Origin of the sequence: Streptomyces sp. GS7 (assembly GCF_009834125.1) — a bacterium.
Lineage (GTDB): Bacteria > Actinomycetota > Actinomycetes > Streptomycetales > Streptomycetaceae > Streptomyces.
This window is the reverse complement of the sequence record NZ_CP047146.1, coordinates 6579907-6808015: the sequence shown is the minus strand read 5'-3', so window position 1 is coordinate 6808015 and position 228109 is coordinate 6579907. Positions and strand designations below refer to the sequence as shown.

Here is a 228109-nt window from a genome sequence, read left to right as displayed (position 1 = left end):
TCGGGGTCAAGGCCGTTGACCGGTTCGTCCAGGAGCAGGACGGCGGGATCCCCGAGGAGGGCCGCTGCGATACCGAGCCGCTGACGCATACCGAGGGAGAAGCCCTTGACCCGCCTTCCCGCGACCTCGTAGAGGCCGACTTGGGCCAGTACCTCGTCGACCCGGCGGGTGGGGATCCGGTTGCTCTGGGCCAGGACGTGCAGATGGCCGCGTGCAGAGCGGCCGCTGTGCATGGCGCGGGCGTCGAGCAGCGCCCCGACCTCGTTCAGCGGGTATCGGATCTCGGTGTACGGCCGCCCGAGGACGGTGGCCCGGCCTGCTGTGGGGCGGTCGAGCCCGAGCACCATCCGCATGGTGGTGGATTTGCCCGCGCCGTTGGGGCCGAGGAAGCCGGTGACCGCGCCCGGCTCGACGCGGAAGGTGAGGGCGTCCACGGCGGTCCGGTCGCCGTAGTGCTTGGTCAGGTCTTGGATGTCGATCACTGGGAGTCCTCGGAGGTCTGGGCGGAGTCCTCGGGGAGTGGGGTCGTGCGCGGGTCCGGGGCCGGGCCGTCCGCAATGAGGTCGGGCACCGAGCCCCCCTCCACAAGCAGTCCTTCCTTCAGGTGCAGTCTGCGGTCGAGGAGGCCGTGGAGTCCGTGGTGTCCGTGGCTGACCGCGAGCACCGTCCGGCCGTCGCGCTTCCACTCGGTCAGTAGGGCGGTGAGTTCGCGCACGGCTGCGTGGTCCAAGCCGTTGAACGGCTCGTCGAGCAGGATCAGCCGCGGGTTGTGCAGTGTGGCCACGGCCAGCCCGACCTTTTTTCGGGTGCCCAGGGAGAGTTCGCGGATGAGGTGTCCGGTCCACTGGTCCGCGCCGAACCGTTCCAGTGTCCCCAGAGCCCCGGTTATCGGTACCCCCCACAGGCGGGCGGTGAAGGCGAGTTGTTCGTGCACGCTGAGGTAGTCGTAGAGCGGGGGTTCGTCCTGGACGTAGCCCCGCAGGGCTTTCGCCTCGGGCGCCTCCGGGGGGTGGCCGCCGATGCGTATCTCGCCGCCGCTGGGTTTGTGGAGCCCGGCGGCGACTCGGAGCAGGGTGCTCTTGCCGGAGCCGTTCTCACCTACGAGGTGGACGAACTCGCCCGCCGTCAACTCGGCGTCGACGCCACGGAGTACGGCGTGTTCGCCATGGCCTGCGGACAGTCCGCGCATCGTGATCAACGGGGTGCCGCCTTTCGGTCGACGGGGGGTGCGGAGGGGTAGCGGGAGGAAGGGGAACGGGCGAGGAGCACCGCGGCTGCCGACAGCAGGGCCAGGCACGTCACCAGGGGAGGGAGCGCGCGGAGCAGTGGTTCACCGCCCGGCAGCAGCGGGATCAGTGCGACGGTGGGGAGCATGACGGCACCGGTCAGGGTCGCCTGGAGGACCCCCGCGGCGGGGGAGCGGGTGATGCGGCCCTGGCCGCTGTGCTCGGCGGGCGGCATCACGGTGGATGTGGCCACGGCGGCCGCCCCGACCGCGCACGCGGCGGCGGGAGCGGTGAGGAGAAGCGGGACGAGGTCGGGCCCGGTCCCACCGGTGAGCAGGGCCCAGCCCACGGCCCCCGGTGCGACGCAGCCCGCGACGACGACCGCGAAGGACACCGCCTTGCAGCTCTTCAACTGCCCGGTGGACAGTGGGGATTGAAGGAGAGCGTTCCACGCTTTCCGCTCCGCCTCGACCCCGGCGACCTGCACCGCCTCGTCGGCCACCAGCAGCACGCCGCCCACCAGTGCCCCCACCGCGGTGGCAGTGGGGATGGCCAGCGGACTGCCGCCCCCGGTGCCCAGCGCATGGCCGGCTCCCGTTCCGAGCAGCGCGATCCCGCCCAGCAGACAGCGCCGCAGCCCGAGGGTGGCGGCTGCGGGACCGCGCAGTGCCGCCCTCAGATCCTTGGCCAGGAACACCATGAGCACGGACCTTTGGTGCAGCCGGTCCCACCGGTGCGTCCCCCTGGCCGCGCGCCCGGTGCGCAGCATCGCGGCAGGGGGAGCCCCGCCGACCCGCAGGACGCGGGTGAGGGCGGCCCGCCGCAGCAGGATGAGCGCGACGGCGGCGGGTGGCAGGGCCGTCGCGGCGGCAACGGCCGCGATGCGGTACGCGCCGCCGCCCACCATGGCGTCCCACCAGCCCGGCCGTACGGCGTTGAGGGCCTGGCCGGCGAGGCGCGGCAGTGCCTGGGCCAACGGGCCCTGTGCCCGCATCCCTTCGGTGAACGGGGCGATCGCGATCCCCACGGCGACCCCGCCGCCCGCTGCCAGCAGCAGGGTTCGCAGTCGGGCGGCGCCGTCCCGGGCAAGCGCCAGCAACCCGGTCAGCGCCAGCCGTAGGGCCAGGCTGACAAGCAGCAGTCCCGCGACGAGCGTGAGTGCCGCGGGGAGGAGTTGGCTGCCGGCAGGTGACCCGCTCAGCCAGGTGGTGAGGAACGCACAGGCCGTCACGGCGACCCCGCCGGCCGCCAGCAGGGCGGGCCCCACCGCGCGCACGAACAGCAGGTCCCCGGGCGTGATGGGGAGGGACAGCAGCACCTCCCGGTCCGGCGGGTCCACGACGAGCCGGATCTCGTTCGGCCGGACGCCGGCGATCATGGAGGCGACCACGAGTACCGCGGGGAGCCAGGCGTAGCGCGCCAAGCCGCCCAGGTCGGCGGAGGTGACGGGGAGGGTGTGCGCGGCGAGCAGCCCCGCGCCGACTGCCAGGGCGAGGGCTGCGGCTGCCCCCAGGACGAAGCAGACGGCAGTGGCGATCTGCGCCCACTGCGGGGTGGCCCGCCCCTGAAGCAGGTTGAGCTTGCGTCGTCCGTCGGCGAGTACCAGCGCGAACGCCGCGCGGGCGTGGCGGCCGGGCGTCCGGGACCGCCGCGCCCCCGTCATGGGGTGCTGTGGCACCGCGGTACGGTGCGTCATCCTGGCCGTCCGGGCAGCACTGTCGCGGCTACGGAGCACACCAGCGTGACGAAGAACAGCGCCGCCAGCACCTGCAACGGAACGGTCCCCGGGAACAGGAAACCGCTCGCCGCCAGCGCCGGTCCCACCATGCCGCTGACGCCGATGAGCAGGAACTGCCCCACGCGCAGCACCAGCGCGATGGCGGTCAGCACCAGCAGTAGCGCCGGAAAGCCCCACCAGGCCCACTGGAGCATGTCCTGCGCTTCGGCGACGAAAGCCCGGTTGGTGTCGGATAGGCGCGGTGAACCGGCCACCGCGGCTCGTACCTCGTCCCGCTGCAGGGTGTAGAGCGCCGCCCGGCACCAGGCGAGCGCGGTGGTGAGAAGAACTGCGAACGTGGCGAATCGCCGCCACCGCGCGGAACCGGCGGAGGTCCGGGCAGTGTGGGGAACAGTCATGGGTGGGGGGATGCTTTCTCGTGCGGGGCGGGCGCGGATGGTGACGTTGTCGGGCTTACAACACGCCGAAGAGCAGTCCGAGCAGGGCGGCGGGCGCGGTCGCACACGCCGCCCTGCGCAGCGGCCTCAGCTCGGGCGCGGCGCGACCCAGTACGACGGCGGTAGCGGCCACGAGCAACAGCAGGCTCGGCTCGGGGGCGGAGAGCCAGTCGAGCAGCGCACGGTCACTTGCCCCGGCCAGCGACAGCAGTACGAACACACCCAGCCGCAGGGCGAGATAGCCGGCAGTCACCGCACCGACAGCCCACCGCAGACCGCGGAAGTCGACCGTGGCGCCTGCCCAGCGGCAGCAGGCGGCGCCCAGTGCCCCGAGCGCCAGGACCAGCACGAGGTAGGCAACGCCGTTGAAGAGCGAACTCGCCGCCCAGGCCGCCCAGGCGGCCACGTCCAGCTGTCCCGCTGTTCCCCCAGGCAGCTTGGTCACTGCTTCGGAGCGGTAGAGATCCCGGAACTGCCACATCAGAACGGGCAACAGCACGACACAAGCCGTCAGTCCGCCGAGCTGCGCCCACCTGGCGAGCGTGACGCCGCGCGGAATCCCGGGGGCGGCCGGGTCGGCAGGATGCGCGGACGACGCCGGTGATGCGGTCGGCGGGGCAGCCCCGGCCGGAACAGCCGGAGCAGTCATTCCAGAGGAGGACGCGTCCGCGGAGACTTTTGCGGACGTTTCCCACGGGGACGTGTGCATCAGGTACTCACCCAGGTCTCGATCGTCGCGGCGATGAGGAGCAGAAAGAGCGACATCCCCAGGAGTCCGAAGGAGTCGCTGAGCACGTGCTGGAGCTTCGGCCGAGCCTTCTTCCTGCCGACCAGCCAGCTGGTGACTGCGATCAGCGGTACCAGACCAGCGCCAACGGCTATACCGATGGAGGGGAGTTCCAGCCATGCGTGCGGCAGGACGTGCCGGGCCAGGTCGCCCCACCCGGCGAGCGCCGTGGCCTGGCCGAGCCCCACCCCCGTCAGTAGCCCGGACACCAGGCTGAAGGCGATCGTGGCCAGGCCAAACGTGAGGACACCGGCGAAGGCCAGCAGCGCGACACCCGCGTTCGTGCTGAGGATCGACCACCACAGGTGACCTCCGGCGTGTGCGGCGCGCTGCTCGACGCCGAGGTCGAGCCGGTCGCCCACGGCGAAGCCGACCGCGATGGGCCCCAGCCACAGCAGATTGCCGAGGAGGACCGCGGTCCGCTGGCGACGCAGTAGACGTGCGCGCCCGCCCAGGAACCGGAGCCAGAGTGGGGATCCGTCCGAGGTCCGGTGTGCGGCGTGTTGTTCGGGGATTTCAAGGGCTGCCATGGAGCTTCCCGGCGAGTACGACCGGGGCCGCTGCGCGGCGGTTACGCGACGCAGCGGCCCCGGAATCGGCGTTACTTGACGATGGCCTGCTTGCCGACGGCCTTGCGCAGCAGGGTGAGGCCGAGGCCGCCGACGGCGGTGGCGCCACCGAAGATGGACAGCGCGGTGGCGACGTCCATACCAGCCATGATCGCGGTCGCCGCGCCCGTGGCCTGCGCCGACGTGAAGCCGAAGAACGCGGTGAGGACGGCGGGGGCGGCGACGCCCAGGAACAGCAGGGCGCTGCCGGCGACGGCGATGCTCGCGCCTGCGACGGCCGCGCGAGTGAAGGACTTCTTCATGACATACCTCCCAGGACCGGGTGTGCCGGTCCTGCGTTCAGGGGACGTGTTTATGCTGGAAAACCCATGGCCATGGGTGTCGGTCCCGCCTTGCTTTCCTCAAGGCGGGACCGGCGTGGTTCGGGCCGAACCCCCGAAATGCTGCCAAGCCGGGACGCCCCCGTACATCCGCCGACCGTCTGTTCTCAGACCCCGCCGACCGGCGGGGTCCCTCCGGTCGGAGCCGGCAGAGCCGCCCGCACCGAGAAGCCGCCGTCGGCCGTCGGCCTCGCCTCCAGCCACCCTCCGAGGGCTTCGGCCCGTTCCCGCAGCCCTATCAGCCCGAACCCGGACGAAGGCAGCGGCCGGCTCTCCTCGCCGTACGCAGCGGCGCCCGTCCCCGCCGCGCTCCCGGGACCGTTTCGCACCTCGACGAGCAGTGCCTCACTCCCGGCCCTCTCCCGCAACGCCACCGTGACACAGGCCCCCGTCGCGTGCTTAAGCGCATTGGTCACCGCCTCCTGAACGATGCGGTATGCGGCCTGCTCCACCCGCTTCGGCCAACGACGTGCAGGCACCGCGGCCTCGTACCGTACGTGGTCCCCGCTCACCCGCAGCAGCGCGGGCAGCTCCGCCAACCCAGGCCCATCCACCGCCATTTCAACCGTTCCTTCATGGGCGCCCGCCCGACCGGGGTCCTCCCCGCTTCGCAGCACACTCACCATCGCCCGCAGTTCATGGAGGGTGCGGCGGCTCAGCTCCCCGATCGTCGAAGCCGTCTCTCGCGACGCGTCTGTGTGTGCCGTGCTCCGCAGGGCCCCCGCCTGCACAGCGATCAGACTGATGTTGTGGGCGACCACATCGTGCATTTCCCGGGCAAGACGCGCCCGCTCCTCCGTCACCGCCGAACGGGCGAGCAGCTTCCGTTCCCGCTCCCGGCTGTGCATCAACTCATCTAGGCGCCCGGCCAGTTCACGTCGCGTACGGGCCAGCGCCCCGACCGCTGTGGGCCCCAGCGCCAGCAGCGCCGACGAGATCACGGCGCGCAGCCCGTCCTCGTAGGACCACACCTCGGTCTGCATCGGACGCCACGGCACCAGAGCCACCGCGAACAGCAGTCCCGCACAGGCCCCGATCACGGCCCGGCGGCGCACTCCGAAGGCGACATGGCACATCGCGATCATCGGTGCCAGCAGCAGCCCTGTCATGGCGGCAGGCAAGGTCAGCAGCAGCACCGGCACCGGCCAGTAGCGCCACACCACGAGCAGCAGGGCGGTGACGATGTACAGCACCAGCTCCACTGGTCCGATCAGGCTCCACACCGCGGGGATCTCTACGGCGGCCAGCGCCACCGTCCCGGCATCGGCCGCGAGACGTGAACGCTTCATCACACACTGACGGGGGCTGGACTATCCGGTATCACCGCGTGCCGATGGGCGTAGACCGCTGCCTGAATGCGGTTGGCGAGCCCGAGCTTTGTCAGAATCGCGCTGACGTGATCCTTGGCCGTCGAGGAACTGATCAGCAGTCGCTTCCCGATCTCCGCATTGGACAGGCCCTCCGCGAGCAGTGCGAGCACATCCCGCTCGCGCTGTGTCAGCCCGCCTGCGGCCTCCCCGCCGCCTGCACCGCCGTGTCCTGCCTTCTGCGGCGCCCTGGCCACCGAGTTGAGGAAACCGTGCCGAACCGTGTCGGCGGCCGTCGGCGACAACACGGTTCCGCCCGCCGCCAGCAGTCGAACGGCATGGGTCAGTTCCTGCGGCGCGGTGTCCTTCAGAAGGAAGCCCGCCGCTCCGCCCCGTAGAGCGGCCGCGATGTCCTCATCTGCGGAGAACGTCGTCAGCATGGCCACCACAGGGGGATCGGCCTGCCCCCGCAGGCCGGCAAGCACGGACAGCCCGTCGACTCGCGGCATCCGGATGTCGAGCAGAACGACGTCAGGGCGATGCTGTTCGGCAGCGGCCACCGCCTCCCACCCCTCGCAAGTGACCGGCACGTCGATGTCCGGCTCCGCTCGCAAGATGTGCTGCATCCCCGTCCGCAGCAGCGGTTCGTCGTCGACAACCATGACGCGAATCACGAACTATCCCCCTCGGATCGCTTGGTGGGTAAATATACTAAGCATTCCTTTAGTTCGTTCCGGTCGGCGAAGTGGCCCCGTGTGCTCCTGCGTGTGCTTCGTGGACGTCGGCTCCCGAAGAATCCCGGCAGGTGGCAGCACAGGCAGCGGCAGCTGGGTGCTCACCCGATGCCCTCACCCTGAGCCCAGCGCCCGCTATGCAGGAACAGCGTCCGCAGGCCGGAGCCACGACGCTCCCGTCCTGGCGTAAGACTCCCGCTTCAGTCTGGTTGCCGCTCCGGCGGTGCAGCCTTTGCGGCCCTCGGACGGTAGTGGGTGCGCTTTCCATCGATGCGGCGCGATCTGCGCTCCACGTGCGAGCCGTCGAAGGGCCAGGGCGTGCTCGCCGCCGACACGGAGGCCAGCCGCGCGGGCGATGCTTGCCGACGGTTCACCGGCCGAAGGCGGGGGTACTGCTGGCTGAGGTCCGCCTCTTGATTCGTACTCCTGTGCCTGGACGTGGCTGAAACTGGGTGGCGCGTGGAGAGAAAGAAGGCTGACCGGTGGATGGCCGTGGTGCCGTCGATCCCTGGGAGCGCCAGAGCCATGAGTCTCCTCGGGCGTTCGAGGCGATCTCGGTGTATCGCGATCCCGGCCCTGCGCGCAGTGTCACGAAGGTGGCACGGGGGTTGCTTACATCGCGGACACTGTTGGGCCGGTGGTCGCGGCAGTACGCGTGGGTGAGGCGAGCAACGGCGTATGACCGTGAGCAGGACCGGGTGTTCCTTGCTGAGCAGCGGCAGGCGCGACGCGACATCGCCAGGCGGCACGCGAAGCTGGCACAGGCGTACTTTTACGTCTACGCGAGCGAGGCGCCGACCCAGATCGTCGCTCCCCACCAGCCGATCGAGCCGGTCAGAGCGCCCCGGTTGCGTGCCGGCGAGGAACTGGGCGGACTGCTGAGGCTGTCGATGCTCAAGCCGGGCCAGTTCAACGCCATACGTTCGCGGTATCTCAATCCTCGCATCGCCCCAGGCGCGGCGAACCTCGCGGTCGCGGTCAAGGACGGCGTCGGCCGCATTCCGGGTGTCTTCGCGATGCCGCCGAGCAGCTACACGCCCGACGAGGCGTACCTGCTCTCCGACTTCGCCGTCGCGCCGACGGACTACCCGCGGCTGTCGAAGCTGATCGTGCTGGCCGCCACGAGCGCGGAGACGCAGCTGCTGTGCCAGCGGGCGTTCTCCCGCAGGGTCAGGGCTCTGTCCACGACGGCGTTCAGCAACAACCCGGTGAGCATGAAGTACCGCGGGCTGCTGCGGCTGACCAAGCGCGGCCCGTCGAACGAGGACGGCTGGAAGTTTCAGCTCCAGTACCAGGGGGCTGTGGGCGGGCACACGCTCGACGAGGCCCTTCAGACGTGGGCGAAGCGGTGGGGCGCCCGAGCCACGACGACCCAGACGGGAGTCTGACCATGGACGAGCCGACGCCACTTGCCCCGCCGCGGATGGTGCAGGGCGACCCGCGCACGCTGACGCTGCTGGACGTCAACGCGCGCTTCCTGCCGCACGAGCAGTTCCGGCAGCTGGTGGCCAACATCCAGCGGGACGGACACCTGACCTCGACGCCGCTGGTGTGGAACGACGCCGGGAGTGGGCGGCTGATCGTGCTGTCCGGCAACCACCGCACCCTCGCGGCGATCGAGGCCGGCCTGAAGACGATCTGGTGGATGCAGATCGACGAGCCGCTGCCCCGCCAGCGGCAGATCGCGCTCCAGCTCTCGCACAACGCCATAGCCGGCCAGGACGACCCGGCGATCCTCAAGGAGCTGTACGACGAGCTGGAGTCGGTCGAGTGGCGCCAGTACACAGGTCTGGACGACAAGGCCCTGGACCTGCTGGAGAAGGTCGACGTCTCCAGCCTGGGTGAAGCGAACCTCGACTTCGCCTCGGTGCAGCTGATGTTCCTGCCTGACGAGCTGGAGCGCGCCGAGGCCGCGTTCGACGCCGCGCGTTCCACGGTCTCGGCGGACCAGCGGTGGGTGGCCGGGCTGGAGCAGTACGAGCCGGTGCTCGATGCGCTGGAGACCTCGCGGGCTGCGTACAAGATCGGCAACTCGGCAACCGCACTCGGGGTGATCCTCGCGGTATTCGATCGGCACCTCGGCGAGCTGGCCGACGGCTGGTTCGACGCCGCCATGGGTGATGCGACCCGCAAGGGCACGGCCCCGCTGGAGACCGTGTTCGGCGTGCGGGAGGTACCGGTCGAGACCGCGGCCGCCGTGCGGGCGGCCGTCGATCGGCTGGTCAAGGACGGCAGGGTGCCGGAGAACGTACCGTGGCGCGCACTGGACGTCTTGGTTAAGGGCTTCGATTGACCGACCGCTGGGGGAGGAGTCACGGACCTGCGGTCCGCGGCCTGAACGGCCGCCACGGGTCCGATTGCGGCTCGAAGGCTCTTCACGACCCCCTCAACCCGCTCGCATCGGCCATGCACTCCCGAGCGTCAGGGCTGCCAGAAGGCCGCACTAGCTGCGCAGGGTTCCTGCCATGCCCAGCTACGTGCCCTCCTCACTCCGTGGCGTGACCCTTCACGGGGCGGCCTTCGGGCTCACGACAGCCTCGACGATCCTCATGAGCCGCTCACCCGCGTGCTCGATGCTTCCGTTCTGGGCGCTTACCTGGGCTCCTTCAAGGGCGAAGGTGATCTCCGCGGCCGCCTCGTCCGGATAGGGCAGCCCGGCCCGGGCGCACAGGTCAGTGAGCCGGCGCACCTGGCCGGCCTTATGGGCTTCGATCAGCCGCCGCGCCGGGTGGGTGCGGTCGGGCAGTTCCGCGATGGTGTTGATGAACGGACACCCCCGGTGGGAAATCTCGGGAAGTCCGTCGGCGATGAACCGGGCCATCCCCAGGATCTGCGCCCGGGGCTCGTCGGGGTGTGCGGCCTCCAACTGGTCGAACACAGCGGTGTAGTCGGCTGCGACGATGCGCAGCCATTCCTCGACCAGCGCGTCCTTGGTCGCGAAATGGCGGTACAGCGCCATCTTGGTGGTCTCGGCCCGGTCGGCGATCGCCTGGACACCCACCGCCTTGATCCCCTCACGCGAGAAGAGGTGCTCCGCCGCGTCGAGGATCCGCTCCCGGGGCGGCAACTTGGCCACCCTGCTCTGCCTGCTGGCTCTGTCCATGTTCGCCATACGGCCCCTCATCGGTCCCGTGGGGCGGTCCACCGCCCTGGCCGCAATGCTACGGTACCTCTCAGTCCCACACGATACCGATCGGTCTCATGAGGTACCGATCGGTATCGCCAACCGATATCGATGCTCCTGAACGGACGAAAATGAAGCTCTCCGAGTACGTGAGCTACGACGGCGTCGGCCTGGCAGACCTGGTGGCTCGCGGCCAAGTGACTCCCGCCGAGCTCGCCTCGACCGCCCAGCTGGCGTCCGACGTGGTGAATCCACAGATCAACGCCGTCGTCGAGACCTGGCCCGCACAGGACACGCCGGCTCCTGGCAGTACGCCACTGGCGGGGGTGCCCTTCCTGATCAAGGACCTTGCCGTCGCGATGGCCGGCAAGCGGGTGGAGCTGGGCAGCCGTATCGCCGCCGGAAACATCGCCGGGGCCGACTCATCGCTCATGGCACGCTTCCGTCGCGCAGGGCTGGTGACGCTCGGACGCACGGCAACTCCGGAGTTCGCATACAGCACCACCACGGAAGGCGTCCTGTACGGCGCCACCCGTAACCCCTGGGACCCGACCCGTAGCCCTGGCGGCTCCAGCGGCGGCTCGGGAGCCGCCGTCGCCGCGGGCATCGTCCCGATCGCGCATGCCACCGACGCAGCGGGCTCCATCCGTGTTCCCGCGGCCAGCAACGGTCTGTTCGGGCTGAAGCCAACCCGCGGTCGGATCTCCATGGGCCCCGACGCGGACGAGGTCTTCAACGGGCTCGCCGTCCACGGCGCGCTCAGCCGCTCGGTACGCGACAGCGCCGCGCTGCTGGACCTCGTCCAGGGCCCCGAGGTCGGCGACCCCTATTTCGCCCCGCGGCCGGAGCGGCCCTACGCACAGGAGATCACTCGCTCCCCGGGGAGCCTGCGGATCGGCCTCCTTACGCGGCCCTGGGGCGGTCGGGCCGTCGATGGCACCGTCGTCGACGCCACACTCCGCTCCGCACGACTCGTCGAGTCTCTGGGGCACCGGGTGGAAGAAGTCCAGGTCGACCTCGGAGTCAGCTGGGAGGAATTCATCCTGGCCAATGCCCGCCTCTGGAGCACCAATCTGGTGACGTGGATCGACGGCTTCGCCGCGGCTTTCGAACGACCCGTCGACTCCACCACTGTCGAACCCGAGATGCTGGCCAGTTACGCCTACGGACAACAGGTCAGCGGGGCCGAGTTCGTCCACGCGCTCGCGATGCGCAACAGCGTCGCGCGCGCGATCGGCCAGTACTTCACCGACTACGACGTGCTGCTCACCCCGACCCTGCCCGAACTGCCCGTCCCCTTGGGCACGTACGCCGGGAGTGCCGAGGGCGCCGACGGTCTCGGCTGGCTCAAGCAACTCCTCCACCGCTCGCCCTTCACCGCCGCGTTCAATGTCGCGGGCACCCCCGCGATGTCCGTCCCCCTGGAGACCGACCTCGCCACCGGACTCCCGATCGGCATCCAGTTCGCCGCGGGATTCGGACGCGAGGACGTCCTCTTCCGTCTCGCCGGACAGCTGGAACAAGCCGCTCCCTGGGCGCAGCGAACCCCCACCGTGTGGGCGAGCAGCCACCACAACCCCTGCTAGGTGCTGTGTGGGGTTGTGATCGTCCTTCGGTTTCGTGCCCGTGTGGGAGCTACCTCGCTGGCCTCCACCTCCGCGCCTCGATGATCTGGATCAACGACCTCCTGCAGACACCCGGTTGATCACAACCCCACACAGTCCCTAGTGGTCGAGTTCGGCACTCCTTCGGGGGTTGACGTGAAGTGAGGTCGTGTGCAGGGGAGGGCGTGGGCGCGCGCAGTCGCGCTCGGGTGCGCTGACAGGGTGTGGGGTCTCGCCTCGTCCGCGCAGGAGTGCCCCGGGCGCTGGGCGATGCGTTGCCTTTTGAGCTCTGCCCGTTGCCGAGTTGGGCTCCTTGGCGTTTCTCTGCCGTAGTCCTCATATTCAAGGAAGTCCTGACATGCCCTCTCCTGCCCATATCGCCATGATTGGCACGCCTATGGTCAGCCAGGTGCTGCCCAGCCTGGAGATCATCCGTGAGTTGGTGGCCCGCGGCCATCGCGTGACGTACGCCAACGGTGAGCACGCCGTCGAGCTGATCGCCCACACCGGCGCCGAGCTGGTCCGCTTGCCCTCAACGCTGACGGTCGCCCACCAGGACTGGCCGCAGGACCTCATCGCCTCCGCCTCCCTCTTCCTCGACGAGGCGATGGCCGTTCTCCCACAGTTGCACGCCGCGTACGACGATTCCCCAGCCGACCTCTATCTCTACGACATCGGCGCGTACGCGGGCCGCGCGCTGGCCGAGGCGCAGGGCCGCGGCCTCGTCCAGCTGTCACCGACGCTTGTGGCCTGGGAGGGTGCCCGGGAGGAGATCGGCGCGGCGTTTGCCGGGCTGCCCGGAGGTTCCGCCCACCGAGCGCGGTTCGCCGCCTGGCTGGCCCGATGCGGCGCGGTGACCACGAACGTCGAGGAGTTCGCCGGCCACCCGCGGCGAGTGCTGGCCATGATCCCGCGCGCCATGCAGCCACATGCAGACCGGGTCGACACCAAGGCGGTGACGTTCGTCGGCCCGTGCTTCGGTGCCGGTGAGGAGCAGGACGGCTGGACGCGGCCGGCCGGTGCGCAGAAGGTACTGCTGGTGTCGCTGGTCGGCTCGGCGCACCTCGGGCCGCGGGAGATCTACCAGCAGTGTGTCGCGGCCTTCGCGGATCTTCCGGGCTGGCATGTGGTGCTCCACATCGGCAGTGACAGCGGTCCGACCGAGCTGCCGCAACGGATTCCTCCCAACTTCGAAGTACGGCCGGGTACAGCGCCGTTGACGATTCTTGAGCGCGCGGACGCATGCGTGACGCACACCGGCATGGGCAGCAGCAGTGCGTGCCTGTATGCCGGTGTGCCGATGATCGCAGTACCGCACGGCGCCGAGCAGTGCCTCTACGCCGACCGGCTGGTCGAGCTGGGCGTTGCCCGCCGGATCAACACCGCGGACCTCACGGCGGCGGCGCTGCGTACGGCCCTGATGGAACTCATCGGCGATCCACACAGTGCCGCGCGCTCGGCCTGGCTGTGGGCCGAGGTGCGCGCCGAGGGCGGCACCCGCCGGGCCGCGGATCTGATCGAGGAGCAACTGGCAAAGGAACGAGTGGGCTGACAACGCGACGCAGGCACCGCGCGGACGAAGCTGCTCACCGACCCGCTGAAGACGGGAACAACCCCCGAAGGATTTCCGAACTCGACCACTTAGGTGGCGGTGAGCGCGTCCAGGAGGTGGGCTCCGTTATTGCGTACGTTGTTGACCGCGGTGGACACCGGGCGGGCATCCAGAAGGCCGGCGGCCGGGGTAGCCAGCACAGCGCGCAGTTCGTCGGCGTCCTGGTGAGCAGGGTCGAGCCAGGCGTCCCAGTCGTCGGGAGCGACGGCCAGCGGCATACGGGGTGGACGCGTCCCGCGGCGTCGATGGCCTCGGTCGTGATGATCGTGCAGGTGGCCCACCACGCCTCCGGGCCGTCGGAGGCCGCCGGGTCACGCCAGAACTCGTACAAGCCGGCCAGCGCCATGACCTGGCCGTCCGCAGGCGCGATGAAGTACGGCTGCTTGCGGGCCTTGGTCGTCTCGGTCGCCGCGACGGCCTGCCATTCGTAGAAGCCGTCGGCCGGCAGGAGGCAGCGGCGCTTGGCGAAGGCTCGGTGGTAGGCCGGCTTCTCGGCGACGGTCTTCACCCGGGCATTGATCATTTTCGCGCCGATGCTCAGGCTCTTCGCCCACGACGGCACCAGGCCCCAGCGCAGTGGCCGCAGCTGCCGGGTGACCTCGCCGGTGTCGTGTTCGACGCGTTCCAGCACCGACCACACATCATGGGTCGGGGCCACATTCCAGCTCGGATCCAGCGCCTGGTCGGGATCCCAGCGAGTGACGTCGAACAGGTCGACCAGATCCTGAGGACGTCGGGTGGAGGCATATCGGCCGCACACGCCCCCACCCTGCCACGCGGCCAGTCGCGTACGGCCGACGCTCCTGCTTCAGGGCCGGGTAGATGCACTCCGCCAGCGTCGCGTGCTTCTTCCAGCCCAGCGCCTCGTACAGCGCGCGCTCGCCGGCTGGTGACGGCCGCGCTCTGGGCGGGCGGCCTCCGGACCGGACGCGATGGCCCCGCTGGAGTTCTCTCGGGGTTGGGGACGATGTCGTCGGTAAGGGGAGGTCACTGCCCGCCGACGTAGTCGTCCTGCGAGGCGATCTTGCCGCCGCGCAGTTGCAGGACCGTGCAGAAGCTGGCGGTGACCGGCTCCCCGGCCGGAGGAAGGGCCGGCACGGCCCCGGAGCTGGTCCCCGCGAAGTCGGTTTCGAGGGCGATGTCGTCCCCGTCGGCGATGATGCGCTTGAGGGTCAGCTTGCGGTCGGGGACGGCGGCCGCGTACTCCTGGATGTGGCCCACGAAGGCATCCCGGCCGTTGAAGGCGAGTTGGTAGGCCCTGACGGTGTAGGCGACGTCGTCGGTGTACAGCGCCCCGAACCGGTCGAAGTCCTGGTCGTTGTAGGCGTCTACCCACTCGTGTGCGAGTTCGCTGGCGTCCGCGTGAACCGTGTTGCTGTTCATGACTGCTGGCCTTCCTGTTGCCGTTGAGAAGTCGTACCGAGAGGTTGACACCGATGTAGGTCGATTCATGTCCTATATCCGCAGAGTCGCCGATTGCTCCGTGTAGGACGCGTCCCGTCCTATACGGGGGTGATGCTTCCGCTATGACGTCTCAGGACAACACCAAGATCACAGGCAGGAGCACGGGCATGGGCGAGGGGAAGGCGCTGGCCGGGAAGGTGGCGCTGATCGCGGGGGCGACCCGGGGTGCGGGCCGGGCCATGGCGGTCGAGCTCGGCCGGGCCGGCGCCACCGTCTACGTGACCGGCCGCACCACGCACGGCAGCGCGAGCGAGACAGGCCGCCCGACAGAGACCATCGAGCAGACCGCCGAGCTGGTCACGGCGGCCGGCGGCGAGGGCATCGCGGTCGTCGTCGACCACCTCCAGCCGGAGCAGGTGCGGACGCTGATCGAGCGCATCGACAACGAGCAGGGGCGACTGGACGTGCTCGTCAACGCCGTCTGGGGCGGCGACGGCCTCGTCGAGCACGGCAGGAAGATGTGGGAATGCGACATGGACAAGGGGCTGCGGATGCTGCGGCTCGGCGTCGAGACCCACTTCGTCACCAGCCGCTACGCCCTGCCGCTGATGATCCGTCGGCCCGGTGGTCTGGTGGTGGAGATGACCGACGGTACGGAGGAGTTCAACCGTCGCTACCGTGAGCCGTTCTACTACGACCTGGCCAAGTACGCGCCGATCAGGATGGCGAAGGCGCTGGCGGCGGAGACCGCCGAGTACGGCTGCACGGCCGTGAGCCTGACCCCCGGATTCATGCGCACCGAGGCGGTGCTGGAGATGTTCGGGGTGAGCGAGGAGAACTGGCGCGAGGGCTGCAAGATGGACCCGACCTTCGCGGTCTCCGAGACCCCCACCTACGTCGCACGGGCGGTGGCGTCGCTCGCCACAGACCCGGAAGTGGCACGCCTCAACGGCCGCTCGCTGTCCGCCGGTGCCCTCGCCCAGGAGTACGGCTTCACGGACACCGACGGCTCCTCCCCGGACCCCGCACGGTACTTCGAGGACTTCATGACCACCGGCAAGGCCCCCGACCCCAACGACTACCGCTGACCACGACACCGGGCCCCGGCCTTCGGGGCCCGCCCGGACCGCACGGCCGATGCGAAGGAGCCGGTGTCATGACCCCGCAGGATGTTGCGGAGTTCGCTATGGGGCTGCCAGAGGCGACGGAGAGCGAGCCCGGCCCCGGGATGACCCTGTTCAAGGTCGGCGGCAAGATCTTCGCCGTCCTGACCGAAGCCAACGCCTCACGCCCCGACCAGGTGACCCTCAAGTGCGACCCCGACCTTTCCCTGCACCTGCGCGAGCAGTACCCGGCCGTAGGCCCCAGCTACTACGCACGCCTGCCGCACTGGAACACCGTGGTCCTGGACGGAACCGTGCCAGCCGACGAGCTCGCCGACATGATTGAACACTCCTGGGAACGCGTCGTGGCCGGCCTGCCCCGCACCACCCGCGACCGGTTGCAAAGACTCCACCAGGACCAACCCTGACCTCCCCGCCTGCCGAGCCTTCTTCCCTACCAGCCGCCACACCGCACGCCAAGGGGTGCCGTGCGAGGGGCCCCGGCCTCATTAGCGCCTCTCGGCGATCGCCCCCTCTACCTCCGTGGATCTCCTGCGCGACCGTCCCGTAGGAGGCGAGCAAGCCCGTCGGCATACGCCGGATCGCCCTCGACGATCTCGGCGACCAGCACCGTGCTCCCCGTTCAGCCCGCGAGGACGGCGGCAGTGACTCCCGAAGTCATCGATATTGATCATGTCGCCGAGCCGCGCAGTGACTTCCGAGGTCGTCGACAATCCTGAACACGACGACGGCCTTCACGCCCACAACGGGACGGGTCGTGAAGGCCGACGGTGCGTGATGGGCCCGGCAGGCCAGGCTTCGATTACGTCCACTTCGGGGGCGCGTAGTCGTGGCGGCCGCGGGGACCGGCGGCGCCGGCCGCCTGATAGAGCTGGTGGATGTCGCGGACGAGGGCGTTGTGGTCGCCTAGGTCGAGGTAGTCGGGGTGGCAGGCGTAGCCGATGAGGCCGAAGAGGGTGTGGGTGATTCCGGTCCGCTCGCCGATGGTGAGTTCGGTTGTGCCGGCGTGGTGGGCGTCGATAGCAGCGAGATGGTCCGTGAGCAGGCCGGGCCACGGCATGGGTGCTTCGGGCGGGGCGGGTTGGCCTGCTTTCTTGGCGTCCTCGGCGGCTCGGTCGGCGACCTTTGCCGCTTGCGGGGACCGGTCGGCGCACTGTTGCAGATCGGGTACGGCGGCCAGCTGACGTGCGAGTTGGACGATCTCGTCGTGGGCGAGTCGGCCGGTGGCCATGAACGTGTCAGTGCCGCAGGTGAGTTGGCGTTCTCGCGCGGCCTCAAGGTTGGTCTCGGAGCAGTATCCGGCGTCGACCAGGGCCTGCTTGGGGTGGACGCCGGTGTTCGCCGCGGACTGGTCGAGCATCGTGGTGTAGTTCAGTGCGTCGGAGGGGTTGGTCGTCACGTCGGCTGCGGTGATGACCTGGTGTTCTTCGTCGACGACGGCCTGGGGGGTGTAGGCCTGGATGTAGGCGCCGTTGCTGTTCTTCATGATCCGTGAGTCGGGGTCGGCGAAGTTGGCCTGGGCCTTGGGCTTAGGCCGGGCCGTGGCGGAGGCCTTCTCGCCAGCGTCGGTGACGGCCTGCTTGTCGATGCTGCTGGCACGCTCCTGACGGCGGCGTTCTTTGTCCTCGGCGTGGGCGCGGGCCTTGTCGGCGGCCTCGGCCTCGATCTGCGCGCGGGCGGCCTGCAGCCTGGCCAGGCGCTTCTCACGCCGGTCCAGTTCGGCGGGAAGGTCCACCTCCTTGCCGTCCACGCCGAAGGCTTGGTCCTCGGCTTCGTCGGCGGCCTCAGCGTCGGCCAGCAGGTCCTGGGCCTTCGCTTCCAGCTGGGCGATCTCGGCCTCGATGCGTACTTCCTTGTCGATCAGGCGGCCGTAGCTCATCGCCTTGTGCTTGGAGGCGCTGGCCTCCAGTTTCGTGCCGTCCAGCGCGACGCGGCCCATCTTGACCATGCCGAGCTTGGCCGCGAGGTGCAGCGACTGGGTGAACAGGCCGGCCAGTGCGTCCAGGTGGCGGCGGAACCGGGCGATGGAGCGGAAGTCCGGGGCCTGGCCGCTGGCCAGGAAGCGGAACGCGACATCGTCGGCCAGGCGGCACTCGATCGCCCTGGAGGAGCGGACGCCGGTGGTGTAGCCGTAGATCAGCAGCCGCACCATCAGCCGCGGGTCATACGGCGGGTAGCCGCGCTTCTCGGTGTAACACTCAGCCGCCCATGTCAACGTATTATCCGCGAGTGTCCGTTCTCCGTGAAGGCGGCGGAGGCGTCAGAACTGACCTGGCGTTCGCCATGATCACTGGACGGCTTTTGTGGCCGTCGTCTCGGTGGTCACGGCGTCACTTGGGGCGTCGCCAGGCCAGGGCCTATCTCCCCATCATTGTGTTCGCCATGGCATTGTTGATCTCTCTGATGTTCTTGTACTCTTGGCCGTCCTTGAGGGATTTGTCCAATGCGTCCAGAGTCTTCTGGTCGCCTGCGTTTTTCTTGCACGCAGCGATGATCTGCTCCTTCTTGGCCGGGAAGTTCAATCCGGCCAGAACAGTCTTCAGGACTTGCTCGAAGGTGAACATCTAGTGCTCCTCGCAGTTGAGGCACCTGCCCAGGACGGGCCGCGCCGGGCCCCCTTGGGAACGTAACGGTGCTGCTGCATCGACGCAGCCCAGGAGCGCATTGGCGACGGCCATCAGGGTGTAGCCCGGCCACGGCACCCACCGCCGGACACTGGACGACATTCCCGCCGCCCAACCCACGCTTCAAGGCGCCACGAAGTGAGGAGAGAAGCAGCACCGGCCCTTTTCAATTCACGGATTCTCATCCCAGACGAACCGCCCCACCGTGGCGACCAGGTTAGCCTCGATCTTTCGTGACGGCTCGTTGGTTCATCTGGCGGGCCGTTTCGGCTTGTTGGGCAGGGTGAGGGCCCGGCTGTCGCGTCGGGGGCGCCGGGTTCCACGGTTCCGGAGGGCTGGTTCGGGCTCGTCGGGACGGGTGGATCTGCTGGTCAGCCAGGGTTCGGGAGGGCGTGGAGCCGTTCGGTCGCGTCCGTGATGAGGTGGGTCCAGGGCCAGTGGGCCGCGAATCTTAGGTACCGGCGGCGGGCTGTGGTGACGAGTTGGGCCGCGGCGGAGAAGAGTCGCAGGCGCAGGCGGCGGGGTTCCCATCTACGGGTATGGCCGGTCAGGGCGAGCATCGGCATCCAGGCGAGCAGGTCGAGGGCGATCTGGACGATCTTCAGCCAGATCCGGTTCTGCGCACTGTCGTGGAAGGGGAGGTTGCGTAGGCCGGTGGCGCGGGCGGCGCGGATGCGGTCCTCGGCGCGGGCACGTTGGCGGTGCCGTAGCTCCAGTGCGGCGATCGGTGTGTTGTTGGTGTTGGTGGCGAAGCAGGTCAGCCGCATCCCGTCGGCGTCGGTGAAGCGCAGCTGGGCGCCGGGATGGGGGCGTTCTTTGCGGACGATCAGCCGCATGCCCTTGGGCCAGTCTTTGAGCACGTCGCCGTCCAGCTCGGCCACCCAGGCACCGTCGCGGACCTCGCCGTCGGGCTCGACGGCCACCGTCCAGGCGGACGCGGGAACCTTGAGGACGGCCTGGTGGATGGCGTCGGTGATGGTCATCCCGACCGAGTACGACAGCCACCGGCCACGCTTCGTCAGCCAGGCCACGAACTCATGGGTGCCACCGCCCGAATCACAGCGGATCAGCGTCTGGCGTCCGCGCCGGTACTTCTTCGGCAGCTGGGCCAGCGCGAGCCCGGCGGTGGTGATGTGGTCGGCGGCGGTGTTACTGCCCGCGTTGCCCGGCCGCAGCAGGCCCGCGACCGGCTCTCCGCTGCCGCCCGCTCCGTGGTCGACGAAGCCCATCAGCGGGTGGTGCCCGAACGTCTTCTTCCACGTCGCGGCGGCGTCCTGCTTCTCGGAGTGCGCAAGAACGAGCACCCCGTCCAGATCGACGATCACCTGTCCGCCGGCATTCGGCGCCGAGACACCGACCAACTTCCATACGTATTCACGGACCTCAGCGCGTGCCGAGCGGACTGCCGCCAGGGCCTTGTCTCCCGCCGTGGCGAGGGTGTCGATGAGACGGGAGACGGTCGGATCGGATGCCACCGGCCCGAACACGCCCGGTTCGGCCCGCACAATTCCCACGTCAGCAAGGCAGTCTCCGCCGAGTGCGACCGCGACTGCCACATCCAGCAGGACTTTACCCGGATCGTGCACCGCACGGGGCTTGCGCCACGGCGACAGCGCCGCCGATATCGCCTGGTCCAGCCCGGTCTTGCGGACCGTGTCGACCAGCAGCACGGCTCCCGCCCGCGAGACCACTGCCCCGCCGGCCTCGACGCGGACACGCGGGTAGGACCCGATACGCTTCTTCACCTGGGAACTGCCTCCGACGGCGGCGGGAACAAAGACCTCAGCAATCCTCATTCTCACTGGTCAGAGGCACTTTCTGCTTTCTTGATCAGTGGCCGGACAGCCCGCTTCGTTAAAGCGCGAGATTAGCGGGTACCGCGCGCTGTCTTCGGCGCGGGCCACCAGGCTGCGTCCGAGATCGGGGTCGCTGGTGAGCCGGTGAGCCGGGGGACGACATCGGTGACCACGGAAATCTCGCCCCTCTCGATCGCCTGGTACCACGAGATCCAGGTCTCGATCTGTTCCCCGCTCATGCCCAGTCGCCATCGCCGTGTGAAGGCGTCCTCGAGGGTCTCGGGTTCGAAGCGGTAGGGCCGGCCGGTGGCTGCGGCGATCCTGGTGACCGCTTCGTCGAGGGTCAGGGCCTCGGGCCCCGTGATCTCAAGGGTCGCGCCGTCGTGCTCGGAGCAGGGACCCTCGTCGAGGGCGACGGCCGTGATCACGTCGGCGATGTCCTCGTGGGTGACGAAGGCGGCCCGGCCGGTGCTCGCGGGGCCGCTCACGACGAACTCCTCGTTGGCGAGGGCGGCCGGCGTCGAGGTGTAGAAGCCCGCCCGGAGCACCGTGTGGCGGATCCCGGCCCCTGCCAGGAACTGTTCGGTCAGCCACTGGTCGCGGGCGTTGGTGTAGGTGGCGGCGGGCGCTGCGCCGACGAGAGATACGTACAGGACCCGGTCCACGCCGACCGCGATCGCGGCCTCGACTGCGGTGGCGTGTTCCTCCAGCCGGCGCCCTGTGCGGTGTCCGGAGACCAGGATGAGGGTCGACGCGCCCTCGAGCGCCTTGCGCATGGCGTCGGCATCGGCGTAGGCGGCCGGACCGCGCCGCTGGGCGCCTGGCAGTTCGGGCATGCGATCGGGGCTGCGTCCGACGAGGAGCTGGGGGACGCCGTGGCCCGCGAGTCGGGCCGCGATGCGGCCGCCCAGCGCCCCAGTCACCCCGGTGACTGCCACCGTGGCATGGTTCTTCTCAGCCATGGGTTTCCCTCCGTCCGGGGCCGCTGTCGATCGCGGAACCCCTGTCTCCGATTCGGTAAGCGAACGGTTTCTCAACCTCAACGCATGGACTCCCGCTTCAGTGCGGTGGTCCTGATCGGCACAGCGAGCGGTGGCAGTGAGGTGCCGCACCGGAAGACTCATCCGGTCAGGTCCGGATCGTTGGGGTGCGGCTGCAGGGCGGTGATCACCGCCGTCGCCCAAGGCCACAAGGGCAGGCTTCCGAGGACCTTCTCACGCAACTCCGCCTCGTCGTCGGCGCGCCACACGCCGATGACACGATCCTCCCCGACCGGGCGCCACAGCCGGAACAAGTGACCTTCGGCGGCGAGCTCCTTGGCTCGCACAGCTTCGGCGGCGCGGCGCCGGTCGACTTCTGCTTGGTCGGTCCCCTCGGGCACACTGGCGGTCAGCTCGACCAGGAACTCCTTCATGGTCTCTTCCTCTCTTGTTTCTTCGGGGGACGCAGGGCTTCGCGACCGTCTGCGAGGGGCCCTGAGGGGGCCGGAAGAGTCGGTTCTGCCCGCATGCAAACCGGCCGCTATGTGGAGTGCGCCTGCCGCCTGGAGGTCTGCGACTGCATCTTCGACCGGTTCGGGGGCGATCGGGTCGCGGCGACCGGTATGCCGGAGACCTGCCGTCCCTGGTATGCGTCCCGGCCGGAATGCCCATCCTGTGGGTCCCGGTCGATCCGGAGCTCATCGCGTCGGTAGACGACACTGCGAAAGTGCCCCTCGACCTGCAACACCACGGAGCACGCGCCATGCAGGGTGCCGTCGTAGGTGTGGCCCAGCGTGTCGGGGCACTTGCCGCCGCGGTGTGGTGCATCTTCCAGACCGGCCAGGTGGTCAGCCGCTCACTGACTGCCTTCGACGACTAAACGATGCGGTAGAACTCGGCTGCGGTGAAGGTGGCGGGGACGCCGAGTTCAGCGGCGACCGTGGTGATCGCGGTGTCTGCGGCGGCGAGGTCGGTTTGGCCGTCGGTGGTGAAATGCGGTGCGATGAACTTCTCGTAGTGCGCTCGGACTTCGTCTGCGGTGTGTCGGCCGAGGAAGGTCTGCAAGTACCGCACCGTGGTGTCGGGGTCGTTGTGGATCGCCTGCAGGGCGCGCCGGTGGGCTCGTACGACCGCCTGGACCGCGGGGTCCTCCGGGTCGGTGTAGGTGGGGTCGACAGCCACGCCTACGGTGGGAATCTGGAAGTGGTCGCCGACAAAGGCCAGCAACTGCCAGCCGAGCTCGGCGGCGATCGCCTCCGGTGCCATGGTGTCACCGACCACGGCGGCGTCGATACTCCCGTTGCGCAGCCGGCGCAGGTCCATGCTGTAGTCGCCGGGCCAGCGGACGATGCTCTGCACGTCGCGGTCCGGGTCGAGACCGGCCTGGCGCAGAATGATCCGGGTGAAAACCCCGGGGCCGGTGTGAGGAGGGGTTACCGCCAGCCGTTGGCCGGCCAGGTCGGCCAGGGAGGCCAGACCGGAACGGGCGAGGAACCAGAACAGCGGGCGGGCGGTGTTGACATTCAGCGCGACCCAGGGGATGCCATCGTTCATTCGGGACAGCAATGTCCGGCCAAGTCCGATGACTGCGCCGCGGCGCAGCCGCTCCGCGTCCCAGGTGCAGCCGTCGCGCAGTGCGACGTGGACGCCCTCGTCGGCGTAGAAGTCCTGCTGGTCAGCGATGTAGGTGACCAGTTCCTCGTGCGGGCCCCGCCCGACGTAGGCGAGATCGATCATGTGCATGAACGTCTTCCTTCGGGGTGACGATGTGCCGAATGCGGTCCGGCCGTCGGCCGGACAGGGACGCTACGGCCCCGTGCGCGCAGGACAGGGGGAGAACATGGACATGCCGCTGCTGACCGCGGCCGTGGTGCCGGGTCACCCGGCCGGCCCGAGCAAGCCCAAGAATCAGGCTCCGGCAATGGTCCGGCCCGGCATCGGCTCCGCGAGCGCGGCCCGCCAGGCCGGCACGCCGAAGGGGTCGGCGAAGTACTGCGTCTCGTGCACCACGTGCTGGTCAGCGAATTCCATGATGCTCACCGAATACGAAGGCACACCGCCGTAGGTGATGACGCATTCACTCACCCACAGATTCGCATGGCCAGTGATCCGCTGGACGGCGAAGTGCCGCTCGGCCGGGTGCCCGCCGCGCTGCGCCGAGATTGCCGCTCGGCCCCGGAACCGCTCGCCTGACTGCGGGTAGTCCAGGATCGCGTCCGTGGCGTAGATGGCGTGCTCGGCTTCGGTGCTCCCGCGTTCCGAGGCCCGCCAATGCTCCTCGATCGCGGCCCTGGTTCGGGAGTCAGCATCCATGGCACCGCCCTTCCGTAGCGGTGACAGCCTAGGGACTCCGGGCCACAGCCGGCCCGGGGCAAGCCGGGCCTGGGTAGCCAGGTCCTCCCTTTGGCCGGATCGGAGGGCGGCAGCCGCCAACGTGGCAACGGCGTCGAGTGGTCGCCACCCGGCTCACCTCATCTTCGAGCCATTCTGTTGGGAGTTCTAGAGCCACATCCGGCAGGGTCTTGCTCGGATCGTCCCCCGCCTGGGGCTTGCGCTACGGCGCCAACGCCGCCGATATCGCACCGCTCAGACCTGACGTGCGGACTGTCTCGACCAGCAGTACCGCCCCGGCCTGGCACAAACCCCGCCGGTCGAACCCTCTGCTCTTCTTCACTCTGGAAGTGCCACTTCCACTACCACGTACAGGGCCCTCAGCAAGTCCTGTCGCTGCACCTCAGAGGCACTTTCTGCCTTCTCGATCACGAGCCAGACAACACTCCTCGTGAAAGCCCGAGGTTAGACGTCTGGCGTCCGCCACCTTCAGCGAGACGGGCGGTGCGCAGGCCGCCAGGTCCACCCGACGTTCGCCAGGCCCACCGAAACCGGACAGCGAGAAACCCACCCAGGTTGAGCGTTACTGACCCACGCTCCTAGCTTCGTGCCGTCCAGCACGACGCGGCCCATCTTGACCATGCCCAGCTTCTGCGCGAGGTGCAGGGACTGGGTGAACAGGTCGGCCAGGGCGTTCAGGTGACGGCGGCGGAACCGGGCGATCGAGCGGAAGTCTGGGGCTTGGTCAGCGGTTAGGAACCGGAACGCGGCATCTTCGACGCGACGACGTTCGATCGCCCGCGAAGGACGAATACCGGTGCTGAAGCCGTAGATCAGCAGCCGCACCATCAACCGTGGATCGTAGGGCGGATAGCCGCGCTTTTCAGCGTAGTCCGCCAGGATCAGGGAAAGGTCAAGCACCTCGCCGGCCAGGTCGGCAACGAGCCGGGCGAGACGATCCTCGGGCAGCCAGTCGTCCAGCGAGGGGGCAGCGGCAGGACCTGGTGCGGCCGAAGTTCCGGAACGTCTTGTCCACGGACGCCGGACGGCCCTGCGGCTGCTTCTTCTCGACGGGTTCGACCTCGAACAGCCCATCGCCACCACTCGTACAGGGATCATCCCGCATGAATGATCATGAACCGCACACTGGTGCAGAGCACTTAGGATTCCTAGCAAAATGAGGTTTTCAGGCGTCGCCAGCAGATGATGCTGCAGCCGAGGATGAGGAAAGCTTCGTGGAGGTCTTCTCTGATCTCCCAGCGGATGCGCAGGCGCCGGAACCAGTGCAGGAGGGCGAAGGCTGCTTCGGCGACCCATCGGTGAATGCCCAGACCGGAGCCGTGCTGGGTGCCGCGGCGGGCGATGAGGGGGCGGATGCCCACCTCGCGCAGTTCGCGGCGGTAGGTGTCGGAGTCGTAGGCGCGGTCGGCGAACAGAGCGTCGGGGCGCTTTCGGGGGCGCCCCCGCTTGCCTTTGACGGCCGGTATGGCGTGGACCAGCGGCATGAGCTGGGTGACGTCGTGGCGGTTTCCGCCTGTGAGCGTGGCCGCCAGCGGGATGCCGTGCGCTTCGGTGATCACGTGGTGCTTGCTGCCTGTCTTTCCCCGATCCACCGGTGAGGGCCCGGTCTTCGCGCCGCCCTTCATCGCCCGCAGATGGGAGCCGTCGACCGCGGCCCGGGAGAAGTCCAGCAGCCCGGCCGCACGTAGCTCGGCCAGCAGCAGTTCGTGAAGAGCCTGCCACACCCCGGCCTGATGCCAGTCGCGCAGCCTGCGCCAGCACGTGCTGCCCGAGCCGTATCCCAGCTCCTGGGGCAGGAACTCCCAAGGGATGCCGGTGTACAGCACGAACAGGATCCCGCTCAGCACCCGCCGGTCATCGAGCCGTTTGCGACCCGGATACCTCACGCGGCGCTCAATCACCGGCAGCAGCCCGGCAATCCGCTCCCACAACCCGTCCTCGACTTCCCACGGCCTCCGCTGCACCATGCCCAACGCCCCCACCACAACACCAGACAGAGGCACAACACCGGCTGACGGCCTGTCATTCCAAGGCAGTACAGCTCATTTTGCTAGGAGTCCTTATTCAGAGGGTGAGGTGTTCAGTGGGGCCGTGCCTGGAGCGACCGTCCCTCCCGCTCGTCGACCGCCCGATCGTTCGAAGTCCGTCACGCCACTGTCGCGCCGCGACGCCACCACCGCCAGCACGCCGATGGCAATCAGTGACCAGCCGCCTGAGACCGGTTCCAGCACTGCCACCGGGATTCCGAGTGCTAGCAGGATCCATCCGGTCTCCACGGGCATCGCGCCTATGGCGATCACGACCCTCCTGGAAAGGAGGCCAAGGCCGAAGAAGGCAACTCCGCTGATCATGAACCAAAGGGCCGTCATGCGGGTGTAGTTGTCGTTGCGGACGGTATTCCACAGTCCGTCGGAGACGATGCCGCTCCAGTGCGAGTACGAGGCGATGACGCCCACCATCATGTGCACTGCTGCGGCAGTGAGCATCAGGCGGGGAACCCAGAGGCGGAGACCTCTGGCGTTGGATGTGCGGGATTCGGGGCGTGCGGAGGCGTTCATGACGCTGTGTTCCTTCCGGGAGCGCCGGGTGAGGGGTCCATCTCGGTCGCCGACGAAGTCAGGAGGCCGACCGGTCCAGGAGCGGCATCAGCAGCTCGTACATGCCGCGCAGCTCTGACTTCGGGAGCGGGGGCGTGAGGTGCTCCGCCCCGACCAACATCAGATAGAGCATCTTGGCCACTTGATCCGGTCTGCCATGGCCGGCCTGTTCGCACAGATCCCGCAGATATCCGATGCGGGTTGCGTCGACACGCTCCTGCACCCGCGCCGCCTCGGGATCCTGCTTCGCCCAGGCCCGCATCGCGATCTCCAGCGGCGGGCCGGCGTCCTTGGTCACCTCCGTCAGAAGCCTGGCCAGCCGCTCCCGCGCTGGAAGCGTGTCGGACGCTTCAACTCCATTGATGATCGCCGTGGTGCACTTGGCCTCGAAGTGGTCGAGCAATCGGGTCCGATACTTCGGCATTGAGCCGAAGTGGTGGTAAAAGGCGCCCTTCGACATGCCCATGCGCTCACACAGCCGATCCAGTGTCACCGCTGGCGCACCTTGCTCTGCCAGTAGCGTCAAGCCCTGATCCAGCCACTCCGACCTCTCCGCACCCACCTTGACCTCTCTTCCATACCAAAAGGTTTGGTATGGAAGAGGCTAACAGGCGTCCGAGGGAAGGGGATGGGTGGGGAGGGGCAAGCCCCCAGTCCCCTCGCGGTGGGCAGAGTATCCAGAACTCCGGCGAGGTAGTAGCCGGTACCGACGCCGGCGTCCAGGGCGGTGCCATCCGACGGACTGAAGTTCGTGGCGAGGCCGGCGAGAGTAGTGCTTGAAGGCAGGTTGTCCGGTTCCGGTGCCTGCGATCCGTCATCCCTGCGGTGTGATGGTGGATGTGGGTGCCTGCGGATCTATCGTGAACCTGGCATGCCCCTGTGCCTTCTCGATCAGCTTTTTGTCCTTGAAGCAGAAGCGGAAGACGCGATTCCTGCCCTGGTGTTCAGCACGTTCTGCCGAGAAGAGCGTGAGGCACTTCGCGTCCTTTGGCTTCGCGGGCCACTCGTCGTCCAGACCCTCAGCCATCGAGCCCCTATCCGGCAGTTTGTCCCGCACATCTGTCTCGGCCTCGCCGACCTTCACCGAGTCGTAGACGGACGGATCGATTACATCCTTTCTGGCCGGGTTGTCCAGCAGGGCCCACCCCGCAAAACCCAACCCACCGATGATTAAGAGTGCGAGGCCGCACCAGATCGCTAAGCCCTTCGTCTTGTTCCTGCCCCTAGCGATGTCGAACTTGCCCATAGCGACGTCGAACCCTTCTGTCTCAGCACCGGCGGCCCCGGTGCCACATATCCAGGCCCACCGTACCCACCTCGCCGCGGTGTAGACGGCGGCAGCGACGCAGCCGAGAACGCCCGCGAGTACGCCAGCGACGGCGACCACGACCGAGCCTCAACTCACCTCGACACGCAGCCCGTTGCGTCTCCATGCAAGGTCGACGGCGATGGCCGTAAGCCTGCCGATATTCCCGAGTTACTGATCGTTTCAGAATGAGTTCGGTGTGGTGGTTGGTAGTTGAGAGCGGCATCGGGCAGGGTCTGCGGGGTGCTGGATGCCATCCCCCGTATTCGGGGACTGCGAGGCCGGCCACGGCACCGGCCACGGAGGCTGTTCGCCGATCGCGGCTGCGATTTCGACAAGTACAGCCACCTTATCCGCAAGCGGGGCATCACACCGAAGATCGCCCGCCGCGGCACTCCGCACGGCTCCGGCCTGGGTAAGACCCGTTGGGTGGTAGAGCGCACCTTCGCCTGGCTTCACCGATTCAAACGCCTGCGGATCCGCTACGAGATACGCGCCGACCTCCACCAATGACTCCTCGAACTCGCCTGCAGCATCATCTGCTTGAGACGACTACGCACGGCATTCTGAAACATCAGTAGGGCCGTCCTCACCCTGGACAGGCAACGCTGACGTTGCTGATTGGTATGCCTCAGCCATGGCGTGGAATGAGCGTTTCGGTGTGAGGCTGCCGTCGGACATAACCTTGCACACTCCGTAGGAGGCCATGTCGAGGTCGAAGCGCGGGTCGGCGTGGTGCGGGTACTCGTAGCCGGCGAAGGTGAACCAGAAGGCGGTGTCCACGCCTTCCTCGTCGAAGACGGCGAGCATCTCGCGCAGGTAGTGGGCCTGTTCTTCCTCGTCGCGGACGTAATCGCCATTGATGCGCGGCGGATCGGCGTCGTGATCGACGACATCCACCCAGCCCATGCCGCCGCGCTCGGCTGCGCCCCGGTAGGTGCAGCAGCCGAATTCGGTCGCCGCGAGCGGCTTGCCGTGCCGGAAATACTCGCGCAGGCCCTGACGGAAGGCGTCACTGGAATCGCCGTAGGCGTCCGCACTGACGATGTCGAAGGGCGCCCAATCGACCTGTTCCCACGTTCCGGAGGCGTAGGTGATCTTTCCGCGGAACCGTGAACGCACCGTCTCTGCGATGTTGGCCAGCAAGGAGTTCAGCCGGGCAGGAACCTCGGCGAGCCCGGCCAATGCCTCGGGGGCGCCGCTGGTCAGGGCTTCGATTCTGGCGAGGCTGTCGTCTCCGGGGAGAATGTCGGCGGCAAACAGGCTCAGTTCGCAGCCGGTGACGAAGACGTCCGCTCCCACCTCCTTGGCGCGGTCGGCACAGGTGGCGAAGTAGGGCAGCAGCTCTTCGGCGGACAGTTCGCAAGGGAAGGGGGAGAACCAGACCTCAAGCCCGGCATCGGCGGCGTGCCGGGCCGCAAGGGCCAGTCGTCCGGGGTCGCCGCCGGTGATCCGCACGGCATCGCAGTGCAGGTCGTCTGCGATGACGCGGATCTCGCGTCGCACCGCATCGGGGTCGAAGACGGGCCGCGAACTCTTTCCGCCCGGAGTGAAGCCGGTGTCGTAGGTGATGCCTTTGGCTCGCATGGGATGCTCCTGACAATCAATCGACATCTGTTGCTGCGTCTCACCGGGCGTCGATGGGAATCGGTTCGGCGGACGGATCGCATGGACGACTCGGGGTGCGTCTGGAGATCAGCTCGACGGCGGCCTTGGCCGCGCTGCCACCCCGCTTCTCCCCGGGAGACCACCTGACACCCGTGTTCGGCGATCGGAGCCGAACGTTAGGCACGAGTCGAAATGCCAGTCAACGGCTATCTCCTCCGGACCCTGCTATTTGCGCTGGTCAGCTACGCAACTGGCGGTTGCAATGACAGTGATGGTCAATGCACGGCGAAGGAGAGGGTGTTGCAACGATCGGCGACCAGTGCACACACTGTGTGCCGAGACGACCGAATCAGAGGAACCGACCCGATGCCAGGACGCAGGCTGACCAGAGCCGACCGGCAACAGATCGCCGCGGGGTTGGCGCAGCGCCTGAGTTACGCCGACATCGCCAGACGCCTGAACCGTCCCGCCTCGACGGTGAGTCGCGAGGTCGCGCGCAACGGCGGACCTGCCCGGTACCGCGCGGAACTGGCACAGCTCGCGACCACCCACCGAGCCCAGCGCCGGCCGCAGCCCCCCGCCCCGGTGCAGCGGACCATCGAGCATCTCGGCCCCGACCCCGACGCAACGGCCGCGTTCGTCACCGACCTCACCACAGCACTTGTCGAAACCGGCCTCCCGCGCACCGCCGCCCGCGTGATGGCCTGCCTGTTCGCCTCCGAGACCGGCAGTCGCACCGCCATCGAGATGGCACAGCACCTGCAAGTCAGCGCAGCGACCATCTCGCACGCGGTCCGCCTGCTGGAACGGCAGGATCTGATCCGCCGCGGCCGCGATGACGGTGGCCGCCGCCACCGGTATTTCCTCGACGACAAGGCGGGCCTACGGACCGTCGCGGCCAGCGTCGCCGCCAACCAGCGGCTCGCCGCCACCGCGCTGCGCGGCGCCGAGCTCTTCGGAGCCGGGACCGCTGCCGGATCCCGGCTCACCCTGGCAGGCCGTTTCCTCGAACGCCTCGGCGACGACCTCATCCGCTCCGCTGAAAAGCACTGGCGTGACATGGTTGGTGACAGGAGCGACGAATACACACTGACGAGCCACGCGGAGTAGTACGCGGCCTCGCTCGCCCTGACGATCGACCAGGCATTCGAGAGGCCCGGAGCCTGAAGATCGCCCGCCGCGGCACCCCGCACTGCTCCAGACTCGGCAAGACGCGGTGGGTGGTGGAGCGCACCTTCGCCTCCACCAGTTCATACGCCTCCGCATCCGCTACGAGATACGCGCCGACTTCCACCAAGGACTCCTCGAACTCGCCTGCTCCATCGACTGCTTGAGACGACTACGCATCGCATTCTGAAACGATCAGTTAATCGTTCGCAGGCCCTTTGCGCTACGCCGTGGTCATGAGCAGACAGTGCCGTTCGATGGGACCTTGCCGTTCAGCAGGTGCTCGTTCACAGCCTTGGTGGCGCACTGGTTGACGCCGTACGTGCCGTGGCCCTCGCCCTTGACGGTGAGCAGCACGCCCACGTCTTTCCCGAGCTTGTCGGCCATCTTCCGGGCGCCCGCGACGGGAGTGGCCGGGTCGCCTGTGTTCCCTATGACGACGATGGGGGCGGCGCCCGGTGCCGAGACCTGCGGGGTGTCGCTCTTGCCGGTCACCGGCCAGCCGGTGCAGCTCAGCAGGCCCTTTGCGGTCAGCTCACCGAAGACCGGCGACGCCTTGCGGAACTCCGGCAGTCTGGCTCCCACGTCCTGGGGAGTGAGGCGCCGCTTGGTGTCGGCGCAGCTGATCGCGGTGTTGGCGGCCTGCATGTTGCTGTAGTGCCCGTTGTCATCACGGCCGTTGAGGGAATCGGCCATCGCCAGGAGGGTGTCGCCGTGGCCCTGCTCCGCCTCGGAAAGCGAGACCGAGAGGATCGGCCACATCTCCTTGGAGTACAGCGGCTGGACGATGCCGTTGACGGCCTCTTCCTGGGTGAGCTTGCGTCCGCTCTTGGTCGGCATCGGCTGCTTGCCGGTCTTCGTCAGCAGGTCGGCGATTCGCCGGCGCCCGTCCTCGGGGCTCTGGAACGGGCAGGTGCCGGGCGTCTTCGCGCAGTCCGCCAGGTAGTTGTCCAGTGCCAGTTGGAAGCCCTTTGCCTGGCTCAGGGCCTGTTGTGTGGAATTCTCGGTCGGGTCGACCACTGCGTCCAGGACGGTGCGGCCCACGTTCTTCGGGAACAAGTGGGCGTAGACGCCGCCCAGTTCGGTTCCGTAGGAGATCCCGAAGTAGTTGAGCTTGGCGTCGCCCAGGACTTGGCGTATCAGGTCCATGTCGCGGGCGGCGCTCTCGGTATCGACGTGCGGTAGCACCTTCCCGGAGTTCTTCGCGCAGGCCGCCGCGGTCTTCTTGTTCTCCTCGGCTGTCTCGGCCAGGTTGTGGTTCCTGGCGCGCTGCTCGTCGGTCTCCTTGTCGCTCAGGCACGTCACGCCCGCGCTGTTTCCGACACCGCGCGGGTCGAAGCTGACCAGGTCGTAACGCGAGCGCAGGGACCGGGCAGCGTCGTAGCCCGGCAGAGTGGCCACGCCCGATCCGCCCGGGCCGCCGAAGTTGAAGACCAGCGAGCCGATCCGCTTGCCGCCGCCCTTGGCCTTGGCGCGGACCATCGCGAGGTCGATGGTGTCGCCGTCGGGCTTGGCGTAATCCAGGGGCGCCTTCAGGGACGTGCACTCCCATGCCGTGCCGTCCGGCAGTTTGCCGGGTGCCTTGCCGTCGCCGCCCTGGGCGGTGGACGGCGCGGGGCAGGGCTGCCAGTTGAGCTTCTGGGAGGTGAGCGAGGTGGGCAGCACGGTGGCCGCCAACGCAGAGGACGTTTGGAGGCCGGTGCCGTCCTTGTCGCCGCTGCAGGCGGTGGCGCCGACGGCGAGCAGCAGGGAGGCGGAGAGCAGCGAGGTGGCGCGGATAGTGAGGAATCTAGACATAACTGTCCCTAGTGTTGTGTGGTGTTCACGTGAACCTTCGACGGCCAAGGCACGGTGGACGCACGGCAAGGTGGACGCCCGGAGTCGTCGGGCAGTACCGGCTCTGCCCGCCGGCTGAATGGCCGTCACCCCGGGTCGGAGCCGTAGGCGAACGCAGCCGGCATGAAGGTCACAGGCCGGGAGCCGCCCGCGGCGGGTTCTGTGTCGACGTCATCGAGTGGTGCGGTCAGGTCCCCAGACCGGCGTCTCGTGCCAGAAGTGCGGCCTGCACCCGGTTCTCGCAGTCCAGCTTGGCCAGGATCCGGCTCACATACGTCTTGACCGTGGCCTCGCTCATATGGATCCGCTGGCCGGCGTCCGCGTTGGACAGGCCCTCACCCAGCAGCGCCAGGACTTCCAGCTCGCGGTCCGTCAGCGTATCCAGCCGGCGGCGGGCCTGCTCGGCTCGGTGCGCGCTCTGGCCGGACGCCAACGAGTCCACGACATGGCGGGTGGCGCCCGGCGACAAGTACGCGTCTCCGGCCGCGGCAGCCCGTACCGCACGCATGAGTTCCGCGGGCGCCGAGTCCTTGAGCAGAAAGCCCGCACTGCCCCCGGTCAGGGCGCGCAGCACGTTCTGCTGCTCCCCGAACGTCGTCAGGATCAGCACCCGCGTATCGGGGAGGGTCCGATGCAGCTCGGCCAGGGCCGTCAGCCCGTCCATGACCGGCATCTGGATGTCGAGCAGCACGACATCCACGCGCCGGGTCCGGGCCAGTTCGACCGCCTCACGGCCGTTGGCCGCCTCCGCGACGACGTCGATGTCGTCGGCGGAGGAGAGAATCATCCTGATGCCCGCCCGGATGAGCGGCTCGTCATCCGTGACGAGAACCCTGATCACGACTCTCCTGCGCGGTCTTGAGCGGTCATATCTGCGGCCACTGGATCATCCCCGACCGAGCGCCCGGGACTGCACGGCGCCGGTCCTCCTCAGTTCCTGACCTCGAAGGACTTCTTCTCGATCAAGGTGCCGTCCTTGAAGCAGAACCGGAAGACCGGCTCCTTGCGCCAACTGCTGCCGGACTCCGTGGAATTCAGGCTGAGGCACTTCGCCCCCTCGGGCACGGGCGGCGCACCCTTGTCCAGGTCGTCGGTCAGGAAGGAGTCCCCCTGGGGCAACTGCTTGCGGACCTCCGCCTCGGACTGGCCCACCTTCACCGCCTTGTACTGCTTCGGCTCGATCATGGCCTTGTCCGTCTCGCCCATCAGGAAGATTCCCCCGACGACCGCGGCGATCACCAGCAGCAGGGCGATCAGTGCCGCCACCCCGCAGCCGATGGCTATGCCGCTGCTTGTCTTGTTCCTGCTCATCGCCTTGGCCAGCTCCTTCGGCAGACCGATCCCGTCCATGACGGGATCACCCTCGCCCAGGGGGCCCGCCGGAATCTGCTGCCGAAAGTCGCCTGTGGGATCAACGAACGTCGTCGCCGCATCGCCCAGCACCGGGCTCGGGATACCGCCCTCCGGGGAGGTGTACGGCAGCACGCCCGCCAGCCGGAAACCGCCGTCCGCCGTCGGGCCCGCGTGCACCATGCCCCCGACGAGCCGGGCCCGCTCACCGAGCCCGGTCAGCCCCTGACCGCCGCTCACCACGCTCCGGCCGGTGCCCGCGGTCTCCGGTGCGGGGCCGTTCGCGACCTCCACCACCAGCGAGTCCGGCTCATACCGCAACTCGATGGTGATTGCGGCGCCCGGGGCGTGCTTGTGGGCGTTGGTCAGACCCTCCTGCGCGATGCGGTACGCCGCGTGATCGGCGGTCGCAGGGAGCGGGCGCGGCTCGCCGAAGCACCGCAGCTCCACGTCCGTACCCGCGCTCCGGGACGCTTCCATCAGGCCCTCGATGCCGGCCACCCCGCGCGACGGCGCCGTGACGTCTTCCGCTCCCGCGGCCCCGAGGCCCGGGGCGGTGTCCCCCTGGCCGGGAGCCGGCGTGCCGTCCCGCAGCACCCCCACCACTTCGCGCAGCTCGTGCATCGCGGCCACCGACGCCTCGCGCAGCACCCCCACCGCCTCCCGCTGCCGCCCGGTCAGCTCACGGTCCACCTCCAGCGCACCCGTGTGCACCGCGATCAGCGCCAGCTGATGCCCGAGGCTGTCGTGCATGTCCTGCGCGATGCGCTGACGCTCCCGCATCCGGGCCTGTCCGGCGATCATCGCGCGCTCGCGCAGCAACTGGGCGCTGTACTCCCGGAGCGTGTCGGTCAGCGTACGGCGCTGCGACCAGTAGCGGCCGGCGAGGCCGGGCACGATGATCGCGACCAGCAGCCAGAGGGCGCCGACGAGCAAGTGCGACAGTGAAAAGCGAGGCAGCTCCTGCACGACCGCCAGGCCGAGGGTGAGGACGTAGACGAGGCCGAAGGTGCCGACCGCTTTGCCGACCCCGTCGATCCGCCGCCCCGCTGACCAGGCGGTGACGAGGACCAGCAGGGTGAAACCGTCGAACGGGACGGAACCGGCGGCGGTCACCAGCAGCACCGTCGCAGGCAACACCCGGCGCCAAGGGGACAGCAGTCCGGCCGCCAGCCCGACGGCGACGATCTGGACCATGCCGCCGTGGCCCAGGGCCTCGACACCTGCTCCCAGCAGCCCGAACACCACGCTCAGCAGCGATTCGCCCACGATGCGCCGGGGAGGCCACATCCCGGGGGCGAAGAGAGCCCTGCCCGGGGCGGCCAGCCGGCGGGGCGCCGAACGCAGCCTCGCCGCCAGTGCCTGGCGAGCCGATGCAGCAGGGGCCGTAGATTCCACACGATTCACGCCGCCACGTTAGGCCCCTCAGCCGGACACGGCACCGGCCATTGGTCGCGACGGCCGACGACGAAAGTCGCACCCGGCACAGCGACCCGGCACACAATCCGTCGGACACGGACAGCTAAGCGGTCTCGATGAAGTCAAGTGCTTATCCTTCTCAGCATCCGCCGAACAGCGAGGGTTCGGCAGCGCGCTTCACCGCCTCCACTTGGCTGGCACATCATGAGCACCCCGGCGTTTTCGGCGGCTGCCAGCGGCCTGGGAAGGGATCATGCACCAGGGGTTGCCATGCGGGACGTCGAGAGGCCGGGTGGTGCTGACCTGCGAGGGCGACACCACCCGGCACGCCCGAAGTCCCTCGTTCAGGAATTCGATCCCGCGCCACTGTGATGAGTGGTGTCCGGGGGTCACGGTCCGGGTCGGTATACGAGGAGTGCGGGGTGTCCGCCGGGGCCGTGCGGGATGGGGTAGTAGCTGAGGTGGGTGGTGGGGTCGACGGCGACCACGTGGGCGCCGTCGGCGAGGTGGGCGCGGCCGGTGATGGTGAGGTGCCGGTCGTGGTTGTCGGCGGTGGTGACCCACCCGGACTCGGCGGCCACGAAGAGGTGGCGGGCGGCGGGGTCGTAGGCGAGTACGTCGGGATCGTCGCCGACCTGGTCGGTTCCGGTGATGTGCCAGGTGGTCAGGTCGACGGTGAGCAGGCGGGCGTTGCCGTCGCAGGCGATAAAGGCCAGCCGGTTGGTGGGGGCGAGGATCAGTCCGTGGTCGTGGTCGCAGCCGGGCAGGGGGACGCGGCGGGTGATGTGGAGGGTGGTCGGGTCGATGACGGCAAGTTCGTTGCCGGTCTGGACGTCGACCAGCATCTGCCGGGTGGTGGGGTCGTAGGCGACGTTGCCGGCCTCTCCGCCAAGGGGGACGTTGCCGCGGGTCGCTCCGGTGGCGGCGTCGACGACGGTCTCCGAGCCACCGGATTCGTTGGTGGTCCACACCGTGCCGTGTACCGGGTCGTAGGCCAGCCCGTCGGGGTAGTCGCCGGTGGGGCTGCGGTGCAGGACGGTGCCCGTGGCCTCGTCGATGGCGACCACCTGGTTGGCGTCGGTGGCGGTGGCGTACACCCGATGCAGGGCGGGGACGACCAGCACGCCGTGGACGCCGGACAGGCCGTCGATGATCCGTACGACGCGGCCCTTGTGAACGTCCACCTCGATGACCTGGCTCGCGCCGAGGTGGGCGATGAACAGCAGCCCGCGGTCGGGATCGAGGCTCGCGTAGTCGAAGCGGGAGCTGTCCCCCGGCAGGGCGATCTCCTTCGCCGCGGAGTGGCAGTGCCACCCTGGGCGGCTGGCCGCCGCCGCGGGTGAGCAGTACGACGGCCACGACGGCAACGCCAGCGAGGACCAGGCCCACGATCAGGGCCAGTAGAGCGCGGGGGCTGAGACGACGGATCATGTGCGGGCTTTCCGGGGTCGGCGGTGAAGCGGTGAGGGCGGCCCGCCACTGCCCACGGGGGGCGAGCGGCGGCGGGACGGCCGGGTCGTCCAGTACAGCGACGACGAGGCATACGGCGAGGGATACGCGGATGGCAACGCCGACAGCGTCGCACCGCATCCGATCCGACCTCAGCCGATCACGACGCGGGCGCCGGCGCGGTCGTGTCCAGGGCCGGGCGCAGTGCCTTGGCCAGGGTGACTCCGTCGGCGGTGGCCCAGAAGTGCAGGTAGAACAGGCGCGGGTGCTCGTCCAGGGAGTGGTTGTGGAGCTCGACGATGTCGATGTTGCCCTTGCGGAGCGCCTGGATGACCTTCTGCACCTCGGGGGCGGTCATGACGAAGTCGCCGTTGATGGCGGCCTTGTCGCCGCCCAGGGGCTGGAAGTTGATGCCGGTGGTCAGGCCGAGGGCGGGCGGGAGCACGTGCTCCCCGTCGTCGATGGTGTTCCTGCGGGCGACGGTGAACTTGTAGATGCCGCCGTCGGCAGTGCCCTTGCGGCCGAGTGCCTTGTCGATGCCGGCGGTGTCCAGGGCAATGGGCGGCTGCGTGGACGGGGGCGGCGAGGCGGGCGGGAGGGAGGTCGCGGCGAGGGCGGACTTGAGGCCCCTGGCGAGTTTCACCGGGTCGCCCATGGCGTGGACGTGCGTCCACCAGATCGCCGGCGACTGCTGGAGCAGGTGCTTGTGCAGGGCGGTCTGCTCGATGCCGGCCGCCTGCAACGCATCGGTGACCTTGGGCAGTTCGTCCTCGGTGACCACCAGGTCGCCCATGAGCATCGTCGTGTGCTTGTACTTGGCGAACGTCGCATAACCGCCCAGGGACAGGCCCGGCTTGACGGTGACGCCCTCGGTGGTGACCTTGAGGTCCTGGCGGGGCAGCGGGACGCGGTAGACGGTGCCCTTCATCAGCGTTCCGGTGCGGCCGAGGGCGTCGGCGACCGGCTTCCAGTCCGCCTCCTTGGTCTGCACGGGCTGCTGAAGGTGGGGGTTCCGGGAAGGGGCCTGCGCCGCGACCGCACTCGTACCGCCGGCGGCGCCGCTTCTCGTCTGGGTGCCGCAGCCTGTCAGCAGGCCGGCGCCCGTCACCAGGAGGAGCGCGGCCGTGGTCCCTGCGGCCGGCTTGGTGAGCGAACGGGGTGACATGACCACTCCTCGTCGAGATCGTTGTCGAAGTCGAAGGTGTCTGTGTGGCCAGAGAAGCCGCCCCGGATGAAGTCGACATGAAGATCGACCCGCTCGGGTGACTTCATGCCACCTTCATCAGCGGCGGGGATCGTGAAAGGCGCGACGATGTGCGCGGCAGCGGCGGACGAAGGACGGTGCGATGCGGATCCTGGTGGTCGAGGACGAGCCCAAGATGCGGGGCTTGCTGCGCCGGGCCCTGACTGAGGAGGGCTATGCCGTCGATGTGGCCGCCGACGGCCTGCAGGCCCTCGCCCTCACCGATGTGGCCGCCTACGACGCGATGGTGCTGGACGTCATGCTGCCGGGCCCGGACGGCTTCGAGGTGTGCGCGACCCTCCGGCACCGCGGTATCTGGCTGCCCGTGCTGATGCTCACGGCCAAGGACGCGGTCGCCGACCGGGTGCACGGTCTGGACGGCGGTGCCGACGACTACCTCACCAAACCCTTCAGCCTGGACGAGCTGATGGCCCGGCTGCGGGCCCTGATCCGCCGCGGCCCCGTCGAACGCCCCACCGTGCTGACCGCCGGCGACCTGTCACTGGACCCGGCCACCCGGACGGTGCGGCGCGGCGACAAGGAGATCCCCCTGACCGGCAAGGAGTACGCCCTCCTGGAGGCGCTCATGCACCGTCCCGGCACAGTGCTGACCCGCGCCGTGCTCGTCGAGCACTGCTGGGACCTGGGCACCAGCCCCGGCTCCAACGTGGTCGACGCCCACATCAAAGCCCTGCGCGACAAGATCGACCGCCCGTACGGCACTCGGGCCGTCGAGACCGTCCGCGGCGCCGGATACCGGATCCGCCGCGACGGCGGACGCACCAGTACCCACCGCCCGTCATGAACCCGCCCGTCATGAACCGCATCCCGCTCCGCATCCGCCTCACCGCGATCTTCGCCGCCGTGATGGCCCTGGTCCTGGCCGGCGCCGGCTACCTCACCCTCAGCCGATTCCGCGAGTCCCAGAGCGAATACGGCTCCGTCACCGGCATCGCCCACCAGGCCCAGCAGGAAGCCCTCGACGACCTGGTACGCGAACTGCTCACCGCCCTGCCCATCGTTCTCATCCTCGCCACCATCGGCGCCTACCTGCTGGCCGCCGCGGCCCTGCGCCCAGTGGAACGCATGCGCACCCAGGCCGCCGCCGTCACCGAGGACACCCCCGGCTACCGCCTCGACGTACCACCCAGCCGCGACGAGATCGCCCGCCTCGCCACCACCCTCAACGACATGCTCACCCGCCTCCAGACCGCCCTCAACCACGAACGGCTCTTCGTCGCCGACGCCAGCCACGAACTGCGCACCCCGCTCAGCCTGCTGCGCACGGAGATCGAACTCGCCCTGCGCCACCCCCGCGAAGCCGCCGAGCTGCGCGCCGCCCTCGTCTCCGCCCATGAGGAGACCGAACGGCTCGTCCAGCTCTCCGAGGACCTGCTGCTCCTCGCCCGCACCGACCGCCGCGACACCACCCCCGCCGGGTCGGCGGTGCCCGACCTGGCCCGGCTCCTGCACCGCGTGGCCGCCCGCCTGCGGAACGGCTCCCCCGGCACGGCCGTCACCGTCGGCTGCCCCGACGGACTGACCGCCGCCGTCCCGCACGACCGCCTGGAACGAGCGGTGACGAACCTGATCCACAACGCCCAGCAGCACGGCCGCGGCTCCGTGGAAGTCACCGCCCGCCCCTACGAGAAGCCGGCTCACGAAATGCCGGCGCATGAGAAGCAGGTCCGCATCGAGGTCCGGGACCACGGCCCCGGCTTCCCGCCCGACTTCCTCCCGCATGCCTTCGACCGCTTCACCCAGGCCGACCGCTCCCGCGCCACCACCGGCACCGGCCTCGGACTGGCCATCGCCGCCGCCATCGCCCGCGCCGCCAACGGCGAGTACGGCGCCTACAACCACCCCGACGGCGGCGCCGTCGCATGGATCACCCTCCCCACCCTTCCACAGCCGCCCAGGTCCGCTTGATGCACCCCAAACCGCATGAAACCATGGTTGCATCCAGTGCGGGTTGACTGTGGGGAGCGGCGATGGACCGGACAACGTCCGATGCGCGGATCGGTGCACGCTGTGGCCGCTGACCGGCCGACCCGCGACCCGGGCGAGTGGGTCCTGCTCTCCTACCGGATGCCCCGCGAACCCTCCTCGCCCCGCATCGCCATCTGACGCAAGCTCAAGCGCCTGGGAGTCGCCCAACTCTCCGACGGTCTGGTCGCACTGCCCGCCGACGCCCGCGCCCGCGAACAGCTGGAGTGGCTCGCCGACGAGGCCATTGAGGCAGGCGGCACCGCCGCCATCTGGATCGCCCAGCCCGCCACCCACGCCCAGGAGCGCGAACTGGCCACCACCATGGCCGCAGCCCGCGCCGCCGAATACCAAGCCGTCATCGACCAGGCAACCCAGGTCGCCGACGCCGCCAACACCGCATCCGTCGTACGCAGACTGCGCGCCGAACTGCGACGCGTCGGCCGCCGCGACTTCTTCCCGCCCCCCCGAACGTGACCGCGCACACGCCGCTGTATGCGCCCTCGCCGACGAACTGGACGACAAGTCCCTTAGCGCAGCATCGAAGAGCGCAAGCCACCCGGAGAACACCACCGAATCCGGCATATCTCGCATCCGGAATAGGTCGCGCGAATGAGACTGTCTGGTCTGCCTCCTGCTGGGACGCGAGACAGGGGAGAGTCAGCCCGCACCTTCGCCCTGCTGGAGGCCGCGGAGCGCAATGGCACCCCCGCCAACGAGAGCTCGCGAGGTACCCGATGACACCTCCGCCGCACAAGCCCGCGCCTCGCGCCTGGCTCACCGCGCCCCCGTGGCACGGTCAGCTCCGTGGGACAGCTGTGACTGTCGCTCGTGCATGATGAATAGCGGCGTGGGGAGAGAGAAGGTTTCCGGTGAGGGACCGGACTGCTGCGGAGACCTGGGAGCGGCAGAACGGTGAGTCTTCCCAGGCGTTCGAGGCGTTCGCTGTGTACCGCGATCTTGGTCCTGGGCGGAGTGTTGCGAAGGTGGCACAGGAGTTGCATAAATCCCGGACGCTGCTGGGCCGCTGGTCGAGGCAGTACGCGTGGGTGATGAGGGCCGCGGCGTACGACCGTGAGCAGGATCGGTTGTTCGTCGCCGAGCGGCAGTAGGTGCCACCCATCGCCATTTCAACGTATCTGCTCTCCGATTTCGCCATCGAGCCGCCGGACTACCCCGGCGCTCGAAGCTGGTCGGTATCGCGTTCCGCCGCGGCTCACGAAGCCGACGAACCGTTGATGAGGATTCTTGGTTTCAAGGATCCCCATCAGGGCCGCCCGGTTGGCTCTGGCAGCCGCAGCCGCAGCCGCAGCCGCAGCCGCAGCCGCAGCCGGACGCAGCCTTGGCTTCAGCGATCAGCCCTTCTGGGCCGGGCGGCTGGCCGCGCTGGGCACCGTCGCCGCGCCCGTCTCCGTCAAGAAGCTCACCGAGGAGCGGCTCGCCGTGCGCGCCCCGAGCTGCGGGAGAACGCCCTCGGCGCCGCCCGCCGCATGGCTGCGGGGGACGGCGCCGAGGGTGTCGTAGGGGCGGTGCGGCGGTCTGAGCGTTGGCTGTCCGGGCGGTCGGTCCGGCCCGGACAGCTCCCGGCACTCAGATCTTCGCGAACTTCTCTGCGTCGGCGTAGACGTCGTTCGTCGCGTCGAGGGTCTTGACGGCGACCTTCACCTTGTCGCCCTTGTGGAAGACGGCCCCCGCCTTCGGGGTCAGCTTCACCTCCGCGATGTGGGAGCCGAAGTCGCAGGTCACCTCGCCGCTGGCGAGAGTGCCGGTGGCGACGGCCTTCTTGTTGACCGTGCTGGTGGCCACGCCCTCGATGCGCAGGGTCTCGCCGGTGTCGCAGGAGTAGGTGACATCGACGATGATCACGTGCTTGGGCTTGGCCACGTACTCGGCGCCGTCGATGGCGATGAGGTTGGCCTTGGCCGAGGCCGGAGCGGCCAGAGCCACCGCGCCGCCGGTCAGGACGACGGCGGCGGCCGCGGTGGCGCCGATACGGGCGCGCAGACGGGACTGCTTCATGGGTGTTCCCCCCTGAGAAGTGGTGCGAAAGGTACGGCGCTGCCCCGCCGGTTCACAGGAACCGCACAGGAGCAATGCTTACGGATCATCACAGGTGGCAAGGATGGCCGTCCAGGGGATATCTCCGGCGCATATACGACACTTTGGTGCCAGTGTTGGCCTTGCCGCACTTACTTCCCGAAAAGCACTCGGCGCCCTCGGCTACGAGGTCATCCTCGAACTGAGTGCGGCCGCATAGTCCGCTCACGTCATTTTCAAGAGAGCACAGCGGTACCTGCCCGTCCAGGTCCGGCACGGCCTGACTGTCGTCATGTCCTCGCGCCGGATCCAGCAGGCCGGACGCGCGGCACAGGCCGCCGTCTGTGCCGCGGTCACCGCGAATCGATACCGGCAGGGCAGCGGTCGCTGGGGAGGCTTCGCAGGCAGCCAGTTGGTGATTTCGACCTCGGGAGGCCGGCTCTCATCGCGCTCGGCCAGACGGCTCACGGGTTGCTGCTTTGACGCGCACTCGCCGGGCGCTTCAGGGGAGCAGGTGCCTCCTGTCCGCCCCACTGTCGGTGCTTGGCGCCGGGCAGCCACCAGTTGGCCCGGCCCAGCAGCCGCATGGTGGCCGGGACGAGCAGTGCTCGGATGAGGGTGGCGTCCAGCGCGATGGCGATGAACATCCCGACGCACAGCTCTTTGACCATGGTTACGCCGCTGGTGGTGAAGGCCGCGCTGACGGCCATAACTACCGCCGCGGCTGAGGTGAAGACCGGAGCGGACTGCTGTAGCCCAGTCGCGACCGCGGCGGTGTTGTCCCCGGTGGCGTCGTACTGCTCGCGGATGCGCGACAGCAGGAAGAACTCGTAGTCCATGGAGAGGCCGATCAGCAGGATCAGCATGATCACGGGTTGGGCGACGTCGATGTATCCGGTGCGGCTTGCGCCGACAAGCCAGGTCAGATGCCCGTCCTGGAAGATCCACACGAGCGCGCCGAAGGAGGCTCCGAGGGACAGCGCGTTGACGAGCAGTGCCTTCGCCGGCAGGACGACCGACCGCAACGTCGTCAGCAGCAGCACATACGTGAACACCGCGATATACAGCAGGACCCACGGCAGTCGGCGGCCCAGCAGTTGGAGGGTGTCCTGGGCCATGGCCGACAGCCCGCCCACCAGAACTTGGCCGCCGTCCGGCGGGGGTAGCGCGCGAATGTGCCGCACCAGTGCGCGGGTAGCCGGGTCCTCGGCGCTGCCGTTGTGGCTCAGATAGATCACCGCACTGTGCTGGGACGTTGCGGCGATGAGCCCGGCGCCGGTGCCGGGCAGGTGGACTAGTTCGCCGGCCCAGGCGGTCAGTGTCCGCTGTCCGTCGCGGGTGTCCAGCCGCTGCGGCACGGTGACCATCACCTGCACGGTGTCCAGCCCGCCGAGCGCGAAGTCGTGCCGCAGGGCGTCGGAGGCCAGGCGGGCGGGCGCATCGGCGGGCAGGGTCCGCTGGTCGGGGAAGCCGAGGGTGATATGTGCGAACGGTGCGGTCAGGGCCAGCAGCGCCAGCAGCGTACCGATCACGTAGTGCCCTGGCCGGGCCATCACCGCACGAGCCAGTCCGGCCCAGGGCCCCTCTGCCGGGACCGTGTCCTTTCGCCGTGGCCGGCGGAGCCGTCCGGCGTTCACGCGCGGGCCGAGGAGGGCCAGAGCGGCGGGCAGCGCGGTGACGCTGAGGACGGCGCTGACGGCGATGACGACAGCTGCGCCGACACCGCACGCCTGCATGACACCGACGGGGAAGAGCAGGAATCCCAGAGCGATGCCGGTCATGGTGGCCCCGGACAGGAACACCGTGCGGCCGGCGGTGGCGCAGGTGGCCGTGACCGCGTCCGGCACGCTGTGACGGCCGGCGAGCTCCTCGCGGAACCGGCCGACGACGAAAAGGGCGGCGTCCACTCCCAGCGCCAGTCCCAGGGAGGTCACCAGGCTCACGGTGATGAACGAGATCTCCACCGTGCCGCTCAGCAGCACCAGGACGCCCAGCGTGATACCGATGCTGAGCCCACCGATGACCACCGGCAACAGGGCCGCCACCAGGCTGCGGAAGATCAGCAGGAGCAGGGCCAGCACCAGGGGAAACGCGATCAGTTCGGCGCGCCGCACATCCGCCAGGGTCCGCTCGGCGACCCCGTCGACCACCGCGACCGGCCCGGCGTACTCGATGTCGAAGCCCTCGGCCCGCAACGCCGGGCGCAGCCGGTGGTAACTGGCCACGCGGCTCGTGTCGTCCGCACCGGCGAGCATGATCGCGACGGCCGTCGCATGGTGGTCCTTGGAGACCAGCGGGGGCAGATCGCGCGACCAGTACGTCATGGTGGAGACGACGGTTCTTTTCGGCGCGGACGCCAGTGAATCCTCCACTGCCCGGCGGAACATCGGCTCGTCCACCGTGTGGTGGGGGTTGCGGTAGATGGCGACCACGTCCGCGCCACCGCGCCCGATGCGCTCCCGGACCGCCACGGCGGCCCGGTTGGACTCGGCGTCCTGCGCGATGATTCCCCCGTAGCTGAGCCGGTCGTGGATGCCTGACGCTGCGACCGCCGCCAGTACGGCCAACACCAGGGGCACCACGAGAAAGACCCAACTACGGCGTGCGGCGGCACGGCCGAGCGTCACGAACACGCGGCTCCCTCCCGGTGCCACGTGTGGCCCGTTCCGCTAGCGGAACGGCGGGCTCGGGACATCACCAGGGGCACGCCCAGGCGCAGCGCCATCCGTGCCTGGTGTGCGGGACCGATCCGGGGCTTGGCGCTCAGCACGTCGTAGTCCCGCCGCTCGATCTCGGTGAGGTAGGACCGGTAGAACATCAGCGAGGCCGTGACCAGTCCCCGGCATTGGGGGTGCAGGAGACCGGGGAGGCCGGCGCCGCGCTCGTAGAGGGCGTGGGCCCGGTCCACCTGGAACTTCACCAGGTCCCTGACGGCCGGGGTCATCCGTCCGCAGGCCAAGTCCTCACGCGTGACGCCGAACCGGTCCAGGTCCTCCAGCGGCAGATAGGTCCGACCGAGCCGCTGGTCCTCGGCGACGTCACGGATCAGGTTGGTCAGGTACAGGGCCAGTGCCACCGCCTCGGCTTCCGACCCGGCCGGCCGGCTCGCAGGTCCCATGACAGCGACGACCATCCGGAACGGCTCGACGGCGATGAGACGCAGGTAGCCCAGCAGATCATCGAAGGTGGAGTACTCCGTGACGCGCTGGTCCATCAGATAGGCGTCGAGGAACGCCTGGGCGCCTGTGGGGTCGAGGTCCCAGGTGCGGAGTGTGTGGATCAGCGCGCGCACGCTCGGCTCACACGAGTGCCCGGATTCAAGGTCGGCCATCGCGGTGGTGCACCAGTCAGCGAACTGTGCTCGCCCCGCCCCGGTTTCGATGGCCGCCTCAGACATCTCGTCGACGTGGCGGGCGAACCCGTACACAGTCCACAGGTGCGGTCGTCGTTCCGGTGGCAGCAGCAGGCTGCCGCGCCAGATGTCTTTCCCGTCCCCGATGGCGGTCAGGAGTCGGCGGCAGTACTCGTAGGACTCGCGCAGGAGCGGATCGTGGATTCCGGCGCGGGTCAGGGCTCGTTGGTCGAGGTACACGGCTGCCTCCTGGGTACGGATGGCTCGGTGCTGCGGCCCGGGTCCTCGACGGCTCCGAAGGTGCGGTTGCGGGTCGCGTAGATTTCCACCGCCTGCCGTAGGTGATGGCGGTCGAAGTCGGGCCACGGTGTGTCGACGAAGACGAGTTCGGCGTAAGCGCACTGCCAGAGCAGGAAGTTGCTGATGCGTTGCTCACCGGAGGTGCGGATGAACAGGTCGACGTCCGGCAGTTCGGGGGAGTAGAGGTGGCGGGCGAACATCTGGGCGTCGAGGGTCGCCGGGTCCAGCGTGCCGATGGCGGCGGCCTCGGCGATGCTGCGGGCCGCGTCGACCAGTTCTGTCCGGCCTCCGTAGTCGAGGCAAATGGTCAGGGTGAGCCGGTCGTTGTCGGCGGTCAGCTGCTCGGCTGCCTTGATCTCGCTGATGAGATCGGGAGGCAGACCGGTGCGTCGTCCCACGTGCCTGACGCGCACGGCATGGGCGTGCAGCCGCTGAAGATGCTTGCGCAGGGTGCTCCGCATCAGCGTCATCAGGAAACCGACTTCGACTGCGGGACGGCACCAGTTCTCGGTGGAGAACGCGAATACCGTCAGATGGCGGATACCGATCTCGACGGCGCCTTCGACCACCTGTATCAGCGCCTTTGCGCCGGCTGCGTGGCCTTGGGTGCGCGTAAGCCCCCGGCGGGTGGCCCAACGGCCGTTTCCGTCCATGACGATGGCGATGTGGTCGGGAACGGGCGGCGTCGAGCGGGTGGGAGGCGGAGCTGCCAGGGGATTGTCCGCTACAGAGCACGGACTGATCACCGCGGTGTCCGGTGACGGTGCCTCGGCTCGATATGACTGTTCCCGTCGCACAGTGCACCCCGTATTCATGAGGGAGACATACCGCTGCAGTCCCCGGCGGTTGTCGAGGGCGGGCCCACTGCCGGAGCCCGTGCCGGGCAGGCAAGACGCGCCCGGCACAGGCCCGTTGGAACCGTCAGCTACCGGTCACCGCCCCGGAGCCGGAGCCGGTAGCCCCATCGAAGGTCCCGCTGGTGACACAGTTGACCTCGACCTGTTGAGCGGCCGTGGCCGTACCGCTCACCACGGTGCCCGCGAAGGCACCGCTGGTAATCGAGCCGCTGGAGATGCTGGCCGTGATTCCCTTTCCGGCGGTAGCGGCCCACACCACGGTGGCCGTGACGGTGCTGTGCGTCCCATCGGGCCAGGCGATGGTTCCCGTGACGGGTGTCGTAGCGTTCACGCAGTTGTTTTTGTTGATCGAGAACGTGGCAGTGCCGCTCGCCTTGCCGTTCTCCGTGCCCGTGACCGAGCAGGTGCCCGTTGCCTGGTACATGACCGGCTTACCAGGGTCGTTGTCGGTCTTCACCACGGTGCCCGTGCCGTTCCGGCAGGTGATGGACACGGGCGCGACGCTGACCGCTCGCGACTGCGCGGCGGGCGCCGCCGTGGCCGTCGCAGCGGTTCCGGCCAGCACCGCGAACAGTCCGTAGACACCAAGGCGGGTGAGACGGCGACGCCACTTCGACGTCGCGCCCGAACCCTCGACGGCGCCTTCCTGCGGATTTCCGTGGATATTTACTTGAGTTGACACGTCTCCTCCTTCCAAGAGGAATTGGACCTGCGTCGGGGCAGAAGTAATTCCATGCCGCAGTGCGCGGAAAATAATGGGGAGTGGACTGCCATCAGCCCGAGTGGACGCATCTCGCCGCTCCGTGAATCCCAAGAAAAGTGGAGCTGTGGATGCGTGACGAGAAAGGGTGACTTCCGGAAAAGGGCTCCGCGAAGGGATATGCGCCACAGTCCGCTAGATGCGGAACGCTGCCACGGAATCCGCCGAGGCCGCTTTCGCCGTACAGGCCTGCCGTATTGCGGCCACTGTACTGCGGAACCCGCCGAAGCGGAAGGCGTTAGATGGGATTGCACGACTATTCTTTACCGACGTTAGGGCGACGCCATAGGGTGGGCATTTGTCGCACATTGATTCGATGGAACGCTGAAACGGAATTCTCGCGTTCGATATGAGGTGGGGTGCGGGGTGTGTGGAAACGGCGACAGGCTACGAACAGCCCCGCGGACACCGAGGCAAGCCGCGCTAAGGGTTGTCCCGTAATCCTTGGCGGGCGCACGACGACAGCTACGGCGCCTCGCTGCGTTGTCGGAACATCCGGATACGTCCGGTATCCGGATGCCCCTCCGCCTTGCGATACACCGCATCTGACGCCGTGCGCTGATCCACCAGGGATTACGGGACAAACCCTTAGAATTCATTAATTGCGGAAAATCTTGATTGATATGCCGTAGGTATGTTTCGTGAGCAGTGAGGAGTGAATCCTGTCTAAGGATGAGTTCTTAGTAGATGCCGCGGCCATCTCCGGGTTAGCGAAAAGCTTCGATACTCATGGGTCGGACTTGGAGAGCTACACAAAGGAGTTCCGGGCGAAGACCGACGCCGAGGTGATTGACAAAGGATTCGGCGTCCTCACGGAATCCGAGGAAGTAACCTCCGCGTACATTGAGATGTCCACCGACATGGTGGAGTCGCTGAACGCTCTGCGGCAGCACCTCGATCACATCAGCCAGGGCCTGCGCACGGTCCAGCAGAACGCCACAGCGTCGGATGAGTCTCTGGCGGCCGGCTTTGACCGGGGGCGTCAGGCGTGAGCGGTGACGAGTCGGTGGCGGAAGAGGTCTACGAGGCCGGCCTGGACATCATCAACCCCGGCGGTGATCCGGACGCCCTGCGTACGGCAGCCAAGGGCTGGCGGGATCTCCACGAAAACCTCCAGACCATGTTCCGGGACCTGGACCACGAGGTGAAGCGGACCCTGGATTCCGGCTGGCATGGTCCGGCGGCGGATTCCTTCGCGGAGCACTGGAGAAACCTCGACGCGGCGATGCAAAAAAGCTTGCCGCAGCTGCCGGAGGCGGCAAAAAGCCTCGACGAGGCCGCGGACGCCATCGAGGAGATCAACCACGAGATCCACGAGATCTATCTGGAGATCGGCATCTCTATCGGAATCTCGGTCGGCATGTCCTTTCTGACCATGGGCTTCTCGGCAGCCGCGGGGGCCGCTCGCGCGGCCCAGCTCGCCGCCCGCGCCGCCAAACTCGCCAAGACTCTCGGCACCATCTTGCGCAAGGTCGGCGAGGCGTTCAAAACCGTCTCCCGGCTGGCGAAGGAACACCGTTTCCTGAAGAACGTTCTGGTCAACTGGGCCAGCAACACCGGGTCCACGGTGATGGCCAACGGCCTGTCCGGACAAGACACCAACCTCGGCGAAGCGGTCTGGCAGGGCGGACTCTCCGCTGTCGCCGGTACCGGCCCGGGCCTCGGTGTCGCCGGGAAACTGGGCGGAATGAAGGGCGCTATCCGCGGTGGAGCTGTCGGCAACATCGTCGGCGGGATGGCCGTCGACGGCGCGAAGACCGCTCTGGGAACGGACGTCAGCGGCAACGAGTTCGCCGCGGACATCATCATCAACGGCATCACAGGAGGCGCCGGTGGCGCCGCCGTACACGGCGCCAACACCCATCTCCCGCCCGGCCGCGAGGGGCCGCACTTCCCGGTCGACGGCATCATCAACGGCGGCATCTACGGCGCCGGTGGGGTGGCCGGCCAGCCACTCAAAGATGCGATGACCGGCGCCAAGGAAGAATCAGAGAAGAACGTCGCGCCAGGCGACCCGGGCAAGAAGAGCGTGAGGGACGTTTTCGGGTGAAGGAACGGGGTCGCGTGGCGTCGTCCGCCTCGGCAGTGTCCTGGGCGGGCGTCGCCGCGTTTGTGGTGTGTCTGCTGGTGCGGAAGGTGGCGCCCTATCCGCGCTGGGACCTGCTGGCCTGCTTGGCGGTCTCCGGCGGGGCCACCGTGGCGTGGTGGCGCGTGGCGCGGCGGCCGACCGGGGCCCGTCCGGAGAAACGGGCCGGGCACGCGCGGTGGTGGCCGGGACGGCGCGGTGGCCTGGTCGCCCTCGCGCTCACGATCCTGGCCATGCCGCTGCTCCTGCTGATGACTTCGGCGGCAGCAACCACCCCCGAACTGGCTGCGATTGTCCACGGTGGACCGGTCCTGTCCTGCGTCACCGTCCAGGAGATCCATTCCACCAGCCACAACCAGTCGCGGAACTTCACCGAGTACACCTCCACGGTCTCCGTGGCCCTTCCGGACGGGCGGCGGGGCACACACCTGACGACGGAGAGCGTCACCACTAGCCACCCACTCAAGAAAGGCGACAGGGTCTGGGCTCTGCACTCCTCCACTGGCGCGACGCCCGGCGCCATTCTGAGCCCGAGCCACGACGAGCTGCATTCGCTCCTCAACGGCCGCGTCTCCGCGTACGAGGCCGTGCTTCTGGCACTGTGGGGCTGCTTCACCGCGGCACTCGCCGCGCTCGACCTGCGGGAGGGCACCTCCCTACGCCACCTCAACGCCGACCTCGCCGCAGGACGCTCCCACATGCTGCGGGTACGTATCGCCGGCCCCGCCGCGGGCTTCCACTTCCCCTACCCCGGGCGCACCGGCAAACCCACCCGCCGCCGTCAGCTTTCCCCCTCGCTGCGCCTGACCTCGCCAGACGGCGGAAGCCGGGATCTGTTCCTCGACCGCTGTCTCGACCCCGTACCGCTCGCCGAGGCGCTGGATGGCCTCCAGGGCTGGCTGTACTGGACGCCGCGGCCCAACGGACAGTTGGGATGGACGGAACCCGCCGTGCTCGTCCTCGATGACGGCCGGTACGCACTGGGCGCGACACCCGACGGACCGCCCCCTGACGCGAATGCGGGCGCACCTCTTGGCGAACCCGTCACCCATCCGCTCCCCAGCCCGAAACCGGCCCGCGCGGTGGGCCCGTACATCCTGTGGCAGCCACACATCCACAAGCCGGGCGTCATCGCCTTCGGATTCGCTTTCCTGTCCGTCTGCCTCATCGCGGCAGGCATCGGCTACGGGAACAGCACGGCCCTGGGCACCTGCCTGGCGACCGCCGCGCTCGGGCCGATCATCGGCCTGCTGCTGATCGGCCGCCAACGCACCCGCTACCTGGGCAGCCTGCAAGGCGAGTGACCCGGCTGCGCCCCGCTATCTGGCAGCCGGACACCGTGCCAACCGGTAACAGGGACACTGGTCTACGGCAGCGACTACGCGCGCGAGGTGCGCCTCGTGTATCGCGAACTCGGTCCATGCGAAGTGTCACGAGGGTGCCACACAAGTTGCATAAACCGTGGGCCCTGTTTGGCCGATGTCCCGGCGCCTGGTCGCCAGGAAAGTGCCAGTGGGAACGCTGACGTGACGAGCCTGCGCTCTGTGTCGAACCGCCGCAGTGCGGAGTGCCTCGCGCTGTCCGACAGCCCTCTTACCGTTGGCTGAATGGATCACCACGACGAGAAGGCACACGGTGTGCGCATCACCGCTCGGGGCCCGCGGGCAGCCATCGAGATCGAAGGGAAACGGTTGGATCCCGGGAGCCTGAGCGGTTACACGATCAGCCACCAGGAGGGCGAGCCTCCGCACGTCGTTCTGCACGTGGAGAACGGCGACGCCGTTGAGTTCGAGGGGCTCGCCCGAGTGGCTATCGCCAGCCCGGTTGTCGTAGAGCCAACGGCTGCCGAGTTCCTCGCGGCCATCGATGCCGAGGAGTTGGAGCGTGCGGTACTGGCCAGGCCGGACCTGGGCACGAGCCCGTACTCGCTGACGAAGGCGATGCTCACCCAGCTCGGGGAGTGGGCTCGTGGCGCTTGAGGGGGAGGGGGCGCGGCGTGTGGTCGGGTGCGGCACCGGGGACGTCAGCGGGATCCCGCAAAACCGCGGCCAGCTCAACGAGTCGGCGACCTCCCGGCACAGCGTCTCGTACCCGAGCTGGTAGCGGTGTTTGAGATACAGCAGCCGCAGCAGCGTCTCAAGCGGGATCGACGGCCGCACCAGCCGCTCGGCGAATATCCCGCGCCACCGGGCAATGAACCGCTCGTCGTCCAGATATGCATCGATCCTGGCCAACTCGGCAGGCAGCTGCCGCGCTTGCTCCGGCAGCACCTCTCACCACGGGTCTTGAACTCCCGGGACACGTAACATCGCCCCACCCCCGGCTACAACGACCCGCCTCCACTGTCGCGGTCAAGGGGCAGCCCTCAACAGCTCTCCCCAGAGGTCAACCCAACACCGATCCAGACTTCTTCAGGGCCACGTAGCTAGCGCTATGCCGGTGGGGCTGTGGGTGGCCCGGTCCGGACGGGTCGGGCCACCGAGGCCGTGCCGGCCGGGCTGGTCAGGCCGGTCGCCGGTCAGGCCGCGAGCGCCGTCAGGTCGCCCCGGGCGCCCGCGCGGACGGCTTGGTCGTAGCGGTGCAGGAGCAGCCGGGCCAGTTCGGGGGCGGGGCCGAGGACTGGGGCGAGGATGTCGGCGCGGGCTTCGCGGGCGCCGGCGGCGATGCGGTCCGGGAGGAAGCCGGGTGCGATGACGTACGGGGCGACGGCCACTCGCTGGATGCCTTCGGCTCGTAGGGCTCGTACGGCGTCGGCCGTGCGGGGAAGGGATGCGGAGGCGAACGCAGGTCGCACGGCGCACCATTGGGCGGTGCGCTGCCACTCCCGCGCGGTTTGAGCGATCGCTGCGATCGCCTCCGGGTCTGAGGAGCCCGCCGAGGCCAGGACGATCCCGGTCGTGCGGTGGTCGCCGGGCCGCAGCCCGGCTTCTTCCAGTCGGCGTTCCAGGGCGCCGGTCAGGAGGGGTGAGGGGCCGAGGACATCGGCCTGGTGGACGGTGAGCCGGGGCAGTCGTGCGGTGGCTTCGCGCAGTACCGCGGGGATGTCGGACTTCGCGTGAAAGGCGCGGGTGAGGAGGAGCGGCAGCGCCACCACGTTCCGTACTCCCTCGGCCGAGAGGCGCTCCAGCACACGGGGCACCCGGGGCGCGTTGAAGTCGAGGTAGCCGACCTCGACGCGCAGTCCCGGGCGCAGCTTCCGGACCCGCGCGCGGAGCGCGGTGACGGTCGCGGCGTGCCGCGGGTCGCGGCTGCCGTGGGCGATGACGAGGAGAGTGGGGCGCTGGTTCATGGTGTCAGCTCTTGACGAGGAGTCCGCGGCTGCGCAGCACCCGGCGCTCGATCGGGGCGAAGATGAGCAGTTCGATGCCGATGCCGACGATGAGGATCAGCAGGATCGCGGCCAGTACCCAGGACATGTCCTGGAGTTCGCGGCCCTGTTCGAGGAGTTGGCCCAGGCCGGTGCCCAGGTCGGGGGCGTTGACGATGAGTTCGGCGGCCATCAGGGAGCGCCAGGAGAACGCCCATCCTTGCTTCAGGCCGGCGAGGTAGCCGGGCAGCGCGGCCGGCAGCAGCACATGACGGACGCCGGTGAGGCCCGTCGCGCCGATGGTGCGGCCGGCGCGCAGGTAGAGAGGGGGGATCTGGTCGACTCCGGACACCAGGCCGTTGGCGATGGAGGGGACGGCGCCGAGCAGCACCACCGCGTAGATGGTGGCGTCGCTCAGTCCGAACCAGATGATCGCGGCTGGGACCCAGGCCACTGACGGGAGGGACTGCAGGCCGCTCAGGATCGGTCCGATCGCGGCGCGTACGGGCTTGACCCGGGCGACGATCAGCCCGAGCGGCGTTCCGATGGCGACCGAGGCGACGAAGCCGAGGGCGCCGCGGGAGACGCTGGTCCACACGAAGTTGAGCAGGGTGCCTTCGAGCCACTTCTGCTGCAGTGAGCGGTAGACGTCGAGCGGGCTTGGGAGGAGGTAGTGCGGTTTGAGCTGGAAGTGGTAGGCGAGTTGCCACAGCGCGAGCACGATCAGCACGGCGACGAGGGGAGGGAACGCTTTTGAGACGGCGGTGCGCAGCCACGGTTGGCGTGAGACGACCGCGGAGTCCAGGGCGTCGAGCCCGGCCTCCAGACCGGCGAGGTCGCCGGCGGCGGAACCGGTTTGGGGGTCGGGTGCGTCGGTGGTGGACGCGTCGGCTGGTGCCGCGGGGGGCGCCGTGGCCGGTGTGTGCGCGGCGGAATCGGGCGGCGCGCCGGTGGCGCCGTCCGTGGTGCGGTCGGTGGGCGCGCCGGCCGATGGACCGGCGGAGTCGTCTCCGGGTGCTCCGGCGGCGGACTGGCTGGTGGTCTCAGTGCTGGCCATGGCGGCGGATCTCCCCACGGAGCTGTTCGGTGATCTCGATGGAAAGGTCGGCGACCGCGGAGTCCTCGATGCGGCGCGGCTGCGGGATGTCCACCTGCCACTCGCGGGCGACCCGGCCGGGGCGGGAGGACAGCAGCACGACCCGCTCGGCGAGCCGTACGGCCTCGCGGACGTTGTGGGTGACGAAGAGGACCGACAGGTTCGTCTCCTGCCAGATCCGGGTCAGCTCGTCGTGCAGTACGTCGCGGGTGATGGCGTCGAGCGCGGCGAACGGCTCGTCCATCAGGAGCAGTTGGCTGTCCTGGGCGAGCGCCCGGGCCATCGCGACGCGCTGGCGCATGCCGCCCGACAGCTCGTGGACCCGCTTGCCGTACGCGCCCTTGAGCCGTACGAGTTCCAGCAGCCGCTCGGCCTCGGTGCGCCGCTCGGCGCGCGGCACCCCGCGCAGCCGCAGCGCGAGTTCGATGTTGCGGCCCGCGGTGAGCCACGGGAACAGCGCGTGCTCCTGGAACATCAGCGCGGGCCGGCCGCCGGGCGTCTCGATGCTGCCGGCGGACGGCTTGTCCAGACCCGCCACGAGGCCGAGGAGGGTGGACTTGCCGCAGCCCGAGGCCCCCAGGAGGCAGACGAATTCGCCGGGGGCGACGTCGATGCTGATGTCGTCCAGTACGTGCTGTTGCGCGCCGGGGCGGCCGAACGACTTCGAGACGTGGTGGATGCGAGCGGCGTACGGACCGGTGGATCCGGTGTCCGCCGCGGCGGGCTTGGTGAGCGTGCTGGTCGTCATCGGTGTCACCTCCTGGGGGACTGCGGTGCCGGGGCGGGGGTCAGTTGCTGCCGAGGCCGGCGTCGTCGACCGGCGGCTTCCCCTCGGCCTTGAGCACTTTGTTCAGCAGGGTGAGGTCGTAGATGCCCTTGAGGTCGGGCTTCTTCAGCAGGCCCGCCTGGACGGCGTGGTCCGCCTCTTCCTGGAGGGTGGCGGCCAGCGGGTCGTCGGTGACGTCGACGTTCTGGAACGCGGGGTCGATGACGTCGTTGGGCAGCGCCTTGCCGGAGATCTGCGGGTCGGCGAGCCTGGCGTTGAGTGCCTTGACCGCCTCGTCGGGGTGGGACCGGATCCAGGTGTTGGTGGCCACCGAGCCGCGCAGCACCGCCTCGACGGCCTTCGGGTGCTCCTTGAGGAACTTCTGCGAGACGATCACGTTCGTGATGACGAACTTCCCGTCCTTCCACAGCTTCTTCTCGTCCAGCAGCGACTTGCCGCCCGCGGCGACGAGCTTGGACGCGGTGGGCTCGGGGACCCAGGCGGCGTCGATGGTGCCCTGTGTGAACGCGGTCGGGGTCACCTTGTTGTCGATGCGCTGGACGGTGACGTCGCCCTTGCCGCTGGTGGCGTCGACCTTGTAGCCCTTCTGGGCGAGGAAGTTGAGCAGTGCGACGTCCTGGGTGTTGCCCAGCTGCGGGGTGGCGATCGTCTTGCCCTTGAGATCGTCCAGGCTCTTGATCTTCTTGGGGTTGACGATCAGCGAGACGCCGCCGGAGGCCGAACCGGCGATGATCCTCAGGCTCTTGCCGTGCGACGTGACGTAGCCGTTGATCGCGGGGGAGGGGCCGATCCAGCCGATGTCGATGGCGCCGGAGTTGAGCGCCTCGATCTCGGCCGGGCCCGCGTTGAAGACCGCGGACTTGATCGCCGTGCCGCCCAGCGCCTTTTGGAACTGGCCCGTCTGGAGGCCGATCAGCGGGGTGGCGTGGGTGGTGTTGCCGAAGAAGCCGATCTTGACCTGGTCCAGTCCGTCCACCTTGGGGCCCTTGGGGGCGATGGTGGCGGCGGTGTCCTTCGGGGCCTGGGAGCCGTAGCCGCAGGCGCCCAGCGCGCCTACGAGGAGCGGGACGGTGGCGGTGGCCGCCAGCAGGCGGCGTCGAACGGCAGTCACGGGAGGCGTTCCTCTCGGAGGGCCGGGGCGGTGTGCGCCCCTCTAAGGCGCGCCCGGCGAGACGGTGGATCTTCGGAAGGGAGGTGTGGGGGATGCGGAGTGGAGCATCGTCAGCACGCACATCGGCCGACTCCGCCCTGTCCGCTTCCGAGGGCGCCGCTGCCTACGCGGCCGCCTTCCTTCGCGAAGGTCGAGAAGATGTCCTGGAGCATGGTCAGAAGTCCCACCCCTCGTCGTCCGCCGCGGCGGCCGGTGCGGTCTGCGCGCCCGCCTCCGCGAAGGCGGTGCCGGCCATGCCGGCGGTCAGCGTCGTACCGTCCGCCGGGTCGATCAGCAGGAAGGAGCCGGTGCGCCGGGAGTCGGCGTAGGCGTCCAGCGCCAGCGGCTCGGCGGTGCGCACCACGATCCGCCCGATGTCGTTGGCGGCGAGTTCGCCGGGGGCCGGGTGCTGGGAGAGGTCGTCGAGGGTGAGCCGGGACGGGATCTCCTTGACGATCGCCTTGACCGTGCGGGTGGTGTGCTTGAGCAGCACCCGCTGGCCGACGGTCAGCGGCCGGTCGGCGACATGGCAGACGGTGGCCTCGACGTCCTGCGAGACCGACGGGGCCGCCGCGGTCGGGGCGATCAGGTCGCCGCGCGAGATGTCCAGGTCGTCGGTCAGCCGGACGGTCACCGACTGCGGCGCCCAGGCGGTGTCCACGGCCTGGCCGAGCGCGTCGATGCCCTCGACGGTGCTCGTCCGGCCCGAGGGCAGCACGGTGACGGCGTCGCCGACGCGCAGCACGCCGGAGGCGATCTGGCCCGCGTAGCCGCGGTAGTCGGGGTGTTCGGCGGTCTGCGGGCGGATGACGTACTGGACCGGGAAGCGGGCCGGGTCGTCCGACGGGTCGGCGCCGACCGGCACGGTCTCCAGGTGCTCCAGCACGGTGGGGCCGCCGTACCAGTCCATGTTGGCCGACGGCGTCACGACGTTGTCGCCGGCCAGTGCGGAGATCGGGATGGCGGTGATCTCCGGGACGCCCAGCGACGCCGCGTAGGTGGTGAACTCCTCGGCGATGGCGGCGAAGACGCGCTCTTCGTAGCCGGCGAGGTCCATCTTGTTGACGGCCAGGACGACGTGCGGGACCCGCAGCAGGGCGGCGACCGCGGCGTGCCGGCGGGTCTGCTCGACCACGCCGTTGCGGGCGTCGACCAGCACGACGGCCAGCTCGGCGGTCGAGGCGCCGGTCACCATGTTGCGGGTGTACTGCACATGCCCGGGGGTGTCGGCGAGGATGAACCGCCGGCGGGGGGTGGCGAAGTAGCGGTAGGCGACGTCGATGGTGATGCCCTGCTCGCGCTCGGCGCGCAGCCCGTCGGTCAGCAGCGCCAGGTCGGGCGTCTCCTGCCCGCGGTTGCGGGAGGCGTGCTCGACGGCCTCCAACTGGTCGGCGAGCACCGACTTGGAGTCGTGCAGCAGCCGGCCGACCAGGGTCGACTTGCCGTCGTCCACGGATCCGGCGGTGGCGAAGCGCAGCAGCGAGGTGGCACCGGCGTCCACGGTCCGGTCCGCGTCAACGGCGTTGGTCGTGCTCATGTTAGAAGTACCCCTCGCGCTTGCGGTCCTCCATGGCGGCCTCCGACAGCTTGTCGTCGGCCCGGGTGGCGCCCCGCTCGGTGAGCCGGGACGCGGCGATCTCCGCGATGACCGCCTCGATGGTGTCGGCGTCGGAGTCGACGGCGCCGGTGCAGGACATGTCGCCGACGGTGCGGTAGCGCACCTGCCGCAGCTCCAGGCGCTCGCCGTCCTTGGGACCGCCCCAGTCACCGGGCGCCAGCCACATGCCGGCGCGGGCGAAGACCTCGCGCTCGTGGGCGTAGTAGATGGCGGGCAGTTCGATCTTCTCGCGGGCGATGTACTGCCAGACGTCCAGCTCGGTCCAGTTGGACAGCGGGAAGACCCGGACGTGCTCGCCGGGCGAGTGGCGGCCGTTGTAGAGCTGCCACAGCTCGGGGCGCTGCCGGCGCGGGTCCCAGCCGCCGAACTCGTCGCGCAGCGAGAAGACCCGCTCCTTGGCGCGCGCCTTCTCCTCGTCCCGCCGGCCGCCGCCGAAGACCGCGTCGAAGCGGTTCTTCTCGATGGCGTCCAGCAGCGGCACGGTCTGCAGCGGGTTGCGGGTGCCGTCCGGGCGCTCGCGGAGTTCACCGCGGTCGATGAAGTCCTGCACGGAGGCGACGTGCAGCCGCAGGCCGTGGCGCTCGACGGTGCGGTCGCGGTAGTCGATGACCTCGGGGAAGTTGTGCCCGGTGTCGACGTGCAGCAGCGAGAACGGCACCGGGGCCGGCGCGAACGCCTTCAGCGCCAGGTGCAGCATGAGGATGGAGTCCTTGCCGCCGGAGAAGAGGATCACCGGCCGCTCGAACTCGCCCGCCACCTCGCGGAAGATGTGGACCGCCTCGGACTCCAGGGCGTCGAGGTGCGACAGCGCGAACGGGTTGTCGGCGCCCTCGGCGTTCTCCGTCACGGAAGCCACGGTCGTCATGCCAGTCCCCTCTCGGTGAGCAGCGAGTGCAGCGCCGCCGCGGACTCCTGCACGGTCTGGGTGTGCGACTCGATCCGCAGGTCGGGCGACTCGGGAGCCTCGTACGGGTCGTCGACGCCGGTCAGGCCGGAGATCTCACCGGCCGCCTGCTTGGCGTAGAGCCCCTTCACATCGCGCTCGGAGCAGACCTCGACCGGGGTGGCCACATGCACCTCCAGATACGCGGTCCCCTCGCTCTGGTGGCGCTTGCGCACCGCCTCGCGGCTGTCCGCGTACGGCGCGATCACCGGTACCAGGGCCTTGACGCCGTTGCTCGCCAGCAGTTCGGCGACGAAGCCGATGCGCTGGACGTTGGTGTGCCGGTCCTCGCGGGTGAATCCGAGGCCCGCGGAGAGGAACTCGCGGATCTCGTCGCCGTCGAGCACCTCGACGCGGTGGCCCTCGCCGCGCAGCCGGTCGGCCAGCTCGCGCGCGATGGTCGTCTTGCCCGCGCTCGGCAGACCGGTCAGCCAGATCGTGGCGCCCGTCATCTGTGTCTCCAAAAACTCCGCCATCAGTGCAGTCCGCACTCGGTCTTGTTGCTGCCGGCCCAGCGCCCGGCCCGCGCGTCCTCGCCCGCCAGCACCCGCCGGGTGCAGGGGGCGCAGCCGACGGAGGCGTAGCCGTCCGTCAGCAGCGGGTTGGTGAGCACGCCGTGCTCGGCGACGTACGCGTCCACGTCCGCCTGCGTCCAGCGGGCGATCGGGGAGACCTTCACCTTCCGCCGCCGGGCGTCCCAGCCGACGACCGGGGTGTTCGCCCGGGTCGGCGACTCGTCCCGGCGCAGCCCGGTCGCCCAGGCGTCGTAGCCGGTCAGGCCCTCTTCCAGGGGCTTGACCTTGCGCAGCGCGCAGCACAGGTCGGGGTCGCGGTCGTGCAGCCTCGGCCCGTACTCGGCGTCCTGCTCGGCCACGGTCTGACGGGGCGTCAGGGTGATGACGTTGACGTCCATCACCGCCGCCACCGCGTCCCGGGTGCCGATGGTCTCCGGGAAGTGGTAGCCGGTGTCCAGGAACACCACGTCCACGCCGGGAAAGGCGCGCGAGGCCAGGTGCGCGACGACCGCGTCCTCCATCGAGGAGGTGACGCAGAAGCGCGGCCCGAAGGTCTCGGCGGCCCACCGGAGGATGTCCAGGGCGGACGCGTCCTCCAGGTCGCGGCCCGCCTCTTCGGCGAGCCGCTGAAGGTCGGTTGCGGTGGTCACGAGCTACCTCCGTCGGAAGCGGCAGGGGCGGAGCCGGTGGCTCCGGGGGCCAGCAGGCCCAGGAACTTGAGCCGGAACGCCCGGCTGCAGGACCGGCATTCCCAGGCTGCGCCCTCTCCGCGGGAGGTCCCTTCGCCTTCCGAAGGCCGCAGGTCCTCGTCGCCGCAGTACGGGCAGTGGAACGGAACCGCGCGTTCGCTCACTTCAGCGCACCCTCTTCGGCACGCGCCGCCCAGGTGGCGAACCGCTCGCCCGCCGTGCGCTGCTCCTGGAAGGTGCGCAGCAACCGCTCGATGTAGTCCGGCAGTTCGTCGGCGGTCACCTTCAGGCCGCGGACCTTGCGGCCGAAGCCGGGCTCCAGGCCCAGCGCGCCGCCCAGGTGCACCTGGTAGCCCTCGACCTGGTTGCCGTCGTCGTCCAGCACCAGCTGGCCCTTGAGGCCGATGTCCGCGACCTGGATGCGGGCGCAGGCGTTCGGGCAGCCGTTGAGGTTGATGGTCAGCGGCTCGTCGAACTCCGGGAGGCGGCGCTCCAGTTCGTCGATCAGGGACGAACCGCGGCCCTTGGTCTCCACGATCGCCAGCTTGCAGAACTCGATGCCGGTGCAGGCCATCGTGCCGCGGCGGAAGGGCGAGGGCCTGACCTGGAAGTCCAGCGCCTCCAGTCCGGCGACCAGCGGGTCGACCTGGTCCTCCGTCACGTCGAGGATGATCATCTTCTGCTCGACGGTGGTACGCAGCCGGTCGGAGCCGTGTGCCGCGGCCAGTTCGGCGATCTTGGTCAGGGTGGTGCCGTCCACCCGGCCGACGCGCGGTGCGAAGCCCACGTAGAAGCGGCCGTCCTGCTGCCGGTGCACGCCGATGTGGTCCCGCCACTTCTGCGCGGGCTCCTCGGGCGCCGGGCCGTCGACCAGCTTGCGCTGCAGGTACTCGTCCTCCAGCACCCGGCGGAACTTCTCCGGGCCCCAGTCGGCCATCAGGAACTTCAGGCGGGCGCGGTTGCGCAGCCGCCGGTAGCCGTAGTCGCGGAAGATCCCCACCACGCCGGCCCAGACGTCGGCGACCTCGTCCAGCGGCACCCAGGTGCCCAGCCGCTGCGCGAGCTTGGGGTTGGTGGACAGGCCGCCGCCGACCCACAGGTCGAAGCCCGGTCCGTGCTCGGGGTGCACCACGCCGACGAAGGCCACGTCGTTGATCTCGTGGACCACGTCCTGGACGGGCGAGCCGGAGATCGCGGTCTTGAACTTGCGCGGCAGGTTGGAGAATTCCTTGCTGCCGATGTACCGCTCGTGGATCTCGTCCACGGCGGGGGTGCCGTCGATGATCTCGTCCGCGGCGATACCGGCGACCGGGGAGCCGATGATCACCCGCGGGCAGTCGCCGCACGCCTCGGTCGTGGACAGCCCCACGGACTCCAGCTTCTCCCAGATGGCGGGCACGTCCTCGATGCGGACCCAGTGCAGCTGGATGTTCTGCCGGTCGGTGATGTCCGCGGTGCCGCGCGCGTACTGCTCGGAGACCTCGCCGATGGCGCGCAGCTGCGGCACGGTGAGCCGGCCGCCGTCGATGCGCACCCGCATCATGAAGTACTTGTCGTCCAGCTCCTCCGGCTCCAGGATCGCGGTCTTGCCGCCGTCGATCCCGGGCTTGCGCTGGGTGTAGAGGCCCCACCAGCGCATCCGTCCCCGCAGGTCGTTGGGGTCGATCGAGTCGAAGCCGGACTTGGCGTAGATCGTCTCAATGCGTGTCCGCACATTGAGACCGTCATCGTCCTTCTTGAACTGCTCGTTGCCGTTGAGTGGCGTGAAGTGACCAACGGCCCACTGTCCCTCGCCGCGGTGGCGTCCGGCCTTGCGGCGGGTCGTGGCGGAGGGGAGATCCGGGTTGGCGGCCATGGGTGTACGTCCTTCTGGGCGGCTCAAAGGGGTGCGGACGGGTGCGGCGTACCCCCCGGCGACCTGTGCGGACACACCGAAGTGCGGCGCGTGGGCACGCGTCGGCGGTGAGCTGCTGGTCGGGCGGGTGCGCGCGTCCGCGACGATGGGGACGGCGTGGAGCGGTGGTGCCGAGTGCTGTCCGGATACGGAGGGGTCAGGACCCCTGATCGTGCAGCGTCAGCCTGCCCGACAAATGGCGCTGGACATGCGGCCGAGGTCGACGTGCCGCCGACTCACCAAGGCAATTCCAGCTCTGGACATGACGGAAGCGTGGCACGCCGTTCTCCGGCCAGTCCACCGTTATCCAAGATATGGACACAGGTGTCCCGGATCGCGAGACGGTGTGGCCTCGGTCACTTTTCGGCGGGCGTCAGCGGTCCGGCATCCGGCCACGGGCCCGGCATCGCGACCTCGGGCTCCTCGGTCACCTCCGTCGCGTACACCCGGAAGCCGCGCCGCTCGTAATTGGCCCGCGCGTGCGGCCCGTCGTCGCTGCAGGTGTGCAGCCACACCCGCTTCGTCTCCGGCCGCTGCGGCCACCGTCCGGCCAGGTCCCAGGCGCGCGCCGTCCCGTGGGCGAGCAGATGCCCGCCGATCCGCCGGCCCCGGAACGCCGGCAGCAGCCCGAAGTAGGCGATCTCCACCGCCCCCTCCGGCTGCGGGTCCAGCTCGATGAAACCGGCGGGCGTACCGCGCTCGTACGCCACCCAGGTCTCCACGCCCGGCCGCGCGAGCTGCTCGGCCCACCGGGCGTACGGCCACGCCAGCCGGTCGGTCCACAGGATGTCGCCGCCGACCGCCGTATAGAGGAAGCGGCTGAACTCCGGCGACGGTACCTCGGAGCGGACGATGAGCACACCCTGGTCGGCGGGCGGCTCCGCGGCGGGCACGAGGTCGGCCGGCGAGGTCTGTTCGAGGTGCCAGGTGGTGACGTGGTGGCTCATGGGGCCAGCACATCACACCGCCGGCGGCGGGTCGCGCCCCGCGGCGGGGCCGGCCCGCGGCCCCGCCGCGCCGGGCCGTCCGGACCCGTACCGGGCCCTCGCCACATCACGGAACACCGCGTCCATGTGGTGGGACGCGGGCGCCGCCTGCCGCGAAGCCGCCGCCCCGGCGGGCCGCCAGCACCGCGGGCGCCGTGGAGTGCGGCAGCAGCTCCAGCGGCCGGGGCGGCAGCCGCAGCTCCACCTCCACCCCGTCCGCGAAGCGGTAGGGCCGGTGGGCCAGCACCCCCGCCAGATGACGGCGCAGCCGGGACAGCTCGGCGCGCACCGTCACCGTACGGCCCCCGTCGCCGAACAGGTCCCGGGCCAGCTCGGCGGCGCTGCGTCCGCGCGGGTGCGCGGCGAGCAGGAACAGCAGCTCGGCATGGCGCGGGGACAGCGCGTGCGACCAGCTGCCGGCCGGTCCTGCGACGGTGACCGCCGGGCCGTCGCGCCCGCCGACGTCCAGCACCACCCGGTGCGGCCGCGGCGTCGGCTCCGGCCGGCCGAGCCGGATCAGCCAGCCGCCGGGCAGCGGCTCCAGGGTGCACATCCCGTACCGCGGCAGCCACAGCGGCCCGGCCACCGGCGTCTTCGGCAGCGCCACCCGGTCCGGCGGCGTCATCCCCGTCACCGCCGCCGTCCAGCCGTTGGGATCGACGGCCAGCGCCCGTCCGCCGATCCGCGCCAGCACCGGTGCCGCGCTCGACCGCAGCCGCTCCAGCGACGCGTGGTGGCGGGTGCGCAGCTCGCCCTCCGCGAGCCGGGCGACCGCGGAGACCAGCGAGAGCGTCGTGGGATGGAAGGAGTGGGCCGGACCGCTGATGTCGACGGTGCCCAGCAGCCGCCCGTCGCGAGGGTCGTGCAGCGGCGCCGCGGCGCAGGTCCAGCTGTGGTGGCTGCGCAGGAAGTGCTCGGCGGAGTGCACCAGCACCGGGCTGCGGGCCACCAGCGCGGTGCCGATGGCGTTCGTGCCGACGACCCCCTCCGTCCAGTCGGCGCCCTTGTCGAAGCCCAGCCGGTCGGCCATCCGCCGGATCGGCGCACTGCCCTCCCGCCACAGCAGCCGGCCCTCGGCGTCGGTGACCACCATGATCTGCTGCGCGGCGTCCGCGGTCGGCAGCAGCCCGCCGCTGAGCACCGGCAGTATCGACGCCAGCTGCGAGTGCTGCCGCCGGTGCTCCAACTCCGCCACGGACAGCGGCTGCTGGGCGCGTACCCGGTCCGGGTCCACGCCCGAGCCGAGCACCCGGCGCCAGGACTCGCCGATGACCGGACGGGGCGCGTCGCGCGCCGCGTCCGACGGCAGCTCGCCGGTGAGCGCCGCCTCGTGGACCGTGGCGAGCCGCCGGGCCGTCTCCCGGATGTCCTGGGCCGACCGGACGGCGCTCTCGACCGGTCTGTCGTGCGACCGGTCGGTCGTCCGCGCACCGGTGCTGTCGATCGGTCTGTCGCTCACGCCGCTCCCCGCTGTGCCTGTCACCCGGTGTGCCCATCGTGCCGTCACCGGCCTTCCGGAGAAGGGGCATTGGGAAGATCCGCTGCAACGGGGTGCAACCGTTGTGGCCTATGACGCCCAGCGGGGAATCTGGTGACCGCGGCCGATGGCGAACCTCTCCCACGCCCTCAGGGCGGGGGCGACCCGCCGCCGGAGGATTCGCCGGTCACCCGTCGGAGAACCCGCCGGCTGCCCGCCGAGGAAGCCATCGGCCGCACCGCGTCGCCGGCACGGTGTGGGAGGGGACTCGCCATGGTGGCTGCCGCCCCGCGTGTCGTGGTGATCGGCGCCAGCGCGGGAGGCCGTATCGCGCGGGCCGCCCGGCTCGCCGAGCACTACCGGGTCCCGCGGCTGACCGCGGTCGACGTGCTGATCAGGCGTCAGCCGCTGCCCGCCGGCGGCTATGTGATCGACGGCGCGCCGCAACTCCTCGACCGGGTCGCGCGCTTCGGCGGTCCGCTGCCCGCACCGGCCACCGCCGACCTCGTCGTCCACCTGCGGGAGACGGGGCAGGACGGCACCGGCGACGCGCTGCGCGTGATCCGCTACTACGAGGCCCGCGGTGTGCTGGTCGGCTTCCGGCCGGACGTGCCGGACGCCGAGATCATCGTGGCCATCGACGCGGCGCTGCGCGGGCGCACCGAGCCGGACCCGTCGCGGTGGCCCTGAGACCGGGAACGGCGCCGAGTCGGCGCGGCACCGCTCCCTGACACCGGCGCGGCGGCGGTGAACCCCCGTCCCCGTCCCGCCGGGGCCGACTGCTGACGGCTCCGGCGACCGGCGGGGAACCGCCGCCGCGCCGACCAGCCGGCGGGCGCGGCCGGTGGCCCCGGAAAGCCAGGGCCGCAGCCCGCGCCGCGCACCGCCGGCCGGGCGCTCCCCCGCCACTACCCCGCCACCGCCGGCCGTGCCCGCTCCACCACCGCCGCCAGGCCGAGCGTGTGCGGCAGCGTGCCGAACGCCGCGCCCGCGTCGCCGCCCAGCCGGCCGGCGCAGAACGCGTCCGCGACCTCCGGCGGCGCGTACCGCACCAGCAGCGAACCCTGGAGCACCAGCGCCAGCCGCTCCGCCAGCCGCCGGGCGCGCGCCTCGATGCCCTCCAGGTCGGCGAGTTCGGTCAGCAGCTCCCTGATCGCCCGGTCGAGCCGGTGGTCCGCGCCGCGGGCCGTGCCGATCTCCGTCAAGTACGCGTCGAGCGCCTCCGGTTCGCGCCGCAGTGCCCGCAGCACGTCGAGCGCCTGGACGTTGCCCGAGCCCTCCCACAAGGAGTTCAGCGGCGCCTCGCGCAGCAGCCGGGGCAGCCCCGACTCCTCGACGTAGCCGTTGCCGCCCAGGCACTCCAGCGCCTCCGCGACCACCGGCGTGCACCGCTTGGCCACCCAGTACTTGGCCGCCGGCACCGCCAGCCGCAGCAGGGCCCGGTCCCGCTCGGTGCCCCCGTCGTAGGCCGCCGCCAGCCGCAGCGCGAGCGTCGTCGCCGCCTCCGACTCCAGCGCCAGATCGGCCAGCACGTTGCGCATCAGCGGCTTGTCGACCAGCCGCCCGCCGAACGCCTCCCGGTACGCGGCGTGGTGCACCGCCTGTGCCACCGCCTGCCGCATCACCGCCGCCGCCCCGCTGACGCAGTCCAGCCGGGTCGCCGCGACCATCCCGATGATCGTCGCCACCCCGCGCCCCTCCTCGCCGACCCGGCGCGCCCAGGTGCGCCCGTCGAACTCCACCTCGGCCGAGGCGTTCGAGCGGTTGCCGAGCTTGTCCTTGAGCCGCTGGAGCAGGAACGGGTTGCGGCCGCCGTCCGGCAGCACCCGCGGCAGCAGAAAGCACGTCAGCCCACCCGGCGCCTGCGCCAGCACCAGGAACACGTCCGACATCGGCGCGGAGCAGAACCACTTGTGCCCCGTCAGGACGTACTCCCCGGCCGCCGCCAGCGGCTCGGCGCGCGTGGTGGTGGCGCGGACGTCACTGCCGCCCTGCTTCTCCGTCATCGCCATCCCGGCCAGCGCGCCCGCCTTCGCGGCGGCCGGGCGCAGCTCCGGGTCGTACACCCGCGAGGTCAGCAGCGGCTCCCAGACCGCCGCCAACTCCGGCTCGGCGCGCAGCGCCGGCACCGCCGCATGGGTCATCGACAGCGGGCAGCCGTGGCCGGCCTCGGCCTGCGACCACACGACGAAGCCGGCGGTCCGCCGGACGTGCCCGTCCGGGCGCGACCAGGCGCCGGTGAGGCCGGCGCCGACGGCATGGCCGAGCAGCCGGTGCCAGGCGGGGTGGAACTCCACCTCGTCGATGCGGTGCCCGTAGCGGTCGTGGGTGCGCAGCACCGGCGGGTGCGCGTTGGCCTGCGCGCCCCAGCGCTGCACCTGCGCGGAGCCGGCCGCCCGCCCCAGCCGGCCCAGTTCCTCCCGCACCTCGCCGAGGCGCTCCGCGGCGACGTACCGGGCGATGCCCGCGGTGAGCGCCGGGTCGGACCCGAAGACGTCGTACCCGGTCAGCGGCGGGGGCTGGTTCGTCACGATATGAGTGGTTGCTGCCATGGCAGATACGGTAAGGACGTGCAGCCGGCGAACGAACCACCCGAGCGGCCCGCGGGCCGTCTCACCCGGGCCAGGGCCCTCTACCGCAACGTCTCCAAGCGACGGCTGGCCTGGCTGCTCCTCAAGGACATCGTCGCCGGCTGCATGGAGTACCGGGTCACCGGGCTCGCCGCCGAGGCCGCGTTCTGGTGCCTGCTCTCGCTGCCGCCGCTGATCCTCGGACTCGTCGGCGTCCTCGGCTACACGGAGCCCTGGATCGGCCACGCCACCATCGACGGCGTCCGGGCGCACATCCTGCGCGCCTCCGGCACCGTCCTCTCCAGCCGGGGCGTCGACGAGGTCGCCCGCCCGCTGCTGAACGACGTGTTCACCGGCCGCCGCCCCGACGTCATCTCGGTCGGCTTCGCCATCGCGCTGTGGTCCGGCTCCCGCGCGGTCAACGTCTTCGTCGACACCATCACGATCATGTACGGCCTCGACGGCCGCCGCGGCATCGTCCGCACCCGGCTGCTGTCCTTCGTCCTCTACCTGGCCGCGCTGGCGGCCGGGACGGTCGCGCTGCCCCTGATGGTCGCCGGCCCGGACGCCGTCGCCGGCTGGCTCCCGGACGGCGAGGACATCATCCGCGCCCTGTACTGGCCGGTCGTGCTGATCCTCTCGATCGCCTTCCTCACCACCCTCTACCACGTCTCCGTACCGGTCCGTTCGCCCTGGCGGGAGGACATCCCCGGCGCCGTCGTCGCGCTCGCGATGTGGCTGCTGGGCAGCTTCCTGCTGCGCCTCTACCTGACCGCGGCGGTCGAAGGGCCCACCATCTACGGCTCGTTGGCGGCCCCGGTCGCGGTCCTCCTGTGGATCGGGGTGTCCGCCTTCGCGGTCCTGGTCGGGGCCGCGATGAACGCCGCCCTGGACCGGGTGTGGCCGTCGGCCGGCACGGCGGCGGCCCGTGCGCAGAACGCCCGGGCGCGGAAGGGGGCGGGCCCGGAGGGCGGACCGGCCGGCGCCTGACGCGGCCTCACATCGCCGGGATCCGCGCATAGCGCCCCGCGACGCGGAGGTCGGCCTCGATGGCCGCGGCGCAGGCGCGCAGGGCGGGGAGGACGGCCTCGCGGGTCCCGTCCGGGGTGCCGCGGCCGGCGTGGGTGGAGACGTTGACGGCGGCGACGGCGCGGCCGGTGCGGTCCCGGACCGGCACCGCGAGGGAGCGCAGGCCGTCCTCCAACTCCTCGTCGACCAGGGCGTGGCCGTCGGCGCGGACCCCGTCGAGGACGGCCAGCAGGCGGGCCCGGTCGGTGACCGTGTGCCGGGTGAGCGGCGCCAGGTGCGTGCGGGCGAGCCGGGCGGCCCGCTCGGCCGGCGGCAGGTCGGCGAGCAGCACCCGGCCCATGGAGGTGGCGTAGGCGGGGAAGCGGGTCCCCACCGTGATGTTGACGCTCATGATGCGGACGGTGGGGACCCGGGCCACGTACTGGACGGTGTCCGGGACGGCGTCGCCGGGGACCAGGACCGCCATCGACGCGGAGTCGTGGACGCGCTCCACCAGGGCGGCCAGGTGGGGCTGGGCGACGGCCGGCAGGGTGAGCGCGGAGAGCGGGGCGAAGCCCAGGTCCAGCACCTTCGGGGTGGGGCGGAAGAGCCTGCCGTCGCCGGCGAGGTAGCCGAGGTGTGCGAGCGTGATCAGGGCGCGGCGGGCGGTCGCCCGGGGCAGCCCGGTCGCCTCGGCGACGGCGGTCAGGGGGAGTTCGGCGCGGCCGGCGCCGAACGCGGTGAGGGTGGCCAGGCCGCGGGCGAGGGACTCGACGAATTCCGGGCCCAGTTCCTGCTTGGAGGCGCGCATCCAGGGGGCGGGCGGCGGCGGTGCGGGGGCCGTGGGCGTACGGGGGGCGGCCAGCGCGCGCTCCATGGCGGTGACGGTGGCGCGCAGGCGGGGCAGGACGGCGGCCGGCAGCTCGGCGGCGGTGCGGCGGCTGGTGTGGCTGACCACGCTCAGCGCGCAGACCGGCCTCCCGGAGGCGTCGCGGACGGGCACGGCCACCGCGACCAGGCCGGGTTCGATGAGCTGGTCGTCCAGGGACCAGCCGGCGGCGCGGGCGGCGGCCACCCGCGCCTCGAACGCGGCGGCGGTGGAGCTGCCGGGCCGCCGGGGCGGCACGGCGGGGAAGCCCACGTCCGTCGGGTCGGCGGCCCGGCGCGCCCGCCAGCGCCGCCAGTCGCCGGCGTCCCAGGCGTCCGCGAACAGCGCGCCGGGCGCGACGCGTTCGGCGGGCAGCAGGTCGCCGATGCGGAAGGCCAGGGACATGGCGCGGTGGCGGGTCGCCTGGTGGACGAAGCGCACCCCGTCGCCGTCCGGTACGGCCAGCGAGACCGATTCGTCGAGCGCCTCGGCGAGCCGGTCGGCCAACGGCCCCAGCCGGTCGGGGAGTTCGGTGGCGGCGAGGTAGGCGTTGCCCAGCTCCAGCAGCCGGGGCGCCAGGACGGCGTCGCGGCCCTCGACGCGCACGTATCCGATCCGGGCGAGGGTGCTCAGCACGCGGTCCACGGTGGAGCGGGCCAGACCGGTGACCCGCACCAGGTCGCCGGCCGCCGCCCGGCCGCCGCCGGCCGTCAGCTCGCGCAGCACGGCCAGGCTGCGCACCAGCGGACCCACCGCCTCCGGCGGCGGCGCTGAGGGGGCGGTGGCGGCGGGGTGGGACATGGACTCGCTCTCCACGGTGCGGCGATCTCGTCGGAACCGTACCGGGCGGGCCGGCGGGCACCGTTGACACGGCCGGGGGCGGGGGCCAGACTCGGGACGGCTGCTGGATGAACTTTAGTTCACTGGGCGAACTTCCGGGCAGGGCCCGGCAGGACGGACGACCCGAGGGCGAGGACATGGCAGACATCCGTTCCCTGCGCGACGCCGTCGCGGAACTGATCCACGACGGCGACACGGTGGCGCTGGAGGGGTTCACCCACCTCATCCCGTTCGCCGCGGCGCACGAGATCATCCGCCAGGGCATCACCGGCCTCACGCTCGCCCGGATGACCCCGGACGTCGTCTACGACCAGCTGATCGGCGCCGGCGCGGCCCGCAGACTGGTCTTCTCCTGGGGCGGCAACCCCGGCGTCGGCTCGCTGCACCGCTTCCGGGACGCCGTCGAGAACGGCTGGCCCGCCCCGCTGGAGCTCGACGAGCACAGCCACGCCGGGATGGCCAACCGCTATGCGGCGGGCGCCGCGCGGCTCCCGTTCGCGGTGCTGCGCGGCTACCGGGGCAGCGACATCCCGGGCCGCACGTCCACCGTCGCCACCGTCACCTGCCCGTTCACCGGCGAGCAGCTGGCCGCCGTCGCCGCCCTCAACCCGGACGTCACGGTCATCCACGCCCAGCGGGCCGACCCGGCGGGCAACGTCCAGCTGTGGGGGCTGACCGGCGTGCAGAAGGAAGCGGTGCTGGCCGCCCGGCGCGTCCTGGTGACCGTCGAGGAAATCGCCGACACCCTGGAGCCGCGTCCCGGCGGGGTCGTGCTGCCCACCTGGGTCATCGACGCGGTAGCGGTCGTCCCCGGGGGCGCCCACCCCTCGTACGCGGCCGGGTACTCGGTCCGCGACAACGCCTTCTACCGCGACTGGGACGCCGTCGCGCGGGACCGGGAGGCGTTCGGCCGGTGGCTGGAGGAGTGCGTGCGGGGAGTCGGCCGGGACGCCGGCGGCGGAGCGGTCGTGGGAGCCGGGGCGTCCGGGCGCGGGCGGGCGGCGCGGGGGACACCGCGGGTCGCCGCCGCCCCCGGTCCGGCCGCGGCCCCCGGTCCCGCCTGGACGCCCGACGAGCTGATGGAGGTCAACGCCGCGCGGGCGCTCGCCGGAGCCGGCACCTGCTTCGTGGGGATCGGGCTGCCCAGTACGGCCGCCAACCTCGCCCGCCGGACGGTCAATCCGGATCTGGTGCTGGTCTACGAGTCCGGCACCATCGGGTCCCGGCCGGAGCGGCTGCCGCTGTCCATCGGGGACGGCGAACTGGCCGACACCGCCGACGCGGTGGTGTCCGTGCCGGAGATGTTCAACTACTGGCTCCAGGGCGGCCGGATCGACGTCGGCTTCCTCGGCGCCGCGCAGGTCGACCGGTTCGGCAACGTCAACACCACCGTCGTCGACCGCGGCCCGGACCGGCCCGAGGGCCGGCTCCCGGGAGCCGGCGGCGCCCCCGAGATCGCCGCCAACTGCGGGCAGGCGCTGCTGGTCCTGCGGCACCGCCGCCGGAACCTCGTCGGCGCGCTGGACTTCGTCACCACCCTCGGGCACGGCACCGGCCCCGGGGACCGCGCGGCGCTCGGCCTGCCCGGCGCCGGGCCGACCGCGGTGATCACCGACCTCGGCGTGCTGCGCCCCGACCCGGACACCGCGGAACTCGTCCTCACCGCGCTGCACCCGGGGGTGACGGTGGACCAGGTCCGGGCGGCAACCGGCTGGCCCCTCAAGGAAGCCCCCGACCTCGGCGTGACCGACCCGCCCACCGCCGCCGAACTCGCCGCCCTGCGCGCCCTGAAGGCGGCCTCCGGGCCGGGCGGGCCCCCGGCCGCCGCCACCGCCCCGCGCTCCGGGAAGGACGCCCGATGACCCGGAGGTAGCCGCCGCCCGTATCCCCGTCCGCACCCCGCATGGAGAGGCACCCCCACATGGAGAGGCACCCCCGCACGGAGAAGGCACCCCAGCCCCAGCCCGCCCCGCCCGGCGCCGCCCCCGTCTCCCCGACCGCCCCACCACCCGCCACCCAGGCCGACATCAGCCGCGAGATCGCCGCCCTGCGGACCGCCCCCGACGCCGCCGACGCGGACCGCGCGGCCACCGGCCCGGCCCCCGGGCACCCCGCCCGGGACTATCCGCCCTACCGCAGCAGCACACCCCGCCACCCCCGGCAGCCGCTGGTCGCGATCGACGCCCTGGCCGACCCGGAAGCCGTGGAGCTGAGCGGCCCCGCCTTCGGTGTCACGGACGTCACCGCACTTGACGCCGACCTCACCCGGCAGCACACCGGGGAGCCGCTGGGCGAACGCATCACCGTCACCGGCCGCGTCCTGGACCGCACCGGCCGCCCCGTACGCGGCCAGCTCGTCGAGATCTGGCAGGCCAACGCCTCCGGCCGGTACTCCCATCAGCGCGACCAGCACGCGGCCCCGCTCGACCCGAACTTCACCGGCGTCGGCCGCTGCCTGACCGACGACGACGGGCGGTACACCTTCACCACCGTGAAGCCCGCCGCCTATCCGTGGCGCAACCACGACAACGCCTGGCGCCCCGCGCACATCCACTTCTCGTTCTTCGGCACGGCCTTCACCCAGCGGCTGGTCACCCAGATGTACTTCCCGGGCGACCCGCTCCTCCCGTACGACCCGATCCTGGCCTCGGTCGCCGACGCCGCCGCCCGCGCCCGCCTGGTGGCCGTCTACGACCACGGACTCTCCCGCCCCGAACACTCCCTGGGCTACCGCTGGGACGTCGTCCTGGACGGCCCGTCCGCCACCTGGACCGAGGAAGGCCGCTGATGCCCACCCGCCCCGAAGAGCCGCCGGCCGCGCCGCTCGCCCCCACCCCCTCCCAGACCATCGGCCCCTTCTACGGCCACGCCCTCCCCTTCCCCGACGGTGAGCGGATCGCGCCCACCGGCCACCCCGACACGGTCACCCTGCACGGCCTGGTGCGCGACGGGGACGGCGCGCCGGTGCCGGACGCGCTGCTGGAGTTCTGGCAGGCCGGACCCGACGGCAGCCTGACCGGCGCCCCCGGCTCGCTGCGCCGGGACCCGGCCACCGGCGCGGCCGCCGGCCGCAACGGCGTGGACTTCACCGGCTTCGGCCGCGTCCCCACCGACGCCGACGGGCGCTACGCGCTGCGCACCCTGCCCGCCACCGCCCCCGCCGGGCTCCCGGACGCCGCGCCCTACCTGGCCGTCTGCGTCTTCGCCCGCGGGCTGCTGCACCACCTGTTCACCCGCGTCTACTTCCCCGAGCACACCGCGGCCCACGCCGCCGACCCCCTGCTGTCCGGGCTGCCCCCGGAGCGGGCGCGCACCCTCCTCGCCCGCCCCGACGGCACAGTCCCGTACCGCTACCGGTTCGACATCCAGCTCCAGCAGCCGGCGGACGGCACGTACGAGGAGACGGTGTTCCTTGCCTTCCGATGAGGCGCCCGGGGCGGCGGGCGGGCCGTGCCCGGGAGCCGGCAGTGCTGACGGTGCGCCACCTGCCGGTGGTGCGGCCGATCACGGCCTGCTCGCCCCCTCCTGGGCCGGCTCCGCCGTCGCGGAGGCCACCGGCGACGCCGCCTACCTGCGCGCCCTGCTCGACGCCGAGGCCGCGCTGACCCGCGCCCAGGCGGCCCTCGGGCTCGCCCCGGCGGCCGCGGCGGCGACCGTCACCGCGGTCGCCGCCGAGCACCACCGCCACGACCCGCGGGCGCTCGCCGGGCGCGCCCGCGCCGCCGGAAACCCGGTGGTGCCGCTCGTCGCGGACCTGACCGCCGCCGTCGCCGCCCGCGACCCGGAAGCCGCCGGCCACGTCCACCGCGGCGCCACCAGCCAGGACATCCTGGACACCGCCACGATGCTGGTCTGCGCCCGCGCCCTGGACACCGTGCTGGCCGACCTCGACCGCACCGCCGACACGCTGCACCGCACCGCCGCCGCCCACCGCGACACGCCGATGGCCGGCCGCACCCTCACCCAGCACGCGGTGCCGACCACCTTCGGCCTCAAGGCGGCGGGCTGGCGCAGCCTGGTCCTCGACGCCCGGGACCGGCTCGCCGCGGCACGGACCGCGCTTCCCACCCAACTGGGCGGCGCCGCAGGGACGTTGGCGGCCTTCCACGCCTACGCCCCGGCGGACGGCGCGCCGCGCGCCGACGACCTCGGCGTCCGGCTCCTCGCCCGCTACGCCGCCGAGACCGGGCTCGCCGCACCCGCCCTGCCCTGGCACACCCTGCGCACCCCCGTCGCCGACCTCGCCGGCGCGCTCGCCTGCACCGCGGGCGCGCTCGGCAAGCTGGCGGCCGACGTCCTGGTCCTCTCCCGTACGGAGACCGGCGAGCTGGCCGAGGGCAGCGGCGGCGGCTCCTCCGCGATGCCGCACAAGGCCAACCCGGTGCGCGCCACGCTGATCGCGGGCGCCGCCCGGCAGGTGCCGGCGCTCGCCGCGGTGCTGTACGGGTCGCTGGCCGCCGAGGACGAGCGGCCGGCCGGCGCCTGGCACGCCGAGTGGCAGCCACTGCGCGAGGCGCTGCGTCTGGTGGGCGGCGCGGCCCGGGACGCGGCCGACCTGACCGCGGGACTGCGGGTCCGTCCGTCCCGGATGCGGGAGAACCTCGACGCGACCGGCGGGCTGGTCGTCTCCGAACGCCTCGTCGCCGCCCTCGCCGCGCTGACCGGCCGCGCCGCGGCCCGCCGCACCCTGGACGCGGCGGCCCGCCGCGCGGCGGACGAGGGCGTCCCGCTGGACGACGCGCTGCGCGCGGCCCTGGACGCGGACCCGGCGACCCCGGCCGGTGCCGCCGCCCTCACCGGGCCCCGGCTGCGCGAACTCCTGGATCCCACCGGCTACTTGGGATCCGCGGGCGCTCTCGTCGACCGCGCCCTCCGGCGCGCCCCCCCAGCCCTTCCCCCATGCGCCGCAGGAGCCCGTATGACGTCCGTACCGCCCGGCGGCCACCGCACCGTGCCGCACCACACCGCCGACGGACCCGAAGGTGCCCCGCCCCTCCTCCTCGGCCCCTCCCTGGGCACCACCCTCGCCCTCTGGGACTCCCAACTCCCCGCCCTGGCCCGCCGGTTCCGCGTGCTGCGCTGGGACCTCCCCGGCCACGGCGGCACCCCCGCCGGCGTCCTCGCCGCCGGCACGACCACCGTCCCCGAACTGGCCCGCCTCGTCCTCGACCTCGCCGACGCCCGCGGCCTCGACCGCTTCGCCTACGCGGGCGTCTCGCTCGGCGGCGCGGTGGGCGCCTGGCTCGCCGTCCACCACCCCGAGCGGATCGCCTCGCTCGCGCTGATCTGCTCCTCCGCGCGGTTCGGCGAGCCGGCCGGCTGGCACGAACGGGCCGCGCTGGTACGGGCGAAGGGCCTCGGCCCGGTCGCCGAGACCGCCGCGGGACGCTGGTTCACCCCCGCCTTCGCCGCCTCGCCCGAGGCCACCGCCCTGCTCGACGCGCTGCGCCGCAGCGTGTCACCCGACGGATACGCCGCCTGCTGCGACGCCCTCGCCCGCCACGACCTCCGCGCCGACCTGCCCCGGATCACCGCCCCCACGCTCGTCGTCGCCGGCCGCGCCGACCCGGCCACCCCGCCCGCCCACGCCCGCGAACTCACCGACGGCATCCCCGCCGCCACCCTCGTCGAACTCCCCGGCGCCGCCCACCTCGCCCTCGCCGAGCGCCCGGCCGCGGTCCGCGCGGCGCTCCTCGGCCACCTCGACCGCGCCCACCCCGCCCCCGGAACGGACCACTGATGCCCCGCACCCACCAGCCCGCCCCGCCGCCGTCCCGCACCGCGGTCGGCATCATCGGCGGCGGCCCGGCCGGGCTGCTGCTCGCCCGGCTGCTGCACCGGGCCGGGATCGGCTGCGTCGTCCTGGAGAGCCGCGACCGCGGATACGTCGAGGCGCGGCAGCGCGCCGGCATCCTCGAACAGGGCACCGTCGACGTCCTGCGCGGCTGCGGCGCGGGGGAGCGGCTGGACCGCGAGGGGATGGTCCACGACGGCATCGAGCTGCGCTACGACCGGCGGTCGCACCGGCTCGACTTCCCGGCGCTGACCGGCGGACGGCGGGTGACCGTCTACGCCCAGACGGAGATCGTCAAGGACCTGATAGAGCTTCAACTCGCCGACGGCGCACCGCTGCTGTTCGGCGCGCGGGCGCTCGCCGTCACCGGCGCCGACACCGCACGGCCGGCGATCCGCTACCGCCACGACGACCGCGAGCACACCCTCGGCTGCGACTACGTCGTCGGCTGCGACGGCTTCCACGGCGTGGCCCGGCAGGCGATCCCGGACACCGAGCGCCGTACCTACGAGCGCGGCTACCCGTACTCCTGGCTGGGCGTGCTCGCCGACGCCCCGCCGTCCTCCGACGAGCTGATCTACGCCCACTCGCCCCGCGGCTTCGCGCTGTTCAGCATGCGCACCCCGACCGTCAGCCGGCTCTACCTCCAGGTCCCCAACGGCACCGACCCCGCCGACTGGCCCGACGCCCGCATCTGGGACGAACTGGAGGCCCGCGCCGCCGTAGACGACACCTCCTGGAAGCCGGCCCGCGGCCCGCTCACCGCCAAGGCCGTCCTGCCGATGCGCAGCTCGGTCACCGAACCGATGCGCTGGGGCCGGGTCCTGCTCGCGGGCGACGCGGCGCACATCGTGCCGCCCACCGGAGCCAAGGGCCTCAACCTCGCCGTCGCCGACGTCACCGTCCTGGCGCGCGCCCTCACCCGGTTCTACGGCACCGGCGCGACGGACCTCCTGGACGCCTACTCCGACACCTGCCTGCGCCGCGTCTGGCGCGCCGAGCACTTCTCGTACTTCATGACGACGACCCTGCACACCGGCCCCGGCCAGAGCCCGTTCGACACCCGGCTCCAGCTCGCCCAGCTCGACCGCATCGCCGGCTCCCGGCACGCCGCCGCGGAACTCGCCGAGAACTACACGGGACTGCCGCTGCCCTGACCGGGAGCGGCCGGTGCGGGGCGGTGGCCGCGACCCGTCGCGCAGGCTCTACGGCGCCTCCAGGTGGCCCCTGCGGTACCGCACCAGGAGCATCGCCGCGTCGTCGTGGAGCGGCCCCTCCGCATGGTCGACGACATCCTCGCGGACCGCCCGCAGCGCCGCCTCCGGGTCGGGGTCCTTCAGCAGTGCGGCGCGCTCGACGAGGGGGTAGAACCAGCCGGCGCCGTCCCGGGCCTCGCTGACCCCGTCGGTGTAGAAGAGCAGCTGGTCGCCGGGGGCGAACGGGACCCGGTACGGCAGCGGCGCGTCCGGGCCATGGTCCATCAGGCCGAGCGGCAGCGCGCGTTCCGGCGGGGCCGCGTAGCCGACCTCGCCGTCGGGGCGGACCACCAGGGGCGAGGGGTGGCCGAAGTTCAGCAGGGTGGCGTCCGGGCCGTCGCCGATCTCCGCGAGGACCGCGGTGACGAAGCGCTCACCGGACAGATGGCGGTTCAGCGCGCGCTCGACCCGGGCGCCGACCGCCGGCAGGTCCGGCTCGTCGTGCGCCGCCTCCCGGAACGCGCCGAGCACCACCGCCGCGGACTCCACCGCCTCCAGGCCCTTGCCCTGGACGTCCCCGACGATGATCCGCACACCGGCCGGCGAGGTCACCACCTCGTACAGATCGCCGCCGATCCGGGCCTCGGCCACCGCCGAGGTGTACGAGACCGCGATCCGCAGCGGGCCCGCGCCGCGCGGTACCGGCCGCAGCAGCACCCGCTGGGCGACCTCGGCGATCGACCGCACGCTGGCCAGCTCCGCCTCCCGGCGCTGCCGCATGACCGCGGCGGCCACCCCGGCCGCGGTCACCCCGGCCACCGACAGCAGCGCGGTCAGCCCGCGCCGGCTCTCGAACAGCCCGCTGTGGACCCCCAGCCCGACGCACAGCACGGCCGCGGTCAGCCCGACCAGCGCGGTCCGCCGCCAGCCGCCGACCAGCCCCGCGAACGCGGGCCCCAGCGACACCAGCGGCAGGAAGCCGACGCCCGGCCCGGCGATGAGGTCCACGGCGCTGACCGCTGCCATGACCATGTACGGGAGCGCGGACAGCGCACGGGAGCCGGTGCGCTGCTCCCCCTTCTCCACGGCCAAGGTCCACTCCGGCGTTCTGACGGCTCACACGCCGGTGGGGACGGCACGCGAGAGGCGATCGGTCGTGGGGTAGCCGGCAGCCGGTCCGTTCGACTGTCCGAAACCAACCCCCGGGCCCCCGACCTGAGCATATGCAACATTTGCCGGACCGGATCACGGGGCCTGTACCGCCGTTACCGAATCGCAGCGGCCGGGCGCCGGCCCCGGCCGGCCGGCGGATCTTACGGACCGGTGACACGGCCGCCGCGGAGCGGGCCCGACGGCCTCGCCGCGCCTAGCGTGACCGGCATGCGTGTACTGGTCACCGGCGGCGCCGGATTCATCGGATCGCAGATCGTCGAAACGCTGGTGGCCGGCGGCCACGAGCCCGTCGTGTTCGACGCGCTGCTGCCCACCGCCCACGCCGGGCCGCCCCGGAAACCGCCCGCGACCCGGGCCGCGGTGCCCCGCATCGAAGCCGACGTCCGCGACCGCGCCGCCGTCGACGCCGCGTTGCGCGGAGTGCACGCGGTCTGCCACCAGGCCGCGATGGTCGGCCTCGGCAAGGACTTCGCGGACGCCCCCGACTACGTCGGCTGCAACGACCTCGGCACCGCCGTCCTCCTCGCCGCGATGGCCGCCGCCGGCGTACCCGGACTGGTGCTCGCCGGCTCCATGGTGGTCTACGGGGAGGGCCGCTACGACTGCCTCGCCCACGGGACGGTGCGCCCCGGACCGCGCACCGAGGCCGCACTGGCCGCCGGCCGGTTCGAGCCGTGCTGCCCGCGCTGCGGCGCGGAACTGCGGCCCGGCCTCGTCGGCGAGGACGCGCCCACCGACCCGCGCAACGTCTACGCCGCGACCAAACTCGCCCAGGAGCACCTCGCCGCCTCGTGGGCCCGCGCCACCGGCGGCCGGGCGGTCGCCCTGCGCTACCACAACGTCTACGGGCCCGGCATGCCGCGCGACACCCCCTACGCCGGCGTCGCCTCGTTCTTCCGCTCGGCACTGGCCCGCGGCGAGGCCCCCACCGTCTACGAAGACGGCGGCCAGCGGCGCGACTTCGTCCACGTCCGGGACGTCGCCGCCGCCAACGCGGTGGCGCTGGCCGCCCTGCCGGACCGGCCGCCGGGCACCCTCACCGCGTACAACACCGGCAGCGGGGAGCCGCACACCGTCGGCGAGATGGCCCGCACCCTGGCCGCCGCCCACGGCGGCCCGCCGCCGGTGGTCACCGGGGAGTACCGGCTCGGCGACGTCCGGCACATCACCGCCTCCTCCGGGCGGATCGCCGCCGACCTCGGCTGGCGCGCCGCGACCGGATTCGCCGACGGCATGGCCGAGTTCGCCCGTGAGGAGATGCGATGACCGCGCACCCCGCGCCCGCCCCCGTCGACGTGGTACTGCCCTGTCTCGACGAGGCCGCCGCGCTGCCCTGGGTCCTGGCCCGCATCCCCGACGGCTGGCGGGCCATCGTCGTCGACAACGGCTCCACCGACGGCTCGGCCGCGCTCGCCCGCCGCCTCGGCGCCACCGTCGTACGCGAACCGCGCCGCGGCTTCGGCGCCGCCTGCCACGCCGGACTGCTGGCCGCCGACGCCGACATCGTCTGCTTCTGCGACTGCGACGGCTCCCTCGACCCCCGGCTGCTCGTCCCGTTCGTGCGCGCCGTACGCGACGGCGACAGCGACCTGGTGCTGGGCCGGCGGCGCCCCGAGGGCCGCGGCGCCTGGCCCGCGCACGCCCGGCTCGGCAACCTCGCGCTGGCCCGCATGCTGCACCGCCGCACCGGACTGCGGCTGCACGACCTCGGCCCGCTGCGCGCCGCCCGGCGCACCCCCCTGCTCGACCTCGGCCTCACCGACCGCCGCAGCGGCTACCCCCTCCAGATGGTCGTCCGGGCCGCCGACGCCGGCTGGCGCGTCACCGAACGCGACGTCCCCTACCGGCCGCGCACCGGCCGCTCCAAGGTCACCGGGACCTGGCGCGGCACCTGGCACGCGGTCCGCGACATGCGCACCGTGCTGCGGCAGCCGCCGGCCGCCCCCGAGGCAGGGAGCCCCCGATGACCCCCGCCCCCGCGCCCGCCCCGGCTCCGACGACGATCCTCGTCATCGCCAAGGAACCCCGCCCCGGCCGCGTCAAGACCCGCCTCACCCCGCCCTACACCCCCGCCCAGGCCGCCGAACTGGCCGAAGCGGCGCTCCGCGACACCCTCCGGGCCGTCCGCGCCATGCCCGCCCGCCGCCGCGTCCTCGTCCTCGACGGGCGCCCCGGCGGCTGGCTGCCGGCCGGTTTCGACGTGCGCCCGCAGTGCGCCGGCGGCCTCGACGAACGGCTGGCCGCGGCCTTCGCCGCCACCACCGGACCGGCCCTGCTCCTCGGCATGGACACCCCCCAGGTCACCCCCGCGCTGCTCGCCCCCGCCCTCGCCCCCGACGCCTGGCGGCACTGCGACGCCTGGTTCGGCGCCGCCGCGGACGGCGGGTTCTGGGCGCTCGGCCTGGCCGCCCCCGACCCCCGGCTGCTGCGCGGCGTCCCGATGTCCACCGCCACCACCGGCGCCGTCCAGCGCGCCCGGCTCACCGCCGCCGGACTCCGGGTCCGCGACCTGCCCGTGCTGCGCGACGTCGACACCGCGGCCGACGCGGCGGCGGTCGCCGCCGCCGCGCCCGGCGGCCGGTTCGCCGCCACCCTCGCCCGGCTGACCACGGCAGTCGGCCGATGAGCACCCCCACCGCCGCCCGCGACACCGGCCCCGACTGGGGCGCCGGCCCCTACGCCGACGCGCTGCGCACCGGCCGCGGCCCGCTCTACCTCCGCCGCGCCGACGGCTGGCTGCTGCCACTGGAGGTGGAACGCTGGTGCGCCGGCGCGGACACCGCCGACCTCTCCGCGCTGCGCCGCTGCGAAGGCCCCGTCCTGGACATCGGCTGCGGCCCCGGACGCCTGGTCGCCGCGCTCGCCGACCGCGGGCACCGGGCCCTCGGCATCGACGTCAGCGCCGCGGCCGTCGCCCGCACCACCGCGGCCGGCGGCACCGCACTGCGCCGCTCCGTCTTCGACTCCCTGCCCGACGAGGGGAGTTGGGGCACCGCGCTGCTCCTCGACGGCAACATCGGCATCGGCGGCGATGTGCGGGCCCTGCTCACCCGCACCGCCGAACTGCTCGCCCCGCACGGACTGCTGATCGTCGAGACCAGCCCCGCGGACATCGACGAACGCGTCCGGGTCCAGGTCGCCGGCGGCCACACCGCAGACCCCGCGCACACCGACGAGCCCTTCCCCTGGGCCCGGGTCGGCACCCGCGCCCTGCTGCGGCACGCGGCGCCGGAGCTGTGGGCCCCCGCCGGGCAGTGGACCGTGCCCGGCGGGACTCAACTCCCCGGCGTCGAACGCTGCTTCGTCGCCCTGCGCCGCAGCCGCGCGGCCGTCTCCCGCAGCCGCGGCTGAGCCGTCCGCAGCGTACGGACCAGCAGCCACAGCGCGGCCAGCGCGAACAGCCCCGCGCTGATCAGCAGCCAGCGAGCCAGGAACACCTCGGCCGGCAGCCCCGTCGTCTGTGTGTAGTGCACCGCGGCGGGGCTGCCGGGCGCGGTGGAGATCAGCGGCCACCACACCAGGAGCAGCAGCCCGGACAGTGCCGCCGGGACCCGGACGAACCCGGTCCACGCACGGTCCCGCGCACCGCCCGCGGTCAGCCGCGCCACCGCCCGGTCAGCCACCGAGTACAGCGGCACCAGCACGAGATCGTGCAGCAGCGCCGCCCCCGCGAACCACACCACCACCAGCGGCCACCGCGCATCGGACAGCAGCCGCAGCCCCGCATAGCCGGTCAGCGCGAACGAGGCGAGCAGCAACAGCAGTTGCAGCACCCCCTCGCCGTACCAGCGGCCCGCCCGGCGCCGCCACACCCCCGCAACCGCCCGCACCCGATCCACCGCACCATCGATCCGCCGCACCGTCAGACCTCCCCGAACGTCAGCCGCGACACCCACTTGGTGTTCAGCACCCCCGGCGCCGCCGGCACGATGATCCGCGCCGGATACCCGTGGTCCGGCGACAGATCCGCCCCGCCCACCCGCAGCGCCAGCAGCGACCGCGGATCGCGCACCTGGTTGTCCCGCAGCGCCGCCCGCCGGAACGCGCCCGACAGCTGAAGCGACTCCACCAGCACCCCCGGCGGCGCCCCGTCCCCTCCCACCAGCGCGGCCAGATCCCGCAGCCGCACCCCGCTCCACCGCAGGTCCTCCGTCGACCAGCCCTCCACACAGGCGATCGGCAGCGCCGCCTCGTACTGCGGCATCCGCAGCAGCTCGGCCCGGCTCAGCCGCACTTGCCGCCCGCCGCCCTCGACCGTCAGCCGCCAGCCGTCGCCGATGTCCCGGGCCCGGATGCCCACCCCCGCCGCCGACTTGTTGATCTGGAAGCCGCTCGGGCCGCTCCCCGGATCGGCGCCACCGTGCGGCGCCAGCAGCGCGGTACGCCGCCACCGGCCGCCCAGGCTCTGCCCGGCCGTCGTCAGGAACAGCAGCAGCGACCCGGCGCCCACCAGCCCCAGCGCACCGCGCCGCGACACCGTCGGCGGCGCCGGGCGGAGCGCCACCAGCCCGGTGTCGTCGTCCGCCGCCGAAGGATCCGTACGCTCCCGCAGCGCCCGCACGGTCCGCGGCATCCGCAGCGCCACATGGACCGCGAACGCCCCGATGAACACCCACGCCCCGTAGAAGTGCAGCGGATAGAACGACCCCGGAAACACATAGTCCAGCTGGACGTTGAGGAGCCCGGTCACGAACTCGAACAGCGCCCCGCCCACCAGGAGCAGCAGCGAGACCCGCTCCAGCGCATGGCCCACCGACCGGGCCGGCGGCATCGTGAACAGCTTCGGGATCACCGACCACAGCTTCGCCAGCAGCACCGGCACCAGCACCACGCCGAGGGTGACGTGCACACCCTGGGTGAGCCGGTACAGCCAGTGCGGACCGGTCGGCCAGCTGAAGAGATAGAAGCCCAGCAGCCCCTTGTCCGGTGTCTTGTCGTTGACACCGCCGGCCAGATCCGGGTTGTACGCCGCGTACGACAGCAGCCCGGTCACGAACATCAGCGTGATGCCGGCCAGCAGCACCACACCGAGCAGCGCCGTCAGCCGGGGGCCGCGCAGCGGACTGCGCCAGAACGACGGGGATGTCGGGAGCGGCGGGGGAGTGGAGCGAGAGAAGCGAGAGAAGCGAGAGAAGGGGCGGAAGCGGCCGGCACCCATGGGCGTCCTCCAGGTGAGTCGGTCCGACGGTAAGCCGGTCCGCGCCCCCCGAAGCCGCCGCGACGTATGACGAAACCCTGACGTCCGGCGAAATCTGACGGATCGGTGACACCGCTCCCGCCGAACGGTCCTACCGCCCGCCCACGGCCTAGCGTGCCGGTGTGACCTCCGACGCCACCCCCGCCCCGGCCCCCGGTCCGCCGCCCGCGAGCACCCCCGACCCGGCCCCCGGCGAACGCGCCGGCCGCCGCGCCGACCTGCTCGCCACCGCGGCCGGTGCCCTCCTCGTCGGCGCCGCCATCGCCCTCGGCTCCGCCATCCAGCACGCCACCGGCGACCTGCGCGTCGACTGGCCCCCGCTGTACGCCGACTGGTCCCCGCACCTCGGCCCCGGCACCCCGGCCGCCCTCGCCGTCGCCGCCGCCGTGATCGCCTACGGACCGCCCCTGGCGGCCCGGCTCCGCTGGCGGCTGCTGCTGCCCGCCGCCTGGGCCGCCTCGATGGCCTGGACCTGGTCACTGGCCCTGATCGACGGCTGGCAGGCCGGCGTCGCGGGCCGCCTCACCACCGAGTACGAGTACCTGACGGTGATTCACCGCTTCGACGACCTCGGCCCGGCACTGCGCGGCTTCACCAGCCACATCCTCCTCCACCACGGACCGGACTCCTGGCCCGCGCACATCGCCGGCCACCCGCCCGCCGCCATCCTCACCTTCGTCGGCCTGGACCGCATCGGCCTGGGCGGTGGCGGCTGGGCCGGCGCCTGGTGCATCACCGTCGGCACCTCCACCGCGGCCGCGGTCCTGGTCGCGCTGCGCGCCCTGACCGACGAGGCCACCGCCCGCCGCGCCGCCCCGTTCCTCGTCCTGGCGCCCGCCGCCATCTGGGTCGGCGTCTCCGCGGACGGCTACTTCGCCGCCGTCACCGCCTGGTCCCTCGCCCTGCTCGCGCTCGCCGCCACCCGCCGCACCCGCGCCCCCCGTACGGCAGCCCTGGGCGCCGGCCTCCTCTTCGGCCTCACCTGCTACCTCTCCTACGGCCTCACCCTCTTCGCACTGCCCCTGGCCGCGGTCCTGCTGCTCACCACCCCCCGCCCCACCGCCCGCCCGCTGCCCTACGCCCTGGCCGGGGCGGCCGTCGTCGCGGCCGGCTTCACCCTCGCCGGATTCAACTGGTGGGAGGGCTACCGGCTGGTGGTCGAGCGCTACTACCAAGGCGCCGCGGCGGTCCGCCCGTACGCCTACTGGGTCTGGGGCAACCTCGCCTGCACCGTGCTGATGACCGGCCTGGCGACGGTGGCCGCGCTGCGCCGCACCCTCGCCGCCACACCCGCCGCGGTCCACCGCCTCCGGGCACCCGGCCGCGCCGCCGGCCCCGCCGACCGGCTCGTCCTGCTCGTCGCGGCGGTCCTGCTGGCCCTGCTCGTCGCCGACCTCTCCGGTATGAGCAAGGCCGAGACCGAACGCATCTGGCTGCCCTTCGCCCCCTGGCTGCTGGCGGCCGGCGCACTGCTCCCGGCACCCCGGCAGCGCCCCTGGCTGGCCGCCCAGGCCGTCCTCGCCCTCCTGATCAACCACCTTCTCTTCACCGGATGGTGAGAGGGCATCGGCGGCGCCGCCGGCGCCGCCGCGGCGCTACGCGAGGTAGGTCCGGGCCGAGTTCACCCGGCCGGGGCGCAGGATCCGGATCGGGCCGCGATTGCAGTCCGGGCAGTCCGCGCGGGTCAGCGGGGAGGGCACCCGCCTGCCGTGCGTGAAGTAGTCGGCGCGCCGCCGGCCGGCGAGATCGGTGGTGTGCCGGATCTCGTACTCCTCTTCCCAGCCGTGCCCGCAGTGCAGGCAGACGAAGGCATACGCCTCGTGAACGGTCTCGGTGTCCCGTTCCATGGTCACCACGCCCTCTCTCCGGGCCCGACGCACCCGCGGCGGGGCCGGACCGGATCCTTGCCGCACCTTCCATTATTGCGCCGCACCACCGCGATCGCGGCCGACCGTCCGCGGCCCGCGGCGACTCAGCCGCGCACCCGCGCCAGCGCCTCGTACACCGCCGCGACCAGCCCCCGGTTGCGCGGATCACCGCCCGCGGTGCCGCCCCCGTACCGGTTCATGGCGTACCCGTACGACAGCCCGTTCTCCGGGTCCGCGAAGGCGTACGACCCGCCCGCGCCGCCGTGCCCGAACGCCCGCCGGCTCGGGCCCACCCGGCCCTCGCTGTTGACCATGTAGCCCAGCCCCCAGCTGACCCCCGGGGTGCCCTCCGGGACCAGCGCGCCCAGCGTCAGATCCGGCTCGCCCGGCCGGCTCTGCGGCCGGCGCATCTCCTCCAGGGTGGTGGGGGATACCAGCCCGCCGCCCGCCAGCGCACCGTAGACCGCGGCCAGGCCGTGGGCCGCGGCGTGGCCGTTGCCGGACGGGATCTCGGCGGCGCGGTAGGCGGCGCTGTTGACGTCGCCGGTGGGGATGGACAGCAGCGCCAGTGAGAGCGGCGCCAGCGGATGGTCGTCCAGCCCGCCGAGCGGCGGCCTCGGCAGGTCCGGGAACAGCTCGGTGAGCAGCGCCGCGTCCAGCCGCCCGACCATGTCCGCGCAGTGCGCGTGCTCCTCGGCGGGAGTGCCGATGAACACCCGAGCACCGAGCGGCCCGGTGATCTCGCTGCGCAGGAACGCGCCCAGCGACTGCCCGGTGATCCGCCGCACGACCTCGCCCACCAGATACCCGAACGTCACCGCGTGATAGCCCTGCGCGGTCCCCGGCTCCCACCAGGGCGCCGTCGCCGCCAGCGCGCCGCACACGTACTCCCAGTCGTAGGCGCCCCCCGGGGACAGTGGCTCCCGGGGCGCGATCAGCCCGGCGCGGTGGCTGAGCAGCCAGCGCACGGGTATGTCCTCCTTCCCGGCCTGCCCGAACTCCGGCCAGTAGCGGACGACCGGTGCGTCCAGGTCCAACTCGCCCCGGTCCGCGAGGAGATGGGCGCACAGCGCGGTCATCCCCTTCGACGTCGAGTAGACGTTGACGAGGGTGTCCCGCTCCCAGGCCCGGCTCCGGTCCCCCGTGGTGTGGCCGCCCCAGAGGTCCACCACCGCCTCGCCGTCCAGCGTCACCGCGACCGCCGCCCCGATCTCGCCGTGCTCGCGGAAGTTCCGCTCGAAGGCGGTGCGTACGCCCTCGAAGCCGGCTGCGCAGTGGCCGCTGACGGTGGCTGCTTCCACGGTCGCTCTCCTCACGTCGTCGCGGTGCGGTGGGGGTCGTAGGGCGGGGCGGGTGCGGGCGCCGGCCGGTGGCGCGCCCGCGGGTCCGTCCGTGCGCCGCCGCGGTCCGCGCGTACGTAGGCGCGTCCCTACGGATGATCCGCCCGGATCGATGCCTCTGGCAACCGTGGCCACCCGGAGGGCGGAAGGCCGGCCCGGCCGGCGCAGCGCCGCGGACCGGCGAAACCGGTACGGCCGGCCCGCGGGCACCCGGCAGGATGGCCCCCATGACCCCCATGACCACAGCCCCGATCCGCCCCGTCCAGGCCCTTCTCGTCGTCGACGTCCAGTCCGCCTTCGTCTCCGGCGGCGAGGCGGTGCCGGACGCGGCCCGGGTGCTCGACCGCACCCGCGATCTGCTGGCCCGGGCCCGCGCGGCCGGCGCGCTCGTGGTGCACCTGCAGAACGACGGCGCGCCCGGCACCGCCGACGAGCCGCACACCCCCGGCTGGGAACTCCACCTGCCCGTCGAGCCCGGCCCCCGCGAGACGGTGGTCCGCAAGACGGACGACGACGGCTTCGAGGACACCCGGCTCGGCGAACTCCTCACCGGCGCCGGGGTCCGGGAGCTGGCGCTCTGCGGTGTGCTCTCCGAGATGTGCGTCAGCGCCACCGCCCGGACGGCGCTGCGGCGCCGCTACCGCGTCGTCCTGCCGCACGACGCGCACGCCACCTACGACATCCCCGCCGCCCCCGGCATCAGCGAGGCGGTCCCGGCGGCGATGTCCTCCCGGGCCGCCGAATGGGCCCTCGGGGACGAGGTCGAGATCGTGGCCCGCGCGGCCGATGTGCCCTTCGCGGCCGGGGAGTTGACGGCGGAGCGGGAAGCCGCGGGCGCTCGGGTGAGGTGACCGGCGCGTAACCGCCGCGGCTGCTCCGGCCCCGCCTCGCCGGAGGCTTCCGCCGCTCTCCTCCGGGGGCCTCCCCCCTCCCCCTCCCGCCCCACCCCGCCCCCGTGCCCTCCCTCACGGCAGGTTTTTCTCCAGGGCGTCGATGTACGCGGCCATGGCGTGGTCCCGGATGCCGGGCGACGACGGGGCGAGCAGCTCGGCGGTGAGGCGCTGGGCATGGCCGAGCAGGCCGCCGGTCAGCGGCATGGTGTTGTGGACGCCGCCCCGGGCGTCGATGTAGCGCAGCGCGGAGACATGGCGGAAAACCGGCTCCGGCGGCAGCTGCGGCACGATGTCGTCGTGGTTGGCGAAACGGTACATCCGGTGCGCGAAGGCGGAGTTGACCTCCTGGGCCAGCACCGGGTCGCAGGCGCGGGGCTGGCCGAAGGTGTAGACGCCGTCGGCGGGCAGCCGGGGGTCCTCGAAGTGCAGCCGGGCGGCGGCCAGCATCGCCAGGGCGCCGCCCAGGCCGTGGCCGGTGAACCAGAGCGTCTGGTCGTTGTCGCGGAACTCCTTGAGCGCGGTGAGGATCTGCGGCCAGACCGCGTCCAGCGCCTCGGCGAAGCCGGGGTGGGCGGTGCCCCGGCCGCCGGGGCCGGGCCACGGAGGGGTCCCGGGGCCGGCCAGCCAGTCCCGCAGCGCGGCGGGCTCGGCACCCCGGAAGGCCGTGATGATCATGTGCTGCCCGGTGAGGGTGTACGCCTGGACGTCCGGCAGGGGGAACGGCGGGCGGAACGCGGCGTGGTGGTGGCGCACCCGGTCGAGGCCCCACTGAGCGGCGGTGGCCGCGACGGCCGTCTCGTCCTGGTACGCGAGGTCGGCGGCGCGCGCCATGCAGAGCGCCTGGCGGATGCTGTAGCCGGTGGCGTGCTGGTCGACGAGGGTGCTGGTCAACGGAGGCTCCCAGTGGATGCGACGACGGACGACGGCAGGGACGACAGGGCGACTACACACAGCTCGCTCTGACTACACAACGTAACGTTGCCGCGTCGCGGCGAGCGGGTGCGCCCGTTTAAACCACTCGTTCGAGCCTCGGGTCGCACACGCCGCGGTGCGGGGCGAGCCTGGAAGCGTCCGGCTCCCACAGGAAGGTCCCACAGTGAACAGCGCGGAACAGGCGTCACACGCGGAACATGTATCGGCCGAGGTCGTGGTGGAACTCGAAGGCTGCAACGCGGAGGACGCGCACGCCGTCTTCAGCGCGCTGCGCACCTCCTTCGCCTGCGACCGGGCCGCGGACGACGTGCCCGCGGAGCTGGCCGGGCCGGGTGCGACGGTGTGGACCTCGACCTTCGACGTGAGCGAGCGCCGGGCCGAGGCCGGGCCCCGGCGGCTGAAGGGCCCCGTCGTCGTCAGCCTCCAGGGCGGCTACTGGGCCGTCGACCAGCTGTGCAACGCCCTCAGGAACGCGTTCGCGGTACGCGTTCTGGGCACGGCCGCCGGCGACCAGGAGAAGGAGGTCGAGCTGCGGCTGGAGACCCTGCCGCAGACCGTGGGAAGAGGGGCGAACTAGTGGCGGGCGGCCCTCGCCCGCAGGGCGCCGGCGGACCGCACCCCGTGAACGGCCGGCGCTCCGAACTGACCCTCACCGTCAACGGGACCCCGCACACCCTGACCCTGGACCACCGCACCACGGTCCTGGACGTGCTCCGTGAGCACCTCGGGCTCACCGGCGCCAAGAAGGGCTGCGACCACGGGCAGTGCGGCGCCTGCACGGTGCTGGTCGACGGACGGCGCGCCAACAGCTGCCTGCTGCTGGCCGTGGCGCACGACGGGCGGCGGCTGACCACCATCGAGGGACTGGCGGAGGGGGAGCGGCTGCACCCCCTCCAGGAAGCGTTCGTCGCGTACGACGCCCTCCAGTGCGGCTACTGCACCCCGGGCCAGATCTGCTCGGCCGTCGGCGTGCTCACCGAGGCCGCGGACGGCTTCCCCTCCCATGTCACCCCGGACACCGCCGCGTCCGGGGCGCCGGTCGCGCTCACCGCCGACGAGATCCGCGAGCGGATGAGCGGCAACCTCTGCCGGTGCGGCGCCTATCCCCGCATCGTCGACGCCGTCGGGGCGGTGGCCGGGGTCGCCGGAGCGGGGGCGGCCGGGGCATGAAGCCGTTCGGATACCTGCGCGTGGACAGCGTCGACGAGGCGGTACGGGCCGCCGCCGGGCAGCCCGGAGCCCAGTTCCTCGGGGGCGGCACCAATCTCGTCGATCTGATGAAGCTGGGGGTGGAGGCCCCGCGGGTGCTCATCGACGTCAGCCGGCTGCCGCTGGACCGGATCGAGGAACTGCCGGACGGCGGACTGCGGATCGGCGCGATGGTCCGCAACGCCGACCTCGCCGCCGCCCGCCCCGTACGCGAGCGCTATCCCGTGCTGTCGCAGGCGGTACTGGCCGGGGCCTCGGGGCAACTGCGGAACACCGCGACCACCGGCGGCAACCTGCTCCAGCGCACCCGCTGCCCGTACTTCCAGGACACCTCGAAGCCCTGCAACAAACGGGAGCCCGGGAGCGGCTGCCCGGCCCGCGACGGTGACCACCGCGACCTCGCCGTACTCGGCCACTCCGCGCACTGCGTCGCCACCCAGCCCTCCGACATGGCCGTCGCGCTGGCCGCCCTGGACGCCACCGTCCGGCTGCACGGCCCCGAGGGCGAACGCACCGTCCCGGCCACCGACTTCCACCGGCTGCCCGGCGACAGTCCCGAACGCGACACGGTGATCCGGCTGGGCGAACTGGTCACCGCCGTCGAGCTGCCGCCGCACCGCCCCGGCGCCCACTCGCGCTACCGCAAGGCCCGCGACCGCGCCTCGTTCGCCTTCGCGCTGGCCTCCGTCGGCGCCGTACTCGCCGTCCGCGACGGCGTCGTCGAGCACGCCGCGCTCGCCTTCGGCGGGCTGGCGCACCGGCCCTGGCGCGCCCGCGCCGCCGAGGAGGTGCTGCACGGCGCACCCGCCACCGAGCGGACCTTCGCCCGGGCCGCGGACGCCGAACTCGCCGCCGCCGAACCGCTCCGCGACAACGGCTTCAAGGTCCCCCTCGCCCGCGCCCTGGCCGTCGGGGTGCTGGCCGACCTCGCGGCCCGCGGCTGACCCCGTCCCCGGACCCCGTCCCCCGACCGCAAGGACGCGCGCCATGAGCCACGACCCCCCGGAGCGAGCACCGGCTTCACAGGAGTGGAAGCCGCCGGGCCCGCCCGCGTACCCGCTGGGCGCACCGCTCGTCCGCCGCGAAGCCCGCGACAAGGTCACCGGCACCGCCCGGTACGCGGCCGAGCACACCCCGCCCGGCTGCGCCTACGCCTGGCCCGTCCCGGCCACCGTCGCCCGCGGCCGGATCACCGAGCTGGACATCGGCCGGGCGCTGGCGCTGCCCGGGGTGATCGCCGTACTGACCCACGAGAACGCGCCCCGCCTGGCGTCCACCGGCGACCCCACCCTGGCCCTCCTCCAGGAGGACCGGGTTCCGCACCGCGGCTGGTACATCGCGCTCGCCGTCGCCGACACCCTGGAGGCCGCCCGGGACGCCGCCGACGCCGTCCACGTCACGTACGCCACCGACGGGCACGACGTGCGGCTGACCGCGGACCACCCGGGGCTGTACGTCCCGGAGCGGGTCAACGGCGACTTCCCGGCGGTCCGCGAACGCGGCGACTTCGACGCGGCGTTCGCCGCCGCACCGGTGACCGTCGACGCGACCTACACCGTGCCGCCGCTGCACAACCACCCCATGGAACCGCACGCCGCCACCGCCCGGTGGAGCAACGGCCACCTCACCGTCCACGACTCCAGCCAGGGCGCCACCAGGGTGCGCGAGGACCTGGCCGCCCTGTTCAAGCTCGGCATCGACGAGATCACCGTGATCTCGGAGCACGTCGGCGGCGGCTTCGGCTCCAAGGGGACTCCCCGCCCCCCGGCCGTGCTCGCCGCGATGGCCGCCCGGCACACCGGCCGCCCGGTCAAACTGGCCCTGCCGCGCCGCCAGTTGCCCGCCGTCGTCGGCCACCGTGCGCCCACCGTCCAGCGGGTGCGCATCGGAGCCGGCCGCGACGGCGTGATCACCGCCCTCGCCCACGAGAGCGTCACCCACACCTCCACGGTCACCGAGTTCGTGGAACAGGCAGCGGTCCCGGCGCGCATCATGTACACCTCGCCGAACAGCCGCACCGCACACCGCGTGGCCGCCCTCGACGTCCCCACCCCCTCCTGGATGCGCGCCCCCGGCGAAGCCCCGGGGATGTACGCCCTGGAGTCCGCCGTCGACGAACTCGCCGTCCTCCTGGAGACCGATCCCGTCGAACTGCGCCTGCGCAACGAACCCGACACCGAGCCGGACACCGGTCGCCCCTTCAGCAGCCGCCATCTCGCCGACTGCCTCCGCGAGGGCGCGGAGCGCTTCGGCTGGCACCCCCGCGACCCGCGCCCCGCCGTCCGCCGCCACGGCGACCTCCTGCTGGGCACCGGCGTCGCCGCGGCCACCTACCCCGTCTACATCGGCGCCACCCAGGCCGAGGCGCACGCCGCCGCCGACGGCGGCTACCGCATCCGGGTCAACGCCACCGACATCGGCACCGGCGCCCGCACCGTCCTCGCCCAGATCGCCGCCGCCGCGCTCGGCGCCCCCGAGGACCGCGTCCGGGTCGACATCGGGAGCAGCGACCTGCCGCCCGCCATGCTCGCCGGCGGCTCCGCGGGCACCGCGTCCTGGGGGTGGGCGGTCCACAAGGCGTGCACGGCGCTGCTGGCCCGGCTGCGCGGCCACGAAGGGCCGCTGCCCGCCGAGGGGGTCACGGTCACCGAGGACACCCACCTGGAGACCGCCGAGCGGTCCCCGTACTCCCGGCACGCCTTCGGCGCCGTCTTCGCCGAGGTCGGGGCCGACCTCCGCACCGGCGAGATCCGGGTGCGCCGGCTGCTCGGCCAGTACGCGGCGGGCCGGATCCTCAACCCCCGTACGGCTCGCTCCCAGTTCATCGGCGGCATGACCATGGGCCTGGGCATGGCCCTGACGGAAGGCAGCTCCCTGGACCCGGCCTTCGGCGACTTCACCGCCTGCGACCTGGCCTCGTACCACGTCCCGGCGCACGCCGACGTCCCGGCCGTCGAGGCGTACTGGCTCGACGAGGAGGACCCGCACCTCAACCCCATGGGCAGCAAGGGCATCGGCGAGATCGGCATCGTCGGCACCGCGGCAGCCATCGGGAACGCCGTGTGGCACGCCACCGGCGCCCGGCTGCGCGACCTGCCGCTGACCCCCGACCGACTCCTGCCCCACCTGCCCTGAACGGGCCGGGACCCGAACGGACCACCACCTGTTGCAGGCCCGAAACCCCGGGGCCACGATGGCGTATGACCCATACGTGACGAATGCTCACTCTTCTTGTTCGGGGTTCGTTTGGTCCAACGAGGTGAAGGTGGTGAGCCTCGCGGTGAGGAGCCACGACATGACACTTCCCGGCGGCCGGCACTACACGGTCGAACTGCACGCCGCGGCGGAGCGCGTACCGCAGATCCGACGGATCATCGCCGCGCATCTGCGGTACTGGAATCTCGAACTGCACATCCCGCCCGTGTGCAGGGGAGTGGCGGAACTCCTCACCAACGTCCACCGCCATATCGGCGCGGACACCCGGTGCGTGGTCGAACTCCGCTGGACCGGCCGCCACCTGACCGCCTCGGTCGCCGACGACGGCCCCCGGCTGCCGCGGCTGAGCAGCGCGGCCGGCGGCGGACTCGCCAAAGTGGCCGCACTGAGCGACAGCTGGGGCACCTGCGGCACGCCGACCGGCAAGGTCATCTGGTTCACCCGCCGGGTCGAGGCCGCCCGCACCGCGCCGGTGACCCCGCAGGTGCCGCTGCGCAGCGTCCCGGACGTGGTGGAGCCCGCCCCCGCCGCGGAGCCCGCGCCCGTCGCGGCACCCGGCCCCGCCGCGGAGCCCGCCCCCGTGCACCCCCTCGCGCCGCCGTGCGAACCCGCCGCGTCCGAGGCGTCGCTGGTCTGACGCGCGGCCGGTGGGATCGCGGCGTGTTCCCGCCGTGTCCCGCCGGCCGCGCGGGCGCCGCCGCTACGATCGCGGCATGGCAACGGCCCCGCCGCCCCTGAGCGCCGTACGGCACCGCGATCGCGCGGTGCCGCTCCGGGCGCTGTGGGCGGCCGTGCTGCTGCTCGCGGTGCTGCTCGCGCACGGCGCGCGGGCGGAGAGCGCCGAGGGGCACCTCGACAGCGCCGTACCGGCCGCCGCCCGGACAACCGCCGCCGCCCAGCGGGCCATTGAAGCCTTGGACGGCGCACCTGCTCGGCGCGCCGCGCACACGGTGCAGCCAGCGCACTCCGCGCCCGCGGACCCCGCCCACCACGCGGACCACCCGGCTCCCGCCGGGCATCCCGCGCACCCGGTGTGCCTGGCGGGCCAGGTGCAGCAGGGCGCCGAGCTGGCGCCGCCGCGCGCCGTGTCGTTCGCCGGCTCGCCGTGCCGCGCCCCCGTCCCGGCCCGGTACGGCACACCCGCCGACGCGTTCGCCCTGCCACCGCCGTCCGGCACCACGGGCTCCGTCGTCCAGCAGGTCTAGATTCCCGGCCGGTTCCGGCCAACTTCCGGTTCCGCACGACCTCCTGCTGCTTCCGCACGCCCTGTGTACGGAGACCCTGTGCCCCGACGCACCCCCCTCCGCTTCCCGTTCCGTGCCGCCGCCGCCCGCCCCCTCCTCCGGCGGCTGGCCCTGCCCCTGCTGCTCGGCGGGCTGCTGCTGGCCGCCGTGCCCTGCGGCGCCCACACCCCGCACCACCACCGCACCGCGGGTCCGGTGACCGCGGCGCCCGTCGCCGGCACCGCGGCGGACGGCGGGCGCTCCGACGACACCGACTGCCCGCCCGACGCGGCCGGACGCATCCCCCCGGCCCGCTCCGCCGCGGCCGGGCGTACCGCCGCCGCGCCGGGCGCCGCGCCCGGTGTTCTCGGGACCGCCGTGCGCTCCGCCGCCGCCCGCCGTCCGGCCGCGGCCGGACGCGCCGCGCGCCACGGGCCGCCCCGCGGCGGCCGGCCGACCCTCGCCGCCCTCTGCCGGTGCCGGATATAGGAGCCGCCGCGGCGCGCCGTGCCACCGCCGGCCGGCCGCCGGACGCGCCCCACCGTCCGTACCCGGAACACCGAACGAGAGCGAATCATGCAGTCTCCACCCGCACTTCCCGACCGTCCCCTCCCCGTCCCCGCGGCAGCACCCGGCACCCCCGGCCCCGCGGCTCCGCTCGCCCCGCCCCCGGCGTCCGCCGTGTCCGGGCTCGTCGGCAACACGCCCGTACTGCACATCTCCGCGCCGCTCACCCCGCCGGACCGCGGCTTCTGGGCGAAACTGGAGGGCAGCAACCCGGGCGGCATCAAGGACCGCCCCGCGCTCCACATGGTCGAACGCGCCCGCGCCCGGGGCGACGTGCGGCCCGGCGCCCGGATCGTGGAGTCCACCAGCGGCACCCTGGGCCTGGGCCTGGCGCTCGCCGGGATGGTGTACGGGCACCCCGTCACCCTGGTCACCGACCCCGGGCTGGAACCGGCCATGACCCGGCTGCTGACCGCCTACGGCGCCGACGTCGACCCGGTCCCCGAGCCCCACCCCGACGGCGGCTGGCAGCAGGCCCGCCGCGACCGGGTCGCCGAACTCCTCGGCCGGCACCCGGGATCGTGGTGCCCGGACCAGTACCACAACCCCGACAACACCACCGCCTACCTGCCGCTGGCCCTCGAACTCGCCGCCCAGCTGGTGCACATCGACGTCCTGGTGTGCAGCGTCGGCACCGGCGGCCACTCCGCGGGCGTGTCCCGGGTGCTGCGCCAGCTCTACCCGGAGCTGCGGCTGGTCGGCGTCGACACCGTCGGCTCGACCATCTTCGGCCAGCCCGCCCGCCCCCGCCTGATGCGCGGACTGGGGTCGAGCATCTACCCGCGCAACGTCGCCTACGAGCAGTTCAGCGAGGTGCACTGGGTCGCCCCCGCCGAAGCGGTGTGGACCTGCCGGCAGTTGGCGGCCTCGCACTACGCCACCGGCGGCTGGAGCGTCGGCGCGGTCGCGCTGGTCGCCGGCTGGCTCAGCCGCACCCTGCCGCCCGGCGCCCGTATCGCGGCGGTCTTCCCGGACGGACCGCAGCGCTATCTGAGCACCGTGTACGACGACGCGTACTGCGCCGCCCACGGACTGCTCGGCGCCCCGCCGCCCGACGCCCCGGAAACCCTGCGCCACACAGGAGAGCGGGAGGTCACCCGCTGGAGCCGCTGCGAGCGGGTCGCCGACCCGCTCGGCCCGGCGGAGGTGGCGTCCCGGTGAAGGGCACCCTCGCACAGGTCCGCTCCTACGAGCGCAGCGTGCAGTTGCTGATGGTCAATCAGTTCACCATCAACCTCGGCTTCTACATGCTGATGCCGTACCTGGCCGCGCATCTGTCCGGGACGCTGGGCCTGGCCGGCTGGCTGGTCGGGCTGGTGCTCGGCGTGCGCAACTTCAGCCAGCAGGGGATGTTCCTGGTCGGCGGCGCGCTCGCCGACCGGTTCGGCTGCAAACCGCTGATCGTGGCCGGCTGCCTGCTGCGTACGGCGGGTTTCGCCGCGCTGGGGCTGGTGGACGCGCTGCCCGCCCTGCTGGCGGCGTCCGCGGCCACCGGCCTGGCCGGGGCGCTGTTCAACCCGGCGGTCCGGGCGTATCTGGCGGCCGAGGCGGGAGAGCGCCGGCTGGAGGCGTTCGCCCTGTTCAACGTCTTCTACCAGGCCGGCATCCTGCTCGGCCCGGTCGCCGGGATGGTGCTGACCGGAGTCGGCTTCCGGCTCACCTGCCTCGTGGCGGCCGGGATCTTCGCGCTGCTCAGCCTCGTCCAGCTGCGCGCGCTGCCGGCCCGCGGCGGCACCGCCGGCCGGTCCGGCGCCGCGGCCGACCGGTCGGGGCTGCTCGCGCAGTGGCGCGGCGTGCTCGCCAACCGGCCGTTCCTGCTGTTCTCCGGCGCCATGATCGGATCGTACGTGCTGTCCTTCCAGGTCTACCTGGCGCTGCCGCTGGAGGTGAAGCGCCTGGGCGGCGAGGGGCGTTCCGGAACGGCGGCGGTGGCGCTGCTGTTCGCCGTCTCGGGGCTGAGCACGATCCTGGGCCAGACCCGGGTGACCGCCTGGTGCAAGGCCCGGATGGCGCCCGGGCACGCGCTCGCCAGCGGCCTGGTGGTCATGGGGCTGGCGTTCCTCCCGCTGCTGGCGGCCACCGCGCTGCCGGTGCCGGCCGGCGGCCCGGCCCGCTGGCTCCTCGCCGCGCTGCCGCCGGCACTGACCGCGCTGCTGCTCGCCGTCGGCACGATGACCGCCTACCCCTTCGAGATGGACACCATCGTCCGGCTCTGCGGCGACCGCCTGGTCGCCACCCACTACGGGCTCTACAACACCGTCTGCGGTATCGGCATCACCCTCGGCAACCTGCTCACCGGCGCCGCGCTGGACGCCGCCCGCGCCGCCGGACTGCCCGCCCTGCCCTGGACGGCCCTCCTGCTGCTGGGCCTGGTCTGCGCCGCCGCGCTCCGGGCCCTGCACCGCACCGGCCGGCTCGCCCCGGCCGGTGGACCGGAGGTGGCGCTGCGCTGAGGGAGCCGCGCGGCCACCCCCGGACCCCCGGGGGTGGCCGCCCCGCGCACCGGGCCGTCCCGCACCGCGGCCCGCCGGGGAGTTCGCGGTGCGTACCGCGCCGGGCCACCTTGAGGACACCCCCCCTTCCCGAGCACTGGTTCCTCTTGGAACACTGCTGACCGCGGTTTCCCCCAGGGCCGTATCCGCACCACCCGTACGACCTGATCACCCGTCATCCCCCACCGCGAGGTCCCCAGACTCATGCCTGATATCAACCGCCGGCGCTTCCTCCAGATCGCGGGTGCCACCGCGGGCGCCTCGGCGCTGTCGAGCAGCATCGCCCGCGCCGCGTCGATCCCGGCCAAGCGCACCTCCGGCTCCATCAAGGACGTCGAGCACATCGTCGTCCTCATGCAGGAGAACCGTTCCTTCGACCACTACTTCGGCGCGCTGCGGGGCGTCCGCGGCTTCGGCGACCCGCGCCCGGTCACCCTGGAGAACGGCAAGTCCGTCTGGCACCAGTCCGACGGCACCAAGGACATCCTCCCGTACCACCCCGATGCCAAGGACCTCGGCATGCAGTTCATCGAGGGCCTCAACCACGACTGGCACGGCGGCCACCAGGCGTGGAACAACGGCAAGTACGACCAGTGGATCCCCGCCAAGGGCACCGGGACCATGGCGCACCTCACGCGTAAGGACATCCCGTTCCACTACGCGCTCGCCGACGCCTTCACCATCTGCGACGCGTACCACTGCTCGCTGATGAGCTCCACCGACCCCAACCGCTACTACATGTGGACCGGCTACGTCGGCAACGACGGCAAGGGCGGCGGCCCCGTCGTCGGCAACGAGGAGGCCGGCTACGGCTGGACCACCTACCCGGAGCGCCTGGAGAAGGCGGGGATCTCCTGGAAGGTCTACCAGGACATCGGCGACGGCCTCGACGCGAACGGCAAGTGGGGCTGGATCGAGGACGCCTACCGCGGCAACTACGGCGACAACTCGCTGCTCTTCTTCAACCAGTACCGCGACGCCAAGCCCGGCGACCCGCTGTACGACAAGGCCCGCACCGGAACCGACGCCAAGAAGGGCGAGGGCTACTTCGACCAGCTCAAGGCCGACGTCAAGGCCGGAAAGCTGCCCCAGATCTCCTGGATAGCCGCCCCCGAAGCCTTCTCCGAGCACCCCAACTGGCCCGCGAACTACGGCGCCTGGTACGTCTCCCAGGTGCTGGACGCCCTCACCTCCAACCCCGAGGTGTGGAGCAAGACCGCGCTGTTCATCACCTACGACGAGAACGACGGCTACTTCGACCACGTCGTCCCGCCGTTCTCCCCCGGCTCCAGCGCCCAGGGCCTGTCCACCGCCGACGTCAAGCTCGACAACTTCCCCGGCAACGCCACCTACGCCGCCGGCCCCTACGGCCTCGGCCAGCGCGTCCCGATGCTCGTCGTCTCCCCCTGGAGCACCGGCGGCTACGTCTGCTCCGAGGTCTTCGACCACACCTCCGTCATCCGGTTCATGGAGCGCCGCTTCGGCGTCCACGAGCCCAACATCACGCCCTGGCGGCGCGCCATCTGCGGCGACCTCACCTCGGCCTTCGACTTCTCCCTGGAGAACACCAAGCCGGCGCCGCTCCCCGACACCAAGGGCTACCAGCCGCCGGACAACAAGCGGCACGACAGCTACGTCCCCAAGCCGCCCGCCAACCCGGTCCTGCCCAAGCAGGAGCACGGCTCCCGGCCCAGCCGCCCGCTGCCCTACGCCCCGCTGGCGGACGGCACCGCGGACACCGCGGGCGGCCGCTTCACGCTCACCTTCAGCAGCGGCAGCACGGCCGGCGCGTGCTTCCTGGTCGCCGCCGGCGACCGCACCGACGGCCCCTGGACCTACACCACCGAGGCCGGCAAGAAGATCTCCGACACCTGGAACACGGCCTACTCCAAGGGCAGTTACGACCTGACGGTGTACGGCCCGAACGGCTTCCTGCGCGTCTTCAAGGGCCCCGGCAAGAAGAAGACCCCCGAGGTGACCGCCCGCCACAACGCCGCCTCCGGCCACGTCGAGCTGTCCCTGACGAACCCGGGCACCGCCCCCTGTCGCCTCACCATCGCCGACGCGTACGGCGGCGGGAAGCAGACCGTCCGGGTCGACCCGGGCGGCACCGTCACCCGGTCCGTCGACCTGAGCGCCGGCAAGCGCTGGTACGACCTCACGGTCACCGCCGACACCGACGCCGGTTTCCTGCGCCGGTTCGCGGGCCATGTCGAGACCGGCAAGCCGGGCGTCAGCGACCCGGCCATCATCACCGGCTGACCCCGGTCGGCTCCGTGCACGGGCCTCCGCCGAGACCGGCGGGGGCCCGTCGCGTCCCGGACCGGGGACGCGCCCCCGTCGCCTTGCCCTGGAGTGCACTCCACCTCCTAGCGTGTGATCCGCAAGGACCCACGGGCGAGAAGAACTAGGGGAACACGTGCGGTACACACTGTTCGGCAGGACCGGCCTGCGCGTCAGCGAACTGGCCCTGGGCGCCATGACCTTCGGCGAGGACTGGGGCTGGGGCGCCGCCAAGGACACCAGCGGACGGCTCCTCGACGCCTACGCCGACGCGGGCGGCAACTTCGTCGACACCGCCAACAACTACACCGGCGGCACCTCGGAGACCATCCTCGGCGAACTGCTCGACGGCCGCCGGGACCGGTTCGTGCTCGCCAGCAAGTACACCTGCGCGACCGTCCCGGGCGATGTGAACTCGGCCGGCAACCACCGCAAGAACCTCGTCCAGTCCGTGGAGGCCAGCCTGCGCCGGCTGGGCACCGACCGCCTCGACGTGCTGTGGGTGCACGCCCGCGACAACTTCACCCCCGTCGACGAGGTGATGCGGGCGCTGGACGACCTCGTACGGTCCGGCAAGGTGCTCTACCTGGGCGTGTCCGACTGGCCCGCCTGGGAGATCGCGCAGGCCAACACCCTCGCCGAGCTGCGGGGCTGGACCGCCTTCGCCGGCTCGCAGCTGCGCTACAACCTGCTGGAGCGGACCGTGGAGCGCGAACTGCTCCCGCAGGCCCGCGCGTTCGACCTGGCCGTCCTCGCCTGGGCCCCGCTGGCGGCCGGCAAGCTCACCGGCAAGTACCGGCGCGGCGAGAGCGGCCGGCTGGACGGCCAGGACGGGCACGACCGCGCCGACCACAACGAGGACGAGACCGTCACCGCCGTCCTGGAGATCGCCGAACAGGGCGGCTGGACCCCGGCACAGGTGGCCCTGGCCTGGCTGCGCAGCCGCCCCGGCAACATCATCCCGATCATCGGCGCCACCAAGGAGGCGCAGCTGGCCGACAACCTCGCCAGCATCGACGTCACGCTCGACGCGGACGCGCTGGAGCGCCTCGACGCCACCAGCGAGGTCCCGCTCGGCTTCCCGCACGCCTTCCTGCGCGAGCCCGGCGTCACCGAGAACGTCTACGGCGACCGCTGGGCCGCCATCGACGACCGGCGCTCGACCTACCGGCGCACCACCGGCGAGATCCGCTGACCGGAACGGCCCGGCGCACTACGCCGAACGCCGCTCTCCCGATGGCCGGGCCGCGGGCGCTGCGGTCCACTGAGGTGGGCGGACGGTCCGCCCGCCTCAGCGCGCGCCGAAGGAGACGTCCGATGCGCCACACCGCCAGGACGGCCGCCACCGCGGTGGCCGTCACCCTGCTCGCCGCAGCCGTCGGCGGCTGCTCGCACGGCGGTGGCGGGACCACCCCGTCACCGTCCGCCACCCCCTCCGCCCCGAGCGCCAGCCCCCGGCCGTCCGGGTCGCCGGCGGCGGGCGCGGTGACCATCCGGGTGCGCTCCGGGCCGCTCGGCACGTTCCTGGTCGACGGGCAGGGCCGGACGCTCTACCTCTTCGTGGCGGACAAGGGCCACACTTCGACCTGCTATGGCAAATGCGCCAAGGTCTGGCCGCCGCTGCTGGTGACCGGCGCGCCGCAGGCCGGCAGCGGCGTCCAGAGCGCGCTGCTCGGGACCACGACCCGCCGCGACGGCACCAAGGAAGTCACCTACAACGGGCATCCGCTGTACTACTTCATCGCGGACAGGCACCCCGGGGACGTCAGGGGCCAGGGGTCGAACGACAGCGGGGCGAAGTGGTGGGTGCTAGATCCCTCGGGCAAGGAGATCACCAAGCCCGCGCCGAGCGGCAGCCCGGGCGCCGGTACCGGCAGCGCCAGCCCCGGGTCCTGACCATGCGCCCGGTACGGATCGCGGTGGCGGCCTCGGCGCTCTGCCTGGCCGCCCTCACCGGCTGCTCGCACACCGGCGGCGGCCCGTCCCCGTCCCCGTCGGCGTCCGCCCCCTCGGCCTCCGCCCCGGGGAACGCCCGGACGCGGATCGTCATCAAGGACTTCGCCTACCAGCCCGCCACGCTGACCGTGCGGCCGGGGACCAAGATCACCGTCGTGAACGAGGACAGCGCGCCGCACACCGTGACGGCCACCGGCGCCGGCAAGCCCTTCGACACCGGCAACCTCGAGCAGGGGCAGAGCGCCGTGATCACCGCGCCCACGAAGCCCGGCAGCTACCCCTACATCTGCACCGTCCACCCCTACATGAAAGGCACCCTGACGGTCCGCTGACCCGGCCTTACTTGAGGGCGCTGCGCTGCTGCCACTGCTGCCAGGTCTCCTGCCAGACCTCCAGGCCGTTGCCGACACCGGTCTTCTTGGTGCTGGCGCTGCCCTTCACCTCGACCGTGGAGCCGACCGTCAGGAAGTCGTAGACCCGCTTGGCGTCCGAGGTGGTCATCCCGAAGCAGCCGTGGCTGTTGTTGACCACGCCGATGGACTTGTTCCACGGCGCGGAGTGCAGGAACGTCCCGGACGCGGTGAGGTGGGTGACCCACTGGGAGTCCAGCATCCACTCGTCGCCGTGCCCGATGGTGGCGGAGTCCATGGTCTCCGCCGCGTTCTTGCTGCGTACGGTGTGCACCCCGCCGCGGGTGGGGTCCTGCACGGAGCCGGCGGAGCCCTTCACGCTGCCGACCGGCTTGCCGTTCTCGTACATCGTCAGGGTGTGCGAGGGCACGTCGATGACGGCCTTGTGGTCGGCGCCTATGGTGAAGCCGAAGTCGTAGTCCCGGACGAACCAGCCGCCGTCGCCGGAACTGACCCCGGACAGCGCGCCCTTGACGGAGACCTTGGTGCCGGCCGGCCAGTAGTCCTTGGGCCGCCAGTCGATCCGGTCCTTGCCCGACCAGTCAGTGACCCAGCCCCAGGCGCCCTCGACGTGCGGCTGGGTGGTGACCTTCAGGGCCTTCTCGATCTCGGCGCGCCGGTCCTTGGCTATGGGGTGGTCGAAGAGGATCGAGGCCGGCATGCCGGTGCCCACCGTCTGCCCGTTGCCGGGGGTGTTGGTGAGCTTGTTGACCTTGTCGGCCTGCTCGGTGGTGAAGGTGGCGGTGGCGGCGGACTCCTTGCCCTTCGCCGACGTGGCCTTGGTGTGCACGGTGTACGTGGTCTTCGGGCGGACCCTGCCCTCCGACTTCCATGACGTACCGTCAGCCGCCAGCTTGCCGGGAACCGTCGCCCCCTTGTCGTCCTTGACGTCGACCGCGGTCAGCTTCCCCCCGTCGGCCTTCACGGATATCGGCGAGCCGAGCTTCGCCGGCGTGGCGCCGGCGGCCGGGGTGACGGTCACCTTGGCCGCCGGCCCGGCCGCCTCGGACGAACCGGCGCCGGTGCCGCACGCGGTCATCAGGAGTCCCGCCGCCAGCAGGGCGGGTATCAACCGGGCGGTGTGGCGACGTGTTCCGGCGTGCACGAAGGTCCCTCCAAAGCAGAACAGCTGAGAGCGGCGGAGACGGTGGCATCCGCCGCATATCCAGACGTTTTGTCTGCTTCGGAGGTTGTGCGGTGCATCGAATAATTAGGACACAGTTCGATATCCATGGGGACGGAAGGGGCCGAGTGTCCGGGCCGGACGGCTGCCGGCCGTCGGGCCCGGACCCGTCGGGCCCGCTCTAGGACGACTGCCCGGGGGTGCCGGGCTGCGGTGGGGTGCTCGGCCCCTGGGGCGTACCGGGCCCGGGGGTGACCTGCGCCGGCGGCGATCCCGGCGATCCCGGCGACCCCGGGGATCCCGACGGCGTCTCGCCGGGCGACGTCGCGCCGGACGGCGAGGCTCCGGTCCCGGATGGGGACCGCGGCGACGCCGACGTGGAGCCCGAGGGCGAGGTCGACCCGGGGCCGAACGGCGATTCCGACGGCGCCGGTGTCGCGGTGTCCGTGCTGCCGTCGTCGCTCTCGGGACGCCTGAAGTACTGCCCCGTCTGCGGGTCGAGCAGCACGAAGCTGCCGACCGGCGCCGGCGCCCGCCGGACCGTCACCTCCTTCGACGGCTGGTAGCCGGGCCAGGGCTTGCCGACCGGCTTCGGTGCGCCCTGGATGGCGACCGGCGGCGTCAGCGGGTTCCCGCACGCGCAGCGCACCCGCGGCACCCCGTACGCGTCGACCAGCACCGCGGTGCCCGCCTGGAGCACCGCCTGGTAGCCGGTCGCCCGGCCGTCCTTGTAGCCGTGGTTGGTCACCCGGGTGTCCGCCAGCAGCTGCACGGAGGTCAGCGACCGCAGATACGCCGGCAGCGCGTCCGCGGTCCTGCCCTGGACGGCGGCGAACGCCCGCGCCTTGTCCGAGTTGGCCCGCAGATAGCGGATCTGCTTCTCGACGTCGCAGCTGGCGGCGTCGCGGCTGCCGCCGTACAGGCCGGGCGCCGACCCCTCGACGACGGTGACCTTGCCGTCGCCCCGAGCCGGTGGGCCGGGCACCGGCGACGCGGGCGCGCCGCCGTTCTCCGCCGTCGACTCGGTGAACGGGTCGTTGCCGGCGGCGCCGGCCGGTTGCAGGAACAGCTCGCCCTTGCCGGAGCCGCCGCCCATCCGCGTGAACACCACGGCCAGGACCACGGCCAGCACCACCGCGCCCGCGATGATCGCCACCCGCGGCGCCGAACGCCACCAGGGCCGCCCGTCGCCGGGTCCGCCGCCCGGGCCGCCGCCTCCGCCGCCCCCGCCCCCGCCCCCGTCGCCGGGGCCGCGCGGGGGAGCCGGTCCGCCCGGCGCGGTGGACTGCTCCGGCTGCTGCCAGGGGCGGGTCGGTTCGTGCGGGGGCTCGGACGGGGAGCCGGACAGCGGCCCCGACGGGGGGCCGGTCGGCTGCCCCGGCGCCTGGCCTTCCGGCGGCGGTGGAGATGTCACAGGTCCCTCTTCCGGCGCTTTCGGGCCATCCAGATCCGAGGATTTTGCCCGTATCCATACAGGTTCAGACCATTGTGTGCGGCTGACCGGCGTGCTCCGCAAGCGGGGCGGCGGCCCCCGTGCTTACGGTGGCCGGGACGCCAACCCCCGCCCCACGAGCAGCAACCGGGGCCCGCCCCACACCCCCGTACCGCGCCCCGCAGGAGGCAGCGTGAGCCAGATGCGCGGCCCGGCAGCGGCCGGCGCCGGAAGCCCGGCACCCCCCGGCGGCGGCCCGCCGTTCCTCCGGGGCTGGGCGGAGGCCCTCGGCACCGCGCTGGCCGGCCTGGTCACGATGCTGGTGGTCGCCGCCCTCGGCCTGTGGGCGGCCGGCGCGGCCGGTCTGCCCGGCGGGGCGTTCCCCGCGGTCGTCGCGGCGGCCGTCGTCACCGCGGCCGGCGGTTCGGTCGACGCCGCCGGCGACGCCGGGATCATCGTCCAGGCGCACGCCGCCCTCGACGTCGTCCCGCTGTCGGTGACCCTGGCCGGCGCCCTGGTGACCGCGGCCGTCTTCCTGCTGCCGCTGCGCCACCGCGCGGTGGCCTCCACGGGCGAACTGCTCGGCCGGATCGCCCGGACGGCCGCGTGCTGGCTGGTCCTTCTGCTGCTGCTCGCGCTCGCCGCCCACCACGACTTCACCATCACCGTCGGCAACGACATCGCCGACGAGCTCGGCGCCGTGCTCGGCACCACCCCCACCGTCGGTTTCCGCGCCGACGTCCCGGCCACCCTCGGCTTCGGGCTGCTGTGGGTGCTGGCGGTGCTCGCGCTGACCTTCCTGGTGTCCCGCAGGGCGCCGCTCTCCTCCCGGCTGCTGCACTTCCAGGACTCCGTACGGCCGCCCGCGTTCGCGATGCTGCTGACGCTGCTGGTCTACGCGGCGGTCGGGCTGGTCGTCGGCGTGATCGAACTGATCACCAGGGACCGGCCGGCGCAGACGCTCGCGGTCATCCTGCTCGGACTGCCGAACCTGGCCTGGCTGGCGCTGGGCATCGGCACCGGCGGCGGCTGGTCCGGCCACGTCGACAAGGCCCTCGGGCTGCCGCTGCCGCACATCCTGGACGAGGTGCTGCACACCCGGCGCGGCACGCACACCCTCGACCTCGGCTCGATCGGGGAGCACGACGGGCGGGTCTGGCTGCTGGTGGTGCTGGCGGCCGTGGTGCTGCTCGGCGCCGCGTTCGCCGCCGCGGTCCGCTCCCCGGCCCGGCTGCCGGCGTGGCGCTGCGCCCTGGAGATGGCGGTGGCGCTGGCGCTCACCCTGCTCGTCGTCGGACTGGTCACCCGGATCGACGCCCACTACGGGCTCTCCCTGATCGGCGTCGGGGACCTGACCGGCAACCTCGGCGGCGGCGTCACCCTGGAGCCGCAGCTGTGGCGGCTGGTCGGGGCGGGTGCCGCCTGGGGCCTGGTCACCGGATTCCTCGGCAGCCTGCTGGCCCGGCGGGTACGCCACCGCGGAGAAGCCCCGGACGCGGAGGACGCCCGCCCGCCGGAGCGCTGAACGGGCCCCGCGCTCCGGGCCGCCCGCCGCTACGGTCCCCGGGCGGCGCGGCCGGGGAACACCGGGATCGCCCAGCGCGGTGGCGGCGGGGGAGCGGTGCCCGGCGGGCCGCCCCGGGCCGCCCGGTCGTCCACCCGCGTCGGCGCGGGCGCCGGGGGCGCGGCACCGGGCGCCGCGGTCCGCCCCGCCGCCCGGAGCGCCTCCACGAACCCCCGGCAGGTCTCGTAGCGGTCCTCCGGTGTCTTGGCCAGCCCGCGGACGAACACCGCGTCGACCCCCGGCGGCAGGTCCGGCCGCAGCTCGCTCGGGGCCGGCGGCGGGTCGTACTGATGCGCCCAGAGCAGCGCCATGTCGTCCTCGCGCCGGAACGGCGGCGCCCCGGTCAGCATCTCGTAGGCGACGCAGGCCAGCCCGTACACATCGCACCGGCCGTCCACCGGGCGGCCCGAGATCTGCTCGGGCGCCACGTAGTCGAGCGTGCCGACGAACTGGCCGACGCTGGTGAAGCCGGTCAGCGACAGGGACTTCTTCGTCAGCCCGAAGTCGGTGAGGTAGACGTGCTCCGGCCGGTCGCTGTCGGTGCCCTCCGCGACCAGGATGTTGCCCGGTTTCACGTCGCGGTGCACCAGGTCGTGGGCATGGGCGGCGTCCAGCGCGGAGGCCACCTGGAGCGCGATCCGGCAGGCGGTCTCCAGCGGCAGCCGGCCGTCGCGGTCCAGCAGCGCCCGCAGATCGCTGCCCTGGACGTAGCGCATGGCGATGTAGAGCAGCCCCTCGGTCTCCCCGGCCTCGAAGACCGGCACGATGTGCGGATGGTCGATCGCCGCGGCCACCCGCGACTCGTGCGCGAACCGCTTGCGGAAGGTGTCGTTGCGGGCGAGTTCGGGCGCCAGCAGCTTCAGTGCCACCGTGCGCCCCAGCTTCAGGTCCTCGGCACGGTAGACCACCGCCATGCCGCCCCGCCCGATCTCGTCCTGGAGCAGATAGCCGGCGATCCGGCGGCCCCGCAGACCGGAGGAGTCGGGGACGGTGGAGCGGTCCCGCTGCGCGGACTGCCCGTTCACCGGAAGTCACCCGGCCGCGGCGGCGGTTCGGGCGGCGGGCCGCCCGGCTCGGCGGAGCCGCCGGAGCCGGCCGGGGAGCCGGAAGCCGGCCGGTGCGGCGGCGGTTCGGACGGTCGCTCCGGCCAGGAGGGCAGGCGCGACGGCGCCGGCTCCGCGGCGTGCCCCGGCCCCGAACCCGAAGCCGGACCCGCACCCCGTCCCGCGTCCGCCCCCGCCGCACTCCCCGCACTCCCCGCGCTCCCCGCACCCTCCTTCTCCCCGGGCCCGCCCGCATCCGCCGAGGGCGCCTGGGCCACCGCGAACGTCTGGAGCGCCGCTCCGTCGCAGTAGCACCACCGCTCGTGCCGCGCGTCGTAGAGCCACATCGCGTCGCCGTCGACCACCACCCCCACCCGCGTCCCCCGGGTCCGCGCACCGAACGACTCCCCGTCCAGCCGCCCGGCCAGCAGCTCGTCCACCAGCTGCCGGTAGCGGCCCAGCGCGCCCTCCGTGGTGCCCAGCAGCGGCCGGGGGTCCGCGGTCCGGGCGGCGGCCTGCCCGGCGGCCGGCGGGCCGTGCGGCACGGACAGCAGCAGCCGCCCGTCCACCCACGCCGACCAGCCGTTGGAGCAGAGCGCCAGCGCCCAGTCGCCGCGCCGCTCCACGACCTGCACGGGCAGCAGCGGATCGAGCGGCACCAGCGGCCGGGTGGCGTCCGGCGCCGCCCAGGTCGCCAGCCCGCCCGGCGGGACGACATGGCTGGGAAGGAAGTCCGGCGAGGTCACAAGCGGCTCCTCGGCGCGCGCCCGCGCGCCCTCTCGGCTACTGACGCATGATCTCGGGCTCGTGCCGCCGCAGCAGCCGGTAGACGAGGAAGCCGAGCACCGTCGACAGCACCACCAGCATCCCCATGTCCAGCAGCCACGGGCCGGCCGCGTGCCGGAACAGCGGGTCCGCGGTGATCGGTCCCGGTTGCAGCCGGTACAGGCCGACGGTGCCCGCCATGGCCCCGAGCGCCCAGTGGGACGGCACCAGCCACGACAGCTGCTCCAGCACCGGTGTGCCGCGCAGCGAGTGCAGCGCCCCGCAGAACACCACCTGGACGATCGCGAGGAGGACCAGCAGCGGCATGGTGACCTCCTCCTTGCGCACCAGCGCGGACACCAGCAGGCCCAGCATCATCGCGGTGAACGCCAACAGCGCCACGGCAAGCGTGATTTCGAGCAGCGGTGGCATCAGCACCCCTTTGCCGCCCGGGGTGTTGAGGTCCACCCCGACCAGCGCGACCAGCGTCAGCACCACCGCCTGGACCACCGTGACGGTCCCGAGCACCAGCACCTTGGAGAGCAGATACGCCGACCGGGACAGCCCCACCGCCCGCTCCCGCTGGTAGATCACCCGCTCCTTGACCAGTTCGCGGACCGCGTTGGCGGAGCCGGTCAGCACCGCGCCGACGCACAGGATCAGCAGCACGTTCGACGCCGAGTCCGAGGTCAGCTTCCCGGTGCTCAGGCCGTGCGCCATCCCGCCCATCACGAACGGCAGCGCCACCATGATGATCAGAAACGTGCGGTCCGACGACAGCGCCGCCGCATACCGCCGCATCAGCGTCCACAGCTGCCTGCCCGGGTGCCGGGTCGCCGGCTCGGGCACCGGTTCGCGGGGCTCGGGGGCCCGCGGCGGCTGTCGGGTCTCCGCGGCCACATACCTCCGGTACAGCGGCGAGGCCCGGAACTCGCCCGCCCAGTCCCGCCCTTGGTCGTTCTCGAACGCCTCGAACGCCTCCGGCCACTCGGCCAACCCGAAGAACGGCAGTGCCTCTTCCGGCGGCCCGTAGTAGGCGATGGTGCCGCCCGGCGCCATCACCAGCAGCCGGTCGCAGACGTCCAGGCTCAGCACGCTGTGGGTGACCACGATGACCGTGCGGCCGTCGTCCGCCAGCCCGCGCAGCATGTGCATCACCGACCGGTCCATCCCCGGGTCGAGGCCGGACGTCGGCTCGTCGAGGAAGAGCAGCGACGGCTTGGTCAGCAGCTCCAGCGCCACGCTGACGCGTTTGCGCTGGCCGCCCGAGAGGCGGTGGATCGGCAGGTCGGCCCGGTCGACGAGGCCCAGTTCGCGGATCACCTCGTCGACCCGGGCCTCCCGTTCGGCCGGGGCGGTGTCCTCGGGGAAGCGCAGCTCCGCCGCGTAACCGAGGGCGCGGCGGACGGTGAGCTGGGTGTGCAGGATGTCGTCCTGCGGGACGAGTCCGATGCGCCGGCGCAGTTCGGCGTAGTCCCGGTAGAGGTCGCGGCCGTCGTAGAGGACGGTGCCCTGGTCGGCCGGCCGCAGCCCGGTCAGCGCGTTCAGCAGCGTCGACTTGCCCGCCCCGCTGGGGCCGACGACGGCCAGCAGCGACTTCTCACCCACCGGGAAGGACACCTGGTCGAGCAGGGTCCTGCGGTCGCGGTTGCCGCCGACTCGTACGGACAGCTCCTGTACGTCGAGCGACACCTCGCCGGTGTCGACGAACTCCTGGAGCTGGTCGCCGACGAGGACGAACGCGGAGTGGCCGATGCCGATGATGTCGCCTGGCAGCACCGGGGCCCGCTCGACGGGACGGCCGTTGAGATAGGTGCCGTTGTGGCTTCCCAGGTCCACGATTTCGTAGCCTCCGGGTTCGTGGTCTCCCGGACCGGCGCGCAGCTCTGCGTGCCGCCGCGAGACCGCCAGGTCGTCGACCACCAGGTCGTTGTCGGCCGCCCGGCCGATCCGGGTGGTGCGCGCCGACGGAAGCGGCCGGACCGTACTGGGCCGCCGGAAGGTGTGGGTGGCCGCCGGGTACGACACGGACGAGGGGCGCCCCGACCGCTTGGGCCGGGGGATGCCGCTGAGTACTGCGCACGGGCCGTCGGCGGGGTTGCCGAAGCGGATCACGCTGCCCGGCCCGACGCCGGACTGCTGCACCCGCCGCCCGTCGGTGTAGGTGCCGTTCGTGCTGCCCTCGTCCTCCACCAGCCAGTGGCCTTCGGAGGCGCGCAGCACGGCGTGGTGCCAGGAGACCCGGGAGTCCTTCAGGACGAGGTCGCTGGCCGGGTCCCGGCCCACGTGATACGCGTGGTCCGGGGTGATCACCTGGGCGCCGCCGTCCGACTCGACGACGAGTTCGGGCGCATGCGACGCATCCGGCCGCTCAGCCATATCTCAGATTTTACGGCGACTGCCCCGCGCCCGCCCGCGGTTACTCGCGCGGAGCGCCGGAGGTCAACTAAGGTGATCGCCCCGATGAGCCGGCACCTGAAAATTCCATGGAAATGCCGGACTTTGCTCCGCTGATCGAAGGATGTCCAGGCGAACCGGGACGCAATACGCAATGCAGGGCACTGCACTGCACAGCCCTGCACCACACAGCGCTGCAGGGCCTGTGTTCCCTCTTATTCACCTACCTCGTGAAGGCAAGGCAGAGATGGCACGAAGCGCGCGACAGTCCCCCCAGCAATTCCCTGAACGGGAAACCCATCCGGTCGACGAGGTGCTCCCGCTCGGCAAACTCACGCTCTACGGTTTCCAGCACGTCCTCGCCTTCTACGCGGCGGCGGTCATCGTTCCGATCCTGCTCGGCAACGCCATCGGCCTGTCCCACGACGAACTCGTCTACCTCATCAACGCGGACCTGCTGACCTGCGGAATCGCCTCGATCATCCAGGCGTTCGGCATCTGGAGGATCGGCGCGCGGCTGCCGCTCGTCCAGGGCGCCACGTTCACCGCGGTCTCCCCGATGATCGCCATCGGGCTGGGCGCGGGCGGCGGCACCGCCGGACTGCTGGTCGTCTACGGCGCGGTCATCACGGCCGGTATCGCGACGTTCCTTTTCGCCCCGTTCTTCAGCAAGTTGGTGAAGTATTTCCCGCCGGTCGTCATCGGCACCATCCTCACCATCATCGGCTTCACCCTCATACCGCAGGCCCTCCAGGACGCGGCCGGTGGCGCCCAGTTGCTGGGCAAGCCAGAATTCGGCGACCTCAAGAACCTCGGATACGCGCTCGGCACGCTGCTGTTCATCCTCGCCGTCGTCCGGCTCGGGAAGCCGATTCTCAGCAGCGTCGCGGTACTTCTCGGACTCGTCGCAGGAACCGCCGCCGCCTGGCTGCTCGGTGACGCGGATTTCAGCGCGGTGGGGCATGCCGACTGGTTCGGCGTCAGCACCCCGTTCCATTACGGAATGCCCAAGTTCGAGCCGTTCCCGATCCTCGCGATGATCGTCGTCATGCTGATCACGATGGTGGAGACCACCGGCGACGTCTACGCCATCGGCGAGATCACCCGCAAGCCGGTCAGCAACGACACCGTCGCCCGGGCGCTGCGCGCCGACGGCGTCGCCACCGTCCTCGGTGGAATCTTCAACTCCTTTCCCTACGTGGCCTTCGCCGAGAACATCGGCCTGGTCCGGATGTCCAAGGTGATGAGCCGGTTCGTGGTGGTCGCCGCCGGCGGCTTCATGGTCGTGCTGGGACTGCTGCCGAAGGCCGGCTCGCTGGTCGCCGCGATCCCGCACCCGGTGCTCGGCGGCGCCGCCCTCTCCATGTTCGGCATGGTCGCCGCGGTCGGCATCCAGATCCTGGGCAAGGTGGACCTCCGCGAGGAGCGCAACGCCCTGATCCTGGCCGTCAGTCTGGGCGCGGCCTTCCTGCCCACCGCCGTCCATCCGTTCTTCGACCGGATGCCCCAGGAGGTCAGGGCGGTCCTCGACAGCGGCATCACGCTCGGCGGGCTGACCTCGATCGCGCTGAACCTCTTCTTCAACGTCTTCACCCGCCGCAAGTCGACGGAGATCGACTGGGACGAGTTCGCGGACGACGACGAGCCCGCGGTGGCCGAGCAGCCGCCGCACCCTCAGGGCGCCTACTGACGCCCGGCGTCCCGCGGGGAGGGGGCGGGCGCCGCCCCCTCCCCGCCGGCCCCGCTCTGCCGCCGGCCCTGCGCTCAGTGCACCGAGTGGAACGGCGGCGCCTCGCCCGCCTCCCCGATCAACTCCCAGAAGTGGTCCACCAGCCGGCGCAGATACGCCGACCGCTCGGCCGCGACCTCCTTGAGCCGGGCGTCGGCGTTACGGGCCACCACATGCCCCATGTACCGCTCGGCGAACTCCGCGAACTCCCCGTGCATCACGCGCAGCGCATCGCCCACCCGCGTCTTGTTCAGCGACGTGATCTCGCAGACCGGCCCGACATGCGACTTCCAGCGCCCCTCGATGGCCGCCCGCAGATGCCCGGCCAACTCGTCGACCCGGCCCATCACTCCGATCAGCTTGCGCAGCGACAGCCCCAGCGCCTCCACCAGCGCCTTGGTCTGCCGGTAGTCGCCGTGCCACTGGTTGGCCGCCTCCGCCGCCCGGTACGCGTCCGGATCCATCCCGATGAGCTGCGCCAGCCGCTCCGCGCTCAGCTGCCGCGCCATGCGGTGCTCGGCCAGCGTCCGCGGCTCCACGCCCATCAGTACCGCCGGCGGGCACCACAGCGCGTCGGCCAGCGCGAACAGCTGTGGCTCGGTGGGCGGCTGGGAGCCGTACTCCCACGCCTCGATCAGCTCGGGGCGCACCGGCGCACCGCACGCCGTCATCGCCTGGGCGACCTGAGCCGTGGTCAGGCCCACCCGGGCCCGGGCGGATCGGGCCTGTGCGGGGGAGAACGGAACGCTGTACACGTACGGGACACCTCGCTGCACCCGGCGAGCAGAGGGCGCTTCGGGGGAGGGGAGATGGAGGAACCTCCAGGGGCGGGCAGATTAACAGATGGGAGAGAGGTACGAATCTCCAGCTCAAAACTCCCGTACTGGGTATAGCCGATTCACCCTCGCCTACCGGTTGGTAGCGCATCCCGCGGCCGCCGCGACCGCCGGACGTAATCAAGGTGTTACGTGAATGAAGGTGTGGTGTCACAGTGATCACCGAGGCTGGCGTTTGCCGACGGGCCTTGCCGAGCAGAGTCGGTCGGTGTACACCTGACATCCGGTCCTCCCCCCACAATCCGATCAGGATGGGACCCTTCCTATGCGATACGAACTCGACCGCGCCCGCGCGGTCCGAGACCTGGAGCCTGTCTTAACGGCCGTGCGCCGGTACGCCGCCGTCCGTTCCGCGGAGAGAAGACGGATCCCCCTGCGGCCGCCGCAGTTCGCCATGTCATGCATCTGACAATCATGCCCGCGTACGCCGCCTGATCGCCGGGCGCGCCCCCACGCGCACCCCGGACACGCCGGCCCCCCACACGGCCGCCCGGGACCCCGGAACTCGCCCACGCCGACGGGCGGTTGAGCCGCCCTGCCCGCGTACGGCCACCGGGCACCCCCACGGCCGCCGCCGGCTTCCGCATGCCATCAGACGGAACACCGCCGGACTTCAGCCTGAAAGGACAACCCCAGGTGCTCACTTCGCACCGAGCCACCCCCCAGGGCACCCCCACGGCCCTGCTCCGCGAAACGGACGACCTGCCCGCCCCCGGGACACCCCCACCCGGCGGGCACGACGGCCATGGCGGCCACGTTCTCGTGGTCGGCACTCCAGGACCGCGACTGGAGCGCCTCACCCGGACCCTGCGCGCCACCGGCCACGACGTCAGCCACGCGCCGCCCGGCGAGGTGGACCCCCGCGTCCGCCAGGCACCCCCGGACGCCATCGTCGCCCTCGACGAACCGGGCGACCGGCACGCCGGCGTCGACGTCATCCGCGAGGTCCGCACCGTCCCCGCCGGACGGGCGCTGCCGCTGCTCATGGTCACCGACACCCCGGAACCGGCCGGTGTCGTCGACATGCTCCGCCACGGCGCCGACGACTGCATACCCGAAGCCTCCGACCCGGTCGAACTCTCCGCCCGCATCGAGGCCAAGCTCCGCCGCGTCCCGGTCCCCGTCGAGAACCTGCTGCGCGACCCGCGCACCGGGCTCTACTCCCGCCCGCACTTCCTCGACGAACTCGACCGTGAACTGAGGCGCCCCGGCGCCGCCCGGCAGGGCGGCGTGCTCGCCGTCATCGGCGTCGCCGAGACCGACACCCTCGAAGCCAGGCTCGGCCCCCGGGTCCGCCGCGAGATCGCCGAACGGCTGGCCGGTGTCGCCCAGCAACTCGGCGGCTTCTGCGACCGGTTCGGCCGGGACGACGACGGCAGGCTGCTGATGCTGCTGCCGGGCGTCGACGAGGAGACCGCACTGCGCGGTCTGCGGAAGTTCGCCGCCACCGTCGCCGGCACACGCTTCATCGTCGCCGACGAGAACGTCCGGCTCACCCCCGCCATCGGTTGGCTGCCGCTCGGCGAGTGCACCGACGGCGGCCCCTCCGTCGAACAGGCCCAGGACGCGGCACGCGAAGCCCTCCGGCACCGCGACCTCCAGCCAGTCCGGTACGCGCCCTGGATGCGCGGCACCCCCAACCGGCACCGGCGCCCCCCGCTGCGCACCCTCATCCGCCCCGCGGTCTCCGCCCTCTCGCCGGTCCTCGCGCTGCTGCTCGGCATCGGCGCGCCGTTCCTCCTCTACCAGCAGGCGTATCTGGCCGGTTGGGACCTGGGCTCGGCCATGTACTGGGTGGTGGTCGCCGGACTGGTGCTGTCCGCGCTGCTGATCGTCCTGGAATGCCTCTACTCGCTCGACGCCCCGTCCCGGCCCGAACGGCCCGGCGCGCCCTATCCGCCGGCCAGCGCGGTGATCGCCGCGTACCTGCCCAACGAGGCCGCCACCATCGTCGACACCGTCGAATCGTTCCTGCGCCTGGACTACCCCGGCGACCTGGAGATCGTCCTCGCCTACAACACCCCGCACGCCCTGCCCGTCGAGGACACCCTCCGCGAGGTCGCCGCCCGCGATCCGCGCCTGGTCCTGATGCCGGTCGCCGGCAGCACCTCCAAGGCACAGAACATCAACGCCGCGGTGACCCGCGTCCGCGGCGAGTTCGTCGGCATCTTCGACGCGGACCACCACCCCGCCCGGCACTCCTTCCGCGACGCCTGGCACTGGCTCTCCCACGGCTACGACGTCGTCCAGGGCCACTGCGTCGTCCGCAACGGCGAGAGCTCCCGGGTCGCCGAGACCGTCGCCGTCGAGTTCGAGGCCATCTACGCCGTCAGCCACCCCGGCCGCACCCGCCTCTACGGCTTCGGCGTCTTCGGCGGCTCCAACGGCTTCTGGCGCACCGACCTGCTCGCCCGCACCCGGATGCACGGCTCGATGCTCACCGAGGACATCGACTCCACGATGCGGGCCCTGAACGAAGGCGCCCGTATCGCCGTCGACCGCACCCTCCTCTCCCGCGAACTGGCGCCCACCACCCTCAAGGCGCTGTGGAACCAGCGCTCGCGCTGGGCCCAGGGCTGGCTCCAGGTCTCCCTCAAACACCTCTGGCACGGCCTGCGTTCGCCGGTCTTCACGGCCCGTCAGAAACTGGGCCTCCTGGTCCTGCTGGGCTGGCGCGAGGTCCAGCCCTGGCTGACCCTCCAGATCCTGCCGATCCTGGCGTACTCCGCCTGGAAGGCCGGCGGGCTCCAGAACCTCCACTGGACGGTGCCGGTCTGCGTCCTCGCCATGCTCTTCACCCTCGCGGCCGGTCCCGTGCAGGCGCTCTTCGCCTGGCGGCTCGCGGTCCCCGAACTCCGCGCCCGCACACCGTGGTTCTGGGCGTACTTCGTCGTCTCCACCATCTTCTACAGCCACTTCAAGAACATGGTGGCCCGTCAGGCGCACCTCAAGGAGGCCCTGGGCGACCGGCAGTGGCGGGTCACCCCGCGCGCCGCGGCGGCCAAGGCGGTGGCCCGCCGATGACCACCGCGACCGCCCCCGCCGCCCCGCCGTCCGCCCGGCAGGCCGGCCCGCCCCGCCGCCGGGCCCGCGACATCGACGGCTTCCGCGGACTGGCCGCGCTCAGCACCGTCGCCTTCCACGTCTGGCAGGAGTACTTCGTCTACGACGCCCGAGGCGGCCACCCGCCGGTGACGAACCCGGCCCTCGGCGCGGTGCTCTCCCTCGAAGTCATCGACCTGTTCTTCGTGATCTCCGCGTTCCTGCTGACCCTGTCGTACGCGCGCGCCGCCATCGACGGCGGCTCCACCCGGCCCGCCCGCGCCTTCCTCTTCCGGCGCGCGATCCGCATCCTGCCGCTGTACGTCCTCGCCGTGCTCGTGGTCTGGGCGACCCGCAACCCCGACCTGCCCGGCAACTGGCAGGACCTGCTCGAACACCTCACGTTCACCCACGTCTTCGACCAGGAGCGGATCTTCTACACCCTGGGACCCACCTGGTCCCTCTCGCTGGAGGTCCTCTTCTACTTCGTCCTGGTGGGCCTCGGGCCGCTGGCGGTGCGCGCCTGCCGGCCGCTGCGCCGGCGCGGCAGCCGGATCGCCCTCTGCGCGGCCGGCTGCCTGTTCCTGTACGCCGCGCCGCTCGCCTGGCTCACCGTCGCGCACTACACGCTCGGCATCCCGCACACCGACTGGGTCGCCTACTTCGGCCCGCAGGCCCGCTTCGGCGGCTTCGCGGCCGGTATGGCGCTGGCGGTGGCACTGACCGCCCTCGGCGACCGCGCCCGCCTCTCCCCGCGCACCGCGCTCCCGCTCACCGCGCTCGCCCTGGCCGGCCTCTTCTGCCTGTCCCTGTACTCCGACGAGGAGGGCAACACCTTCACCTACTACCACCCCATCGCCTCCGCGCTGTGGGTGCTGCTCCTCTTCAGCACCCTGCACGTCCGTCAACGCACCTTCTGGAACCGCTTCCTGACGATGCGTTGGCTCACCGCCGCCGGCCTGGTCAGCTACAGCCTCTTCATCTGGCACGAGCCGGTGATGCTGCTGCTCCACAACGCCGGTCTGCTGCCCGCCGGCCAGTCCGGCTTCCCCCTGGCCATGCCGATCGTCTTCCTCGCGGCCGTCCCGACCGCCGCGGTCAGCTACTGGATCATCGAATACCCGGCCGGACTCCTCGGCCGCCTCAAGGACCCCGGCGGGCGCCCCCGCGAGTTCTATCCCGAACCCGCGCTGCGCTGACCCCCCCGGCACCGGGGGCCGGCGTCCACGGACGCCGGCCCCCTTACGCGTCCGCGTCTCCGGACGCGTCTCCGGACGGGTCCCCGGACGCATCACCGGACGGGGCGGGGCCGTCGGCGAAGATCGTCCCCAGCCGGTAGTCCAGCGTCCGCCGCACCTCCTCCAACGTCCGCCGCCCGTGCAGCACGTCGCTGCCCAGCCCCACCGTCGCCGACACCAGAAGATCGGCCTCCGCCCGCGCGTCCAGCCCCGGTGCCGTCCGCCCGCCGTCCCGCGCCGCCGCGATGATGCCCGCGACCATGTCCTCCAGCGGATGCTCGTCGTGCAGGAACACCCGGGCGAGCGCCGGATCGGTCAGACTGCGCGCGTAGTACGCGGCGAGCACCCGCAGCGCGGTGGCCCGCTGGTCGTCCACCGGCAGGAACTCGTCCAGCACCCCGCGCAGCAGGCCGCGCGGATCGGCCGGATCGAACCGGACCCGCGTCCGGGCGATCCGCTCGTTCTCCTCGTGCAGCACATGCAGCGCCGCCACCAGCAACTGGTGCTTGCTCGCGAAGTGGTACTGCACCGCCCGCAGCGACACCCCCGCCTCCGCCGCGACCTCCCGCATGCTCGCCGCGTGCAGCCCGCGCTCCGCGGCGATCCGCCACAGCGCCTCGACGATCTCCCGGCGCCTGGGCGACCCGCCGCCGTCCGCCGGGGCCGCAGCCGGCTCCGCACGCACCGGAACCGGCGGCTGCTTCCGCCGCCGGTACGCCCTGGCCTGGCAGCTGCGCGAGCAGTACACCGCCGGCCGCCCCCGCCCAGCGGGCGCCAGCCGCGCCCCGCACATCCGGCACCCGGACCCGCCCCGGATCCTCATTTCGTCACGCTCCACAGCCCGCCAGCACCCCTCAAATTCCGTGACGAAAGCCCAATGAATCAGCAAGAGCAGGCCAATTAGGCACCCATCCCAATGGTACGTTCGTAACGTCGCTGCGGCGGAGCACCCGCCCGTACACCACACCGGGCGTCCGCCGGACAGACCCGCGGACCGCCTCCGCCGCGACCCCACCCACACCCCGTGCGCGGACTCCCGGAGGAGTGCCATGAAGTACGACGTCCTACAGATCGTCGGCGCGGCCGTGATGGTCATCGCCGGACAGAGCGTGTTCCGCCTGCTCATCGACCACGGCAACACCGGGCTGCTGGGCGGCCTCGGCGTCGGATTCCCGTTGCTGCTCACCGCCTATGCGGCGCTCACCACCGCCGGCGTCCTGCTCGGCGGCTGGTCCCACTCCCGCGCGAAAGCACTCGGCCGCCGGAACTGATCCGGCGGCCGGGAAAGGGCGGAGCGGAGGCGGGCGGAGGGGCGGTCTCGACCGTCCCTCCGCCCGCCGGGCGGTGGGTCAGCCCACGTGCACGCGCGGGCGCCGGCTCAGGTCCGGCTCGGCGCGGCGCAGCACCTCGCGGGTGACCGGGGCGACCTCGCCGTCGCCGAAGACCAGGAACCGCAGCAGGTGGCTGAACGGATGGCCCTCGGTCCAGTGGAAGTACGCGTGCGGGACCTGCCCGGTGCGGTCCCGCAGCTGCATCAGCACCGCGGCCATGGTGTTCGCCACCACCGCGCCCTCCACCCGCAGGATCCGCGCGCCGGACCGCTCCTCGCCGTGCACGTCCAGCACGGTGGTGAAGTCGGAGGAGTCCTTGACGACCACCTCCAGGAACAGCACCGGCCCGCCGTCGGGGATGTGCGTCTCCTCGCGCTGGCTGTACTCCTTCTCCCGGTAGTCCTCCGCCACGTCCCGCTCGTCGGGCTCGTTGGCGATCACCCGCAGCGGCCCGGCCACCAACGCCTCGTCGATCAGCCGCGCGGCGGTCTCGTCGAAGACGACCTCCACGGCACGCAGTTCGAAGGCGCGGTGGACCCGGGACGCGAACGACGTCAGCAGGATGCCGAGGATGAACAGCAGCGCGATCTTCAGACCGTCCGGCCGCTCGATGACGTTGGCGACCGTGGTGTAGCCGAAGACCAGGGTGATCGCGCCGAACCCGATGGTCGCCTTCCGGTTCCGGCGGTGCCGCGCGGCGACCGTGGACGCGAACGACGCGGACAGCATCAGCACCAGCACACCGGTCGCATAGGCGCCGCTCTGGTCGTCGACGTTGGCGTTGAAGAACACCGTGATGGCGAAGGCGATCACCATGAAGATCAGTACCAACGGGCGCACCGCGCGCGTCCATTCGGGAGCCATGCCGTACCGCGGCAGATAGCGCGGTACGAGGTTGAGCAGCCCGGCCATCGCCGACGCCCCGGCGAACCACAGGATGGCGATGGTCGAGATGTCGTAGACGGTGCCGAACGCCTCGCCGAGGTGCTGGTGCGCCAGGTACGCCAGCGCGCGCCCGTTGGCCGAGCCGCCGTCCTCGAACTCCTTCTGCGGGATCAGGATGGTGGTCGCCAGGCTCGACAGCAGCAGGAACCCGCTCATGATCAGCGCCGCGGTGGTCAGCAGCCGCCGGGTGTCCCGGATCCGCCCGGCCGGCTTCGCGGGGTCGTCACCGGCGTCGCCGGCTATCTGCGGCATCACCGCCACACCCGTCTCGAAACCGGACATGCCGAGCGCCAGCTTCGGGAAGACCAGCAGCGCCACCCCGACGATCGCCAGCGGTGAGGAGTGCTGGGCCATCATCGCGTCCCACCAGTTGCCGATCGCCACCGGCTTGGACAGCACCTGCCAGGCCGACGTGGCCAGCACGACCACATTGAGCGCCAGGTAGACCCCGACCAGCGCCACGGCGATCCCGATGGCCTCGCGGAACCCCTTGAGGAACACCGCGCCCAGGGCGGCGAGCAGCAGCAGCGTGATCCAGAGGTTCGCACCGTGCAGCATCGCCGGGGCGAAGGGGTTCTCCACGACATGGGCGGAGGCGTCCGCCGCCGACAGCGTCATCGTGATGACGAAGTCGGTCGCCGCGAACCCCAGCAGCACCAGCACCAGCAGCTTCCCGGCCCACCAGGGCAGCAGCCGCTCCAGCATCGCGATCGAACCCTCGCCGTGCGGGCTCTCCTTGGCCACCCGCCGGTAGACCGGCAGCGCACCCAGCAGCGTCAGCGCGATCAGCACCAGCGTCGCGAACGGCGACAGCAGTCCCGCGGCCAGCGCCGCGATACCGGGCTGGTAGCCGAGCGTCGAGAAGTAGTCCACACCCGTCAGGCACATCACGCGCCACCACGACTGCCCCTTGTGCTCGGCAGGCGGCGTGCCGTGCGGCCCGGGGTGCCGGGCGCTCTGCTCGCTGAGCCCGTCCATCAGCCAGGACCGCCACCTCGGCGAGGCGGGGGTGGGGGGCGGAGTCTGTTCCACCGGGGGCGGAGTGGGTTCCACCGTGGTACCGGTCATGCGGGCACGTCCTGCCGATCGTCGGTCGTCGGATTTGGCAACGAGGAGCGAGTATGCAACACATCCCTCTCGGCCCTTCGCGTCAGGGGCGCATCAGGAAACATTCGCGTGCCGTACCGGCCCCGTTAAAGTCCCCACCCGACCGCTCCGCACCGCACTCACCGGCGCACCCTGGCACCGGGTCCCCGCCCCGGGGGACCCTCGCGCTCCCGAGAACCCCGGCCCGCCCGGCACCGGAGCCGCGGCGACCGGGTCCGCGCAGGAGGTGCCCCATGGTCACCACCCATCACGCAGTCACCACGCGCTCCGCCGCGAGGCGCCCGGCCGCCGGGACGCGCGGCGCGGCGGAGCGGGGTGCGACGGCGCACCGGCCGCCGCCGACCGCCGACCTCGGGCGCGACCTCGTACTGCCGGTCGGCGCGGCCGTGACGGCGATGGTGGTGACCGCCCTGCTGGTGACCGGCCAGGCCGCGCATCTGTCCTTCTCGCTGGCGGCCTTCGCCCTGCTGACCGTCGCCGTCGCCGCCCCGGCGCGGCCGCTCATGGTCCCCGCCGTCATCCTCGTCTCCTGGATGTTCTTCGACGGATTCGTGGTGCACCAGCGCGCGGAGCTGGGTTGGCAGCAGGTGGACCGGACCAGCTTCTGCGTGCTGGCCGCTGCGGGCCTCGCGGGCGCGGGGTGCGCGGCGGCCGTCCGGGCGGTCCGGCGGCGTACGGCGCGGCGGGGAGCGTAACGGGCGGCCCGGCGCCTCGCGTTCACCGGGCGGACTCGTCCCACTGGTCGAGGAGGGCGTCGATCCGGTCGCCCTCCGGGGCGGGTGGGCCGGGTGCCTCGTCCAGCGCCTGCTCGGTCCAGATGACCTTGCCGCCGGGGGTGTACCGGGTACCCCAGCGCTGCGCGAACTGGGCCACGAGGAACAGGCCCCGGCCGCCCTCGTCGGTGGTGGCGGCGCGGCGCAGATGCGGGGAGGCACTGGTGCCGTCGGAGACCTCGCAGATCAGGGCGCGGTCGCGGAGCAGGCGGACGCGGATGGGCTGGGCGCCGTAGCGGATGGCGTTGGTGATCAGTTCGCTGAGGATCAGTTCGGTGGTGAAGCCGATCTCGTCCAGTCCCCAGGTCTCCAGGGTGCGCATGCAGGCGGAGCGGATGGGGCCCACGGCGGCGGGGTCGGAGGGGACGTGCCATTCGGCGATCCGGTCCGGGGCCAGCAGTCGGGTACGGGCCACCAGCAGGGCGATGTCGTCGCTCGGGCGCTCGGGGAGCATGGCGTCCAGGACGGCGGTGCAGGTCTGCTCCGGAGTGCGGTCCGGGGCGCCGGCCAGGGTGGTGCGCAGCAGGTCCAGGCCGGTGTCGATGTCCCGGTCGCGGTCCTCGACGAGTCCGTCGGTGTACAGGACCAGCCGGGAGCCCTCGGGCAGCGTCAGTTCGGCGGTTTCGACGGGCATGCTGCCGCCGAGGCCGAGCGGTGGGGAGACCGGTACGTCGGGGAAGGAGACGGTGCCGTCGGGGAGGACCAGGGCGGGGCCGGGGTGGCCCGCCCTGGCCAGGGTGGTGCGGCCGTCGACCGGGTCGTAGATGGCGTAGAGGCAGGTCGCGCCGGTGATTCCGGTGCTGCCGTCGCCTACCGGTGCCCCGTCCGCCCCGTCTGACTCGTCGGCCCCATCGCTCGCGGAGGACTCGGCGGCCGTGCCGCTGCCGGTGCCGTCGGCCGGGTCCCCGCCGGGCGCCTCGTGCGGTGCGGCGGGCCGGTCGGTGGACCGCTCGCCCTCGGGTGGCGGGTCGTCGGCCGCGGTCCGCACGGTGCCCTCCCGTGCCTCGTCCATGTCGATGTGGCTGACCAACTCGTCCAGGTGGCCCAGGAGTTCGTCGGGCGGGAGGTCCAGGGCGGAGAAGTTGAGGACGGCGGTGCGCAGCCGGCCCATGGTGGCCGCGGCGTGCAGGCCGTGGCCGACGACATCGCCGACGACGAGGGCGACCCGGGCGCCGGGGAGGGGGATGAGGTCGAACCAGTCGCCGCCGACGCCGGCCTGGGCGGGCCGGTACCGGTGCGCGACCTCCAGGGCCGTCTGCGAGGGGAGGGCCTGGGGGAGCAGGCTGCGCTGGAGGGTGATGGTGGTGGCGTGCTCGCGGGTGAAGCGGCGGGCGTTGTCGATGGAGACCGCGGCGCGGGCGGCCAGCTCCTCGGCGAAGGACAGGTCCTCCTCCTCGAAGACGTCGGAGGTCTCGGCGCGCCAGAAGTTGACGAGGCCCAGGACCACACCCCGGGCGCGCAGCGGTACGGCGATCAGCGAGCGGATGCCGTTGTCCAGTACGCGGCGGGTGCCGTCCGGGTCCTGGGCGCGCCAGTCGTGCGAGGCGCGCAGGTCGCGGACGAGGACCGGGCGGCTGTCGGCGAGGCTCGCGGTGAGCAGGGCGCCGGGCGCGAACCGGATCTGCTCGCCGACGCGGTAGATCGCCGAGTCCTCGGGGACGCCGCGGATCGCCAGCCGGCGCATCGGGCCGTGCTCCCCGGCGGGTTCGTCGCCGCGCAGCACCGGCTCCAGCAGCTCGACGGAGACCAGGTCGGCGAACCTCGGGACCGCGACGTCGGCGAGCTCCTCCGCGGTCCGGGCCACGTCCAGGGTGCCGCCGATCCGCATCCCCGCGTCGTACAGCAGCTTGAGGCGCCCCTGGGCGACCTCCGCCCTGCCGGTCAGCGCCCGGAGTTCGGTGGTGTCCCGGAGGGTGACGGCGGTGCCGCCGTACGGGGCGGTGGGGCGGATGTTCACCGCCAGCAGCCGGCCGCCCGCGGGGTGCACCTCGTCGGTGGCCGGCCGTCCGGAGGCGAGCAGGCCGGCCGTGCCGGGCTCCAGGCCCAGTTCCGTGACCGGGCGGTGTTCGGCGTCGTCGGGCAGGTCGAGCAGCCGCCGCGCCTCGTCGTTGGCGAGCAGCAGCCGGCCGTCGCTCCCGATGATGAGGACGCCCTCGCGCACGGTGTGCAGGACGGCGTCGTGGTGGTCGTACATCCGCGTCATCTCGGCCGGGTCCAGACCGCGGGTCTGGCGGCGCAGCCGGCGGCTCACCAGGGCCGCCCCGACCGTTCCGACGCACAGCGCACCGGCGGCCGCCCCGATCAGCAGCGGCAGCCGCTGGAGCGCCCATTCGTTGGTGCGCTGCACCCTGATGCCGGCGGCGACCAGGCCGACGACCGAGCCGTGCGAGTCCTGGACGGGGACGGTGGTGTCCACGGCGCGGCCGACGGCGGAGTGGGAGGTGGAGGTGTACGCCCTGCCGGCCAGCGCCTTGCGGTAGTCGCCGGGGACGGGCTTGCCGATCAGCTTGGGGTCGGGGTGGGTCCAGCGGATGCCGGACGGGCTGAACGCGACGAGGTAGTCGAGCCCGGCTTCCCGGCGGGCCTCCTCGGCCTTGGGCTGGAGCACGGCGCTGGGGTCGGCGGACTGCATCGCGGCGCGGGTGCCGGGGGCGTGCGCGAACGCCTGGGCGGCGACGACCGAACGCTGTTCGGCCTCCGCGAGGCTCGCCCCCTGCGCCTGCAGCGCGAGCGCGACCCCGGCCGCCAGCACCAGCAGCGCGACGAGGCCGAGCTGTAGCGCGAGCACCTGGCCCGCGACGCTGTGCACGCTCAGCAACGAGCGAACACGGCGCCTTACATCACCTTTTCGCCCGAAATTTTCCATCACGCGCCATATTTAGCATTCTGTCTCCCGTATCGCGATCAGCTGCGCCGACGTCATAAGCAATCCTTTTGGAATGACAAAGTGCCTTTATGAGGGCAAATTTGGTCGGTTGTGCGGGCTGACGGGCCGTTGGGAGGCGGCGCGTGACGGCTTCGGATCGCCGGCCCGGTCAATTCCACGCGTGGTAGCGGGCGTGGAACGCACGGTAGTCGCACGCATATGCGGAACCGCGGATTCACGGCATCGAGCGTTTCCGGCCGCGGGCCCGCCAACGGCCCGTTGCGGGCGGCCGATTCCCGGAACGACGATCCGGTCGTTCCGCGTGTCACCGGCCCTACGGGGCCGGCCGGCATGCCCGTTCGCTCTGCGAGGAGGTCCCTGTGAACGACCGGATGAGTCTCGGCACGGATGCGGCACGGCAGCTCGCCACCACCACCAAGACCACTCCGCAGATGCGCGGTATCACCCCGCGCTACCTGCTGCGCGCACTGCCCTGGGTGGACGTCGAATCCGGTGTCTTCCGCGTCAACCGCCGCCGCACCTACGTCGTCGGCGACGACCGCATCAGCACCTTCACCGAAGGCGACGACACCCGAGTCATCCCCGGCGATCTGCGCGAACTCCCGTACCTGCGGGAGGCCGACGACGACCTGCTCACCGAACTCGCCGCCGCCTTCACCGAGATGCCCTTCGAGGCCGGGCAAATGCTCGCCGAAGATGGCGACATGACGGACCGTCTGATGGTGATCGCGCAGGGCCGCGCCGAGAAGCGGGCGCAGGGCCGCTTCGGCGAGGACGCGCTCCTCGAAGTCGTCGGCGACGGCCAGTTCTTCGACCTCGACTCCTGGACCCGCTCCGCTCCCATGCCGTACCGGGTCAAGGCGCTCACCCCGGGTGTGGCGCTCTGCCTCGACCGCGCCGCGCTCGCCCGGCTGCACGACCGCGACACCGGCATCCGCGAGGCGATGGACGCCTACCTCGCGGCGGACGGCGTCCTGCCCGGCGCCGAGGTGCCGGTGGACCTCTCCGCCGGACACAGCGGCGAACCGGACCTGCCGGCGACCTTCGTCGACTACGAGGACGCGCCGCGCGAGTACCACATGACCCTCGCCCAGACCGTGCTGCGCATCCACACCCGGGTGTCCGACCTCTACAACGGGCCCATCGACCAGACCCGCGCCCAGTCCAACCTCACCGTGCACGCGCTCCGCGAACGGCAGGAGGCGTCGATCCTCAACCACCCGGAGTTCGGCCTCTTCCACAACGTCGCCCCGGGCCAGCGGGTGCAGGCGCGCCACGGCTCCCCCACCCCCGACGACCTCGACGAGCTGCTGACCCGGGTGTGGAAGCAGCCCGGCTTCTTCCTCGCGCACCCGCGGGCCATCGCGGCGTTCGGCCGGGAATGTACCCGCCGGGGCGTGCCCCCGGTGATCGACAACACCTTCGGCAGCCCGCTCCTGACCTGGCGCGGGGTACCGCTGCTGCCCTCCGACAAGGTGCGGTTCTCCGGCGGCTCGGGCCTGGGCACCACCGAGATCCTGCTGATGCGGGTCGGTGAGGCCGAGCAGGGCGTGGTGGGGCTGCGCCCGTCGAAGGTCGAGGACGAGGTCGAACCCGGCCTGGCCATGCGGAACATGGGCGTGGACCAGAAGGGCATCACCTCGTACCTGATGACCGCCTACTTCAACGCCGCGGTGCTGGTGGAGGACGCCCTCGCCGTCCTCCAGAACGTCGAGGTGAACAACTACCATGACTACGCCTGACCTGGAGCGGGCCGGCCTGGACCGGGCCGACCGGCCGTCCGCCGGCCGGTCTCCGACGGCCTATCGGTTCCCGCAGCTCACCCCGCCCCCCGCGTTCTCGCCGGAGCTGGCCCGCCAGGACTTCCCCATCCTGCACCGGACCGTCAACGGCAAGCCGCTGGTCTGGCTCGACAACGGAGCCACCACCCAGAAGCCCCGCCAGGTCATCGAGGCGGTCGCCGGCTTCTACGGGGCGGGCAACTCCAACATCCACCGCGGTGCGCACACCATGGCCCGCGAGGCCACCGAGGCGTACGAGGCGGGCCGGGCGGCGGTCGCCCGGTTCCTGGGCGCGGCGTCCCCGGACGAGATCGTCTTCGTCCGCGGCACCACCGAGGCGATCAACCTCGTCGCGCAGAGCTGGGGCCGGTCCCACCTCGGCCCCGGCGACGACATCCTGGTACCGGTGCTGGAGCACCACTCCAACATCGTGCCCTGGCAGCTGGTCGCCAAGGAGACCCGGGCCCGGGTGGTCCCCGTACCGCTGCGCCCGGACGGGCAGATCGACTTCGGCGCGTACGCCGACCTGCTCTCCATGCGCACCCAACTCGTCGTCGTCAGCCAGGCGTCGAACGTCCTGGGCAGCGTCCCGCCGGTGAAGGAGATGACCGCGCTCGCCCACCGCTACGGAGCCAGGGTCCTGGTCGACGGCGCCCAGGCGGTGGCCCACTTCCCCGTCGACGTGCAGGACCTCGACGCCGACTTCTACGCGTTCTCCGGCCACAAGCTGTTCGCCCCCACGGGCATCGGCGCGCTGTACGCCAAGCCGGAGGTACTGGAGAGCATGGCGCCCTGGCAGGGCGGCGGCAACATGATCGAGTCCGTCGGCTTCGACCGCACCACCTATGCGCCGATGCCGCACCGCCTGGAGGCCGGCACCGGTCACATCTCCGGAGTGGTCGGCCTGCTCGCCGCGCTGAACTGGCTGACCTCCTTCGACCGGGACGCCATCGCCGCGTACGAGAACGGCCTGCTGGCGTACGCCCAGAAGGCCCTGGCGACGGTCCCCGGACTGGAGCTGCTGGGCTCCGCCCCCGACCGGATCGCCGTGCTCACGTTCACCCTGGCCGGCCACGACCCGGCCGGGATCGCCGACTGGCTGGACCGCGACGGCATCGCCGTCCGCGCCGGCCACCACTGCGCCCAGCCCGCCCTGGCCCACTACGGCCTGGACAGCGCGGCCCGCGCCTCCCTCGCCCTCTACAACACGTCCGAGGAGGTGGACCAACTCGTCGCGTCGCTGGGGCGGCTGGTGCAGACCGCCTGAGCGTACCGATCCGCGGCGCTGCGGCCCCGGGTGGCCAACCTCCCGCCCGCAGCGCCCACTTGTTGCCCCCACTTGATGCCCCAACAGTTTTTGACGCAACGTCAGTGATGGTGGGCGAGGGCGGCATGCGGATCCGCGCCGTCGGCCGCCCGCGTGTGGTCGGTGTGCACGGTGGCCGCGGTCAGCCGCGGCACGCCGTGGATCAGCGCGTGTTCGGCGGCCACGGCCAGCTGGTGAGCCCGGACCACGGTCAGCCGCGGATCGATGACGATATCGGCCTCGGCGCGCAGCGCATGCCCGATCCAGCGCATCCGCAGCTGGCCCACGTCCCGCACGCCGGGCACCTTCCGCAGCGCGGTCTCCGCCGCCTCGACCAGGGCCGGGTCGACCGAGTCCATCAGCCGCCGGACCACCTCGCGGGCGGCGTCCTTGAGGGCGAGCAGGATCGCCGCGGTGATCAGCAGCCCGACGACCGGGTCGGCGGCCCGCCAGCCGAGCGCTGTGCCGCCCGCGCCCAGCAGCACCGCCAGGGACGTGAACCCGTCGGTACGGGCGTGCAGTCCGTCCGCGACCAGGGCGGCGGAGCCGATCCGCCGCCCGGTGCGGATGCGGTAGCGGGCCACCCACTCGTTGCCGAGGAAGCCGGCCAGCGCGGCGGCGGCGACCGCCCACAGGTGGTGGATGTCGCGCGGGTGCAGCAGCCGGTCGACGGCCTCGTAGAGCGCGGGCACGGAGGAGGCGGCGATGGTGAGCACGATGACGATCCCGGCCAGGTCCTCGGCGCGGCCGTAGCCGTAGGTGTAGCGGCGGTTGGCGGCCCGCCGGCCGAGGAGGAACGCGATCCCGAGGGGGACCGCGGTCAGCGCGTCGGCGGCGTTGTGGAGGGTGTCGCCGAGCAGCGCCACCGAACCGGACAGGGCGACCACCGCCGCCTGGACCACGGCGGTCCCCCCGAGGACGGCCAGCGAAATCCAGAGCGTCCGCATCCCCTCGCGGGAGGTCTCCATGGCCTGGTCGACCTTGTCGCGGGCCTCGTGGCTGTGGGGGGTCAGGGCATGCGCGAGCCGGTGCCGCAGGCGCGACCACGCGGTGGCAGGGTGCGGGTGGTGCCCGTGGCCGTGCTCGTGGGGGGCGTGGGCGTGGGGCTCGGGCGCGTACGCCTCCCCGGGCCGCCGCCCGCCGCCGTTCTCGTTCCGGGTCCCCGTCGCCGTCTCGGCCGCTGTCTCGTCGTGCGGTGTACCGGGGGCAGTTTGCTCACTCACAGGCCGTACCTTCCCGCCAGGTCCCGGGCGCGGCTTGTGTCCCGCGCGCTCACCCCCTCATTATGTGCGTATGAGCGCACGCATGCATCTATCAGATGCGCATGGTTCGCAGCAGCCGGTCGACGGGAGTGCGGCCGGGCACGGGACGGACCGGCACGGGCCGGACGGGCACGGGCCGGACGACGGGGAGCGCATCGCCGTCGCCGTGGAGATCCTGGGGCTGCTCGCCGACCGCACCCGGCTCGCCCTGCTGCGGCGGCTCGGCGCGGGCGAGGCCGATGTGACCACCCTGACGGAGGCATCCGGCGCCTCGCGTACGTCGGTCAGCCAGCACCTGGCCCGGCTCCGGCTGGCCGGGCTGGTCACCACGCGCAAGGACGGCCGCCGGGCCGTCTACGCCCTGCGGCACGGGCATCTGCGGCGCCTGGTGGACGAGGCCCTCAGCGCCGCCGACCACCGGGTCCGCCACCTCCCGCCGCACGACTGACCCGGCGGCGCGCCGAGCGCGGCCCGGTCGCGCCGGCTCCACATGTCGAACCCCCGCCGACCTCATACCGTGGAGGAATGCGCGTCCTGGTGGTCGACGACGAGGCCCGCATGGCGGCGCTGCTGCGGCGCGGGCTGTCCGAGGAGGGCTACGCCGTCGACCTGGCGGCGGACGGCCCGGAGGCGGTGTGGCGGGCCGCCGAGGTGCTGTACGACCTGATCGTCCTCGACGTCCTGCTGCCGGGCTTCGACGGCTTCGAGGTGTGCCGCCGGCTGCGGGCCGGCGGCTGCTGGTCGCCGGTGCTGGTGCTCAGCGCCCGCAACGCCGTCAGCGACCGGGTGCGCGGACTGGACGCGGGGGCGGACGACTACCTGGCCAAGCCGTTCAGCTTCGACGAACTGTTCGCGCGGCTGCGGGCCCTGGTGCGGCGCGGAGCACTCGAACGGCCGACGCTGGTGGCCGTGGGCGATCTGCGGCTGGATCCGGCCAGCCGGCGGGCCTGGCGCGGCGAGACGGAGCTTCGGCTGTCGCCCAAGGAGTTCGCGCTGCTGGAACTGTTCCTGCGGCACCCCGGCGAAGTGCTGACCCGGACCCGGATCCTGGAACACGTATGGGAGTTCCCGTGCGACGGGGTGTCCAACGTCGTCGACCAGTACGTGGCCTATCTGCGGCGCAAGATCGACCCGGGAGGCCCGGCCTCCCACCTGGAGACGGTCCGCGGCGCCGGCTACCGCCTGCTCAACCCGGCTCCCGTGAACGGCAGTTGAGGCCCGGTGCCCGGCGGCCGGGCCAGGCGCGTGCCCGCCGGGCGCCTGACGGGCACGCCCCCGCCGGGCCGGTCGCCGCCGCGTCCCCGCGACGGCGGTCGGCGCTGCTCGTCGCCCTGGGGGCCGCCCTGGGCCCCGGCGACCGCCCCCATGACCGGCCCCGTGACTCTCCCCACGACCGAGCCCGTGCCCGCACCCATGACCGGCATCCTTGAGGTGCGCGACCGGGGCCCCGGCTTCCCGCCCGCCTTCCTCCCCTTCGCCTTCGAACGGTTCCACCGCGCCGACCCGGGGCGCGGCGGAACGCATCGCTGCGAGCCCAGGAGCGGAACACCCCCCGAAGGCAGCCGGAGCGGCGGCGCGGGCCTGGGGCCGGCGATCGTCGCCGCCATCGCGCGGGCGTACGGCGGCCGGGCCACCGCCGACAACCCGCCCGGCGGCGGCGCCCGCGTGCGCCTGCACCTGCCGCTCGACGCCGCCGGGCCGGAGACACACGGGCCGGCCCCCGGCCGCCGGGTACGTCCGCCGGTGCGCCCACCGGCCCTCCCCGGCCATGCGCCGCAGTCACCCCGGCCGACATGTCAGCATTCACATCGTCCGTACACCGTGGCCTCACCGACCGATCCGCACACTGGCGGCAAGAACACCCCGGAACCGGAATCCATCCGATAGCTAGCGAGGGGACCCGCGCCTTTAGGCGTGGGGGGAATCGCTTCTTTGGGCTGCTCTGACCTCAACTATGCGCACGGGTCTGTACTGTTGACCGCAGCTATATGTGCGGCGTGTGCAAAGTGATCGCGTGGCTGTGACGCGGAAGGTTCGCCGGTATTCCGGCGGTGTGTACGACTTGGGACTGCACGTGGTGTGGTGTCCGAAGTACCGCCGCCGGGTCCTTGGTGGACGTGTCGCGGTCCGGCTGCGTGAGCTGATCGAGGCCAAGGCCGCCGAGAAAGGCTGGGAGATCGTCGCCCTTGAGGTGATGCCCGATCACGTCCACCTGTTCGTCAAGCACGAGCCCAAGGCTTCTGCGTCGTACGTCGCGAACCAGTTCAAAGGCTTCACCTCCCGCGTGCTGCGGGAGGAGTTCCCGCACCTGAAATCGCGGATGCCCACGCTGTGGTCGTCGTCGTTCTTCGTCGCCTCGGTCGGCGCGGTCAGCGCGGACACGATCGAGAAATACATCAACACCCAGTGGGAACGCCCCTGGACGAAGAAGCAGAAGGAGGGAAACGACCGTGCACCGGGCGTATAAGTTCCTCCTCCGCCCCACGGTCCGCCAGGCTGCCGCGCTCGGCGAGATGCTGCGGGATCACTGCTCCCCTGGATACCCGCGCTTCCGTGGGGTCAACTGGTTCGACACGGTGGACTTCCCCAAGGACGGGGACGGCTGCCGCTGGGACTCCACCCCGTACGACCCCGTGACGCGGGTCCGGCTGCAAGGTGTCGGGCACGTCCGCGTGCACCAGCACCGGCCCGTGAAGGGCCGGGTCAAGACCGTGTCCGTCAAGCGTGAGGGAAAGCACTGGTATGTGATCCTCGCCTGCGACGAGGTACCTGCCGAACCGCTGCCCGCGACGGGCGCTGCGTGCGGCATCGACATGGGCGTAGCTCACTTCCTGACCACCAGCGAGGGCGAACACATAGCCAACCCGAGGCACGGCAAGCTGGGCGCCGACGCCCTCGCGGAGGCTCAGCGGGCTCTCAAGGAGTTCCCGCGCCGGAAGCGAGAGAACCGCACTGCCCGGCACCGCCGGGCAGTGGAGAAGGTCGCCAAGCTGCACCGCAAGGTGCGCCGTCAGCGCACCGACCACGCACACAAGACCGCGCTGACGGTGGTCCGCACCTACGACGTGATCGCGCACGAGCGGCTGAGCATCGCGAACATGGTCCGCGCACCCAAGCCGAAGCCCGACCCCGACCAGGCGGGCGCGTTCCTGCCGAACGGCGCCGCAGCCAAAGCCGGGCTGAACAAGAGTATCCACGACGCGGGTTGGGGGGTGTTCCTGGGCATCCTCGCGCATAAGGCTGAGAGCGCCAATCGCAAGCTGATCCCGGTGGACCCCCGCAACACCTCCCGCACTTGCCCCGCCTGCAGGGACGTGTCCGGCGAGAACCGCACCACGCAAGAGAAGTTCGAGTACACCCAGTGCGGCCACAGCGCCAACGCGGACCAGGTCGGCGCACTCAATGTCGCTATCAGGGCCGGGCTGGTCCTTCCCGACGTGGCCTAGCCACCGACAGGAGAAGCCCCCCGGACTTATCCGGGGGGAGGAGTCACGTGAGGTGAATTCCTATGGGGACCACCAAGAAGTCGTACCGCCTGCGGACCGCGACCATCGGCGCCGCGGTCGCCGCGCTCCTCGCCGGCGGCGCGGGCACCGCGGTAGCCGCACCGAGCGCCATACCGGGCCACCATCCGGCCACCGCCGTCACCGCGACCACCGCGAAGGCGAAGAAGGAATCGATCAGCGTCAAGGCGAGCGTCAAGTCGATCAAGGCCGGCCACACGGTCACTCTCATCGGGCGGACCAAGGACATCCCGACCGGGACCAAGCTCACCGTGCAGCACCTGCACAACGGCAAGTGGACCACGCTGCACGCCAGCACCAAGACCAAGCACGGCGGCAACTACAGCACCAAGGTGAAGCTCAGCAAGAAGGGCACGGAGAAGCTCCGGGTGGCCCACGGCAAGACCGTGTCGTCCGTCGTCACCGTGACCGTGCACTGACGTCGGCTCACCACCACCCCGTCCGTAACTCACCTCCACCCCTTCCGTCCCCGCGACGCCGGGGCGTCACCCTCACCAGGGCGCGCTCCGGCGCCGTCACGCGCCCGGGGCCACGCTCCCCGTATGCTCGACCCCTCACACGCATGTGAAGGACATGGCACGCACGTGAGGGACACGCGCGAAGCCCGCGCACCGGGCGGCGCGACGGACGGCGAGGGCGGTCGACGCGGGATGCGCATCGGAGAACTGTCGGAACGTACCAACACCCCCCGCCGGCTGCTGCGTTACTACGAAGAGCAGGGGCTGATCCGCGCCGCGCGCACCCCGAACGGCTACCGCGACTACGACGAGCGCTACGTGGACCGCGTCCTCCAGATCAGGGGACTGCTCGACGCCGGACTGCCCACCCGCATCATCAAGCAGATCCTCCCCTGCCTCGACAAACCCCGGGACATCTACTTCCCCGACGCGACCCCCGAGATGATCGCCACCCTGGAACACGAGCGCGACCGGATGACCGACCGCATCTCCTGCCTGACCCGCAACCGGAACGCCATCGCCGACTACCTCGCCGCGGTAATGGACTACGGTGCCGGCAGCCGCCCCCGGCCCTGACCCCTTCGGACCCGCCCTGGGGACTCCCGGAAACGCACGCATGGGTCGGAGACGCGCAACTTCACTGCGGACACGGGATGTTGAGGGATCGGGAGTGCGTACTGTCCTGCTGCGCAACCACTGTCCGCCGATGGCTGGGACTACGCCTCGACCGCCAGGCGCAGCCCCGGCCCGACCAGGACGACACCGGCAGGTGGCCGCTGAGGCAGATGTGGTGATGCAGGCCACCTGGTCGCGCCAACCCCTGCTCCACCTCAGGGATCTGAGGCCAGGTCAGCATCTGACCGCGCTCGGCGCCGACGAACCCGGTAAGCAGGAACTGGCCCCCGGGGTCCTCACCTGCGCCCGGCTGATCGTCGACGACATCGACCTGGTCGCCGCGCACGGCGCTCTCGCCAACGCCGGTCTGCCCGCCACCACGGCCGCGGCCTCCCTGAGCGACGTGATCGGGGGCACGCTCCCGCCCGCTCCCACAGCGAGGAGATCGCCGCCTACGCCCCGGTCGGCCTGCCCTGGCAGGACCTGGCCCTGAGTTGGCCGGCCTATCAGCAGGCCGAGACGACCGGAAACGGAACGACCCTCGATCTCCTGCCCTGATCCACCGCCTGCCGGCGGCTTGAGCAGGCGAGGGAACCGGTGCCGCATCAGAGACCGTTGCCCGTGTCGTGAGGTGAGGGGCCGTCCGGATGCCGGTCCGGGTGGCGCGGTGCGTCCGGCCGTCGACGCACCCACGAGATCCGCGAGATCCACGATCCGGTTTATCTGGGTTTGGGTGAATCGGCCCCAATGGCCAAAGTGGGGAGGCCACGGCATTAGTGGTGCATTAGTGCCTCATTAGCCATCTGGCAGCGCCTCGGAGCACGTTGGAAGCGCAACGCACCGACCGTGCGCACGCCGTCCGAGATCGGCGCGCGCCGCCACACAAAGGGGAACAGAAGGATGTCGCTCACGCCCAGGACCCTCCGCCGCGGCCGCCGGGTCGCTGCCGGATCACTGATCGCCGTCGCGGCGCTCACGCTCACCGCCGGCGTGGCCCAGGCCCACACCTCGGCGAAGCCCGCCTCGGACCGCTGCACCGCGGACAACCTGTCGGTGGGCCTGGGCCGCACGGACATCGGCGCGGGCAACATCCACATACCGCTGGTCTTCACCAACAAGGGCAAGAAGACCTGTTCGCTGCGCGGCTTCCCCGGGGTCTCCCTGACGCTCAAGGAGGGCACGCCCGTCGGCAAGCCCGCCACCCGCTCGGGTGCCGCGGGCGGCGCCGTCCGCCTGAAGCCGGGACAGAGCGCGCACGCCGTGCTGCACACGGTCAACGACGGTGTCTCGGACACCCCGTGCTGGTCCACGGCGCAGCTGGTCCGCGTCTACGCGCCGGGTTCGAAGAAGGCGATGACCGCCGGCACCGACGGTCTGCGGGTGTGCGGCGGGCGGTTCGACGTGACCTCGGTGAAGCCCGGGACCGCGGACTGACGACCGTCGCGGACCGACGACCGCCACTGTCCGGCCGGCGCCGCCGGGGCACCGTGGTCCACGTTCGATCACGCTCGGTTGTACGTCCGCGACGGTGACGGGCGCACGGTGGCCGGCCCCGCACCCGGCAGCCGGCCGACGGGCGGAGGCGGAGCGCCTCGTCCACCCGCCGTGGTGACGGGGTCGCGGCTGGGGCCGCCTCGGCCTAATGGGCCAGGTCGGCGGAGTTCTGGGCCGCGGCCTCGTCTGCGGCCGTCATCGCCATCATCGTCTCGGCCACGGCCTTCACCCGAGGGTCGGTGACGGCGTAGATCTGGCGTCGGCCCTCGCTCCGCGCGCGCACCGCACCGGCGAGCTTGAGGCGGGCGAGGTGCTGGCTGACGGCCTGGGGCCGGGCGCCGACGCGGAGGGCGAGCTGTGTGACATCGCTCTCGTTCCGGATGAGCATCCACACGATGCGCAGCCGCAGCGGGGACGCGAGCAGCCCGAATCTCAGCGCTGCCGAATGGAACGCCTGCTCCGGGAGATCCGCAGCTCTGTCCCCTTCGGGTACCCCCATCGACGTGGCCCCTCCCCTTCTTGGATCATGGTCGTCCCACGTTGTCGGTGTAGCGGGTCTCTCACCGCACACCCGTACAGACTAGTCACCATACTTGCTACATTGCGCAACTATGCACTCCGGAGCGCCCATGTCAGGCCAGAACCCGGCCATATCCCCACCCCCCGCACGCGATGCGCGCCGCGTGCCGGCTCAGCGGGGCCCGGCGCCGGCGGGTGCGCGGAGCCGCGGAAGCGGCAGGACAGCGGAGCGGTCGCAGCGGCACTCGCCCCGGCAGGCCCGGATGGCCGCCCTGGTCGGGCTGGCGCTGCCGGTGCTCGGCGCGGTCGTGGACGAGCTGATCGGCGGCTCACTCGGGACGGTCTTCGTGCTCACCGCGTTGGTCGGCGGGGCCCTGGCGGCCTGGCGGTGCTCGCGGGCGGGCGCCTGGTGGGTTGCGTACGCGCCGCCGGTCGTCACGATGTTGATCACCGTGGCCGCCGAGGAGTGGGCGGGCAGGACGAGCGGCAGCGGCGGCAAGGGGCTCACCACCGGAGCGCTGCACTGGGCGATCGACGCCTTTCCGGCGATGGCGGCCGCCGAGGCCGCGGTGCTCGCGGTGCTCGCGGTGCGATGGTTCCGGCTCAGGCGAAGCGTGAGGAAGTAAGCGGTGCGTGACAACAAACCGGGCGCCGGCGGGCGCGCAGCGAGCATGGCGGCGAATCGGCGCCAGGGCGGCGCAAGCGGCAAGGGCGGCAAGCGCACGCCCCGCCGGGTGGCCGTCGGACGCACTCTGGCCGGCGTCGCCTCCTTCGCCATACTGGCGACCAGTGGCGTCTCCTGGGCCGCGTACCACTGGATCTCCGGCGGGCTCAACATCTCGCACGCACTCGACCCGCTGCTCGGACGCGGGCCGAAACACCTCGACGGCTCCGTCAACCTGCTGCTGATCGGCCTTGATTCGCGCAAGGACATGAACGGCAACCCGCTGCCGGACTGGGTCGTGAAGGACCAACTCCACGCCGGAAACAGCGACGAGGGGTTCTACAACACCAACACCCTGATCCTGCTGCACATACCCGCCGACGGCGGCAAGGTGCAGGCGTTCTCCATTCCGCGCGACTCCTTCGTCGAGACCCACAACGGCGACGGCTCGCTCCAGGGGCACCACAAGATCAAGGAGGCGTACGGCAACGCCTACGAGGGGCGCCGGGAGAAGCTGTCCGCACAGGGGGAGAAGGGCGCCAAGCTGGAGGCGGACAGCCGGGAGGCGGGGCGGGCGGCGACGCTGGCCACCGTGCAGAACCTCCTCGGCGTCCCGATCGACCACTTCGCCGAGGTCAACCTGATCGGCTTCTACGACATCGCTGACCAGCTCAAGCCGATCGACGTCTGCCTCAAGCACCCGGTGAAGGACCGGTACTCAGGCGCCGACTTCCCCGCCGGACCGCAGCAGCTCAACGCCAAGCAGGCCCTGGCCTTCGTCCGCCAGCGGCACGGGTTGCCCAACAACGACATCGACCGCACCCACCGCCAGCAGGCGTTCATCTCGTCGATCACCCACAAGCTCAAGACCCAGGGCGTCTTCACGGACCTGGGCAAGATGCAGGGTCTCTACGGCGTGATGAAGAAGGACCTGGTCATCGACAGCAAGCTCAATCCGATCGACTTCGCCCAGCAGGCCACCAACCTCACCGGTGGGAACGTCGTCTTCCACACCCTTCCGGCCGGGCATTCCGCGATGCAGAACAACGAACAGGTGCAGATCGTGGACGTGGAGCAGATGCGCCGACTGGTGCAGGACGCGTTCCACGAGGGCCCGGCGGCGTCGCCCGGCGCGAAGGGCGGTGCGTCGGACTCCCAGTCCTCCGCGAAGGCCGCACCCGCCACCGTCGACGTCTTCAACGGCTCAGGCAAGACGGGTGCCGCCTCCGAGGAACTCAAGGCCCTCAAGGCGCTGGGCTACACGGAGGGCCAGGCATCCAACACCGCGCCGCAGTCGCACGTCACGGTCACGTACGGGCAGGGTGCCCAGGCCGCGGCCCGGCAGATCGCGACGAAGCTCGGTGTGACCGCAGCGCCGGCGCCCGACGCGCAGATCCAGGCCGGCCACGTCCGGGTCACACTCGGCCAGGACTTCACCGGTGCGACATCCGCCTCGTCCGCCACGAGCCCCGACCGGAGTTCGGCGTCGACTTCGTCGTCGGATCCGTCGGACGACGACTACGAGAAGAACGCGGTGACGGCCGGGGGCGTCCCCTGCGTCAACTGACCCTCGTTCGATGCCGAGCGGTGCGATGTCGAGTGCGATGGTGCGTTCTTGACCGCCCCCTCGGTCGTGAAGTCGGCTTCCACGAGCACGGGTTCGGGACTCGCCGGACGGGTGCGGAGGGCGTGGGGTCCGATGCCGTGGGCGCCGAGTGCCTGCGCGAGCCGGTCTCGGACACGCGCTTCGGCGTCCTGGTCGCAGACCGCGTGCACGGTCGCGAGGACGACGGGATCGGCGGCAGCGGGCGGGGTGCGGTCGGTGATCCGCTCGGCGCGTGCCGGCAGCAGGGGGGACGGGAAGGGCGTGGCGGCACCTCCGTAGTGGTGTCGTGGTCTCGTGGTGTCGGCAGCGTGGTGACCGGCTCGGTCAGGGCTCCGGATGACAGGTGGCGTCAGGACGGTTCCGGCCCTGGGAGCCGGAGGCCGTGTGCGCATGAACGCCACGCATTGACGTGAGCTTGACTGCCCTCGATCCGCGAACCGTTTCGCCCCTTCTGGGGGTTGGGCACATAGGCGCCGGCTTGCGGGGCGACGAAGCAAGGCGCCAGTGCCCGGTGCCCGCGAGGCTTTCGCCGCAGGCTCGTTGATGGCTTTCCCGGCGCGTGAAGCGGTTCGCGTGCCCCTGTGGAACCATGTGGCAAAAAGGGGCGAAACGGTGCCCTGGCGCTGGTGCCGCATGTCCATGGGCCGCTGCACTCGCCGAGGCTTGGTCAAGACTGAGCCAAGCGCTTGCGTAACCCCGCAAGTGTGCGGGTAGAGTTTTCGCCGTTTGAACGAATGGAAGCACCTCGTTCGGTGAGGCGTCTTCACGGACACAGGCCACTGACCCCACGACGTCGAGAGACGCCCAGGTTCAGGACAGGTCTCCCCGGCCTAAGGGGTGACCCCAAGTGGCTTCCCCGGCAAGGGGATTACGCCGTGGAGTGCCAAAGCTCTGACGAGTTGGGGTGAGCCGGTCATCAGGGACTGGTGCGCTCTTTGCTGTGTCCGCTCGGCGTCCGCGTGCGCCCCGGCCAGAAGGAGGCGAGAGACATGGACGGCAACTGCAGTAGTCCGGGCCACAGTTGGCCCCGTATCCGTATGTCATCTCCGACCTCCGGTACGCGGTAACCACCTTCCCTGCGCCTTCCCCCACCTGCCTTGGCACCCGTACGGCCACCGGCCGTCCCGGGTCGCTGCGCTGCGCGCTCGCAGGGGGGATTGCTGCTGCGTACCCCCAACCTCCCCCGCCGGGGGACCCGGGAGGCTCTCATGACCAACCTCACCACCACCGCCACACCGTCGACTCCGTCGCAGCGCACGGCGGTGCTCGACGACGCCCATGTCGGCGACATCCGTGGCGCGCTGGGCACCATCAGGGTGGACGACACCGCGCCCCGCCAAGGGCTGTCCGCCAAGCTCAAGACCCTGCTCGCGATAGTCGGGCCCGGCCTGATCGTGATGGTCGGTGACAACGACGCGGGCGCGTTTTCCACGTACGGGCAGGCCGGGCAGAACTACGGCACGAGTCTGTTGTGGACGCTTCTGCTGTTGGTGCCGGTGCTGTATGTGAACCAGGAGATGGTGCTGCGGCTCGGCGCCGTCACCGGCGTGGGGCACGCCCGCCTCATCCTGGAGCGGTTCGGGAAGTTCTGGGGCGCGTTCTCCGTCATCGACCTGTTCCTGCTCAACGCCCTCACCCTGGTCACGGAGTTCATCGGGATCACCCTCGCGGCCGGCTACCTGGGGCTGCCCAAGGCCGGTTCGGTGATCCTGGCCGCCGTGGTCATCGTCTCCGCCGCCTTCACCGGCTCCTTCCGCCGGTTCGAGCGGGTGGCCATCTTCCTGTGCGCGGGGTCACTGCTGCTCATCCCGCTGTACTTCATGATCCACCCCAAGTCCTCGCAGATGGCCCACGACTTCGTCGTACCCACCATGCCCGGCGGATCGGGTCAGCTGGCCACCGTCATGCTGCTGATCATCGGCATCGTCGGCACCACCGTCGCCCCCTGGCAGCTGTTCTTCCAGCAGTCCTACGTCATCGACAAGCGCATCACCCCCCGCTTCATGCGCTACGAGAAGGCCGACCTGTGGATCGGCATCGCCATCGTCGTCATCGGCGCCGCCGCCATCATGGGCTTCACCGCCACCGCCTTCACCGCAACCAAGGGCTTCGGCAACTTCACCGACGCGGCAGGCGTCGCCACCGGCCTCGAAGCCCACGCCGGCAAACTCGCCGGCATCCTCTTCGCCATCGCCCTCCTCGACGCCTCCATCATCGGCGCCTTCGCCGTCTCCCTCTCCACCGCCTACGCCATCGGCGACGTCTTCGGCATCAAGCACTCCCTCCACCGCGGCGTCAAGGGCGCCAAGGGCTTCTACGCCATCTACGCCGGAGTGGTGGCCGTGGCCGCCGTGATCGTGCTGATCCCCGGCTCCCCGCTCGGTCTGCTCACCCAGGGCGTGCAGACCCTGGCCGGTGTCCTGCTGCCGTCCGCCTCCGTCTTCCTGCTGCTGCTGTGCAACGACAAGGCCGTCCTGGGCCCCTGGGTCAACGGCCCGAAGACCAACGCCTTCACCACGGCGGTGGTCGGCGTCCTGGTCACCTTGTCCATCATCCTGACCGCCTCCGTCCTCTTCCCCGACATCAGCTCCCAGACGATCATCGACATCATGGCCGCCTGCGGCGTCCTGGGCGTCCTGGCCGCCGGGTACTCCTTCACCCGCCGCCGCACCGCGACCAACGAAGACCCCATCGACCGCACCGGCCGCGACGCCTGGCGGATGCCACCACTGGACACCCTCACCAAGCCCACCCTGTCCACCACCCGCAAAATCGGCATGGGCGCCCTGCGCACCTACCTGCTCATCGCGATGATCCTGGTCGTCATCAAGATCGTCCAGGTCGCCCTCGGGCAGTAACGACCCTCCTCCCGGGGCGGGTTGCCCCGCCCCGGGAGGGCACCGCCAGCCCCGATTCCCGCACGCCCACCGGCACACCGTGACCGGCGACGCCGTCTGCCGCCACCTTGAGGCCGGCCGGCACACCGGCGCCTGACACCTCAACTCCAGCTGTTCAAAGCCTTTTGGAAGTGACCCCCATGTTTGTCACGCTCGACGACATACGGCTCACCGCCCCCGCCGGATGCGGGGCGACGCTGCGCACCTTCTACGCCGAACTACTCGGCATGCGGGAAGTCACCGGGCCGCCGGTGCTCGCGGTCCGCGGCGGCTGCTGGCTCACCGGCGAACACGGCAGCGCCCAACTCCATCTCGGCATCGAGACCCCCGGACCCGGCACCCGCACCCACCCCGCACTGCGCGTGCGGGACATCGACGCCCTCGCCGACCGCCTCAGAAGCCACCGCGCGCCCGTCGTCTGGGACGACAAACACCCCGGAGAGCGCCGCTTCTACAGCCTGGACCCGGCCGGCAACCGCCTGGAATTCCTCACCCCCACCGACTGACCGGCCCTCCTTCAGCCCGCGGACCGGCCAGCGCCGGATGCCGGTCCGCGGCGCTCGGCCCCATCGACATCAGCCCTGGTTTCCGCCGCCACGACGAACCCTGCCCGGCCGACGCCGCCCCGACGGCCGTAGCCGCCAACCGACCCTATGCACCCGGCTGATCAGCTCAGGATGTGTCCCCATGAACCTTCCGTTCCGCCCTCTCTTCCGACGCCCCGAAACGCCCACGCCCATCCCTCCCACACCAACCCGCTGCACACTCCAGGCCGTGTGCGATCCCCCGATAGAGCGCATGGTGAAAGCCCTGTGCATCGTCGCGTTCGCCGGCACCGACGTCCGCCTGAAGATCCACCGCACCCTTGAACCGGGCGGCAACGCCCACCTCACCATCCACGTGACACTCACCTCGGACGGCCCGTCGACCGCCGCCCTGGAAAGGCTGGTCGTCCAACTGACACGCATTCCCCGGGTACGCCAACTGCGTTGGGCCATGCACACCGGGGAAACCCCTGACCCCAACCCACCGACCGTCCTGCCCGGCAGAGACAGAGTCGGCACCTGCTGCTAGGAGATGGTGGTCTCGTGCGGCGGGCGTCGGTGTCCCGGTCCCTGGCGTACGTCGGGGCGCAGAATGCCCTACCGAACCCACGACTTCATCGGCACCGCTGCCGCCTTCCGTCGGGCCGAACCACCCGCGGCGGGCGCATCGCGGCAACACTCATCGGCTACCGCCGACTGATCGGTGGAACGACCTCTTACTCAAGAGCCGTGTACTCGGCTGACGGCTGAGCCATCCCGGGGCACTCCGCCGTGTAGCGATCTCCGTGTATGGCCAGCATCGCCCAGTGCCACGCCTCGTCATGGAAGACAAGTCCGCGATGCGGCACATCACTTGGCTCATAGGGGTAACGGTCCAAGGCGGCCGCCCAAGCTTCCGGCTGTGTCAGGCCGCCGTGTCGGCGCATGACCCACGCGTAGCCACGTCGCTCGGCCCGCAGGTACTCGACGTACTCCGCCTCACTCCACGTCATGCGGCGACTCTAGGCGTTGCTGATGGTCATGCCACGGGGGACGGCCGGCCGGTACCACCGGTAGTTCACCGCGGTTCGGCCGTCACGAAGCCTCAACGACGTTCGAGACGACCGTGATTGGTCGCGGTCCCTTCTGCCGTACCTCCACAACTACTCCGTACAACGCTATATCGTTTAACGTAGTAGTCGAGGTGAGCGAAGGAGGTGTCCGATGCCGCGTCAACGCGACCGCGTCGGATGGGCGGAACCCGCGCTGCTGATCCTGGCCAGCCTGGCCGACGGCCCCAAGCACGGCTACGCGATCATCAAGGACGTCGAGGAACAGACTTCCGTCAAGTTGGGGCCGGGCACGCTGTATGCCGCGATCTCGCGGCTGGAGGACAGCGGACTGGTCGCGGCGTTGGACGGGGACGAGCGCCGCCGGCCCTACCGCCTCACCGCAGAAGGGGAGACCGTGCTCGACGACAGACTCCGGGCGATGGCCCGCTTCGCACATGTCGGGCTGACCAAGCTGGGGGTGGCAGGCGCATGACCAACATGACCAACATGGCCGGCAGGTTGGCCTTGCGGGTATACCCTCCCGCGTTCCGGGAGCGCTACGGCCCTGAACTCGAAGCACTGGTCGAGGACACCGGCACCGGCCCACGCGTGGTCGCAGACCTTCTCGTCGGCGCTCTCCGGGCGTGGCTTCGCCCGGTGATGCCCAACGAGCCCGCGGAACGGCGCCGTCGCCGCATGCAGGCAAGTGTCGCCACCACCTGGGTCAGTTGGTGGGCCGCGCTCTGTGTCCTGCCGCTGCTGCACATCGTCCTGACCGAACAACTGCGGCCGGATTCGGCAGACTGGGTCCGGCCTCTGTTGGACATGGCGCAGTACGCCACCGACGGCAGTGGACTCATCCCGCTGGTCGGCGCCCTGTCGCTCCTCGCGGAAACCGCCAGAACCGGCAACTGGGCCGCGTGGCGCCCGTTGCTGGCTCCTCTCGCACTGGTACCCGTGCTACTCGGCGGAGTGTGGGCCTTGATGCTCCGCTACCTGGTCGACGGGCCCTGGCTGTTCGCCCTGGGATGGGTCGGTCCGGCGGCGTTCCTGACGGCCGTGGCGGTGACGCCCGCCGTCGTCGTCACCCGGTGCCGACCTTCCGCCAAGACCTTGCGAGTACTCGCCCTGCTCGGTGTTGCGATGGCGTTCGCCGTGACCACGATAGGCATCGCCGGTGTGGCGACCGTCACGGCGTTGGTCATGGATACCGGTGACGTGCCCGACGCCCCCGTGCCGTCCGTTCTCGCCGTCGTCACCGTCACCGCTGCTGTCGCGGCCCTGGTCAGTTCCGTTCGCGGAGCCGTATCCGCGCTCCGGAAGGAACGTCCGGTGGATCTTGCCGGCGATGTCGGGTGACGCGGACGCGCCTGCTCGACTCGTGTGCAAGGCGTACGCACTGACCCATGGGAGGTGGGCGGCGATGACAAGGATTCCGAGGCGGGGGCCAAGGCCCCGGGGAGCCGGAGAAGGGGCCCACGGTCTGCGTCGGGAAAACGGTTGGTGCCGCGGCGTGGGACTGGTCTAACGTCGACGACGTCGTGGACGGCGCTTTGATGGTGCCGTCGGCTGTTGAGGAAACCGGGAGGTGAGTACTGATGACTGTCGTTGCGAGGGGCGCTGCCCGCGTCCAGAAGATCATCAATTTCACCTCCGTGGTCTCCGGCTGATTCAACTTCCCTTTCTCTTCTCGCGCGTTGTGCGCGTGGCCGGGACCGCTCCTTCCTGAAGGGTCATCCCGTTGTTCGACCTGACTGTGTCTTCCGCGCATCCGCTGTCCGCCTATGGCTGGGATGACGGGTTCGCGGAGAGCTTCACCCCCTTTGCCGGGCAGGGGTTCGTGCCCGGCCGTATCGTCCGCGTGGACCGTGGTCGCGTGGATGCGGCGGTGCCCGACGGCGACGGCATCCGTACCGTCCTGGCGGATACCGCGCTGGTGGCGACCAGCGACCCGATGCGGGTGCCGTGCACCGGTGACTGGGCTGTCATCGACTTCGCGAACGGTCGTGTGGGCGACCATGTCGACGGTGTGGTGCGGGCGTTGCTGCCCCGCCGCACGGCATTCGTGCGGTCCACGTCGTCGAAGCGTTCCGAGGGCCAGGTGCTGGCCACCAACGTCGACACCATCGTCATCTGCGTGTCGCTCGCGGAGCAGTTGGACCTCGGGCGGATCGAGCGGTTCCTCGCGCTGGCGATGTCCGGCTCGACGGGTGAGGGACCGGTGCACGGGTCCGCGCTCTCAGGGGAGAACGGGGCGCAGCCGCTGGTCGTACTGACCAAGGCGGACCTGGCGGGGGACCCGGCCGGGGTCGGCCATCTCGTCGCGGACACGGAGGGCCCCGCGCCCGGAGTGCAGGTGCTGGCGGTCAGCGCGGCGACCGGGGACGGGATCGACGTGCTGGGCGCGGTGCTCGCCGGCGGCACGTCCGTACTGCTGGGGCGTTCCGGAGCCGGGAAGTCCACGCTGGCCAATGCGCTGGTCGGCGCGTACGTACAGGATGTGCAGGCGATCCGCGACCGGGACGGCAAGGGGCGGCACACCACGACGACCCGGGATCTGCTGGTACTGCCCGGCGGTGGGGTGCTCATCGACACGCCGGGGCTGCGCGGCGTCGGGATGTGGGACGCGGAGGGCGGACTGGCCCGGACGTTCGCGGAGGTGGAGGAGCTGGCGGAGCGGTGCCGCTTCCCCGACTGCGCGCACGGGGCGGAGCCCGGCTGCGCGGTCCGGGAGGCCGTCGAAAGCGGTGAGTTGACGGAGCGTCGGATGGAGAGCTACCGCAAGCTCCAGCGCGAGAACCAGTGGATCGTCGCCAAGACGGACGCCCGGCTGCGGGCCGAGCGCCGACGCGAGTGGAAGCAGAAGCAGGCGCTGGGACGGCACATGACGGAGCGGAAGCGGGGGAAGGGGAGGTAAGCCCGCGGCGGGGCTCGGGGGCCCGCGTGCCCGGTCCTTTTCGCGCCGGGCTTCGACCGTGCCCCGTCCCGTCCGTTCAGTGCCCGCTCCCGCCCGTGCACGGTCCCGTCCGGTCCGTGCCCGGTCGGGTTCCGCGCCTCGTGCGGGTGCGAGCGCCGTGTCCGATTTCCGCCGGTGGGGGCGCGGTCGGGCCGCGCACACTGGGCGGGTGATGGACGACGAGACCAGGTACGAGGCGGTGTCGAGCCGGGACGCGCGGTTCGACGGGGAGTTCTTCTTCGCGGTGACGACGACCGGGATCTACTGCCGGCCGAGTTGCCCCGCCGTCACTCCCAACCGGGGGAACGTGCGGTTCTTCCCGTCGGCCGCCGCCGCGCAGACGGCCGGGTTCCGGGCCTGCCGGCGGTGCCGGCCGGACGCCGCACCGGGTTCCGCGGAGTGGAACGTCCGCGCGGACCTGGTCGGCCGGGCCATGCGGTTCATCGAGGACGGCGTGGTCGACCGCGAGGGTGTCGGCGGGCTCGCCCGGCGGCTCGGCTACAGCACCCGCCAGGTCCAGCGGCAGCTCACCGCGGAACTGGGCGCGGGCCCGGTGGCGCTGGCCCGCGCCCGGAGGGCGCACACCGCCCGGGTGCTGCTGCGGACCACCGCGTTGCCGGTCACCGAGCTGGCCTTCGCCGCCGGGTTCGCCAGCATCCGGCAGTTCAACGACACCATGCGCGAGATCTACGCCGGGACGCCGAGCGAACTGCGAGCCGCGCGCGGCGGCCCGGGGGCGGGACGGCCGGACGGCGCCGCCGGGCACCGCGCGGAGGCCGGCGGCGCCGCCCCCGGCGGGATTCCCCTGCGGCTCGCCCACCGGGGGCCGTACGCCGCGACCGAGGTCTTCGACTTCCTGGAGGCGCGGGCGGTGCCGGGCGTCGAGGAGGTACGGGGGTTCCGGCCCGTGGGGGACCCCCGGGGGTCGCGGGAGGCGTCCCGTCCCCACCGCCGCACCTACCGCCGCACGGTGCGGCTCCCGTACGGCATCGGCATCGCGGAGGTCGACGAGCCGGCCGGGCCGGGCGGGCGGAGCCGGCCGCCGGCGGGGCTGGTGTGCCCGGCGGCGCGGGGTACCGACGGCGGCTGGCTGGACTGCCGGCTGTGGTTGACCGATCTGCGGGATCTGCCGACGGCCGTGCAGCGGCTGCGCCGGCTCTTCGACCTCGACGCGGATCCGTACGCCGTCGTCGAGCGGCTGGGCGCGGATCCGCTGCTCGGCCCGCTGGTCGCCGAGCGCCCGGGACTGCGTTCGCCGGGCGCCGTCGACCCGGAGGAACTGGCCGTACGGACGGTGCTGGACGGCCCGCCGGAGCGCGCCGCGGAGCTGGTCCGGGCGCACGGCACGCCGTTGTGCGGGGCGGACGGCGGTGCGGGGCTGCTGGGGGAGCGGGCCGGTGAGGCGGACGGCGGGCCGACCCATCTCTTCCCCGCGGCCGCGGATCTGACCGGTCCGGGGGTGCCGGAGCCGGTGCGCGCACTGTGTGCCGCGCTCGCCGACGGCGCCCTCCGGCTGGATCCCGGAGCGGACCGCCAAGCCGCCGCACGCGCGCTGGCCGAACTGCCGGGCGTGGGGCCGCGCGCCGCGGCGTACATCCGGATGCGGGGGATGGGCGATCCGGACGTGGGCGCCGAAGGGGCGGTGCGGACGCCGGGGGCATGGCGGCCGTGGGGCGCGTACGCCCTGCACCATCTGTGGCGGGCGGGGCTGCTGCCCGAGGGGGACATGGGCGGCGGCGGGCCGGCGAACGCGGCGGGAGAGGCGGCCTGAGGGGCGGCGGGGAGCGCGGTGGGAGGGCGGGCGTGGCGGAGCCCGGCCGCCCGGTGGGTGGTCAGCCGGCGATCAGTGCCCCCACCCAGGCACCCATGACCACCAGGCAGGCGAACAGCTCGACCAGCACGCTCAACCCCACGGCGCGCATCGCCGTACGGGTGGAGGCGCGGGCGTCGCCGTGGCTGCCGAGCCGGACGCGTTCGAGGGCGTACAGCCCGCCGACGGAGCCGAGCAGGACGCCGACGACCGGGATCAGGAAGAAGCCCGCGATTCCGGCCACGCCCGCGAGGAACAGCGTGCGGTACGGCGCGCCCGCGTCGCGCAGACTGCGGGCCGGGAGCAGCCAGGTGAGCACCTGGTTGAGGAGCAGTACGGCGGTGGCGGCCATCAGCACCGCCCACGCCAGCGAGGCCCGCGCGGTCGTCGCCCACCACAGCAGACCGGCCCACACGATGAGCGGCCCCGGAATGCCCGGAACCAGCACGCCGAACACCCCGAGCAGCATGACGAGCCCGACGGCGACCAACTGCCACCCACTCATACGACGGTCCCGGGGACAGCGGGGGCAGGCGCGGGGTGGGCCGCGGGTCGTGCGGGCGTACGGCCGGCACCGCCGGCGGCCGTACGCGCCCGGAGCGGCGCACGCCCGGCGGCGGCTCGCGCGCTGCGCCCTCTCACGGCCTTCCTGACGGCCCACATGGCCCAAGCCTGCCGGACCGGGGCGGGACGCGCTCCCCGGCACACGGGGGACGGGGGACGGCACGCCGGGCGCGTGCCGGTACCGACGGCGCCACCGGGACGCTCGCGGATTGTCCGATTCGCTTCAACCAGCTTTACGGGCAGGCGACTTGGGCGTTTCTGCACCGCCCGTGCGGAGCTGGTGGGGCCGTCCCGCAGGTTGCCCGTTTCGCGCCCTGTCTCAAGGGTGTACATCCATGGACAATGCGGTCCATGAACCGGCAGGGGGCAGGGCGCGGCAGGGCGGACGACTGGTGGTGGCGCGAGTTGTACGGCGACGGCACCGCGCAGGGAGCTGACGTCGGCGAGGGCGGCGGCACCGGGCGGGACGCGGGCCCGTCCGACGCCCCGGACACGCTGGACGAACGGGTCGCCTCGGCGCTGCGCGCACTCGCGGGACGGGAACGGGCCCGGCCCCCGGCTGCCCCACGGCCGGACGTGCCCGATGCGCCCGGCGTACCGGACGTGCCGGGTGTGCCGGATCCGCGCGTGGTGCCACCGCCTCCGGTCGGCGCGGCGCCCCCGTCGTCCCCGTCGCCCCTGTCGTCGCCCGCAGAACCAAAGCCCGGCGATCCGCGGCGTGTTGACCCTCAGCGGTCCGATGCCCGGCGGCCCGATGCCCGGCGGTCCGATGCCCGGCGGTTCGACCCCAAGCCCTTCGAACCCCGGCCCTGGGAGCCGACTCCCTGGGAGCCGAGGCCGTGGGAGCCGCCCACGCGACGGGGGGCGCCCCCGCCGCAGTCCCAGTACCAGCCTCCGCCCCCGCCGTCGCAGCCCATCCCGCTCCGGGCCACCGGTCCGGGGCCGCGCCCCTCGCCGCTCGCGCCCACAGGACGCCCCGGCGCCCCCGCCCCGGACGGCATCCCCGCCACCCCCCGGCCGCCATCCCCGCAGAACCCACCGTCCCCAGCAGCACCCGCGCCCCCCGCCCGCTCCTCGGAGCCTCCGGCACCCGCCCGCTCCGCCGGACCGCGGACACCCGCGCCCGCCTCCGAGCCGCCTCTCGTACTCCCCGCCGCCGACCCGGACGCCCTCGACGCACTGGTGCCCGACACCGTGCTGGACGGTGCCGGATACGGTTCCGTCACGCTCCGGGCCGTCTCCCAGCGCGGTGCCGCAGCCCGCGAGCGCGGTGAGCCGCGCCGCGACGCGCTGCTGACCGCCCGCTTCGGCACCGGCCGGGACGCGCTGCTGCTGGTGGCCGTCGCCACCGGCCTCCCGGCCGCCGGCCAGGACGCCCACCGCGCCGCCCGCGACGCCTGCGCCTGGATCGGCGGCGCGGTGGGCCGCAACGCCACCCGGTTGGCGGAAGACATCCGGGCCGACCGGCGCGACGCCCTCACGTCGGGACTCCAGCGCCTCACCGACCGCGCCTACGGGCAGTTGCGCGGCCGGGCGGCAGAACTGGGCCTGCCGCCCGAGGAGTACACGGCCACCCTGCGCTGCCTCCTGGTGCCCGCCGACCCCGGCTGCCGTACGCGGGTGTTCTTCGGCGTGGGCGCCGGCGGCATCTTCCGGCTGCGCAACGGCGCCTGGCGGGACCTGGAGCCCGCGGCGGCGGAAGCCGGCACCCGCGCCGCGCCGGCCACCGCCCCGGGCCCGTCCGGCGCCCCCGACACCGGTCGCGCCTCCCACGCGCCGTACGAGCCCGGCACCGCGAGCCGCCCGGAGCCGTTCCTCTTCCGCGCCACGCTCGCGCGCCCCGGGGACACGCTCCTGCTGTGCACCTCCGGCCTGGCGGACCCCTGGCGCGGCGCCCCCGGCTTCGCCGCCCGACTCGCCGGCCGGTGGTCCGATACCCGGCCGCCCGGGCTGACGGACTTCCTGACCGCCACCCAGTCACCCCTCGCGGGCCACACGAAGGACCGCACGGCGGTGGGTGTCTGGGAGTCCTGGGACGACGTGGCGCGGCGGGGCGGCGTGGAGCCCCCGCCGACCGCCCGTCCCAGAGGCGAACCCCGTCGGCCCATGGGTTGATGGAAGCGCGACCCACACCCGTCGGACAGGCCCCCCAGCCGCCCCGAGGAGTTCCCCGACATGCCCAAGCAGACCGTGGCCGAGCAGTTCATCGACATCCTGGTACGTGCGGGCGTACGGCGGCTCTACGGTGTCGTCGGGGACAGCCTGAACCCGGTCGTGGACGCCGTCCGCCGGCACTCGGGCATCGACTGGATCCAGGTCCGGCACGAGGAGGCCGCCGCGTTCGCCGCCGGGGCGGAGGCGCAGCTCACCGGGAAGCTGGCGGCCTGCGCCGGGTCCTGCGGGCCGGGCAACCTGCATCTGATCAACGGGCTTTACGACGCGCACCGCTCCATGGCGCCGGTACTGGCCCTCGCCTCGCACATCCCGTCCAGCGAGATCGGCACCGGCTTCTTCCAGGAGACGCACCCGGACCGGCTGTTCGCCGAGTGCAGCCACTACAGCGAGCTGATCTCCAGCGGCAGGCAGATGCCGCGGGTGCTCCAGACCGCGATCCAGCACGCCATCGGGCGGAGCAGGGTCTCGGTCGTCTCGCTCCCCGGCGACATCGCCGCCGAACCGGCTCCGGAGCGTGCGATCGAGCACGCCCTGGTGACCAGCCGCCCTTCGGTCCGCCCCGGTGACGACGAGATCGACCGGCTCGCCCGGTTGGTCGACCGGGCCGGCAGGGTCACGCTGTTCTGCGGCAGCGGCACCGCGGGCGCGCACGCCGAGGTGATGGAGTTCGCGGAGCGCGTGAAGTCCCCGGTCGGGCACGCGCTGCGGGGCAAGGAGTGGATCCAGTACGAGAACCCGTACGACGTCGGGATGAGCGGGCTGCTCGGCTACGGTGCCGCCTACGAGGCCACCCACGAGTGCGATCTGCTGATCCTGCTGGGCACGGACTTCCCGTACAACGCCTTCCTGCCCGACGACGTGCCGATCGTCCAGGTGGACGTCCGGCCGGAGCACCTCGGCCGGCGCTCCCAGCTCGACCTCGCCGTCTGGGGCGATGTCCGCGAGACGCTGCGCTGCCTGATCCCCAGGGTCCGGGAGAAGACCGACCGCAGGTTCCTCGACCGGATGCTGAAGAAGCACGCGGACGCGCTGGAAGGTGTGGTCAAGGCGTACACCCGCAAGGTGGAGAAGCATGTGCCGATCCACCCCGAGTACGTCGCGTCGGTCCTGGACGAGGAGGCCGCGGACGACGCGGTCTTCACCGTCGACACGGGCATGTGCAACGTCTGGGCGGCCCGCTACCTCAGCCCCAACGGCCGTCGGCGGGTGATCGGTTCGTTCACCCACGGCTCGATGGCGAACGCGCTGCCGCAGGCGATCGGGGCCCAGTTCCCCGACCGCGGCCGGCAGGTCGTCTCGATGTCGGGCGACGGCGGATTCACCATGCTGATGGGCGACTTCCTCACCCTGGTGCAGTACGACCTGCCGGTGAAGGTCGTGCTGTTCAACAACTCCTCTCTCGGCATGGTGGAGTTGGAGATGATGGTCTCCGGTCTGCCGTCGTACGGCACGACCAACCGCAACCCCGACTTCGCCGCCATCGCCCGCGCGGCCGGGGCGCACGGCGAACGGGTGGAGAAGCCCGGGCAGCTGCGCGGCGCGCTGCGCGCCGCGTTCCGGCACCGGGGTCCGGCGCTGGTCGATGTCGTCACCGACCCCAACGCGCTGTCCATCCCGCCGAAGATCAGCGCCGAGATGGTGTCCGGCTTCGCGCTCTCGGCGGGAAAGATGGTGCTGGCCGGGGGCGTGGGTCGGATGGTGCAGCTGGCCCGCTCCAATCTGCGCAACATCCCGCGGGTGTGAGGGAGTCGGGGCGTCGGGGAGCTGAAGGAGCGGAGCGGGGGAGTCGCGGCGGGGTCAGGGCGAGGGGCGGCGGCGTTGCGGGCGCAGCCGCAGGGTCAGGATCTGGAACGGGCGCAGGCTGACGGTGATTTCCGAGGCCGGGCCCGCGTCCTCGTCGTGGAGCGGGCGTTCCAGCAGGTCGGTGACGGCGGCGCGGTCGAGGGGGAAGCCGGGGGAGAGGGTGCCGGTCGCGCGACCGCCGCGGGATTCGTAGAGGCGGACGATCACATCGCCGCTGCGGTCGTCGGCGAGTTTGACCGACTCGACGGTGAGGGCGGGGTGGTCGACGCGGACGAGCGGAGCGACGGGGGGTGCGGTGGCGGTCCGCAGGGGCAGGTTGAGGGCCAGGCCCTCGGCGACCGCCTCGCCGACCGCGGCGCCGGGGAGCAGCGCGTAGCGGAACCGGTGGCCGCCCTGGTCGGTCTCCGGGTCGGGACTGTGCGGGGCGCGCAGCAGGGTGAGCCGTACGGTCGTGCCGAGGCCCTGGTCATGGGGGGTGGGGGTGACGTCGTGGCCGTAGGTCGAGTCGTTGAGGAGGGCCACGCCGTAGCCGGGCTCGGCGACGTGCAGCCAGCGGTGGGCGCAGATCTCGAAACGGGCGGCGTCCCAGCTGGTGTTGGTGTGCGTGGGGCGGTGCACATGCCCGAACTGGATCTCGGCGGTGGACCGTTCGGCGTGCACGTCCAGGGGGAAGGCGGCCTTGAGGACCTTCTCCGACTCGTGCCAGTCGATGTCGGTGGTGATGTCGAGCCGGCGTGACCCGGCCCGCAGGGTGAGGTCCTGGGTGACGTGGGAGTCGCCGAAGGTCCGGGTCACCCGCACGGTGGCGGAGAGCGGGCCGGCCGCGAGCAGCTCGACGGAGTCGGCGTCGGTGAGATCGGTGTGGCGGTTGCGGTAGTGCCGGTCGAGGTCCCAGGCGTCGTACTGGTTGGGGTGGTCGGGGTGCAGCTGGAGGAGGTTGCCGCGCGCGCCGGGCGCCAGCACCTCGCGCCCGGTGGCGAGATCGCGTACGGAGGCCAGCAGGCCGTCGGCGTCGATGTCCACCCGCAGTTGACCGTTGTCGAGGGTGAAGTGGCGGGCGCCGGCGCGGGTGCGTACGGGGGAGGGCGCGCCGGCGGAGGGCGGCGGGAGGGGGGCGGAGCCCAGGGCGGGGACGTGGACGGCGACGGCCTCGGCGTCCGGGCCGTCGGGCGGCTCGATGATCTCGTACCGGTCGTACGGCGCGGCGTTGAAGACCGCGGGTCCGGCCGCCGCGGCGGCCGGACCCGCCGCCAGCGCCCCGAGCGCCTCCTCGATCAGGCCGGTCAGCTCCGCCTCCACCGCCGCGTAGGCGGCGCGGGCCTCGCGGTGGACCCAGGCGATCGACGAGCCCGGCAGGATGTCGTGGAACTGGTGCAGGAGCACGGTCTTCCAGAGGCGGTCCAGCGCCTCGTACGGGTAGTCGTACGAGGGCTTGCCGGGCTCTCCGGCGGATCGGACCGCCGCCGTCGCGGCCCACAACTCAGCCTCCCGCAGCAGGTGTTCGCACCGCCGGTTGCCCTGTTTGGTCTTCGCCTGCGAGGTGTAGGTGCCGCGGTGGAACTGGAGGTACAGTTCGCCCGACCAGACCGGGGCCGCCGCGCCGTACTCCTCGTGGGCGGCCGTGAAGAAGCGCGCCGGCGGCTCGACCGTGACGCGCGGGGAGCCCTCCAGCGAGCGCAGCCGGCGGGCCCGTTCGAGCATCTCGCGGGTGGGTCCGCCACCGCCGTCGCCCCAGCCGAACGGGACGAGGGAGCGGGTGGCGCGACCCTTGTCGGCGAAGTTGCGTTCCGCGTGGGCGAGTTCGCGGCCGTGCAGCTGGGAGTTGTAGGTGTCGACGGGCGGGAAGTGGGTGAAGATCCGGGTGCCGTCGATGCCCTCCCACCAGAAGGTGTGGTGCGGCATCTTGTCCGTCTGGTTCCAGGAGAGCTTCTGGGTGAGGAACCAGCGCGCCCCGGCCAGCCGGGCGAGCTGCGGGAAGGCCGCGGTGTAGCCGAAGGAGTCGGGCAGCCAGACCTCCTCGGTCTCGACGCCGAACTCGTCCAGGAAGAAGCGCTTTCCGTGGGTGAGCTGGCGGGCCAGCGCCTCGCCGCCGGGCATGTTGGCGTCGGACTCCACCCACATCGATCCCACCGGCACCCAGTTTCCCCCGCGCACCGCCTCCTTGATGCGGGACCAGATGTGCGGCTGGTGCTCCTTCACCCAGGCGTACTGCTGCGCCTGGGAGCAGGCGAAGACCAACTCCGGGTATTCGGAGGCGAGTTGGGTGACGTTGGCGAAGGTCCGGGCGGCCTTGCGGACCGTCTCGCGTAGCGGCCACAGCCAGGCGGAGTCGATATGGGCGTGCCCGGTGGCCGAGACGCGGTGCGCACTGGCGTGCGCCGGGCCGCCCAGTACGCCGGCCAGCTCCGCCCGCCCGACCTGTGCCGTACCGCCGACGTCGTGCAGATCGACCGCGTCCAGCATGTTCTCCAGGGCGCGCAGGATCTCGTGCCGGCGGGGCCGGTCGACGGGCAGCTCGTGCATCAGCTCGGACAGCACCTCGATGTCGAGGACCAGCTGCCAGACGGTCTCGTCGAGCACGGCGAGGTCGGCGGACGCGAAGCGGTAGAGGGGATGCCGGGGTGAGGTGCGCACGTCGCCGAGGTCGGTGGGGCGGAAGTCCCGCAGTACGGCCGGGTTCGCGGCGGCCTCCAGCAGGAGCCGGACCTCCTCGCCGCCCTGCGCGGGCGCGGCGACGGGGACGTGCCGGTTGCGCGGGTGGATGCCCTTGAGCGGGACGCCGCGGGCGTCGTGGACCAGCCCCTCCGCCTGGAAGCCCGGTCCGTCGCCGCTGAAGCCCGGGTCGATGACGGCCTCCACCCGGCGCCCCGCCCACTCCCGCGGCACCTCGCCGGCCATCCGGAACCAGCTCGTCGACCAGGGTGGCCCCCAGGCGTCCCCGACCGCGAAGGGCTCGTACGCGGCCCGCAGTGCCTCGTCCACGGGCAGGGGTTCTCCTGGAACGTGCCAGACCTCCAGCCGCAGCGGCCGGCGCGCCGCGTACCGCGCGGGCCTGATGAACTGTCCCAGCGCCCGCTCCAGGCGCCCCTCCACCAGCAGTCGGTCGTCGTGCACAGCGGCTCCTCACGCTCGTACGGCACGCGCCCCGGCGCCGGGCCCGCGGGCCGGGCGCGCTCCGGGCGTACCGGAGGCATACCCACTCGCGGGCCGGTGGCGAGCGAGGGGCGTCCGTCCGTGCTGCCTGTGGCCTCTGAGTCGTCCGGGGCGGCCCGGACGCGGCGGCGGCGCTCGCGGTCGGCAAGCGGAAGCATGGCGCCGGGCCGGTTGGGAATGCTGACCGTGAGGCTGTTCGAGGCAGAGCGCCGAGGGTTCGTTGGGGGCGGGGGAGAGCATGCGTCAGCCTGTGCGGCGCGAGGATCGGGACAGACGACAGGACGCGGCAGGGAGGAACGGGGGCGGAGCGGTCGCCACCCGGGCGCCGGGGATGCTGGAACGCAAGGTGCGGCAGGCCGACCTGAAGGCCGTCGGCGAGGTGCGCAGGGAGCTGCGTCAGCTGCTGAGGCGGTGGGCGCTGCCGGACGGCAGGGAGGCGGCGGACGCGGACGTCGCCACGCTGCTGGTCAGTGAGCTGGTCACCAACGCCCTGGTGCACGCCGACGGCGGGGCGGTGGTGACGGCCCGGGTCACCGACCGGTTACGGGTGGAGGTGCGGGACTTCGCCGCGGGGCGTCCGGAGCCGCGGGCGGCCACGACTGACGGAACGTCAGGTCGGGGGCTGATGCTGGTGCGTTCCTTAGCGGACGCGTGGGGCATCCGGCCCGAGGGCGTCGGCAAGTGCGTGTGGTTCGAGTTGGGCGGCGGACCGGCCTGACGCGGAGCCGGGGGTGACGGTCGGCGCGGTCCGCCACCACTCATCCGAATTGCCGCTCGATCTCGGCGAGTTTCTCTTCCAGCGAGTCCAGTCGCGGCAGCGCCTGGGTGTCGTCCTCGGCGGTGAGATCGACGGTCATCCGCCGTCCGGACGCGGCATCGGTGGCGTCAGCGCCGGTGACGGCCTTGAGGGCCCGGCGGGAGCGCTTTGGCGGTTCTCCTGGCAGCAGTGTCATGGGGTCGTCGGCTATGGCGGATTCCGGGCCGGCGTGCGCGCCCGCCGTCTCCCGCCCGGTCTCCGCGACGGCCTTCCCGGTCATCTGCGCCGCGGTCTGCGGCCCCGCGGTCACCGCCAGCGGGCGCTGGCCGGCGCGGCCGATGCCCCAGGAGCGGTGCTGCCGGTTGAGCGCCTTGATGCGGGCCCGGTCGAGCTTGCCCTGCTCGCGCCTGCGGAGCCGGTTCAGCTCCTTCTCCCGTTTGTCCTCGCGGACTTCCTCGACCGCCTCGTCCAGCGTCCGTACGCCCTCCAGCAGCATCAGCGACCAGGCCGCGAACGTCTCGCGCGGGGCCCGCAGCCAGCGCACGATCCGGATCTGCGGGAGCGGGCGGGGCACCAGGCCCTGCTCGCGCAGCGCCGCCCGGCGGGTCTGCTTCAGCGCCCGGTCGAAGAGGACCGCGGCGGAGAGCGACATCCCGGCGAAGAACTGCGGTGCGCCCGCGTGGTCCATGCCGCGCGGCGCGTGCACCCAGTTGAACCAGGCGGCGGCGCCCGCGAACGTCCACACCAGCATCCGGGAGCCGAGCGCCGCGTCGCCGTGGCTGGCCTCGCGCACCGCCAGTACGGAGCAGAACATCGCCGCGCCGTCGAGCCCGAACGGCACCAGGTACTCCCAGCCGCCGGTGAGGCCGAGGTTCTGCACGCCGAAGCCGACCAGTCCGTGGAAGGAGAGCGCCGCGGCCACCGCGGCGCAGCAGAACAGCAGCAGATAGGAAGCCGAGGCGAAGACGGCTTCCTTGCGTCGTCGTCGTTCCTCGCTGCGCTCCCAGGAGTCCTCGCCGGTGCCTTCCCCGGCGCGTTTCCCGCGCAGCAGGACAACGGTGGTCGCCATGGCACCGGCCAGCAGCAGAACGGCTGGAATCAGCCAATTTAGCGATATATCGGTCATTTTCATTCCAGGTCCCTTGCTTCACGTTGCCGCGCGTGCGCGGATTTGCGCGCCATCCTGTCGGAAGTGGTCCCGCTCCCAGGGGGTTTCGGAGCAAGAGAACGCCAAGGGGTGCCGGAGTGGGCAGTTGGACGCCGGTGGCGTCGAACTCCCTTTCAAGCGGAGGGAGTTGCGTACGAATTAATGCCACCCTTTCGAGTGGCGGGGTGGGTCAGGCGGTTGCCGTGAGGCGCTTGATGCGGTCCGCGTCGCCGGTGCGCGGACAGGTGACGCAGGTGTCCTCGGGGCGCAGCGTGTAGAACATGCAGCAGCTCGCCCGGTCCCGGGTCGGCAGCGCCTGGCCGTCCGGCCCGGTCAGCTCGCGGAACGCCGCGCTCCCCACGTACGGTGCGCTGCCGCCCGGCAGCAGCCGTGCCAGCTCGGCCACCGCCCGCCGCTCCTCGCCCAGCAGATGGCCGACGTACCAGAGCCCCTCGACGATCTCGTCGGACGCCATCCCCCACAGCGCCCGCGGCCCGCGCCGCATCCGGGGGCGGAAACCGTCGAGCACGGGCCCCAGGTGCTCGGCCACCGCCGCCCGCACCTCGGCGCGCAGGGCCGCTTCGTCCGCCACCACCCGGGCGCCGGGCAGCCCCGCCGCAGGATCGTCCGGAAGGCACCCGAACGAGCCGACCCGTACCGCCATCCGGCCCATCGCCCGCTGGAAGCGGACGTCCTCAAGGGGCAGCCGCGGCACCCGGCGGTGCAGGAACCACGGGACGGTGATCAGCAGGCAGGCGGGCCAGGCGTAGCGGTGCAGCGCGAAGCTCGCGACGACATCGGGGCGGGCGCGCTGCCCGTAATCCCGCAGGATCTGCGCGTCGTCCCAGGAGAGGAAGGAGTCCAGCACCGCACCGCCCGCCGCCAGCCCGGCCGCGCCCACCCATCCGTCGCCGCTCGGCGGTGCCGCGTCCCACAGGGACACCCTCAGCGCGGGGAACACCTCGGTGAGCCGGGCGTACGCGTCCTCGACAGGGTGGAGAGCGGGCACGGCGGCGACGGCAGAAGTCATGCGGGAGACCACCGAATCGCGAGCGTTGGCAGGTAAGGCTTACCTTATCCGAAATCCCTACCCACGCCCGCGGAGGTGTGAACCGGCGCCTCGGCCGCTTATGGTGCTGGCAACCGTCAGGAGGAACCGTCATGGAGCAGGGCACAGCGGAACAGCAGCCGCACACCCGGGCCTGGCTGCCCGCGCAGGCCGCCTCCGCCGTGCCGCAGGGCGCCCGGCCGGCCGCGCCCGACCCGCACGTGCCGCGGCAGCAGCCGCAGCGGCACTCGGTCCGCGGCCAGATCCTGGCGGCGCTGCGCCAGGCCCTGACCGCGGGCGAGCTGGCCGCCGGCGAGGTCTACTCGGCGCCGGTGCTCGCCGAGCGGTACGGCGTCTCCGCGACCCCGGTGCGCGAGGCCATGCAGCAGCTCGCCGGGGAAGGCGCCGTCGAGATCGTCCCCAACCGCGGCTTCCGGGTCTGCGAGCGCAGCCCCCGCGACCTCGCGGAGCTCGCCGAGGTCCGCACCATGCTGGAGGTGCCCGCGATCGTCCGGCTGGCCAGGGCGATCCCGCCGGCGCGGTGGGAGGAGCTGCGCCCGCTCGCGGAGGCCGGCGTCACCGCCGCCGCCCACGGCGACCGGGCCGGCTACGCCGAGGCCGACCACGCCTTCCACCAGGCCCTGATCGCCCTCACCGGCAACCGCCGGCTCACCCAGGTCACCGGCGATCTGCTGCGCCGCACCCAGTGGCCGGCCGGCGGCAGCCGGCGCCGTACGGCCGATCTGCTGGCCGACGCCTCCGAGCACACGGCCCTGCTCGACGCCCTGATCGCCCAGGAGTACGCGGTCGCCGAACGGATCGCCCGGGAGCACCTGTCGGCGGCGCGGCACCTGCACTGAGAAGCGGTGGCGGGGCGGGAGGGAAGGTCCACCGCGCCGGGGGTGATCACGAGGTCCCGGGACGCGGCGCGCGGCGGCCGCGCGGCCCCGGCCGCGGCGTGCCGGGCGGCGTACCGCCGCCGGTCCGACGGCGCGGGCTCAGAGGGAGGGCAGCAACTCCACCAGCGGCAGCGCCGCGACATCGGCGGCGGGCCGGGAGACGTACAGGTCGGCGTGGTAGAAGCCGTCGGACTCCTTGCCGGTGACGGACAGCCCGCGCGCCGCCAGCGCGTCGTAGGCCGCCCGCCGCTCGTCGCCGCCGGTGAACCGCCGCTGGCGGAACGTACGGGTGGTGACCTTCTCCGTGACCAGGCCGGCGCGGTCCAGCACCGCGGAGATCGGCTGGTAGGGCACCGCACGCAGCACGAACGCGGCGACCCAGGGCGGCGCGGTGACGCAGTCGAAGAGCCGGGCGAAGGTGCGCGCGGTGATATAGCCGACGCCGCCGGTGACGGTGATCAGCTCGGTGCCGTCGAGGGCGCTGCGCAGTGCGGGGCTGGGCGCGTCGTGCTCCAGGTTCTCCGGGAAGCCGCGGTCGATCAGGCCGACCGACCGGGCGTAGTCGACCGCGCGGTCCGCCGCGTCGATGCCGGTCACCCGGGCCGCGTCGGGGCGGCGGCGGGTGGCGAAGAACCTGCGGTCGTCGCCGGCGAGTTGGCTGCTCGACAGGGCCTGCGGGGCGGGCCCGGTGTAGCGCCGGTAGAGATCGTCGAGGGTGACCTCGTGGTTGAGCAGCGCGGCGTTGACCCCGTATGAGCAGCACAGGTCGACGACGCTCAGTGGCGGCCGGTCGCTGCGCCGCCGCTGCAGGGCTTCGGCGACGGCGCGGAACACCGCCTGGCCGTGGTGCGGAATCTGGTACTCCAGGGGTTGCAGTGTGGTGAAGTACCGGCGTGGATCAGGGCAGTTGTAGATCGCCTCGAAATCCGCCTTGCCCCAGTCGGTTCCAGCGGTGGTGGGGGTCACTCCTGGTGCCACGGTTCGGCCTCCTGCAAAGGCATCTGCCATAGGGAGCTGGTCCCGGACCAGCATTCAGGCCGCGCCGTCGCGTCGCAGTGCGACTTGCGGCCATTCTCGGGGCCCCTGGGACGCGGAGCCACCGTCCGGTCCGCGGCCCGCGCACCGGCACCATCCATCGTGGCCCGGCCGATCCCCCGCCGCCACCGCACGCTTCCGGCCAATCGGCGTGACGGGCGGCATGGCCGATCGCGGGGGGTTGACGGGGGCGGGACGGCCGCCTGTACGGCCGGGGGGCGGGCACCCGGGTGTCGGGATCGGGGGGCGGTGCTGTGCGCGCCCGGGATTCGGGGTGGGCCGTACGTGCACCCGGGGCCGGGGCCGGGGCCGGGATGCCGCCGTATGCGCCCGCCTCCCCGGCCTGGTGTCGCGCTGTACGTGCGTCCCCGGTCCGCGCCGTCGGGCCCGGACCGGGGGCCGATGTGCGGGCGGCGGGGCTACGAGTCCGTTGGGTCCGGGGGGAGTTGGTCGGCGAGCCATGTGGGGAGGCCGCCCATGAGGCGGAAGAGGCGGGCGGCCTCGGTGCGGAGGCGGGCGGCCTCGTCGTCCGGGGCGGCGTCGGCCAGGGCGACCAGGGCCGGGGCGGTGCCGACGAGGAAGCCCAGTTCCTCGCGGATCCGCAGGGACTCGGCGAAGCCGTGCCGGGCCTCCGCCAACTCCCCGTCGCGCAGCGCGAGTCCGGCCAGATGGCGCCAGGTGAAGGACAGCAGCAGGATGTCGCCGTGGGCGGTGGCGCCGGCGTGCGCGCGGCGGTAGGCGGCGCGGGCCGCGTCGGGGCTGTCGGCGACGTGCTCGGCCATCAGCCCGCGCCGGAAGTCCAGCAGCGGCCGGCCGGCCGCCGTAGGGGCGAGCAGCGCGGCAGCCCTGCCCAGCGCCGAACGCGCCTCGTCGGCGCGGTCGCGAACGCCCAACACCGTTGCGGTGTAGGCGAGATGGCCGCGTTCGCAGGCCGCGTCGCCGCGTTCCCCGTCGTCGCCGGCCAGTGCCTCCGCGGCGCGCAGCGCGTCCTCGGCCTCGGCCCAGCCGGCGGCCGTGAACATGCAGCGCTCGACGAGGAGCGCGGCGCGGCGCAGCGCGGCGGGGGCGTGGTGGGCGGCGTGTGGTTCCAGGAGCACGGCCGCGTCGTGCCAGCAGCCGCGGGAGCGCAGCCGCCAAACGGCGCGGTCGAGGGGGTCTTCCCCCTCGACCGTTCTGGATGTTGCTGGTAGCACCGGTGCGGATGCGGGTCCTGGCACCTGGGCCGGTACCGGTTCCGCGGACCTGAGGGAATCCGCTGAATCCGCGGATCCTGACATGGCGGTATCCGCCACATTGCCCTCCCCGAGCGCGCCATTGAGCGGGAAATCGGATGCAGTGGGCGAATCTCAGCACGAATTCCGGCGCCGGGCCAAGGGGGTGGGTGAATGATTTCACAATCGGGTGAGGGGTCGCCGCGGCGGCTTCCGGGAGCCTGATCGGCCGTGGCCTGGCATGCGGCAGTCGGCCGGTGTGGGATGACCGTTGATGCGATGCCGCCCGATCGTGGTACCTCGAATGGCGGATGGGGGCGGACGGGTACGGGACGTGCCTGGCCGTCCGGTGCGCCGTTGGTGCGGGGGCGGGGCGGGCAGGGGTTCCGCCCTCGCCCGTCAGCTCATCCGGAGGGCCAGGAAGAAGTCCAGCTTGTCCTCCAGGCGCGACAGGTCGCGGCCGGTCAGCTGCTCGATGCGGCCCACGCGGTAGCGGAGCGTGTTGACGTGCAGGTGGAGGCGGGTGGCGCAGCGGGTCCAGGAGCCGTCGCAGTCGAGGAACGCCTCCAGGGTGGGGATCAGCTCGGCGCGGTGGCGGCGGTCGTAGTCGCGCAGCGGGTCCAGGAGGCGGGCGGTGAAGGCGCGCCGGACGTCGTCGGGGACGAAGGGCAGCAGCAGGACGTGGGAGGCGAGCTCCTCGTGGCCGGCGGCGCAGACCCGGCCGGGGCGGGCGGCGGCGACCCGGCGGGCGTGCCGGGCCTCCTCCAGGGCGCCGCGCAGGCCCTCGGCGGAGTGCACGGAGGCGCTGACGCCGACGGTGAGGCGGCCGTCGCCGTCCAGGCCGCGGCTGAGCGGGGCCTGGACGACGCCGAGCAGGGCGACGGCGTGCAGGCCGTCCGCCGAGGTGCCGTCCTCGGAGTCGTCCGGGACGGCCGGCAGCGGGACCAGGGCCACCGCCTCGTCGCCGGTGTGGGCGACGGCGATCCGGTCGGAGGGCTCGGGGCCGAAGGTGCCGGGGTCGACCAGCACCTCCTCCAGGAGACTCTGCGCCACCGGGCCGCCGGGGACGTCGCCGCCCTCCCATTCGACCCGGGCGACCACGATCTGCCAGTGCGGGGCGGTGCCCAGCCCGGGGAGCAGCACGGGCGCCGCCACCCGGAGCCGGGCGGCGATCTCGGCGGGCGGCGCACCGGTCTGGACCAGTTCCAGGACCTCCTGGGCGAGCCGGCGGCGGACCGTGCGGGCGGCGTCGCGGCGGTCGCGTTCGACGGCGATCAGCTGGGTGACGCCGTGCAGCAGGTCGAGTCGCTCCTCGGGCCAGTCGCCGGCGTCCGCCTCGACGGCCAGCAGCCAGTCGCTGAGCAGTGTCTGGCGCAGGTCACGGCCCTCGTAGCGGATCGGGAAGAGGGAGTAGGTGGCGCCGGCGAGCGTGACCCGGTGGGGGCCGCGGCGGCCGGTACGGGCGGCGGCCAGATGCTCGCCGGCGAGCCGGGCGCCCAGCTCCGCGGGCAGCTCGGGCCCGGAGTCGGCGAGTGTCGAGCCGGCGATCTGGCGGCCGGTGGGGGAGAGCACCCAGGCCCGCAGGTCGAGGTCGGAGCCGAGCAGGTCCAGGACGACCTCGGGGCCGCCGCCGGCGGGGCCGGACGTCATCAGGCGCCGGTGCCGGTCCACGACGGCGGCCAGGTCGCCGGCCCGCTCGCTGGAGACCTGCCGGACGACGTGCTCGGTGATGGAGGCGAAGGAGACGTCCTCGTCGACCGAGAAGAGCGGCAGGCGGTGCCGGAGGCAGGCTTGTACGAGGTCGTCGGGGATCGCCCCCAGCTCGGCCTCGCCGGCCGCGAGTCCGGCGACCCCGGCGGCGGCCAGGATGCGGACGAACCGCTCGGAGTCCTCCGGTTCGCGGCGCCAGGCCAGACCGGTGAGCACCAGCTCACCGCCGGAGAGATAACGGCTGGGATCCCGCAGGTCGGTGGTCATCACGCCACGGACGGTGCGGTCCAGCTCATCCTCGCCCCCGAGGAGCCGGAGACCCAGAGAATGTGTGTCCAGGAGTGCGCGGAGCCGCATGACCTCGCCCGCCGTTCTTTGCTGTCTCGTGTTGCCGGTGGAATGCCGCGAGGTTTTGAATCCTCGTCTTTCGTTCGAATCTACAAGACGGGCACCGTGGCCAGCCAACCGCTTCATGGTTTCGGTGACTGCACCGGGTGGGGGCAGTGCGCGTTCACTAAGCCCAACCGCGTTAACAAGACATGAACGGCTCGATGGCGACGAGGACCCGCCGTCCTCACCATGAGCAGCGAACGACCCGATTTCGTAGAAATTCGTAGAAGAGGCCACCCATGGACTTCCTTCGCCCCGCCAGCTGGGAGGAGGCGCTCGCCGCCAAGGCAGAGCACCCTACCGCTGTGCCCATCGCGGGCGGCACGGACGTGATGGTCGAGATCAACTTCGACCACCGCCGCCCCGAGTACCTGCTCGACCTGAACCGTATCGGTGACCTGAGCGAGTGGGAGGTCGGCGAGAAGACCGTACGCCTGGGTGCCTCCGTTCCCTACACCAGGATCATGGAGAACCTGCGGGCCGAACTCCCGGGCCTGGCCCTGGCGTCGCACACCGTCGCCTCCCCGCAGATCCGCAACCGCGGCGGCGTCGGCGGCAACCTCGGCACCGCCTCGCCGGCCGGTGACGCGCACCCCGCGCTGCTCGCCTCCGGCTGCGAGGTCGAGGTCGAGTCGGTGCGCGGCCGCCGCATGATCCCGATCGACGAGTTCTACGTGGGCGTCAAGCGCAACGCGATGGCGCCCGACGAGCTGATCCGCTCGGTCCATCTGCCGAAGGCCGACGGGCCGCAGCAGTTCTCCAAGGTCGGCACCCGCAACGCCATGGTCATCGCGGTGTGCGCGTTCGGTATCGCGCTGCACCCCGAGACCCGCACGGTCCGCACCGGCATCGGCTCCGCGGCGCCCACCCCCGTACGGGCCAAGGAGGCCGAGGAGTTCCTCGCCGCGGCGCTGGACGAGGGCGGCTTCTGGGAGTCGGGCAACCCCATCCCGCCGTCCGTCGCCAAGCAGTTCGCCCAGCTGGCATCCGGCGCCTGCAACCCGATCGACGATGTGCGCGGCAGCGCCAAGTACCGCCGGCACGCCGTGGGCATCATGGCGCGCCGCACCCTCGGCTGGACCTGGGAGTCCTACCGCGGACAGGAGAGGAGCGCACAGTGCGCGTGAACTTCACGGTCAACGGCCGCAAGCAGGAGGCCGACGACGTCTGGGAAGGCGAGAGCCTGCTGTACGTCCTCCGCGAGCGGATGGGCCTGCCGGGCTCCAAGAACGCCTGCGAGCAGGGTGAGTGCGGCTCGTGCACGGTCCGCCTGGACGGTGTGCCGGTGTGCTCCTGCCTGGTCGCGGCCGGCCAGGTCGAGGGCCGCGAGGTGGTGACCGTCGAGGGCCTGGCCGACTACGCCAAGCAGCGCGCCGAGCACGGCGGCTGCGCCTCCGGCGCCTGCGGCACCAGCCTGGACGCCGCCCAGCGGTGGCAGTCCAAGCCGGCCGACTCGCAGACCGGCGAGAACACCGAACTCTCGCCGATCCAGCAGGCGTTCATCGACGCCGGCGCGGTCCAGTGCGGCTTCTGCACCCCGGGCCTGCTGGTCGCCGCCGACGAGCTGCTGGAGCGCAACGACTCCCCGTCGGACGCCGACATCCGCGAGGCGCTGTCGGGCAACCTGTGCCGCTGCACGGGCTACGAGAAGATCCTCGACGCGGTCCGGCTGGCAGCCGCCCGCGGCGAGAACCGGACCGCCGGACAGGGGGCCTGACCATGGCTGGTGCCACCCGTACACCCACCAACCTCACCCAGGGCGGCAAGACCGACGCCGGCATCGGCGCCTCCACGCTCCGCCCGGACGGCACCCTCAAGGTGACCGGTGAGTTCGCGTACTCCTCGGACATGTGGCACGAGGACATGCTGTGGGGCTTCACGCTCCGCTCCACCGAGGCGCACGCCGAGATCGTCTCCATCGACACCTCCGAGGCGCTGGCGACCTCCGGTGTCTACGCCGTCCTCACCTACGACGACCTGCCCACCGACGTGAAGAACTACGGCCTGGAGATCCAGGACACGCCGGTTCTCGCGCACGGCAAGGTACGGCACCACGGTGAGCCGGTCGCGCTGGTCGCCGCCGACCACCCGGAGACCGCGCGGCGCGCCGCCGCCAAGATCAGGATCGAGTACCGGCAGCTGCCGCTGGTCACCGACGAGGCGTCGGCGACCGCCGAGGGCGCGCCGCTGGTCCACGAGGGCCGCGACGACCACCACATCGGCCACGTACCGCACCCCAACATCGTCCACCGGCAGCCGATCATCCGCGGCAACGCCGCCGAGGCCGCGAAGAAGGCCGACGTCATCGTCTCCGGCGAGTACGTCTTCGGCATGCAGGACCAGGCGTTCCTCGGCCCGGAGTCCGGTCTGGCGGTGCCCGGTGAGGACGGCGGTGTCGACCTCTACGTCGCCACCCAGTGGCTGCACTCCGACCTCCGCCAGATCGCCCCGGTCCTCGGCCTGCCCGAGGAGAAGGTGCGGATGACGCTCTCCGGCGTCGGCGGCGCGTTCGGCGGTCGCGAGGACCTGTCGATGCAGATCCACGCCTGCCTCCTGGCGCTGCGCACCGGCAAGCCCGTCAAGATCGTCTACAACCGGTTCGAGTCCTTCTTCGGGCACGTCCACCGGCACCCGGCCAAGCTCTGGTACGAGCACGGCGCCACCAAGGACGGCAAGCTCACCCACCTGAAGTGCCGGATCGTCCTGGACGGCGGCGCCTACGCCTCCGCCTCCCCGGCGGTCGTCGGCAACGCCTCGTCCCTCGCGGTCGGCCCGTACGTCGTCGACGACGTGGAGATCGAGGCGATCGCGCTCTACTCCAACAACCCGCCGTGCGGCGCGATGCGCGGCTTCGGCGCGGTCCAGGCGTGCTTCGCGTACGAGGCGCAGATGGACAAGCTCGCCAAGAAGCTGGGCATGGACCCGGTCGAGTTCCGGCAGCTCAACGCCATGGAGCAGGGCACCATCATGCCGACCGGGCAGCCGGTCGACTCGCCGGCCCCGGTCGCCGAACTCCTCCGGCGCATCAAGGCGATGCCGCTTCCCCCGGAGCAGCAGTGGCTGGCGGCCGGCGAGGGCGCCGACGTCCGGGCGCTGCCCGGCGGCCTGTCCAACACCACGCACGGCGAGGGCGTCGTCCGCGGTGTCGGCTACGCCGTCGGCATCAAGAACGTCGGCTTCTCCGAGGGCTTCGACGACTACTCCACCGCCCGGGTCCGCATGGAGGTACTGGCCGGCGTGCCGGTCGCCACCGTGCACACCGCGATGGCGGAGGTCGGCCAGGGCGGTGTCACCGTCCACGCCCAGATCGCCCGCACCGAACTCGGCGTCGAGCAGGTCACCATCCACCCCGCCGACACCCAGGTCGGCTCCGCCGGCTCCACCTCCGCCTCCCGGCAGACGTACATGACCGGCGGCGCGGTGAAGAACACCTGCGAGGCGGTGCGCGAGAAGGTCCTGCAACTGGGCCGCGCCAAGTTCGGCACCTACCACCCCGCGTGGGCCACCGCCGAACTGCTGCTGGAGGGCGGCAAGGTCGTCACCGACGGCGGTGAGGTGCTGGCCGATCTCGTCGACGTCCTGGAGGGCGAGGCGATCGACCTGGAGCTGGAGTTCCGGCACCGGCCCACCGAGGCGTTCGACCTGGTCACCGGCCAGGGCAACGGCCACGTCCAGTACTCCTTCGCGGCCCACCGCGCGGTCGTGGAGGTGGACACCGAGCTCGGCCTGGTCAAGGTCATCGAGCTGGCGGTGGCACAGGACGTCGGCAAGGCGCTCAACCCGCTGTCCGTCGTCGGCCAGATCCAGGGTGGCACCACCCAGGGCCTGGGCGTGGCGGTCATGGAGGAGATCATCGTCGACCCCAAGACCGCGAAGGTGCGCAACCCCTCCTTCACGGACTACCTCATCCCCACGATTCTCGACACGCCGTCCATCCCGGTCGACGTGCTCGAACTCGCCGACGAGCACGCCCCTTACGGGCTGCGCGGCATCGGCGAGGCCCCCACCCTGTCGTCCACCCCGGCCGTCCTCGCGGCGATCCGGAACGCGACCGGGCTGGAGCTCAACAAGACGCCGGTACGCCCCGAGCACCTCACCGGCACCTAACCGCATACCGCCTGGGGCCACCCTCCCCAGGTCCCCACGCCTCCGGGCGGTGCGTTTCAGGGGTGTCCCTGTCCGTCCTCCTCAGCGCACCGTCCGGAGATCTCCCCGCATCACGCAGTAGCTGACCTGCTCCAGCAAGGGGCCGGCAGCACCCCGTTCGTCTCGGGCCGTCCCCCGGGTCGTGCAGCCGAATATCCATCCCAAATCTCGTGTCACCGATGCGAGTGCCCCTGTGAACCTTGGGAGTAAGGCACCATGACCCAGCAGTCCACTGAGCCGTTGACCACGGCGGAAGACGCGGGCGAGGGCTCGCGTCAGCCCGCCGGCCGGTCCTGGCTCGACCGGTACTTCCACATCTCCGACAGAGGGTCGTCCCTCGCGCGGGAAATGCGCGGCGGCATCACCACCTTCATGGCGATGTGTTACATCCTGCTTCTCAACCCGGTCATTCTGGGCTCGGTCCAGGACGTCCACAAGAACACCCTCCCGCACGCCGGCCTGGTCACCGCCACCGCGCTCGGCGCCGCGATATGCACCCTGCTGATGGGCTTCATCGGCAAGGTCCCGCTGGCACTCGCGGCGGGCCTGAACGTCTCCGCGGCCCTGACCACCCAGGTCGTCCCCAACATGACCTGGCCGCAGGCCATGGGCATGTGCGTGATGTACGGCGTCGTCATCTGCCTGCTGGTCGTCACCGGCCTGCGGGAGATGGTCATGAACGCCATCCCGCTCGCCCTCAAGCACGCGATCACCATGGGCATCGGCATGTTCGTCGCCCTGATCGGCCTGGTGAAGGCCGGGTTCGTCGGCAAGGGCATCGGCACCCCGGTCACCCTCGGCACCACCGGCAACCTCTCCGGCTGGCCCGTCCTGTTCTTCTGCCTCACCCTGCTGCTGATCTTCATGCTGCAGGCCCGCAAGGTCCCCGGCGCCATCCTCATCGGCATCGTCGTCGGCTCGGTGTTCTCCATCGCCGCCACCAAGCTCGGCGGCCTGACCGCCAAGGACTGGGGCGGTACGCCTCCGGCGCTGAACGGCAGCGCGGTGTCGATGCCGGACTTCGGACTCTTCGGCCATGTGCAGTTCGGCGGCTGGGGCTCCATCGGCGCCCTCAGCGTCGGCATGATCGTCTTCACCCTGGTGCTGGCCGGCTTCTTCGACGCCATGGCCACCATCATCGGCGTCGGCACGGAGGCCAAGCTGGCCGACGACAAGGGCCGGATGCCGGGCCTGTCCAAGGCGCTGTTCGTGGACGGCGCCGGTGGAGCCATCGGCGGTCTCACCGGCAGCTCCGGCCAGACCGTGTTCATCGAGTCGGCCAGCGGCGTCGGCGAAGGTGCCCGCACGGGGCTCTCGTCCGTCGTCACCGGTCTGCTCTTCGCGGCCTGCCTGTTCTTCACCCCGGTCACCCAGCTCGTGCCGGCCCAGGTGGCCGCCGCCGCTCTCGTCGTCATCGGCTCCATGATGATGAGCGTCGCCGGCCATGTGGACTGGAAGGACCGCGCGGTGTCCGTGCCGGTCTTCCTGACCGTCGCCCTGATGCCGTTCACTTACCAGATCACCACCGGTGTCGGTGCCGGCGTCGTCGCCTACACCGCCATCAAGGCGGCCCAGGGCAAGTGGCGCGAGATCGGCGGTTTCATGTGGGTGCTGACCGGGATCTTCCTCGTCTACTTCTCGCTCCATCCGATCGAGCAGTGGCTGGGCATCAAGTAACGCCCGCTCTGCTCCCCATCCGTTAGGAGACCGACATGCTGGACATCGCCGAAGAGTTGAACCGGTGGGTCGAGCAGGGACGCGCCTTCGCCGTGGCCACCGTGGTGGCCACCAACGGCAGCGCGCCCCGCCAGCCCGGAGCCGCCCTCGCCGTCGACAGCGACGGCACGGCGATCGGGTCGGTCTCCGGCGGGTGCGTGGAGGGAGCGGTCTACGAGCTGTGCCAGGAGGCACTTCGGACCGGCGAACCGGTCCTGGAGCGCTTCGGCTACAGCGATGAGGACGCCTTCGCCGTGGGCCTGACCTGCGGCGGCATCATCGACATCCTCATCACTCCGGTACAGGTGAGCGCCCCCGGAACCGCTGCGGACAGCGGCTCCGGGGGGCACGGGGTGGACAGCACCGCCACCACGCTCGCCGCCGCGCTGGCCGCCGCCGCATCAGGGGACGCGGCGGCGGTCGCGCGGATCGTCGAGGGCCCGGCCGAACTGGTCGGCAACGCCCTCCTCGTCCGTCCCGACGGCAGCCATACCGGCACCCTCGGCGGGCACCCCGCCCTCGACCGCACCGCGGCCGAGGAGGCCCGCGCCCTGCTGGACGCCGGGCGCACCACGACCCTGGAGATCGGGGTGGAGGGTTCGCGGTGCGGGACGCCGGTCGTCCTCCTCGTCGAATCCTCCGTCCCCGCGCCCCGGATGATCGTCTTCGGCGCCATCGACTTCGCGTCCGCGCTGGTCCGGGTCGGCAAGTTCCTCAACTACCACGTCACCGTCTGCGACGCCCGCCCCGTCTTCGCGACCCGGACCCGCTTCCCGGACGCCGACGAGATCGTCGTCGACTGGCCGCACCGCTACCTCGACTCCCAACACCTCGACTCCCGCGCGGTGTTGTGCGTCCTCACCCACGACGCCAAGTTCGACGTCCCGCTGCTGGAACGGGCGCTCAAGCTCCCGGTCGCCTACGTCGGCGCCATGGGCTCGCGCCGCACCCACCTCGACCGCCAGCAGCGGCTGCGCGACGTCGGCCTCACCGAGATCGAGCTCAACCGGCTCCGCTCGCCGATAGGGCTGGACCTCGGCGCGCGGACGCCCGAGGAGACCGCGCTGTCCATCGCCGCCGAGATCGTCGCCAACCGCCGCGGCGGCACCGGCGCTCCGCTGACCGGTGCGCACACCCCCATCCACCACGACACGGCCCGGCCGGTGGGGCGGATCGGGTCGGTGGCCTGAGGACCCGGGCGGCCCGGAGTCCGGCGGGACTTGGGGCCGGCAACATCCGCGGGACCGGCGCACCTGACGCCGCCGGCCCCGCGGCCGGGCCTGCGGGCCGTTACGGCACGGGCGCGATATCCCTTCGGGGGGCGCGCCCGTGCCGTCGCCTTTTCGTCAGGGGCACTCGGTACCGGTGCGAAATCGGCGGCGAAAGCCACCGCGAAAGCCACTGCGAAAGCCACGGTGAGAGCGGCCGCAAAAACACTGGCGCGGCCGCAAAAACACTGGTGAACGCGACGCAGATCACACCGGATATTCGCGGGAATGGGCCGAAAGGACGACGGGTCGCTCCGGTGCGTATGGCAGGATACGGAGTTGACGGTGCCCATCTGAGTGGCACCCGCCGGTGTCCGCGCGAGCGAGGAGGTGATCGGGATGAGTCCCGAAGGAAGTCCTTGCCGCAGTGATGCCGCGCACTGATCGCCCGCTCTCTCCGGGCCTTCTTCCGCGCACCTTTGCTGCGCGCGTTCTTCCGCCGGTGACCTGAGGGCGCTTCCCGCTGCCCGCTGATCCGGCTCCGTAGCGCATCTCCGGAACGCGGCTCCCGGCCGCCCCGAGCGGTTTCGCGCTGCCCTTCATCGCGGTGATGCCGCGGTCGCCGCAGTTATCGCAGTCACCGCGGTTCTCTCTTTTCCCTGCTCTCTGCGCAGTGGCCATTCCGGCCTGCCCGAAAACAGTGCGACGGAATAGCGAAACGGCGATTCCGCCGCCCTGCCGCCGGTCATTCCGGCCTGCCCATTTGCGCCTCAGGAGGTTATTTCGCCATGAGCAACACGACCGACCTGCTCACCCCGGAGAAGCTCGCTCCGCCGGGCCGCCGCCCCCGTCGGGAGAGGAAGGCCGCCGAGCTGGCGGCCCGCACCCGCCTGGTCGCCGACCGGCTCGCCGAGGTCAGCGCCCGCCCCGCCGACCAGGTCCTCCAGGACCTCGGGAGCACCCCGGCCGGTCTGACGTACGGCGAGGCCGTGGCGCGGCTGGAGCGCGACGGCGCCAACGTCATCGCCCAGGAGAACGCGCCGCGCTGGTACGTGCAGCTCGCGAAGGCGTTCTGGAACCCGTTCATCCTCGTACTGGCGGTGCTGGTCGCCGTGATGTACGGGCAGTGGCTCCAGGTCGCGGACGTCGAGCCGTTCGACCCGAAGATCCCGATCCTCGGCGCGATGGTGCTGATCAGCGTGGGGCTGCGGTTCTGGCAGGAGTACCGCTCCGGCAGCTCGGCCGCCGCGCTGCGCGAGCTGGTCACCACCACGACTGCCGTGCAGCGCCGGGCCGGCCGCGGACGGCTGGCCACCACTGTGGAGATCCCCATGGACGGCGTGGTCACGGGGGACGTCGTCCGGCTGGCCGCCGGCGACCTGGTCCCGGCCGATCTGCGGCTGCTCACCGCCAAGGACCTGATGGTCAATCAGGCCGCGTTGTCCGGCGAGTCGCTGCCGGTCGCCAAGGCGGACACCCGCGCAGGGGACCAGGGGCAGCGCGAGACCCGCGACCCGGTCGAGGCCGGCAACCTCGTCCTGACCGGTACATCGGTGACCTCCGGCAGCGCGACCGGCGTGGTCGTGGCCACCGGCGCGGACACCTACTTCGGCTCCATGGCCGGTTCGCTCGCCGGTGAGCGCCCGGAGACCAGCTTCGACACCGGCGTCAAGAAGGTCAGCTTCCTGCTGATCCGCTTCATGACGGTGATGGTCCCGGTGGTCTTCCTGATCAACGGGCTCACCAAGGGCGACTGGGCCGAAGCCTTCACCTTCGCGGTCGCGGTGGCCGTCGGCCTCACCCCCGAGATGCTGCCGATGGTCGTCACCACCAACCTGGCCCGCGGCGCGGTCGCCCTGTCCCGCCGCAAGGTCGTCGTCAAGCACCTCAACGCCATCCAGAACCTCGGCGCCATGGACGTGCTGTGCACGGACAAGACCGGCACCCTCACCGAGGACCGGATCGTCCTCGACCGCTACCTCGACGTCCACGGCCGGGCCGACACCGAGGTCCTGGAGTACGCCTACCTCAACAGCCACTTCCAGACCGGGCTGCGCAACCTGATGGACCGGGCCGTCATCGACCGGGTGCACGAGGCCGAGGAGGTTGTCGTCGACGCCCGCTTCACGCTGGTCGACGAGATCCCCTTCGACTTCGCGCGACGGCGGATGTCGGTGGTGCTGCGCCGCAACGACCTCGGCGGCCCCGCCGAGGAGCACGTGATGATCACCAAGGGCGCCGTCGAGGAAGTCCTCGCGCTGTGCGGCCGGGTGACGTACGGCGGCGAGCCCGTCGCGCTGACCGACGCCCTGCGCGCCCAGGTGCTGCGCACCGCGCAGGACCACAACCGCCAGGGCCTGCGGGTGCTGGCGGTGGCGACCCGCACCCTGCCCGCCGCCCGCGAGAACTACACCGTCGCCGACGAGGACGGGCTGACCCTGATCGGGTTCCTCGCCTTCCTCGACCCGCCGAAGCAGGACGCCGCCGAGGCGCTGCGCCAACTCGCCGACAACGGCATCGCGGTGAAGGTCGTCACCGGCGACAACGAACTGGTCGCCGCCCGGGTCTGCTCGGACGTCGGCATCGACGTCGGCACCGTCGTCACCGGCACCGACATCGATGCGCTCGACGACCTCGAACTGCTCCAAGTGGCCCGGAAGGCCACCCTGTTCGCCAAGGTCAACCCCGTGCAGAAGGCCCGCATCGTGCGCGCCCTGAAGGCCGACGGGCACACCGTCGGGTTCCTCGGCGACGGCATCAACGACGCCGCCGCGCTGCGCGACGCGGACGTCGGGATCTCCGTCGACACCGCCGTCGACATCGCCAAGGAGTCCGCCGACATCATCCTGCTGGAGAAGGACCTCACGGTTCTGGAACAGGGCGTGCTGCGCGGCCGGCTGACGTTCGGCAACACCATCAAGTACCTCAAGATGACCGCCTCCTCGAACTTCGGGAACGTCTTCTCGGTGCTGGCGGCCTCCGCGTTCATCCCCTTCCAGCCCATGCTGGCCATGCAGCTGCTCGTCCAGAACCTCTGCTACGACATTTCCCAACTGGCCACGCCCTGGGACCGGATGGACAGGGAATACCTCCGCACCCCGCGCACCTGGGACGCCAGGGGCATCGGCCGCTTCATGCTGGTCCTCGGTCCGACCAGCTCGGTCTTCGACATCACCACGTTCCTGCTGATGTGGCATGTCTTCGGGGCCGACAGCGAGCTGCACCAGGCGCTGTTCCAGTCCGGCTGGTTCGTCGAGGGCCTGCTCACCCAGACCCTGGTCGTCCACATGCTGCGCACCCGCCGGATCCCGTTCCTCCGGTCCCGCGCCACCTTCCCCGTCCTGCTGATGACCGTGCTGGTCATGGCGGTCGGCCTGTGGCTGCCGTTCTCGCCGCTGGCCGGTGTGCTCGGCATGCAGGCGCTGCCGATGAGCTACTTCCCGTGGCTGGCCGGGACGTTGGCGGCGTACTGCCTGCTGACGCAGGGGGTGAAGAGCTGGTACATCCGGCGGTTCGGCGAGTGGCTGTGACGCCCTGACCGCGGCGGCGCGACCACACCGCCCCGGCCGCATCGCGACCGTCCCGCGGCCCCCGGCCTCACGCGCCGGGGGCCGCGGGCGCGCCGTCCGCTTCGCCGTCCCGTGCCCGGCCGTGCGGCAGCCGGCGCACCGCACCGGAGGCCAGCGGCAGCACCGCCGCCACCGCGGAGACCGCCCCGGCCACCGCCGCCACCCGGAAGCCGCCGTACGTGCGGGCGAGCGGCGCCACGCACAACTGCCCCACGGGGATGGCGACATACGACAGCAGATCGTTGTACGACGAGACCCGGGACAGCGCGTGCGGGGGGACGTGCTCCTGGAGCGAGGTGTCCCAGGCGACACCCGTCACCGCGACCCCGAGCCCGGCGATGAACGCACCGGCCACCAGCCAGGAGGGGCCCAGCCGCGCCCCCAGTACCAGCAGCGGCAGCGCGCCCAGCGCACTCGTCAGCTGCCCCAGCCCCAGCAGTCGCCGGACAGCGAGCCGGTACAGCACCGCCCCCGCCACCAGCAGCCCGGCGCCCCGCACGCTCAGCACCACACCCCAGGCCGCCGCGCCGCCGGTCTGCCGCGTCAGTGCGGGCCCCAGGATCTGCCAGGTCCCGGTCTGCACCAGGTTGACGACGAAGAACGACAGCGTCCCCAGCCACACCCACCGGACGCGCCGGAACTCCCGCCACCCGTCGCGGATATCGGCCGCCACGGAGGACCGGGACCGGGCCGGCGCCCCGCCGCCGGGGGACACCCGGGCCAGGCACCCGGCCGCCACCAGATACGTCAGCGCGTCGAAGGCGATCGCCGGCCCGCCGCCGACCACCACCACGCACCCGCCCGACAGCCCCGGCCCGAGCACCTTGGCCGCGTTCCGCACCGACCCCAGCAGCGCGTTGGCCGACCGCAGCCGCGCCGCGCCGACGAGATCCGGTACGACACCGCGCAGCGCCGGTGCGGTGAACGCGGCCAGCACACCGTTCAGGACCTCCAGCCCGGCCACCGGCAGCAGCGCGTAGTGCCCGGTCAGCAGCAGCGCGGCGACGGCGCCCTGGGTGAGCGCCGCGCCCAGATTGGCGGCCACCAGCACCGCACGGCGCCCGAACCGGTCCGCCGTCGCGCCGCCCACCAGCAGGAACGCCAGCAGCGGCACCATACGGGCGGCCAGCACCACGCCGAGATCGCCGGCGCTGCCGGACGAGGCGTCCAGCACCGCGAACGTCAGGGCGACCGGGGCCATCGCACTGCCCAGTAACGAGACCGTCTGCCCGGCCAGGAACCAGCGGAAGTCCGCAACGGAGAGAAGGGAGGAAGGCACCCGACGGAGTCTGTGGGCCCCACACCGGATCACTATGCTTTCGGCACCAGGCGAAAGGAAGCCGACACCGAGCCCCGAGGGGGAGGCCGCGATGACCACGCTCCGGCTGAGCCCGCTCGCCCTCTCCCGCTCCCGCTTCGCGCTCTCCCCCCTCGCCGAGACGGTGGGCACGGCGATCGCCCTCGCCCGGCCCCACCCCGACCCCTGGTTCGCGTCCTGGCGCGCCCACCACCTCCCCGACTTCACCGCCGCCCTCGACGCCGACCCCTTCGCCAGGGGCCTCATCGGGCTGATCAGCTCCACCAAGTGGCTGCCCGGCTTCGTCGCGGTCCCGCCGCCGGACGGTATGCGCACCGCCCTCACCCGCGAACTCACCGCCCTGCGCGCCGTGTCGGACGACGCCTTCCGCGCCGAGCTGGCGCCCTCGCTCACCCACAGCTGGCGCCACCACGACCTGGACTGGCTCACCGGACGCGACTGGGGCCCCCGCACCGCCGCCCTCCTCGACGCCCTCTGGACCGCCCACATCGCCGCCGACTGGCCCCGGCGCCGCGCCCTCCTCGAACGCGATGTCGCCTACCGGGCCGGCCTCCTGGCCGCCTACGGCTGGCCCCGCGCCCTGGAGCAGATGAGCCGGCACAGCACCTGGGTCGGCGCCGACGCCATCCGCTTCAGCAACCGCCCCGGCCCCGAGCGCGTCATCGGCGACGACGGCATGCTCTTCGTCCCGGTCAGCCTGTCCACCGGCACCTGGCTCTGCCAGGGCCCGCCGGATCACTACGCCCAGGTCTACCCGGCCCGCGGCGCGGCCACCGCGCTCACCCCGGCCAGCCCCCGCCGCGCCCTGGAACGCCTCGTCGGCGCCGGCCGCGCCGCCCTCCTCCACGAACTCGCCCAGCCCGCCACGAGCACCGAACTCGCCGCCCGGCTCGGCCAGTCACTCGGCACCATCGGCGGCCATCTGTCCGTGCTGCGCGACGCCGGTCTGGTCGTGGGGACGCGGGTGGGGCGACGGGTGGTCTACCGGCGCACGGAGGACGGGGACCGGCTGGCGGGGGAGCGGGACGCCTGACGGCCGGCGGACGGCCCGCAACCCGGTGAGGCGGCCCACGCCCCCCGCCGGCGTCCGCCGCGGGCAGGTCGCTCGGCAAAAGGGAGGAAGCGCCCGATGAGGCGGGTTGGCGTCCCCTCGTACGACGGTGAGCCGCCGGCCGGCAGGGGCGCCGCACACCGGCTCGTGCTCGCCGTGCGCGGCGCCCAACTCCCCTGTCCGGCAACGGACTTCGTGTCCGCGGCGCCCCCCACCGCCGGTGCGGGGCGCTCACGCCGCCCTCCCGCGAACGTGGGGCGCTTCCGGCTCACGGCTGGGGTAGGCGGTCCTGGTCCTGGTCCGGGGCCGGGGTCGGGGCCGGCGGAGCGGACGGCCCCCGCGTGCCGCCTGGACGCCCTCCGCCGACCGGCCCGATGTCTCTCTGGACGTAGGGGAGTTGGCGACCCGCTACCTCGACTGCAGCCCGCTGCGGCGGCTGGTCCGGGCCGGGCCGGCCACCGAGCACACACCGGGCGCGGTCCGCCGGCCGGCAGCCGCGCCGGAGACGGAGCGGCCGCCGTTCACGTGGGGAGAGGACTATCGAGCCCCGGCCCGCTCCGGTCGCAGCGCCGCCATCACCAGCACGTCGTGCCACGCACCGTCCCAGTGCAGGGCCTCGCGCATCCGGCCCTCCAGCACGAAGCCGCAACGCTCGTAGGCGCGCCGGGCGCGGTCGTTGTACGCGAAGACCTCCAGCTGGACGCGGTGCAGGCCGACCCGCTCGAAGGCGTGGCCGAGCAGCAGCCGGATCGCCTCGGAGCCGATGCCGCGGTCGGTGGCGGAGGGGGCCAGGGCGATCCGGAAGCTGGCGTGGGCGTTCGCCGGGTCGATCCGGCTGAGCGCGAGATCGCCCAGGTAGCCTCCGGTCTCCCGGTCCTCGATGGCGAGGTCCAGCCGGTCCGTGCGGGCGCCGCACTCGGCGATCCAGGTGCGCAGCCCCGCAAGGCTCCAGTCCTGGTGGGTGCCGGTCAGCCGGCGGGTCTCCGGGTCCTGGAACGTGGTGTGGAAGGCGGTCGCATGCCGCTCCGACAGCGGGACCAGCCGGATCCGGTCACCGGTCAGCACCGGCTTCTCGGCGAGTGCCGTCGTATCGATCATCCGGGCATGATGGCCGGGCCGCGGCCGGCCGGGCAAGGGAATTGACCGGCGGCCGGCGCGGTTGGTCCGGTGGGGCCCGGGAGGGCGGGGAGGGGCGGGTGTGGAGCTGCGGCAGGTGCGGTACTTCGTCATGGTCGCGCAGGAGCTGCATTTCGGGCGGGCCGCGGAACGGCTGCACATCGTGCAGTCGGCGGTGAGCCAGCAGGTCCGGCGGCTCGAACGGGAGCTGCAGACCGAGCTGTTCGACCGGTCGGCGCGCCAGGTGCGGCTCACCGCGGCCGGCGAGCGGTTCCTCCCGGAGGCGCGGGCGCTGCTCGCCGCCGAGGAGCGTGCCCGCGCCGTCGTCGCAGAAGTGGCCGCGGCCCGCGCCACCACGCTCCGCCTGGGGACGAGTACGGGCCTGGGCGCCCATCTCGACCGGGTGCTCGACGCCCTTGCCGGCAGCGCGCCGGAGATCGGTGTGGAGCTGGTCGCGGGCCGGACCCGGGAGCGGCTCGACCAGGTCGCCGCGGGCGAGCTGGACGCGGCGTTCCTCCGCGGCGAGGCGGCCGACGCCGGCCGGGACGGGCTGCGTTACGTCCCGCTCTGGCAGGACCCGCTGGTCGCGGTCGTCCCGGCCCGGCATCCGCTGGCCGCCTCGCCGGGCACCATCGCGCTCGCCGACCTCGCGGACGTACCGCTGGTGCTGACCGACCGCCGGAACAACCGGGCGCTGGTCGACCTGGTCGTCACCGCCTGCCACGCCGCCGGCTTCGGACCGGTACCGGGCCCCAGGTACGGTTCGCTGGACGACGCCCTGACCGCGATCGGCGCCCGCGGGTCCGCCGAGGGCATGTGGACGGTCGTCTACGAGGCCCACGCCCGCCGGCTCAGCACGCCGCGGGTGGCGTATCTCCCGTTCCGCAACCCGGGGATGGAGCTGACCACCTATCTCGCGGTCCGCCGCGCCGACCCGACCGCCGGGCTCGAAGCGCTGCTGCGGGCCTGCGCGACCAGCACCGCCGCCGACGGCCCCGCGCGGTGACCGGGCCGCTGCCGGCGATCTCGATTCGTGATCGCTGCGTGCGCGATCAGCTTCTTGGTCACCGCACCCGTTCGCGATGGACTGGGGGCACCCCGGCGAGCCAACCGGAACACGGGGCGGCCGGAGAGCCCAACGGCCGCCGCTCGCCACCGAGTCGAGGAGTACGGACATGCCCATCGTCACCGTTCAGCAGGGTCCCCGCAGCGTCGAGCTGAAGCGGGAGCTGGTCAAGCAGATCACCGACGCGTTCGTGGACGCGTACCGGATTCCCGCCGAGACCGTGCAGGTCTGGATCCAGGAGTTCCCGGCCGACAGCTGGGGCGCGGCCGGGAAGCTCACCGCCGACAAGTAACCCGCAGGCGGCCGCCGCGCGGGGGGACGGGCCCACGCCCCGTCCCCCAACGGCCGCGACGGCGCCGCCGCCGCGTCGACGGACGCTCTCTCCCCCGACTCGCACCGCGCGCCGACACCTCCGCCCCCCTTCCCCCCATCAGGGGGTGGTGGGACCGCGCCACTGATTACACGATGGCAGCAGGCACTGCGGCGATGATGAGGACAGCGCGGACGGCCGCTCGGCCGTGACACGTGTTTGTTCGGGATACAGGAGAGAGCATGCGGACACCGATGACGATCGCGGACTTCCTCGACCGGGCCGAGCTGGGGTTCCGGGACAGCCCGGGCGTGGTCGACGAGCCGCATCAGCCCGCCCCGCCGGTGCCCGAGTCGACCTACGGGCGGTTCGCCGAACGCGTCCGCGCCTGGCAGGCGGGGCTGGACGCGCTCGGGGTCGGCGAGGGCGAGCGGGTGGCCGTGGCGAGCCACAACTCCGCGCGCATGCTGGAGCTGCTGTTCGCGGTACCGATGAGCGGCCGGATCTGCGTCCCCGTCAACTTCCGCCTCAAGCCCGACGAGGTCGACTACGTCGTCCGGCAGAGCGGTTCCGCCGTCCTCCTCGTCGACCCGGAACTGGACGATGCGCTCAGCGGGGTCAAGGCGCGCCACCGCTTCGTCCTCGGTGAGCAGACCGACACCGACGTGATGCGGTTCGGCGTCGAGCCGCGCCCCTGGTCGGATCCGGACGAGGACGCCACCGCGACCATCAACTACACCTCGGGCACCACCGCCCGCCCCAAGGGCGTGCAGCTCACCCACCGCAACATCTGGGTCAACGGCATGACCTTCGGCCTGCACACCCGGGTGTGGGAGGGCGATGTGTACCTGCACACGCTGCCGATGTTCCACTGCAACGGCTGGGGAATGCCGTATGTGGCGGCCGGCCTCGGCGTGAAGCAGGTGGCACTGCGCAAGGTGGACGGCGCCGAGATCCTCCGGCGGGTCGACGAGCACGGCGTCACGCTGATGTGCGGCGCGCCCGCGGTGTGGAACATGGTCCTGGACGCGGCGGCGAACTGGGAGGGCGAGATCCCGGGGCGGGACCGGGTACGGCTGATCTGCGCGGGCGCCCCGCCGCCGACCAGGACCATCCGGCGCGTGGAGGAGGAACTGGGCTGGGAGTTCACCCAGCTCTACGGCCTGACCGAGACCTCCCCGCTGCTCACCTTCAACCGCACCCGGCCGGCCGACGCGGACCTCCCCGCCGAGGAGCGCGCCCGCAGGCTGTCCCGGGCGGGCCTGCCCGCCCTCGGCGTCAAGCTGAAGGTCTCCGACTCCGGGGAGGTGCTGGCCCGCTCGAACACGGTGCTGGACGGCTACTGGGAGAAGCCCGAGGAGACGGCGGATGCGCTGGCGGACGGCTGGTTCCACACCGGCGACGGCGGCACCCTCGACCCCGACGACGGCCATCTGACGATCTCCGACCGGAAGAAGGACGTCATCATCACCGGCGGCGAGAACGTCTCGTCGATCGAGGTGGAGGACGTGATCTTCAGCCACCCGGCGGTCGCCGAGGTCGCCGTCATCGGCGTACCGCACGAGAAGTGGGGCGAGACGATCAAGGCACTCGTCGTCCTCGCCGAGGGCGCCACGGCCGAGGAATCCGACATCATCGCCCACTGCAAACAGCGTATGGCCGGCTACAAGGCCCCGACGTCCGTGGAGTTCCGCGACTCCATCCCCCGCACGGCCACCGGGAAGATCCAGAAGTTCAAGCTCCGCCGGCCGTACTGGTCGGGGCTTGCGCGAGAGGTCAACTAGGTGTTCTGTCCGGGGAGGTTGTGGACGGTGAGGCAGGTCTCGGCTGGGATCTTGAACAGGTGAGGGCCTTCCGGGTTCGGTGTGGATTGCGACGTCTACACCGACCGAAAGGCCCTCGTGCCCCACCGTAATGCACCCCTGACCGAGACTGGACGGCTGCGTCTGGCCCGCTGCGTCGTCGACGAGGGCTGGACCCTGCGGCGGGCCGCCGAACGCTTCCAGGTCTCGCCCACCACCGCCCAACGCTGGGCCGACCGCTACCGGCTGCTGGGTGAGGCGGGGATGGCAGACCGTTCAAGCCGCCCACACCACAGCCCGCGCCGCACCCCGACACGCACGGAACGGCGCATCATCAAGGTCCGCCTCCTGCGCCGGTGGGGCCCGGCCCGCATCGCCCACCTGCTGCGACTGGTCCCCTCGACCGTGCACCGCGTGCTGACCCGGTTCGGCCTGGCCCGCCTGACCCACCTGGACCGGGCCACAGGCCGGCCGATACGCCGCTACGAACGCGACCGCCCCGGCGAGTTGGTCCACGTGGACATCAAGAAGCTCGGCAACATCCCCGACGGCGGCGGCCACAGGACACTCGGCCGGCAAGCAGGCCGCAAGACCCGCTCGGGAGTCGGCTACAGCTACATCCACACCGCCGTCGACGACCACTCCCGCCTGGCCTACAGCGAGATCCACACCGACGAGAAAAAGGAGACCGCCACCGCCTTCTGGACCCGGGCCCAAACGTTCTTCACCACCTGCGGCATCACCGTCGAACGCGTCCTGACCGACAACGGCGCCTGCTACAAGTCCCACACCTGGCGCGATGCCCTCGCAGCAGCCGGGATCACCCACAAGCGAACCCGGCCCTACCGACCACAGACCAACGGCAAAGTCGAACGCTTCAACCGCACCCTGCTTGACGAATGGGCCTACGCGAAGCCCTACCGCTCAGAGACCGAACGCCGCGAAGCGTTCCCCCAATGGCTCCACACCTACAATCACCACCGCGGACACACCGCGCTCAAGGGCAAACCACCCGCCAGCCGCGTCCCCAACCTCACAGGGCAATACAACTAGGGCCTGTCCGATGGGCCGTGCCCGTACGCGCCCCGGTCCCTCAACAGGGGCCGGGACGCGGCCCGTTGAGCGGTGGAGCGTGGCCGGTGACCGTCGGCCGGCAGCCCGCGGGCGGTGTGCCGCCCCGGGCGAACCGGCCTCCCCGGGGCGAAAGGGCGGGCGAGTCAGGGGCCTTTCGGGCATCTGGGACGCCATGCTGTACCCGGCGCGTAGTGGATGTTCCTGGAGTGACGCGTCCTCTCCAGTGGGCAGCCTTGCGGGTGTAGTGCAGCAGTGGCTGACGTCGGGCTTCTGGGAGTAGTGGATGACCGCATGGGTGGATGTGTCGGACGGGGTGCCCCGGGAGGGCGGAGCGTACCGGAAGGAGAACCAGCGATGAGCGGCCAGCCGCAGACCGAGCTGTCGTACGCGAGCGGGGCGGCGGACCGTCCGCTGCTCGGCCGGACCATCGGGGCCGATCTGGCCCGGACCATCGCCCGCTTCGGGGACCGCGAGGCGCTGGTCGAGGCGGCCGGGGGCCGCCGCTGGACGTATGCGGAGCTGGGCCGGGCGGTCGACGAGGTGGCGCTCGGGCTGCTCGCCAAGGGCGTGGGCAAGGGCGACCGGGTGGGCATCTGGGCGCCCAACTGCGCCGAGTGGGTCCTCGTCCAGTACGCCACCGCGCGGATCGGCGCGATCCTCGTGAACGTCAACCCGGCTTACCGCGTACACGAGTTGGCGTATGTGCTCCAGCAGGCCGGGGTCAGCGTGCTGGTCTCCGCCGTCGCGCACAAGGCGAGCGACTACCGGCGGATGATCGAGCAGGTGCGGGCCGAGTGCCCGGCGCTGCGCGATGTGGTGTACATCGGCGACCCGACCTGGGGCGGGCTGCTGGCCGCGGGAGCGGCCGTACCGCACACCCGGCTCGCCGAGTGCGAGAAGGCGCTGACCGCCGACGACCCGGTCAACATCCAGTACACCTCCGGCACCACCGGCTTCCCCAAGGGTGCCACCCTCTCGCACCACAACATCCTCAACAACGGCTACTGGGTCGCCGAGACCATCGCGTACACCGAGCACGACCGGGTGTGCCTGCCGGTGCCCTTCTACCACTGCTTCGGCATGGTGATGGGCAACCTCGGCATCACCTCGCACGGCGGCTGCATCGTCATCCCGGCGCCCGCCTTCGACGCCGCCGCCACCCTCCGGGCCGTCCAGGACGAGCGCTGCACCGCGCTCTACGGCGTCCCCACCATGTTCATCGCCGAGCTGAACCTGCCGGACTTCGCCGACTACGACCTCTCCTCCCTCCGCACCGGCATCATGGCCGGCTCGCCGTGTCCGGAGGAGGTGATGAAGCGGGTGCTCACCGAGATGCACATGCCGGAGGTGTCCATCTGCTACGGGATGACCGAGACCTCGCCGGTCTCCACCCAGACCCGGCGCGGCGACGACCTGGAGCACCGCACCGCGACCGTCGGGCGGGTGCTGCCGCACATCGAGGTCAAGGTCGTCGACCCGGCGAGCGGGGTGACCGTGGCGCGCGGCACCCCGGGTGAACTGTGCACCCGCGGCTACAGCGTGATGCTCGGCTACTGGGAGGAGCCACAGCGCACCGCCGAGGTCATCGACCCGGCCCGGTGGATGCACACCGGCGATCTCGCGGTGATGAACGACGACGGCTACGTCCGGATCGTCGGCCGCATCAAGGACATGATCATCAGGGGTGGGGAGAACGTCTACCCGCGGGAGATCGAGGAGTTCCTCTACTCGCACCCCAAGATCGCCGACGTCCAGATCATCGGCGTCCCGGACGAGAAGTACGGCGAGGAGATCGCCGCCTGCGTCATCCTCCGCAACCCCGAAGACCCGCTCACCCGCGACGAGTTGGCCCGCTACTGCCGCTCCCGGCTCGCGCACTTCAAGGTGCCGCGCCATCTGGAGATCGTCGACGCCTTCCCCATGACGGTCAGCGGCAAGGTCCGCAAGGTCGAACTCCGGGAGCAGCTGGCCCGGCGGCTGGCGGAGTCGCAGCGGCCGCCGGAGGCGGAACGGGCGCCGCGCCGGGCGGGCAGGCTGGGCCGGGCCGGGAAGGCGTGACCGGCTGACCGGGTGGGCCGGCGCGGCACGTGGGGGAGCCGCGCCGGCTCCGGCGTACGGGAGGTCCGGGCCGGCAACGCGGGCCGCCCGGCGGGGTGTTCGGGCGGCCGCCCACCGGTCACCGCACCGGTCGGGCCGCGGCGCGCCGACGGGGGTGCCGTCGGTGCCGGGGAGTGCGGTCGATAGGGTCCTGACCTGGCTCGTTCGGCCGCATCCGGCCGGGGGCCGGGCCGCGAAACAGGCCAAACACCAGGCCGACAACCAGGCCGGAAATCCTGCCAGGAATCCGGTCAAGAGGGGAATTCCATGACCCGTATTGCTCGTTGGGCGACCACTGCCGCCGCCGTGGCCGCCGCTCTGGGGAGCTTCGCCGCCCCCGCCTACGCCGATGTCATCCAGCCCGGCAGCCCGGACGGCCCCACCCGCGAGGTGCTTACCGCCGGCTGTGCGAGCGGTGTCGACGAGGCGACCGTGGCGCCGACGGTGGTGGACGCCGACAGCGCCGCCGGCTTCTACCGCTGCGATCCCGTCACCCACCGCGTGGCGACCGAGGAGGGGCGCGTGACCTGCGCCCCCGGCGGACTCTTCGACTGGTCGCGGGGGCTGTGCGAACCGGCCGCCGCCGTACCGGAGATGGCCACCCGGCTGACCGCCGGCAAGGCCACCCTGTCGACGAAGCCGCTCAAGGTCATCGGGCTGCACGCCACCCTGGCGCGGGCCCGGAACGCCGGTCCGCAGGACGCCGTCTGGAACGCGACCATCACCTTCAAGGACACCACCGGCAAGGTGCTGTGCGTGGCCAGGACGGACGCCGCCGGGCGGGCGTCCTGCACCGCGGACAAGCCGCGCTCCGGTGCCGCCGTGCTCAGGGGCGGCTACACCGCCGAGTACGCCGGCAACGGTGCCGTCGACGGCCGCTACGCCACCATGGCCCCGGCCACCGCCCAGGGCGGCATCCGCGCCGAACTGCCGCCGCAGGGCTGACGGCTCGTCAGCGCGCGGTGGCGCCGCTGAGCCGGAGGTAGTCCCACGGGTCGTGTGCGTTGGGGACCGTCACCGGTTCCCCGGCCGTTCCGCGCGCCGCGATGTCCCGCAGCCGCTCCTGGTTGGCATCCGCAGCCTCTCGTCCACCCGGGCGTCCAGCTGACCAGATCCAGCAGGGGAGGCGACTGCGGGGCATCCGCGACGATCTCCCGGTGGTGGAAGTACGCGCCTCCCGCGTGCAGCTCACCCGCGTGCAGCAGCCATCCGCCAGGGCGACGGTGTCGACGGGGCAGAGGCCAAGGGATGGGCGGGACAGCGGAGTTGTCGACGGTCAGCGGCGTTCGCCCGGCCAGTCGAGCAGCAGCCGCTGGGCACGGGGGAGTGAGGCGACGACGAGGTCGTAGGAGTCCTCGACCATGTCCCGGACGAGCCGGTCGGAGAGGTCGCCGGTCAGCGAAACGGTGTTCCAGTGGCGCTTGTTGAGGTGGTAGCCGGGCACCACCTCAGGGTGCGCCGCCCGCAGCCGCTCGGCAAGCTCCGGGTCGCACTTGAGGCTGATGGTCAGCGGCCGCGCGTCCAGCGCCGTCAGCGCGAAGATCTTGCCGCCGACCTTGAACGTCGAGACCTCCGGGTGCCGGGGGAACGGGAACTCCTCGGTCGCGCCGTTGAAGTCGAGGCAGAAGGAGCGGAGGGCTTTCGCATCGATCATGCGGTCATTATGTCCGCGGCCCCGACCTGGCCTCCCGCCGCATGCAGACCCGCGGCCAGCGGTCCAGGCCCAGTTCCGCCTCGTGGGCGCGGAGGGCCCGCAGACCGGGGGTGAGCGCGGTGCCGGCCAGCGCCCGGAAGCCGAGCCGGGTGTAGTACGGCGCGTTCCACGGCACTTCGGCGAAGGTGGTCAGGGTCAGGGCGGGCCGGCCGCCGTCCTTCCCGGCCCGGTCGATCAGGGCCCGGCCGATGCCCCGCCGGGCCCGGTCCGGGTGGACCGAGACCTGCTCGACATGGGTGCAGCCGTCGACCGGGTCCCAGAGGAGATACCCGACCGGCGGTGCGCCGGGGCGGTCCGTGTCGTACGCGGCGAGCGCCCGGCCGGCGCGCTGGTACTCCGTCAGCAGAGCCAGCGGCGGCGGTTCGTCGTCCGCGATCCGTGCCATGCCCAGATCGCGGAACCGTTGGCCGGCGGCGCGTTCGACGGCGCGGAGCGCGGGCAGGTCGGCCGGAGCCGGGACACGGATGATCACGAGGCCAGTGTCGCCGGTCCCGGCCGCCCGATCCAGCGGATTCAGCCGGCGGGGACCGCCTCGCCCTCCTCCGACGCCCCGTCCTCGGCAGGCAGGTCGGCCTTCTCCAGCAGCAGCCGGCGGTAGCGGTCGGCCTCGTCCGCCAGTTGCTCGTCGGTCAGCACCCGGGTGCCGTGCACGATGAAGGGATCCGCGTACCGCATCCCGGTCAGATGCGCGGTGGCGTCGAACGGCAGCAGCAGATCGCGGATCGGGAAGCGGTTGTAGCCGTCGGGGCGGTAGGCGGCCGCGGGGCCGCCGGTCGTGGTCGCGATCTGGAGCACCTTGCCGTGCAGCGAGGTGCCGTGCGAGCCGTAGGCGAAGCCGTACTCCAGGACGTCGTCGAGCCAGGCCTTCAGCAGCGGCGGGACCGAGTACCAGTAGAACGGGAACTGGAGCACGACCCGGTCGTGGGCGAGCAGCAGCTGCTGCTCCCGGGCGACGTTGATCCGCAGGTCCGGGCAGGCCGCGTAGAGGTCGTGCACGTGGACGTCGGGGGTGGTGCGCGCGGCCTCGGCCAGTGCGGCGTTGGTGCGCGAGGCGCCGAGGTCGGGGTGGGCCAGGACGACCAGGGTGGTCATGACGGGGCAACTCCGTTGCTGGTGCGTGGGTTTATGCGGGGGCTATGGGGTGGGCGGCGGTGTCCGGTGCGGCGGTCAGGGCGTCGGCGTACCGGCGGGCCACCTCTGCCGCCGGGGTGCCGCCGGCCGGGTCCAGGCCCAGCCCGGCGAGGGTCTCGGAGACCCAGCCGGGGCGGACCACGGACAGCCGCAGACCGCGCGGCATCTCGATGGCCGCCGCGGCGACAAAGGCGTCCAGGCCCGCGTTGACCAGGGCGCCGAACGCCCCGCCCGGCGTGGGCTCGGTGAAGACGCCGCTGGTGAGGACGATGCTGCCGCCGTCCCGGACGTGCCGGATGGCCCGCCGGGTGAGCTGGACCTGGCCGAGCAGCTTGCCGTCCAGTCCGGTGGTGAAGTCCTCGTCCGACGGCGCGTCGAGCGGGGTGAGCCGGCCGCTCGCCGCACAGCAGACGACCGCGTCGACGTCCCGTACGGAAGCGAAGAGCGCGTCCACGGAGGCCGGGTCGGCCAGGTCCACCCGGACCGGGCCGCGGCGGGCGGCGCGCACGACCTCGTGGCCGCGGTCGGCCAACTCCCGGGCGACGGCACCGCCGATGGTGCCGGTCGCCCCGATCACGATGATCTTCATAGGGGGCATTCTGCCGTCCGCCCGGCACACCCGTGGCACGGAACGGACAACGGACCCCGGATCCCGGGGAGTTCCCGCGGTCCGGAAGCCCGATATCGCGGCCCCGGCGTCCCGCCCCTCAGCGCCGCCGCGCCCCGTACGTGATCAGCTCGTCGGCGGCGTCGTTGACCGGCTGCGGGGTGCCGGTGAGGTCCATGACGAACAACGGGATGTGCAGGTCGTCGGCGCGCGAGCGGGCGTCGCGGGCATAGCCGGCGAGTGAGAAGAAGACCGCGATCGCCGCGTCGGTCAGGCCGTTGAGCCAGACGCACTCGATCTCGCGCAGGCCGGTGGAGCGGGTCGTCGGGTCGACCTGGGCGACCACACCGGTGCCCTTGAGGTCCACTCCGGAGGCGGTCCGCTCCTGGGTCCGGGCGATATCGGCGAACCCCAGCCACTTCAGGTACTGGGCGGCGGCGGTGACGCAGTCGCGGGCCGTGCGGATGGTCACCGGGCGGAACGCGGGCCGCTGCGGCGCCGGCGGCGGAGCCGCCTCAGGACGCGTAGGGGGCGCGGGCCGGTCGCGCCCGCCGGGGGACGGGAAGTTGGGCGGGGGAGGGGTGGGCGCGGGAGTGACCGGGACCCGGACGACGGTGCCGCACACGCAGCCGGCCTCCGGCGCCGGCCACTCGTCCTGCCGGCCGCAGACCTCGCAGCGCACCTCGACCCAGGACGCCTGCCAGGTGCGGTGCAGTATCTCGACCGGTACCCCGCCTCTGAGCACCGGCATGGTCAGCGGTGCACCGCAGGCGCACGGGAAGGTGGGCGGGGTGAAGGCGTTCTCGCGGCGGCACGCGGGGCACCGCACCGGCACGCTCTCGGCCATGGTCGGCTCCTGGCAGGTCGGGCGCGCAGTCAGACGGCTCTGCTGCTCTGCTCCATCGTCCCTCCAAAACCTTTTGCCGGGGGCCGAATTGCCTGCACAGGTGCACCGGTATCGCCTGGAGAGAGGTATCGGCGGGTGCGGCCCGCGGAGCGGGCGCGGAATTCCCCACGGCCCCGGACGCACACAGGGCCCGGAATCCGTGACCGTACGGAATTCCGGGCCCTGTGCGGTGGTTCCCGCCCGGCAGTGCGAGAGATGGGCGCGACAGGACATTCCCCCAGCTACCACTGGGAGGTGCTCCCGCACCGCCGGACGGAGTCGGCGCAGAGGGGTGCGGAAGGTGGCAGCAGGCGGGCTCCGCGGCGGGGAGACGGCCCACCCTCCTTGTCGGGTGAGCCTGCCACCGCACTGGAATCTCCCCGGGACGCCGCGGAGCTCCGCACTGCTTCTCCGTACCGGCTGACCACCCCTCAACGGGCCAGCCGGTACGGTTGCGCAAGGGGTCTGACCTCCCGTCAGTCCTCGCGCAGCTCACGGACGCGCGCCTCGACGCGCTTGCCGTAGTCCTGGTCGGCGGCGTGGAAGTGGGCGAGGTTCTTCTCGATCACGTCGTCGCGGCCGACCTGGGAGAGACCGCCGGCGATGTTGTCCACCAGGCGCTTCTTCTCGTCCTCGGACATCAGGCGGTAGAGCTCACCGGCCTGGAAGAAGTCGTCGTCCTTGGAGTGGGCCGGGGCCTCGTGGGTGCCGACGTAGCCGGAGACGGCCAGCGGGGCGGAGAGCGGCTGGTCCGTCTGGGCCGGGCCGTCGTACGAGTTCGGCTCGTAGTTCTTCGCGTGGCGGTCGTAGGCGTTGGACGCCATGAAGCCGTCCCGGCCGTAGTTGTTGGCGTGGCCACCGGGAACCGCCTTGGGGGCGTTGACCGGCAGCTGGGTGTGGTTGACGCCCAGGCGGTAGCGGTGCGCGTCCGCGTAGGCGAAGAGCCGGCCCTGGAGCATCTTGTCCGGGGACGGGCCGATACCGGGCACGAAGTTGTTCGGCGAGAAGGCGGCCTGCTCGACCTCGGCGAAGACGTTGTCCGGGTTGCGGTCCAGGACCAGGCGGCCCACCCGCTGGAGCGGGTAGTCGCTGTGCGGCCACACCTTGGTCAGGTCGAACGGGTTGAAGCGGTAGTTGGCCGCCTCGGCCGCCGGCATGATCTGCACGTAGAGCGTCCAGGACGGGTACACGCCCCGCTCGATGGACTGGAGCAGGTCGGTCTGGTGGCTGTTGGGGTCCTTGCCCGCCAGCTCGGCGCCCTGCTCGGCGCTCAGGCAGCGGATGCCCTGGTTCGTCTTGAAGTGGTACTTGACGAAGAAGGCTTCGCCCTGGGCGTTGGTCCACTGGTAGGTGTGCGAACCGTAGCCGTTCATGTGGCGGTAGGACGCCGGGATGCCGCGGTCGCCCATGAGCCAGGTGATCTGGTGGGTGGCCTCGGGGGCGTGCGCCCAGAAGTCCCAGACGTTGTCCGGCTCCTGCTTGCCGGTGAACGGGTCGCGCTTCTGGGAGTGGATGAAGTCGGGGAACTTGATCGGGTCCTTGATGAAGAACACCGGGGTGTTGTTGCCGACGAGGTCGTAGTTGCCCTCTTCGGTGTAGAACTTCAGGGCGAAGCCGCGCGGGTCGCGGGCCGCGTCCGGGCCGCCGAGGCTGTCCGCGACGGTCGAGAAGCGGAGGAACGTCTCGGTCCGCTTGCCGACGGTGCCGAGGAAGTCGGCGCGGGTGAAGGCGGTGACGTCGTCGGTCACCTCGAAGTAGCCGTATGCGCCGGAGCCGCGGGCGTGCACGACGCGCTCTGGGATGCGCTCGCGGTTGAAGCGCGCGAGCTTCTCCAGGAGGTGCTGGTCCTGGAGAATGATCGGGCCGCCGACGCCTGCGGTGGCGGAGTTCTGGTTGTCGGCGATGGGGGCGCCAGCCTCCGTGGTGAGAGTGCGCGCCGTCCGCGTGGGCTTCGACATGGTGACCTTCCGTACGAGAGCGCGGAAGTTGGCTTCCGCATGTCGGAGCGTAAGAACAGCTCCGACCAAACGTCAACAGTTTGTTGAAAGAATCCTGGGTTGCGAGGGCTGGGTATTCCGGGCGGCGGCCACGCCTGGGCGCGACAGGACAGGTGTCAGCGCGGCCACCGCCCGGAAGCTGGTGTTCACGGGCCCGGAGGGGGCTCTAGGTCCCGTGGGCGAACTCATGGACCGGATCGGCCGCGGGGTCGCCGCAGGCGCCCGCCGCACGCCCGGCCCGGACCTCGACGAGGACCGGCCGCCGCGTGGAGACGGCTTCCTTGCGGGCCCACTGGACCGCCGAGCGGAGTTCCGCCGGATCGAGGACGTCGCGGCCGGTGCAGCCGTACGCCTCGACGAGCTTGAGGTGATCCGTGAAGGGATCGGGTTCTTCGGGGCCGCCGAGCATGATCACGACGAACGGCACCTCGTACCGGGCCGCCGCCGCCAACTCCTCGGCCAGGAACGGGAACCCGCGGCCGTCGACGACCGCGACGACCTCGGCATCCCGCTCGCCCCGGTGGTCCAGCGCCGTCCGCACCCCGATCGCGGCCGGCACCTCCCACCCCGGCGGACCGCTGCGCCGGGGGACCCGGTGGCGGCGCGGATCGGCGGCGGCGCCGGGGAACGTCTCCGGCAGCCCGCTGACGACATAGGTGTCCGCAGAGGTGTCCGCCGGCGACCGCGCGCCGAAGATCTCGGCGAGCTCCGCCAGCGCCCAGCCGGCCGGGACCGGGACGGCGCCGGAACCGGTACCGTCCGGCGGTGCGACCGGCGCCGGCACGGCCCCGGTCTCCGGCCGCCGGACTCCGGTCGCCGCGACCGGACCGCCGCCCCCGATCCCGCCGGCCGGTGCCGGGCCGCAGATGATCTCGGCCGCGGCCAGATCGGCCGGCACCTCGATCAGCACCGGTCCGGGACGGCCCTCCCGCGCGATCCGGAACGCCTCACGGAAAGCGCCCGGGATCCGGGCGGGGTCCTCGATCCGCTCGGCACGCTTGGTGACCGCACCGGCCAGCCGGACCAGATCCGGCGGCCGGTACGCCTCGTGCCGCGGCGGGCCGCCCGCACGGCGCGGACCGGTCGCCTCCCGCCCGGTGACGCAGACCAGCGGGACCGCGTCCTGCAGTGCCGCGTGCAGTCCGGTGATCAGCCGGGCCGCACCCGGACCCGCCGCCACCGCGGCCACGCCGGCCTTCCCGGTCGTACGGGCCCAGCCGTCAGCCATGTGCACGGCGCCCTCTTCGTGGCGCACGGACAGACGCCCGATCCCGCCGACCCGCTCCATCGCCGCGTACAGCGGGAGCAGGGCGGCACCGGGGCAGCCGAAGGCGATGCCGACGCCCTCGTCCTTCATGATCTGAACGGCCGCCTGCACGGCGGGAATGCGCTGCGCCCCCATGGTGGGAATCAGCCCTGGGTGGGGTGTCCGGAGAGGCGTTCGACGCCGCGGAGGAGGGCGGAGTGGTCGAGGCCGCCGTCGCCTTGTGCGCGCAGGGAGGCGACGAGGGTGGCGACGACGGTGCCGACGGGGAGGGCGGCGCCGACGTTGCGGGCGGCGTCGGTGACGATGCCCATGTCCTTGTGGTGCAGGTCGATGCGGAAGCCGGGCTTGAAGTCGCGGCGCAGGAAGTTGTCCTTCTTGCGGGCGAGGACGGTGGAGCCGGCGAGTCCGCCGCCCAGGACGTCGAGGGCGGCGTTGAGGTCGACGCCGGACTTCTCCAGGAAGACGACGGCTTCGGCGCAGGCTTGGATGTTGACGGCGACGATGAGTTGGTTGGCGGCCTTGACGGTCTGGCCGGAGCCGTGGGGGCCGCACAGGATGATGGTCTTGCCGAGGGCTTCGAGGATGGGCTTGGCGGCGTCGAAGTCGGCCTGCTCACCACCCACCATGATCGACAGGACGGCTTCGATGGCGCCGGCCTCGCCGCCGGAGACGGGGGCGTCGATGACGCGGATGTTCTTGGTGGCGGCGGCCTTGGCCAGGTCGATGGAGGTCTGCGGGGTGATCGAGGACATGTCGATCAGCAGCGCGCCGGTCTTGGCGTTGTCCAGGATGCCGTCGGGGCCGTAGGCGATGGCCTCGACGTGGGGGGAGGCGGGGACCATGGTGATGATGACGTCGGCGTCGGCGACGGCTTCGGCGATGTTGGTGGCGGCGGTGCCGCCGGCCTGGGTGAGGCGTTCGAGCTTGTCGGCCTCCAGGGTGTAGCCGGTTACGGAGTAGCCGGCCTTGATCAGGTTCTCGGCCATGGGCGAGCCCATGATGCCCAGCCCGATCCACGCGATCTTGGGGAGGTTGCTCATCGAAAAGCCTCTTTCACATTCAAAAACAAATGGGGGCGGCGGGTGGCGTGGTGCCTGGCTAGTGGGCGGGGCGCAGGGGTGCGGGGAGCCAGGCGAAGGCGCTGGCGCTGGGGGTGTTGCCGGGCTTGTATTCCAGGCCGATGTAGCCGTCGTAGCCGTTCTTCTTCAGGCGGCCGAGCAGGGCGGTGAAGTCGAGGGTGCCGGTGCCGGGGGCGCCGCGGCCGGGGTTGTCGGCGATCTGTACGTGCGCGGTCTTGCCGGTGTGGTGGTCGATGACCTCATCGAGGTCCTCGCCGTTCATCGACAGGTGGTAGAGGTCCATCAGGAACCGGGTGTTGTCGAGTCCGGTGGCGGCGTTGACCGCGTCGACGACCTCGATGGCCTTGGGTGCGGAGACGATCGGGCACAGCGGCGATTCGGGGGCGTTGAGCGCCTCGATCAGCAGCGTGCCGCCCACCTCGCCCACCGCACGCGCCGCGAACGTCAGGTTCTCCAGCGCGAGGGCGTCCTGTTCGGCGGGGTCTGCGCCCTCGATGCGGTTGCCGTACAGGGCGTTGAAGGTGGTGCAGCCCAGCGAGGTGGCGAACGCGATCGCCACCGGCACGTTGGCCCGGAACCTCTCCGACTCCGTGCCGGGGACCGACAGCGCACCGCGGTCGGGGCCGGGCAGCCGGCCGGCGTAGAAGTTCAGGCCCACCAGGTGCACCCCGGCGTCCTCGATGGCCTCACGCAGCGCGTCCAGCTCGGACTGCTCCGGAGTGGGAGCGTCCACCCACGGCCACCACAGCTCCACCGCCGTGAAACCCGCCGCCCGCGCGGCAGCCGGCCGCTCCAGCAACGGAAGCTCGGTGAACAGAATCGACAGGTTGACGTTGAAGCGCGTGTCCGTGAAACCCATAGGGCCGGCGCTCCTTCCGGATTGTGGAACTTACTTTCTGCGTAATGGAACACTGCCGGGCGAGCGGGGAGGCTGTCAAGAGGGGCCGGAGCCAATTTCTGGTGGCCGGGCCGAACCGCGCGTAGGTTGAACGGCGTGCGATTGAGAGTTGAGTTCACGACGGAGCCGTTCGATCTGGACGAGGCGCCGGATCATGCGGTGGTGGCGCGGGACATCGTCACCGGCGCCGGGCTGGACGCCGTCGACGTCGGGCCCTTCGGCAACACGGCCGAGGGGGAGGCGGGCCGGGTACTGGCGGCGGTGAACGCCCTGCTGCGCGAATCCCTGGAGGCCGGCGCGACCCGCGTCTCCCTCCAGGTCAATGTGATCGCGGATGCCCACGGGGCGGGCGCGGCCGAGGACGAGGGGGACGAGTCGTGACCGAGCCCGCCGACCACCCGTTCGTCCAGGCGGTCAAGCCGCTGGTGGATGCGATGGGCGGACGACTGGTCGCGCCGGACCAGGCCCGGGGCGACGACGTCGTGCTGACCTGGGAGGGGCAGGACCGGGTGGCCGTACGGCTTCCCCACCTGTCGGATTCGCTCGACCACATTCTCGCCGAGCTGGAGCGCCGGCACGGTGTGCCGCTGTCGGAGCTGGACCGCAAGACCAAGCAGTCGGTCGTGCGCATACTGGAGACGCGGGGCGCGTTCTCCGTCCGGCACGGCGTGGAAACCGTCGCCGGGGCGCTCGGTGTCAGCCGTTTCACCGTTTACAACTACCTGAACCGGGAATCCGCCGCGAAGGACGCCGACTGAGTCGAACCGGCCGGAACGCCCGCAGCAGGCTCGAAGCCGCCGCCCCGAATCACCGGGCGGCGGCTTTTGTGTCGCCGACTTTTCAACAAAGTGTTGACGTGATGTTGCCGGGGGTCTTAGCTGTTTCCAGCCAAACAGGCTGTCCAGCACCAGGCCACGGAGGCTTCCCGTGTCTTCGAGTACGCCCCAAGGGCTCTCCCGGTTCAACGCCGCCGACGACGGTACGGCTCGGGCCGCACTGCACGAGGTGTGTGCCAGCCGGTCCTGGGGAAGCGAGGTTCTCGCCCAGCGCCCCTACGCCACCACCGACGCCCTGTTCGCCGCGAGCGACGCCGCCATGGCCGAGCTGTCCGCGGAGGACCTGGCCGAGGCGATGGCCGGGCACCCGCCCATCGGCCGGCCGAAGCCGGGAGACGCGACCTCGAACCGCGAGCAGAGCGGAATGTCGGGCGCCTCCGACGCACTCAAGGAGGAGATGCTCGAACTGAACCTGGCCTACCAGGAGAAGTTCGGCCACGTCTTCCTGATCTGCGCCACCGGCCGTACCGGTGAGCAGATGCGCGACGCGGTCCGTAACCGGATCGACAACACGCCGGAACAGGAACGAGAGATCGTTCGTGTGGAGCTCGGCAAGATCAACCGCATTCGCCTGACCCGCATCGCAGAAGGAGACGCAGCATGAGCAGCGAGACGGCTGCACCGACGTCGGTGTCCACGCACATCCTGGACACCAGCGTGGGCCGCCCCGCCGAGGGCGTCGCCCTCACGCTCGCGGTGCGCTCCGGCAGCGACGGCGCCTGGACCGCCCACGGCGCGTCCAGGACCGACGGGGACGGGCGCTGCAAGGATCTCCCGGCCCTGCCGGAAGGCACCACCCATGTCCGCCTCGACTTCGCGGTCGAGGAGTACTTCGTTTCCGAACAGCACAGCATCCACCAGCAAGCCGAGGAACAGCAGGACGCCCCCCGCGTAAGGGACAGCGGAGCTTTCTTCCCGGAGGTGGCAATCACCTTTGCCGTCAAGCCGGGCGAGCACTATCACGTACCGCTGCTGCTCAACCCGTTCGGCTACTCCGTATACCGAGGGAGCTAGCACCGACATGCCCACGATTCTCGGCCAGAACCAGTACGGCAAAGCGGAAAACCGCGTCGTCAAGATCACTCGCGACGGCACCACGCACCACATCAAGGACCTGAACGTCTCGGTCGCGCTCTCCGGCGACCTGGAGGAGGTCCACCTCTCCGGCTCCAACGCCAACTGCCTGCCCACCGACACGACCAAGAACACCGTGTACGCCTTCGCCAAGGAGTACGGGATCGAGTCGGCCGAGCAGTTCGGCATCCACCTGGCCCGGCACTTCGTGACCAGCCAGGAGCCGATCAAGAGGGCCCGCATCCGGATCGAGGAGTACGCCTGGGAGCGGATCGAGACCTCGGACGCCAACTCGCGGTTCATCGGCTCCGATGACGTCAAGCACTCCTTCGTCCGCAAGGGCCAGGAGACCCGGCTGACCGAGATCACCTACGACGGCGAGCAGTGGCAGGTCATCTCCGGCCTCAAGGACCTGGTCGTCATGAACTCCACCAACTCGGAGTTCTGGGGGTACATCAAGGACAAGTACACGACCTTGAAGGAGGCGTACGACCGCATCCTCGCCACGCAGGTGTCCAGCCGCTGGCGGTTCAACTGGACCGACGACGAGCAGCGGATGCCCAACTGGGAGCGTTCGTACGAGCAGGTCAAGAAGCACATGCTGCAGGCGTTCGCCGAGACCTACAGCCTCTCGCTGCAGCAGACCCTGTACCAGATGGGCGCGCGCATCATCAACAACAGGTCCGAGGTCGACGAGATCCGCTTCTCGCTGCCCAACAAGCACCACTTCCTCGTGGACCTGGAGCCCTTCGGGCTCAAGAACGACAACGAGGTCTACTACGCGGCGGACCGCCCGTACGGACTGATCGAAGCCACTGTTCTGCGCGACGGTGTCGAAGCCCGGATCCCGATGGATCTGACGAACCTCTGACGGTTCCGACGCAACGCCGTGCCTCGTGTCCCCTCCCCACCCCGCAGCGGGGAGGGGACGCGAAACCCGAGGGGAACGACCCATGGCACAGCAAGAGCTAGCCCCGCACCACCCCGTCCCACCGGTCCATCCGGTGGACGAGAAGCCGGCAGTGAAGCGGCTCGTCCCGGCCGCCCTCCAGCACATCGCCGCCATGTACGCCGGCGTCGTCACCCCTCCGCTCATCGTCGGCCAGGCCGTCGGCCTGGACACCGCGGGCCGGACCCGGCTCATCGCCGCCAGCCTGCTCATCGCCGGGTGCGCAACGCTGTTGCAGACGCTCGGCGTCCGCACGTTCGCCGGCAACCGCCTGCCGTTCGTCAACGCGGCCAGCTCCGCCGGCATCACCCCGATGCTCGCCATCGCCGAGACCACCGCCAAGGGCCACCAACTCCCCGCCATCTACGGCGCGGTGATGGTCGCCGGGGTGTTCTGCCTGGCGGTCGGACCGTTCTTCGGGAGACTGCTCCGCTTCTTCCCGCCGCTGGTCACCGGCGTCGTGATCACCCTCATCGGGGTCACGCTGATGCCCGTACCGGTCGGCTGGGCACAGGGCGGCGACAAGCACGCCGCCGACTTCGGCTCCCCGCAGAACCTGGCACTGGCCGGCTTCACCCTCCTCGTGGTGCTGCTGATCCAGCGCTTCACCAAGGGCTTCGTCAGGCAGATTGCGCTGCTGATCGGCCTGGTCGCCGGCACGCTGGCCGCGATCCCCTTCGGGATGGCGAGCTTCGACGGGCTGCGCTCGGCCCCGGTCGCCGCACTGCCCACCCCGTTCTCCTTCGGCCCGCCGGAATTCCAGCCCGCCGCGATCCTCTCGCTGTGCATCGTGATGCTGGTGCTGATGACCGAGTCGTCGGCCGGGATGCTGGCCCTCGGCGAGATCTGCGACCGCCCGACCACCGGCGACACCATCACCCGTGGACTGCGCACCGACGGCATCGCCACCCTCCTCGGGCCGGTCTTCGGCGGCTTCCCGACCAGCGCCTTCGCGCAGAACGTCGGCGTGGTCTCGCTCACCCGGGTCCGCAGCCGCTATGTCGTCGCACTGGCCGGCGCGGTGCTCCTGGTGCTCGGCGCCTTCCCCGTCCTGGGCGCCGTGGTCTCCGTCGTACCGATGCCGGTGCTGGGCGGCGCGGGCATCGTGCTCTTCGGCTCGATCGCGGTCAGCGGCATCCGTACGCTCTCCGAGGCCGGACTCGACGACAGCTCCAACATCATCCTGGTGGCCGTGTCGCTCGGCGCGGGCATCATCCCGCTCGCCGCGCCGACCTTCTACGCCGGGTTCCCCGCCTGGGCACAGACCGTGCTCGGCTCCGGGATCAGCGCCGGAGCCCTGACCGCGGTCCTGCTCAACCTGTTCTTCCATCATCTCGGCACCCGGAGCACACCACGGGCAGCGGTACTGTCAGCCGCGTCGTCCGGCTCCGGCACTCAAATCCCGTAGGGCCTTGCCGTGCCCACATCGCCACGAAAGAACGAGGAAAGCCCCATGGCAGCATCGGCAGCCCCTGACAGCGCGGTGAAGCAGCGCATCGTCATCGAGAACTGTGCCATCGCGACCGTCGACGCCGACGACACCGAGTACGCCAGCGGTCATGTCGTCGTCGCGGACAACGTCATCGAGTCGCTGGGCGCGGGAAAGGCCCCCGAGGGCCTTGCGAACGTGGTCCGCCGCGTCGACGGGACCGGCCACCTGGCCACCCCGGGCCTGATCAACACCCACCACCACTTCTACCAGTGGATCACCCGTGGCCTGGCCACCGACCACAACCTCTTCAACTGGCTGGTCGCGCTCTACCCGACCTGGGCCCGCATCGACGCGCAGATGCTCACCGCGGCCACCCAGGGCTCGCTCGGCATGATGGTCAGGGGTGGCGTCACCACCGCCTCCGACCACCACTACGTCTTCCCCAAGGGCTCCGGCGACCTCGTCGGCGCCGAACTGGCCGCGGTCGCCGAGATCGGCGCGCGGATCACCCTCGCCCGCGGCTCCATGGACCGCAGCGAGAAGGACGGCGGACTGCCGCCGGACTTCGCGGTGGAGACCACCGAGGGCGCCCTGATCGCCACCGAAGAGGCCATCGACAAGCACCACGACGCCTCGTTCGGCTCGATGGTGCACATCGCCGCCGCCCCCTGCTCCCCGTTCTCCATCTCCACCGAACTCCTCAAGGAGGGCGCCGCGCTCGCCCGCCGCAAGGGCGTGCGGATGCACACCCACGGCTCGGAGACCGTGGAGGAGGAGAAGTTCTGCCACGAGCTGTTCGGCATGGGCCCGACCGACTACTTCGAGTCCACCGGCTGGCTCGGTGACGACGTGTGGATGGCGCACTGCGTCCACATGAACGACTCCGACATCGCCGCCTTCGCCCGTACGAAGACCGGCGTGGCGCACTGCCCGTCCTCCAACGCCCGCCTCGCCGCCGGCATCGCCCGGGTCCCGGACATGCTCGCGGCCGGCGTCCCGGTCGGCCTCGGCGTCGACGGCACCGCCTCCAACGAGTCCGGCGAACTCCACACCGAGCTGCGCAACGCGCTGCTCATCAACCGCCTCGGCGCCCACAAGGAGGCCGCCCTCAACGCCCGCAAGGCGCTGCGGCTCGGCACCTACGGCGGTGCCCAGGTCCTCGGCCGGACCCGCGAGATCGGCTCCCTGGAGCCGGGCAAGCTCGCCGACCTGGTCCTGTGGAAGCTGGACACCCTCGCCCACTCCTCGATCGCCGACCCGGTGACCGCCCTGGTCTTCGGAGCGGCGGCCCCGGTCACGCTGTCGCTGGTCGACGGCAAGCCGGTCGTCGAGGACAACCACCTCACCAACGTCGACGAGGACGCCATCGCCCGCTCCGCGCGGGACGAGGCCCAGCGTCTGGCCCGTATCGCCGCCGAGGGCTGATCCCCCCGGCCGCGGCACGACAACCCAAGACTCGGTCGGGAGGGACGGCTCCCGGCTGAGCTTGTGGATCCGACAGGGATCCGCAAGCGCCGGACCCCGGGGGTGCGGGATCACCTCGTACCCCCGGGCCGGTCATCCCCCACATCGCCGCCCACGCGCCACAAGCGCGGCCATCTGCACGCTCACCAGCGCGACTTCCGGCACCACGCACCACATCGCACGCCCTCCGTGACAGCCTCGCACCGCCTCCCCCGGCGGAGCAGAAATCGACAGGAGGCCCGCAGTGGCCGCAATTACCGGGCAGAAGCCGGAGGAGGACCGGAAGCATCCGGTCGACGAAACCCTCCCGCCCTTCAAGATGTTCACCAGCGGCCTCCAGCATGTGGCCGCAATGTATGCGGGTGTGGTGGCCCCGCCGATGATCGTCGGGCCCGCCTGCGGGCTCAGCCCCACCGAGACCGCGTTCCTCATGGGTGCCAGCCTCTTCACCGCCGGGATCGCCACCCTCCTCCAGACCCTGGGGTTCTGGAAGGTCGGGGCCAAGCTCCCGTTCGTCAACGGCGTCTCGTTCGCCGGTGTCACGCCCATGGTGGCCATCGCCAAGCAGCACAGCCCGCACGACGCGCTGCCGGTGATCTTCGGCGCGGTCATCGTCGCCGGTGTCCTGGGCTTCCTCCTCGCCCCCTACTTCTCCCGGCTCGTCCGCTTCTTCCCGCCGGTGGTCACCGGCACCGTCATCACCCTGATCGGCGTCTCGCTGCTCCCGGTGGCCTTCCGCTGGTCCGAGGGCGGCAACGAACAGGCCGCGGACTACGGCTCGTTGAAGAACATCGCGATGGCCGCGGTCACCTTCCTGATCGTGCTCGCGCTGCGCCGGGTGCTGCGCGGGTTCCTCCAGCAGATCGCCATCCTGCTCGGCCTGATCGCCGGCACCGTGGTCGCGATACCCGTCGGCATCACCCACTTCTCGGTCCTCACCCAGGCGAGCCTGATCGGCTTCCCGACGCCGTTCCACTTCGGCGCCCCGCGGTTCGACCTCGCCGCGATCATCTCGATGTGCATCGTGATGCTGGTCTGCATGACCGAGTCGACGGCCGACATGCTCGCCCTCGGCAAGATCGTGGACCGCCCGGCGGACGAGCGCACCATCGAGGGCGGCCTGCGCGCCGACACCCTCGGCACCGCCCTCAGCCCGCTGTTCAACGGCTTCGCCAACAGCGCCTTCGCACAGAACATCGGCCTGGTCGCGATGACCAAGGTCCGCAGCCGCTTCGTCGTGGCCACCAGTGGGGCGATCCTGATCGTCATGGGCCTGTGCCCGGTCGCCGCCTCGGTCATCTCGCTGGTCCCGCTGCCGGTCCTCGGTGGCGCCGGCATCGTCCTGTTCGGCTCGGTGGCCGCCAGCGGCATCCAGACGCTGGCCTCCGCCGCGATGGAGAAGGGCGAGAACGCGCTGATCGTCGCCGCCGCCCTCGGCATCGGCCTGATCCCGATCGCGGCGCCGGAGTTCTACCACAACTTCCCCAAGGACCTCCTGGTCGTCCTGGACTCCGGGATCAGCACCGGCTGCCTGGTCGCCATCGTCCTCAACCTCGCCTTCAACCACTTCGGCCGCAAGGACCCGTCCGCGCCGGACGCGCCGGCGGCCGACGGCCACACACCCCCGTCCGCCGCGGAGATCCCGCACCAGCCCGAACGCGGCCGGATGGACGACGGCGAGACCGCGGCCTCGCCCGCGCACTGACCGACCGCCCCGCCCCATCGCAACGGCCCGTAGGGGAACGGCAACCGCCGTACCCGTACGGGCCGTTGGGCGTGCGCGGACCGCCGTCCGCCGCGGCTCCGGTCAGCCGATGTGGTAGCTGTCGCCGTACACCTTCCAGTCCAGCGGGGTGTGCAGATCGAGGTTGCCGTCGTTCAGGAACACCCGCTGCTCGGTGTCCACCCGGCTGGTGTCGCTGTGCGCCTGCTCCTGCTTCATCGCCCACACCCGGGCGTCGAGGAAGGCGTTCAGATACGCCGTCTCGTCGCCGCCCTGGGACGGCGGCTTCGCCTGGGCCTGCGCGCGCTTGCGGATGCCGGAGAAGCCGGTCGGGTCGCTGCCGTCGCCGTGCATCACGATCGCGTCGTAGTACGCGAACTGCCCCAGGACGCCGACCCCGTCGGCCTTGCCCTGCTCGACCGCCGGGTTGAAGTACACCCGGTCCCGCTCGTCGTTCTGCGCCTGCCGGAAGCCGGGGTCCTGCGCCGCCGCCTTCCAGTCCTTCGGGTAGTCCGGGTCCAGCCCGTCGTGGGAACCGCTGCCGTCGACCCTGCGCAGCGCCGGCAGGTACCTGGCGAGGACGTTGTCCGGCTTGCGCTGCGTGTAGAGCTCGACGAGCTGCAGCATGTCGTGGGTACCGGAGGTGAACCCGATGATGCCGCCGGTGTAGCCGCGGCCGTCGCCGATGTCCTCGATGTACCCGTACTGGGCCTTCCAGTCGAGCGAGGAGTTCTCCGCGCTGGAGACCAGCTGCATGGCGATCTCCTTCTTCGCCGGGTCGTCGAGGCCACCGGCCCGTACGGCGTGCGGAGCGGTACGCGCGGGCGCCCGGCCGGCGGGAACGGCCGCGGTGGCGACGGCGGTTGCGGGGACGGCGAGCAGCGCGAGGCCGAGCGCGAAGCGGGTGGCGCTCTTGGGCAGGGCTCTGGCTATCGATCGGGTGCGCATGGAGTCCTCCTGTACGGAGTGGGCCGTGGGGGGTTCCCCAATCGTTAGGAAGCTTTCCTACCAGACTTGGAAGGTGTCGTATACCCGTCAGGCGCAAGGTCCGGACCGCGCCAGAGGTGGCCAACGGGCCCAGTGCTGCGGGTGGTTGGTCGTCCCCGATGGTCAGCCCACGTCCGCCGGCCGCCAGACGTACGGCACGGTCACCGCCGCCGCGACCAGCCCCACCCGGGCGAGGACCGGTCGGCTGCTCTCCAGCGCGTCCACCTGGACGTAGCGGAACCCGCGCCGCGCGGCGAGCGCCGCGCGCGCCGCCACCAGCGCCCGGTACAGGCCCTGCCCGCGCCAGTTGGGGAGCGTGGAGCCGCCCCACAGCGACGCGAACTGCGTCCCCGGGTGGAAGCGCACCCAGCCCGCGCAGATCACCTCACCGGCCAGCGACTCCGCGACCATGACCACGCACGGATCCTCCGCGCCGGACACCCACCTCTCCATGGCGTCCGGCAGCCAGTCCCACTCCTCGCCCCACACCGCCTCCGCGAGCTCCTGGATCCGCTCGAAGTCGGCGCGGGCCGTGACCTCGCGCAGCTGCACCCCCTGGGGGAGCCGCGGCACGGCGGCGGCCTCGGCGACCTCCGCCGCCTCCCCGATCATCACCGTCTCCGGCGCCTCGGGGGCGAACCCGGCGGCCCGCAGCCGCTCGGGCAGGTCGGCCGGCAGGTCGTGCGCGTGGTACTTCCACTCCACCGGCTGCCCCAGCGCCGCGAAGTGCGCGCGCTGCGCGGCGATGAACGCGTCCAGCTCCGGCCCGTCCAGCCCGCCCAGGTCGCGGTAGAGGATCACCCCGCCCTGCCCCGGCACCGCCCTGCGCAGCACCGGACCGACCTGTTTGGCACCCGGCTCACCGGGGGCGAAGCCGCGGCCCCGCACCTGCTCGTCGTACGCGGCGCGGTAGCCGGCCGCCCGGCTGTCGAGGTGATGGTTCGTCACCCGCGCCACTCCACCACACCGCACGCCGCGCGGTGTCCCTTTCGCGCCAGATCACCCGTCCCGGGGCGCGCCGGTACCGCGCGCCCCCGCTCGGTCCGGTCGCTCACCCGAGCAGCCGCCCCACCAGTTCCCGGATCTCTTCCTCCGGCGCGAACGCGCCCTCCGGAAAGGCCAGTTGACGGAGCACCACACCATCCACGTAGTCCAGCAGCAGCCGCCCGTGCCGTTCGGGCGCCGCCGACCCGCAGTGGCGGGCCCATTCCGTGCTCCACTCCAGCACCGCCTGTCGCCCCCGTCCCAGCGGCGCCCGCAGTTCCGGCCGGCCCGGGGACTCCAGGAACAGCGCGAACCGCGCGGCCGTACGGACCCGCGCCGGCCCGACGGCATGCCGCACGAACGCGGCGAGCGCCGCCGCCAGTTCCGGGTGGCCGGCCGGGGCGACGCCGGCCGTGAACGCCTCCCAGTCGCGCCGCTCCAGCACCTGGAGGTGCGCCACGATCCCCTCGATCAACGCCGCCCGGTTGCGGAAGTAGTTGGACGTGGTCCCCGTCGGCACCCCCGCCGCGCCGTCCACCGCCTGATACGTCAGCCGCCGGGAGCCCTCGCCCCCCAGCACCTCGATCGCCGCGTCCAGTACCTGCTCCCGCCGCCGTGCCACGTTCCCTCCGCCCCTTACCGCGCTCTTACTACATCCATAGTACGAGCTGTGGTTGGCGTGTCTCGGCGGCGACTCCGGCTCCGCGCCCCACGCCGTTGGCGAGCCCCTCCGCCCCCACCCACCGGGCGGCAACCGAGGCCGCGCCGGCCCCCGCCGGCCTGAGGGAACCGAGCGCGATCCGTCACCCCCACGAGCACAACCCCATCCGCCCCTTTATGCCCGATATGCTGCAAAAGACCCGAAAGTGAGTCACCGTGCGCCCACGCCCGCCGCCACAGAGAGGCACCCGCGTGCACCACGACGCCAACGCGCTGGAGTCCACCGTCGACGCCCTGATGGACGACCTGTGCGCCGACCTCAAACGCCTCGCCGCCATCCCGTCCATCGCCTTCCCCGGCTTCTCGCCCGAACCGGTCCTCCAGGCCCGCGACCTCGTCGTCGCCCTCCTCAGAGACGCAGGCGTCACCGACATCGGCGAGCTGAACCTCCCCGACACCGCCCCGGTCATCACCGCCACCCTCCCCCGCCCACCCCCGACGCCCCCACCGTCCTCCTCTACGCCCACTACGACGTCCAGCCGCCCGGCGGCGAACACCTCTGGGACTCCCCGCCGTTCGAGCCCACGGACATCGAGGGCGGCATCCGCGCCCGCGGTATCGCCGACGACAAGGCCAACGTGATGGTCCATATCGGCGCGCTGCGCGCGTTCGGCGGCCGGCCGCCCGTCGGCCTCAGGATCGTCATCGAGGGCCAGGAGGAGTACGGCAGCGCCTTCGACGACTACCCGCCCACCGACCCGGACCTCTTCGCCTGCGACGCGATGATCATCGCCGACACCGGCAGCATCCGGCCCGGCACCCCCACCCTCACCACCGCCCTGCGCGGCGCCGCCGAGGTCTTCGTCGAGGCCCGCACCCTCGGCGCCGCCGTCCACAGCGGCGAGTACGGCGGCGCCGCCCCCGACGCCCTGCTCGTCCTCGTCAAGGCCCTCGCCACCCTCCACGACGTCCACGGCGACGTCGCCGTCGAGGGCCTGCGCCGCGAACCCTGGTCCGGCACCGACCTCACCGACGACGAGTTCCGCGAGCTGGCCGGCGTCCGCCGCGACACCCCCCTCATCGGCTCCGGCGGCCTCGGCGAACGCCTCTGGAGCGGCCCGGCGATCACCGTCATCGGCCTGGACGCCCCGCCCGTCGACCGCGCCGCCTCCGCCGTCGTCCCGCACGCCCGCGCCAAGCTCAACCTCCGCGTGCACCCCCGGCAGGACCCCAAGGAGGCGCAGGCCGCGCTCGTCCGCCATCTGCGGAGCCTGCGCCCCTTCGGCATCCCGCTCACCGTCACCCCGGGCGACACCGGTCCGGGGTACGAGGCCGCCACCGGCGGCCCCGCCTACCGCGCCGCCCGCACCGCCCTGCGCCGCGCCTGGGGCGCCGACCCCGTACACGCCGCGTCCGGCGGTTCCATCCCCCTGGTCAACGGGCTGGCCAAGGCGGCACCGGGCGCCGAGATCCTGCTCTTCGGCGCCGAGGACAACCTCTGCAACCTCCACGGCCCCAACGAACGCGTCCTGCTGTCCGAACTCCGCGCCGCCCTCCTCGCCGAGGCCGCCTTCTTCACCGAGTACGCCGCCACGCACCGCGCCGGCGCCGCAACATGACGCCGGAGCCGTCCGACGAAGTGCCGACCGGCACCGTGCCGCCCTCCATCGAGGGCGTGGTCCCCGGCACCCCCCGGATCGGCCGCGACAGGTGCCTTCGCTTCTGAAGGGGGCGAGCGGCAGGGCGAAGGGCCGGTACGCACCGCGGTGTTGCGGTGCGTACCGGCCCTTCGGCCGTTGCGGCGGATGCCGGGCGGTGTGTCGGATCAGCCCAGCAGCTCGTAGGCCGGCAGGGTCAGGAAGTCGGCGTAGTCGGCGTCCAGGGAGACCTTCAGGAGGAGGTCGTGAGCCTGCTGCCACTTGCCGGTGGTGAAGGCTTCGTCGCCCAACTCGGTGCGGATCGCGGCGAGTTCGTCGGCGGCGATGCGGCGGACGAGGTCGGCGGTGGCCTTGGTGCCGGCGTGCTCGCCGTCCTGGAAGACGACGCCGGCGTCGACCCACTGCCAGATCTGGGAGCGGGAGATCTCGGCGGTGGCGGCGTCCTCCATCAGGCCGAAGATGGCGACGGCGCCGAGGCCGCGCAGCCACGCCTCGATGTAGCGGGTGCCGACCTGGACGGCGTCGACCAGGCCCTGGTAGGTGGGCCGGGCGTCGAGGGAGTCGATGGCGATGAGGTCGGCGGCGGCCACCGTGACGTCCTCGCGGAGGCGGTCCTTCTGGTGGGGCCGCTCGCCGAGGACCGCGTCGAAGGAGGCGCGGGCGACCGGCACCAGGTCGGGGTGGGCGACCCAGGAGCCGTCGAAGCCGTCGCCGGCCTCCCGGTCCTTGTCGTTCTTGACCTTGGTGAGGGCCTTCTCGTTGGCCTCGGGGTCGCGTCGGTTGGGGATGAACGCCGCCATGCCGCCGATGGCGTGGGCGCCGCGCTTGTGGCAGGTGCGGACCAGCAGTTCGGTGTAGGCGCGCATGAACGGGGCGGTCATGGTGACCGCGTTGCGGTCGGGGAGGACGAACCTGGCGCCGCCGTCGCGGAAGTTCTTGACGATGGAGAAGAGGTAGTCCCAGCGGCCGGCGTTGAGGCCCGAGGCGTGGTCGCGCAGCTCGTAGAGGATCTCCTCCATCTCGTACGCGGCGGTGATGGTCTCGATCAGGACGGTGGCGCGGATGGTGCCCTGCGGGATGCCGACGTAGTCCTGGGCGAAGACGAAGATCTCGTTCCAGAGGCGCGCCTCCAGGTACGACTCGGTCTTCGGCAGGTAGAAGTAGGGGCCCTTGCCGAGGTCCAGCAGGCGCTGCGCGTTGTGGAAGAAGTAGAGGCCGAAGTCGACCAGTGCGCCGGGGACCGGGCGGCCCTCGAACTGCAGGTGGCGCTCCTCCAGGTGCCAGCCGCGGGGCCGCATCACGACGGTGGCGAGTTCCTCGGCCGGCTTGAGCGCGTACGACTTGCCGGTGCGGGCGTCGGTGAAGTCGATCCGGCGCTCGTAGGCGTCGATCAGGTTGAGCTGGCCGGTGACGACGTTCTCCCAGGTGGGGGCGGACGCGTCCTCGAAGTCCGCGAGCCAGACCCTGGCGCCGGAGTTGAGCGCGTTGATGGTCATCTTGCGGTCGGTGGGGCCGGTGATCTCGACCCGGCGGTCGTTGAGGGCGGCGGGGGCCGCGGCGACCCGCCAGCTGTCGTCGGCGCGGATCCGCGCGGTCTCCGGGAGGAAGTCCAGCGTGCTGGTCCGGGCGATGTCGGCGCGGCGCTCGGCGCGGCGGGCGAGCAGTTCGTCGCGGCGCGGGGTGAACCGCCGGTGCAGCTCGGCGACGAAGGCGAGTGCGGCCTCGGTGAGGACCTCGCCCTGCCGTTCCGGGGTGTGCGCGGGGTCGACTTCGACAATGGCCAGCGGGGACGGCGCTGGTGCGGACATGAGCTGTCACTCCATTCAGCGGCGGTGCCTGGCGGCCGCCGGGGCGCCACAGGGCGGCACGGGGTGCCGCGGGCTCCGAGATACGGTCGCGGGCGCCGTTCGGGTTCAGGGCGCTTCTGACCAGTGGAGACTAGTTTCCTTATCGCGGAACTTCAATGGTTTGTTGATGTCGAGATTCTCCGGGTCGACAGAAGCCGAGATCGAATGGCTCTCGGTGCCACGTCGGTCACGCTCCATGACCGGCCCCGCGAGGTGGCGTCCGCAGGTCACAGGGGCCGCTCCCGGTTTGCGGGCGGGGCCGTCCCGCCCGCGCTGTGGCATCCGCCACTTCTCGCGCCGCCCGCTATTCGAGCCGCCGCAGATCCTCCGGCGTGTCGATGTCGTACGCCTCGGCCACGTCCCCGCACTCGACGAGTGTGATCGCGGCGGCGTGCCGCCGGAGATAGGCCCGCGCGCCGCGATCGCCCTCCGCGCTCGCCGCGATGTCCGCCCACCGCGCGGCGCCGAACAGCACCGGATGCCCCCGCCCGCCCCCGTACGCCGCCGCGGCCAGCGAGTCCCGCCCCTCGTACGCGGCCACCACCCGGGCCACCGCCGCGGCGCCGATGCCCGGTTGGTCGACCAGCGACACCACGACCGCGTCCGCCCCCGAACCGGCCAGCGCGGCCAGGCCCACCCGGAGCGAGGAGCCCATGCCCTGTGCCCAGTCCGGGTTCACCGAGGTCCCGTACCCCGCCAGATCGGCCCGCTCGCGGACCGCGTCGGCGGCCGCGCCGAGCACGATGTGCACCGGGTCGCAGCCGCCGTCCCGCAGTACCCCCGCGGCGTGCTCGACCAGTAGGCGTCCTCGGTGGTCGAGCAGTGCCTTGGGCCGTCCCCCCAGCCGCCGTCCGCCGCCCGCGGCGAGCAGCAGCCCGGCCACCTTCCCCTCGGGCCGTCCGGCCCCCGCCGTCCCCCCGGTGCGGTCGCTCTCCCCTGTGTGTGCCATGGGAACTGCTTACCTCATGGCAGGGCACCGCGCCGCACGACCGGGGTCAGGCGGCGTCCCCCGACGCTCGCGGGCGCGGAATCCTCGGTCGCAGCCGGTCCCGGAGCTGCTGCGTCCGCTCGTCCACCCGCCGGTGTTCGCTCACGTAGCGGTGTATGTGCTCCTCGGTGATCTCCGACGCATCGGCGAGGCCATACGCCCGGCAGATGAGCTGTACGACGCTGACGCGCCGGGAGTTCGGGCCGGTGTCGGGGCCTGGGTTGGGCTCCATGGCGTTCTCCGATCCAGTGATATGCCGGATATTTCCCCGGAAGGGAGAATGCTCCATCGCGTCGGGCCGTACGCCTGGTACCGGATACGCCCACGCCAACGGGTGCCCGGGGGAACGCACGTGCTGAGGCATGATCGGGCCGGGCGCCGGCCACGCGCGCGCGGCGTACGCGGGCGCGAAGCTGCGGAGGAGGGGTTGCCGAGTGCGCGAACCGGCCGCGAACGGGCCCCTTCGGACACGGCGCCTGGGCTGCCATCAGCTTCCGGGACCTGGATGTCACGGTCCGACCGAGGCCGGATAGTGTGCTGCCTCGGTGTGGATCTGCGCCCGTCGCGCCGACCGTGGCAGGCCCGCCGAATCGGTCGGTCCGCGGGGCGCTTTCGGGGGACGTAGTGGTGAACAGCGTGGAGCCGTCCGGGATCTTCCAGCCGCTGGAGGGCGACGACCCGCGGGCGATCGCGGGCTACCGCCTCACGGCGAGGCTCGGCTCCGGCGGGATGGGCAAGGTCTATCTCTCCTACACGCCCGGCGGGCGCCCGGTGGCCATCAAGGTGATCCGGCCCGAGTTCAGCGAAGACCCTGAGTTCCGCCGCCGGTTCACGCAGGAGGCGCACGCCGCGCAGCGCGTCCAGGGGCTGTTCACCGCCCCGGTCATCGACAGCGACACCGACGGCGCCACGCCCTGGCTCGCCACCGCCTACGTCCCTGGCCCCTCGCTCGCCGAGGCCGTCGCGGCACACGGCCAACTCCCGGTCTCCACCGTGCTGTTGCTGGTCGCCGGGGTCGCCGAGGCGCTCCAGGTCATCCACCGCGCGGGCATCGTCCACCGCGACCTGAAGCCGTCCAACGTCCTGCTGGCCGCCGACGGCCCGCGGGTCATCGACTTCGGGATCGCCCGCGCCGCCGACGCCCCCTCCCTGACCGGCAGCGGGGTCACCGTCGGCACCCCCGCCTTCATGGCGCCGGAACAGGCGGCGGGCACCTCGATCACGCCCGCCGCCGACGTCTTCGCGCTCGGCCAGGTCGCGGCGTACGCGGCCACCGGCACCCCGGCCTTCGGCAAGGGCACCGCGCACGGAGTCCTCTACCGCATCGTCCATGAGGAGCCCGACCTCTCCCGAATCCCCCACGAAATACGGGAGTTGGTGGGCCGCTGTCTGACCAAGGACGTGGCCGGCCGGCCGTCCGTCGCCGAGGTCATCGCGCTCTGCGCCGCCGCCTCCGGTCAGACCCAGCTGCGCCGCCCGGAGCACTGGCTGCCCACCGCCGTCGCCGCCGACCTCGCCACCCGTGCCGCCGCCCCGGCCCCGGAGGCCCCCGCGGCCGGCGTCGCGACGCACCCGGCGCAGCCGCCGGCCCCGCCCGCCGCCCCGGTGCCGACCGCGCTGGACCACCCCCGCACCCCGCAGCCCGGTTTCGGAGCGGCGGCGTCCGCCCCGTCCGCCGGCGCGTCGGCTCCCCGGCCTCCCAAGAAGAAGCGCAGGGCGCCAGCCGTGGCGCTGGTGCTGGCCGGCGCGCTGGCCGTCGCGGCCGCGGGCGGCGGCGCGGTCTACGTCGTGATGAAGAGCGACGGCCGGACGAAGACCGGCCAGGCCGCCGACCACAAGCCGAAGACCGTCACCGGAACGCCGGCTCCCACCGACTCCCCGAGCGGCGGCGACACCGGATCCGACACCCCTCAGTCGCCGCAGGAGGATCCGCAGCCGGTCGACACCGAGGGCATCGACCTGCCCCACGGTTACTACCTGTCCTTCGCCGACGACCCCGTCACGCCGAAGAACACGCACGCCGAGGAGGCCGACGCCGCGCTCGACGGGAACGACAACTCGGACGGCGGCATCCATGCTCCTGACGAAAAGCTGGTGCTGCTCAGACCAGGCCAGCAGGGCACGCTCGACACGTGCCGCAGCGAGACCCGCTTCACCTCGCGTGTGGACATCGGTCTGCTCACCGAGGGCTCGCAGATGTGCCTGACCACCAGCAGCGGCACAATCGCGCTGATCACGTTCCAGGGCAGGTCGGCGGACTCGGACCCGAGCAGCTATGTGACCCTCGACGTCCGGGTCTGGCGCGACGCGGTGGCTCCGCAACAGGGTTCCTGAGCGCGGGTGATCGGTTTTTTCGCTCTCCGTATGGCGCGGGGAGCGCAGAGTGGCGTTAACTGTCCCGCATCGCGAAACGGCAACGGCCTTGGAGGGCGCCGTCGTTGTGGAACAGCTGCGGAGGGACAGACGAGTGACCGGGGTCGGCGTGGACCCGCGGATCCAGGAGCTGCGGGGGGCGGTGGCCCGGCTGCGCCGCCAACTTGCCGTGCTGCCCGGGGAGTTACCGGACCGTGCCGCCGCCGATGACGAACTGGCCGCTCTGGACGCGATGATGAGCCACGGGATGCCGGAGGTGCCGCGATTGCGCCGCTCGCTGCTGCTGATCGCCGGGGCGGTCGGCTCGGTGAGCGCGCTGTCGCCCGCGCTGACCGAGGTCCGCGAGCGGATCGACCGGTTCGGCCGGCTGCCGAGGGGGCGCTGACCCCCCAGGGGGAGTTCGACCGCCCCGGCAGCTTCCTGCCTTACCGCCTGCCCTGCTTCCTTACGCCGGCGTCTGGTTGGCGAGCGCCACCGACAGCTGCGCCGCGACGTCCTGGAGCACCGGCACGATCTTGTCCGTGGACGCCTCCGTCACCCGGCCCGTCGGGCCCGAGATGGAGATGGCCGCCGAGGTGGGGGAGTTGGGCACCGGGACCGCGAAGCAGCGGACGCCGATCTCCTGCTCGTTGTCGTCGACCGCGTAGCCGAGCCGGCGGACCTCGGCGAGCGCGTCGAGGAAGCGGTCCGGGTCGGTGATGGTCTTCTCGGTCGCGGCCGGCATGCCCGTACGGCCGAGCAGGGCGCGGACCTCCTCCGGCGGGTGGTTGGCCAGCAGGGCCTTGCCGACGCCCGTGGAGTGCGGCAGCACCCGGCGGCCGACCTCGGTGAACATGCGGACCGCGTGCCGGGACGGGACCTGGGCCACGTAGACGATCTCGTCGCCGTCGAGGAGCGCCATGTTGGCGGTCTCGCCGGTCTCCTCCACCAGGCGGGCCAGGAACGGGCGCGCCCAGGTGCCCAGCAGCCGCGAGGCGCTCTCACCGAGCCGGATCAGGCGCGGGCCGAGGGCGTACCGGCGGTTGGGCTGCTGCCGGACGTAGCCGCAGGCGACGAGCGTGCGCATCAGGCGGTGGATGGTGGGGAGCGGCAGTCCGCTGCTGGTGGACAGCTCGCTCAGCCCGACCTCGCCCCCCGCGTCGGCCATCCGCTCCAGGAGGTCGAAGGCGCGCTCAAGGGACTGGACGCCGCCGCTGGCGCCTGCGGGCTTGGCTTCGGCGGCGGAGGTGCTGGCGCTGGACGGCGGCACGTCGCGTTCCTTTCGGGGCGGGTCTGATCGGTCTCGGCTCTGGTGCTTGCGGGCGCCGGGCCCGACCGGAGCAGCCTACCGGTCACACCGCGCAGGCACACGGCCTATCGCACAGTCGTTCCCGCCGGTCAGGGCCTGTATGTCCCAAGGTGCCACGTCCTTGCGCAGATCTCTTGACGGTGCCAGTGGCCATAGCTACGTTCTGCTCCGCGAAACCTACTGTCCATTCTGTGGAATCCTCCAAATGGCTGGAGCGTCATGCGCCTGCTCGTCATGAACCCGAACACCACGGCTTCCATGACCGCCTCGATCCGCGCGACCGCCACCGCGGTCGCCGCACCGGGCACCGAGGTCCTCGCCACCGAACCCCTGTGGGGTCCCGAGTCGATCGAGGGCCACTTCGAGGGGTATCTCAGCGCCGCCGCCGTCCTGGACCGGCTGGCCACCCTGGACGCGCCCTTCGACGCGCTGGTCATGGCGGGCTTCGGTGAACCGGGCCGGGAGGGCGCCCAGGAGCTGCTGGACGTCCCCGTCCTGGACATCACCGAGAGCGCCGCCCAGATGGCGATGATGCTGGGGCACGCGTACGGGATCGTCACCACCCTCGACCGCTCCGTACCGCAGATCCGGGACCGGCTGCTGACCGCCGGGCTGCTCCAGCGCTGCGCCGCCGTACGCGGCACCGGGCTCGGCGTCCTGGAGCTGGAGGAGGACCCCCGGCGGACGGTAGAGGTGGTCGTCGAGACGGCGCGTGAGGTGGTCCGGGCCGGGGCCGAGGTGATCTGCCTCGGGTGCGGCGGGATGGCCGGACTCCAGGAGACGGTCTCCGCGGCGCTCGGGGTGCCCGTCGTGGACGGGGTGGCCGCCGCGGTGAAGTTCGCGGAGGCGGTCGTCGGCCTCGGGCTCACCACCAGTACGGGGCGCAGCTTCGCGCCGCCGCGCCCGAAGGCCATCGGCTCCTGGCCGCTGAGCAGCCACCTCGCCCGTGGCACCGCGTTGTCGCAGGGCGCCACACGGCACACCGATTTTTCCGCACAGACATCAGACATCTGACAACTACGCTGACATCCGAGATCCACCCAATCTGCCTGGGAGGACACATGAGCACACCCCCGCAACACCGCCCGGCGCCGCCGGACCCGCGGCTCTTCAACGAGGACCTCGCGCCCGCCCCGGAACGCACATGGGGCACCTACAGCGTCTTCGCGCTGTGGATGTCGGACACCCACGCGATCAGCAACTACGCCTTCGCCGCCAGCCTCTTCGTGCTCGGCCTGCCGGCCTGGGAGGTGTTCCTCGCGCTGCTGGCCGGCATCACGATCGTGTACTGGCTGATGAACCGGATGGGTCACGCGGGGCACCGGACCGGCGTCCCCTACCCGGTGCTCGCCCGCGCCAGCTGGGGCGTCTACGGAGCCAACATCCCGGCCCTGCTGCGGGCGGTGATGGCCGTGGCCTGGTACGGCATCCAGACCTGGCTGGCGTCCACCGCCGTGGTGCTGCTGACGCTCCAGATCGCGCCCGGCCTGGACGCCTACGACCACAACTCGGTGCTGGGGCTGTCCACCCTCGGCTGGATCGCGTTCCTGGTGATGTGGGGGCTGCAGGCCGTCCTGCTGACCCGGGGCATGGAGTTCATCCGGAAGGTGCAGGACTTCGCGACCGGGCCGGTGGTCTGGCTCGTCGTCCTCGCGCTGGCGGTCTACCTGGTCGTCACGGCGCACGGCGACATCTCGCTGACCCGCAGTCTCACCGGCCTCGGCGGCGCCGCGCAGGCCCGGCAGAGCCTGATCGCGGTCAGCCTGACCGTGGCCACCTTCCTCACCCTGGTCCTCAACTACGCCGACTTCGCCCGCTTCACGCCCGACCACCGCTCCTACCGGCGGGGCAACCTGATCGGCCTGCCGGTGAACTTCACCGCCTTCGCGGTGGTCGCCGTCCTGGTCACCGCGGGCACCATCTCGGTCTTCGGTGAGGCGATCTACGACCCGGTGAAGGTGATCCAGAAGATCGACGATCCGGTGGTCACCGTGATCGGCGCGCTCGCCTTCATCATCGCCACCATTGGCATCAACGTCGTGGCCAACTTCGTCTCGCCCGCCTACGACTTCGCCAACCTCGCGCCGAAGTACCTGGACTTCAAGCGCGGCGGCATGATCACCGCGGTGCTGGCCATCCTGGTCCTGCCGTGGAAGCTGTACTCCTCGGCGCTGGTGATCCAGTACTTCCTGGGGGCGCTGGGGGCCTTCCTCGGCCCGCTGGTGGCGATCCTGCTCGTCGACTACTACCTGGTGCGGCGCGGCCGGATCGATGTCGACGCGCTGTTTTCGGCCGATGCCGAGGGGGCGTACTTCTACCGGCGGGGCTACAACCCGAAGGCCGTGATCGCCTTTCTGCCGGCCGCCGCGGTCGCGGCCTCGCTGGCGCTGATACCGGCCTTCGGCGCCGTGGCACCGTTCTCCTGGATCTTCGGGATGGCGCTCTCAGGGCTGCTCTACGTCCTGGTCTCCGGCCGCTCCCGGGCCGCGGCGGGCGCCGGCCCGATCCCGCAGGAGATCATCCCGTCGCAGGTCAGGGCCGGGGTCGAGGAGGCGGCCGAGCAGCCGGGGCGGACCGGTGCCGGGGCGGCTCCCGTGGTGGCGAAGGGGTCTTGACGGGCCGGGGTCCGGAGTGAAGACTCGTTCAACAGACTGTTGAATTCCGTATGCCGGCCGGCGGATCCGTCCCGAGGGTTGCGCGCCGGGGGCCCCGCGGCCCCCGGCGGGCGCGCCCCTCGGCCGCCGGCCCGCGACCATGGAAGAGAACCATACGAGGAGGTACTGGGTGTCCGAAACAGTGCTGGTGCTGCGTTCCACGCGCGTCGTCACCCCCGAGGGGACCCGCGCCGCGACGGTCACCGTCAGGGACGGGAAGATCGCGGCCGTCCTGCCGCACGACGCCGAGGCCCCGGCCGGGGCGCGGGTCGAGGACTTCGGTGACGACGTCCTGCTGCCCGGCCTCGTGGACACCCACGTACACGTCAACGACCCCGGCCGCACCGAGTGGGAGGGCTTCTGGACCGCCACCCGCGCCGCCGCGGCCGGCGGCATCACCACGCTCGTGGACATGCCGCTCAACAGCCTCCCGCCGACCACCACCACCGCCCACCTCGACACCAAGCGCGAGGTCGCCCGCAGCAAGGCGCACATCGACGTCGGCTTCTGGGGCGGCGCCATCCCCGGCAACGTCAAGGACCTGCGCCCGCTGCACGAGGCCGGGGTGTTCGGCTTCAAGTGCTTCCTGTCGCCGTCCGGCGTCGAGGAGTTCCCCGAGGTCGACCAGGAGCAGCTGGCCGCCGCGCTCGGCGAGATCGCCGGCTTCGGCGGACTGCTGATCGTGCACGCCGAGGACCCCGGCCACCTGGAGGCGGCCCCCGAGGCGCACGGCCCCAAGTACGCCGACTTCCTCGCCTCCCGCCCCCGGGTCTCCGAGAACGACGCCATCGCCGGGCTGATCGCCCTCGCCAAGCGCCTGGACGCCCGGGTGCACGTCCTGCACCTGTCCTCCGCCGACGCCCTGCCGCTGATCGCCGCCGCCAAGGCCGAGGGCGTCCGGATCACCGTCGAGTCCTGCCCGCACTTCCTGACCCTGACCGCCGAGGAAATCCCGGACGGCGCCACGGAGTTCAAGTGCTGCCCGCCGATCCGCGAGGCCGGCAACCAGGACGCGCTGTGGGCAGGCCTGGCCGACGGCACCATCGACTGCATCGTCTCCGACCACTCGCCCTCCACCGCCGACCTCAAGTCCGGTGACTTCGGCACCGCCTGGGGCGGCATCTCCTCCCTCCAGCTCGGCCTGCCCGCCATCTGGACCGCCGCCCGCGAGCGCGGCCACACCCTGGAGGACGTGGTCCGCTGGATGTCGGCCGCCCCGGCGGAACTGGTCGGCCTCCACCAGAAGGGCGCCATCGAGCCCGGCCGGGACGCCGACTTCGCGGTCCTGGCCCCCGACGAGACCTTCACCGTCGACCCGCAGGCCCTCCAGCACCGCAACAAGATCACCGCCTACGCGGGCCGGACCCTCCACGGCGTCGTCCGGTCCACCTGGCTGCGCGGCCGGCGGATCAACGACGGCACCACCCTCGCCGAACCCACCGGCGAGCTCCTGGAAAGGCCGCGCGCATGACCACCGGCGACATACCCCGCTACACCGGCGACGCCGACCCCTACGGAGGCGGCGACCCGTACGCCGACTACCGCACCCCGGGCCCGGACGGCTTCCCCTTCACCCACCTCCCCGACCTCGCCGACCGGCGGCTCGGCGCGGGCGTGCTCGCCGCCAACGACGAGTTCTTCGCCGAACGGGAGAACCTCCTGACGCCCGGGGCCGCCCACTTCGACCCCGAGGCGTTCGGCCACAAGGGCAAGATCATGGACGGCTGGGAGACCCGGCGGCGCCGCGGCACCGACGGGGCCCACCCGTTCCCGGCCGAGGAGGACCGCGACTGGGCGCTGATCCGGCTCGGTGCACCCGGCGTGATCCACGGCATCGTCGTCGACACCGCCCACTTCCGCGGCAACTATCCGCAGTCCGTCAGCATCGAGGGCACCTGCGTCGACGGCTCCCCGTCGGCGGCCGAACTCCTCGCCGACGACGTCAAGTGGACCCCGCTCGTCCCGCGCACCGCCATCGGCGGGCACGCGGCCAACGGCTTCGCCGTCGACGCCGCACAGCGTTTCACCCACCTCCGGCTCAACCAGCACCCCGACGGCGGGATCGCCCGCCTCCGGGTGCACGGCGAGGTCGTCCCGGCGCCCCGCTGGCTGGCCGCGCTGGGCACCTTCGACCTCGCCGCGCTGGAGAACGGCGGCCAGGTCGAGGACGCCTCGGACCGCTTCTACTCCTCGCCCACCAACACCATCCAGCCGGGCCGCTCCCGCAAGATGGACGACGGCTGGGAGACCCGGCGCCGCCGCAGCCATGGCAACGACTGGGTCCGCTACCGCCTCACCGGGCAGTCCGTGATCCGCGCCGTGGAGATCGACACCGGCTACCTCAAGGGCAACGCGGCCGGCTGGGCGGGCCTGTCGGGCCGCGACGGGGAGAGCGGCGACTGGGTGGAACTGCTGCCGCGCACCCGGCTCCAGCCCGACACCGTCCACCGCTTCCTGCTGCACGACGCGCCCGCGGTGACCCACGTACGGATGGACATCTTCCCCGACGGCGGGATCGCGCGGCTCCGGTTGCACGGCTCCCTCACGCCCGAGGGGGCCGCACGGCTGGAGGCCCGGCACCGCGAACTGGGCGGCTGACGCACCCGGCGGGCGCGCGCCCCCGACAACCGGTCAGGGGCGCCCGTCCGTCCGTTCACCGGTCCCGCCCGTCGACGCCGCCGGTGCGGCTCCGGCGCGCGGGGAACGGGTCACTCGTCGACCGAGTTCCAGAACATCACCTCGTACGCCTGCAGCAGCCGCCCGTAGCGGTGCGCCGCCGCCGGCCGCGCCTGGCCGGTGTCGATGCCGTGCTGCACCGCCGCACGGGCCCGGGACGCCAGCTCCGGCGAGGGCCGGGCGAACAGCGCGAAGAACCCGCGGGCCGCTTCGGAGAAGTCGTAGTGCTCCCGCATCGCGGTGTGGACCGTGGCGCAATAGCCGCTCCAGGCCGAGAAGTTGGCGGTGATCGCGATGGCGGCGTCGGCCGGCTCGGCGCTCAGCGCGAGGCGCGCCGCGTAGGAGGGGTACGCCTGGCAGCCGGGGCGCGGCTGGTACGCGGCGAGGTCCCGGCCGGTCAGCCCGCAGGCGTCCGCCAGCGCGGCCAGCTGCTCCAGGGCCAGCGCCTCCCCCTGGGCGAGCAGATCGAAGAAGTCGGCCATCGGCGGATCGCCGTCCGCCCGGCGCGCCAGATGCTGGAAGCTGATCCGGTCGGCGTCGATGATCTGGTGCTGCTCCAGGGCGAAGGTGGTGAACACCGAGCGCGGCGCCTCGCCGGTGGCGATACGGCGGACGAGCCGGTTGGCGTCCGGGTCCGGGGCGAGCGCGCGCACCGCGTCGTCGAGGACGGCGGCGGCGCTCGGCCGGGGGGCGGCGGGTCGGGCCATGCGGATCTCCTCCGGTGGGGCGCGAGGCGGGTGGCCGGGGCCTCAGATTAGGGCCCGGCCACCCCTCCGGCACGGAGGACGCCCGCCCGGGTCAGCGCGGAATCACCTCATCGCCGCCCGCCCGCCCGGCCGCCCGTCCCGCCCGGCGCCCGGACCGGTCAGCGGGCCCGCGCCGCCCGGGACGCGCCGTGCCCGCCCAGCGCGTCCGCGACGAAGGTGTCCAGCACCCCGTCGCCGACCACCACCGGGATCCGCTTCCCCTTCATGTCGACATAGACGTACGACTTCGCCGTCCTGACCAACTCCGGGATCCGTCCCCGCAGTTGCCGGGCCGTGGCGGTGTCGCCCGCCCGGTCCGCCTCGATCAGCCGGAGTGCGTCGCGGGCCGCGACCCCCCAGGCGCGGGTGGCGTCCAGCCACGGCCCGCTCTCCCGGACGAACGCCCGGGAGTCGAGCCGGTCGCGCAGCACGGCCGGCGCGTTCTGGAGGCGGCGCAGCACCGCGTCCAACCGCCCGGGCCGGCCGTCCTTCCGGAACCGGGCGATGGCGGCGGCCAGTTCGGGCGCCTGATGCGGGTTGATGGCCGAGGTGTAGTTGACGTCCGCGAAGGTGCGCAGCGCGCTCTCCGTACGGGCGTCGCCGCCGGCCAGCTCCCGGATCGCGTCCCGCCAGGACGCCCGCGCGTCGTACGCCCGGTCGTTCCACACGTAGTCGGCCACGGTGTGCAGCGCCAGCTCGGACGCGGCGGGCTGGATCATCGGGTTCGCGGTGATCCCGGCCAGCTGCCCCGGCACCCCCGGCGCCCGCCCGTTGAACGGCCCGAGCATCAGCCGCTTGCTCACGTAGTCGTTGACGGGGTAGTTGTCCCACAGCAGGATCCGGTGCCCGAAGAGCTCCCGGGCCTGCCGCGCCTGCCCGACGCTGATCGTCGGCGCGATGACGCCCACGCCCGTCCACTCCACCAGCACGTTCCGGTCCAGCCGGGTGGCCAGCGCCTTCTTGTACGGCGACGACTTCAGGTCGGCGTACTCGGTCGGCACCATCTGGAGCGGCTGCGCGCCCGGATGCCGGGCGATGAACTGCCGGTTGACCCGGTTCAGCAGCTGCGCCTGCGCCGCCCCGGCCGCCCCGCCGCCGGTCCCGAACCGCGCCTTGTCGGCGGCGCAGTTCCACCTGGTGTAGCTGATGTCGTCCAGCGGCACCGCGAAGGTCCGCACGCCGATGTCCCACAGCGTGCCGAACTTGGCCGTCAGCGCCTGGACGTCGGCGGCCGAGCTGTAGCAGACGGACAGGCCGGGGGAGAGCGCATAGGTGAACTCCACATGCCGCGCCCGCGCCCGGTCCACCAGTTCCCGCAGCTGCGCCAACCGGTCGGAGGGGTAGGGGTCGCGCCACTTCTCCCGGAGGTAGGCGTCGTCCTTGGGGGAGTAGACGTAGATGTTCATCTTGTGCTCGGCGGAGAAGTCGAGCTGGTCGAGGCGGGCCTGATGGGACCACGGGGTCCCGTAGAAGCCCTCGATCACACCGCGCAGCGGGGTGGCCGGCCAGTCCCGCACGACGGTGCCGCGCACCCGGGCGCCGGGCCGGTCGCGGTGCGGCAGCAGCTGACGCAGCGTCTGGGCCGCGTAGTACGTGCCGGTGGCGTCCCGGCCGGCCAGCGCGATCCGGCCGGCGCCGAGGGCCAGCGCGTACCCGTCGGCCGGCAACCCGCCGGTGCCGCGCGCGCCCAGCTCCCGCAGCGCCCGGGCCGCGCCCGCCCCGTCCACGTAGACGGTCAGCTGCCCACCCCCGGACGGCGCCCTCCCCGCCCGTACGACATGCCGGGCGCCAGCGTCCTTCAGCGTCCTGGTGACCAGCGCCAGTGCCGGGGCGTCGGTTCGCGGCCCGGCGACCACGGTCACGGACCGGGTGACGGTGATGTGGTCGTCGCGGTCCCGGACGGACTGCGGGGTGGGGGTGACGGCGGCGGCGTCCTCGGGGCTGTCCCGGGCGTCGCTGCTGCCGGCCGGAGCGGCGCGCGACGGCCCCGACATGCCCGCCAGGGGGATCACGGCAAGGGCCACGGCGAAGGCGGTGGCAACCGCGGTGCGCGTACGGTGCATCCTTCGGTCCTCCTCGGTGCAGCGAGGTTCAGGGACGAGTCTGGTGCGTGCGTCGCGCGCCGGGGCGCGCTGCCGGTCGTGCGTCGGGCACGGTGGCAGCAGGGTCACCCGATCGCCGGGACGGGGCAAGGGGGCGTACTCCGTGCAGCGGCGCGTCGCGTCCCGCGCCACGGCTGACACCGACTCACCGGCCGGCTCCTAGCGGGACTTGGCGATGATGACCAGCAGGCTCATGAAGGCCAGCAGTACATGGGTGGCGACGACGTAGACGAAGACCCGCACATACAGGCCGCGCGGTGGCTTGTTCTCGACGTACTGCGCGGAGGCGGGCTCGGGAGACGAGGGGGCGGGGGAAGCGGGGGTGGGGTTTTCGGGCACGGCGAACGGACCTTCCCTTCCGGAACGGTGAACGGCGGACGGTGCGGGCTCAGACCCCGCGGTGTGGTGGCGCCCCGTCGCCCAGGCACAGCTCGGCGGCGCCGCTCTGCAGCAGCGTGTGCACGAACAGCAGCTCCACACCGCCGCGGTGCGCCGCGGCGATCCGGTGCGGGGTCAGCGAGTCGAAGTGCGCGGCGTCGCCCGGATCCAGCACGTGCGCCGTTTCGCCGAGCGTCAGCCGCAGTCGGCCGGAGAGGACGTAGAGCCACTCCTCGCCGGGGTGCACCCGCACCAGCTCGCGCTGTGCCCGGTACGGCACCCGGACCCGCAGCGACTGCATCGCACGTCCAGCGCCGCCGACGGTCCAGTACGTCCAGCCGCCGGCCTCCGACGGCTCGGTGCGCCCGGCCCGCACGATGGGGTCGTGCTCGGGCGCGGTCTCGCCGAGCAGGTCGGATACCGTGGTGCCGTACGTACGGGCCAGCGCCAGCAGCATCGGCAGCGACGGCTGCCGCTGACCGGTCTCCAGCCGCGACAGGTGTGCCGGCGACAGGCCCACCCGCCGGGCCGCGGCCTCCAGCGTCAGGCCGCCGCGTCGTCGCAGGTCACGCAGCCGGGGGGCGACGGTGGCGAACTCCTCCGGAGCGGTGCCGGAGGGCTCGTCGGGGAGCTGGGTCATGGCTCCGGTATAGCCAGCCTTCACCTCGGAGGCAAAAGATTTGCCTCCGAGGCAAAGGCGGGGCCCGACCCGTCCGAAGGGCCGGCGGCCGTTACGCGACGTCCTGCGGGTACCAGCGGAGCTCGACGGTGTTGCCGTCGGGGTCGGACACGTAGATCGACTGCGCCTCGCCCCGCGCCCCGTACCGGCCGACGGGGCCTTCCAGCACCGTGAAGCGGCCCGAGTCGATGACCTGCTGCCAGTCCAGCGGGTCGACGACCAGGCAGATGTGGTCCACGTTGGACCCGCTGCGGGGGCCGGTGATCAGGTCGATGATGGTGGACGGGGTCACCCGCACCGAGGGGAACGGGGCCTTGCCGGCCCGCCATTCGTCCACCCGGACCGGCTCCAGGCCGAGCGGTCCGCAGTAGAAGGCGAGCGAGCGCTCGATGTCCTCCACGGTGAGCACGAGGTGGTCGAAGTCCTTGACGCGCATGGGCGGCCCTCCAGAGGGGTGTCGATAACGATGCCAGTAGAGCGGAACTGGTGATCGGTCAAGGGGAACACGCGGGCGGCGCAGCGGAACAAATGGGGTGTCCTCGGGGTGTCCCTGTGAACTCCCGGGAAACTTAGGCTTCTTGGGATTGACAGGGGCATGTCTACGCGCGTCATTCTGTACGGCATGAGAATCCCCCCACGGATTACGAAGATCGGCGCCGCGGGCGCCCTCGCCTCGGCCCTGCTCCTCGGCGGGACCGCCGTCGCCGCGACGCCCGCCGTCGCCACGACCCACACGGTCGCGGCCCACGTCAGGACCGTCGACGACGCCAACGACATCGGCAAGGTCTGCTATTCCCAGCTCCCGGACCAGGCCCACGACACCCTCAACCTGATCGACCAGGGCGGCCCCTTCCCGTACCCGGGGAAGGACGGGTCGGTCTTCACCAACACCGAAGGCGTCCTCCCGGCCCAGAGCGCGCCGGACTACTACCACGAGTACACCGTCATCACCCCGGGCGCGCCCACCCGCGGTGCCCGGCGCATCGTGACCGGCGAACAGCCCCAGGAGGACTACTACACCGCCGACCACTACAAGACCTTCAACCTCGTCGACCGCAGCTGCTGAGAGCTCAGCAGCGGTAGCTGACGTACCGTCCGCCCGGCGGCCGGGGTGCACCCGCACCCCGGCCGCCGTCGTGCTCCCCCGGACTTACGGGCCTCACCTGCCACTTCTCCCTCTCCTTCGCCCATTCTCGGCAGAAGGGGCGCACAGGGGCGCACCCCGAGGGAGGATTGTCAGTGGTTGCCGGTAGCGTTTCGGTGGATACGAGGAGTGGGCGGGCATCGGCGGCATACGGGCCAGTAGCGGTCAGCCGGCGCGGCGCGCCCCGGGAAGTGCTGGGTCTGTCGTGAGCCGTGTCGCAGCGGCAGCGAGCGTCGGAGAAGAAGGAAGGGCGGCGAACTGCCGTGTATCGCTGGGAGATCACCCGGGCCGCACTGGCGCAGCGCGTTTTCGCCATCGTCCGCAGCGCCACCTACGACGAGGCGAGTGCCACCGCCGACACCCTGCTGTCGGCCGGCATCACGAGCCTGGAGATATCCCTCACCACTCCGTTCGCCCTGGAGGCGGTGACCACCCTCACCCGCGAGCTGGGCGACGACGCCGTCATCGGCGCCGGTACGGTCCTTGACGCGGTGTCGGCCCGGATGGCGGTGGACGCGGGCGCCCGCTTCCTGGTCTCGCCGAGCCTGGACGCCGAGGTCATCCGCACCGCCCACCGCTACGGCGTGCCGGTCTTCGCCGGGGTCTCGACGCCGAACGAGATCGTGCGGGGCCTGGAGCTGGGCGCGGACGCGCTCAAGCTCTTCCCGGCCACCGGACGCCACCCGTCCTGGATCAGCGACGTCCGCGCCGCCCTGCCGCAGGCGCCGTTGCTGCCGACCGGCGGGGTGACGGCGGAGACCGCGCCGGAGTGGATCGCCGCGGGCGCGGTCGCGGTGGGGATGGGCTCGGCCCTGTCGGAGGGGGACCGCGAGACCGTCGCCAAGCGCGCCGCGGACCTCCTCGTACGGCTCGCCGACGCGGTGCCGGAACAGCCGGGCGGCGAGAGGACGATGGACCTCTACGGGGACTGACCGGGGGCGGGACGGGGGGAAGGGGCAAGGCCGGGAAGGGGGCGAACCGGTGGAGCGGGACGGGGAGTTGCGGTCCGGTGCCGTCCCACTGGCCGGGCGGGGCTTCACCTGGCGCGGCGGCTCTGCCACCCTGAGCGCTCCGCTCGCCTGATGAGGAGTCAGCCCACCATGAAGCGCGCCGTCCTGCTCCCCGCCCTCGCCTGCCTGCTCGCCCTCACCGCCGCCGCCCCGGCGGCCTCGTACGCCACCCCCGCCCCGAGCCCGGGGGCCGCCCCGACCGCCGGGGTGACGGCGGCGGGGGCGCCGGCCGCAGACCGGCCCGACCGGCGGCCGGGCAGCCTGCTGGACGCCGTCCCGCGCCGCGGTGTGCTGCGCGTGTGCACCACCGGCGACTACCGCCCCTTCAGCTACCGCGACCCCAGGACCGGCGCCTACAGCGGTGTGGACATCTCCATGGCCCGGGACCTCGCCAAGAGCCTGGACGCCACGCCCCGTTACGTCCCCACCACGTGGGCGAAGCTCGTCGGCGACCTCGCGGCCGGCCGCTGCGACATCGGCATGGGCGGTGTCTCCGTCACCCTCGCACGGGCCCGCGCGGTGTACTTCAGCGAGCCGACCCGCACCGACGGCAAGACGCCCATCGTGCGCTGCGCGGACCAGGGCCGGTACCGGACCCTGGAGCAGATCGACCGGCCCGGGACCCGGGTCGTCGTCAACCCCGGCGGCACCAACGAGCAGTTCGCCCGCGCGCACCTCAAGAAGGCCACCATCACGGTCCACCCGGACAACACCACGATCTTCGACGAGATCGTCGCCGGCCGGGCGGACGTGATGATGACCGATGCCGGCGAGACCCGCTACCAGGCCAGGGTCCACCCCGAGCTGTGCGCCGTGCACCCGGACCGGCCGTTCACCTTCTCCGAGAAGGCGTACGCGCTGCCGCGCGGCGACGACGCGTTCCTGGCGTATGTGAACCAGTGGGTCCACCTGGCCACGCACGACGGCACGTACCGGAAGTACGAGCGTGCGTGGATGGGGAAGTGACGAGTAGTCAGCAGCGAGTAGTCAGCAGCCAGGAGTCAGTTGCCGTGGTCGGACGGGGCGGCCGGGCCGGGGGGACGGTGCCCCAGGACGTTGATCACCCGGCCGTTCGGGTCCACCGCGAAGAAGCGGCGGACGCCCCACTCCTCGTCCTGGAGCGGGTGCACGATCCGCGCGCCGGAGGCGAGCACCGCGGCGTACACCGCGTCCACGTCCTCGACCTCGATGCTCAGGTCGGGGGCGACCGGCGCGGTCTCGTCGCGGGTCATGAAGGTGAGTTGCGCGGTGGGGTGGGAGGGCGAGGCGAGGGTCATCACCCAGCCGTGGTTCATCACCTCCTCGAAGCCCAGCAGGCCGTAGAAGGCGCGGTTCTCGGCCAGCGCGTCCGGCGCGCCGCCGGGGGCGAGGTGGATGTCGGGGACGACACGGCGTACGGACACGGGGGCTCCTCGGAGGTGGGGCGCCGGGCGGTGGGCCGGATGTGACGGAGGCTACGGGACCGGGAGCTGCCGTACCGCCTCGATGACGTCGCGGAGCACCGTCCGGTGGTCGTCCGGGCGCCAGGCCAGGGCGAGCCGGCTCGGGGAGAGACCGCCGACGGGGCGGGCGACCACGCCGGGGCGCTGGTAGAGCGCGGCGTTGCCGGCGGCCAGCAGGACCACGCCCAGCCCGGCCTCCACCGCCTCGAACGTCTCGTCCGCACTGGCCACCACCGCACCGGTCCGCACCGGCCGGCCGCCGCGTTCGGACACCGCCAGCCAGTAGTCGCGCAGCTCGCCCGCGCTCTCCGGGAGCGCCAGGAACGGCTCGTCGAGCAGCTCGGCGAACGGGATCTCGGCGGAGTCCGCGAGCCGGTGCCCGGCCGGCAGCGCCACCCAGCGCGGTTCGGTGGCCACCACCTCGACGGCGAACGCCGCCTGTTCGGGGAACGGCAGCCACAGCAGCGCCAGGTCCGCCGTGCCGTCCGCGAGGCCGGCCGTACCGTCCTCCCAGCTGATCTGCCGTACCCGAACCTGCCAGTTGGGGCGCCGCTCGGCGAACCGCGCCCGTATGGCGGGCAGCAGGCCGCGGCCCACGCTCGTGGAGACCCCCAGCGTCAGGACGGCGGCCTCGGCTGCGGCCGCGTCGCTGACCGCCCGCTGAGCCTCGTCCCACAGCTGGACGACCTCGCGCGCCCGGGGCAGCAGGGCGGTGCCGGCGGCGGTCAGCGTCACCGTGCGCCGGTCGCGGTGGAAGAGCTTGACGCGGAGGCCGTCCTCCAGCTGCCGGATCTGCTTGCTGAGCGCCGGCTGCGAGATGAACAGCCGCTGCGCGGCCCGGGTGAAGTTCAACTCCTCGGCGGTGGCGAGGAAATAGCGCAGATCGCGCACATGGGCATCCATAGCTCATGGTTATCAGAAACGGTCTTGGACGGGGAGGGGAATCCGGCCCGAGGATCACCGCATGGACTCACCGCAGCAGCACCAACTCGCCGCCCCGCACTCCTCGTTGCCCACCCCGCCGGCTCCCGACCCGGCCGGCCGCAGCCACTGGGGGCGGCTGGTCGCCACCGTCCTGGTGTCCGTCGCGGCCGTGACTCCGGGGCTGATGGCGCCCGCCCTCGCGGCGCCCGTCCAGCAGGCCCTGCACCTGTCCGGTACGGCCTTCGGGGCGGCGGTGACCTGCTTCTTCGCCTGTACGGCGCTCGGGTCGTTCGCCGCCCGCCGGATCGTGCCGAGGCTCCCCGTGCGGGCCGTGCTCGGCGCCGTCGGCCTGCTGGCGGCCGCCGTGCTCGCGGGGCTGGCGCTGGCCGGCCACCTCTGGCAGCTGTGCCTGCTGCTCGCGCTCGCCGGTCTCGGCAACGCCTTCACCCAGCCGGTCGCGGCCCGGGTCATCGCCGCGGACATCGCGCCCGGCCGGCACTCCTTCGCGGGCGGCCTCTTCGGCGCGTCCCTCGGCGCCGGGCCGTTCCTCCCCGGGCTGCTGGTCACGCTGGTGGCGGCCCCGTACGGCTGGCGGCCCGCGCTGTGGACGGCGGCCGGGATCGCGCTGACGTCGCTGGCGGCGGCCGCACTGGCCCGCCGGCCGGCCGCCGACTCCCCGTCCGCGGCGGCGAGTTCGGGAGCGGGGCAGGCGCCGCGTACGGCCGCCGTGCACAGCCCCCGGACCACCGGCCGGGTGGTCGCGGCCTGGAGTGTCGCCGCGGCTCTGGCGACCATCGGCAGCAACGTCGGCTCGGCGTACTTCATCCAGATCGGCACCGCCTCCGGGTTCTCCGCCGGCACGGCCGGGACGCTCCAGATGCTGGCGAGCGTGCTGGGCATCGCCGTCCGCCTCGGCTCGGGCCGGCAGGCCGACCGGGCGCCGCACCGCATCCCGCGGACCGTCGCCGCGATGATGCTCACCGGCACCGCCGGACTCGCGCTGATCACGGCGGGCACCCCGGTGACGTTCCTGGCCGGCGCGCTGCTCGCGGTGGCCGGCGGCTGGGGCTGGACCGGGCTGCTGCTCGCCGCCACCATGCGGCTGCTGCCCGGTGAGAGCGCGCGGGCCGGGGCGGCGATGCAGGGCGGGCTGTTCGCGGGCGCGGCCATCGGGCCGCTGTCCTTCGGCGCGCTCTCCGGACAGTTCGGCATCCCGGCCACGGTCGGGCTCGCGGCGGCCGGCCCGCTGCTGGGCGCACTGCTGCTGATCGCCGGGATCCGCGCGCTGGCCGCCGACGCGCGGTCGGCGGCGGGGCGCCCGGCGCCTGCGGACACCACCGCATGCCGCCGGGACGGCGACCGCCCGGCCGGCCGTACGGGCGGCCCGGCGGACCGCTGAGTGAGCGCCCGCCCCCGGCCGGCTACCTATCCGCCGACCCCCGCGACGACCCCAGGAGCCCGTATGCCCGCCACCCCCGCAGCCCGGACCGCCGCCACCACCGTCTCCCTGGTCACCGGCGCCACCCGCGGCATCGGCCGCGAGGTCGTACGCCGGCTGGCCGCGCTCGGCCACACGGCGCTGCTCACCGGGCGCTCCCCGGACGCCGTGCGGCGGGCCGCCGACGAGCTGCGCGAGGGCGGCCCGGACGGCGCCCGCCTGGACGTGCGCCCGCTGTGGCTGGATGTCACCGACGACCGCAGCGTCGCCATCGCGGCGGCCCAAGTGGCCGATGAGTTCGGCAGGTTGGACGTTCTGGTCAACAACGCCGGGACCTGCTACGACACCGGGCAGCGCGCCGTGACCGCCGATCTGCGCGCCGTCCGCGAGGCCGCCGAGACCAACCTCTACGGACCGTGGCGGACGGCGATCGCCTTCGCGCCGCTGCTGCGGGCCTCGGCGCATCCGCGGCTGGTCAACGTCTCCAGCGAGGCCGCCTCGCTGACCAACATGGGCGGTGGCACCCCCGCGTACTCGGCGTCCAAGGCCGCGCTGAACGCGCTGACCCGGATGCTGGCCGCCGAGCTGCGGGCCGACGGGGTGCTGGTCAACGCGGTCTGCCCCGGGTGGGTGGCCACCGACATGGGCGGACCGGGCGGCCGGCCGGTCGCGGAGGGCGCCGAGAGCGTCCTGTATGCGGCGACCCTGCCCGACGACGGCCCGACGGGCGGCTTCTTCCGCGACGGCCGCCCGCTGCCCTGGTAGGCGGACGGCCGCGCCGGGCCCGCCCGAACGGTTCCGACCCACCTTGTCCGGACAATGTGACCTACGGACTTCCCGTCATCTGCGCGGGCGGATACGCTCGCCGGCGTGGGGAAACGCGATGCACAAGCCGTGGGAGCCGAGGGCCCCGTCCAGTTCAGCGTGGACCGGAACAGCCCGGTCCCGTTGTATTTCCAGCTGTCGCAGCAGTTGGAGGCCGCGATCGAGAACGGCAGGCTGGCGCCCGGCAGCCTTCTCGGCAACGAGATCGACCTGGCCGGCCGGTTGGGCCTGTCCCGGCCCACGGTGCGCCAGGCGATCCAGTCGCTGGTGGACAAGGGGCTGCTGGTCCGCCGCCGCGGCATCGGCACCCAGGTCGTCCACAGCCAGGTCAAGCGCCCGCTGGAGCTGAGCAGCCTCTACGACGACCTGGAGGCGGCCGGGCAGAAGCCGGCCACCCGGGTGCTGCTCAACACCACCACCGAGGCGGACGCCGAGGTGGCCGCCGCGCTGGGCATCGCCGAGGGCGCCGAGGTAGCCCTGGTGGAGCGGCTGCGACTGACCCACGGCGAACCGGTCGCGCACCTGCGCAACCACCTCCCCGTCGGGCTGCTCAAGCTGGAGACCGCGGCCCTGGAGGAGACCGGCCTGTACCGGCTGATGCGGTCGGCCGGGATCACCCTGCACAGCGCCCGTCAGGCCGTGGGCGCCCGCGCGGCGACCGCCGAGGAGGCCGCGCGGCTCGACGAGCCCGAGGGCGCGCCGCTGCTCACGATGCAGCGCACCACCTTCGACGACACCGGCCGCCCGGTCGAGTTCGGCTCGCACGTCTACCGCGCGTCCCGCTACGCCTTCGAGTTCCAGCTGCTGGTCCGGCCCTGAGTCGGTCCCATCCACGCTGACCAGCGGTTTCGTCCGCCGGTGAGCGGTGCTTCCGGCTGCCCGCGTGCGCGGGGCGGCGGGCCGGCCGCCGCCCGGCCCGCTCCCCGCTCCGCCACCCCGCTCGCGTCAGAATGTTCGGACAAACTATTGACGTGGCGGGACGCGCGCCGTTAGAACTCCTCCAGCCGCAATCCGGCGGCCGGGGAGCGAAGGCGGTCCACGATGATCTGCGCGCGCAAGGCTCGACCCGTATCTGCTCGGCACGCGACCCTCCGCACCGCCGTCGCCTTACTGGCCGCCGGTGCCCTGCTCGCCGGATGCGGCACTTCCGGCGGGAAGGCCCAGAGCGCGCCCGGTGGCAGCGGCGGGCGCGCGGGCGCGGCACACATGACCATCGGGATGGTCAGCCACTCCGGCGACGGCGACACCTTCTGGGACATCGTGCAGAACGGTGCCCGGCGGGCCGCCGCCAAGGACGGCGTCAGGTTCCTCTACGCCCATGACAAAGAGGGCTCGCGGCAGGCCGAGCTGATCCAGTCCTACATCGACCAGAAGGTCGACGGGCTGATCGTCACGCTCGCCAAACCGGAGGCCGTCAAGGCCGCCGTCCAGAAGGCGGTGGCACAGGGCATACCCGTCGTCACGATCAACTCCGGCGGCGAGTTCTCCGCGGCCTACGGGGCGCTCGCGCACATCGGGCAGGACGAGTCGGTGGCCGGCCGTGCGGTCGGCGACGAGCTGAACAACCGGCACGCCCGGCACGTCCTCTGCGTCATCCACGAGCAGGGCAACGTGTCGCTGGAGGACCGCTGCGCCGGTGTCCGCGCGGCGTTCCACGGGAAGGTCGACACCCTCGACGTCGACGGGACCAACGCGCCCGCCTCCCAGTCCTCCATCCAGGCCGAACTCCAGGCCGACCCCTCCCTCGACACCGTCGTGACACTGGGTGCGCCCATCGCGTCCCTCTCGGTCAAGGCGAAGCAGGAGGCCGGCAGCTCGGCGCAGATCGCGACGTTCGACCTCAATGCCGAGGTGGTCAAGCTCCTCAAGGCCAAGGACGTGGAGTTCGCGGTAGACCAGCAGCCGTACCTCCAGGGGTACGAGGCGGTGGACCTGCTCCGGCTCCACCGGGACAACGCCGACGTCCTCGGCGGCGGCAAGCCGGTGCTCACCGGGCCGGCCGTCGTCACCGGCAAGGACGTACCGGAGCTGGAGCAGTACACAGGGCGTGGCACCCGGTGACGGAGAAGGGAAGGCGGGACCCCATGAACCGGTACAGATCGCCGGTAACGGATACTTGGAAGGTTGCCCGGCCCGGCCGGCCGGAGTCGGGGCGACAGCGGACAGAGCAGGAGCGGCAGGAACGGCACGCACCGCCGGCACGGACGGGCCGGCGCACGCGGCCGGCACAGCGACAACAGCGGGAAGGGCAAGTCCTCGTGGCAAGGGCAGGAAGAAGAGGACGCGTCGTGTGCGCCGTGCTGGCAGCGGTGCTCGGCGCCTCCCTGGCGGGATGCAGCAGCACCGGAGGCAAGCGCGCCGAGGATGCGCGGGCCGCCCAGGCCGCCGGCGGCAAGGCCGCGGTCAACACCCCCCGGTGGACCTTCGCGATGGTCACCCACTCCGGGGACGGCGACACCTTCTGGGACATCGTGCAGAACGGCGCCCAGCAGGCCGCCGTCAAGGACAACATCAAGTTCGTCTACGCACACGACAAGGAGGCCCAGCGGCAGAGC

The 228109-nt window shown here is 72.1% G+C and carries 204 protein-coding genes, 10 pseudogenes and 1 riboswitch (2 of these 215 running past the window's edge); of the genes and pseudogenes, 113 read left to right on the top strand and 101 right to left on the bottom strand.

The window, feature by feature from the left end; all coding sequences use genetic code 11:
• The 9 genes from GR130_RS29615 to GR130_RS29575 form a co-directional block, all read right to left on the bottom strand.
• On the bottom strand, window positions 1–482 hold the 5' portion of the coding sequence (locus GR130_RS29615; protein ID WP_159507546.1) for an ABC transporter ATP-binding protein. It extends 469 nt beyond the left edge of the window; 482 of the gene's 951 nt are visible here — the first part of the coding sequence; it begins with the start codon at window positions 480–482; the stop codon falls past the left edge of the window.
• Window positions 479–1189 (bottom strand): ATP-binding cassette domain-containing protein, encoded by a 711-nt coding sequence (locus GR130_RS29610; protein WP_236574036.1) that lies wholly within the window; start codon window positions 1187–1189, stop codon window positions 479–481. Before GR130_RS29610 ends, GR130_RS29615 begins: the two co-directional genes overlap by 4 nt.
• Before the next feature lie 5 nt (window positions 1190–1194).
• Window positions 1195–2904, bottom strand: coding sequence for a hypothetical protein (locus GR130_RS29605; RefSeq protein ID WP_159507544.1), 1710 nt, complete (start codon window positions 2902–2904; stop codon window positions 1195–1197).
• Between the two features lie 14 nt (window positions 2905–2918).
• Window positions 2919–3362: a hypothetical protein gene (locus GR130_RS29600; protein WP_159507543.1), complete on the bottom strand. Its 444-nt coding sequence runs from the start codon at window positions 3360–3362 to the stop codon at window positions 2919–2921.
• A gap of 55 nt (window positions 3363–3417) precedes the next feature.
• Entirely contained in the window at window positions 3418–3900 is a 483-nt protein-coding gene (locus GR130_RS29595) for a hypothetical protein (RefSeq protein ID WP_159507542.1), read from the bottom strand.
• A 209-nt stretch (window positions 3901–4109) separates the two neighbouring features.
• Window positions 4110–4718, bottom strand: a complete 609-nt coding sequence (locus tag GR130_RS29590) for a stage II sporulation protein M (RefSeq protein ID WP_159507541.1) — start codon at window positions 4716–4718, stop codon at window positions 4110–4112.
• 71 nt (window positions 4719–4789) lie between these two features.
• Window positions 4790–5059 (bottom strand): hypothetical protein, encoded by a 270-nt coding sequence (locus GR130_RS29585; protein ID WP_159507540.1) that lies wholly within the window; start codon window positions 5057–5059, stop codon window positions 4790–4792.
• 185 nt (window positions 5060–5244) lie between these two features.
• On the bottom strand, window positions 5245–6426 hold the full coding sequence (locus GR130_RS29580) for a sensor histidine kinase (RefSeq protein WP_159507539.1): 1182 nt from the start codon (window positions 6424–6426) through the stop codon (window positions 5245–5247).
• Window positions 6426–7106: a response regulator gene (locus tag GR130_RS29575; protein WP_159507538.1), complete on the bottom strand. Its 681-nt coding sequence runs from the start codon at window positions 7104–7106 to the stop codon at window positions 6426–6428. Before GR130_RS29575 ends, GR130_RS29580 begins: the two co-directional genes overlap by 1 nt.
• Window positions 7107–7837: 731 nt before the next feature.
• Between GR130_RS29575 and GR130_RS29570 the strand changes: the two genes are divergently transcribed.
• Together GR130_RS29570 and GR130_RS29565 are read left to right on the top strand one after the other, a co-directional pair.
• On the top strand, window positions 7838–8566 hold the full coding sequence (locus GR130_RS29570) for a GNAT-like putative antirestriction protein (RefSeq protein WP_159507537.1): 729 nt from the start codon (window positions 7838–7840) through the stop codon (window positions 8564–8566).
• Between the two features lie 2 nt (window positions 8567–8568).
• Complete coding sequence (locus tag GR130_RS29565) at window positions 8569–9471, top strand: ParB/Srx family N-terminal domain-containing protein (RefSeq protein WP_159507536.1); 903 nt, start codon at window positions 8569–8571, stop codon at window positions 9469–9471.
• Window positions 9472–9684: 213 nt separating this feature from the next.
• Here the strand turns inward: GR130_RS29565 and GR130_RS29560 are convergent, their stop codons facing one another.
• Window positions 9685–10281, bottom strand: coding sequence for a TetR/AcrR family transcriptional regulator (locus GR130_RS29560; protein WP_159510299.1), 597 nt, complete (start codon window positions 10279–10281; stop codon window positions 9685–9687).
• A 152-nt stretch (window positions 10282–10433) separates the two neighbouring features.
• Between GR130_RS29560 and GR130_RS29555 the strand changes: the two genes are divergently transcribed.
• The gene (locus GR130_RS29555) at window positions 10434–11888 is read left to right on the top strand and encodes an amidase (RefSeq protein ID WP_159507535.1); all 1455 of its coding nucleotides are present in this window, start codon (window positions 10434–10436) and stop codon (window positions 11886–11888) included.
• Between the two features lie 400 nt (window positions 11889–12288).
• Window positions 12289–13458 (top strand): macrolide family glycosyltransferase, encoded by a 1170-nt coding sequence (locus GR130_RS29550; protein ID WP_159507534.1) that lies wholly within the window; start codon window positions 12289–12291, stop codon window positions 13456–13458.
• An 89-nt stretch (window positions 13459–13547) separates the two neighbouring features.
• Here GR130_RS29550 and GR130_RS29545 read toward each other — a convergent pair.
• Both GR130_RS29545 and GR130_RS29540 read right to left on the bottom strand, forming a co-directional pair.
• Window positions 13548–14278: pseudogene (locus GR130_RS29545) on the bottom strand (SOS response-associated peptidase).
• Between the two features lie 227 nt (window positions 14279–14505).
• Entirely contained in the window at window positions 14506–14901 is a 396-nt protein-coding gene (locus GR130_RS29540) for a nuclear transport factor 2 family protein (RefSeq protein WP_159507533.1), read from the bottom strand.
• 143 nt (window positions 14902–15044) lie between these two features.
• On the opposite strand from GR130_RS29540, the gene GR130_RS29535 reads away from it, so the two are divergent.
• Window positions 15045–16010 (top strand): SDR family oxidoreductase, encoded by a 966-nt coding sequence (locus GR130_RS29535; protein WP_159507532.1) that lies wholly within the window; start codon window positions 15045–15047, stop codon window positions 16008–16010.
• 68 nt (window positions 16011–16078) lie between these two features.
• Window positions 16079–16453 carry an MmcQ/YjbR family DNA-binding protein gene (locus GR130_RS29530; RefSeq protein ID WP_159507531.1) on the top strand — a complete coding sequence of 125 codons (375 nt, stop codon included), beginning with the start codon at window positions 16079–16081 and terminating at the stop codon, window positions 16451–16453.
• A 788-nt stretch (window positions 16454–17241) separates the two neighbouring features.
• Here the strand turns inward: GR130_RS29530 and GR130_RS29525 are convergent.
• From GR130_RS29525 to GR130_RS29505, 5 genes and pseudogenes are all read right to left on the bottom strand, one after another.
• Window positions 17242–18240 (bottom strand): annotated as a pseudogene (locus tag GR130_RS29525) (transposase); the annotation flags it as partial.
• 163 nt (window positions 18241–18403) lie between these two features.
• On the bottom strand, window positions 18404–18610 hold the full coding sequence (locus GR130_RS29520; protein ID WP_159507530.1) for a DUF2795 domain-containing protein: 207 nt from the start codon (window positions 18608–18610) through the stop codon (window positions 18404–18406).
• A 431-nt stretch (window positions 18611–19041) separates the two neighbouring features.
• Window positions 19042–20415, bottom strand: coding sequence for an IS1380 family transposase (locus GR130_RS29515; protein WP_159507529.1), 1374 nt, complete (start codon window positions 20413–20415; stop codon window positions 19042–19044).
• A 122-nt stretch (window positions 20416–20537) separates the two neighbouring features.
• Window positions 20538–21428, bottom strand: coding sequence for an NAD(P)H-binding protein (locus GR130_RS29510; protein WP_159507528.1), 891 nt, complete (start codon window positions 21426–21428; stop codon window positions 20538–20540).
• A gap of 158 nt (window positions 21429–21586) precedes the next feature.
• Window positions 21587–21880 carry a muconolactone Delta-isomerase family protein gene (locus GR130_RS29505; RefSeq protein ID WP_159507527.1) on the bottom strand — a complete coding sequence of 98 codons (294 nt, stop codon included), beginning with the start codon at window positions 21878–21880 and terminating at the stop codon, window positions 21587–21589.
• 260 nt (window positions 21881–22140) lie between these two features.
• Between GR130_RS29505 and GR130_RS42090 the strand changes: the two are divergent.
• Window positions 22141–22326: pseudogene (locus GR130_RS42090) on the top strand (IS982 family transposase); the annotation flags it as partial.
• On the opposite strand, the gene GR130_RS29500 reads toward GR130_RS42090, so the two are convergent.
• From GR130_RS29500 to GR130_RS29470, 7 genes and pseudogenes are all read right to left on the bottom strand, one after another.
• Entirely contained in the window at window positions 22323–23189 is an 867-nt protein-coding gene (locus GR130_RS29500; protein ID WP_159507526.1) for an ABC transporter substrate-binding protein, read from the bottom strand. The pseudogene GR130_RS42090 and the gene GR130_RS29500 sit on opposite strands and share 4 nt — an antisense overlap.
• A gap of 165 nt (window positions 23190–23354) precedes the next feature.
• Window positions 23355–23759: a nuclear transport factor 2 family protein gene (locus GR130_RS29495; RefSeq protein WP_159507525.1), complete on the bottom strand. Its 405-nt coding sequence runs from the start codon at window positions 23757–23759 to the stop codon at window positions 23355–23357.
• Between the two features lie 612 nt (window positions 23760–24371).
• Window positions 24372–24775, bottom strand: a pseudogene (locus GR130_RS29490) (transposase); the annotation flags it as partial.
• A gap of 171 nt (window positions 24776–24946) precedes the next feature.
• Window positions 24947–25765, bottom strand: a complete 819-nt coding sequence (locus GR130_RS29485) for an IS5 family transposase (protein ID WP_159503645.1) — start codon at window positions 25763–25765, stop codon at window positions 24947–24949.
• Between the two features lie 93 nt (window positions 25766–25858).
• Window positions 25859–26356 (bottom strand): DUF6463 family protein, encoded by a 498-nt coding sequence (locus GR130_RS29480; RefSeq protein WP_159507524.1) that lies wholly within the window; start codon window positions 26354–26356, stop codon window positions 25859–25861.
• Between the two features lie 58 nt (window positions 26357–26414).
• Window positions 26415–26957, bottom strand: coding sequence for a TetR/AcrR family transcriptional regulator (locus tag GR130_RS29475; RefSeq protein WP_159507523.1), 543 nt, complete (start codon window positions 26955–26957; stop codon window positions 26415–26417).
• Between the two features lie 252 nt (window positions 26958–27209).
• Complete coding sequence (locus tag GR130_RS29470) at window positions 27210–27782, bottom strand: hypothetical protein (protein WP_159507522.1); 573 nt, start codon at window positions 27780–27782, stop codon at window positions 27210–27212.
• A 162-nt stretch (window positions 27783–27944) separates the two neighbouring features.
• On the opposite strand from GR130_RS29470, the pseudogene GR130_RS29465 reads away from it, so the two are divergent.
• Window positions 27945–28214 (top strand): annotated as a pseudogene (locus tag GR130_RS29465) (transposase); the annotation flags it as partial.
• 39 nt (window positions 28215–28253) lie between these two features.
• On the opposite strand, the gene GR130_RS29460 reads toward GR130_RS29465, so the two are convergent.
• Window positions 28254–29288 (bottom strand): hypothetical protein, encoded by a 1035-nt coding sequence (locus tag GR130_RS29460; protein ID WP_201305038.1) that lies wholly within the window; start codon window positions 29286–29288, stop codon window positions 28254–28256.
• A 387-nt stretch (window positions 29289–29675) separates the two neighbouring features.
• On the opposite strand from GR130_RS29460, the gene GR130_RS29455 reads away from it, so the two are divergent.
• Window positions 29676–30419 carry a helix-turn-helix domain-containing protein gene (locus GR130_RS29455; protein ID WP_159507521.1) on the top strand — a complete coding sequence of 248 codons (744 nt, stop codon included), beginning with the start codon at window positions 29676–29678 and terminating at the stop codon, window positions 30417–30419.
• A gap of 56 nt (window positions 30420–30475) precedes the next feature.
• Window positions 30476–30666, top strand: a pseudogene (locus GR130_RS40030) (IS5/IS1182 family transposase); the annotation flags it as partial.
• 44 nt (window positions 30667–30710) lie between these two features.
• On the opposite strand, the gene GR130_RS29450 reads toward GR130_RS40030, so the two are convergent.
• The 5 genes from GR130_RS29450 to GR130_RS29430 all read right to left on the bottom strand — a co-directional run bounded on the left by GR130_RS29450 (window position 30711) and on the right by GR130_RS29430 (window position 37695).
• A complete protein-coding gene (locus tag GR130_RS29450) occupies window positions 30711–32273 on the bottom strand; it encodes an alpha/beta hydrolase (RefSeq protein WP_159507520.1) in 1563 nt (520 codons plus the stop codon).
• 226 nt (window positions 32274–32499) lie between these two features.
• A complete protein-coding gene (locus GR130_RS29445; protein ID WP_159507519.1) occupies window positions 32500–33153 on the bottom strand; it encodes a response regulator transcription factor in 654 nt (217 codons plus the stop codon).
• 89 nt (window positions 33154–33242) lie between these two features.
• Window positions 33243–34952: a sensor histidine kinase gene (locus GR130_RS29440; protein WP_159510298.1), complete on the bottom strand. Its 1710-nt coding sequence runs from the start codon at window positions 34950–34952 to the stop codon at window positions 33243–33245.
• A gap of 518 nt (window positions 34953–35470) precedes the next feature.
• The gene (locus tag GR130_RS29435) at window positions 35471–36448 is read right to left on the bottom strand and encodes a YncE family protein (protein WP_201305037.1); all 978 of its coding nucleotides are present in this window, start codon (window positions 36446–36448) and stop codon (window positions 35471–35473) included.
• 242 nt (window positions 36449–36690) lie between these two features.
• Window positions 36691–37695 carry a DUF1259 domain-containing protein gene (locus GR130_RS29430; RefSeq protein WP_159507518.1) on the bottom strand — a complete coding sequence of 335 codons (1005 nt, stop codon included), beginning with the start codon at window positions 37693–37695 and terminating at the stop codon, window positions 36691–36693.
• A gap of 181 nt (window positions 37696–37876) precedes the next feature.
• On the opposite strand from GR130_RS29430, the gene GR130_RS29425 reads away from it, so the two are divergent.
• The 5 genes and pseudogenes from GR130_RS29425 to GR130_RS29410 all read left to right on the top strand — a co-directional run bounded on the left by GR130_RS29425 (window position 37877) and on the right by GR130_RS29410 (window position 41283).
• The gene (locus GR130_RS29425) at window positions 37877–38578 is read left to right on the top strand and encodes a response regulator transcription factor (RefSeq protein WP_159507517.1); all 702 of its coding nucleotides are present in this window, start codon (window positions 37877–37879) and stop codon (window positions 38576–38578) included.
• Window positions 38575–39702, top strand: a complete 1128-nt coding sequence (locus GR130_RS41680; protein WP_159507516.1) for a sensor histidine kinase — start codon at window positions 38575–38577, stop codon at window positions 39700–39702. Before GR130_RS29425 ends, GR130_RS41680 begins: the two co-directional genes overlap by 4 nt.
• Before the next feature lie 213 nt (window positions 39703–39915).
• Window positions 39916–40074: pseudogene (locus GR130_RS42085) on the top strand (Chromate resistance protein ChrB); the annotation flags it as partial.
• A 9-nt stretch (window positions 40075–40083) separates the two neighbouring features.
• Window positions 40084–40236, top strand: coding sequence for a hypothetical protein (locus tag GR130_RS40025; RefSeq protein ID WP_201305036.1), 153 nt, complete (start codon window positions 40084–40086; stop codon window positions 40234–40236).
• Window positions 40237–41040: 804 nt separating this feature from the next.
• Complete coding sequence (locus GR130_RS29410; protein WP_159507515.1) at window positions 41041–41283, top strand: hypothetical protein; 243 nt, start codon at window positions 41041–41043, stop codon at window positions 41281–41283.
• A 66-nt stretch (window positions 41284–41349) separates the two neighbouring features.
• Here the strand turns inward: GR130_RS29410 and GR130_RS29405 are convergent, their stop codons facing one another.
• The 5 genes from GR130_RS29405 to GR130_RS29385 form a co-directional block, all read right to left on the bottom strand.
• Complete coding sequence (locus tag GR130_RS29405; protein ID WP_159507514.1) at window positions 41350–41778, bottom strand: hypothetical protein; 429 nt, start codon at window positions 41776–41778, stop codon at window positions 41350–41352.
• 482 nt (window positions 41779–42260) lie between these two features.
• On the bottom strand, window positions 42261–44423 hold the full coding sequence (locus GR130_RS29400) for an MMPL family transporter (protein ID WP_159507513.1): 2163 nt from the start codon (window positions 44421–44423) through the stop codon (window positions 42261–42263).
• Complete coding sequence (locus GR130_RS29395) at window positions 44420–45388, bottom strand: phytoene/squalene synthase family protein (RefSeq protein WP_159507512.1); 969 nt, start codon at window positions 45386–45388, stop codon at window positions 44420–44422. Before GR130_RS29395 ends, GR130_RS29400 begins: the two co-directional genes overlap by 4 nt.
• Window positions 45364–46263, bottom strand: a complete 900-nt coding sequence (uppS, locus tag GR130_RS29390) for a polyprenyl diphosphate synthase (protein ID WP_268977943.1) — start codon at window positions 46261–46263, stop codon at window positions 45364–45366. The genes GR130_RS29395 and uppS overlap by 25 nt, the downstream gene beginning before the upstream one ends.
• 106 nt (window positions 46264–46369) lie before the next feature.
• Entirely contained in the window at window positions 46370–46987 is a 618-nt protein-coding gene (locus GR130_RS29385; protein WP_159507511.1) for a hypothetical protein, read from the bottom strand.
• Window positions 46988–47805: 818 nt separating this feature from the next.
• Between GR130_RS29385 and GR130_RS29380 the strand changes: the two genes are divergently transcribed.
• From GR130_RS29380 to GR130_RS40020, 4 genes are all read left to right on the top strand, one after another.
• Window positions 47806–48057, top strand: a complete 252-nt coding sequence (locus GR130_RS29380) for a hypothetical protein (protein WP_236573635.1) — start codon at window positions 47806–47808, stop codon at window positions 48055–48057.
• A gap of 14 nt (window positions 48058–48071) precedes the next feature.
• Window positions 48072–49115, top strand: a complete 1044-nt coding sequence (locus tag GR130_RS29375; protein ID WP_159507510.1) for a WXG100 family type VII secretion target — start codon at window positions 48072–48074, stop codon at window positions 49113–49115.
• A gap of 14 nt (window positions 49116–49129) precedes the next feature.
• Complete coding sequence (locus GR130_RS29370; RefSeq protein WP_159507509.1) at window positions 49130–50455, top strand: hypothetical protein; 1326 nt, start codon at window positions 49130–49132, stop codon at window positions 50453–50455.
• 303 nt (window positions 50456–50758) lie between these two features.
• A complete protein-coding gene (locus GR130_RS40020; protein ID WP_201305282.1) occupies window positions 50759–51130 on the top strand; it encodes a hypothetical protein in 372 nt (123 codons plus the stop codon).
• 18 nt (window positions 51131–51148) lie between these two features.
• Here the strand turns inward: GR130_RS40020 and GR130_RS29365 are convergent.
• The 14 genes and pseudogenes from GR130_RS29365 to GR130_RS29305 all read right to left on the bottom strand — a co-directional run.
• Window positions 51149–51421 (bottom strand): annotated as a pseudogene (locus GR130_RS29365) (transposase); the annotation flags it as partial.
• 248 nt (window positions 51422–51669) lie between these two features.
• Window positions 51670–52440: a sirohydrochlorin chelatase gene (locus GR130_RS29360; RefSeq protein ID WP_159507508.1), complete on the bottom strand. Its 771-nt coding sequence runs from the start codon at window positions 52438–52440 to the stop codon at window positions 51670–51672.
• A gap of 4 nt (window positions 52441–52444) precedes the next feature.
• The gene (locus GR130_RS29355; RefSeq protein ID WP_159507507.1) at window positions 52445–53515 is read right to left on the bottom strand and encodes an ABC transporter permease; all 1071 of its coding nucleotides are present in this window, start codon (window positions 53513–53515) and stop codon (window positions 52445–52447) included.
• Window positions 53502–54302, bottom strand: a complete 801-nt coding sequence (locus GR130_RS29350; RefSeq protein WP_159507506.1) for an ABC transporter ATP-binding protein — start codon at window positions 54300–54302, stop codon at window positions 53502–53504. Before GR130_RS29350 ends, GR130_RS29355 begins: the two co-directional genes overlap by 14 nt.
• A 40-nt stretch (window positions 54303–54342) precedes the next feature.
• The gene (locus GR130_RS29345; RefSeq protein WP_159507505.1) at window positions 54343–55452 is read right to left on the bottom strand and encodes an aliphatic sulfonate ABC transporter substrate-binding protein; all 1110 of its coding nucleotides are present in this window, start codon (window positions 55450–55452) and stop codon (window positions 54343–54345) included.
• Window positions 55453–55666: 214 nt separating this feature from the next.
• The gene (locus GR130_RS29340) at window positions 55667–57028 is read right to left on the bottom strand and encodes a sulfate adenylyltransferase subunit 1 (RefSeq protein ID WP_159507504.1); all 1362 of its coding nucleotides are present in this window, start codon (window positions 57026–57028) and stop codon (window positions 55667–55669) included.
• Between the two features lies 1 nt (window position 57029).
• Window positions 57030–57974 carry a sulfate adenylyltransferase subunit CysD gene (gene cysD, locus GR130_RS29335; RefSeq protein ID WP_159507503.1) on the bottom strand — a complete coding sequence of 315 codons (945 nt, stop codon included), beginning with the start codon at window positions 57972–57974 and terminating at the stop codon, window positions 57030–57032.
• A complete protein-coding gene (gene cysC, locus GR130_RS29330; RefSeq protein WP_159507502.1) occupies window positions 57971–58504 on the bottom strand; it encodes an adenylyl-sulfate kinase in 534 nt (177 codons plus the stop codon). The genes cysD and cysC overlap by 4 nt, the downstream gene beginning before the upstream one ends.
• Window positions 58505–58527: 23 nt before the next feature.
• Window positions 58528–59217 carry a phosphoadenylyl-sulfate reductase gene (locus GR130_RS29325; protein WP_159507501.1) on the bottom strand — a complete coding sequence of 230 codons (690 nt, stop codon included), beginning with the start codon at window positions 59215–59217 and terminating at the stop codon, window positions 58528–58530.
• Window positions 59214–59420 (bottom strand): hypothetical protein, encoded by a 207-nt coding sequence (locus GR130_RS41025; protein ID WP_159507500.1) that lies wholly within the window; start codon window positions 59418–59420, stop codon window positions 59214–59216. Before GR130_RS41025 ends, GR130_RS29325 begins: the two co-directional genes overlap by 4 nt.
• The gene (locus GR130_RS29315; RefSeq protein ID WP_159507499.1) at window positions 59417–61111 is read right to left on the bottom strand and encodes a nitrite/sulfite reductase; all 1695 of its coding nucleotides are present in this window, start codon (window positions 61109–61111) and stop codon (window positions 59417–59419) included. Before GR130_RS29315 ends, GR130_RS41025 begins: the two co-directional genes overlap by 4 nt.
• Before the next feature lie 219 nt (window positions 61112–61330).
• Window positions 61331–61414: a putative leader peptide gene (locus tag GR130_RS42080; protein WP_350257049.1), complete on the bottom strand. Its 84-nt coding sequence runs from the start codon at window positions 61412–61414 to the stop codon at window positions 61331–61333.
• A 92-nt stretch (window positions 61415–61506) separates the two neighbouring features.
• The gene (locus GR130_RS29310) at window positions 61507–62097 is read right to left on the bottom strand and encodes a GNAT family N-acetyltransferase (protein ID WP_159507498.1); all 591 of its coding nucleotides are present in this window, start codon (window positions 62095–62097) and stop codon (window positions 61507–61509) included.
• 106 nt (window positions 62098–62203) lie between these two features.
• Window positions 62204–63595, bottom strand: a complete 1392-nt coding sequence (locus GR130_RS29305; protein WP_159507497.1) for a helix-turn-helix domain-containing protein — start codon at window positions 63593–63595, stop codon at window positions 62204–62206.
• A gap of 291 nt (window positions 63596–63886) precedes the next feature.
• On the opposite strand from GR130_RS29305, the gene GR130_RS29300 reads away from it, so the two are divergent.
• Window positions 63887–64303, top strand: a complete 417-nt coding sequence (locus tag GR130_RS29300) for a hypothetical protein (protein WP_159507496.1) — start codon at window positions 63887–63889, stop codon at window positions 64301–64303.
• 218 nt (window positions 64304–64521) lie between these two features.
• Here GR130_RS29300 and GR130_RS29295 read toward each other — a convergent pair whose 3' ends face one another.
• Window positions 64522–66165, bottom strand: coding sequence for an acyl-CoA dehydrogenase family protein (locus GR130_RS29295; RefSeq protein WP_159507495.1), 1644 nt, complete (start codon window positions 66163–66165; stop codon window positions 64522–64524).
• Between the two features lie 18 nt (window positions 66166–66183).
• Between GR130_RS29295 and GR130_RS29290 the strand changes: the two genes are divergently transcribed.
• Window positions 66184–67173, top strand: a complete 990-nt coding sequence (locus GR130_RS29290) for a YihY/virulence factor BrkB family protein (protein WP_159507494.1) — start codon at window positions 66184–66186, stop codon at window positions 67171–67173.
• 7 nt (window positions 67174–67180) lie between these two features.
• Here GR130_RS29290 and GR130_RS29285 read toward each other — a convergent pair whose 3' ends face one another.
• Complete coding sequence (locus tag GR130_RS29285; RefSeq protein ID WP_159507493.1) at window positions 67181–68860, bottom strand: IclR family transcriptional regulator domain-containing protein; 1680 nt, start codon at window positions 68858–68860, stop codon at window positions 67181–67183.
• Between the two features lie 176 nt (window positions 68861–69036).
• Between GR130_RS29285 and GR130_RS29280 the strand changes: the two are divergent.
• The 7 genes and pseudogenes from GR130_RS29280 to GR130_RS29255 all read left to right on the top strand — a co-directional run.
• Window positions 69037–69837, top strand: a pseudogene (locus GR130_RS29280) (CoA transferase subunit A); the annotation flags it as partial.
• Between the two features lie 141 nt (window positions 69838–69978).
• Entirely contained in the window at window positions 69979–70761 is a 783-nt protein-coding gene (locus tag GR130_RS29275; protein ID WP_159510295.1) for a CoA-transferase subunit beta, read from the top strand.
• Window positions 70762–70820: 59 nt separating this feature from the next.
• Window positions 70821–71687: a protocatechuate 3,4-dioxygenase subunit beta gene (gene pcaH / locus GR130_RS29270; RefSeq protein ID WP_201305034.1), complete on the top strand. Its 867-nt coding sequence runs from the start codon at window positions 70821–70823 to the stop codon at window positions 71685–71687.
• A complete protein-coding gene (gene pcaG, locus GR130_RS29265) occupies window positions 71687–72325 on the top strand; it encodes a protocatechuate 3,4-dioxygenase subunit alpha (protein WP_159507492.1) in 639 nt (212 codons plus the stop codon). The genes pcaH and pcaG overlap by 1 nt, the downstream gene beginning before the upstream one ends.
• 85 nt (window positions 72326–72410) lie before the next feature.
• A pseudogene (pcaB, locus tag GR130_RS41020) lies at window positions 72411–73778 on the top strand (3-carboxy-cis,cis-muconate cycloisomerase); the annotation flags it as partial.
• A 39-nt stretch (window positions 73779–73817) separates the two neighbouring features.
• Complete coding sequence (gene pcaD / locus GR130_RS41015) at window positions 73818–74639, top strand: 3-oxoadipate enol-lactonase (RefSeq protein ID WP_236574034.1); 822 nt, start codon at window positions 73818–73820, stop codon at window positions 74637–74639.
• Window positions 74639–75850 (top strand): 4-hydroxybenzoate 3-monooxygenase, encoded by a 1212-nt coding sequence (locus GR130_RS29255; protein ID WP_159507490.1) that lies wholly within the window; start codon window positions 74639–74641, stop codon window positions 75848–75850. The genes pcaD and GR130_RS29255 overlap by 1 nt, the downstream gene beginning before the upstream one ends.
• A 48-nt stretch (window positions 75851–75898) precedes the next feature.
• Here GR130_RS29255 and GR130_RS29250 read toward each other — a convergent pair whose 3' ends face one another.
• On the bottom strand, window positions 75899–76921 hold the full coding sequence (locus tag GR130_RS29250; RefSeq protein WP_159510293.1) for a PP2C family protein-serine/threonine phosphatase: 1023 nt from the start codon (window positions 76919–76921) through the stop codon (window positions 75899–75901).
• Window positions 76922–77269: 348 nt separating this feature from the next.
• Between GR130_RS29250 and GR130_RS29245 the strand changes: the two genes are divergently transcribed.
• From GR130_RS29245 to GR130_RS29230, 4 genes are read left to right on the top strand one after another with little or no spacing between them, the layout of a single operon-like run.
• Window positions 77270–78328, top strand: a complete 1059-nt coding sequence (locus GR130_RS29245) for an NAD-dependent epimerase/dehydratase family protein (protein WP_159507489.1) — start codon at window positions 77270–77272, stop codon at window positions 78326–78328.
• Entirely contained in the window at window positions 78325–79029 is a 705-nt protein-coding gene (locus GR130_RS29240; RefSeq protein WP_159507488.1) for a glycosyltransferase family 2 protein, read from the top strand. The genes GR130_RS29245 and GR130_RS29240 overlap by 4 nt, the downstream gene beginning before the upstream one ends.
• Window positions 79026–79688 (top strand): TIGR04282 family arsenosugar biosynthesis glycosyltransferase, encoded by a 663-nt coding sequence (locus GR130_RS29235; protein WP_159507487.1) that lies wholly within the window; start codon window positions 79026–79028, stop codon window positions 79686–79688. Before GR130_RS29240 ends, GR130_RS29235 begins: the two co-directional genes overlap by 4 nt.
• Window positions 79685–80413: a class I SAM-dependent methyltransferase gene (locus tag GR130_RS29230; protein ID WP_201305033.1), complete on the top strand. Its 729-nt coding sequence runs from the start codon at window positions 79685–79687 to the stop codon at window positions 80411–80413. The genes GR130_RS29235 and GR130_RS29230 overlap by 4 nt, the downstream gene beginning before the upstream one ends.
• Here the strand turns inward: GR130_RS29230 and GR130_RS40015 are convergent.
• Entirely contained in the window at window positions 80338–80913 is a 576-nt protein-coding gene (locus GR130_RS40015) for a hypothetical protein (RefSeq protein WP_443043781.1), read from the bottom strand. The genes GR130_RS29230 and GR130_RS40015 overlap by 76 nt on opposite strands.
• An 11-nt stretch (window positions 80914–80924) precedes the next feature.
• Window positions 80925–82220, bottom strand: coding sequence for a molybdopterin-dependent oxidoreductase (locus GR130_RS29225; RefSeq protein WP_159507486.1), 1296 nt, complete (start codon window positions 82218–82220; stop codon window positions 80925–80927).
• 161 nt (window positions 82221–82381) lie between these two features.
• On the opposite strand from GR130_RS29225, the gene GR130_RS29220 reads away from it, so the two are divergent.
• Window positions 82382–83818 (top strand): hypothetical protein, encoded by a 1437-nt coding sequence (locus GR130_RS29220; RefSeq protein WP_159507485.1) that lies wholly within the window; start codon window positions 82382–82384, stop codon window positions 83816–83818.
• A 36-nt stretch (window positions 83819–83854) separates the two neighbouring features.
• Here the strand turns inward: GR130_RS29220 and GR130_RS29215 are convergent, their stop codons facing one another.
• Window positions 83855–84106: a hypothetical protein gene (locus GR130_RS29215; protein WP_236574033.1), complete on the bottom strand. Its 252-nt coding sequence runs from the start codon at window positions 84104–84106 to the stop codon at window positions 83855–83857.
• Window positions 84107–84231: 125 nt separating this feature from the next.
• Window positions 84232–85428, bottom strand: a complete 1197-nt coding sequence (locus GR130_RS29210) for a serine hydrolase domain-containing protein (protein ID WP_159507483.1) — start codon at window positions 85426–85428, stop codon at window positions 84232–84234.
• 266 nt (window positions 85429–85694) lie between these two features.
• Between GR130_RS29210 and GR130_RS29205 the strand changes: the two genes are divergently transcribed.
• Window positions 85695–86318 carry an isochorismatase family protein gene (locus GR130_RS29205; RefSeq protein WP_236573633.1) on the top strand — a complete coding sequence of 208 codons (624 nt, stop codon included), beginning with the start codon at window positions 85695–85697 and terminating at the stop codon, window positions 86316–86318.
• 114 nt (window positions 86319–86432) lie between these two features.
• On the opposite strand, the gene GR130_RS29200 is transcribed toward GR130_RS29205, so the two are convergent.
• Complete coding sequence (locus tag GR130_RS29200; RefSeq protein ID WP_201305031.1) at window positions 86433–87251, bottom strand: lipase family protein; 819 nt, start codon at window positions 87249–87251, stop codon at window positions 86433–86435.
• Between the two features lie 205 nt (window positions 87252–87456).
• Between GR130_RS29200 and GR130_RS29195 the strand changes: the two genes are divergently transcribed.
• The 13 genes from GR130_RS29195 (at window position 87457) to GR130_RS29135 (ending at window position 100571) form a co-directional block, all read left to right on the top strand.
• Complete coding sequence (locus GR130_RS29195; RefSeq protein WP_159507482.1) at window positions 87457–87870, top strand: hypothetical protein; 414 nt, start codon at window positions 87457–87459, stop codon at window positions 87868–87870.
• A 44-nt stretch (window positions 87871–87914) separates the two neighbouring features.
• Window positions 87915–88463 carry a 2Fe-2S iron-sulfur cluster-binding protein gene (locus GR130_RS29190; protein WP_236573631.1) on the top strand — a complete coding sequence of 183 codons (549 nt, stop codon included), beginning with the start codon at window positions 87915–87917 and terminating at the stop codon, window positions 88461–88463.
• Window positions 88460–89446, top strand: a complete 987-nt coding sequence (locus GR130_RS29185; RefSeq protein ID WP_159507480.1) for an FAD binding domain-containing protein — start codon at window positions 88460–88462, stop codon at window positions 89444–89446. Before GR130_RS29190 ends, GR130_RS29185 begins: the two co-directional genes overlap by 4 nt.
• Window positions 89447–89489: 43 nt before the next feature.
• Window positions 89490–91637, top strand: coding sequence for a xanthine dehydrogenase family protein molybdopterin-binding subunit (locus GR130_RS29180; protein ID WP_159507479.1), 2148 nt, complete (start codon window positions 89490–89492; stop codon window positions 91635–91637).
• A gap of 160 nt (window positions 91638–91797) precedes the next feature.
• Window positions 91798–92355, top strand: coding sequence for an ATP-binding protein (locus tag GR130_RS29175; RefSeq protein ID WP_159507478.1), 558 nt, complete (start codon window positions 91798–91800; stop codon window positions 92353–92355).
• A 76-nt stretch (window positions 92356–92431) separates the two neighbouring features.
• Window positions 92432–92923: a hypothetical protein gene (locus GR130_RS29170; RefSeq protein ID WP_159507477.1), complete on the top strand. Its 492-nt coding sequence runs from the start codon at window positions 92432–92434 to the stop codon at window positions 92921–92923.
• A 78-nt stretch (window positions 92924–93001) separates the two neighbouring features.
• Window positions 93002–93430 carry a hypothetical protein gene (locus GR130_RS29165; RefSeq protein WP_159507476.1) on the top strand — a complete coding sequence of 143 codons (429 nt, stop codon included), beginning with the start codon at window positions 93002–93004 and terminating at the stop codon, window positions 93428–93430.
• An 87-nt stretch (window positions 93431–93517) separates the two neighbouring features.
• Entirely contained in the window at window positions 93518–94669 is a 1152-nt protein-coding gene (locus GR130_RS29160) for a PLP-dependent cysteine synthase family protein (RefSeq protein WP_159507475.1), read from the top strand.
• Complete coding sequence (locus tag GR130_RS29155; RefSeq protein ID WP_159507474.1) at window positions 94666–95961, top strand: MFS transporter; 1296 nt, start codon at window positions 94666–94668, stop codon at window positions 95959–95961. The genes GR130_RS29160 and GR130_RS29155 overlap by 4 nt, the downstream gene beginning before the upstream one ends.
• Window positions 95962–96204: 243 nt before the next feature.
• Window positions 96205–98262 carry a phosphocholine-specific phospholipase C gene (locus GR130_RS29150; RefSeq protein WP_159507473.1) on the top strand — a complete coding sequence of 686 codons (2058 nt, stop codon included), beginning with the start codon at window positions 96205–96207 and terminating at the stop codon, window positions 98260–98262.
• 157 nt (window positions 98263–98419) lie between these two features.
• Entirely contained in the window at window positions 98420–99478 is a 1059-nt protein-coding gene (locus GR130_RS29145) for an aldo/keto reductase (RefSeq protein WP_159507472.1), read from the top strand.
• 122 nt (window positions 99479–99600) lie between these two features.
• Window positions 99601–100179, top strand: a complete 579-nt coding sequence (locus GR130_RS29140; protein ID WP_159507471.1) for a COG4315 family predicted lipoprotein — start codon at window positions 99601–99603, stop codon at window positions 100177–100179.
• A gap of 2 nt (window positions 100180–100181) precedes the next feature.
• Window positions 100182–100571, top strand: coding sequence for a cupredoxin domain-containing protein (locus GR130_RS29135; RefSeq protein ID WP_159507470.1), 390 nt, complete (start codon window positions 100182–100184; stop codon window positions 100569–100571).
• A gap of 7 nt (window positions 100572–100578) precedes the next feature.
• On the opposite strand, the gene GR130_RS29130 is transcribed toward GR130_RS29135, so the two are convergent.
• Window positions 100579–101754, bottom strand: coding sequence for a L,D-transpeptidase family protein (locus GR130_RS29130; protein WP_236573629.1), 1176 nt, complete (start codon window positions 101752–101754; stop codon window positions 100579–100581).
• 199 nt (window positions 101755–101953) lie between these two features.
• Window positions 101954–103186: a DUF6777 domain-containing protein gene (locus tag GR130_RS29125; protein ID WP_159507469.1), complete on the bottom strand. Its 1233-nt coding sequence runs from the start codon at window positions 103184–103186 to the stop codon at window positions 101954–101956.
• Between the two features lie 211 nt (window positions 103187–103397).
• On the opposite strand from GR130_RS29125, the gene GR130_RS29120 reads away from it, so the two are divergent.
• Entirely contained in the window at window positions 103398–104729 is a 1332-nt protein-coding gene (locus GR130_RS29120; RefSeq protein WP_159507468.1) for a streptophobe family protein, read from the top strand.
• A 29-nt stretch (window positions 104730–104758) separates the two neighbouring features.
• On the opposite strand, the gene GR130_RS29115 is transcribed toward GR130_RS29120, so the two are convergent.
• Genes GR130_RS29115 through GR130_RS29105 form a run of 3 tightly spaced genes read right to left on the bottom strand, consistent with a single transcriptional unit; the run spans window position 104759 to window position 108955 of the window.
• Window positions 104759–105793, bottom strand: coding sequence for a serine/threonine-protein kinase (locus GR130_RS29115; RefSeq protein WP_159507467.1), 1035 nt, complete (start codon window positions 105791–105793; stop codon window positions 104759–104761).
• Window positions 105790–106557, bottom strand: coding sequence for a hypothetical protein (locus tag GR130_RS41010; RefSeq protein ID WP_236573627.1), 768 nt, complete (start codon window positions 106555–106557; stop codon window positions 105790–105792). The genes GR130_RS29115 and GR130_RS41010 overlap by 4 nt, the downstream gene beginning before the upstream one ends.
• 37 nt (window positions 106558–106594) lie before the next feature.
• Window positions 106595–108955 carry an FHA domain-containing protein gene (locus tag GR130_RS29105; protein ID WP_159507466.1) on the bottom strand — a complete coding sequence of 787 codons (2361 nt, stop codon included), beginning with the start codon at window positions 108953–108955 and terminating at the stop codon, window positions 106595–106597.
• 265 nt (window positions 108956–109220) lie between these two features.
• Here GR130_RS29105 and GR130_RS29100 point away from each other — a divergent pair, with 265 nt between their 5' ends.
• On the top strand, window positions 109221–110663 hold the full coding sequence (locus tag GR130_RS29100) for a nucleobase:cation symporter-2 family protein (RefSeq protein WP_159507465.1): 1443 nt from the start codon (window positions 109221–109223) through the stop codon (window positions 110661–110663).
• 74 nt (window positions 110664–110737) lie between these two features.
• On the opposite strand, the gene GR130_RS29095 is transcribed toward GR130_RS29100, so the two are convergent.
• The gene (locus tag GR130_RS29095; RefSeq protein ID WP_159510289.1) at window positions 110738–111373 is read right to left on the bottom strand and encodes a transcriptional regulator; all 636 of its coding nucleotides are present in this window, start codon (window positions 111371–111373) and stop codon (window positions 110738–110740) included.
• An 801-nt stretch (window positions 111374–112174) separates the two neighbouring features.
• Between GR130_RS29095 and GR130_RS29090 the strand changes: the two genes are divergently transcribed.
• Window positions 112175–114562, top strand: a complete 2388-nt coding sequence (locus tag GR130_RS29090) for a glycosyltransferase (RefSeq protein ID WP_159507464.1) — start codon at window positions 112175–112177, stop codon at window positions 114560–114562.
• Window positions 114559–115779: an acyltransferase family protein gene (locus tag GR130_RS29085; RefSeq protein ID WP_236573622.1), complete on the top strand. Its 1221-nt coding sequence runs from the start codon at window positions 114559–114561 to the stop codon at window positions 115777–115779. The genes GR130_RS29090 and GR130_RS29085 overlap by 4 nt, the downstream gene beginning before the upstream one ends.
• Window positions 115780–115822: 43 nt before the next feature.
• Here the strand turns inward: GR130_RS29085 and GR130_RS29080 are convergent, their stop codons facing one another.
• Window positions 115823–116503: a TetR/AcrR family transcriptional regulator gene (locus GR130_RS29080; RefSeq protein ID WP_236573620.1), complete on the bottom strand. Its 681-nt coding sequence runs from the start codon at window positions 116501–116503 to the stop codon at window positions 115823–115825.
• A 364-nt stretch (window positions 116504–116867) separates the two neighbouring features.
• Between GR130_RS29080 and GR130_RS29075 the strand changes: the two genes are divergently transcribed.
• Window positions 116868–117089 (top strand): hypothetical protein, encoded by a 222-nt coding sequence (locus tag GR130_RS29075; protein WP_159507462.1) that lies wholly within the window; start codon window positions 116868–116870, stop codon window positions 117087–117089.
• A gap of 78 nt (window positions 117090–117167) precedes the next feature.
• Here GR130_RS29075 and GR130_RS29070 read toward each other — a convergent pair whose 3' ends face one another.
• Window positions 117168–119162 (bottom strand): APC family permease, encoded by a 1995-nt coding sequence (locus tag GR130_RS29070; RefSeq protein ID WP_201305030.1) that lies wholly within the window; start codon window positions 119160–119162, stop codon window positions 117168–117170.
• A 272-nt stretch (window positions 119163–119434) separates the two neighbouring features.
• On the opposite strand from GR130_RS29070, the gene GR130_RS41005 reads away from it, so the two are divergent.
• Entirely contained in the window at window positions 119435–119896 is a 462-nt protein-coding gene (locus GR130_RS41005) for a DUF4118 domain-containing protein (protein WP_236573612.1), read from the top strand.
• A 22-nt stretch (window positions 119897–119918) separates the two neighbouring features.
• Here GR130_RS41005 and GR130_RS29060 read toward each other — a convergent pair whose 3' ends face one another.
• Window positions 119919–122792: a SpoIIE family protein phosphatase gene (locus GR130_RS29060; protein WP_159507461.1), complete on the bottom strand. Its 2874-nt coding sequence runs from the start codon at window positions 122790–122792 to the stop codon at window positions 119919–119921.
• A gap of 428 nt (window positions 122793–123220) precedes the next feature.
• Here GR130_RS29060 and GR130_RS29055 point away from each other — a divergent pair, with 428 nt between their 5' ends.
• Window positions 123221–124603: a family 2B encapsulin nanocompartment shell protein gene (locus GR130_RS29055; RefSeq protein ID WP_159507460.1), complete on the top strand. Its 1383-nt coding sequence runs from the start codon at window positions 123221–123223 to the stop codon at window positions 124601–124603.
• Window positions 124590–125909: a cysteine desulfurase gene (locus tag GR130_RS29050; RefSeq protein WP_159507459.1), complete on the top strand. Its 1320-nt coding sequence runs from the start codon at window positions 124590–124592 to the stop codon at window positions 125907–125909. The genes GR130_RS29055 and GR130_RS29050 overlap by 14 nt, the downstream gene beginning before the upstream one ends.
• Before the next feature lie 101 nt (window positions 125910–126010).
• On the opposite strand, the gene GR130_RS29045 is transcribed toward GR130_RS29050, so the two are convergent.
• The gene (locus GR130_RS29045) at window positions 126011–127171 is read right to left on the bottom strand and encodes a cation diffusion facilitator family transporter (RefSeq protein ID WP_236573610.1); all 1161 of its coding nucleotides are present in this window, start codon (window positions 127169–127171) and stop codon (window positions 126011–126013) included.
• Between the two features lie 70 nt (window positions 127172–127241).
• On the opposite strand from GR130_RS29045, the gene GR130_RS29040 reads away from it, so the two are divergent.
• The 9 genes from GR130_RS29040 (at window position 127242) to GR130_RS29000 (ending at window position 133241) form a co-directional block, all read left to right on the top strand.
• Entirely contained in the window at window positions 127242–127658 is a 417-nt protein-coding gene (locus GR130_RS29040) for an ArsR/SmtB family transcription factor (RefSeq protein WP_201305029.1), read from the top strand.
• Between the two features lie 77 nt (window positions 127659–127735).
• A complete protein-coding gene (locus tag GR130_RS29035) occupies window positions 127736–128425 on the top strand; it encodes a response regulator transcription factor (RefSeq protein WP_159507458.1) in 690 nt (229 codons plus the stop codon).
• A gap of 162 nt (window positions 128426–128587) precedes the next feature.
• On the top strand, window positions 128588–129097 hold the full coding sequence (locus GR130_RS29030) for an ATP-binding protein (protein WP_236573608.1): 510 nt from the start codon (window positions 128588–128590) through the stop codon (window positions 129095–129097).
• Window positions 129098–129224: 127 nt separating this feature from the next.
• The gene (gene tnpA, locus GR130_RS29025; protein WP_443043686.1) at window positions 129225–129677 is read left to right on the top strand and encodes an IS200/IS605 family transposase; all 453 of its coding nucleotides are present in this window, start codon (window positions 129225–129227) and stop codon (window positions 129675–129677) included.
• Complete coding sequence (locus tag GR130_RS29020) at window positions 129661–130656, top strand: RNA-guided endonuclease InsQ/TnpB family protein (protein ID WP_159507456.1); 996 nt, start codon at window positions 129661–129663, stop codon at window positions 130654–130656. The genes tnpA and GR130_RS29020 overlap by 17 nt, the downstream gene beginning before the upstream one ends.
• A 62-nt stretch (window positions 130657–130718) precedes the next feature.
• Window positions 130719–131153 carry a hypothetical protein gene (locus tag GR130_RS29015; protein WP_159507455.1) on the top strand — a complete coding sequence of 145 codons (435 nt, stop codon included), beginning with the start codon at window positions 130719–130721 and terminating at the stop codon, window positions 131151–131153.
• Window positions 131154–131384: 231 nt separating this feature from the next.
• Window positions 131385–131768 (top strand): MerR family transcriptional regulator, encoded by a 384-nt coding sequence (locus GR130_RS29010; RefSeq protein ID WP_159510282.1) that lies wholly within the window; start codon window positions 131385–131387, stop codon window positions 131766–131768.
• Between the two features lie 193 nt (window positions 131769–131961).
• Window positions 131962–132300, top strand: coding sequence for a hypothetical protein (locus GR130_RS29005; protein WP_236573606.1), 339 nt, complete (start codon window positions 131962–131964; stop codon window positions 132298–132300).
• A gap of 407 nt (window positions 132301–132707) precedes the next feature.
• On the top strand, window positions 132708–133241 hold the full coding sequence (locus tag GR130_RS29000) for a DUF4232 domain-containing protein (RefSeq protein WP_159507454.1): 534 nt from the start codon (window positions 132708–132710) through the stop codon (window positions 133239–133241).
• Window positions 133242–133446: 205 nt separating this feature from the next.
• Here the strand turns inward: GR130_RS29000 and GR130_RS28995 are convergent, their stop codons facing one another.
• The gene (locus GR130_RS28995) at window positions 133447–133800 is read right to left on the bottom strand and encodes an ArsR/SmtB family transcription factor (RefSeq protein WP_159507453.1); all 354 of its coding nucleotides are present in this window, start codon (window positions 133798–133800) and stop codon (window positions 133447–133449) included.
• A gap of 283 nt (window positions 133801–134083) precedes the next feature.
• Between GR130_RS28995 and GR130_RS28990 the strand changes: the two genes are divergently transcribed.
• The 9 genes from GR130_RS28990 (at window position 134084) to GR130_RS28950 (ending at window position 145290) form a co-directional block, all read left to right on the top strand.
• Window positions 134084–134446, top strand: a complete 363-nt coding sequence (locus tag GR130_RS28990; protein ID WP_159507452.1) for a DUF6542 domain-containing protein — start codon at window positions 134084–134086, stop codon at window positions 134444–134446.
• A 3-nt stretch (window positions 134447–134449) separates the two neighbouring features.
• The gene (locus tag GR130_RS28985) at window positions 134450–136051 is read left to right on the top strand and encodes an LCP family protein (protein ID WP_236573597.1); all 1602 of its coding nucleotides are present in this window, start codon (window positions 134450–134452) and stop codon (window positions 136049–136051) included.
• A gap of 776 nt (window positions 136052–136827) precedes the next feature.
• Window positions 136828–137001, top strand: a riboswitch (M-box (ykoK) riboswitch).
• Between the two features lie 297 nt (window positions 137002–137298).
• Window positions 137299–138948, top strand: coding sequence for an NRAMP family divalent metal transporter (locus tag GR130_RS28980; protein ID WP_159507451.1), 1650 nt, complete (start codon window positions 137299–137301; stop codon window positions 138946–138948).
• A 179-nt stretch (window positions 138949–139127) separates the two neighbouring features.
• Complete coding sequence (locus GR130_RS28975; protein WP_159510280.1) at window positions 139128–139493, top strand: VOC family protein; 366 nt, start codon at window positions 139128–139130, stop codon at window positions 139491–139493.
• Between the two features lie 268 nt (window positions 139494–139761).
• Window positions 139762–140061, top strand: coding sequence for a hypothetical protein (locus tag GR130_RS28970; RefSeq protein ID WP_159507450.1), 300 nt, complete (start codon window positions 139762–139764; stop codon window positions 140059–140061).
• 674 nt (window positions 140062–140735) lie between these two features.
• Window positions 140736–141056: a PadR family transcriptional regulator gene (locus GR130_RS28965; RefSeq protein ID WP_159507449.1), complete on the top strand. Its 321-nt coding sequence runs from the start codon at window positions 140736–140738 to the stop codon at window positions 141054–141056.
• Window positions 141053–141922 carry a hypothetical protein gene (locus GR130_RS28960; RefSeq protein WP_159507448.1) on the top strand — a complete coding sequence of 290 codons (870 nt, stop codon included), beginning with the start codon at window positions 141053–141055 and terminating at the stop codon, window positions 141920–141922. Before GR130_RS28965 ends, GR130_RS28960 begins: the two co-directional genes overlap by 4 nt.
• A gap of 382 nt (window positions 141923–142304) precedes the next feature.
• On the top strand, window positions 142305–143480 hold the full coding sequence (gene rsgA / locus GR130_RS28955; RefSeq protein WP_159507447.1) for a ribosome small subunit-dependent GTPase A: 1176 nt from the start codon (window positions 142305–142307) through the stop codon (window positions 143478–143480).
• A gap of 211 nt (window positions 143481–143691) precedes the next feature.
• A complete protein-coding gene (locus GR130_RS28950) occupies window positions 143692–145290 on the top strand; it encodes an AlkA N-terminal domain-containing protein (RefSeq protein ID WP_201305028.1) in 1599 nt (532 codons plus the stop codon).
• Between the two features lie 61 nt (window positions 145291–145351).
• Here the strand turns inward: GR130_RS28950 and GR130_RS28945 are convergent, their stop codons facing one another.
• A complete protein-coding gene (locus tag GR130_RS28945) occupies window positions 145352–145834 on the bottom strand; it encodes a DUF456 domain-containing protein (RefSeq protein WP_159507445.1) in 483 nt (160 codons plus the stop codon).
• A gap of 410 nt (window positions 145835–146244) precedes the next feature.
• Between GR130_RS28945 and GR130_RS28940 the strand changes: the two genes are divergently transcribed.
• Window positions 146245–148008: a protein phosphatase 2C domain-containing protein gene (locus tag GR130_RS28940; protein WP_159507444.1), complete on the top strand. Its 1764-nt coding sequence runs from the start codon at window positions 146245–146247 to the stop codon at window positions 148006–148008.
• Window positions 148009–148068: 60 nt separating this feature from the next.
• Window positions 148069–149811 (top strand): pyruvate dehydrogenase, encoded by a 1743-nt coding sequence (locus GR130_RS28935; protein WP_159507443.1) that lies wholly within the window; start codon window positions 148069–148071, stop codon window positions 149809–149811.
• A gap of 54 nt (window positions 149812–149865) precedes the next feature.
• Here GR130_RS28935 and GR130_RS28930 read toward each other — a convergent pair whose 3' ends face one another.
• Complete coding sequence (locus GR130_RS28930; protein ID WP_159507442.1) at window positions 149866–152985, bottom strand: alpha-mannosidase; 3120 nt, start codon at window positions 152983–152985, stop codon at window positions 149866–149868.
• A 370-nt stretch (window positions 152986–153355) separates the two neighbouring features.
• On the opposite strand from GR130_RS28930, the gene GR130_RS28925 reads away from it, so the two are divergent.
• Entirely contained in the window at window positions 153356–153742 is a 387-nt protein-coding gene (locus GR130_RS28925) for an ATP-binding protein (protein WP_236573595.1), read from the top strand.
• Between the two features lie 40 nt (window positions 153743–153782).
• Here GR130_RS28925 and GR130_RS28920 read toward each other — a convergent pair whose 3' ends face one another.
• Window positions 153783–154913 carry a DUF2637 domain-containing protein gene (locus GR130_RS28920; protein WP_159507440.1) on the bottom strand — a complete coding sequence of 377 codons (1131 nt, stop codon included), beginning with the start codon at window positions 154911–154913 and terminating at the stop codon, window positions 153783–153785.
• A 205-nt stretch (window positions 154914–155118) separates the two neighbouring features.
• Window positions 155119–155958 (bottom strand): (2Fe-2S)-binding protein, encoded by an 840-nt coding sequence (locus GR130_RS28915; protein ID WP_159507439.1) that lies wholly within the window; start codon window positions 155956–155958, stop codon window positions 155119–155121.
• A gap of 131 nt (window positions 155959–156089) precedes the next feature.
• On the opposite strand from GR130_RS28915, the gene GR130_RS28910 reads away from it, so the two are divergent.
• Window positions 156090–156836 (top strand): GntR family transcriptional regulator, encoded by a 747-nt coding sequence (locus GR130_RS28910; RefSeq protein WP_159507438.1) that lies wholly within the window; start codon window positions 156090–156092, stop codon window positions 156834–156836.
• Window positions 156837–156974: 138 nt separating this feature from the next.
• Here GR130_RS28910 and GR130_RS28905 read toward each other — a convergent pair whose 3' ends face one another.
• The 3 genes from GR130_RS28905 to GR130_RS28895 all read right to left on the bottom strand — a co-directional run bounded on the left by GR130_RS28905 (window position 156975) and on the right by GR130_RS28895 (window position 161188).
• Window positions 156975–157853 carry a hypothetical protein gene (locus GR130_RS28905; RefSeq protein ID WP_236573593.1) on the bottom strand — a complete coding sequence of 293 codons (879 nt, stop codon included), beginning with the start codon at window positions 157851–157853 and terminating at the stop codon, window positions 156975–156977.
• A gap of 476 nt (window positions 157854–158329) precedes the next feature.
• Window positions 158330–159187, bottom strand: a complete 858-nt coding sequence (locus GR130_RS28900; RefSeq protein ID WP_236573592.1) for a hypothetical protein — start codon at window positions 159185–159187, stop codon at window positions 158330–158332.
• Window positions 159188–159520: 333 nt separating this feature from the next.
• The gene (locus GR130_RS28895) at window positions 159521–161188 is read right to left on the bottom strand and encodes a PucR family transcriptional regulator (RefSeq protein WP_159507435.1); all 1668 of its coding nucleotides are present in this window, start codon (window positions 161186–161188) and stop codon (window positions 159521–159523) included.
• 272 nt (window positions 161189–161460) lie between these two features.
• On the opposite strand from GR130_RS28895, the gene GR130_RS28890 reads away from it, so the two are divergent.
• The 6 genes from GR130_RS28890 to mgtA all read left to right on the top strand — a co-directional run bounded on the left by GR130_RS28890 (window position 161461) and on the right by mgtA (window position 171821).
• A complete protein-coding gene (locus GR130_RS28890; protein WP_159507434.1) occupies window positions 161461–162348 on the top strand; it encodes an FAD binding domain-containing protein in 888 nt (295 codons plus the stop codon).
• Complete coding sequence (locus tag GR130_RS28885; protein WP_159507433.1) at window positions 162339–162938, top strand: (2Fe-2S)-binding protein; 600 nt, start codon at window positions 162339–162341, stop codon at window positions 162936–162938. Before GR130_RS28890 ends, GR130_RS28885 begins: the two co-directional genes overlap by 10 nt.
• Window positions 162939–162940: 2 nt before the next feature.
• A complete protein-coding gene (locus GR130_RS28880; protein WP_159507432.1) occupies window positions 162941–165328 on the top strand; it encodes a xanthine dehydrogenase family protein molybdopterin-binding subunit in 2388 nt (795 codons plus the stop codon).
• 255 nt (window positions 165329–165583) lie between these two features.
• Window positions 165584–167044, top strand: coding sequence for an NCS2 family permease (locus tag GR130_RS28875; RefSeq protein ID WP_159507431.1), 1461 nt, complete (start codon window positions 165584–165586; stop codon window positions 167042–167044).
• 35 nt (window positions 167045–167079) lie between these two features.
• Window positions 167080–168273, top strand: a complete 1194-nt coding sequence (locus GR130_RS28870) for an XdhC family protein (RefSeq protein WP_159507430.1) — start codon at window positions 167080–167082, stop codon at window positions 168271–168273.
• A gap of 806 nt (window positions 168274–169079) precedes the next feature.
• On the top strand, window positions 169080–171821 hold the full coding sequence (gene mgtA, locus GR130_RS28865) for a magnesium-translocating P-type ATPase (protein WP_159507429.1): 2742 nt from the start codon (window positions 169080–169082) through the stop codon (window positions 171819–171821).
• A 67-nt stretch (window positions 171822–171888) separates the two neighbouring features.
• On the opposite strand, the gene GR130_RS28860 is transcribed toward mgtA, so the two are convergent.
• The gene (locus tag GR130_RS28860) at window positions 171889–173139 is read right to left on the bottom strand and encodes an MFS transporter (RefSeq protein WP_159507428.1); all 1251 of its coding nucleotides are present in this window, start codon (window positions 173137–173139) and stop codon (window positions 171889–171891) included.
• Window positions 173140–173230: 91 nt separating this feature from the next.
• On the opposite strand from GR130_RS28860, the gene GR130_RS28855 reads away from it, so the two are divergent.
• Window positions 173231–174211 carry a helix-turn-helix domain-containing protein gene (locus GR130_RS28855; RefSeq protein WP_159507427.1) on the top strand — a complete coding sequence of 327 codons (981 nt, stop codon included), beginning with the start codon at window positions 173231–173233 and terminating at the stop codon, window positions 174209–174211.
• Window positions 174212–174766: 555 nt separating this feature from the next.
• Here the strand turns inward: GR130_RS28855 and GR130_RS28850 are convergent.
• Entirely contained in the window at window positions 174767–175327 is a 561-nt protein-coding gene (locus GR130_RS28850; protein ID WP_159507426.1) for a GNAT family N-acetyltransferase, read from the bottom strand.
• Between the two features lie 100 nt (window positions 175328–175427).
• Here GR130_RS28850 and GR130_RS28845 point away from each other — a divergent pair, with 100 nt between their 5' ends.
• From GR130_RS28845 to GR130_RS28820, 6 genes are all read left to right on the top strand, one after another.
• The gene (locus tag GR130_RS28845; protein WP_159507425.1) at window positions 175428–176351 is read left to right on the top strand and encodes a LysR family transcriptional regulator; all 924 of its coding nucleotides are present in this window, start codon (window positions 175428–175430) and stop codon (window positions 176349–176351) included.
• A 76-nt stretch (window positions 176352–176427) separates the two neighbouring features.
• Window positions 176428–176703: a 4-oxalocrotonate tautomerase DmpI gene (gene dmpI / locus GR130_RS28840; protein WP_159507424.1), complete on the top strand. Its 276-nt coding sequence runs from the start codon at window positions 176428–176430 to the stop codon at window positions 176701–176703.
• A gap of 260 nt (window positions 176704–176963) precedes the next feature.
• The gene (locus GR130_RS28835; protein ID WP_159507423.1) at window positions 176964–178505 is read left to right on the top strand and encodes an AMP-binding protein; all 1542 of its coding nucleotides are present in this window, start codon (window positions 176964–176966) and stop codon (window positions 178503–178505) included.
• Window positions 178506–178622: 117 nt separating this feature from the next.
• A complete protein-coding gene (locus GR130_RS28830; RefSeq protein ID WP_159507422.1) occupies window positions 178623–179576 on the top strand; it encodes an IS481 family transposase in 954 nt (317 codons plus the stop codon).
• Window positions 179577–179951: 375 nt separating this feature from the next.
• Window positions 179952–181655 (top strand): AMP-binding protein, encoded by a 1704-nt coding sequence (locus GR130_RS28825; RefSeq protein ID WP_159507421.1) that lies wholly within the window; start codon window positions 179952–179954, stop codon window positions 181653–181655.
• A gap of 306 nt (window positions 181656–181961) precedes the next feature.
• Window positions 181962–182639 (top strand): hypothetical protein, encoded by a 678-nt coding sequence (locus GR130_RS28820; protein WP_159507420.1) that lies wholly within the window; start codon window positions 181962–181964, stop codon window positions 182637–182639.
• A gap of 7 nt (window positions 182640–182646) precedes the next feature.
• Here the strand turns inward: GR130_RS28820 and GR130_RS28815 are convergent, their stop codons facing one another.
• The 10 genes from GR130_RS28815 to GR130_RS28770 all read right to left on the bottom strand — a co-directional run bounded on the left by GR130_RS28815 (window position 182647) and on the right by GR130_RS28770 (window position 191234).
• Entirely contained in the window at window positions 182647–182835 is a 189-nt protein-coding gene (locus tag GR130_RS28815; RefSeq protein ID WP_159507419.1) for a hypothetical protein, read from the bottom strand.
• A gap of 135 nt (window positions 182836–182970) precedes the next feature.
• Window positions 182971–183348 carry an MmcQ/YjbR family DNA-binding protein gene (locus tag GR130_RS28810; protein ID WP_159507418.1) on the bottom strand — a complete coding sequence of 126 codons (378 nt, stop codon included), beginning with the start codon at window positions 183346–183348 and terminating at the stop codon, window positions 182971–182973.
• Window positions 183349–183355: 7 nt separating this feature from the next.
• On the bottom strand, window positions 183356–183880 hold the full coding sequence (locus GR130_RS28805; RefSeq protein ID WP_159507417.1) for a GNAT family N-acetyltransferase: 525 nt from the start codon (window positions 183878–183880) through the stop codon (window positions 183356–183358).
• A gap of 41 nt (window positions 183881–183921) precedes the next feature.
• Window positions 183922–184500 (bottom strand): NAD(P)H-dependent oxidoreductase, encoded by a 579-nt coding sequence (locus tag GR130_RS28800; protein WP_159507416.1) that lies wholly within the window; start codon window positions 184498–184500, stop codon window positions 183922–183924.
• Between the two features lie 31 nt (window positions 184501–184531).
• Window positions 184532–185128 carry a short chain dehydrogenase gene (locus GR130_RS28795; protein ID WP_159507415.1) on the bottom strand — a complete coding sequence of 199 codons (597 nt, stop codon included), beginning with the start codon at window positions 185126–185128 and terminating at the stop codon, window positions 184532–184534.
• Between the two features lie 118 nt (window positions 185129–185246).
• On the bottom strand, window positions 185247–185993 hold the full coding sequence (locus GR130_RS28790; protein ID WP_159507414.1) for a hypothetical protein: 747 nt from the start codon (window positions 185991–185993) through the stop codon (window positions 185247–185249).
• Between the two features lie 515 nt (window positions 185994–186508).
• Entirely contained in the window at window positions 186509–187990 is a 1482-nt protein-coding gene (locus tag GR130_RS28785; protein WP_159507413.1) for a catalase, read from the bottom strand.
• Window positions 187991–188195: 205 nt separating this feature from the next.
• Window positions 188196–189431, bottom strand: a complete 1236-nt coding sequence (locus tag GR130_RS28780) for a thiamine pyrophosphate-binding protein (protein WP_159507412.1) — start codon at window positions 189429–189431, stop codon at window positions 188196–188198.
• Between the two features lie 8 nt (window positions 189432–189439).
• The gene (locus GR130_RS28775) at window positions 189440–190336 is read right to left on the bottom strand and encodes a 2-hydroxy-3-oxopropionate reductase (protein WP_159506742.1); all 897 of its coding nucleotides are present in this window, start codon (window positions 190334–190336) and stop codon (window positions 189440–189442) included.
• A 58-nt stretch (window positions 190337–190394) separates the two neighbouring features.
• Entirely contained in the window at window positions 190395–191234 is an 840-nt protein-coding gene (locus tag GR130_RS28770; RefSeq protein ID WP_159506743.1) for a TIM barrel protein, read from the bottom strand.
• A gap of 135 nt (window positions 191235–191369) precedes the next feature.
• On the opposite strand from GR130_RS28770, the gene GR130_RS28765 reads away from it, so the two are divergent.
• The 8 genes from GR130_RS28765 to GR130_RS28730 all read left to right on the top strand — a co-directional run bounded on the left by GR130_RS28765 (window position 191370) and on the right by GR130_RS28730 (window position 198733).
• Complete coding sequence (locus GR130_RS28765; protein ID WP_159507411.1) at window positions 191370–191654, top strand: hypothetical protein; 285 nt, start codon at window positions 191370–191372, stop codon at window positions 191652–191654.
• Window positions 191651–192031: a helix-turn-helix domain-containing protein gene (locus GR130_RS28760; RefSeq protein WP_159507410.1), complete on the top strand. Its 381-nt coding sequence runs from the start codon at window positions 191651–191653 to the stop codon at window positions 192029–192031. The genes GR130_RS28765 and GR130_RS28760 overlap by 4 nt, the downstream gene beginning before the upstream one ends.
• Before the next feature lie 169 nt (window positions 192032–192200).
• Entirely contained in the window at window positions 192201–192713 is a 513-nt protein-coding gene (gene uraD, locus GR130_RS28755; protein ID WP_159507409.1) for a 2-oxo-4-hydroxy-4-carboxy-5-ureidoimidazoline decarboxylase, read from the top strand.
• Window positions 192710–193123: a hydroxyisourate hydrolase gene (gene uraH / locus GR130_RS28750; RefSeq protein ID WP_159507408.1), complete on the top strand. Its 414-nt coding sequence runs from the start codon at window positions 192710–192712 to the stop codon at window positions 193121–193123. The genes uraD and uraH overlap by 4 nt, the downstream gene beginning before the upstream one ends.
• 7 nt (window positions 193124–193130) lie before the next feature.
• On the top strand, window positions 193131–194054 hold the full coding sequence (gene pucL, locus GR130_RS28745) for a factor-independent urate hydroxylase (protein WP_159507407.1): 924 nt from the start codon (window positions 193131–193133) through the stop codon (window positions 194052–194054).
• An 82-nt stretch (window positions 194055–194136) separates the two neighbouring features.
• Complete coding sequence (locus GR130_RS28740) at window positions 194137–195540, top strand: nucleobase:cation symporter-2 family protein (protein ID WP_201305026.1); 1404 nt, start codon at window positions 194137–194139, stop codon at window positions 195538–195540.
• A 45-nt stretch (window positions 195541–195585) separates the two neighbouring features.
• Window positions 195586–196989 (top strand): 8-oxoguanine deaminase, encoded by a 1404-nt coding sequence (locus GR130_RS28735; protein WP_159507406.1) that lies wholly within the window; start codon window positions 195586–195588, stop codon window positions 196987–196989.
• A 283-nt stretch (window positions 196990–197272) separates the two neighbouring features.
• The gene (locus GR130_RS28730) at window positions 197273–198733 is read left to right on the top strand and encodes a nucleobase:cation symporter-2 family protein (RefSeq protein ID WP_159507405.1); all 1461 of its coding nucleotides are present in this window, start codon (window positions 197273–197275) and stop codon (window positions 198731–198733) included.
• A 102-nt stretch (window positions 198734–198835) separates the two neighbouring features.
• Here the strand turns inward: GR130_RS28730 and GR130_RS28725 are convergent, their stop codons facing one another.
• From GR130_RS28725 to GR130_RS28715, 3 genes are all read right to left on the bottom strand, one after another.
• Window positions 198836–199699 carry a chitosanase gene (locus GR130_RS28725; protein ID WP_159507404.1) on the bottom strand — a complete coding sequence of 288 codons (864 nt, stop codon included), beginning with the start codon at window positions 199697–199699 and terminating at the stop codon, window positions 198836–198838.
• 162 nt (window positions 199700–199861) lie between these two features.
• Window positions 199862–200686 carry a GNAT family N-acetyltransferase gene (locus tag GR130_RS28720; RefSeq protein WP_159507403.1) on the bottom strand — a complete coding sequence of 275 codons (825 nt, stop codon included), beginning with the start codon at window positions 200684–200686 and terminating at the stop codon, window positions 199862–199864.
• Window positions 200687–200789: 103 nt separating this feature from the next.
• Window positions 200790–201344 (bottom strand): TetR/AcrR family transcriptional regulator, encoded by a 555-nt coding sequence (locus GR130_RS28715; protein ID WP_159507402.1) that lies wholly within the window; start codon window positions 201342–201344, stop codon window positions 200790–200792.
• A 244-nt stretch (window positions 201345–201588) separates the two neighbouring features.
• Here GR130_RS28715 and GR130_RS28710 point away from each other — a divergent pair, with 244 nt between their 5' ends.
• Window positions 201589–203001 (top strand): M20/M25/M40 family metallo-hydrolase, encoded by a 1413-nt coding sequence (locus GR130_RS28710; protein WP_328707572.1) that lies wholly within the window; start codon window positions 201589–201591, stop codon window positions 202999–203001.
• A 206-nt stretch (window positions 203002–203207) separates the two neighbouring features.
• Here GR130_RS28710 and aceB read toward each other — a convergent pair whose 3' ends face one another.
• The 3 genes from aceB to GR130_RS28695 form a co-directional block, all read right to left on the bottom strand.
• Window positions 203208–204848 (bottom strand): malate synthase A, encoded by a 1641-nt coding sequence (aceB, locus tag GR130_RS28705; protein WP_159507401.1) that lies wholly within the window; start codon window positions 204846–204848, stop codon window positions 203208–203210.
• A 343-nt stretch (window positions 204849–205191) separates the two neighbouring features.
• Window positions 205192–205770, bottom strand: coding sequence for a nucleotidyltransferase family protein (locus GR130_RS28700; protein ID WP_159510278.1), 579 nt, complete (start codon window positions 205768–205770; stop codon window positions 205192–205194).
• 112 nt (window positions 205771–205882) lie between these two features.
• On the bottom strand, window positions 205883–206107 hold the full coding sequence (locus GR130_RS28695; RefSeq protein WP_159507400.1) for a hypothetical protein: 225 nt from the start codon (window positions 206105–206107) through the stop codon (window positions 205883–205885).
• 392 nt (window positions 206108–206499) lie between these two features.
• Between GR130_RS28695 and GR130_RS28690 the strand changes: the two genes are divergently transcribed.
• Both GR130_RS28690 and GR130_RS28685 read left to right on the top strand, forming a co-directional pair.
• The gene (locus tag GR130_RS28690) at window positions 206500–208209 is read left to right on the top strand and encodes a serine/threonine-protein kinase (RefSeq protein WP_159507399.1); all 1710 of its coding nucleotides are present in this window, start codon (window positions 206500–206502) and stop codon (window positions 208207–208209) included.
• A gap of 133 nt (window positions 208210–208342) precedes the next feature.
• Complete coding sequence (locus GR130_RS28685; protein ID WP_201305025.1) at window positions 208343–208633, top strand: DUF5955 family protein; 291 nt, start codon at window positions 208343–208345, stop codon at window positions 208631–208633.
• Between the two features lie 60 nt (window positions 208634–208693).
• Here GR130_RS28685 and GR130_RS28680 read toward each other — a convergent pair whose 3' ends face one another.
• Window positions 208694–209497 carry an IclR family transcriptional regulator gene (locus GR130_RS28680; protein WP_159507397.1) on the bottom strand — a complete coding sequence of 268 codons (804 nt, stop codon included), beginning with the start codon at window positions 209495–209497 and terminating at the stop codon, window positions 208694–208696.
• A gap of 258 nt (window positions 209498–209755) precedes the next feature.
• Here GR130_RS28680 and GR130_RS28675 point away from each other — a divergent pair, with 258 nt between their 5' ends.
• From GR130_RS28675 to alc, 4 genes are all read left to right on the top strand, one after another.
• Window positions 209756–210550 carry an aspartate/glutamate racemase family protein gene (locus GR130_RS28675; RefSeq protein ID WP_159507396.1) on the top strand — a complete coding sequence of 265 codons (795 nt, stop codon included), beginning with the start codon at window positions 209756–209758 and terminating at the stop codon, window positions 210548–210550.
• Between the two features lie 47 nt (window positions 210551–210597).
• Window positions 210598–212151 (top strand): NCS1 family nucleobase:cation symporter-1, encoded by a 1554-nt coding sequence (locus GR130_RS28670; protein WP_159507395.1) that lies wholly within the window; start codon window positions 210598–210600, stop codon window positions 212149–212151.
• A gap of 169 nt (window positions 212152–212320) precedes the next feature.
• Window positions 212321–213661 carry an allantoinase AllB gene (gene allB, locus GR130_RS28665; protein ID WP_236573588.1) on the top strand — a complete coding sequence of 447 codons (1341 nt, stop codon included), beginning with the start codon at window positions 212321–212323 and terminating at the stop codon, window positions 213659–213661.
• Complete coding sequence (gene alc / locus GR130_RS28660; protein WP_159507393.1) at window positions 213658–214788, top strand: allantoicase; 1131 nt, start codon at window positions 213658–213660, stop codon at window positions 214786–214788. The genes allB and alc overlap by 4 nt, the downstream gene beginning before the upstream one ends.
• A gap of 110 nt (window positions 214789–214898) precedes the next feature.
• Here the strand turns inward: alc and GR130_RS28655 are convergent, their stop codons facing one another.
• The 5 genes from GR130_RS28655 to GR130_RS28635 form a co-directional block, all read right to left on the bottom strand.
• Window positions 214899–215573, bottom strand: a complete 675-nt coding sequence (locus GR130_RS28655) for a transcriptional regulator (RefSeq protein WP_159507392.1) — start codon at window positions 215571–215573, stop codon at window positions 214899–214901.
• Between the two features lie 158 nt (window positions 215574–215731).
• Window positions 215732–217675: a beta-N-acetylglucosaminidase domain-containing protein gene (locus GR130_RS28650; RefSeq protein ID WP_159507391.1), complete on the bottom strand. Its 1944-nt coding sequence runs from the start codon at window positions 217673–217675 to the stop codon at window positions 215732–215734.
• Between the two features lie 198 nt (window positions 217676–217873).
• Window positions 217874–218053 (bottom strand): DUF6126 family protein, encoded by a 180-nt coding sequence (locus GR130_RS28645; protein ID WP_159507390.1) that lies wholly within the window; start codon window positions 218051–218053, stop codon window positions 217874–217876.
• Window positions 218054–218102: 49 nt separating this feature from the next.
• Window positions 218103–218732 (bottom strand): helix-turn-helix domain-containing protein, encoded by a 630-nt coding sequence (locus GR130_RS28640; RefSeq protein WP_159507389.1) that lies wholly within the window; start codon window positions 218730–218732, stop codon window positions 218103–218105.
• 91 nt (window positions 218733–218823) lie between these two features.
• Window positions 218824–219207 (bottom strand): VOC family protein, encoded by a 384-nt coding sequence (locus GR130_RS28635; RefSeq protein ID WP_159507388.1) that lies wholly within the window; start codon window positions 219205–219207, stop codon window positions 218824–218826.
• 186 nt (window positions 219208–219393) lie between these two features.
• Between GR130_RS28635 and GR130_RS28630 the strand changes: the two genes are divergently transcribed.
• The 3 genes from GR130_RS28630 to GR130_RS28620 all read left to right on the top strand — a co-directional run bounded on the left by GR130_RS28630 (window position 219394) and on the right by GR130_RS28620 (window position 221891).
• Window positions 219394–219837 (top strand): ribonuclease domain-containing protein, encoded by a 444-nt coding sequence (locus tag GR130_RS28630; protein ID WP_159507387.1) that lies wholly within the window; start codon window positions 219394–219396, stop codon window positions 219835–219837.
• Between the two features lie 341 nt (window positions 219838–220178).
• Complete coding sequence (locus GR130_RS28625) at window positions 220179–220847, top strand: bifunctional 4-hydroxy-2-oxoglutarate aldolase/2-dehydro-3-deoxy-phosphogluconate aldolase (RefSeq protein WP_159507386.1); 669 nt, start codon at window positions 220179–220181, stop codon at window positions 220845–220847.
• Between the two features lie 168 nt (window positions 220848–221015).
• Complete coding sequence (locus GR130_RS28620; RefSeq protein ID WP_159507385.1) at window positions 221016–221891, top strand: transporter substrate-binding domain-containing protein; 876 nt, start codon at window positions 221016–221018, stop codon at window positions 221889–221891.
• 35 nt (window positions 221892–221926) lie between these two features.
• Here the strand turns inward: GR130_RS28620 and GR130_RS28615 are convergent, their stop codons facing one another.
• Window positions 221927–222328, bottom strand: a complete 402-nt coding sequence (locus tag GR130_RS28615; protein WP_159507384.1) for a VOC family protein — start codon at window positions 222326–222328, stop codon at window positions 221927–221929.
• Between the two features lie 51 nt (window positions 222329–222379).
• Window positions 222380–223270, bottom strand: a complete 891-nt coding sequence (locus tag GR130_RS28610) for a LysR family transcriptional regulator (protein ID WP_159507383.1) — start codon at window positions 223268–223270, stop codon at window positions 222380–222382.
• Between the two features lie 61 nt (window positions 223271–223331).
• Between GR130_RS28610 and GR130_RS28605 the strand changes: the two genes are divergently transcribed.
• The 5 genes from GR130_RS28605 to GR130_RS28585 form a co-directional block, all read left to right on the top strand.
• Complete coding sequence (locus GR130_RS28605; protein WP_159507382.1) at window positions 223332–224690, top strand: MFS transporter; 1359 nt, start codon at window positions 223332–223334, stop codon at window positions 224688–224690.
• Window positions 224691–224753: 63 nt separating this feature from the next.
• On the top strand, window positions 224754–225494 hold the full coding sequence (locus tag GR130_RS28600) for an SDR family oxidoreductase (protein ID WP_159507381.1): 741 nt from the start codon (window positions 224754–224756) through the stop codon (window positions 225492–225494).
• Between the two features lie 105 nt (window positions 225495–225599).
• Entirely contained in the window at window positions 225600–226373 is a 774-nt protein-coding gene (locus tag GR130_RS28595; protein WP_159507380.1) for a GntR family transcriptional regulator, read from the top strand.
• A 222-nt stretch (window positions 226374–226595) separates the two neighbouring features.
• Window positions 226596–227615: a sugar ABC transporter substrate-binding protein gene (locus tag GR130_RS28590; protein ID WP_159507379.1), complete on the top strand. Its 1020-nt coding sequence runs from the start codon at window positions 226596–226598 to the stop codon at window positions 227613–227615.
• A gap of 227 nt (window positions 227616–227842) precedes the next feature.
• Window positions 227843–228109, top strand: partial view of a sugar ABC transporter substrate-binding protein gene (locus GR130_RS28585; RefSeq protein ID WP_443043683.1) — the start only. Its footprint extends 717 nt past the window's final position; only the first 267 of its 984 coding nucleotides appear in the window; the start codon lies at window positions 227843–227845; its stop codon lies beyond the right edge, outside the window.

What these genes read in the sequence shown, in the direction of transcription:
- GR130_RS28940 (WP_159507444.1), top strand. Translation starts at nt 146,245, where the DNA reads ATGAACCGGCAGGGGGCAGGGCGCGGCAGGGCGGACGACTGGTGGTGG.
- GR130_RS29315 (WP_159507499.1), bottom strand. Translation starts at nt 61,111, where the DNA reads ATGGCCGCCAACCCGGATCTCCCCTCCGCCACGACCCGCCGCAAGGCC.
- GR130_RS28925 (WP_236573595.1), top strand. Translation starts at nt 153,356, where the DNA reads ATGCTGGAACGCAAGGTGCGGCAGGCCGACCTGAAGGCCGTCGGCGAG.
- GR130_RS29610 (WP_236574036.1), bottom strand. Translation starts at nt 1,189, where the DNA reads ATGCGCGGACTGTCCGCAGGCCATGGCGAACACGCCGTACTCCGTGGC.
- GR130_RS28610 (WP_159507383.1), bottom strand. Translation starts at nt 223,270, where the DNA reads ATGGATGCCCATGTGCGCGATCTGCGCTATTTCCTCGCCACCGCCGAG.
- GR130_RS28655 (WP_159507392.1), bottom strand. Translation starts at nt 215,573, where the DNA reads ATGGCCCGACCCGCCGCCCCCCGGCCGAGCGCCGCCGCCGTCCTCGAC.
- GR130_RS28880 (WP_159507432.1), top strand. Translation starts at nt 162,941, where the DNA reads ATGGCTGGTGCCACCCGTACACCCACCAACCTCACCCAGGGCGGCAAG.
- GR130_RS28780 (WP_159507412.1), bottom strand. Translation starts at nt 189,431, where the DNA reads ATGGGGGCGCAGCGCATTCCCGCCGTGCAGGCGGCCGTTCAGATCATG.
- GR130_RS29585 (WP_159507540.1), bottom strand. Translation starts at nt 5,059, where the DNA reads ATGAAGAAGTCCTTCACTCGCGCGGCCGTCGCAGGCGCGAGCATCGCC.
- GR130_RS28670 (WP_159507395.1), top strand. Translation starts at nt 210,598, where the DNA reads ATGAGCACACCCCCGCAACACCGCCCGGCGCCGCCGGACCCGCGGCTC.
- GR130_RS29085 (WP_236573622.1), top strand. Translation starts at nt 114,559, where the DNA reads ATGACCACCGCGACCGCCCCCGCCGCCCCGCCGTCCGCCCGGCAGGCC.
- GR130_RS29215 (WP_236574033.1), bottom strand. Translation starts at nt 84,106, where the DNA reads ATGGAACGGGACACCGAGACCGTTCACGAGGCGTATGCCTTCGTCTGC.
- GR130_RS29135 (WP_159507470.1), top strand. Translation starts at nt 100,182, where the DNA reads ATGCGCCCGGTACGGATCGCGGTGGCGGCCTCGGCGCTCTGCCTGGCC.
- GR130_RS29510 (WP_159507528.1), bottom strand. Translation starts at nt 21,428, where the DNA reads ATGGCTGAGAAGAACCATGCCACGGTGGCAGTCACCGGGGTGACTGGG.
- GR130_RS29010 (WP_159510282.1), top strand. Translation starts at nt 131,385, where the DNA reads ATGCGCATCGGAGAACTGTCGGAACGTACCAACACCCCCCGCCGGCTG.
- GR130_RS29205 (WP_236573633.1), top strand. Translation starts at nt 85,695, where the DNA reads ATGACCCCCATGACCACAGCCCCGATCCGCCCCGTCCAGGCCCTTCTC.
- GR130_RS28600 (WP_159507381.1), top strand. Translation starts at nt 224,754, where the DNA reads ATGCCCGCCACCCCCGCAGCCCGGACCGCCGCCACCACCGTCTCCCTG.
- GR130_RS28980 (WP_159507451.1), top strand. Translation starts at nt 137,299, where the DNA reads ATGACCAACCTCACCACCACCGCCACACCGTCGACTCCGTCGCAGCGC.
- GR130_RS29530 (WP_159507531.1), top strand. Translation starts at nt 16,079, where the DNA reads ATGACCCCGCAGGATGTTGCGGAGTTCGCTATGGGGCTGCCAGAGGCG.
- GR130_RS28775 (WP_159506742.1), bottom strand. Translation starts at nt 190,336, where the DNA reads ATGAGCAACCTCCCCAAGATCGCGTGGATCGGGCTGGGCATCATGGGC.
- GR130_RS28740 (WP_201305026.1), top strand. Translation starts at nt 194,137, where the DNA reads ATGGCACAGCAAGAGCTAGCCCCGCACCACCCCGTCCCACCGGTCCAT.
- GR130_RS28935 (WP_159507443.1), top strand. Translation starts at nt 148,069, where the DNA reads ATGCCCAAGCAGACCGTGGCCGAGCAGTTCATCGACATCCTGGTACGT.
- GR130_RS29350 (WP_159507506.1), bottom strand. Translation starts at nt 54,302, where the DNA reads ATGACGACCAGCACGCTCACCAAGCCCGCCGCGGCGGACACCGGATCC.
- GR130_RS29250 (WP_159510293.1), bottom strand. Translation starts at nt 76,921, where the DNA reads ATGGTCATGGCAGCGGTCAGCGCCGTGGACCTCATCGCCGGGCCGGGC.
- GR130_RS28875 (WP_159507431.1), top strand. Translation starts at nt 165,584, where the DNA reads ATGACCCAGCAGTCCACTGAGCCGTTGACCACGGCGGAAGACGCGGGC.
- GR130_RS29000 (WP_159507454.1), top strand. Translation starts at nt 132,708, where the DNA reads ATGTCGCTCACGCCCAGGACCCTCCGCCGCGGCCGCCGGGTCGCTGCC.
- GR130_RS28835 (WP_159507423.1), top strand. Translation starts at nt 176,964, where the DNA reads ATGCGGACACCGATGACGATCGCGGACTTCCTCGACCGGGCCGAGCTG.
- GR130_RS28965 (WP_159507449.1), top strand. Translation starts at nt 140,736, where the DNA reads ATGCCGCGTCAACGCGACCGCGTCGGATGGGCGGAACCCGCGCTGCTG.
- GR130_RS28915 (WP_159507439.1), bottom strand. Translation starts at nt 155,958, where the DNA reads ATGACTTCTGCCGTCGCCGCCGTGCCCGCTCTCCACCCTGTCGAGGAC.
- GR130_RS28820 (WP_159507420.1), top strand. Translation starts at nt 181,962, where the DNA reads ATGACCCGTATTGCTCGTTGGGCGACCACTGCCGCCGCCGTGGCCGCC.
- GR130_RS28735 (WP_159507406.1), top strand. Translation starts at nt 195,586, where the DNA reads ATGGCAGCATCGGCAGCCCCTGACAGCGCGGTGAAGCAGCGCATCGTC.
- GR130_RS29240 (WP_159507488.1), top strand. Translation starts at nt 78,325, where the DNA reads ATGACCGCGCACCCCGCGCCCGCCCCCGTCGACGTGGTACTGCCCTGT.
- alc (WP_159507393.1), top strand. Translation starts at nt 213,658, where the DNA reads ATGACCACCGGCGACATACCCCGCTACACCGGCGACGCCGACCCCTAC.
- GR130_RS28890 (WP_159507434.1), top strand. Translation starts at nt 161,461, where the DNA reads ATGGACTTCCTTCGCCCCGCCAGCTGGGAGGAGGCGCTCGCCGCCAAG.
- GR130_RS29575 (WP_159507538.1), bottom strand. Translation starts at nt 7,106, where the DNA reads ATGGTTGTCGACGACGAACCGCTGCTGCGGACGGGGATGCAGCACATC.
- GR130_RS29100 (WP_159507465.1), top strand. Translation starts at nt 109,221, where the DNA reads ATGGCACGAAGCGCGCGACAGTCCCCCCAGCAATTCCCTGAACGGGAA.
- GR130_RS29070 (WP_201305030.1), bottom strand. Translation starts at nt 119,162, where the DNA reads ATGACCGGTACCACGGTGGAACCCACTCCGCCCCCGGTGGAACAGACT.
- GR130_RS29520 (WP_159507530.1), bottom strand. Translation starts at nt 18,610, where the DNA reads ATGTTCACCTTCGAGCAAGTCCTGAAGACTGTTCTGGCCGGATTGAAC.
- GR130_RS29460 (WP_201305038.1), bottom strand. Translation starts at nt 29,288, where the DNA reads ATGCGAGCCAAAGGCATCACCTACGACACCGGCTTCACTCCGGGCGGA.
- GR130_RS40025 (WP_201305036.1), top strand. Translation starts at nt 40,084, where the DNA reads ATGGCCGCAGCCCGCGCCGCCGAATACCAAGCCGTCATCGACCAGGCA.
- GR130_RS29300 (WP_159507496.1), top strand. Translation starts at nt 63,887, where the DNA reads ATGGTGGCTGCCGCCCCGCGTGTCGTGGTGATCGGCGCCAGCGCGGGA.
- GR130_RS29560 (WP_159510299.1), bottom strand. Translation starts at nt 10,281, where the DNA reads ATGGACAGAGCCAGCAGGCAGAGCAGGGTGGCCAAGTTGCCGCCCCGG.
- GR130_RS29505 (WP_159507527.1), bottom strand. Translation starts at nt 21,880, where the DNA reads ATGAAGGAGTTCCTGGTCGAGCTGACCGCCAGTGTGCCCGAGGGGACC.
- GR130_RS29255 (WP_159507490.1), top strand. Translation starts at nt 74,639, where the DNA reads ATGCCCCGCACCCACCAGCCCGCCCCGCCGCCGTCCCGCACCGCGGTC.
- GR130_RS29495 (WP_159507525.1), bottom strand. Translation starts at nt 23,759, where the DNA reads ATGGATGCTGACTCCCGAACCAGGGCCGCGATCGAGGAGCATTGGCGG.
- GR130_RS29175 (WP_159507478.1), top strand. Translation starts at nt 91,798, where the DNA reads ATGACACTTCCCGGCGGCCGGCACTACACGGTCGAACTGCACGCCGCG.
- GR130_RS29230 (WP_201305033.1), top strand. Translation starts at nt 79,685, where the DNA reads ATGAGCACCCCCACCGCCGCCCGCGACACCGGCCCCGACTGGGGCGCC.
- mgtA (WP_159507429.1), top strand. Translation starts at nt 169,080, where the DNA reads ATGAGCAACACGACCGACCTGCTCACCCCGGAGAAGCTCGCTCCGCCG.
- GR130_RS28850 (WP_159507426.1), bottom strand. Translation starts at nt 175,327, where the DNA reads ATGATCGATACGACGGCACTCGCCGAGAAGCCGGTGCTGACCGGTGAC.
- GR130_RS29340 (WP_159507504.1), bottom strand. Translation starts at nt 57,028, where the DNA reads ATGAGCACGACCAACGCCGTTGACGCGGACCGGACCGTGGACGCCGGT.
- GR130_RS29540 (WP_159507533.1), bottom strand. Translation starts at nt 14,901, where the DNA reads ATGAACAGCAACACGGTTCACGCGGACGCCAGCGAACTCGCACACGAG.
- GR130_RS28975 (WP_159510280.1), top strand. Translation starts at nt 139,128, where the DNA reads ATGTTTGTCACGCTCGACGACATACGGCTCACCGCCCCCGCCGGATGC.
- pcaG (WP_159507492.1), top strand. Translation starts at nt 71,687, where the DNA reads ATGCCCACCCGCCCCGAAGAGCCGCCGGCCGCGCCGCTCGCCCCCACC.
- GR130_RS29040 (WP_201305029.1), top strand. Translation starts at nt 127,242, where the DNA reads ATGAGCGCACGCATGCATCTATCAGATGCGCATGGTTCGCAGCAGCCG.
- GR130_RS28790 (WP_159507414.1), bottom strand. Translation starts at nt 185,993, where the DNA reads ATGGCCGAGAGCGTGCCGGTGCGGTGCCCCGCGTGCCGCCGCGAGAAC.
- GR130_RS29355 (WP_159507507.1), bottom strand. Translation starts at nt 53,515, where the DNA reads ATGGCCAGCACTGAGACCACCAGCCAGTCCGCCGCCGGAGCACCCGGA.
- GR130_RS29310 (WP_159507498.1), bottom strand. Translation starts at nt 62,097, where the DNA reads ATGAGCCACCACGTCACCACCTGGCACCTCGAACAGACCTCGCCGGCC.
- GR130_RS28990 (WP_159507452.1), top strand. Translation starts at nt 134,084, where the DNA reads ATGGCCGCCCTGGTCGGGCTGGCGCTGCCGGTGCTCGGCGCGGTCGTG.
- GR130_RS28920 (WP_159507440.1), bottom strand. Translation starts at nt 154,913, where the DNA reads ATGAAAATGACCGATATATCGCTAAATTGGCTGATTCCAGCCGTTCTG.
- GR130_RS29140 (WP_159507471.1), top strand. Translation starts at nt 99,601, where the DNA reads ATGCGCCACACCGCCAGGACGGCCGCCACCGCGGTGGCCGTCACCCTG.
- pcaD (WP_236574034.1), top strand. Translation starts at nt 73,818, where the DNA reads ATGACGTCCGTACCGCCCGGCGGCCACCGCACCGTGCCGCACCACACC.
- GR130_RS28590 (WP_159507379.1), top strand. Translation starts at nt 226,596, where the DNA reads ATGATCTGCGCGCGCAAGGCTCGACCCGTATCTGCTCGGCACGCGACC.
- uraH (WP_159507408.1), top strand. Translation starts at nt 192,710, where the DNA reads ATGAGCAGCGAGACGGCTGCACCGACGTCGGTGTCCACGCACATCCTG.
- GR130_RS29160 (WP_159507475.1), top strand. Translation starts at nt 93,518, where the DNA reads ATGCAGTCTCCACCCGCACTTCCCGACCGTCCCCTCCCCGTCCCCGCG.
- GR130_RS29105 (WP_159507466.1), bottom strand. Translation starts at nt 108,955, where the DNA reads ATGGCTGAGCGGCCGGATGCGTCGCATGCGCCCGAACTCGTCGTCGAG.
- GR130_RS41005 (WP_236573612.1), top strand. Translation starts at nt 119,435, where the DNA reads ATGGTCACCACCCATCACGCAGTCACCACGCGCTCCGCCGCGAGGCGC.
- GR130_RS29275 (WP_159510295.1), top strand. Translation starts at nt 69,979, where the DNA reads ATGGAGGTCAACGCCGCGCGGGCGCTCGCCGGAGCCGGCACCTGCTTC.
- GR130_RS28695 (WP_159507400.1), bottom strand. Translation starts at nt 206,107, where the DNA reads ATGGAGCCCAACCCAGGCCCCGACACCGGCCCGAACTCCCGGCGCGTC.
- cysC (WP_159507502.1), bottom strand. Translation starts at nt 58,504, where the DNA reads ATGACGGGCGCCACGATCTGGCTGACCGGTCTGCCGAGCGCGGGCAAG.
- GR130_RS29235 (WP_159507487.1), top strand. Translation starts at nt 79,026, where the DNA reads ATGACCCCCGCCCCCGCGCCCGCCCCGGCTCCGACGACGATCCTCGTC.
- GR130_RS28640 (WP_159507389.1), bottom strand. Translation starts at nt 218,732, where the DNA reads ATGACCCAGCTCCCCGACGAGCCCTCCGGCACCGCTCCGGAGGAGTTC.
- GR130_RS40020 (WP_201305282.1), top strand. Translation starts at nt 50,759, where the DNA reads ATGGATCACCACGACGAGAAGGCACACGGTGTGCGCATCACCGCTCGG.
- pcaH (WP_201305034.1), top strand. Translation starts at nt 70,821, where the DNA reads ATGGAGAGGCACCCCCGCACGGAGAAGGCACCCCAGCCCCAGCCCGCC.
- dmpI (WP_159507424.1), top strand. Translation starts at nt 176,428, where the DNA reads ATGGACTGGGGGCACCCCGGCGAGCCAACCGGAACACGGGGCGGCCGG.
- GR130_RS29430 (WP_159507518.1), bottom strand. Translation starts at nt 37,695, where the DNA reads ATGTCACCCCGTTCGCTCACCAAGCCGGCCGCAGGGACCACGGCCGCG.
- GR130_RS29425 (WP_159507517.1), top strand. Translation starts at nt 37,877, where the DNA reads ATGCGGATCCTGGTGGTCGAGGACGAGCCCAAGATGCGGGGCTTGCTG.
- GR130_RS28895 (WP_159507435.1), bottom strand. Translation starts at nt 161,188, where the DNA reads ATGCGGCTCCGCGCACTCCTGGACACACATTCTCTGGGTCTCCGGCTC.
- GR130_RS28855 (WP_159507427.1), top strand. Translation starts at nt 173,231, where the DNA reads ATGACCACGCTCCGGCTGAGCCCGCTCGCCCTCTCCCGCTCCCGCTTC.
- GR130_RS28675 (WP_159507396.1), top strand. Translation starts at nt 209,756, where the DNA reads ATGCGCCTGCTCGTCATGAACCCGAACACCACGGCTTCCATGACCGCC.
- GR130_RS28630 (WP_159507387.1), top strand. Translation starts at nt 219,394, where the DNA reads ATGAGAATCCCCCCACGGATTACGAAGATCGGCGCCGCGGGCGCCCTC.
- GR130_RS28605 (WP_159507382.1), top strand. Translation starts at nt 223,332, where the DNA reads ATGGACTCACCGCAGCAGCACCAACTCGCCGCCCCGCACTCCTCGTTG.
- GR130_RS28825 (WP_159507421.1), top strand. Translation starts at nt 179,952, where the DNA reads ATGAGCGGCCAGCCGCAGACCGAGCTGTCGTACGCGAGCGGGGCGGCG.
- GR130_RS29590 (WP_159507541.1), bottom strand. Translation starts at nt 4,718, where the DNA reads ATGGCAGCCCTTGAAATCCCCGAACAACACGCCGCACACCGGACCTCG.
- aceB (WP_159507401.1), bottom strand. Translation starts at nt 204,848, where the DNA reads ATGTCCGCACCAGCGCCGTCCCCGCTGGCCATTGTCGAAGTCGACCCC.
- GR130_RS29015 (WP_159507455.1), top strand. Translation starts at nt 130,719, where the DNA reads ATGGGGACCACCAAGAAGTCGTACCGCCTGCGGACCGCGACCATCGGC.
- GR130_RS29535 (WP_159507532.1), top strand. Translation starts at nt 15,045, where the DNA reads ATGACGTCTCAGGACAACACCAAGATCACAGGCAGGAGCACGGGCATG.
- GR130_RS29480 (WP_159507524.1), bottom strand. Translation starts at nt 26,356, where the DNA reads ATGAACGCCTCCGCACGCCCCGAATCCCGCACATCCAACGCCAGAGGT.
- GR130_RS28620 (WP_159507385.1), top strand. Translation starts at nt 221,016, where the DNA reads ATGAAGCGCGCCGTCCTGCTCCCCGCCCTCGCCTGCCTGCTCGCCCTC.
- GR130_RS29095 (WP_159510289.1), bottom strand. Translation starts at nt 111,373, where the DNA reads ATGACGGCGTGCGGTGCGCCGGTGCGCCCCGAGCTGATCGAGGCGTGG.
- GR130_RS28635 (WP_159507388.1), bottom strand. Translation starts at nt 219,207, where the DNA reads ATGCGCGTCAAGGACTTCGACCACCTCGTGCTCACCGTGGAGGACATC.
- pucL (WP_159507407.1), top strand. Translation starts at nt 193,131, where the DNA reads ATGCCCACGATTCTCGGCCAGAACCAGTACGGCAAAGCGGAAAACCGC.
- GR130_RS29565 (WP_159507536.1), top strand. Translation starts at nt 8,569, where the DNA reads ATGGACGAGCCGACGCCACTTGCCCCGCCGCGGATGGTGCAGGGCGAC.
- GR130_RS41680 (WP_159507516.1), top strand. Translation starts at nt 38,575, where the DNA reads ATGAACCCGCCCGTCATGAACCGCATCCCGCTCCGCATCCGCCTCACC.
- GR130_RS28650 (WP_159507391.1), bottom strand. Translation starts at nt 217,675, where the DNA reads ATGCACCGTACGCGCACCGCGGTTGCCACCGCCTTCGCCGTGGCCCTT.
- GR130_RS28810 (WP_159507418.1), bottom strand. Translation starts at nt 183,348, where the DNA reads ATGATCGATGCGAAAGCCCTCCGCTCCTTCTGCCTCGACTTCAACGGC.
- GR130_RS29405 (WP_159507514.1), bottom strand. Translation starts at nt 41,778, where the DNA reads ATGAAGCAGTCCCGTCTGCGCGCCCGTATCGGCGCCACCGCGGCCGCC.
- cysD (WP_159507503.1), bottom strand. Translation starts at nt 57,974, where the DNA reads ATGACGACCGTGGCTTCCGTGACGGAGAACGCCGAGGGCGCCGACAAC.
- GR130_RS29455 (WP_159507521.1), top strand. Translation starts at nt 29,676, where the DNA reads ATGCCAGGACGCAGGCTGACCAGAGCCGACCGGCAACAGATCGCCGCG.
- GR130_RS29285 (WP_159507493.1), bottom strand. Translation starts at nt 68,860, where the DNA reads ATGTCCCACCCCGCCGCCACCGCCCCCTCAGCGCCGCCGCCGGAGGCG.
- GR130_RS29485 (WP_159503645.1), bottom strand. Translation starts at nt 25,765, where the DNA reads ATGGTGCAGCGGAGGCCGTGGGAAGTCGAGGACGGGTTGTGGGAGCGG.
- GR130_RS29185 (WP_159507480.1), top strand. Translation starts at nt 88,460, where the DNA reads ATGAAGCCGTTCGGATACCTGCGCGTGGACAGCGTCGACGAGGCGGTA.
- GR130_RS29180 (WP_159507479.1), top strand. Translation starts at nt 89,490, where the DNA reads ATGAGCCACGACCCCCCGGAGCGAGCACCGGCTTCACAGGAGTGGAAG.
- uppS (WP_268977943.1), bottom strand. Translation starts at nt 46,263, where the DNA reads ATGAATACGGGGTGCACTGTGCGACGGGAACAGTCATATCGAGCCGAG.
- GR130_RS29075 (WP_159507462.1), top strand. Translation starts at nt 116,868, where the DNA reads ATGAAGTACGACGTCCTACAGATCGTCGGCGCGGCCGTGATGGTCATC.
- GR130_RS28800 (WP_159507416.1), bottom strand. Translation starts at nt 184,500, where the DNA reads ATGACCACCCTGGTCGTCCTGGCCCACCCCGACCTCGGCGCCTCGCGC.
- GR130_RS29555 (WP_159507535.1), top strand. Translation starts at nt 10,434, where the DNA reads ATGAAGCTCTCCGAGTACGTGAGCTACGACGGCGTCGGCCTGGCAGAC.
- GR130_RS29440 (WP_159510298.1), bottom strand. Translation starts at nt 34,952, where the DNA reads ATGTGGCCTCCCCGGCGCATCGTGGGCGAATCGCTGCTGAGCGTGGTG.
- GR130_RS28815 (WP_159507419.1), bottom strand. Translation starts at nt 182,835, where the DNA reads ATGCCCCGCAGTCGCCTCCCCTGCTGGATCTGGTCAGCTGGACGCCCG.
- GR130_RS28995 (WP_159507453.1), bottom strand. Translation starts at nt 133,800, where the DNA reads ATGGGGGTACCCGAAGGGGACAGAGCTGCGGATCTCCCGGAGCAGGCG.
- GR130_RS28960 (WP_159507448.1), top strand. Translation starts at nt 141,053, where the DNA reads ATGACCAACATGACCAACATGGCCGGCAGGTTGGCCTTGCGGGTATAC.
- GR130_RS29170 (WP_159507477.1), top strand. Translation starts at nt 92,432, where the DNA reads ATGGCAACGGCCCCGCCGCCCCTGAGCGCCGTACGGCACCGCGATCGC.
- GR130_RS28770 (WP_159506743.1), bottom strand. Translation starts at nt 191,234, where the DNA reads ATGGGTTTCACGGACACGCGCTTCAACGTCAACCTGTCGATTCTGTTC.
- GR130_RS29580 (WP_159507539.1), bottom strand. Translation starts at nt 6,426, where the DNA reads ATGAAGCGTTCACGTCTCGCGGCCGATGCCGGGACGGTGGCGCTGGCC.
- GR130_RS42080 (WP_350257049.1), bottom strand. Translation starts at nt 61,414, where the DNA reads ATGTCCAGAGCTGGAATTGCCTTGGTGAGTCGGCGGCACGTCGACCTC.
- GR130_RS29150 (WP_159507473.1), top strand. Translation starts at nt 96,205, where the DNA reads ATGCCTGATATCAACCGCCGGCGCTTCCTCCAGATCGCGGGTGCCACC.
- GR130_RS28910 (WP_159507438.1), top strand. Translation starts at nt 156,090, where the DNA reads ATGGAGCAGGGCACAGCGGAACAGCAGCCGCACACCCGGGCCTGGCTG.
- GR130_RS29600 (WP_159507543.1), bottom strand. Translation starts at nt 3,362, where the DNA reads ATGACTGTTCCCCACACTGCCCGGACCTCCGCCGGTTCCGCGCGGTGG.
- GR130_RS29295 (WP_159507495.1), bottom strand. Translation starts at nt 66,165, where the DNA reads ATGGCAGCAACCACTCATATCGTGACGAACCAGCCCCCGCCGCTGACC.
- GR130_RS28945 (WP_159507445.1), bottom strand. Translation starts at nt 145,834, where the DNA reads ATGAGTGGGTGGCAGTTGGTCGCCGTCGGGCTCGTCATGCTGCTCGGG.
- GR130_RS28950 (WP_201305028.1), top strand. Translation starts at nt 143,692, where the DNA reads ATGGACGACGAGACCAGGTACGAGGCGGTGTCGAGCCGGGACGCGCGG.
- GR130_RS29050 (WP_159507459.1), top strand. Translation starts at nt 124,590, where the DNA reads ATGACTACGCCTGACCTGGAGCGGGCCGGCCTGGACCGGGCCGACCGG.
- GR130_RS28870 (WP_159507430.1), top strand. Translation starts at nt 167,080, where the DNA reads ATGCTGGACATCGCCGAAGAGTTGAACCGGTGGGTCGAGCAGGGACGC.
- GR130_RS29035 (WP_159507458.1), top strand. Translation starts at nt 127,736, where the DNA reads ATGCGCGTCCTGGTGGTCGACGACGAGGCCCGCATGGCGGCGCTGCTG.
- GR130_RS29360 (WP_159507508.1), bottom strand. Translation starts at nt 52,440, where the DNA reads ATGAACCAGCGCCCCACTCTCCTCGTCATCGCCCACGGCAGCCGCGAC.
- GR130_RS29450 (WP_159507520.1), bottom strand. Translation starts at nt 32,273, where the DNA reads ATGTCTAGATTCCTCACTATCCGCGCCACCTCGCTGCTCTCCGCCTCC.
- GR130_RS29245 (WP_159507489.1), top strand. Translation starts at nt 77,270, where the DNA reads ATGCGTGTACTGGTCACCGGCGGCGCCGGATTCATCGGATCGCAGATC.
- GR130_RS29500 (WP_159507526.1), bottom strand. Translation starts at nt 23,189, where the DNA reads ATGCACATGATCGATCTCGCCTACGTCGGGCGGGGCCCGCACGAGGAA.
- GR130_RS29225 (WP_159507486.1), bottom strand. Translation starts at nt 82,220, where the DNA reads ATGGGTGCCGGCCGCTTCCGCCCCTTCTCTCGCTTCTCTCGCTTCTCT.
- GR130_RS28785 (WP_159507413.1), bottom strand. Translation starts at nt 187,990, where the DNA reads ATGTCGAAGCCCACGCGGACGGCGCGCACTCTCACCACGGAGGCTGGC.
- GR130_RS29550 (WP_159507534.1), top strand. Translation starts at nt 12,289, where the DNA reads ATGATTGGCACGCCTATGGTCAGCCAGGTGCTGCCCAGCCTGGAGATC.
- GR130_RS28725 (WP_159507404.1), bottom strand. Translation starts at nt 199,699, where the DNA reads ATGCGCACCCGATCGATAGCCAGAGCCCTGCCCAAGAGCGCCACCCGC.
- GR130_RS28795 (WP_159507415.1), bottom strand. Translation starts at nt 185,128, where the DNA reads ATGAAGATCATCGTGATCGGGGCGACCGGCACCATCGGCGGTGCCGTC.
- GR130_RS28900 (WP_236573592.1), bottom strand. Translation starts at nt 159,187, where the DNA reads ATGTCAGGATCCGCGGATTCAGCGGATTCCCTCAGGTCCGCGGAACCG.